The following is a 230,686-nucleotide window of genomic DNA, read 5'->3' as shown; positions in this document are numbered from 1 at the left end:
GCACACTACGAGCCGCATCGACGTCGAACTCGGCGCAAGTCTGTTCCGCCATCTGCTCAAATTGCCGCTTGCGTATTTCCAGGCGCGGCGCGTCGGCGATTCGGTCGCGCGCGTGCGCGAGTTGGAAAACATTCGCGCGTTTCTAACCGGCAACGCGATCACCTTGGTGATGGACTTGCTGTTCTCGTTCGTCTTCATCGCGGTGATGCTGTTCTACAGCGGTTGGCTCACACTGATCGTGCTCGTCTCGCTGCCGTGTTACGTATTGCTCTCGGTCGCTTGCACGCCGGTACTGCGCCGGCGTCTGAACGAGAAGTTCGCGCGCAGCGCGGAGAATCAATCGTTTCTCGTGGAAACGATCAGCGGAATCGACACGGTCAAATCGATGGCGGTCGAGCCGCAGTGGACACGTCAATGGGACAACCAGCTGGCAGCCTACATTGGCGCGACGTTTCGCGCATCAACGGTCGGCATCTGGGCCAGCGGCGGTGTCAGCCTCGTGAACAAACTCGTTACCGTGGCGCTAATGTGGGTCGGTGCGCGCCTCGTGATCGACAGCAAACTCACGGTCGGTGAACTCATCGCGTTCAACATGCTGGCCGGCCAGGTTGCCGGGCCGATCATGCGGCTTGCCCAGTTATGGACCGATTTTCAGCAGACCGGCATTTCAGTCGCGCGCCTCGGCGACATTTTGAATAGCCGCACGGAAGCAGCCGGCGCGAAGAGCGCGTTGCCCGCAGTCAAAGGGCGCATCGAACTGGAGGAAGTCGTGTTTCGCTATCGCGCGGACGGTCCGGCGATTCTCAGCGGCGTGAATCTCTCGATCGAGGCGGGCGAGGTGATCGGCATCGTCGGGCAGTCGGGTTCGGGAAAGAGCACGTTGACCCGGTTGGTGCAGCGCCTTTACACGCCGGAGCGCGGTCGCATCACCATCGACGGGCAAGACCTCGCATTGATCGACACAACGTCATTGCGGCGCCAGGTGGGCGTGGTGTCGCAGGAGAACGTGCTGTTCAGCCGTAGCATCCGCGACAACATCGCGCTGACCGATCCCGGCGCACCGCTCGAAGCGGTGATGCACGCCGCGAAATTGGCGGGGGCGCATGAGTTTATCGTCGGCTTGCCGGAGGGCTATGACACACCGGTCGGTGAACATGGCTCGACGCTATCGGGCGGTCAGCGGCAGCGCATAGCCATTGCCCGTGCCCTGATGCACGAGCCTCGCATCCTGATCTTCGACGAAGCAACCAGTGCGCTCGACTATGAGTCCGAGCGCATCGTGCAGGACAACATGCGCGCCATTTGCCGGGGACGCACGGTGCTGGTGATCGCGCATCGTCTGTCGGCCGTACGGCGGGCGGACCGGATCATTGTGATGGAGCGGGGCGCAATCATCGAACAAGGTCCGCACGACACGCTGGTCGCCGCAAAGGGCGCTTACGCGAAGCTCTGGCATCTTCAGGCGGGCATATGACGATCCGTGCAGCGCTTTGGCTAGGCGCGACCAAAGATCTGGTGCGCCAGTATCTGAAGGTGTGGCGTGCAGCATGGCGTGTGCGCGAGCGGAACGCACCACGCTGGTCAGCGAGCGAATCCGAGTTCCTCCCCGCCGCACTCGCGTTGCAGCGCCAGCCTGTTTCGCCGCTCCCACGCGTCGCGATGGCGACGATTGTCGCGCTCTTGCTGATCGCCTTGCTATGGGCCGTGTTCGGCAAAATCGATATCGTCGCGACTGCACAAGGAAAAATCGTCCCGGACGGTCGCGCGAAAATCATCCAGTCAATCGAGACTGCCAAAGTGACCGCGATCCATGTCAATGACGGCAAGCTGGTGAAAGCGGGCGACGTGCTTCTCGAACTGGACTCGACTGCATCCTCGGCGGATCGTCTGCGTCTGCGCGATGACTGGGTGGAAAGCTGGCTCGGCGCCGCGCGTGCGCGAGCATTGCTCAAAGGTATCGACAGCGGCACGACGCAACCTATCGACATCGCGGTCGATGCAGGTGCGCAAGTGCCCGCCGAACTGACGCCGCCGGCGGTTCGCGTCGAACAGGAACAACGTTTCCTCGATGGCGAACTCGCCGAGTTTCGTTCGAAGGTGGCGCGCCTGGATGCGGAAATCGCACGCAATGCGGCCGAGCTGCAAACCGTCGGCGCCATGATCCGCAGGTTGCAAGGCACATTGCAGATCGCGCGCAGCAGAGAGGCCGATCTCGACGAGTTGGCGGCGAAGAACTACGTATCGCGTCACGAATATCTGGAGAAGCAACAAGTCCGGATCGAACAGGAAGGGGAGTTGGCCGCGCAGAAAAGCCGCATCGGCGAGATCAGTGCTGCCGTTGTGAGCGCGCGGCGACAACGTGAGGAACTGGTCGCTTCGACACGCCGCGCGACGCTCGAAAACCTCGGTAACGCCACGCAAAAGGCGGCCGAGCTTCGCCAGGAGTACATCAAGGCGGACGCGCACGATCGCTTCATGACGCTCAAAGCGCCCGTAGACGGTGCCGTGCAGCAGCTCGCGGTGCATACCGTCGGCGGTGTTGTGACCGCCGCTCAACCCTTGATGGTGATTGTCCCAGCAGAACATCCCGCCGAGATCGAAGCGTTCCTGGAGAACAAGGACATTGGATTTGTCGCCGTGGGTCAACCTGCTGCGGCAAAGATCGAAACTTTTCTATACACCCGCTACGGGACCTTGCCGGCCGACGTGGTCAGCGTCTCGCACGATGCGATTGAAGATGAAAAACGCGGCTTGATCTACTCGGTGCGGCTGAAACTCCAGCAGTCGAGCATGATGATCGACGGTCAGCGTGTGGCGCTCAGTCCGGGTATGGCAGCAAGCGTCGAGATCAAAACCGGCAAGCGCCGATTGATCGAATATTTTTTGAGCCCCTTGCTGACGCGGGTCGATGAGAGTTTGCATGAACGTTGATCTTCATGGGCTCGTGCACGGTAAGAAGCGTGTCGTGCACGGCATCCTTGCGGCTGCCATCGCGTTCTTGCCGACCGGGTCGGACGCGCGATCGCCAACGGACGGTTTCGATCCGTTTGGCACGCAGCACGAAATCACTGCGCCGCCGGTCGTCGCACGCGTGCCTGAATCGCCGGGTAGGGCGCCTTGCGAATCTGATTTGCCGAGCGCGGCATTGCGGCTGGACGACGTGGCGGCGCGCGCGTTATGCCGCAATCCGCTGACGCGCCGTGCGTGGGGCAACGCGCTGGCACAGGCCGCGCGCCTGGGCGAAGCGAAGGCTGCACAATGGCCGACGCTTTCCGGTGTTGTGAATGGATCGCTCAATCGCGCGAACACTGCGTCGACCAATGAATGGGCGTCGCACGAGTCGTACAACGGTGCGGCGCGAGCGGCCGAGTTGGCGTTCGAATGGGTGGTGTTCGATTTCGGCGCACGTTCGGCAGAGGTCAGGAAAGCGCGGGAACTGCTGATCGCGGCTGATCAGTCGTTCAACGGCGCGGTGCTCGACGTGCTCTATACGAGTGCTCACGATTATTTCGCGGCCATGACCGCGCGGGCGCAAGCCGAAGCGGCCCATGAGGCGGAGGTCAATGCCGCGCAAAGCCTCGCGGCCGCGCATGGCCGGATGTTGTCCGGCGTGGCATCCATCGCGGACGAGTTGCAGGCGCGTACCGCGCATAACCAGGCCATGTTGAACGTCGTCAAGGCGACTAGCGCGTTGCACGAAGCGATCGGTACGTTAGCGATCGACATGGGCCTAAGTCCGGACGTGCCGATCGTGCTTTCGGCGGTGCCAGCGCAGATACAGCGAACGGCGCCGCAACTGGAGACGATCAAGGTGCTGCTGGATCAGGCGCTGGATAATCATCCCCGTTTGCTGGCCGCGCGGGCCGAGCTGCACGCCACTGAGGCATCCATCGAAAGCATGCGCGCGCAGGCTTGGCCGACTGTTCGTCTCCAGGCCGGTCTGTCGGATAGCAATCGGCCAACGGTGTCCATCGGTGCGGCAGGCGGCGCGTCCTCTACATCGCGCAGCAGTTACGTCGGCGTTCGGGTCACCATCCCCTTCTTCGAAGGGTTCGGCTCGACCTACCGGATTCGCGAGGCGAGGGCACAAGCGGAGCTTCAGCAGGCGAACGTCGCCGAGGCCGAACAGCAGGTCGCGTTGAATGTCTGGAAAAGCTATGAGGCGGTCCGGGCGGGCGCGCAAACCGTGCAGCAAGCCGAGGCCTTGCAGGAGAACGCCGCCCTGGCGTTCGATGCAGCGCAGGCGCGCTACAGAATCGGGGTGGCAAACATTATCGAACTGCTGCACGCGCAAGACGCGCTCGTCGCCGCCAACCATCAGCGCATTGCAACGCTGGCCGACTGGTACGTTGCACGCCTGAGCCTGGCGGCCAGCCTCGGCAAACTCAATTTAGGGCAAATACAAAGCGGGTGAATCTGAAGCACCGTGATCAACGATCACGCCACGTCTTCACATCGTCTCCATTTCCTGCATTTGCCCCAGACCAAAAAAACGTCCTAACTCCTTGGCCAATTCATTCAACGCACTCATTTCCTTCTGCGTTATCCGGCGTGGCTCCTGCGTATGAGACCAGTCGCCATATAACAGCGCCACCGTCTGACTGGTTTCGTCGACGACCGGCAGCAGTACGAAAGCGAGGGCGTCGTCGAACGAGCGGCGGAACCATTCCGGTAATCGCGCGACCATTTTCGGGTCGCGTGCGTTCTCGATGAAAATGCCGACCGAGTTCGCGACCGCGAGATGAAACACGTCGGGCTCGAAGGCGGTGTTGAAGGTCAGCTTCGGCAGCGCCCCGTCGGTCTTCGGACCGAGCCCGAGGCGCGCCCTGAAGGTGCCGTTGCTGTGCTTGACGAACACCACCGTGCGGGCGAAGCCGAGCGCCGCCAACACGGTTTCCGCAGCCAGCGCCAGCGCCGGTGCGAGCGCGCTGCCGTCGGGCAGGCCGCGCAGATCGCCCACTCCCGCCGCGATGCGCGCTTCCGGATTGAGCGCCTCGCGCGCGATTGCGTCCGCATTGGCGCGCAACTCGACGATTTCGGCCATCACGCCGTCGCCGCCTTCTTCACGGGCGAGTGCGATGCTCATCTGATGCAGTACTTCCGGATCGGTATTCAGCGCGTGACTGTATGCCTGCGCCAGTCCGGCGATGCGTTCTTCGCGCTGCCAGTCCGGCATGTTCTGCTGGGTCAGCACGTCGGCAACCGCCGTCGAATAATTGGTGATGGCGCGTAGCCACTGCACCTGGCGCGGCTGCTCGACATCCAGCGGATCGAACTCGCCCATGCCGGAACGGATCATGTCGGGCAAGCGCCAGCGCACCGCGGCTTCGGCGCCGATCTCGTCGAACGTGACGCCGAGCACCAGCACGCAGGCATCGGTCTCGATGGTGCCGTCTTCGATATGCCGGCGGATCTGATCCCACTCGGCGTCGAGATAAAACACCACCAGCAGCTTGCCGATCTGCCGCATCAGCGTGCAGACCACGGCTTCTTCGCCGGCGCGCAGATCGCCGCGCTCGGTCAGCTTGCGCGCAACGCAGCCGGACAGCAGCGTGCGGTTCAATTCAAGCTTCGCGTCGATGCGGCGCGGCGCGCTGTGATGAAAGTGATCGACGATTTTCAGGCCGACCACCAGATGGCCGACCGCGTCCATGCCGAGCACCATCAGCGCGCGCGACACCGTGGTGATATTGCCGCCGAACGCCATGTACATGGCCGAGTTGGCGAGCCGCAACACCTTTTGCGTCAAGGCGAAATCCGACAGCACGACCTGCACGAGGCCGGTGAAGTCGAGGTCGTCGTTGTTCATTGCCGCCATGGTGGTGCGCAGCGATTGCGACAGCATGGGGAAATCGCCGCGCTCGCTCATACGCGTCCAAAGCCGGTCGAGCACCGCCGCCTTTACCATGTGAGTCCCGCAAAAACCATACATGTTCCAATGAATGCCACGCCGGCATCGAGCCGGTATCTTCCGCTGCGCACGAGATTTGCCCGCATCGCTACGCGGTGTGCAGGTGAAGCGTGCGTGCTTCGAACCGCTGCGCGAGTTCGTCGGAGGGTAGCGCCTTGCAGACGAGCCACCCCTGAATATGGTCGCATCCCATCTCGGTGAGCAAGGTGCGTTGTGCTTCTGTTTCGACGCCCTCGGCGACCAGTTCGAGATCGAGTGTTTGCGCGAGCCCGACGACTGCGCTTACGATTGCCTGATCGTTCCGGGAGGTTAGCAGATTCTCGACAAAACTCCTGTCGATCTTGAGCTTGGCCAAGGGAAATCGTTGCAGGTAAGCCAGGCTTGAATAGCCGGTGCCGAAATCGTCGACGGCAAAGCGGATGCCCATCGCCGTCAGTTCTTCGAGCAGCACCTTGGCGTGTGCCGGGTCATGCATCAGCAGGCTTTCGGTGATCTCGAACACGAGGCGGCGCGGGTCGATGCCCGTCAACTCGATCGCTTCGCGAACGCTGTCCTTGAAGCGCGGGTCGCGAAACTGCTGCGGCGAGACGTTGACGGCGACGTATTGCAATGAGATGCCCCGCGCGTCCCACTGGATCAGCTGCATGCAGGCGACCTTCAACACCCAGTTGCCGAGGAAGTTGATCAGGCCGATCGATTCCGCGAGCGGAATGAACATCGAAGGGGGAACGAGGCCGTGCACGGGATGCGACCAGCGGATCAACGCTTCGACACCGACCACGCCGTGCGTGCGGCTGCTCGTGATCGGCTGGAAGTGCAGCGAGAACTCGCCGTTGCGCACGCCGTCGTACAGGTCCGCCTCGAGCTTCAGGCGCTCGGCGTCGGCGGGATTGTCGTCCGGTACGTAGAAGGCGAGCGTATTGCCGCCGGCCGCCTTGGCCTGCAGCAACGCATGATCGGCCCAGCGCAGCAGGTGGGTATCGTGGGCGGCGTTGTCGTTGGCGTGGCGCACGTCGGGATACAGCGCGATGCCGATGCTCGCCGACAGATGCACCTGCTGGCCGCTGAACACATACGGTTGCTGGATCGAGGTCAACAGGCGGCGGGCCAGCGCTTCGGCCGCGGCGGCCGCGTCGGTGCGGCTCGCGGCTGGCTTGATCAGGATCGCGAACTCGTCGCTGGCGACCCGCGCCACCGTTTCGCTCGGGCTCGTCATGTTCAAAAGACGCCGCGCGGTGTCACGCAACATCTCGTCGCCGGCATCGTAGCCGAGCGCGCGGTTCACGCGCTGATAGTCGTCGAGGTCGAGCAGCAGCAGCGCGGCCGGGGTACCGTGGGCGTCGGCTTGCTGTTGCGCCTGGAGCAACGCGGGGATCAGCGCCGGCTGATTGGCCAGATTGGTCAGGCGGTCCAGATGCAGTGCCTGGGTCAGGCGTTCCTCGTTGGCGCGCCAGGCCGATACGTCGAAGCCGGCGACCGCATAGCTGTCGATGCCGTCGTGGCTGCTGCGCACCACGCGCAACTCGACTGTGATCGGGTAGGTCAGCGACTTGATGAGGCCAAGCGTGGCCTTTTCGACGTTGCCCGTGGCGGTGGCGCGCTTCAGCAGCGCGTCGAGGCGCGGCACGTCGGCGGGCGCCACGAGATCGTGCAGCGTGATGGTCTCGAGATACTCCCGGTGATAGCCGATGAAGCGCAGGCTGGCGTCGGATACATAGAGGAAGCGCAGCGACTGATCGACGTGCGCCAGCAGATCGACGGCGCCGACCACCTGTTCCAGTTGCGCAGTGCGGCTTGCGCCTGACTGCAGTTTGCTGGGCGCGCGCCGGCCGAACGCACGAAACCGGTCGATGACCGTGCGTAAGGGGCCCCGGCGGGGCGCGATGATCCTGTTCGCTTCCATGTTTGTCGCTGGCAACCTGTGTTCGTCTGCAGGCGGGGCGGCTCGCTGCCCGCCGTGTCCGGGCGGTTAAGAGGTATCAGGCCGCCCCATCAGAACAAGATAACGACCCGCGGCGTGAAATCTTTAGCGCCTGCGGTAAAAAACAAATGGTGAAGAAGGGGCGGCGTGGTCCGGGGCGTGGCGCGACCAATTCAGTTAAAGTGCGACGGCCTGGCATCCGTTAATACGTCAAACCCGTTGTGCAGTGTCGGCCAGGACGTCGCTGCGTAGCTTTCCGAACACTTGCACCCTTGATCCATGTCTGAACGTCACTTTGTCAGGGCCATTCCCCGGCGCGTCGAGGTGCTCCAGCAATGTGCCGAAGACGCCGACCCGGCGTCCGGGGCGCAGTTCGTCTATCTGGGCCGCCAGCCGATTCTCGATCGCGACGGCGCGCTCAATGCTTACGAATTGCTGTTTCGAGCCGGCGCGCATAACTATGCCGAGGTCAGCGACGACGCCCGGGCGACAGCCCAGGTCGTGGCGCGCGCGCTCGGCGGGATCGGCGTGGCGGCCGTGCTGGGCCGACACCGCGGCTTCGTCAATATCGACCGCGCGCTGCTCTTTAACGACATCGTCCATCTGATGCCACCTGAGCGCTTCGTGCTGGAGATCCTCGAAACCGTCAGGTTCGATGCGCAGCTGGGCCGCCGGCTGACCGAGTTGCGCCGCGCCGGCTTCCAGGTGGCGCTCGACGACGTGTGCGAACTGTCGGACGAGCTGCTTGCCGCGCTGCCGCATGCCGACATCGTCAAGATCGACTTCCTGCAGGCGGAGCGGTCCGCGCTTGCCAAATTGGCGTCGGTGGTACGCAGCCATGGCAAGACGCTGATCGCGGAAAAGATCGAGACGCGCGAAGACTTTGCGCTGGCACGTGAGCTCGGCTTCGATCTGTTCCAGGGATACTTTTTCGCGCGACCGCAGGTGCTGGTCGCGCCGCGCAACCGCTCGCCGCGCCCTGGCCTGCTGCGTTTGCTGGCGCTGCTGTCGCGCGACGCCGGGATTGTCGAGCTCGAGGCGGAGCTCAAGCTGAACCCGAGTGTGGTGATGCAACTGCTGCGCCTCGTCAATTCGAGCGCGTTCGGACTGGGGCGCAATATCGCTTCGCTGCGTGAAGCCATCATCGCCACCGGCACGCGGCAGATCGCGCGCTGGGCGCAGTTGCTGCTGTACGCCGACAGCGCCGATCTACCGTGGCGCGCCGATCCGCTGGTGCAACTGGCCGGCACGCGCTCGCGCTTCATGGAATTGGCCGCGAGCTGGCTGCGCCCGGCCGACGGCGAATTCGCCGATGCCGCCTTCATGACCGGCATTTTTTCTCTGGTCCACGTCGTGGTCGGCAGTACGCCCGCGGCCGTCCTCGAAAAACTCGGCCTTGCGCCGCAGATTCGCGAGGCAATCGTCACGGGCTGCGGCCCGCTTGGCGCCTTGTTGCGGATTGCCGAAGCAGCCGGCGAGGGTGCCGATGCCGCGCTGATCGCGGCGGGATCCGATGTCCCGGCCGGTTTCGCCGCGCTCACGCCCGAGGTGCTGGCCGAACTGAACCTCTCGGCTGCGGCGTGGTTTGGCGTCCATATCCAGGAAGCCGTCGTCGTCTGAGGGGAGCGGCGCTGCGATGCCGCCCGGGCTTCTCCCGCGTGTTGCGTGGTTTCGACTGGATGGGTTTTGTTCTGTCGGCGGATCGGGCTGGTAGCGCGGGCTGGCAAGCGGGCTCCGGGGCGCCGGCGGTCGTTGCGCGTTGGCTGGTTTCGACCGGATGGGTTTTTGTTCTGGCAGCGGATCAGACTGGTTCGCTGGCTAGCAAGCCTGTTCGGGGGCGCCGGCCGGTCGTTGTGCCGCGCTGCTGCGGGCGCGGGTTCCCGGATGCGTCCTTTCTTCGGGTTCTGACGTATTTTGTCTGTACGTGGTCCAATAGCAGATGGAGATGCCGGGGTTCGACTGGACGCCGCGACCTTCGGCTAATTGTGCTAACCACGTGCACGGATGTTTCGAGGGACTGAAAATGAAGAGAAAGCTTGTACCGGTGGCGCTGGCTGCCGTGTTGTCGGTGGGATTCGCAATGCATTCGCTGACGGCCTCGGCCACGCTCAAGCCGGGCGATGCCGCGCCGCCATTCACCACGGAGGCTTCGCTGGGCGGCAAGACCTACACGTATTCGCTTTCCGACGAGTTGAAGAAAGGGCCGGTGGTGCTGTATTTCTACCCGGCGGCGTTCACGAAGGGTTGCACGATCGAAGCACACGAGTTTGCTGAAGCCGTCGACGAGTACAAGAAATATGGCGCGACTGTGATCGGCGTATCGCACGACAACATCGACACCTTGACGAAGTTTTCGGTGAGCGAATGCCGCAGCAAATTCCCGGTGGCGGCCGATGCCGACTCGAAGGTAATCGGCGCATACGATGCCGGCTTGCCGATGCATAGCTCGATGGCCAATCGCGTGTCGTACGTGATCGCTCCGGACGGCAAGATCATTTACGAGTACACGAGCCTTTCGCCGGAGAAGCACGTCGAGAACACGCTGAAGGCGGTGAAGGACTGGGCGGCGACGCATAAGTAGCCGTAGGACTGGGCAGCGGCGTATAAGTAGCCGTAGGACTGGGCGGTGACGCATAAGCAGCCGCAGGGCCTTGGCATTCCCGACGCGCTCGTGGCGCTCATCACGCGAGGCTGCGCATTTTTCGCAATGGTTTTTTGCCGTGAGATTTGGGGCTGCGCCGTGCTAGGCTGATTTTTTGTCTAGCGAGCTTGCGATGCCGATTCTTGTTGCGTTGATTGCGCTGATCGCGCTGGTGTATGGCGCCGTGCGGGCGTTTTATGCCTTGCAGGCGGCTTTTGGGTTGGCCGTTGCGGTTGGGGTGGCTGTTCTGGTTGTTTTGCTTTTGATTGGGGCGGTTGTTTATTGGTGGCGGCGTCGGAAGGAAGTCGCTCCCAATATTCGCGATGGCGATTGGACTCATGAGCTTAAGGGGACCTGGGGGTCGGTCCGGCTTGCTGCAGGCAAGCGCTTATGTGAGGTGCGCCTTGGCGGCGAGCGGGGGGATTATATTTTTGCCGATTTGCTGGGGGCTGAGGTGCAGGGCCATGATGCTCAATGGCAGGTCGCTTTGAAGGTTAAGGACGCTAAGCGGCAGGTTTGGGTTTTGCCCATGCGGGGCGAGCGGCAGGCGAAGCAGTGGGTGCGGGTTTTTTTGCTTGCTGTTGAGCAGAGGCTTTAGAAGTGGGGGTTTTTGTTTGCCTCCGGCGGTGGGGGGCTTGGGTTTTTTGCCTGCTCGGCGCTTGGTTGTATGCCTGCGGCGTTGGCCTTTTCCTGTTTTGTTTTTCTGCTCACGCGTGGTTGTCTGTTTGCCTGCGGCGTTGGCCTTTCCTTGATCTGGTTTTTTGGCCTTTCCTTGAATTGATATTGGTTTATTAGCGTCGCCCCTGTGCGGGGCGGCACCTACTTTTCTTTGCCGGCCGCAAAGAAAAGCAACCGTATTGGAAGTCAAGCGGGAACCTGTTCCTGGGTGCTGGATTTTCAATGTGGTCGCCAGTTCGTACAGGCGAGCGCAAACCACGCGAGTGATCGCGTTCAGGCACCGCATCCAGGCAAGGCTATACCGCCGGTTAATCCGTCGATGGGCTCCAGGGTGTTGAGTTATGGACCATGGCGTTGAGCGTCACGATGAGCTTGCGGATGCACGCGGTCATGGCCACCTTGAAGGGTTTGCCGGCTTTGCGCAGACGGTCGTAGAAGGCCCTGATCACCGGGTTGAAGCGCAGCGCGGGAATGCAGGCCATATAAAGCGCGCGCCGCACGATGGCACGACCGCCCTGAATGCGCCGCTTGCCGGTGTGCCTGCCGCTGTCGGAATTGAACGGTGCGACACCGGTGAGCGCGGCGATCTCGCGGCGGTTCAGTGAACCGAGTTGCGGCATGAATGCGATCAGCGTGGCCGCCGCACCGGGACCGATGCCGGGCACCGAGCGCAGCAGGTCCTCCTTCTGGCACCACGCGGGCGAAGCGCGCATGAACGAATCGATGTCCTTGTCGGCGACGGTGAGCTGCTGCTTGAGCCATTTGATGTGGTCATTCAGGCTTTCCTTCGCCGCGGCGTGAGCGCGCTCCAGGCGGGCCTTTTCGGCCACGAGCATGTCGATGAGCTGGGCACGGCGCAGCAGGAGTGCCTGCAGCTGCTCGGTCTGCACATCGTTGAGCGGACGCACGACGGGTTTGATGACGGCGGCGAAATGGGCGATGACGAACGCGTCGATGCGATCGGTCTTCGCCCGTTTGCCGGTGGCTTTGGCAAAGTCGCGCACCTGTCGGGGATTGACCGCGACCGCGCGCAGGCCGGCCTGGCAGAGCGCCCTGAGCACGGCGAGTTCGAGCTTGCCGGTGGCCTCCATGACGATCAGGGTGGGGTTCAGCGCGATCAGACGCTGGACCAGCTGGTCGATGGCGGCGGTTTGATTGTCGACACTGAAATGTTCGGTCGTGTCGTGGATGGCAACGTCGAGCGTGCTACCGCTGACGTCGATGCCGATATAAAGGGACGAAGAGGTCTGGTTCATCACGGTACCCATACTTGCAGGAAAATACGAGCTCGGGGCTCAGTCAACTGTTCGGGTTAAGAGGATGAAAAGGACAGTCGCTCAGGCTTTTCTGCGGGCTCGAGGCACTGTAGGCAGACGAGCTGACTGTCCGTGTGGCGACAACTGATCGGGTCGGCGCCACGGAGGGGAATATACAAGTAGGCAAAAGAAAGCGGCTCACACCGCTAATTCTTAAGCGGGTCCCCCGCACAGTCGCGGTAGTGGTGCATCTGGAATCCGTGCCCTCGCACATTCGACGCGAGTGACCAGGCAGTCATACTTCCCGCCTCGCCCTGTGTGCTCGCCGGAAAGGTTCATCATCAAACCAGCGGCTTCGTTTGGGAGCAGGTGGGAACCATCGGCTTTGCCTCGGCGAGATACCCCAGCGACGGCGGCGAGAAGCAGAGGCGAAGAGGCAATACACGCCACAGCGTCAAACGAACCATGAGCGCAAAAACACGGCGGCCGGTTTTAAGAAGTGCCCTTCGGCGCGCGCAGCGTCGCCGGAAGTATGACGGCCTTGTCACTCATGCGGAATGTGCGAGAACACGGATTCCAGATGCACCACTAACGTAACTGTGCGGGGGACCCGCTTATGCGCTAGCGGTGTGAGCCGCTTTCTTTGCTTATCTTTCTTTGCGGCGGCAAAGAAAGTAAGTTGTAGTGGTTCAATGATCCTGGACACCTCTAAAGGGGATAATTCTCCAACTGAGGTGAGAAATGAGCAGACGGAACATTCCCGACGAATTGAAGGCAGAAGCGGTCCAGCTGGTGGTCAGCAGGGGCTATTCCTATGCGCAGGCGTGTGAGGCGCTGGGCGTGGGCGACACGGCGTTGCGCCGCTGGGTGACGCTGTGGCGCGCTGAGCAGGTCAGAGCGCCGCGTACACAACTGGAGATAGAGGCCGATGCGCGCCGCATCCGCGAACTCGAAGCCCGGGTCGCCGATCTGGAACGGGAGCGCGACATACTAAAAAAGTCCACGGCCTTCTTCGTCAAGGAAATGGATCGCTTCCCGAAGTGATCCAGTCACTGAAGAAGGTCTGGCCTGTGAGGGCGATGTGCCGGGTGATGAATGTTGCGCCTAGCAGCTATTACGCGTTTGCCGGGCGCACGTCGAAGAGTGCGGCGCCTTGCCAGCAGATAGCGGCCGCACGGGAAATTCATCGCGAAACCCGCGGCAGTTATGGGAGCCGCAGGATGTCGCAGGAGTTGCGAAAACGTGGTCACGCGGTAGGTCGTTATCGTGCCGGCACGCTGATGCGGCAGGCACAACTGGTGGTCACCAGAAAGCGCACACATCGCTATCCGAAGAGCAATGAGCAGGCGCAGGTGGTGCCTAATCTGCTGGACCGTAACTTCGAGCCGCCGGCCATCAATCAGGTATGGGCAGGCGACATTACGTATGTGAGGACGCTTCAGGGTTGGTCTTATCTTGCCATCGTGATGGACCTGTATTCGCGCCGTATCGTCGGCTGGTCGTTGGGGCTGATGCCTGATACAGCGCTGGTGATCAGGGCGTTGCAGCAGGCCCTGGAGCGGCGCAGTCCGTCGCCAGGCCTGATGTTCCACTCGGATCAGGGATGCCAGTACACCAGCGCGCACTTCACGAACGAACTGAAGGCAAACGGCATCGTCCAGAGTATGAGTAGAAAGGGGAACTGCTGGGATAACGCGCCGGTGGAGCGTTTCTTTAGAAGCCTGAAAGGCGAATGGATCGACGACAAAGGGTACCGTGATCACGCGCATGCCGAACGCGACATTGAGGCTTACATCGACGACTTTTATAACCACCGTCGCATCCATTCTGCAGCAGGCGGACAACCGCCGGCACGATGTGAAGCGTCACTTTTTTAGAAATGCCCCTTTCCGGGTGTCCAATTTTACTTGACCACTACAAGTGCCGCCCCGCACAGGGGCGACGCTAATAGACCAATATCAATTCAAGGAAAGGCCAACGCCATAGGCAAACAGACAACCAAGCGCGAGCAGGCAAACACTTCAAGCAAAGGCCAACGCCATAGGCAAACAGACAAAAAGCACAGCCAAAAACAACCGCCGCATAGGCAAAAAAAAACATCACGACGCCGCCATCCCGGCTCTCCGAGCCTTCCTCCGCTCCCACCGCACCCGAATCCGATCCATATAGAGATACACCACCGGCGTGGTATAGAGCGTGAGCATCTGACTCACGATCAACCCACCCACAATAGAAATCCCCAGCGGAGCCCGCAATTCAGCCCCTTCCCCACGCCCGAAAGCCAACGGCAACGCCCCAAGCAGCGCGGCGCAAGTAGTCATCATGATCGGCCGGAACCGCAGCATGCAAGCCTGAAAAATCGCATCCCGCGACGACAACCCCTGCCGGGAGGCCTCAATCGCAAAGTCCACCATCATGATCGCGTTCTTCTTCACGATGCCGATCAGCAAGATCACCCCAATCAGCGCGATGATGCTGAACTCAACCTTGAACAGCAGCAATGCCAGCAATGCCCCCACGCCCGCGGAGGGCAGCGTGGACAAAATCGTCAGCGGATGAATATAGCTCTCATACAACATCCCCAGCACGATATACACCGCCGCTAACGCGGCCAGAATCAGAATCGGCTGGTCGGACATCGACTGCTGGAACGCCTGAGCCGTCCCCTGGAAGCTGCCGTGGATCGTGCCCGGCATGCCGAGCTGTGCCATCGTGTCGTAGATCGCCTGGGTTGCCGTCGATAACGACACGCCCGGCGGCAGATTGAACGAAATCGTCGATGCCACGAACTGGCTCTGGTGATTCACCGACAGCGGCGTATTCCCAGGCCCAAAGCTCGCGATCGCCGACAACGGCACCATCGTCTCCTTCGAGGTCGACACTGCCGCGCCCGACGAAGCACTCGATTTGCCGCTCGCCGCAATCGAATTGATCGCCTGGTTGCGCGCGGAGTCGGCCGCGATGCTCGCCACGCTCGACGCCGTCGTGCCCGCCGTGCCGCCGGTCGTCGCACTCGTGCTGGCCAAAGCGCTTGTCTGCGCGGTCACCGTGCCGGCCGGCGCGTTGGTGGTCTGCGCGCCGCTCGCGCTGCCGCCCGAGGTGCTGACGTAAATCTGATTCAGCATGTCCGGGCTCTGCCAGTACTTCGGTGCGACTTCCATCACGACGTGGTACTGGTTCAGCGGGTTGTAGATCGTCGAGACCTGGCGCTGGCCGAACGCGTCGTACAAGGTGTTGTCGATCTGCGCCGGCTTGATGCCGAGGCGCGCCGCGCTCGCGCGGTCGATCGTCACCATCGCCTCGAGGCCACCCTGCTGCTGGTCGGAATTCACGTCGGCGAGTTCGGGGCGCGCTTGCAGCGCCTCGGTGAGCCTCGGTCCCCAGAGATACAGATCAGGCGTGGAATCGGCCAGCAGCGTGAACTGATACTGCGCGTTCGATTGCCGCCCGCCTACTCGAATGTCCTGCACCGCTTGCAGGAAAGTCCGCGCGCCGGCCACGTCGCCGAGCGGGGCGCGCAGTTGCTGGATCACCTGGTCGGCGGAGAGCTTGCGCTCGCTCTTCGGTTTCAGCGACACGAACATGAAGCCCGAGTTGGTCTGCCGGCCGCCGGTGAAACCGGCCACGCTCTCCACCGCGGGATTCTTGCCGACTATCTCCATCATCTCCGCGAACTTGCCCTTCATCGCCTGGAACGACGTGCTCTGGTCGGCCTGGATGCCGCCGACTAGCCGGCCGGTGTCCTGTTGGGGAAAGAAGCCTTTCGGCACAATGATGTACAGCCAGATGTTCAGTCCGATCGTCAACAGCAGAATCGTCACGATCAGGCGCGGATGCAGCAGCGCCCAGCCGAGGGTGCGCTCATAACCGCGCTGCATCGACGTGAAGCCGCGTTCGAGCCAGAGGCCGAAACGTCCTTCTTCCTTTTTCTCGTGCGGCTCGCGCAGGAAACGCGAACACATCATCGGCGTCAAGGTCAGCGAGACGATCAGCGACACGCCGATCGCCAGCGACAGCGTCAGCGCGAACTCGCGGAACAGGCGCCCGACAATGCCGCCCATCAGCAGAATCGGCAGGAACACGGCCACCAGCGAAATACTGATGGACAGCACCGTGAAGCCGACTTCGCGCGCGCCGAGGATCGCGGCCTGCATGCGCGGCACGCCGTTTTCTATATGCCGGGAGATGTTCTCCAGCACCACGATCGCATCGTCGACCACGAAGCCGGTCGCGATCGTCAACGCCATCAGCGACAGGTTGTCGATCGAGAAGCCGAGCATATACATCGCGGCGAACGTGCCGATGATCGAGATCGGCACGGCGACGGTCGGAATCAAAGTTGCGCGCCAGTTGCGCAGGAACAGGAACACCACCATCGTGACCAGCGCGACGGCAATGATCAACGTGCGCTCGGTGTCTTTCAGCGACGCGCGGATCGTCGTGGAGCGGTCGGCGGCCGGCGCGATGTCGACGTCGGCCGGCAGCGACGCGTGCAACTGCGGCAGCATCCCCATCACGCGGTCGATCGTGTCGATGATGTTCGCGCCGGGCTGGCGGTACAGAATCACCAGCACCGAACGCTTGCCGTTAAAGAGGCCGAGGTTGCGCAGATCCTCGACCGAATCGACCACTTCCGCCACGTCGGACAGTTTCACCGCCGAGCCATTCCGGTACGCGATGATCAGATCTTTATACTGCGCGGCCTTGCTCGCCTGGTCGTTGGTATAGATCTGCACGCGGTTGGGGCCGAATTCGATCGAGCCTTTCGGGCTGTTCGCGTTGGCCGCGGCGAGCGCCGCGCGCACGTCTTCAAGGCCGATGCCGTAATGGGACAGGGCGTTCGGCTCCAGTTCGACACGCACCGCCGGATTGGCCGAGCCGCTCACGTCTACTTCGCCGACGCCATCCACTTGCGAGAGCGACTGCTGCAACACGGTGGCCGCCGAGTCGTACAACTGGCCGGCGGTCAGCGTCTTCGACGTGAGCGCGAGAATCAGGATCGGCGCGTCGGCCGGATTCACCTTGTGGTACGTCGGATTGCTGCGCAAGCTCGCCGGCAGATCGGCGCGGGCGGCGTTGATGGCCGCTTGCACGTCGCGCGCGGCGCCGTCGATGTCGCGATTCAGGCCGAACTGCATCGTGATGCGCGTTGAGCCGACCGAGCTCATCGAGGTCATTTCGGTGACGTCGGCGATCGAGCCGAGATGCCGTTCGAGCGGACTGGCTACGCTCGTCGCCACCGTGTCCGGGCTCGCGCCCGGCAACGTGGCCTGCACGGAAATGGTCGGGAAGTCGACCTGCGGCAGCGGCGCGACCGGCAGCCTGGTGAACGCGAAAATACCGGCCAGCGCGATGCCGATCGCCAACAGCGTGGTGGCGACCGGGCGGGAGATAAACGGACGCGACAGGTTCATCGCTTAGTTCCCTGCATCGGTGGCGGGCGGCGGCGCGCCTTTCGACGCATCGCCGCGATGGAACCGCGCGCGCGCGCGGCGGGCCAGCGCATCGAAGCCGAGGTAAATCACCGGCGTGGTGAACAGCGTCAGCAGCTGGCTGACAATCAGACCGCCGGCAATCGCGATACCGAGCGGGCGGCGCAGTTCCGAACCGGCGCCGGTGCCGAGCATCAGCGGCAGGGCGCCGAGCAGCGCGGCAAGCGTGGTCATCAGAATCGGCCGGAAGCGCAGCAGACACGCCTGATAGATCGCCTCGCGCGGCGGCTTGCCTTCCTCACGCTCGGCGTAGAGCGCGAAGTCGATCATCATGATGGCGTTCTTCTTCACGATACCGATCAGCAGCACGATACCGATAATGCCGATGATGTCCAGATCGTGCCCGGTGATCAGGAGCGCCAGCAATGCGCCGACGCCGGCAGACGGCAGCGTCGACAGAATCGTGATCGGGTGAATGAAGCTTTCGTACAGTACGCCGAGCACGATATACATCGTGACGATCGCCGCCAGGATCAGGAACAGTTCGTTCGACAACGACGCCTGGAACGCCAGTGCCGCACCCTGGAAGCGTGTCTGGAACGAGGCCGGCAGCCCGATATCCTTCTCCGCCTGATCGATCGCTTTCACCGCCGCGCCAAGCGATGAACCGGGCGCGAGGTTGAACGAGACGGTGGTGGCCGGGAACTGGCTCAAATGCGTGACCAGCAGCGGCGCGGGCTTCTCGACAAAGCGCGCGATCGACGACAGCGGCACCTGCCCGCCTGACGACGTGGAGGAGGGCAGATAGATCGAGTTCAGCGACTCGGTGTAATGCTGCATCTGCGGCTGCGCTTCGAGAATCACGCGGTACTGGTTCGACTGCGTGAAGATGGTCGAAATGATGCGCTGGCCGAACGCGTCGTAGAGCGCGCTGTCGACGGTAGCCGGTGTGATGCCGTAGCGCGACGCCGTGGCGCGGTCGATTTCGATGTAGACCGACTGGCCGTTATCCTGCAGGTCGGTCGCCACGTCGGCCAGTTCAGGCGACTGCTTCAACCGGTCGACCAGCTTCGGCACCCACGTGGTGAATTCGCTGATGTTCGGGTCGGTCAGCATGAACTGGTACTGCGTCGGGCTGACTGTGGAATCGATGGTCAGATCCTGCACCGGCTGCATGTACAGCGACGCGCCCGGAATGTGCGCCACGTCCTGCTGCAACTGGCGGATCACGTCGCTCGCGGTGTGGCTGCGGTCGTCGCGCGGCTTGAGGTTGATCAGCATGCGGCCACTGTTCAACGTGATGTTGCTGCCGTCCACGCCGATGAACGAGGTAAGACTTTCCACGTCCGGATTCTTCAGGATCTGCACGGCGAGTTCCTGCTGACGCTCGGCCATCGACGCATACGACACCGACTGCGGCGCCTGCGTGATCGCCTGAATCACGCCGGTGTCCTGCACCGGGAAGAAGCCCTTCGGAATGTACACGTACAGCACGCCGGTCAGCACCAGCGTGAGCAGCGCGACGAACAGCGTGGCGCGTTGCCGGTTCAGCACCCAGGTGAGCGCGACCGCATAGCGTGCGATGACCCAGTCGATCGCATTGTGAGCTTTGGCTTCGAAACGGTGGCTTTCATGCGGCGGCGAGTGACGCAGGAGCTTCGCGCACATCATCGGCACGAGCGTGAGCGAGACGATCGCCGAGATCACGATCGTCACGGCCAGCGTGATCGCGAATTCGTGGAACAGGCGCCCGACCACGTCGCCCATGAAGAGTAGCGGGATCAGCACGGCGATCAGCGAAACCGTCAACGAAATGATCGTGAAGCCAATCTGTTTCGAGCCTTTCAGCGCGGCTTCCAATGGCGATTCGCCGTCTTCGACATAGCGCGCGATGTTCTCGATCATCACGATTGCATCGTCCACCACGAAGCCGGTGGCGATGGTCAGCGCCATCAGCGACAGGTTATCCAGCGAGAATCCGCACAGGTACATCACGGCAAGCGTGCCGATCAGCGAAAGCGGCACCGACAGGCTCGGGATGATGGTGGCGTAGACGTTGGCGAGGAACAGGTACATCACCAGCACGACCAGCACGACCGACATCAGCAGTTCGAACTGCACGTCGCGCACGGAAGCGCGGATCGTGGTGGTGCGGTCGGTGACGATCTGCACGTCGAGCGCGGCGGGCAGCGACTGCTGCAGTTGCGGCAGCAGTGCCTTGATACTGTCGACCACCTGGATCACGTTGGCGCCCGGCTGGCGCTGCACGTTCAGGATGATGGCCGGGGTGTTGTCGACCCACGCGCCGAGTTTGGTGTTCTCCGCGCCTTGCACGATGGTGGCGACGTCCGTCAGCATGACCGGGCGGCCGTTCTTGTACGCGACCACGGCGCTCTTGTAAGCCTCGGCGTCGGTCAGCTGGTCGTTCGCGTTGATCGTGTAGTTGCGCGTCGGGCCGTCGAAGTTACCCTTCGGCGTGTTGACGTTCAGGTTCGAAATCGTGGTGCGCAGATCGTCCAGATTCAGCCCATACGCGGCGAGCGCGCGCGGATTCGCCTGAATCCGCACGGCCGGGCGTTGACCGCCTGACAGGCTCACGAGACCCACACCCGCCACCTGCGAGATCTTCTGCGCGAGACGCGTGTCCGCCAGATCCTGCACCTGCGTGAGCGGCAGCGTTTTCGAGGTGATCGCGAGCGTGATGATCGGTGCGTCGGCGGGATTGACCTTGGCGTAAATCGGCGGCGCGGGCAGGTCGGACGGCAGCAGGTTGCCCGCGGCGTTGATGGCGGCCTGGACTTCCTGCTCGGCGATATCGAGCGGCAGATCGAGGCTGAACTGCAGCGTGATGATCGACGAGCCGGCCGAGCTTTGCGATGACATCTGGTTCAACGACGGCATCTGTCCGAACTGGCGTTCGAGCGGCGCGGTGACGGAAGACGTCATCACGTCCGGGCTCGCGCCCGGATAGAAGGTCTGCACCTGGATGGTCGGATAGTCGACTTCGGGCAGCGCGGAAAGCGGTAAAAAGCGCAGCGCGACGAGACCGACCAGCATGATCGCCGCCATCAGCAGCGCGGTGCCGACGGGACGCAGAATAAAGGCGCGGGATGGATTCATGCGATAGTGGCCGTGCCTTTATTCCGAGGCTTGCGCCGCGTGTCTGCGATGATGTCCATGTGCGCCGGAAGCGCCTGACGCTGCCGAAGCGGCCGCCGCGCCGCTTGCTCCACGCGCGCCCGAGGCGCCGCGCGGCTTGTCGGCCGGAATCGTGATTTTCGCGCCTTCCTTCAGGCGGTCCGAACCGTCGATCACGACGCGTTCGCCGACCTGCAGGCCGGATTTGATACTGGTGCGCTCGCCGTCCACCGGACCGATCTTGACCGGACGCACGGTCACCGTATTGTCCGGTTTCACGACATACACGAACTGACCCATCGAGCCGTTCAGCACGGCCGGCGTCGGCACGATCACCGCGTCCTTGATCGTGTCCACGAGAAGGCGTGTATTCACGAACTGATTCGGGAACAGCACGTTCTTGTCGTTCCGGAAAGTGGCGCGCAGCTTGACCGTGCCGGTGGTGGTATCGATCTGGTTATCCAATGTTTCGAGCGAGCCGCCTTCGAGCGAGGTGGTGTTGCTGCGGTCATAGGCGGTGACCGACAGCTTCGCGCCCGTTTGGGTCTGCTGGAGGATCTGCTGCAGGTTGTCTTCGGAGGTCGTGAAGATCACGCTGATCGGCTGCAACTGCGTAATCACGACGAGGCCGTTGGTCAGGCTCGGCGTCACGTAGTTGCCCGGATCGACCTGGCGCAAACCGACGCGCCCCGATACCGGCGCGGTGATGCGCGCATAGATGAGGTCGAGTTTGAAGGTATCGATGTTCGCCTGGTCGGATTTCACCGTACCTTCATATTGCCGCACGAGCGAGGCCTGGGTATCGACCTGCTGGCTCGCGATCGAGTCTTGCGAGAGCAGCGTCTGATAACGCTTCAGGTCGAGGCGGGCGGTTTGCAGCAGCGCCTGGTCGCGCGCGAGGGTGCCTTGCGCGTTTTCCAGCGAGATCTGATAGGGGCGCGGGTCGATCTGGGCGAGCAGGTCGCCCTTCCTGACCATCTGGCCTTCCTTGAAATAGACGTCCTGCAGCACGCCGCTCAACTGCGGCAACACGGTGACGTTGGCGAGCGGTGTGACCGTGCCGAGCGCGGTCAGCACCACCGGCATTTCACCCTGCACGGCGGTCGCCACATGAACCGGTTGCGCCATGTTGGCGAAGCCGGCACCCCCGCGGCCGCCACGGCCCGCGTGGCCCCCGCTTGCACCGCTTGCGCCGGCGGCACCGCTCGCGCCGCCGCCGGGGCCGCCCCACGGATGCCAGCGCCACAGCACGATCCCGAGGATGACCAGCGTCGCCACGAGCAGCGCGATGTTGCGGCCGCGATGGCTTTTGGCTGTGACCGGCGGATTTCCCGGACCGCCAGCGGCTGGTTGCGAACCACCGGGTTGGGCGGCCGGCGGGGCAGGGCGTGAGGTTTCCGAATGCTTTTGTTGTTCGTCCATCGATCGGTCAGGTGGCTGGCTTTGATGTGAGCCGCCCGTGCGATTCTGCCGCTTCGACAATTCAGCGGACCGGCACGCAGGCGGCATGACAGGCGGTTTCGACAGCGGGCGCGCCGCGCATGTTCAACGCGATGCTACCCGAGGCGCGGGACAAAGATGTTAACGCAATGCGGCATCATGCAGGTCGGCCGGACCGTTATCAAAGGATGATGGCGGCAAGCCCGGCGAGCGCCCCGCGACAGGAATGCAAGATCCTACGTCGCAGGCTCTGTAACAGTCCACCCGTGTATTTTTCTTTTGATTACGAAGGTTACAGAATCACAACGCGCTTAGAATGCCGTTTCCGGCCGCCGCCGGGCGTCTGCGCGGTTCACGTGTCCAGCCGGCGCCCAGGGGTGCCGCCAATTTCGAGCACGATGTTACTGATACATTCGAGCAGGGCCGGCGCGGCGCGCGAGATCAGCCAGTCGCGCGGGCACTGATCCGCGGAGCCGCCGCAATTGACCGCATAGCGCTCGCCCGAGGGGCCGACGAATCCCTTCGCGATGGCGTTCAGACCGTTGTACCATTCGCCCGTCGCGATCGCGAAGCCCTGTTCCTCGGTTTCCCGTAAGGCGCTGGTGAGACGGCTGCTGACGTGACCCCAGTCGTCGCCTTCGGCGGCCTGCAAGCCGATCAGCAATTTTTCCCGTTCTGGTTCGGCGAGCGCCGCCAGATAGGCGCGGCCGACCGCGGTGCGGCTAAGGTTCATGCGTGAGCCGATTTCGAGGCGCGACACCAGCACGGCCGAACGTGGCCGGATCGCGTCGATCACCACCATGTCGAGGCGGTCGCGCACGGCCAGATGCACGGACAACGCGGTGCGTTCGGCGAGTTCGATAAGGAAGGGGCGCGCCCGGGCCCGAATGTCGAAGTTGCGCAGAAAGCCGTTGCTCAACTCCAGTACCGACGAGGTCAGCACGAAGCGCTCGCTGTCGGGCAAGCGGAACAGGAAACCGGCGCCGACGAGTGTGGCGGTGATTCGCGAGACGGTGGGTTTCGGAATGCCGGTCAACTCAGTTAACTCGCGATTGCTGAGCGGCGCGTCGGCTGCGGCGACCGAGCGCAACACCGTCAAACCACGCGACAGCGCGGTGACTTCGTCGCCCGAGCCGTCTTTGTCTTTGTTCCTGTTTTTGGCTGGGGCTGCGGCAGTTCGTGAGGGCGTGGGTCGGTTCATGTCGTTTTTTGGAACTATATTTCAGTTTTTTTGTTCGCTTGGCTGCCAGCAATCGTTCCGCAAGAGCATGGCGGGGCCCAAAGTGGGGCATTCAGTCGGTTTTTCGTCTTAAGATTCATTGTATCGGAATATTTTGCCGCGACGAACGACGCCTCCTCAGATTTTGCTTGACTTAGTCAGCATAACCATAAAAAATGGAACCTCATTTCGAAAGACGGTTTCGGCTTCTGCATTTGGAATTCCGAATCAACCGTGGTTCGCGAAGTGTCTGGTCGAGTGCCTGTAACAGTCCCCCGTAACAGTCTACGCAGTGTCAATCCTGCATCCAGCATCGCGCGCCGGGCCCACTTTCGAATACCGTCTCTCAGGTTCTAGCACGGCCCTCGGAATGGCTAGAACTTTTTAAGGCGTCACGGCAACGTGACGCCTTTTTTTTGTCCATTATTTGCGAACAACAAAGTCTGCGGCATTCCTAAAACGCCCTTTGCGTGCAACAAGTCGTGTTATCAACGAGCTGGGTGGACGCAATCGGCTTTGAAGGGGCGCTCAACAGCCTGCCACTTGCAACACTTGGGCACGAGTAGTCGGCTCGACCTTCAATCCCGAAGAGGACCGGTTAAATACGTGGCGGAGAATGCCTCGGGGTCAGCAGATGCGTCGGCATGTAAAAAAGCATGGCGTCCAATGCTGGTTGGCGCTCGACGACATGCGCGGCGGATTCGAGGGCGTTGGCGGACGCTCGGTATCGAGAAGACCATCGCTCTGTTACCAGACCACCTGCGCCGCAGAGTTGTCGGCACGACGCTTGGCACGCCACCTCGTCTAAGTGAAATCAGCAATGGCTCTGCCAAAGCCATGACCGTCATTCGCCATGCCGTGAAGCACGTCTTGAGCAGCTAAGCGCCAATCGGCTGAGCGTCCCCATCGGCAGCATGTCAACGCGGCTCTTACAAAATTTTAGAATCCAACCTGACTAAAGCCATTAGCTAGATATGTCTTTAACTTCCTCTTCTATCGAACAGTTTCTTGGACATATAAAGCCATAAGTTGGACGGAACCCTTTTTTGCATGAGGCCGCTGTATGGATGGAGGTCTTTCGTAGCTACACATCAAAATAGCACCACGTGTTAGAGACGCCAGCGTCAAGAAACTTACGAGCTAATCGCGGTGTCACCCGATACGGTTCTGACTATCCATGGCTATCAATCCACGCCCGTGCCCAAACGAGCCGCCGCAGGGCTTCGCTAATGTCTATCGCGCACAGGTTGATGCGCACGTGCGATAGAGGATTGTTCAGGTTCGGTGACGAGCAGTACATCGACGGGCCATGACCCGGCTCAGTTCTGGAAGCAATTCCGACTGGGTTGACGAGAGCACCCGGGTCGCCCTGGTTTGATAGCCGCGACAAGAGCGCATGCCGGGCGCTGACGCTGTATTGCCCGCTTCGTCGACGCCGGCTGTTGGATTCAATTCGGTGAGACGTTGGCGGGCGCGCGCGAAATCAGTTTGGCGCTATTCGAAGAGGGCGAATGCATGGTGTGCGTCTGCACCACCTCTGCTTTTGCAAACTGAAGCGTAGTGCTCGCCAGAAGCTGGCGTCCAGTTGGAATGATTTGAGCCCCGATAACTATCCCCAGCAATCCCACGAGGGCCACCATTGGCGGTGCCGGCGAGCGTACACGAATCAGGCTGTATATCGCGCCGGCGAGAATGCCACCAAGGAGTGAGAGGATATAAGGTTTCATTGGCGGAAAATTGCTTGGACTTGCGTATCAGCGTGCTCGATGGTTTTCGCGCACTATTTGCATTCAGGTGATAGCCATGGACATTGCGCTGAAAGGCCCGCACCGGAATGATGATTGTGGATGCGAGCCTCGCTTTTCAGCTCAGGATGCGTCGCCCCGTCAGGTTTTCGCCGGGACCGCGGCGAGAGATTCGTGCTTCGTTGCGGTGCGCTGGGGTGCCTTATGAACCATCGTGTAGGCGTAGTCGACGCCCATCCCGTATCCGCCAGAATGTTCCTTCACGATTTTCATTACGTCGTCGTAGGTTTCTCTGCGCGCCCAGTCGCGCTGCCATTCGAGCAGGACCTGTTGCCATGTGACCGGGACGGCGCCCGCCTGGACCATTCGTTGCATTGCGTATTCGTGCGCGTCCTTCGATGTGCCGCCGGATGCATCGGCGACCATGTAAATTTCGTAGCCGCCTTCGAGCATCGCGCAGAGCGCGAATGTCGTGTTGCAGACCTCCGTCCACAGGCCGGAGACGACGACCTTGTTTCGGCCGTTTTTCTTGAGCGCGTCACGGACCTTCTGGTCGTCCCACGAGTTCATCGAGGTTCGCTCGAGAGTGGGTTGGTCCGGGAACACGTCGAGCAGTTCCGGGTACGTGAAGCCGGAGAAGCTTTCGCTCTCGACCGTCGTGATAGTCGTCGGGACATTGAATGTCTTCGCCGCCTTCGCCAGTCCGACGACATTGTTCTTCAATACTTGCCGGTCGATTGACTGGACGCCAAGGGCCATCTGAGGCTGTTGGTCGATGAAGATGATCTGGCTGTTGGTCGGAGTAAGTACTTCCAGTTTCTCATTGCTCATGATGCCACCGTTCGGATGAGGTTTTAAAAAACGTCGCGCCAGATTTGAGCGTTGGAAGAGCTGCTCGCGTTGCTCTAAGGAACAGCCCTTTCAAGGTCTTTGTCCGGTGAACCTGGTAACCTGGCGATCTGTTCAAGGACGACGGGCGTAAAACGATGTTTGAAGAGGTGATGAAGCATTTCGAGCGGGAAGCCCCGGTGAGCGTAATGGCACGCGTGGCGCTTGAGGGAGCTATGACGTCGCAGTGGATTGACGAGGTGTTTGCCGCGCACCGGCAACGGCAATATCCGAGGGAACTGCTGTTCTCGACGGTGGTGGAACTGATGACGCTGGTGTCTCTGGGACTGAGCCCGTCGCTGTACGCCGCGGCGACGAAGGCCAAGCACCTGCCGGTGTCGCTGGCAGCGCTGTACGATAAGGTCAACCGTACCGAACCCGCGATCCTTCGCGCCTTGGTACAGGGGAGCGCCCAACGTCTGGAGCCGGTCGTTGCGACATGGCCATATGCGCCCAGCCTGCCCGGCTGGCGTTTGCGTGTACTCGACGGCAATCATCTGGCGCCCAGCGAGAAACGGCTGGCGGCGTTGCGCGAGCAGCGTGGCGCAGCGTTGCCGGGGCACGCGCTGGTGGTCTACGAGCCGGATCTGGGTCTGGTCACCGATCTGATCGCCATCGAGGACGCGCATGCGCAAGAGCGCTCGGCCATGACCCCGCTGATTGAATGTGCCGGCGCGGGCGAATTGTGGCTCGCTGACCGGAACTTCTGCACCAGTACCATCCTGCAGGGCTGGCACCAGGCGCAGGCCTGCTTCATCGTGCGCGAACACGGCCGCAACGGCCCGCCGCTTGCCGGCTGTGGTCCATGGGTGGCCGGTGCGCGTATCGAGACCGGGCGGGTGCGTGAGCAACGAATTGATCTGAAGTCCGGGCTGAAGGGCTGGCGGCGTATCGAACTGCAGTTGGACAAGCCGACCGATGCGGGCGACACCGTGATCCTGCTGTGGAGCAATCTGCCTGCCGCAGTGAGCGCACACGAGATTGCCCGGCTGTACCGCAAGCGCTGGCGTATCGAAGGGATGTTCCAGCGGCTCGAGTCGGTACTGCACAGCGAAATTCGCACCTTGGGCCATCCGCGCGCCGCGCTGCTCGGCTTAACTGTCGCAGTGCTGGCCTACAACGTGCTGGCCATGCTCAAGCGTAGCATCGAAACCGCACATGCTCCGCTCGGTGACGCGGGCGGGTCGCCACCGGACATCTCCACGTATTACCTCGCACAGCACATTCGTGGCCAGTATGAGGGCATGCTCATCGCGCTGCCGCCGCAGCAGTGGTCGCACTGGAGCGATGCCGAGCCCGCCGCGATTGCCAGCAAACTGCTCGAACTGGCCCGCCACGTCGATCCGGTTCAGGTACGTACCCGCAAGCGTGGCCCCAAAACCCGCAAATCCGCGCCCTACGTCGATGGCGCAGTAGCGCGCGCTCATCACAGTACGGCACGCCTGCTCAAACTTGCTCGCAGCGGAACATCTTGAGAAAGACCTTGAAAGGGCTGGCTCTAAGGAAGCCAACAACGACGTGTCTCTCGCTGGAGAAATAAGACATGAGCTATACCGTCTTGTGGTCCAAATAAGCATAGTCCACATTGCCTGAATGTGAAGCTGTCGATGGCGATGTCAGGGTTTTATGTAGGCGTTCGATGCCAATAAGATGCTTTTCTTTGGAGATGGAAAGTCATAAGCTGCGAGGAAAGCGCACGATTCGTTGTCCTTCGATAGCGGGTTGCCCGTTTATGTTTTCGGTCAGTCTGCGTATTACTCGGAGGATTGCATACGTCGTGCTGTGCGCGTCCTTTGATGCCACATCATCAGTCGTTGCAACGCGGGGCGGCACTATTCAAAGCCAGTTCGTCGAACACGTGTAGGCGCTTCCTGTTTTCGGCCTGGTCATCGTTGTCGCGAGTGGTTGCTTGCTGCGTACTTGAGGAGGATGGGTCGATGAAAGCGTATGTGCTTTTGCTGCTGGCTGGAATCCTGGTAGGCGTGGTCTATAGCTTGATTGGCGTGCCGTCACCGGCGCCTCCTATCGTCGCCCTGGTGGGTCTTTTAGGCATACTCGCGGGCGAGCAGATTTTCCCGGTTGCAAAAAAGATGCTTTCCGGAGCCAACTTTCGTGTGGCCTGGAAGGAGGAGCATTGCAATCAACACCTGTTTGGGTCTTTGCCTGGCCGGAACTCCGCCAGCCCTCGGCCCATGGCGGGAGTGTCGTCTGAGGAGAAGCGTTCATGACGTCTCATCAAGATGCGGCGGATTTGATTCTTCTTAATGGTCTTTTTACAACGTTAGATAAATCGAAGCCAACTGCCACTGCGGTTGCTATCAAGGACGGTAAATTCATTGCCGTCGGCGGCGACAGTGAGATAAGCGAGTTCAAGTCCGATAGCACGCGCACGGTCGACCTGAAGGGACGCTCAGCTCTTCCGGGGTTAATCGACAACCATCTCCACATCATCCGTGGCGGGCTGAATTTCAACATGGAGCTTAGGTGGGATGGTGTGCGCTCACTGGCGACTGCGATGGAGATGCTCAAGGCGCAGGTTGCTGTCACGCCGCCGCCTCAATGGGTACGTGTCGTCGGTGGATTCACGGAGCACCAGTTCGACGAGCGTCGCTTGCCGACCATCGAGGAGCTGAACGCTGCAGCACCAGACACGCCGGTTTTCATGCTGCACCTCTATGACCGCGCGCTGTTGAACGCCGCGGCGCTGCGAGTGGTGGGCTACACGAAGGACACTCCTGAGCCCCCTGGTGGCGAGATTGTGCGCGATAGCGCGGGCAATCCGACAGGGTTACTCCTGGCGAAGCCCAACGCGGCCATCCTCTATGCGACGTTGGCGAAGGGGCCCAAGCTTCCTCTCGAATATCAGCTGAATTCAACGCGGCATTTCATGCGCGAGCTGAATAGATTGGGCGTCACCGGAGCCATTGATGCCGGCGGCGGTTTCCAGAACTTCCCGGAGGACTACGAGGTCGTCAAGAAGCTTGACGCTGAGGGACTGCTGACCATCAGGCTGGCCTACAACCTGTTCACTCAAAAGCCCAAGGGTGAGAAGGAAGACTTCGTCAACTGGACGAAGACGTCGAAGTATAAGGACGGGAACGACTACTTCCGGCACAACGGTGCAGGCGAGATGCTCACGTTCTCGGCGGCGGACTTCGAGGACTTCAGGGTGGCGCGCCCGGATATGCCCCCGGAAATGGAGGGCGACCTCGAAGGGGTCATCCGCGTGCTCGTGGAAAATCGCTGGCCGTGGCGCATGCATGCGACGTACGACGAGACCATCAGTCGTGCGCTCGATGTGTTCGAAAAGGTAAACCGCGATACACCCGTTGCCGGGCTGAACTGGTTCTTTGACCACGCGGAAACGATTACGGAAAAGTCGATGGACCGCATCGCGGCTCTCGGTGGAGGCATTGCCGTCCAGCATCGAATGGCGTACCAGGGGGAGTATTTCGTCGAGCGATATGGTGAGAAGGCAGCTGAGGGAACGCCGCCTGTTGCGCGAATGCTCGAGAAAGGGATTCATACGTCAGCCGGGACCGACGCGACGCGAGTTGCGTCCTACAACCCGTGGGTCTCCCTGTCCTGGTTGGTGACCGGCAAGACGGTCGGCGGCCGGCGCATTTATCCCCAGCGCAACTGTCTGGACCGTGAGACGGCCCTGCGCATGTGGACCGAGAAGGTCACCTGGTTCTCGAATGAAGTCGGCAAGAAAGGGCAGATTGCAGTGGGTCAGCTCGCGGACCTTATCGTCCCTGACCGCGACTTCTTTGCCTGCGCCGAGGACGACATCGCTGGCGCGTCGTCTTTGCTTACGGTCGTAGGAGGCAAGGTTGTGTACGCGACTGGCGAATTCGCCGCGCTGGACGATAGTCCGCCACCTCCGGCGATGCCGGACTGGTCACCGGTGCGAAAGTATGGCGGATTTGCCGCGTGGAAGCAGGGCGGCGAATCCGGCGCGCCGCTTCAGCAGGTGGCGTCCACAGCATGTGACTGCGCGCGCGCTTGCGGCGTTCACGGTCACGACCATCGGCGCGCGTGGCTTGGCAATGCGCCGACGTCGGACTACAAGGGCTTTTGGGGAGCGCTGGGATGCGCGTGCTGGGCTGTCTAGCGGGAGGGTCAGTGGCGGACAGTCCATCCTGGGTAGCGGCGCTGCTGCGTCAACCGTGGGTGATGCCATTGGTCCGCATCTGTCTCGTCTCAGCGTACCTTATTGGCGGCGTCACCAAGCTGATGCATTTCGACGCCGCGGTCGCTGAGCAGGTGCACTTCGGTCTCCATCCTGGCTGGCTTTGGGCTACCTTGGCAATTTTCGTGGAGATAGCCGGCTCCCTGTGCATCATCTTCAACAGGTTTACGTGGGTCGGAGCGGGAGGGCTGGCTGCATTGACGGTGGTGGCGATGCTCGTGGCGAACAACTTCTGGCGTCTGGAAGGTGTGGCGAGCTTCATTGCGTTGAACAGCTTTTTCGAGCACCTCGGGTTGATTGCCGCCTTCTTGATGGTCACCTATCTGGCCAGCGGTGAGCGACGCTCTCGCGTCTAAAAAAACAGGACAGGAAACTCACTATCATGCGCAGCTTTCAATCCCTCGGTGTCGCCGTTGCTCTTGCTCTCGGCCTGGTTGCAAGTGCACCGTCGACTTCTTTCGCAAAGGTAAACATCGGGACGCCGCAGTCGGCGTTCTTCTCTGTCGGGCCGCAATACGACACCACTCACGTGTATGTGGCACCGGAAGACTTCGACAAGTTCACGGACAGCTTCGCCGCCACGTTTGGCGGCCACAAATCGCAGCAAGGCGTCTTTCAGGTGACGCCGACACCGAGCCAGACGATGTCCCAACTGGTCTTCACGCCAGTGGGTACGATTTCGGTGTTCGGCTTCAAGACGCCAATTCCGTATCCGTTTGGTGACGAGCGTACCGGCTACCTTGTCACGGACATGGACGGCGCGATGAAATCGGCGAAGGCTCACGGTGCTGATGTCGTGGTCGATACTTTTCCGGACCCGATTGGGCGTGATGCAGTCATCTCGTGGCCGGGCGGCGTGCACATGCAGCTCTACTGGCATACGCAGGCTCCAAACTACGAGGCGCTCGAGACCGTTCCGGAGAACCGGGTATACGTTTCGCCGGGACGTGCGGACGCATTCATCAAGAACTGGGTCGCGTTCTCGCACGGGAAGGTGGTTTCCGATAATCACAGGGCGCCCGGCGTTGAAATCGGTCGGGGCAACGATACCTTCCGGCGCGTTCGACTGACGTCGGGATTCGGGAACATGACCGTCTTTGTGACCGATGGACGTTTGCCGTACCCATACGGGCGCGAGATGACCGGGTATGAAGTGAAGGACTTCGATGACACCATGAAGAAGGCTCAGGCCGCCGGTGTTTCGGTTCTCGTGCAGCCTTTTACGTCGGACCGGAGAGAATCGGCAATCGTCCAGTTCCCGGGCGGATACATCGCGGAAATTCACGCGGCTGCGAAATAGGACAGCGTCACGACAAAAGGAGAGTCGATATTCGAGAGGCCAATCCTCGCTAACGGTTCTCCATAGGGTGAGCAATGAATGACGATATTTTGCTGTCCGCGACTGCTGGTTATGTCGACACGCTCAGCTTTTTCGCGCTGTTCGGCCTGTTCACCGCACACGTGACGGGGAACTTCGTGCTCATTGGTGGTGGCGTCGCAGGGTATGGGCAGGGCGTCTTCCTTAAATTGATGGCGTTTCCTGCTTTTATCCTTGGCGTCGCGCTGAGCAGCTTCATCATTCGCGGCCGAAACCCCGAGACCCCGATGCGAGGCGCGTGCATGCTCTACGCCGTGCAGGCGGTTTTGCTTCTGGCGTTCTGCTTTGCAGGTGTCAAGCTCGGACCCAGGTTCAACCCGGAAAATTGGGCAGTGGTCGTGTGCGGGATGATTGGCGCGACCGCGATGGGTGTCCAGAACGCTCACAGCCGTCTTGTTGCCCGGGCTAGTGTGCCGAACACCGTCATGACCGGGAACGTGACGCAGGTCATTCTCGACGCGCTTGACCTGTGTTCGCCACGCGTTGCAGCGGACACCAAGACTGCTGCACGAACGCGCGTCGCCAAAATGCTTCCAGCAATCGCAGCGTTCGGGCTCGGCGCCGTCGCCGGTGCTCTGGCTTACAGAAACTTTGGCTTCTGGGCTCTACTGTTGCCGGTAAGCGGGCTCGCCTGGCTGGCAATGCGCGCGTGGATGCACCGGAACGCGGTAGGTAACCTTGCCTCTTGATACCTTCTCCTGCGCGTGCACTCGCCGGTCGTGCTACGGGGGGCATCGACGGTGCCTTGATGGCATCTGAAGAGTGCGTGGGGTATGCGATGGCGGAGGGCTCCACTCCATAGAGGTCGGAAGAACAATGTTTGACAGGGCGGGAGGCCAAATGGGATGCAACTCGCGGCATATATAGGGATTGCCGTTGCTGGGCTTGCACTCGGGTTCTGTGAAGACACGCGGGCTGATAACGAGGGGCAACCATCTCAGCAGACCGGCACGCCGACTGAGACGTGTGACGCCAAGCGGCCGGTCGTGATGTTCAATCGCTGGCAAGAAGATTGGTCCGTTCTCAAGAATCCCTGTGTACCGCACAAGCCACTCGACGGCCTGAAATATATCCCGCTCGGAGGTGACCCATATTCGTATCTGTCGCTGGGTGCCAATTTACGCGAGCGCTTCGAGTTCAGCGGGACACCGCTCTTCGGGCTCGGCTCGGCAGGCTCCGATAGCTACGTGATCCAGCGAGCGCAGGTTCATGCTGACTCCCGCATCGGCCAATATCTGCAATTTTTTGTCCAACTCGAGGACGCAAGAGCCTTCGGTAAGAACCAGGTGAAGACGACAGACAAGAATCCACTCGATTTGGAGCAGGCGTTCGTTGCCTGGGTGAGTCCGCTCGGTCCGGGAACGATAAAGTTGCGCATTGGGAGGCAGGAAATGGCCTTCGACCTGCAGAGATTTATCTCTGTGCGCGACGGTCCAAACGTGCGGCAGGCATACGATGCACTATGGGCGGACTACGAGTACGAGAAGTGGCGGTTCATCGGCTACGCGACGCGGCCGGTTCAGTACCGCGACATCTTGGCATTCGACGACACGTCGAATCGCCATTTGACCTTTAGCGGCGTGCGTTTCGAACGTCAGGGCGTGGGGCCGGGAGACCTGTCTGGATATTATTCGCTTTACACCCGTGCCGGTGCGCAGTTCCTTGATGCGCAAGGCGATGAGCATCGCAATGTATTTGACCTGCGATATACGGGGAAAGTCGCTGCCACAGATTGGGACGTGGAGTCGATGTACCAGACAGGCCACGTCGGCGACAAGACGATTGCTGCATGGGCAATTGGCTCGCTGTTCGGCTACACGCTCGATTCTCCCTGGAAGCCGCGGTTCGGTTTGCAGGTTGATGCGGCATCCGGTGACCGCCATTTGAACGACGGCCGCGTCGAGACCTTCAATCCGCTTTTCCCGAACGGTTATTACTTCACCTTGGCGGGCTACACGGGGTATGCAAACCTCATCCATGTCAAACCCTCGATTACGCTCAAACCGTCTAGCAAGCTAGCCTTGTTGTTTGCCGTTGGATTCCAATGGCGGATGAGCACGAACGACGCGGTTTATCAGCAGGGAAATGCGGTCGTCCCGGGTACTGCTGGCCACGGCACGCGATGGACTGGCGCCTACGCACAAATACGTGCTGACTGGACGGTGGCGACCAACCTGATTGCGTCCGTTGAGGCCGTTCATTTCCGGGTCGGAGATTCCATCCGAGAGCTGGGCGGGAGTAACTCCGACTATGTTGGGCTGGAGCTGAAGTATGGCTGGTAGCGTCACGCGGGCGAGGCCCGGGCGCCGTATCATGCGAGAGAAAAACAAACTTTAGCTGCCTGTCAAGGCAGTGCTCGTGCTCTCGGAATTGCCCATGGATAATGTCCAGTTTTTCCATTACCTGCTAGTGCTGATGGCGGGCGCGTGCGTTCTGACCTGGCTCGCGGACCGCGTGGCATTTCCTCCCGCGCTCGCGCTGCTGGTCGGCGGGTGTTGCGCAGCCCTGTTTGGCGGGCATTCGCCTGAAATCGACCCCGGTCTTGTGCTTGCAGCGGTCCTTCCGCCGCTCCTGATGTCGAGTGCGTTTTATACGGCGTGGGACGACTTTCAAAGAGAAATCGGCCCCATCATTTCCCTGGCATTGGGAGCCGTGATGTTCACTACGGTCGTCGTCGCGGCCGTAGTCCACGCTTTTAATCCTTCGGTGCCGTGGAGCGCGTGCTTTGCATTGGGCGCTATTGTCTCGCCGCCTGACGCAGTCGCTGCGAAGGCGATACTTCAACGTAATCCGCTGCCGGCCAGGTTGGTGACCACGCTCGAGGGTGAAAGCCTGGTCAACGACGCGTCGGGCCTCCTGCTTTATCAGATAGCCATTCTGTCTGCATCGACGGCCAACATTACGCTGGCAAAAGGCGGCCATCTCTTTGTCGCGCTCATAGTCATTGGAGTCGCAGTAGGAGCGCTGAGTGGCACCGTGATGACCTGGGTGATAGCCAGGATCGAGGATGTCGCTATCGGCATCACGGTGACATTCATCATGGCGTGGGCAAGCTACGCCATAGCTGAGGAAATGGGCGGCTCTGGTGTCCTCTCGGTTGTGACGTGCGGACTAATATTGGGGATTAGCCAGCATCGGATTTTCGGCGCCAGCATGCGTCTGAAGGCGAAGGCCACATGGGAAGCAGTCGAGTTCATTCTTAACTCTCTGGTGTTCATCCTTATCGGCCTCGCACTGCGCGGCATCATGGTCCGCATGCAGCAGCAAGATTCGTTGCTGGTCGCTGGTCTGAATATGGCCATACCGACCATCATCGCTACCTTCGTTGCGAGACTGGTATGGGTCGCCGTCGCGATGTACGTTCTGGGGCAACTCCTCAAGAAGACACGGATAGTTCGGGCCTGGTCGCTTCGCGAGTCTGTGATTCTCGTGTGGGCCGGTATGCGCGGAGTAGTCAGCCTCGTGGCAGCGCTCGCGTTGCCCAACAATTTTCCCGCGCGCGACCTGATTATCTTCAGCTCCTTTGCGCTCATCATATCTACCCTGGTCATTCAGGGCGGGACGTTATCGTTTTTGATTCGCCTCGTTCGAATTCGTCCGGTGAGGCGTCAGACGATGTCGGAGCTGGAGGCGAGGTCAAAAACATTCAATGCGGCGTTACAGGAGCTGGGCGCGAGAAGGGCCGGCAGCGAGGGGGCCGAAGATGTCGCGCTCGAGCGGCTTCTGGACGAATACAAGGTTCGGGTAAGCAATAATGAACGAGCGCATCGCGAAGGGGCTGAGCAGGTCAATGTCAGAGCGCGACAACTTCGCCTGGAATTAGACATGGTGAGCGTATCGCGCCGGGAACTATTGAAGCTCAAGGAGGCAGGTCGCATCGACGATGCAGTCCTGCATCGGATAGAAGCCGAACTGGACTTCGAAGAGCTGAGGCTCTCGCGCCTCATGGAACCCTGACTGGAGCGAGCCAGGCGCACTGACAGTTCTGTCCGGTGATAACCAGACAGTCCGCGCTCAGTGGAGAAATCGGTGACCGAGTCTGCTTTGAGGCGCTTCCCCACGCAATAACTTGCGCTTTCCAATCGCTATGAAATCAATTCAGTCAAGGATTCCAGTGCCCAGTCGACGAGCAGCAACGGCCTGACGTAGTTCATACGGGAAGACATGAAGCTTTGCGACACGCCTTCCTGGGCGCCACACCCCCGTTTGAGGCGGAGCGCCGACCTTCTCAGAACAGGTACATACCAGCCACAAAAATCACGCCTGAAAACAGAAGCGCCGTCACGCAGTAGCCCATGATGTCTCGAACGCCCAAACCGGCGATAGCAAGTGCGGGCAGTGCCCAGAACGGCTGCGCCATATTCGTCCACGCTTCGCCGTAGGCAATTGCCATCGCGGACTTGCCGAGGTCCGCGCCAAGTGCTTGCGCTGCCGGCATAACAAAGGGACCTTGCACCACCCAATGACCGCCGCCAGACGGCACCGCGAAGTTGATGAGCGCCGAACTCAGGAACGCCAGAAGCGGGAATGTGTGGACGTTCGCGATGTCGACGAACCACTTCGTAATTACGCCAGCCAGCCCGGAATGGTCCATAAGCGCCTGAATGCCAGCGTAGAACGGAAACTGAATCATGATGGCGGAAGCGCCTTTCGCTGCACCGGCCACAGCGCGCGCGTATGCCATCGGCGTCTTGTGAAGCACGATACCTGCTGCGAGGAAGACGAGGTTCACGGTATCGATATCAAGTACGAAGCCTTTCTTGACGAATCGGATTACCAGAAATACGGCGCACAGTGCCGCCACCAGGAGCGCCAGGATACGGCTTTCTTCCAACCTCTCCGCGAACGTCGCGTTAGGGGGCAGTTTGCGTTCAACGCTTGGCGGGTCCTGCAAGAGCGCTGGGTCCACCGTGATGACATCCTCCGGCTTCGGCATCATGAGTCTTGCCAGAATTGGCAAAAGAATGATGAGGCCGATCGTGATAAACGCGTTGTAGCCGGTGAATATGGTTTCGATACCGGGATCAGACCTACTGTCTTCTCCATCGGATTGCCCTTTGTCGCGGCCACGAGCGGCACAGAGCCAGACAGGCCACCGTGCCACGTCAGGAAGCCCATGTAGGCGCTTGCAACGAGGAGGCGGTAGTCCGTTCCGGGGACGCGTCTCGCGACCTCACGTGCAAGCATCGCACCAAGGACCAGACCGAAGCCCCAGTTAATGGCGCAGGCGACTCCGCCCACAAACGCCACCAGCATCACGCCTTGGCCGGGTGTACGCGCGGAGCTCGCCAAGGCGACCAACATCCGTTTGACCGGGCCTGAGCTCGCCAACGCGTGGCCGGTCACAAGAATCATCGCCATCTGCATCGAGAACGCGAGCAGATTCCAGAAGCCAGAACCCCATAGCATCACCAGGTCCGCAGGTGCCTTCGGCGTCAAACCAAGCGCGAGCGCGAAGGTCACGATGGTCAGGAGGATGGCAAAAATCAGGGGGTCCGGCAAAAACCGGTGCACCACCTGAGTAAAGAAGGCGGAAATTCGCTGAATCAAGTGTCTACTCCTTATCGCCAATATGAAGTCGGCCTGCTGTCATTGTTATGGGCGGTAAGCCGCGCGCGGCGATTCTTACACACAACGAAAAATCCTGCAGCGACGAATGCCACGACTGGTGCAGTGAGTAAAGACGGCATTGATCGATAGATGCCGCCCACGGCAAAAGTGGTGCCTTGAACAGACAGACGGGATATCGCGAACCGCAGAAGCAGCGACCAGGAGAAGCCGAGCTCGCACATGCGCGTACGCCACGAACATGCGACGGCGCCGTCCCGATCGTCACTATAAGCGGCGATTCAGACCAAGCTAATTGACTCACTTCTGACAACGGCGCCGTGGATTGCGCGGCGCGGATGGGCACAGATGGATTTACTTGTCGACTCCGTACGGAGCGCATGTGACCTTTCCGATGGCAGCACAGGTCAGCAACAGCGTTGTTGCAGGGGACGCAAGGCGTGTCGAATCATTGGGGCCGCTAAGCTGACCTTGTGCCACATCAGCATCCCTGCACCACGCCCTTAGGGCGAATTGAATCTACAGGTGGGTCAGGAGCCGAGGAAACAGGCTTTTCGAAACTCTGCGAATCACTTCCGGGACCGACGCGGCGCGCTTCGAAACGTTATTGTCGACTTTGTATTCAAGTCACCCACATTGATGCCGACACCTGGTGCCCCCGTCAGCAATCAGGCTGACATCATAGAGAACCGCCCGTTGGGAGCAATGCTCGCAGCTGAGCATCATGAGTGTATGAAAATCGCCCAATGAAACTGAGCCGCCGGGATGACGAGTAACCACCTTATGCTGTACCGAGGTCTGCGGCCGTCACGAGAATGCGAGCACCCCGCAATGCCCGACTTTTTCTGTCGGCCACCTCCAGTATTCGCCTAAGTCCGCGTTCGAAAGCCGAGACAAGCGTTGCGTCGTCGGATTCCCGTCGAAACAGAAAATGTCGTTCCAGCGCATCGCGAGTTACCGCGCACGCAATATCTCGACCCTGCGACATCAGGGTGAAGGTCAGCAGCCGTCCCTCGGCAAAAAACCCGGGACGTCCTTTTATTGCCAGCATCTCATCCTCAGCTTTACATCAGATTGGTGCGCCCTCGAAACGAGGGCCATAGCATCACAATTACCGGTTCAGCCCACATATCGGGCTTCGTTACGATAACCCGAGCTTATCAAGGACATAAAAGCGCTGCTGTGTTTCAAATCCCTTGAGGTGTTACCAGGTGTTTCAGTACCGTTCTGGCGCCCGCCTATGCTGGCTACAGGCCGCCCGTGGGGATCCCGGCTCGGCACGCTAAAGCCTGCCTGCATGCGTCAGACACCGCCGAGAAAGACAAGCGTTAGCCGCACTGGGCTGTCAACGAGCGGGAAGTCCGCCGCCACGGGAATGCCGCTTGCTCCAGTGCCCATCACAGGGCGCTCACTGGCAATGAACGCTAGAGTCGATTAACCCAAGGAGTAAGGAATATGGACCCAGTTTCGCACGGCATTATTTTTTGGCTAATTATTGGCGGCATCGCTGGGGCTCTGGCCGGCCGGATTGTTGACGGTGGCGGTTTCGGTATTCTCGTCGACATCATTGTAGGGATTGTCGGCGCATTCATCGGAGGATGGCTTGGAGGCGCTCTTGGATTGCATCTGGGAAGCGGCATCATCGGCTCACTGATTACCGCCTTGCTTGGTGCTGTCATCCTGCTGGCAATCCTGCGCCTCTTCAGCCGGGGGCGCGCGCGCTCACTTTGAATCGGCAGTTGGTTGGTTTTGGCGGCTGGTCCGCCAAAACCAACTAAGGTGGTGATAAGTCTGTTAGCCAGGAAACGCGTGGTCTAACAGCGCTGACTTCTCCCCAACAGCGGTTGGAGCTTTCAATTCTGGAATCACAATCGTGGAGCAATAGCGCCGTATTACCGTTCTCCAAACTCTCTTTCGCCAAGAACGATTTTGTGCACATTCGATGGGTAAACCCACTGCAGCGCCTGACATTCGATAAGCTTCATGAACGCAGGCGGTCCGCTGCAGATTACGTGTGAGTTCGCGCGGGTGGGACTCAAGGCGTGAGCCGTAGCACGCGCAATCTGCTCCTCGCTTAGACCGATTTGGTGGCGAACCTGAGCACGGTCGCGAAGTTCGTCCAAATCCGCCCGAAAGACAGCTCGCCCGGGTGTTCGAGCGAAGTTGTGAATATCGAGGCAGCATCCTGCCATTGAGGCGATTTGCCTTGCGACCCCCGCGATAGCTTTGACTCCAACGCCAGCTGAGAACAGGATATAGCGCGCGCTTTGGTCCAGGACAACGGCCGCGCTTCGCGGCACCCCTACGAATATTTCATCTCCTCTGTTCCACGAGAATCCTGAACTTGTTTGCGCCGTCTCCCTGGCGTGCTCTTGCCGGATTCCTAGTACAAACGCGTCGCGCCGTGAAGGAGTGTGCCACAGCGGGTGTGACCGCATGGTTCGGCTTCCATTGTCTGGAGCGAGGTCGACAATCGCGCCGTCTTTGAATGGCGGTAGTTCCGCACGGTGCTTTGTCTCCAATTCGACCGCGTGATAGCCCTGAGCGAGCGGCCACTTCCGCGTCACAATCGCTGCAATCATATTTTCGTCCATGGCTGTTCCGTTACGAACCTACAGAGGATGGGATGTGCGCGGTATGACAACTCAGAAGTTCAGTCGGCCCGACGCTTTGTTTCGATACCGGATTCAGAGTAGGACCCGTCTGTGCCGACCGCAAGATGCGATGGTTGAATGCCGTGTATATGGCGACCTCGATAATCATTTGCTCCGGCCCACCTGGGTTATGAGGGCAATCGTGGCGTGCTCCCTTCGGGGTGCCGAGAGTAGTGCCAGATGCTGGTAAAACAGCGAGATTTCTTCACTCGGGAAGCCGGGCACACCGGTTGCGCATTGGAGTTGTCCTGCGCCACGACGTCTGCGTCTGATTGCCGGCGAAGTCAGTTCATCACGTCAGGGAGGCAATCATGAAAGCAATAAGGAAAAATACGTTGGTGCCGAATTGAAAGAGAATGCGCGCCATCGTTGCGCAGGCCATATACGGAAACAACGGCAGACCTGAGAGCATGGCGTGCAGTTCGTCATGCGAGTCGACGTCGACAATGCCGTAGTTGGCATATTGACCGACCACGCGATGCAGTTGCTGCCATTTGCCCTGACGTTGAGTCTCTTGCGAGTAGGCTTTTTCGCGAGCCTTGATTTCGTCAGCCTGAGCCAGCGGCATATCGTGTGGCAGTTGAGGCGTTCATCAATAGATTGCTATCGCCGGAGACACGCGCAGTACTAGTAAGCGGTCTCTTCGCCACTTCGCTCACTGTCTGATTTCCGCTTCTTTTGAAGTGACGGAGACCGTTCGGTCAAGTGAGCTGCTACGTCCTTATCCGGAGAACCCGCTGCCGCGAACTGCCGTCGATATTCAGCGGGCGTTGTTTGCTTTGCCGCCCTGAACTGCCGATTGAAATTCGCGACGTTCGCGAAGCCCGAACGAGCAGCGATGACGGCGACGGGCAGCGCGGTGTCAACCAGCATCCGGCACGCGTGACCAATCCGAACGCGGGCGATATATCGACCGACGCTCTCACCGATATGCTGAACAAAGTAACGTGTGAGCGTGCGTTCCGACAGGCTGGCGGCCGCGCAGAGATCTGCCAGTCGCAGCGGTTCGGCAAAGTGCGCGTCGATCATCGAAAGGACCCGGTTGATCCGTTCGGGCTCGTGACCGGATGGGCCGCTTGCCTGGTTGAAAGCACTCGGCGAGGCGAGTGGCTGGCCCGGCGCGTCGGCTAGCGTGCACAAAATATCGAGGGCAGCGCCAAGGCGCTCGCGTGCTCCGCTCGATAGTAATGAGTCCAGGTGGCCGCGCATCCATTGGCCGGCAGGCGGCTCGAAGGCCAGCCCACACGCGGCCCTGCGCAACAGCTTGCGCAGCGGTTCATATTCGGGGCAACAATCCGCCATACGCCGCGCCCAATCGCCGTCGAACCAGATAACGATGGCGACTTGTGGAGAGGACGGTTCGATCGAACGATTCGACGCCCAGGTGTGAGGAAGATCCGGCGGTACGAGGACGAGATCCTCAGCCGCATAGTCGTTGACAGAGTCGCCGATGTAGCGCTTGCCATGACTGTTCATGGTTAGCGTTAGCTCGTACTCCGGATGGTGATGCCACTCGAACGGAATACGGGGCAGGCGCCGATGGTAAACCCGCAGCGAACAGTCTTCACCGAACTCGACATGCTCATAGGCTGGTTTCATGGCCGAAAACGCAAATTAATCGCCTGAATAGTATCACCAAAGCGCGCATGCACGTCATATCCTCGGGCATACCCAGTCCAGACGGAGACAATCATGGCGTTGAAAATCGAAGATTTGCCGAGCGCGATCCGGCAGGCGAAAAGCGCGCTGCGCGCGGCGTTGCCAAACTACCGGGAGGTCTTCGCCGAAGTCGAAGAAGCGATCAGCGCCGAGGCGAAGCGAATCGCCGGACAACGCGATCGCGGGGAAGACGTCATACCCGAGATTCAGTTTTCCGACATCACCGAACAGCGCGTCACCGCGGACCAGATCGCGCTCGTCAAGGCGCGCGGCGCGTGCGTGATCCGCAATGTTTTTCCTCGTGCGCTGGTGCAAAGTTGGGATGAGGAAATTGCCGACTATGTCGAGCGCAACCATCTCGACAAGCGCCTCGAAAACCGCGCCGAAGACAAATACTTTGGCCAGTTGGCGTCCAGCAAGCCGCAAATCTACGGCGTGTACTGGTCGAAGCCACAAGTACGGGCCCGTCAGTCGGAGTCGCTGACAACGGCGCGTGTGTTCCTGAACAAACTGTGGCGCAATGAGAGCGAAGGCCGCGTGCACTTCGATCCGGCGCGTGTGCCTGTCTATGCCGATCGTCTGCGCCGCCGCCCGCCAGGCTCCGAGTCGCTCGGCTTGTCGGCGCATTGCGACGGCGGCTCCGTCGAGCGCTGGATCGAAAGCAATTTCCGCAAGGTCTATCGCCACGTGTTTGCGGGGAACTGGCGCGACTACGATCCGTTCGATGCGGCTTTCCGGCCTGACGTGGAGGAGATCGCGTCGCCGGCCGTCTGTTCGATGTTCCGCACGTTCCAGGGCTGGACTGCGTTGACGCCGCAAGGCCCGGGCGACGGCACGCTGCAACTCGTTCCGATCGCCAACTCGATGGTGTACATCCTGCTGCGCGCGCTTCAGGACGACGTCGCCGAGGACGACCTATGCGGTGCAATGCCCGGGCGGGCGCTGTCGATCAAGCGGGAATTTCATGCGCCATTGTTCGAGGCACTATCGTCGATTCCCAAAATGGCAGCGGGCGACACGGTGTTTTGGCACAGCGACGTCATCCATGCCGTCGAAGACGAGCATAGGGGTGCGGGTTATAGCAATGTGATGTATATCGCCTCGGCGCCCGCGTGCGCCAAAAACGACGCTTACCTGAAGCGCCAATTGCCGAGCTTCCTCAAGGGTGAAAGCCCGCCTGATTTCCCGACTGACCACTTCGAAGTGGATTTCAACGGCCGCGCAACTGCCGACGACCTGACACCGCTCGGCAAGGCGCAACTTGGGTTTGACCTGTAGATCGGCAAAGACGGCGAAGCGATGGCGCGTCGCCGGTGTTTGCCAAGGGCGTGTATGTCGGCACAGGTCAGTGATCGACCGCGGTGCGTGTGGGGATTCGCACGCTTTTCTGGCGGTTTGCGAAAACCAATCCACAAAAGCTTCTTTGCGATTCCGTATCCTGATCGCTAGATTCATTGGTATAGCGATGAATCGACGGAGGTCGCATGGCCACACTCACAGCGACGCTTATCTGGGGCGGACTGCGGCATCCTGTGCGAAGCCTGCGGACGCAATGGTCAAAACATTCGGCTGTTTCGGCTGAGGAATCCTCAGACGGGACGGCTGCCGCTACGCACACTTCGCCGTCACCGGAGCGGCTCGAACGTATCGCGGCTTACGCGCGCAGCGGCTATTTCCATACGGAGTACACCGCAGGGATGTTTATCGTGCCGCTCGAGTTCCCCCGGGAATAACCCGGGCCCGAGTGGCGCGATCAATCAGCGCGAGCCACGACGGGCGAACGAAGATTTTGTGCTTTGCATTTCTGCGGGAACGCTTTCGGCGTTGCGGTGGGCGCCCGTGCCTTGGCGCACTGGGTTCGGCAGGGTGTACGGCGAGGCCGGAGGCCGTAAGCAGCATCAGGCACCATCAAGCAGCATCGGCAGGGGACGATTAAACTGGCGCGACCTGGTTGCGATGGAGTTCGCTACATGTCACGTCAGCTTCGCCTCGGCGCTTTCATGCGTCCCACGACGATTCACACCGGCGCCTGGCGCTATCCCGGCGCCTGGCCCGACGCCAACTTCAATTTCGCGCATCTGAAGCGTTTTGCGCAGACGCTGGAGCGCGGCCGCTTTGACGCGTTTTTCATGGCCGACCATCTCGCGGTGCTCAACATGCCGCTCGACGCGCTCAGGCATAGCCACACAGTCACGTCGTTCGAGCCGCTGACGCTGCTGCCCGCGCTGGCCGCGGTCACTGAACGGCTGGGACTGATTGCAACGGCATCCACCACGTTCGAAGCGCCTTATCACGTAGCGAGGCGCTTTGCCTCGCTCGATCACATCAGCGGTGGCCGCGCGGGATGGAATCTCGTGACGACGTCCAATCCCGACGCGGCGCTCAATTTCGGCCTTGACGAACATGTCGAACACGACGAGCGGTATCGACGTGCCCGCGAGTTCTTCGATGTGGTCACCGGGCTTTGGGACAGTTGGGCCGACGATGCCTTTATCCGCGATACCGAAAGCGGCACATTCTTCGATCCGCAGAAACTGCATGTGCTGAACTACAGAAGCGAGAACTTCTCGGTGCGCGGGCCGTTGAATATTGCGCGCCCTGTTCAGGGGTGGCCCGTCATCGTGCAGGCGGGTTCATCGGAAGCAGGCAGGCAGATCGCCGCTGAAACCGCGGAGGTCGTGTTCACCGCGCAAAGCCGGCTGGTCGACGGCAAGCGCTTCTATGCCGATGTAAAAGGCCGTATGGAAAAGCTCGGTCGTAATCGCGATCACATGAAGATCCTCCCGGCCGCCTTCGTCGTGGTGGGCGATACATTGGATGAGGCGCTGGAAATCCGCGCGCGGCTCGACACCTTCGTCCACTACGAGAGCGGCATTGCTTCATTGTCGATTGCATTGGGGCACGACGTCTCCGGTTTCGATCCGGACGGCCCGCTGCCCGAGATCCCCGAGACCAACGCGAGCCGGACCTCGCGGCAACGGGTGGTGGATTGGGCGCAGCGCGACGGATTGACGATCCGCCAGCTCGCTCAGCGCATCGGCGGATACTCGGGACTCGAGATGGTCGGCACGGCGGCGATGATCGCCGACCAGATGGAGCAGTGGCTGGTGGAGGAGGGCTCGGACGGATTCAACGTGATGTTCCCGTATTTGCCGGGCGGTCTCGACGACTTCGTTGACAAGGTCATTCCGGAGTTGCAAAAGCGCGGGCTGTTCCGGCGCGAATACGAAGGGACGACGCTGCGCGAAAATCTGGGTCTGCCCCGGCCCGAAAATCGATTTTTTCCGCGTGAGGTAACCGAACCGCAAATCGGATAGCAGGGTGTGGACTTTGGCGCGGTTCGTCATGTTCGGTTTGTCACGTTCGACAGGCCGTTCATTGGCGGACCGCCTCTGGAGACGCGATTACGCCTCGCCTCCATCGCGATTCGACGCAATGCACACCTTCCTCCCGCTCATAAGGTTATGACCTTTGCTTGGTTGCCGCGCGCCGCGCGGCGCGCTAACGTCGTCCCGTTTGGCATCCGGCACGTCTAACCGTTCACCTGGCCGATCCCCGCAGCGCGGGATCTACCCGTCAATTTCCTTTCGCGAACTTCCATGAGCAAACGTAGCGGGCATCTGCGTCTCGGCGCTTTCCTTTACCCTACCGGGCACCACATTGCGGCGTGGCGGCATCCCGAGGCGCAGGCGGACGCCGGCGTTAACTTCCGTCACTATGTCCAGCTCGCGCAAGCAGCCGAAGCCGCGAAATTCGACCTGGTCTTTCTCGCCGACGGCGTGGGCACCCGCGGCGACAACGTCGACTTTCTCAGCCGCACGGCGCACAGCTACGTGGCGCAGTTCGAGCCGATTACGTTGCTGTCGGCGCTGGCGGCCGTGACCGAACGCATCGGTCTGGTCGGCACGGCCTCGACGAGTTTCAACGAGCCGTATCACATTGCCCGCAAGTTCGCCTCGCTCGACCACATCAGCGGGGGGCGGGCGGGGTGGAACCTGGTCACCTCGTCAAGCGAGCATGAAGCGAAGAACTTCAACCGCGACAAACATTTCGACCACGCCGAGCGCTATCTGCGAGCGGCTGAATTCGCGGAAGTCACAGCAGGACTTTGGGACAGCTGGGAAGACGGCGCTTTCGTTCGCGACAAGGCCGAAGGGCGTTTCTTCGATCCCGCCAAACGGCACGTACTGGATCACAAGGGACGTTTCTTTCAGGTGAAGGGGCCGCTGAACGTGGCTCGGTCTCCGCAGGGGCATCCGGTCGTCGTGCAGGCCGGGTCGTCCGAAGCGGGCCGCGAGCTGGCCGCCAGAACAGCTGAGGTGATTTTCACGGCGCAGCAAACGCTGCAGGACGCGGTGGATTTTTACGCGGACGTGAAGGGGCGCATGCAGGCCTATGGCCGTCATCCGGACGATCTGAAGATCATGCCGGGCGTGTTTCCGATTGTCGGCCGCACCGAAAGCGAGGCGAGAGAGAAGTTCGAGCAGTTGCAGTCGCTGATCGATCCGAAGGTTGGACTGGCACTGGTATCCGGGCTGACCGGCGGGTTCGACCTGTCGGAATATCCACTCGACGGCCCGATTCCCGAACTGCCCGAGACGAATGCGAGCAAGAGCCGCCAGGTGTTGACGATCGATCTGGCTCGCCGCGAGAACCTCACGATCCGCCAGCTCTATTTGCGGATCGCGGGTGCGCGTGGCCACTGGCAGCTCGTCGGCACCGCAGCCCAGATCGTCGATCAGCTCGAAGAGCGCTTCGTGAATCATGGCGCTGACGGCTTCAACGTGATGCCGCCGGTATTGCCTGACGGCCTGACCGATTTCGTCGAACTGGTAGTGCCCGAACTGCGGCGACGCGGCTTGTTCCGCGAGAACTATGAAGGCCGTACGTTGCGCGAGAACCTCGGTTTGCGGCGGCCTGAGAACCGGTATTTTCTTGCGTAACAGAAAGCGCGAAACCGGGAAACCGGCCACCAATCAGCACCTTTCACGCAGTACTTGCCATCAGGTACTGCCGGTCTCAGGAAAGTCGAGGCTGCACACGCGTTTCGCGTGCAGCCTCGAATCTGCAACATAACTTTCCACGATTCGTTATTTCCTCCATGCGCATCCATCGCCTACGCTGAAGCGATAGGCGTATGCGTCTACTGCCGCCACGCGCTGCGTGCGGCGGCTACAGGCAATGGGGATTCCAATGACCGAGTCTATCGAACAAGGGCAGGAGGGCACGCGTCTCGCGTGGATTGCCGGCGTGGGTGCGAGCGCCGGACTGGGCGCGGCGCTCGCACGCCGTTTCGCTCGCGAGGGCTTCAGTGTTGCCGTGACAGGCCGCTCGCGCGAGCGGCTCGATGCGGTCGTCGACGAAATACGCAGCGCCGGCGGCCATGCTGTCGCATTGCCGGGTGATGTCACGCGCGAAGCGGATCTGACTGGGATCGCGCAGCAGCTTGCCAACACCGGCACGCTCGAAGTGGCGATTTTCAACGCTGCGGGCGCAACGCGTGCACCGACGCTCGAACTGAGCGCGGAGCAGTTCGAAGTGGCATGGCGCGTCACGACGCTCGGCGGTTTCCTGTTCGCGCGGGCGGCGCTGCCGTCGCTGCTGGCGGCCGGCCGAGGCTCGCTGCTGTTTACCGGCGCGACCGCATCGCTGCGCGGCCGGCCGCCGTTTGCCGCGTTCGCTTCCGCCAAAGCCGGCTTGCGCTCGCTCGCGCAGAGTCTCGCGCGCGAATTTGGGCTAAAGAATATCCATGTCGCGCATGTGGTGGTCGATGGAGGCATCGACGGCGAGCGCCTGCGTACGTCGGCGCCGCAGCGAGTGGCCGAACGTGGCGCAGACGGCCTGTTGAATCCCGCTGAGATCGCCGACGCCTACTGGTATCTCCATCAGCAAGGGCGCAGCGCGTGGTCGCAGGAAATCGATCTGCGGCCGTTCAACGAATCGTTTTAACGTGATGAGGATGTGAACATGAGCGATATCGTCATCGAAACACCGGCGTCCGCCGCGACGGTTGAGGCCGAGTTGAATTACCTCGAGTTCACCGGAGAGAAGCCGGTGTCGTATCAATACGACCCACCGCCGGGTGTGCCGAAACGCAGCGGCGTGTACCGGCCGCATCGCGTGAGCATTTCAAATGCACGCGTCGCACCGCCGCCTGGGCGGTTGTCGCTCGATCGTAACGGCTTCGAACTGCTCCGGCACGCTAGCGCATTGCGCGATTTCTCCGATCCGGCGAAGATCGAATCGGTCTATTACCGGGAAGCAGAGCAGTTGCTGAAACAGGCCACGGGCGCTCGCCGCGTGGTCGTGTTCGATCACACGCTGCGTGACGGCGACCCCGAGCGCCGGGATGGCACGCGGGAGCCGGTCAAGTACATCCATAACGACCAGACGTTTGTCTCGGGTCCGCGCCGGGTCCGCGATCATCTGCCGCCAGATGAAGCCGAGCGTCTGCTGCAGGGCCGTGTCGCCATCGTCAACCTGTGGCGTCCGATCGGGGACACAGTGCGATCGTCGCCGCTCGCGTTGTGCGATTCGCGCAGTATCACGCTCAACGATCTGGTGGCGTCCGACCTGGTTTATCCCGACAAGGTCGGCGAGACGTATGCGTTGGTATTCAATCCGCGGCACCGTTGGTACTACTTTCCGCACATGTCGCCCGATGAGTTCCTGCTGCTAAAAATCTACGATTCGGCGGGCGACGGAATCGCACGTCTAACGGCTCATACGGCATTCGACGATCCCACTACGCCGGCCGATGCGCCGCCGCGTCGAAGCATCGAGTTGCGCTCGCTATTGTTCTTTTGAGTGGCGGCTTGCGCTGCCAGGCAGGAGCAGTGACGTCTGCTTCTGCATCGCAGAATAGGCAATATCGAAAGCGCGAATTCTTGTTTGTTTGTGATTCGCGCATTTACGCAGACGCGAGTGTCGTCAAAACGGCGTAATGGATGTTGGGGCGGCTCAGTTCAGCGCAACGGCTGCGGCAGCGCTGACCGGCGAGCCTTCGATCGCCACCGATTGCGCACCGTCGGGGCCAACGGGCACGTCACCGACCAGTGTTGTGCGATACAGCTGCCGGTCGAAGTCGAGATCGAAAATATCCGTGGGCGCGAGGTGAGCGGTCGCGCGGTTGTCCCAGAAGGCGACGCTGCCGGCTTCCCACTTGAAGCGCACGGTGAACTCCGGCCGGGTGACGTGTTCCCAGAGCAATTCAAGCAGCACCTGGCTTTCGCGTGGCGTGACGCCGACAATCGACTTCAGGAAACTCGGGCTCACATAAAGCGCCCGCTCACCCGTTTCCGGATGAACTCTGACGAGCGGATGTTCGGTGACGAGAATACGTTGTTCGACGGCCCTGGCAAATGCTTCCGTGCCACTCGCACCAGCCGGTGGCGTGAAGCGATGCAGCCCGCGCAGGCCGTCGACGAATGTGCGCAGCGGCGCGGAAAGCTTCTGATAGGCGGCCACCAGATTGGTCCACTGCGTATCGCCGCCATAAGGCGGAATCGTCACGCCACGCAGGATCGACGCCCAGGGCGGATTGACCGCGGCGGTCACGTCCGTGTGCCAGCCGGTCCACGGCCGCAGCAGCGCCTGACCTTCGAAACGCGTCGCTTTGCGGTACTTCGAGACCGAATAGATTTCCGGATGACCGTCGACATGACCGAACACTGGATGCCCTAAGGTCAGCTCGCCGAACTGCGCCGAGAAAGCAACGTGTTGCTCGTGCGTCAGGAACTGCTCTCGAAAGAACACGACGCGCCACTTCAGAAGCGCCGCGCGAATGTCCGCGATCTGGCGCGTGTCCAGTTTCTGCGTGAGATCGACACCGTGAATTTCAGCGCCAATATGCGCGGAAAGCGGGTTGACCTGAATCGACTGTATGTCCTGCACGGCGGCTGCGCTCATGGGGGCTCCTTATGATAAAAACGTCTCGCATCAATAACCCGCTACCGCGGGTATCTGTTTTGTCTCGGCGGCATAGCGATTTTCGGGTCGGGGCAAGCCGAGGTTCTCGCGCAGCGTGCGCCCTTCGTATTCGGTGCGGAAAAGTCCACGCCGTTGCAGTTCCGGTACCACCAGTTCGGCGAAATCCGTCAGCCCGCCCGGCAGCCACGGCGACATGATGTTGAAGCCATCGGCGCCTTCCTCCTCGAACCACTGCTGTAGCTGGTCGGCGATGCTTTGAGGCGTGCCGACCACCTGCTGATGGCCGCGTGCGCCGGCAATACGCAGATACAGGTCGCGGATCGTCAGGTTTTCGCGCCGCGCCAGATCGAACAGCAAACGCTGCCGGCTCTTGCCGCCGTTGGTTTCCGGCAACTCGGGCAGCGGCCCGTCGACCGGGTACTGGGACAGGTCCACGCCGCCCGACATGTTCGACAGCAGCGACAGACCGACGGTCGGATGAATCAGGTCCTGCAGCGCGGCGAACTTCGCTTCGGCTTCTTCCTGCGTGCGGCCGACGATCGGAAAAATGCCCGGCATGATCTTCAGATGATCCGGCGCGCGTCCGTACTTCGCGAGGCGGCCTTTGACGTCGCGATAGAACGACTGCGCCTCCTCGAGCGTCTGATGCGCAACGAAGATCACCTCCGCGGTTTGCGCCGCGAGTTCGCGACCCGCCTCCGACGCGCCGGCCTGCACGACGACCGGCCAACCCTGCGGCGAACGCGCGACATTCAACGGTCCGCGCACCTTGAAGTGCTTGCCGGCATGGCCGAGCACGTGCAGCTTGTCCGGATCGAAATAGACGCCGCTTTCCTTGTCGCGGATGAAGGCGTCGTCTTCCCAGCTATCCCACAGGCCCGCCACCACATCGTAGAATTCGCGCGCGCGTTCGTAGCGGACCGCGTGATCGGGGTGGCGTTCGAAATTGAAATTGAGCGCCTCGGATTCGGTGCTCGACGTGACGAGATTCCAGCCGGAGCGTCCGCCGCTCAGATGATCGAGCGAGGCGAATTTGCGCGCGAGGTTGTAGGGCTCGTTGAACGTCGTGGAGACAGTTGCGATCAGGCCGACATGTTTCGTCACGACCGAAAGCGCGGACAGCAGCGTGATCGGCTCGAAATGATCGGCGCGCGCGGTGCGAGAGAGCGACGGCAGATTCGTGTCGCGCACGCTCACGCTGTCGGCGAAGAATACCGCGTCGAATTTGGCGCGCTCGGCGATCTGTGCAAGTTCCGCGTAGTGTGCGAAGTCGAGTCCTCCGCTCGCGTGCGCATCCGGATGCCGCCATGCGGCGATATGATGGCCTGTCTCCATCAGGAAAGCGCCGAGTTTGATCTGCCGCTTCTGCTGATTCTTACCGCTCATCGTCTTCTCCGTGATTGTCTGGTGTGCTCGAGGGAAGCAGCGCGCTTCACCACGCGAGGCGCCATTCGGTGATCGGCGGGCTCGCCGCGGGCGCGGTTTGAATGCGCGTGCCGCCGCCTGGCGTATCGTCTTCGGCAGGCGCGCGACGCTCGCCGTCATGCTCGGCGAAATCGGCCAGCACCTCGTCGCGCAAGCGAATGAAGCGGGGGTCGCTTCGTTCGCGTGGACGCGGCAACGCGACATCGACGATCCGTTTGATGCGGCCCGGCCGTGGCGCCATCGTGACGACCCGATCGCCGAGGTAAAGCGCTTCGTCGACATCGTGTGTAACGAGAATCATCGTAATGCGCTCGTGTTCCCAGATGCGTTGCAACTCGTTTTGCAAGCGGGCGCGCGTGAGCGCATCGAGCGCGCCAAACGGTTCGTCGAGCAGTAGCACACGCGGGCGGTTCACGAGACCGCGCGCGATTGCCACGCGCTGCGCCATGCCGCCCGACAGCTGATGCGGGTACGAATTTTCGAAGCCGTTCAGGCCGACGAGCGCGATATGCTGTGCAACCGCATCGCGCTTTTCGCGTGCGGATAGTGGCGCGTTACGCAATGCAGCGAGAATGTTTTGCGACGCCGTGAGCCACGGAAACAGACGATGGTCCTGAAACACGATGCCGCGTTCGAGCGAGGTGTCGCGCACTTTTTCACCCGCGACGACGATGTCGCCCGTGTAGTCGGTGTCGAGTCCCGCGATCAGCCGTAACAGCGTCGACTTTCCGCAGCCGCTCGAACCCAGCACGCTGACGAATTCGCCGGGACGCACCCGCAGGGTAATGTCGTCGAGCACCGCGAGTGGGGTGCCGTCTTGCTGCGTGTAGCGCTTGCTGACGCGGAGAATGTCGATGCTTTCGGAAAGCGTCGAAGAAGTCATGAGCGGTTCCGGTAAGGAGAGGTCAGGTACGTGTTTATCGTGCGGCTTGCGGCGAACGACGTGCAAAAATCGCCCGCTCCACGGCGCGCGCCAGCGCGTTCAACGCCCAGCCGGTTAGGCCAACCACGATCACGCCGAACAGCACGAGGTCCATGCGGAACTGCTCGCTGCCGTCGATCAGCGTATTGCCGATGCCGCTGCCGGCTACCAGCAGATATTCGGCGCCGAGCGTGGCGAGCCACGAGTAGATCAATGCGAGGTAGATGCCCGTGAAAATCGACGGCAACGCAGCCGGCAGGATGACGGCGCGGATGAGTTGCCAGCGCGTGTAACGGAAGGCGCGCGCGACTTCGATATAAGCGCGCGGCACCGCGTGGATGCCGTCGCAGGTGTGAGCGGTGACGGGCAGCAACGCGGCGAGCGAGAGGAAGACGACTTTGGCCGCATCGCCGAGACCGAACCACACGGAGATCAGGGGGATCCACGCGAACAGCGAGATCTGTTTGAACGTGTCGAAACTCGGGCCGATCATGCGTGTGGCGAGCCGCGAGAAACCCAGCACGCTGCCGAGCAGCAGGCCGCCCAGCGTGCCGATCACGAAGCCGCTCGCTTCGCGCGCGAGCGAGGCGGAGAGCGCTTTGAACAGCGCGCCGCTAATGATCTGTTGCCATGCGGTGGCGAGCACTTGCGCGGGACTGACCAGCAGGCCGCTCTTGACCACGTGCGCCTCCGAGATGGCCCACCAGATCGCAATGGCAACGATCGGCAAGACGGCGCCGCGCCAGTCGACGCGCGCCAGCAGCAACCGGCGTGGTCGCGCCGCGCGGCGGAAGGCGGCGGGCACGTTGCAGTCGCAGGACGTGTCGGCGGCGGGCTTCGAGCGGGTGAAGGAGAAGAGACTCATCGTAGATTCCTCAAGTGCGGCGCCTGGGTGCCGTGGGCCGGATCACCCGCGGTCAGTCGCGAAATGCCGACGGTTGTCCGCGCCGCAAACGCGCTTCGAGTGCGTCCAGCGATCGGTTCACCGCGTAACCAATGGCACCCACCACGACCACCGAGGCCATCACCAGGTCGAGCTGAAACAGTTGCCGGCCGTAGACGATCAGATAGCCGAGCCCTTCGGAGGACGCCACCAGTTCAACCACCACCAGCGCGAGCCAGGCCTTGGTGAACGCGAGGCGCACGCCGGTGGCGAGCGTCGGCACCGCGGCTGGCAGGACCAGATAGACGATCCGTTGCCAGCCGTTGTATTCGAATACCCGTGCGACTTCGTTGAGCGAGGCAGGCGTCTGGCGGAATCCTTGCAGCGTGCTCAACGTGACCGGAACCAGCGCCGCATGCGCGATCAGGATGTATTTGAGCGGCTCTCCGACGCCGACGAGCAGCAGCAGAAACGGCAGCCAGCCGAGTACCGGAATTTGCACGAGCGCATTGAAACTCGGCAGGACATACGCTTCGAAGGTGCGCGACAAACCGAGTGCCGCACCGAGCACAAAGCCGACTACGGTGCCCGCCGCGAAGCCGAGCAGCACGCGTTGCAAACTGATCAGCGTGTTGCTCGCGAGATCGCCGCTCTTCGCCAGCTCGACGAAGGTGTCGAACACGCGCTCGGGCGGCGGCAAAATCTGCGGCGCGATCCAGCCGCGCTCGCAACCCACTGTCCATAGGGCGAAGAGGACGGCGGGCAATACCCACGGCGCAAGCCGCCAGGCGAGTGCGCGCAGCCGTGGATTGCTATGCAGGGGCGGATGCGAGGCATCCGGCGACACGGCGACGGCGCTGAGTCGTTTGTTGTCGACCGGGAGTGCGGTTTCGCTCATCGTGATGGTTCCCGTTTTAGCTGAGCGGCTTGCCGGCGGCGTCGTAACGCGTCCAGTAGTGGTCGAGCTTCAGTGTGCTTAGCGCGTTGTCGAGATATTTCGTCTCGAACCAGCCATCGACCTGGACCGGCTGACGGATCAGTTTGAGTTTCAATGCATCCGCCGCGACGGCTTTATAGCGCGCGACGATGAACGGGTCGATCAGCGGCGAATTGCGGTCTTTCAGCTTTTGATTCGCGTATTCGGCCTGCCATGACGAATAGGGCACGCCGCTTTTGGCCCAGAGCTTGAAGAGCGCGTCGCGGTTCGCTTCATCCGACGACCATTGCGAGCCTTTGACGAACACGTTGACGACGCGCTGCACGATGTCCGGATGCGCGCGGTCGAAGTCATCGACGACCAGCAGATGCGATTGACGCGTGAATTGCGGCCCGTCGTTCTGCGATTCGTAGATCACCTTGGCGAGCCCCTGGTCGCGCAATTTGTACACGTGGTAATCGTTGACCGACGCATCGATGCCCTTGGAGGCCAGCGCGGCGAGCGAACTGGCGGTATCGAGATTGATCACGCGCAGATCGCGTTCGTCGAGCTGATTGGCGGCGAGCGCGTTGTCGGCGACCAGTTGCAGATTAGTGCCGCGAAAGATCGATACGCGGCGGCCCTTGAGGTCCTTGACCGAGTGCACGTCGGAGTCGGTGGGCACGGCGACCTTGACGCCGGTGCGCACGCCCGAGGCGAGCAGAAGATGGGTCTTCAGGCCGTTGGCGCGCGCGAGCACCGCGGGCAGATCGCCCTGGAAGGCGAAGTCGAGCGACTTGTCGGCGATCGCTTCGTTGACCGCGGGGCCGGCGCCTTTGAAGAACAGCCATTCGACCTTGATGCCATCGGCGGCGAATTCCTTTTCGAGCGACTGCTGCAGTTGCACGGTGGCCGCGGGCGTCCCGCCAAAGGTAGGCGGATCGCCGGTACCCTGCTGCGCGACGCCGATCCGGATCACGGCAGGCTTGTCAGCATAGGCGTGAACCGCGGCAAGCGACAGCGTCGCCACGGCAACGAAAGTTTTCAGCAGACGGAAATAGCGCATTCGGCAATACCAATCGAAGGAAGGGAGCGGGTTGCGAATTCAGGGGGGCCGATAACTGGCACTACACGTTAGATTCGCGTGCGCTCGAATCCAACCAATCATTGCTGATAAGAAAATATGCAGTAGTTCGAACCGGCTAACTGCGTGGCTATGGCGTCGGACACTGGCGTTCTGAGCGGCAGCGGCTATTGCGATCATTTTCGTGGGTTAGTTTTGTGCGATGACGCTATATCGGCGAATCGCCTGTTCGGGCAACGAATCAGACCGCCATCATTGGGTCGGCGACGCGTTCAGGAAGGAAATCCCGCTTTATGCCGATGATCTGAAAGTGGTCGGCGTGCTCAACAGCGGGACCGATTCGAACCGCCTGGCGGATGGGGTGTTCTCGAACGTGCTGGCTTGGCGGCGCGCGCTGTCTGTGCGCCATGCGGTTTACGTCGATCGATATATGAATTTATCGTTTGGCCACGGCAATCGGCTTCATTACGCTAGCGGGCTTGCCTATGACGCGTTGCCATTGTCTCTATGAATCCGCATGATCATCCGCCGTCGCGCGGCCGTCGTCGATTGCTGGGCCGCCTCGCGGCCGGCGGTCTCGCTGTTTCACACGTGGCGGCGGCAAGCGAACTGCTCAAGCCGCTCGAGGTGGCGCCATCGAGCCGCGTACCAGGCGCGCCGATCCTCGAGCATCCGTATGGTGTGCCTTCAGTGCACGAGGCGGACGTCGTGCGCCGAAGCGCGCGCGTGTGGCCGCTGCCTGGCGCGGCGTCTTCGATGACGCCGTTGGCCGACTTGCACGGCACCCTCACCCCCAACGGTTTGGTGTACGAACGTCATCACGGCGGCGTGCCCGACATCGATCCGGATCAGCATCGGCTGGCGATACACGGCCTGGTGCGCACGCCGAAGCTGTTCACGATCGACGATCTGGTGCGCCTGCCGTCCGAGTCGCACATCCATTTTCTCGAATGTTCCGGCAATACCGGCAACGAATGGAACGGCCCGAGCGGCATGCCGGTGCAGCTTACGCATGGTCTGCTGTCGTGTTGCGAATGGACGGGGGTGCGTTTATCCACCTTGCTGGAGGAGGTGGGCGGGGTGACGGCGGGCGGCAGCGCAAGCGGTAGTGGCTGGATCCTGGCCGAAGGCGCGGACGCCGCGGCGATGACGCGCAGCTTGCCGTTGGATCGGATACTCGATCGCGCGCTCGTGGTCTATGCGCAAAACGGCGAACGCCTGCGCCCGGAAAATGGCTATCCGTTGCGTCTGATCGTGCCCGGCTTCGAAGGCAATACGAACGTCAAGTGGCTGCGTCGGCTGAAGGTGGTCGACGCGCCGTTGGAAACGCGCGAGGAAACCTCGAAATACACGAGCCTGCTCGCGAACGGCACCGCACGTCAGTTCGCGTTCGAGATGGACGCGAAATCGGTGATCACGCGGCCGTCGCCGGGACATCGTCTCACCACGCACGGTTACTACCCGATCACCGGTCTCGCCTGGTCGGGGCGCGGGACCATCCGCAAGGTCGAAGTGTCGGCCGATGGGGGCGCGACGTGGCATCTCGCGCGTCTGGACGGCGCGGTCCGCGACCGGGCGCTGACGCGCTTTCAGGCGGACTGGCGATGGGACGGCGGCGCTGCCGCGATTCTCTCGCGCGCCACGGATTCGACCGGCTATGTGCAGCCCACGCGCGCTGAACTCGTCGCCGCGCGGGGACTGAATTCGCAGTATCACTACAACGCGATCCAGCAATGGCGTGTCGAGGCAAGCGGGGAGGTGCGCAATGCGTGATCGCCTTTTGTCACGCGCGCCGGCGCGGGTGCACAACGCGATGCGGCAATGGCGTGTCGACGCCAGCGGGGAGATTGGCAATGCGTGATCGTTATTCGCTACATACGCTGGCGTGGAGAGCCAGCGCGATTCAGCCTTGGCGTCTCGACGTAAGCGGGGAGGAGGGCCATGCGTGATCGCCATTCACTACCCAGGCCGGCGCGGGTGGCGCTGGCCGTGCTCCTGTCGCTCACGGCGCTGGCATCCTGTTCATCGATCGCGCCCGGCGAGCTCAACGCCGGAACGCAGTACGGCATCGGCACGCCGCTCACGGACCAGGATCTCGCTGCCTGGAACATCGACATCGCGCCGGATGGCCGCGGCCTGCCGCCGGGCAGCGGCGACGTCGCTACCGGCGCGCACCTGTTCGCCGCCAAATGCGCGGCGTGTCACGGCGCGCGAGGTGAGGGTGGTCTTGGCGATCAACTGATCGGCGGGCTGGGGACCTTGACCAGCGCCAGGCCGCAGCGCACGGTGGGCAGCTACTGGCCCTATGCGACCACCTTGTTCGACTATATCCGCCGCGCCATGCCCTACAACGCCCCCGAATCGCTTTCCGCCGACGAGGTGTACGCGGTGAGCGCTTTCCTGCTCAACCAGAACGGGGTCGTGCCGGCGAATACGCGGCTCGACGCGGCCACGCTGCCGCGTGTAGTGATGCCCAATCGCCACGGCTTCGTGGCCGATCCGCGTCCGGGACAATTGTGACGATTGTGAGCCGTGCGTGCGCGCCCAAGGACAGACGGCGACACACGCCGGCAAGCATCGCGTCCGGCCCGGCGGTCAAGGTCATGGAAGCGTCAGGGCTGGGCTCCCCGGCTTTCAGCGCGCCAGCAGGGAAACGGTCGCGATGCCGAGGATGGTCATCAGCAGCGACGCGCCCACATGAATCACCACTTCACCGGCCGCCCAGCCAAGCCGGCCGTCCTGCAGGCGCTGTACGACTTCCGCTGAGAACGTCGAGAAAGTCGACAGGCCGCCCATCAAACCGGTGATGACGAAGAGCCGCCATTCGGGCGCGATCTGCGGCGCCCGCGCGAACCCCGCGACCGCGACGCCGATCACGTAGCCGGCGATGACATTGGCGGCGAACGTGCCAAGCGGCAAGCCGGCGAACACGCCGTTCAGACGGATGCCGAGGAACCAGCGAAACAGCGAGCCGAGCGCGCCGCCGACGCCGACGGAGAGAATGGACCAATACATGGAAATGCCCTGGTGAAGCGAAAAAGGTCGTCAAACCGGGCTGAACGGGACGTGCGATGCCGCGTCCGCAGTCATCCGGGCGAAGCAGGCATCATCAGCCACAAGGGCGGTTAAAGGAGAATGCCATCTCCAGCGCGCAAGTCTAGCATCGGCGGCCCGATTGGGGGACAGGTGGAGGCGGCGCAATGTGGGCGCGAACGTGACGGGAGCGAGCCTGTGCGGTCCGCGAGACGCGCCCGGAGCGCGACCTACAATGAAGAGAGGATCTGCGAGCATTCGCCGTGGACTTGACTGCGGCCGCGCGGGAGGCCGACATGATGAAGGGCTACCAACTCACGTTCTATACCGAGCAGAACAGGCGCCATGGACATCAAACGGTCGTGGAATGTCTGCTGTCGATCGCGAAGCACGTCGGCATTCATGGCGCGACCGTCGTGGCGGCGGCCGAAGGCATCGGCCACGCGGGCGCACGGCATGCCGCGCGCTTCTTCGAACTGGCCGATCAACCGCAACAGGTCATTTTCGCGGTCACTGAAGGCGAGGCCGAAGCGTTGCTCGAGGCGGTGCGCGAGAGCAATGTCCCGGTCTTCTACACGCGTTGCCCGATCGAATTCGGCATGCTCGGCGCAGAGCCGGCCACGAAACATCCGGCGCGCCGCTAACGCTGCTTCGCGGCAAATCCATCAGCCGACGCTTTCGCGCTCCGGCGTCGCCGAAATCTTGTGGATCGACAGATCCGCGCCGTTGTATTCGTCTTCCTGGTCGAGCCGTAGGCCCACCGTCAGGCGAATCGCGCCGTACACGAGCGTGCCGCCGAGCGTCGCCACCACGATGCCACCCAAGGTGCCAACCAACTGCGCGCCGAACGAGACGCCGCCCAGCCCGCCGAGCGCACGCAAGCCGAAGATGCCGGCCGCGAGGCCGCCCCACGCGCCGCACAGACCGTGCAGCGGCCATACGCCGAGCACGTCGTCGATGCGCCAGCGGTTCTGCACGCAGGTGAACATATGGACGAACAGTACGCCCGCGATGCCACCCGTTACCAGCGCGCCGAGCGGATGCATCACGTCGGAGCCGGCGCATACCGCGACCAGCCCGGCAAGCGGACCGTTGTACGTGAAGCCCGGGTCGTTGCGGCCCGCGAGCCATGCGGTCAGCGTGCCGCCGACCATCGCCATCAGCGAATTGACGGCGACGAGACCGCTGATCTTATCGATGGTCTGCGCGCTCATCACGTTAAAGCCGAACCAGCCGACCGCCAGCACCCATGCGCCCAACGCGAGGAACGGAATATTCGACGGCGGATGCGCGGCGATCCCGCCGTCGCGGTGATAGCGGCCGTGGCGCGCGCCGAGCAACAATACAGCCGGCAACGCGACCCAGCCGCCGAACGCATGCACCACCACCGAACCGGCGAAGTCGTGAAACGGCACCCCGAATAGCTGGGTGAGCGAGCTCTGAACACCGAAGCGGCCGTTCCACGCGATCCCTTCGAAGAACGGGTAGACGAAGCCGACCAGCACGAAGGTGGCGAACAGTTGCGGATTGAATTTCGAGCGCTCGGCGATGCCGCCTGACACGATCGCCGGAATCGCTGCCGCAAAGGTCAGCAGGAAGAAGAAGCGCACCAGCGCATAGCCGTTGTGCGCGGACAGCGACTCGGCGCTGCCGAAGAACTGCACGCCGTAGGCGATCGTGTAGCCGATGAAGAAATACGCGATCGTCGAGACCGAGAAGTCCACCAGAATCTTGACCAGCGCATTGACCTGTTTCTTCTTGCGGACCGTGCCCAGTTCGAGAAACGCGAACCCCGCGTGCATGGCCAGCACCATCGCGGCACCCAGCAGAAGGAAGAGGGTATCGGTGCCTTTTTTCAGACTTTCCATCGATGTGTCCCGCTTATGCCAAAAAAGCGGGCACTGAACGCAAGAAGCGGGCCAAATTTATGCCTCAAAGCGTCGCCAAGGTGCAAAGCCGCACCGGGATGGGTTTTCCTTCGCTTCTTGTTAATTGATAACACGCTCTTTCTTGCACCTCGAAAAGCAATGAAAGCACTAGATAAGTGCGTACGGTTTTCAGATGGGCGGTCGTGATCCAAACAGGGGCAAAATTTTCGATTTGATTTACATTTAATTCAAAGTGCTGACGTTTTGCGCGTATTCGTGACGCGCGGGTTCGGATCGGGCGGTAAAAGCCATGATTCGTGGCGCGTCGTCTTTGTCTTCCTGTGCAAACGCCGACATAATGTGCCGTTCCCGCGCATGATCTGCCGGCCATCGACTTCCAATGCGTACGCATGAGACTGACCACTAAAGGCCTGTTGCTGATCGCGATTCCGGCCCTCTTCGAACTGGCGCTGCTGTCCGGCCTGGTCAAGGCCCAGTCAGACGCGGCGCAAGCCGAGCAGTGGGCCATCCATAGCGAAGACGTGTTGCGTCAGACCACCGCGATTCTCGATCCGGTGCTAGGTGAGTCCGTCGCGCTACGCGGTGCGGTGCTCGCCAACGATTCCCACTTCACGACGCCGGTTACCTTCTGGATGGACGTCGACCGTCGCATCGATCACCTGGCCGAACTGGTTGCCGATAACCCGGCGCAAGTCGAGCGCGTGGTGCAGGTGCGTCAGGAGGTGCAGGGGTATCGTCAATGGTCGGACCGCGTTCAGGACATGCTGCATTCCGGGCGGCGGCGCGATCTGCTCGAGCGTTTCCGCGAGCTGGCGCCGGCCGACGTGCTGGATAGCTTCCGTCAGCAGGTGGCAGCCTTCCAGGCCGAAGAGCGGCACCTCGACACGTTGCGCTCGAACGCCGCCGACGCCGCGCGTGAACGGCAGCAGATGCTGATCGTCGCGGCCGTGTTCGGCTCCTTGCTGTTCGTCGCGCTGGCCGTCTGGCTGTTCACGCGCGGCGTGCGCGGCCGGCTCGCGGTGCTGTCCGATAACGCCGGGCGCCTCGCGGGCAACGAGCCGCTGGCGCCGCTCAGTCCGGGCCGTGACGAAATTGCCCAGCTCGATCTGACCTTGCATGAAACCAGCCGGCGTCTGCTCGAGGCCGAGCGGATTCAGGCGCGTTTCCAGGCCGATCTCGCGCGCCGCACCGGCGAACTGGCGCGCATCAACGAGACCTTGCGGCAACAGACCCAGGAAAACGAAATGTTCATTTACAGCGTGTCGCACGACTTGCGTGCGCCGCTGGTGAATCTGCAGGGGTTCTCGAAAGAATTGATTCGGGCGTGCGACGAACTGCGCGCGATGCTGCGCCAGTCGTCGCTCGCGGTGGGGCCGCGGCAGCGCATCGAACGGGTGGTGGACGAGGATATTGGTGAGGCGCTGCACTTTCTGCAGACGGCCGTGCTGCGTGCCTCGCACATCATTGACGCGCTATTGCGGCTGTCGCGTGTCGGCCGCGTCGAGTATCGGCAGCAAAAGGTCGAAGTGCGCGATATCGTGCCGCGCGTGGTCGACGCCATGCAGGTGTCGATCCGGGCGCGCCGGGCGCGTGTGATCGTCGAGGACTTGCCGGCGGTGTGGGGCGACCCGACCGCGCTCGAACAGGTCTTCGCGAACCTGATCGGCAATGCGGTCAATTATCTGGATCCCGAGCGCGAAGGCCGGATCGAAATCGGTACGACGCCGGCGCCCCCGGGCGTGCATTCGCTACGGATTTTCTACGTGCGGGACAATGGTCTGGGCATTCCGGCGGTCGCGCTGCCGCGGCTCTTCAACGCCTTTCAACGGCTGCACGGCAATGTGGCGGCGGGTGAGGGCATCGGTCTTGCGCTCGTGCGGCGCGTGGTGGAGCGGCACGGCGGGCGCGTGTGGGCGGAGTCGAAAGAAGGGATGGGCACGACGTTTTATCTGTCGCTGCCCGAAGCCGCGGTGCGGATGGCGCAACTGGCTGTTGAAACGCATGCCACGTCGGCGGACGGTGTTCATGCGGTTCGTGGTGCGCGCGAAGGGCGCGCCGGCCTCGCTGATCGTGATGGGGCCGGCCTGAGCGGTGGTGCGGCGCCACATGTCGCCAATACCGCTAATACCGCCAATACCGCCAATACCGCCAATACCGCCAATACCGCCAATACCGCCAATACCGCCAATAGCGCCAATAGCGCCAGTGCCGCGCCCGGTATCAGTACGCGGTAAAGAGCCGGCGCGGTTTGAGCAGTTTGCTGCCGCGAATCGACCAGTAGCAGCCACAGGCGATCAGGATCGCCACGCCGGTCAGCGCCTCGAGCGGCGCCGGGTGCAGCCCGGCCACGCCGTCAAGAGCGAACAGACCGCGCGCGGCGATCAGCAGCGCCGCCCACAACGAACAGGCTGCTTGCACCAGCATGCGCATGCCTGCCAAACGTCGCGCGCGGTTTTCTCGCGACCAGTTGGCCGGTGTGCGTGCGCAGAAAAAAGCAATCGCCATCAACGTGACGGCGAGAATGACGATCCAATCAGTCAGTTCCATTGAAAAGGCTCCCAAGTCAACCGGCGACTATAGGAAAGCCTTTCGCTGCGAACTATCGGATTAGTCTCAAAATGCGGATGCGTTTGGTGGGTTTGGCGAGCACCTTGCCGCAAGGGCAACGCGCTCGCCCCAGGATCAGAGTTCGATCCGGGTACCGAGCAGCACGAGGAATTGACGCAGCCACTCAGGATGGGCGGGCCACGCGGGAGCGGTGACGAAATTGGCGTCGGTGATGGCGGCGTCGACCGGAATGTCGGCGTACTCGCCGCCGGCCAGCTTCACTTCGGGCGCGCAGGCCGGGTAGGCGGAAATGCGCTTGCCGCGAATCACGTCGGCGGCGGCCAGCAGCTGCGCGGCGTGGCAGATCGCGGCGATCGGCTTGCCCGCTTCGGCGAATTGCCGCACCAGTTCGATCACCTTGTGATTGAGCCGCAGATACTCCGGCGCGCGGCCGCCTGCGATTGCCAGCGCGTCATACTGACGGGGATCGGCCTCGTCGAATGTGGCGTTGAGTGTGAACTGATGGCCAGGCTTTTCGGTGTAGGTCTGGTCGCCTTCGAAATCATGGATCGCGGTCTTGATCTTCTCGCCCGCTTTCTTGTTCGGACAAACCGCGTCGACGACATGGCCGACCGCCTGCAGTGCCTGGAACGGCACCATCGTTTCGTAATCCTCGGCGAAGTCGCCGGTCAGGAACAGAATCTTCTTTGCTGCCATCGCATGCCTCCTATTGATCAACGGAACACATCGAACGCTTTGGAAGTCTACTCTAACGCGTTTGACAGAACCGCGACGGGGCATGTAATGAGGCTCGCCGCGGAGACCGTGTGGCGCAACGGCGTATCATTGGCGCGTTTTCGCATGCGGAAGCCGCTCGACGCGGCTCACACTCAGCCATGACTTTCTCTATTCGTTCACCGTTGTTGCGCCGCGCCGCGGTTGTCGCCCTTGTGTTCGGCGGCCTCGCGGCTTGTCAGAAGAACGATGCGTCGGCCGGACAGGTTGGCGGCAAGCTCGACGACGCGGCGCAAGCCGCCGGTCAGAAGCTCGATCAGGCGGCCAGCTACGTCAGCCAGCAGGTCGACGCGACCAAAGCCGCCGCGCAGCAGAACCTCGAATCGGCCTCCGCGCCGTCGATCACGATCGATCCCGCGTCGCTGGCGTCGACCGCGCAAGCCAACCTGCAAGGCGCGGCAAGCGCAACCAATGCACAACTCGGCAAGGCGGCGGCGCTGACCGGCCAAAGCCTCGAGTCGGCGGGGCGCAAGCTGCAGGAGTGGTCGGCGCAAAGTTCGGCCTCGTCGGCGGGCGTGTCGGCTTCCCCGTCGGCGTCGAGCGATTCAGGCGATGCGCAAAAGCAGATGGACAAGTGACAGGACGCCCGTTGTGTTCATCCGTTTGAGAGCCGGTTTGACAGCCGGATTAAATGTAATTACTATGGTTACATATTGTCGTTGCCGGGCAGGGTCGCTTTGAATACGAGTAGCCGGTTTGCGTTCGCGGTGCATGTGCTTGCACTGCTGTCCTTGCAGGAGGGCACGCCGCTCTCGTCGGAGATGATCGCGGGCAGCGTGAATACGAATCCCGCGTTGATCCGGCGTTTGTTGAGCATGCTGGCCGACGCGGGGCTCACCACCTCGCAGCTCGGCGCGGGCGGCGGCGCGCTGCTTGCCAGGCCGCCAGACGACATCACCTTGCTCGAGGTTTATCGCGCGGTGGACGACGCGCAATTGTTCGCCATGCATCGTGAGGAGCCGAATCCGGCGTGTATGGTGGGGCGGAATATCCAGGTTGTGCTGCGCGGCATCATCGACGAAGCGCAGCAGGCCATGGAGGCATCGCTTGGCGCACGCACGCTGGCCGATGCCACTTCCGAGCTGGTGCGCGCCGAGCGGGCGCGCGAGCGCAAGCGGCGTCCGCAGACGACGTAGCTAAGAAGCAGTACCGAAGGGCGCGTGTCATGTAGTCGAGATGTACGCGCCTGAGAACGGACGGGGGCCCAAGGCCCCTCTTTTTTCGACGTTATATGTAATCGATGTAGTTACACATAGGCTAATGTGAGGAGTATCGAAATGAACAAACAGTTGAAAATCGCATTGTTCGGCGCCACCGGCATGATTGGTTCGCGGATCGCCGCGGAAGCAGCCCGCCGCGGGCATCAGGTAACCGCGCTGGCGCGTAATCCGGCACGCGTGCCGGCCGACGTGGCGAATCTGCAAGCCGCGCAGGCCGATCTGCTCGACGCCGCGAGCGTCGGCGCCGCGTTACGCGGCCACGACGTGGTGGCGAGCGCGTATGCGCCGCCGCAGGACGATCCCGGCGTGGTGGGCAAGGCGACCCATGCGCTCGTCGAAGGCGTGCGCGCAGCGGGCCTGAAGCGCCTCGTGGTAGTAGGCGGCGCGGGTTCGCTCGAAGTGGCGCCGGGCAAACAACTGGTCGACACGGACGGTTTCCCGGACGCCTATAAGCCGATCGCACTGGCCCACCGCGATGCATTCGACTACTACCGCGGCGTCACCGATCTCGACTGGACTTTCTTTGCCCCCGCCGCGCTGATCGCGCCGGGCGAGCGCACCGGCCAGTTCCGCACGGGCGCGAACACGCTCCTTGCCGGCGCCGAGGGCAATAGCCGCATTTCCGCGGAAGACTATGCGATCGCCTTTGTCGACGAATTGGAGCAAGGCCGTTTCATCCGGCAGATCGCGACGGTGGCTTATTGAGTTTCAAGAGTTTCAAGGGCCCGTGTGCGGTCGTGTCGCGCCTGGTCCGTTGAATGCGTCTCAGCGGCCGTTCAGCGGATAAAGGTCGCCGGTAATTCCTCGAACATGCGCAAGCGTCCTAACAATCGGTTACGCATGTTCGGCCGCCGCCGGTAAAACTGCGGCTACACTGGCGTCTCCCGTTTTCTCACGGATCGCCATGCAGTCATGCCCGTCGCGGCGTGAGTCCGGGGCCGCGCCGTCCAACGGCGGGCAACCGGCAACTCACGCCGCCTTTCGTTTTTCTTTCAGTCGTGCCGGATGCCGCGCCCGGCGCGGTGTTCGCGCTCACGTCGCGGCGTGGTTCGGCGCGTGGGCGGCCACGGTCTGCCTCGCGCTGGTTCTCGGGATCGGATGCCTGCCCGCGACTGTCCATGCTGCCGGCACCGCCACGCCGGTCATTCCAGCATTGCAGAGTCTGATCAATAGCGCGACGGCGACGCCTGCGTCGGCCGCCTCGGGCGCCTCGGCGGCGGAAGCGGCCTCCGCGCCGTCGCCCGCGAGCCAGGCGGAACTGGCGCGCTCGCTCGACAGCGTGATCGCCACGCTCGACAACGACCGGCAGCGTACCGCGCTCGTCGCCCAGCTCAAGAAACTGCGCGAGGTCTCGCAAAACGTCGCACCGCCCGCGTCCGCGCAACCTAGCCCGGGCTTGCTCGGCGCGATCGCCTCCGGCATCGCGTCGTTCGAATCCGATGTGCATCAGGGCCGCACGCCCGTGCGCTATTGGGGTGGACGCTTCAACGCGGCCGGCAATGAGCTCTACACGATCATTTCGGGTCAAGGGCAGGAGAGCCTCGGCCGCATTGTCTTTTCCATGTTTGCCATGTTGGCCGGCTGGGGGGCGTGCGCCGGCGCGCTGATTTACGTGCAACACCGGCTCTACCGGCGCTTCGGCATCCTGATGGGGCTCAAGCCGAATCCCACCACGCGCGAGTTGCTGATCTTCGCGCTGCGTCGCGTCGGGCCGTGGATCGTCGCGTTTCTCGCTGCGTTGCTGTTCGTGCGCGCGATGCCCGACGCGCTCGGCCGCACCCTCGGTATGGTGGTCGCTTACGCGATTGTCGCGGGCGCGGTGTTTTCGGCGATCTGTCTGATCATGTTTTCGCTGTTCGGCTCGGGGCATCGGCGGGTCGCGGTGCATCTCCTGATCGAACACGCGCGGCGCGTGCTGTTCGTGGTGGGCGTATGCGCGGCCCTCGGCGATGCGGCCGTCAACTACGACGTCGAGCATCAGCTCGGATCGAACCTCGCCGCGCTGATTTCGACGGCCGCCAATATGACGGCGGCCGTGCTCACCGGCTATTTCGCGCTGGCCTTCCGCCGGCCGGTCGCGCACCTGATTCGCAACCGGCCTTACGAGCAGCGCCACCATCACAAGGCCGCGACCGACGCGTTCGACGTGCTCGCCGCGCTCTGGCACGTGCCGGTGCTGGTGCTCGCCACCGCGTCGGTGGTCGCCACGCTCGGCGGCTCGGGGTCCAGCGAGAACGTGCTGCAGATTTCGGTGGTGACCGCGTTGCTGCTGGTGTTCGCCTTCTTCCTCTCGGCCGTCGTATTGCGCATGACGCGCCCGCGCAGCCCGCGCGCGCGGCGCCGCTCGCCGTATCTGACGCGCCTGCTGCGCTTTTGCGGCACGCTGCTGACGCTGTTCATCTGGCTGTTCTTCTTCGAACTGGCCGCGCGTTTGTGGGGGGTGTCGCTCGCGGAAGTCGTGGAGGAGAACGTTGCGGCGCGCGGCATCGCGCACGCGGTGACGGCGATTATCGCGACGGTGTTCATTGCGTGGCTGCTGTGGATTCTGGTCGACACCGCGATTACCGAGGCCCTCAACCCGGGTGCTCCGCGCAACAAGTCGCGCAATCCGAGCATGCGCGCGCGCACGATGCTGCCGCTGCTGCGCAACGTGCTGCTGGTGTCGATCATGACGATTGCCGGCATCGTCACCGCGGCGAACCTGGGCATCAATGTGACGCCGCTGCTGGCCGGCGCCGGCGTGATCGGTCTCGCGATCGGTTTCGGCGCGCAGTCGCTCGTGACCGACCTGATCACGGGCCTTTTCATCATCATCGAAGATACGATTTCGGTCGGTGACTGGATCGACGTGGACGGCGGTCATGCGGGCACGGTCGAGCATCTGTCGATTCGTACCGTGCGCTTGCGCGATGGGCAAGGTGCGATTCACGCGATTCCGTTCTCGCAGATCAAGATCGTCAAGAACCTGTCGCGGGACTTCGCCTATGCGGTGTTCGAAGTGCGGATGTCGTTCTCAACCGATGTCGATCAGATCACGCAACTGATTCGCGAAGTGGGCGCCGATCTGATGGCCGACTTCCGCTACCGGCGCGAAATGCTCGGGCCGATCGAGGTGTGGGGGCTCGACCGTTTCGATCCGAACTGGATGGTCGTGAAAGGGCAGATCAAGACGCGGCCGTTGCAGCAATGGAGCGTGGCGCGCGCCTTCAATTTGAGGCTCAAACGCAAAATGGACGAAGCCGGGATAGAGATTCCGGTGCCGCAGATGCGTGTGTACACGTCGTCGAAGGATAGCGAAGGACAGCCTTTGCAGGACGATGAGCTGCCCGGGGCCGGTCCGCATGGGCATGGACACGCGCATGTTGAAGCGGTGGCATCGACACGGGCCGCGCATGCTGCGGTGGCGGTGGCGCGCGATGTATCGCACGAACCGCGTCCGGCGCCGGCGCCGACTGGGCAAACCGCGCCGATTCCCCCGCAGATTCCGACGGCGGGTGACGCGGGCGGCAAAAACTGATTGGGCTGGGTGTTGGATGCTGGTTGCGCTGGATGCTGGCTGCATCGTTGCTGGATGCTAGATGTTGATTGCCGGTTACCAGCCAGCAGCCAGCAGCCAGCAGCCAGCAGCCAGCAGCCACCAGCCAGCAGCCAGCAGCCACCAGCCACCAGTTACCAGTTACCAGTTACCAGTTACCAGTTACCGATTGCCAGTCACCGGTTTCAGACGAGCGCCGGTGCGTCGGTCGCGCGCACGATGTCGTTGACATGTGTGGCGATCTGCGCGCCCGCGACACCGTAAATATGCAGCGAGACGGCCGGCGCGTCGCTGCAATTGCCCAACCGATGAATGCCGCCCCTGCCGCCGCGCACAAACGATACGGCGCCGGCATGGCGCGCTTGTGTCCGGGTGGCGCTTGCGCAGTGCCGTGCGCCATTCCATTCGAAGACCGTTTCGCTCAGCGTGCCGTCGAGCAACGCGTAGCCGCACCATGTGTGGTGCGCATGTACCGGGCTCGCCTGGCGCGGCAGCCAGACCAGCGCGGCGATCGCATAGCGGCCGTGCGGATCTGCGGCCAGCAGGTGACGCCGGTAGTTTTCATCGGAGCCTTCGCGTTGCGCTGATGTGAGCAAATCAGGATTCGCCGCGGCTTCAGCCAGTGCGATGCGCATGCCACGCGCGAAGAAGGTCGAATCCGACGGTTCGGGGAATTTCACGCAGGCTTCGAAGATCGCGTCGAGCGCCTCGCATAGGTGCGTAAGCGGCGCGCTGCGATGCGCGCACGCGGACGTTTCATTCGTCCCGGCAAACTGGGCGGCGTGGGCGGAGGAACGGGCGACGGGTGTTGAACGGAGGTCTTGGCTCATGATCGCTGCGCAGCGGTATGGCTGCTTATCGGCTATTTTTGGATAGCCACATTTATACCCGTTTGCCTGTAGAAAGAGTTTCCATATAATTCCCCCTGAAGTCTAAAAAGTAGAATAATTTCCTATGGGAGTGTCGCAATGGGAATGGATATCATCGATCGGAAGCTTCTGGAGCTACTGCAGGAAGACGCCACCATGCCGATCGCCGAACTGGCGCAACGCGTGAATCTGTCGCAAACGCCTTGCTGGAAGCGGCTGCAGCGTCTGAAAGAGACGGGCGTGATACGCGCCCAGGTGGCGCTGTGCGATGCGCGCAAGCTCGGCGTGGGCACGACCGTGTTTGTCGCGGTGCGCACTAACCAGCACACCGAGGCCTGGGCGCAGACTTTTACGCGTGCGGTGCAGGAGATTCCGGAGGTCGTGGAGGTGTACCGGATGAGCGGCGAAACGGATTACCTGCTGCGCGTGGTGGTGTCCGATATCGACGACTACGATCGCGTGTACAAACTGTTGATCGCCGCCGTGCCGCTGTATGACGTGAGTTCGAGCTTTGCGATGGAGCAGATCAAGTATTCGACGGCGCTGCCGGTGCGGCCATCCGTGGTGGTGGAAGGGCGTTGACATGCAAGCCATGTGCAAGCTCAGGGGGCGTAGAATGCCGCCTTCCCAGACATCATCCGCGACTGCCTCGCGAACCGAGCCCGCCTCATGAACAAACCGCCGCGCAAGAAGAACCCGACTTTTGGCATTGCCGTTTTCATCGTGGTCGCGGTGCTGCTGGTGATCGCCACGCTCTTCTATAACGCCATCACGGAAAAGCGCGAATTCGACCGCGAGAACGCGCCGGCGCCGACGATTTCATCGGACGCGGCGGCTGCGGCTACTGTAGCGAAGCCCGCAAGCGGCACGGCGCAATAAGACGGGCCGATCTGCGCTTCAGTCGTTTCACTCTTCCGGCAGGCGGATCACGCTCGCATCCTTGCGAATCAGCGAGGACGCCGCCAGCATCTGCTTGCACTGGTGGGCCAGCAATTTCATGTCGCGCACGGCGTCCGCCGGGTAGTCCGGCGATTTCTCCGTTTCGACCACCATCGCATCCAGCTCACGCGACAATTGCTTGACCTGCTCGCCCTGATCGGCGGGCGGCGCGTTGCCGGCTTCGGCTTCGGTCAGGTTGTCGCGGATCACGCTCAGGGCGCGTTGCAACGGTTGTAGCGAGACGCTGTCGGCCTGCTGCGCAGAGGTGCGCAGTAACGGCGCGGCCACGGTGATCTGCGAGGCGAGCACGTGGCTGCGCACCAGCAGGCCGTTCAATTCAGGCACGAACTTCTGCGCGGATTTCGGTTCGAGCATCATGCGCTGGAACGCCTGGCCCAGATTGGCGAATGCGACGTGGACGTTCTTGCGTGCGAGCCGGTAGCGATAGTCGCGATCGAGCGCCGTTGCAGCGGCTGCGACGGCAGGGGATGCGCCGCCGGTTGGTTTGGCGGTTGCGTTCCTTACCGTGGTGGTGCCGGGGCTGCCTGCGCTTGCGGTCGCATTTGAGTTTCCCCCGCCGTTTGCCATCGCGAGCGCCGGCTTGCCGAAATCAATCGCCGCATCGGCCATCGCCGCGGCAGGCGCAAATGCACCACCCTCAGTCACCGTCGCGACCACCGCGGCGGCCGGCTTGCCGCTCCACCACCAACTCGCTTCCAGATACTGCCGCGTCGCGCTGATCATGTTGTTGACGAGCTTGCCCATCAACCGGTATTCCCAGTAGGGGAACAGGTGGCTCGCGGCGATCGCGATCGCGCAGCCCACAACCGTGTCGATCGCGCGTTCGCCGATGATCCGCATGCTGCCCGGCGCGAGCAGATGGAACATGAGCAGCACATACGACGAGGTGAACACCACGCTCGCCGTGTAATTGAACAGCAGCAAGCTATAGCTCATCACCATCGACGCGAACATCACCACCAGCAGGATGTGCGGCTCGTTCACGAAGATCATCAACGCGATGCTCGCCGCGCAGCCGATCAGCGTGCCGATGATCCGCTGCCCGTTGCGCTGCTTGGTCAGCGAATAGCCGGGCTTCAGAATGATGACGGTGGTCATCACGATCCAGTACGCATTGGTGAGCGGCAGCAGACGGCCGAGCCAGAAGCCCACCGCGACCGCAATCGTCACGCGCAGCGCATGGCGGAAGCTCGGCGAGGCCATGGTCAGATTCGAGAAAAGCTGCCCGAACGGTACGCGGCGGCTCGACACGAAGCGGGAGAGCGCCTGGTCGAGGCGCAGTTCGGTCTCGGTCGCGCTGGGGTCGCTCGACAGGCTCTTGCGCATCTTGTCGATCAGGCGCGTGGCGCTCCAGATACGCCGGAAGGTGGACGATATTGCCGAATAAGCCTCAGGATTTTTAGCGGGCAAATCCTGCTTGCGCATCACATCGATCTCGAACTCGATGGCGCGCAATTCGGCCTTGACATTCACGCGCGTACGCGGCGGCTGGTTTTGCAATACCGCGAGTCCGATCTCTTCGAGATCGGCTGCGGATTTACGAATCAGATCGCGATAGAACACCAGCAGGTCGGAGCCGCCGAACGTATTGCGGACCACCGAGTAATCGACGTGCGTGCCGACAAACAGTTCGTGCAGATCGACGGTATTGATGAACAGATTGAACAGCATGGCCCGGCGCGGTTCGAGCCGGCCGCTTTTTAGCTTCGGCAGATTGCGCAGCACGATGTCGCGCGCGGCATCCTGACGTTCGACTGCCGAGATCTGCTTGTCGACCAGATTGCGATAGCACTCGTCGAGATCGTTGTCGAGATCGTAGAAGGCGGCGCGCGCGAGCAGATAGTCTGCGCACGCGAACACGCTTTCGGCGAGTGCCTGCTGTTCGATGCGATGCATCATCCAGCGGCTCACGAAGGTCGACCAATAGGTGTACCAGAGGCCGCCCAACAGAATCCACGACGCATTGACGAGCGCCTGCATGGGCGTGAAATGGTCTTCCAGCGTCATGATCATCATGAACAGCGTGGCGAAGCTGATCTGCGGCCAGCGGTTGCCATACACGACGATCAACGAGAGCACGAACGTGAGCGGCACGACCGTGCACCACAGCGCCACTGGATTGACCGTGGCGATACCGGTGGCGAGCGCGGACAGGAAGCCGATCACCGTGCACGCCAGCATCTCATTGTGCTTGTACTTGAGCGGGCCCGGCATATCGACCACGCATGCGCCGAGTGCGCCGGTCGCGATCGTGAAGCCGAGCTCGCGATCGTGAAACACGATCAAACACAATACGGCCGGTAACGACACGCCGACTGCGATGCGCAGGCCGCCATAAAAGTACTGGCTGTAGAGGAATTTTTTTATTTCAACCGAATAGCGCATCGACTGCCTGGATTCCATTCACTGAGAAACGCGGTTGGAGAGGCCGACCCGGAGCAGACCCAAACTGCCGTCGAGTCTAACTGATTTTGTGTCTGATCTGACCTCGTCCGTTTGGCCAGGTTCTGCCCTGAGAGCGCGTTTGTTATGCTGTCGCTTCAATGTCTGTCGCGGCCCGGGCGTTCCGCTCGCGTCGCATGCTTCCCCGGAATCCATGCTCCAGCTCTTCTACTCGAACCGCTACGAAACCCTTGTCGGCGCGCTGCTCGACGACCTGGCACAAGCGCCGTCCGATCCCTGGACCGCGCAGCCCGTGATCGTCCCGAGCGCGGCGGTGCGGCGCCGGCTCGAGCTCGACATCGCGGCGCGCCAGGGCATTTGCGCGAATGTCAACTTTGGTTACCTCGCGCAGTGGCTGTGGGCGCAAATCGGTGGCGTGATCGAAGTGCCGAAGCATTCGCCGTTCGCGCCGGACCGGCTCGTCTGGCGCTGCTACCGGCTGCTGGGAGAGGCGGATGAAGGCCTGCCCTGGAACGCCTCGCCGCGTCTGCGCACTTATCTCGACGCGGCGGATGCGTCGATGCGCTACGAACTGGCGCGTCGCGTGGCCACGGTGCTCGACCACTATCTGACCTATCGCCCGGAATGGCTGCTGCAATGGCAAAAGGGCGGCTCGATCTTCGCGAGCGGTGCCGCGGAGGACAACGGTCCGCGTCTCGTCGGCGCAAGTGAAGCGGCGCGTGAGGACGAGCGTTGGCAAGCGGCATTGTGGCGCGCCGTGCTTGCCGAAGTGGCGCAAGTAGCAGGTAACGCGCAAACGCCCGCGGCCGCGTTGCCGCCTGCTTACCGCTTTCTCGAAGAAATCGGCACGCTCGATCTGGAAGCCATCTCGAATGCACAGTGGCCCGAGGCGGTCAGCGTGTTCGCACTGCCGACCATGCCGCCGCTGCACGTCGCGTTGCTGCGCGCGCTGTCGCGCTGGGTCGATGTGCGTCTCTACGTGATGAACCCGTGCCGCGAGTTCTGGTTCGACGTGGTCAGTGCCGGCCGCGTCGAAGCGCTCGATGTTGCGGGCCAGCTCGACTATCAGGAGGTGGGTCATCCGCTGCTCGCCGAGTGGGGCCGCCAGACTCAGGCGCAACTGCACATGCTGCATGAGCTGACCGAGAGCGCGGCATCGGGAGAGACGGGCGACTTCACTGGGAATCCGGAACCGAGCTGGCTCGCCGCCGTGCAGAACGGCATCCTCGATCTGATGAAGGAAACGGACGCGGACGAATTGCCGATCGAGAACGGCATCGAGGTCCATGTGTGTCACAGCCTCTCGCGGCAGCTCGAAGTGTTGCATGACCGCCTGCTCGGCTGGTTCGACGAGTTCGACGATCTGCAGCCGTCCGACGTGCTGGTTGCCGTGTCCGATCTCGCGGCCGCAGGCCCGCTGATCGATGCGGTGTTCGGCACCGCGCCTCCAGGCGACACTCGCCGCATCCCGTATCGGATCACTGGCTTACCGCCTTCGCAGGCCAATCCGGTTGCGCGTTTGCTGCTGGATTGGCTGGCGTTGCCCGAGCGTAGCGTGGGCGCGCCGGATCTGATCGAATGGCTGCGGGTCGATGCAATCGCCGCGCGTTACGGGATCGATGCCAGCGCCCTTGAAGCCGCGCAGGAATGGCTCGCGGCAGCTGGGGCGCGTCGAGGACTTACACCCGTCGAGCCGACGGGCGAAAACGTGCCTGTCGCGCGTCATACGTTCGCCGATGCGCTGACCCGTCTGTACCTTGGCTATGCAATGCCGGAAGGCGGCGAGCCGGTCGATGCGTGGTTGCCGGTCGAAGGCGCCGACGGTTCTGACGCGGAGTTGCTCGGACGCCTGTCGCGTTTCGTCGACGATATCGAGACATTCGCAGAGCGCTGCGGGATTGAGCAGACACCTGCCGAATGGACGCAACTGCTGCTCGAAACGCTCGCGCAGTGTTTCGACGGCGGCGTGGAGTTTGCCGACTCGCTGGCGGCGGTGCGCGACGCCATCGACAAGATGGGCGATGCGATGCAAGCGGGCGCAGAAGACGTCGTGCTGCCGGCCGCCGTAGTGCGCGGCGCGCTGACCGAAGCGCTCGACGACCCGGCGCGCGGCGGCGTGCCTTGGGGGAGCGTGACGTTTTCGTCGCTGACCAGCTTGCGCGGCTTGCCGTATCGCATTGTCTGCCTGCTCGGCATGGACGACGGCGTGTTGCCGAGTCTCGCCCGCGCCGACGAATTCGACCTGATGGCCGCGTTCGGTAAGGCCGGCGACCGGCAGCGCCGCGACGACGAACGCAATCTCTTCCTCGACCTGCTGCTGGCCGCGCGCGACCGGCTGTTCATCGCCTATACGGGCCGCAGCATTCGCGACAATGCGCCGTTGCCGCCGGCCGCGCTGGTCGACGAATTGCTCGATCACCTCGCGCAAGTGTCGGCGGGCGAAGGGGCGAGTCCCGCGGAGATCGAGGCCGCGCGGCATGCGTTCGTCATCGATCATCCGTTGCAGGCGTTCGCGTCGGACTATTTCTCGTCGCAACGAGGCCTCTTCACTTACGACGTGGATCGCGCGGAATTGGCCAGTTTGCTGGCCGCGCCGCAGCATCCGGCTGCCGCGCCGTTCTTCGATCAACCGTTGCCCGCCGAAGACGCGGCTCCCGTGGCGTTCGACGAATTCGTGCGCTTCTGGCGTCATCCCGCGCGCGCGTTGTTGCGCGACCGCCTGGGTATCGTGTTGTCGGATGCGCAGGGCGAATTGCTCGACACCGAGCCGTTCGAACTCGATTGGGCCGGTCGGGACGCCTTGGCGGAGCGGCTGTTGCCGGTACTGCTGGACAGCGGTACCGAAGACGACGACAGCATGTTCGAGCGCGTGCGCCGCGTCGCCGCGGCCAGTCCCGAACTGCCGGGCGGTGCGACCGGCGCGGTATGGCGCTCGCGCGAACTGGGCGCGCTGCGCCAACTCGCCGACAGCGTGCGGCGCGAGGTCGCTTCGGGCGTCGAGCGTTTGCCTTTCGTGCTGGATATCGTGCCGCGTTGGCCCCACAGCGCCGACATTGCCGATACGCTTTTCGGCTCGCATGACGCAGCACTGCGCAAAGCGGCCGAAACACCGTTGCAACTGCACGGCACCTTGAATTTGCTGACCGAAACAGGACAAGTGATTTTCCGCTACGCCAAACCTACTGCGCGCGACTATCTGTCGGCATGGCTTGCCCATCTGGTCTATTGCGCGGCGCAGCCGAACGGCCCGCGCCGCACGGTTTGGCATGGCAGCGGCGAGAGTTTCGAACTCACGCCGGTCGCCGCGCCGCTCGATGAACTGGCGCCGCTTGCCGCATTGTTCAGAGCCGGCCGCATGCTGCCGCTGCGTTTTTTCCCGAAGAGCGCCTGGGTGAAGGTCAGCGAGAGCGATTCCGCGGCGCAGGGCGTGTGGATCAATGATCGTGTGCGCGGCGAATCCGACGACCCGGCCTTGCGCATCGCGCTGCGCGGCACGCCGCTTACGCTCGACGAACCATTCGGCAGTCTTGCCTCAATCGTCTTCAAACCGCTCGTGCAGCATCTGCGGAGCGCGTCATGAGCGGCGCTATGCAGAATTACGCGCTGGTCGCGCAAGAGCTCGACGTGTTCGCCTGTTCGCTCGACGGCGTCAATCAGATCGAGGCGTCGGCCGGAACCGGCAAGACCTGGAACATCTGCGCGTTGTACGTGCGGCTGCTGCTCGAAAAGAACCTGAACGCCGATCAGATTCTTGTCGTCACCTTTACGAAGGCGGCAACCGCGGAATTGCACGAGCGGATTCGCGGACGGCTCGCGGAACTGGATCGGGCTATCGATACGAACGACGACGGCGGCGATCCGTTCGTCCGGCGTCTGTTTGAAACGACCCTTGCGCCGGAGCGCGGCATCGACCGCGAGACCGCGTTGAAAGTCGTACGCCGCGCGCTGCGCACGTTCGACCAGGCCGCGATTCACACGATTCACGCGTTCTGTCAGCGTGCCTTGCAGGAGGCGCCGTTCGCCGCGGCCATGCCGTTCGCCTTCGAAATGGAAGCCGACGACGCTGCCTTGCGCTTCGAAATGGCGGCTGATTTCTGGCGCGAGCAAGTGGAACCGGCGGCCTATGCGCATCCTGCTTTCGCTGCCTGGCTGGTGGCCAAACGCGCCGGTCCCGCGTCGCTCGATGAGCAACTCGCACGGCGCTTGAAGAAGCCGTTGGCGCAGTTGCGCTGGGGCAAGGTCGATGCGGGCGCGAGTGGCGCCGACCCGCAGGCGGGTTTCGATGCTGCCTGCGCAGTCTGGCAGGCGGAGCGCGACGCGATCGTGAGTCTGCTTGGACAAGCGCAAGACCGTTTGAGCAAGACCTCGCACAAGCCTGACCTCGTGAGCGCCGCGATTGCCGCGTGGAGCGACTACTTCGCCCAGGGCGATTGCCATGCGCCGCCGCCAAAGGCGGCCTTGAAGCTGACGGCCTCGGCGTTGAAGAAGGCCACCAAGGTCAAGTTCGAAGCGCCCGAGCATCCGTTCTTCGAGCACGCCGAAGCGCTGGCTGCGGCCGTGGTCGCGGCCGAGGCCGCGCAACGGGCGCGCTGGCTCGCGCTCGTCGAAGCCTGGCTCGACTACGCCCCCGCCGAATTGGTGGCGCGCAAACGCACGCGCCGGGTGGTGTCGTTCGACGACCTGCTGTCCAATCTTTATCGCGCGCTCGCTGCCAACCCCTGGCTCGCCGATGCGTTGCGCACGCGTTATCCGGCTGCGCTGATCGACGAGTTTCAGGATACCGATCCGTTGCAGTTCGCGATCTTCAGCCGTATCTTCGCGCCGGCCGGTCCGCTGTTTCTGGTCGGCGATCCGAAGCAGGCGATCTACAGTTTCCGCGCGGCGGATCTGCATACCTATCTGGCGGCGCGCGCGGCGGCTTCGGCGTGCTACACGCTTGCGGTCAATCAGCGTTCGACCGCGCCGATCGTCGAGGCTTGCAACCGGCTGTTCGAAGCCAATCCCCTGGCGTTCGTGCTCGACGGTCTCGACTATCAGCCGGTGCGGGCTGGCGAGCGGCGTCGTCCGCCTTTCTCCGAACCCGATGCAAGCGCGGGTGACTTCCGCATCTGGACTTTGCCGCAAGGTGACGCCGCGTTGACCAAACGCGAAGCGCAGCGCGCGGCAAGCGAAGCCTGCGCCGCCGAGATCGTGCGACTCCTGCGCGGTGCGCGCGAAGGGTCGGTGACGATCGGCGACGCACCGCTTGCGCCGGGCAATATCGCGGTACTGGTGCAAACGCATAAGCAGGGCAGCCTGATCAAGCGTGTGCTGGCGTCGTGGGGCGTCGGCAGCGTGGAACTGGCGCAGGCCTCGGTGTTCGCGACGCTCGACGCCGAGCAGATCGAACGCGTGCTGGCCGCGGTCGATACGCCGGGCGATCTGCGTCGATTGCGCGCCGCGCTCGCGACCGACTGGCTCGGCCTCGACGCCGCCGCGTTGTGGCGCCTCGAGCAAGTCGCCGATGCGCCGGCGCCGGCCGACGATCCCGCCCATGCCGCCGACGCGATGGGGTGGGTCGAACGTTTTTCACGCTATCGCACGCTCTGGCACGAACGCGGCTTCGCCTTGATGTGGCGCACGTTGATGCGCGAGCTGCGCGTCGCACAGCGTCTGGTAGCCGGGCCTGACGGCGAGCGTCGTCTGACGAACGTGAATCATCTGGCCGAACTCGTGCAGGCGCGTGCCGCCACGCAACCCGGCATCGCGCCGACGTTGCGCTGGCTCGCCGCGCAACGCACGCAAGGCGGTGGCGAAGACGCGCAGTTGCGGCTCGAGTCGGATCGCAACCTCGTGCAGATCGTCACCGTCCACAAATCGAAGGGGCTGGAATATGCGGTTGTGTTCTGTCCGTTTCTGAACGACGGTGCGCTGCGCGAGCCGCCGTCCTCCGGCTTGCCCGATGCGCGCGAATATCACGACGAAACGGGTGAGGCCGTGCTGCACTACGGTTGCGATGACGACGAAGCCGAACACGCGTCACGTTACGCGGCGCGCGAGCAGGCGGCGGAGCGGGCACGGCTTGTGTACGTGGCGCTGACGCGCGCGGTGTATCGCTGCTATCTGGTTGCCGGTACTTATCTTTCGTCGCGCTCCACCAGGGAGTCGCGCCGCAGCGTGCTGAACTGGCTGGTGGGCGGCGGCGGTCATAGCTTCGGCGACTGGCTCACCGATCCACCCGACGAAGCCGCGTTGTCCGAGCGATGGCGCGCGCTGGCGGGCGGCCCGATCACGTTGCAGGCGTTGCCGAAAGTAGAGCGTCGCGTACCGCTAGAAAGCCTCCAGGATAGCGGCACGCGGATGCAGGCGCGCGCCAATCGGCGGCCGTTGCGCGATCAGTGGCGCATGGCGAGCTTCAGCGGCCTGATCGCCGCCGGCAGCAAAGCCGAAGAGTCGCATACCGCGGTGGAAGAAGTGCGCCCCGATCACGACGAGATCGCCGATGCGCTCGCGCCTACGCCTTTTCCGATGCCGCAAGCGCCGTCCTACGCCGAGGACGATATCCTGGCGTTCCCCCGTGGCGCGGCGGCGGGCGACTGTCTGCATCGCATGTTCGAACTCGCGGATTTCACCGCTCCGCATACGTGGGCAGATGCCATCCGGGGCGCGTTGCGCGAGCGCCCGGCGCCGGCTGTGCCCGAACTCGCGGCGCGTTTGCCCGCCATGATGCATAACCTGATCGCGGACGTTGTGACTACCGATCTCATGCCCGGCATGGCGCTCGCCAGGTTGAATCCGCGGCGGCGCCTGAATGAACTTGAGTTTCTGTTTGCCGCGCCTTCGCTCGATTTTCCGGCGTTGCGCGAGCTGCTGATCGAACACGGCTATCCCGACGTCGCGCTGGAACCTGGCGTGTTGCGCGGTTTCGTCAAAGGATTTATCGACATGATCGTCGAGCACGACGGCCGTTTCTGGATCGTCGACTGGAAGTCGAATCATCTGGGCGACACCGCCGCCGACTACGCCGCGGCGCCGCTCGAAGCGGCCATGGCGAGCCATGCGTATCACCTGCAGGCGCTGCTCTATACGGTGGCGTTGCATCGCTATCTGAAAACGCGGGTGCGCGATTATGCGTACGAGACGCACATCGGCGGCTATCTCTATCTGTTCGTGCGCGGCGTTCGTCCGCAGTGGCGCGATGCCGATGGGCCGGCGGGCGTGCACATGCGGCGGCCCGCATTCGAACTGGTGGCGCTGCTCGATGCGGCGATGATCGGAGGTGTCGCATGAGCACGTTCGAGCGGATCTCTTCCGCGCCGCCGGAGCTCGACGACATCGGCGTGAATTTACCCGCGCCGGCCGATTTCAGTACCGCGCTGGCCGAAGGGTTCGCGCGTCGCATCGGCACGCTGGCGCGGCGTGGCGGTGCGTCGGGGGAGGCGGTGAAGTGGGCGGCGCGGGCCGCCTTCGCCGCGAGCCGCGCGACTGCCGAAGGGCATGTGTGCTTGCCGCTTGCTGTGCTGGCGCGACGCTTCGATGCATCGAGCGCGCAAGTGCGCGCGGCGCTGTTCGCAAGCGGCATGGCGAGCGACGGTTCGCCGAGCGCGGCGGCGTTGCGGCCGTTGGTGATCGATGGACAAGGGCGACTGTATCTCGCGCGCTACTACGACTATGAGCGGCGTCTTGCGCGCTCGCTGGTTGCACATGCGGGCGGGGGGGCTGGCGCGGGTGGATCGGCAGAGACACAGGCAGATGCTGACGAGGGTGGCGATGCCAATGGCAGCGCCGCTTCTCGTGTGGGTGCAGATGTGACTACAGGCGCAGCAGCAGATGTTGGAGCGGGTGCGGATGCAGGAGCAGGAGCAGGAGCAGGAGCAGGAGCAGGAGCAGGAGCAGGGGCGGATCCAGATGCAGATGCAGATGCAAATGCGGACACTACCGCCCAAACACTACACGCGCGTCTGCTGCGTTATTTCGGACCGCCGCAGGACGACGAGGTCGACTGGCAACGTGTCGCGGCAGTCATGGCGCTGTCCGGGCGCTTGACCATCGTCAGCGGCGGCCCGGGTACCGGCAAGACGACGACGGTGGTCGGTGTGCTCGCCTGTTTGCTGGATGCGCGTCCCGATCTGCGGATCGCATTGGCGGCGCCCACCGGCAAAGCGGCGCAACGCATGCAGGAAGCCTTGCTCGCCCGTGCCGGCGATTTGCCGCCCGAACTCGCCGCGCGCTTGCCGCGGACGTCGTACACCTTGCATCGGTTGCTCGGTTCGGGGCCGGGCGGGCGCTTCCGGCATCATCGCGACAATCCGCTGCCTTATGACGTCGTCGTGATCGACGAGGCGTCGATGATCGACGTTGCGATGGCGGCGCACCTTCTCGATGCCATTGCGCCGCAGACGCGTCTCGTGATGCTCGGTGACAAGGACCAGCTTGCCGCCGTCGAGGCCGGTGCGGTGTTCGCCGAGCTCAGCGCGCGGCCTGCCTTTACGCCGAACGGACTGCAGCGGATCGCCGCGGCGCTTGGCATTGAAGCGGCGCGGTTGTCGCAGGCATTGCCGGACGCGTCGAGCGGCTTTGACGAAGGGCATGACGATCGTTTCGTATATACACATGCCCCGGGTGATTTCGATACCCGCCCCGGCGACTTGTTCGCGGATGCCTATGCGGGCGGCGTCTTCGATGGACTGCCCGGGGACGATCTGTTCGCGAGTGGTACGGTGCCCGCTGCCGGAGCGCCACAGCCTTCATCTTCATCGGTTCAAAACCCGCTCGCCGACTGCGTCGTCTGGCTCGAGCGTAACTATCGATTCGGCCTCGAATCGCCGATTGGCCGCTTGTCGCTCGCGATTCGCAATGGCGCGGCCGCCGCGGCGCTGGACGTCTTGCGCATCGACCCTGGCGAGCCCTGCGCAGCGGCGCTGCACGAAGACACGCATGCGACGCTTGCCGATCGCACGGTCGCGCGGCTTGCCGCGGGTTTTGCACCGTACGCGGATGCGCTTGCCGAAGCGCTAGCCGTCGATACGCCAGACCCAGCGCCGCTTTTCGATGCGCTGAACCGTTTTCGAATTCTGTGCGCGACCCGTTCGGGGCCGCGCGGCGTCGATCAGGTGAATGCCGCGATGGCCACGCAGGTGCGGCGCTCGGCGGGCGTGACGCTGGCTGTAGGCGCGCAATGGTTCGCCGGACGCCCCGTCATGGTCACGCGCAACGATTACGCGCTCGGTCTGTTCAACGGCGACATCGGCATCGCGCTGCCGGGCGCGGGCGGCGCGTTGCGGGTGTATTTCCGTACTGGCGACGGCGGTCTGCGTGCCGTATCGCCAGCGGCGCTGCCGCCGCACGACACGGCATTCGCGCTCACGGTTCATAAGTCGCAAGGCTCGGAATTTCAGCATGCGGTGCTGATGTTGCCGTCGGTGTTCAGCCGCGTGCTGTCGCGTGAGCTTGTGTACACGGCAATTACCCGCGCGCGTGAGCGGGTGGAAGTGATCGGCGCGCGCGCGGTGCTGGCGCAGGCCATTGAGACGCCGACGCAGCGTGATTCGGGGTTGGCCGCGCGGATTGGCGAGGCGTGGCGCGTCGCTTAGTGGGTGGCGTGGGGGACGGGCATATTCACCACTGGCCTGCCTGCTTAAGGCGCTCTGGCGGTCGAGCGGCTTGGAGAATCAGGCAGAACAGGCAGAACAGGCAGAACAGGCAGAACAGGCAGAACAGGCAGAACAATCGAGTGACCGCTTCCGGGCGTCCAGCCGAGCTCAGCCCGCGATCCCGCCTGGCTGCACGTGCGCCTCGACCCGGCTGCGCATGGTCTTTCGATACCACAGCGTCCACAGCGTCAGGGCGCCGTAAATGCCATAGCCGATGAGTGGCGACACCACGAGGAAGCGCTCGATCGGCCAGGTCAGCGCCATCCATGCGCGTAGCGCCGTCTCGCCGGTCAGGCCGACGCCCCATACCAGGGTCATGAGTCGCATCGCACCGACGAGAGCAGGCCGCGCGCGCCACAGCGCTTCGAAGCGCTCGGCACCGCCTTCCATTTCACGGGCGACGGTGGCGCGCGCGAGATAGAAGATCAGCGGGCGGCGCATCGGCAGCGACAGCAGAAACACCACGCCCACCGCGCCGGACACTAGCGACTCTCGCAGCAACAGCATGCGGGGACTGCCGCCCACCGCCATCGCCGCGACCGACAGCACGATGCCCGCCACGACCATCACGCTGAGCGCGTCGACGCGTCGAAAGCGCAGCAACTCGATCAGGCTCCAGACGATCGGCGGCACGGCGGACGCGATCAGCGCACCGGTCTCGCCCAGGTGCGGCAGCGCGAGGCGGTAAGCCAGCCACGGCAGCAGAAAGTTGACGGCCAGTTCCAGCACAAAACCCGGACGGAGCTTCATATGAATTTACGCCGTAAGCGAAAACGGCAGTATCGGTGAACCGGCTGCGCCGATGCAAATGGTTTTCGCCTCGGTGGCCGCGCCCGGCAGTTCGTAGTCTGCAATCGGCTGCGCCCTGTGTACACTTGCGTCTCCATGCTCAATCCCGTCATGACATCCCGTTATTCCATCCCGCCGAATGAAATCGAATTGACCGCAGTGCGCGCGCAAGGAGCGGGCGGTCAGAACGTCAATAAGGTCTCGAGTGCTATCCATCTGCGTTTCGACGTGCAGGCTTCGTCGTTACCGGACGTGCTGAAGATGCGCCTGCTCGCGCTGTCCGATCATCGGCTCACGCGAGACGGGGTGGTGATCATCAAGGCGCAGGAGCATCGCACTCAGGAGATGAACCGCGCGGCGGCGTTGGCGCGGCTGGATGAACTGATCGAAAGCGTCAGCGTGACGCGCAAACCGCGCGTCGCGACCCGGCCGACGCGCGCATCGAATCGGCGGCGCCTCGACAGCAAGGCCAGGCGCGGTGAGATCAAATCCGGCCGCGGGCGCGTAGAGGATTAAGGGAGGGGCCGAGGCGCCAAATCTCGGAAACGGCGGAAAAGCGCCGCTGGGAGTGCGCGCTGACGCAGCGATGCGCTTAGGGTCGCCTTAAAGTTTCGCGATAGCGCCGGAGCACGGGCACTCCAGCCAACAGCCATTCCCGTTCAGCGTTTGCTCCCGCGCGCGCCCGCACGTGCATCGGCTGGCGACGTCGTCGGCACGAAATCGACGCAAAGCACATGCATGCCGTCACGCTCGAAGGCAAGTGCCGCGGTGTAGCAGTCCTGACCGTCCGCCAGCGAATAGTGCGGCCCCATCATGGCGACGCGCCCCGGTGCGGCAAGCGCATGCTTGAAATACGCACGCCGCGACCAGTTACTGTGCGTGTCGGTGTAGAGCGGCGCGAGCCGCAGCGGCGGAGGCGGCACCGCGGCGGCGGTCACGGACGCCTGAGTCTGTTCGCCTTGGCCGTCAGTGATGAATACCCGGCGCGCTTCGGGCAGATGCCAGATCTTTTGCGCCGCCTGCCGTAGATCGCCGGTTGCCTTGAAGGTGTCGGCAGCGGCGAGCACGGCTTCGGCGAACCCTTCGAAGCCGAGCCGCTGGTGGCCGGCATGCGCGCGTTCATAGGCGGCGAACTTGGTCCACATCGACTCGATCAGCGCCGGTACTTTGGCGCACGCGGCCTGCACCGAGCTCTTCGGCTGGCCGAGCCAGAAACCCTGCACGAAATCGACGTCGGCCTGCATCAGAATCATCAACTCTTCGTCGGTCTCGACGCCTTCGGCCAGCACCAGCGTGCCGGACTGATGAAGCATCGCGATCAGATGGCTGATCATCGAATCGTCGCCTTCGCGCTTGCCCGCACGCGCGACCAGCGAGCGGTCGAGTTTCACGATGTCGGGGCGAAAGCGCCACACCCGGTCGAAGTTCGAAAAACCGGTGCCGAAGTCGTCGATCGCAATCAGGAAATCGCGTGGCTGCGACGCCGCGAGCATGCTGGCGACGGCGGATTCATCGTCGGCGGGTTGTTCGAGTACTTCGATGACGATGCGCTCCTGCGGCAGGCCAAAATGCGCCGAGAGTTCGTCGATGAAGGTGCGCTGCGGCCAGCCGGTTTCGAATACCTGCGGACGCGTATTCAGAAACAGCCAGCCAGTGCCGATGCCTTGTTCCATGAAATTCGCCACGTGCAGGCAGCGTGCGATGCGGTCGAGTTCGCGCGCGTCGGCGGCCGAGCGGGTGCCGGAAAAGAGCACTTCCGGCGAGACCGGCAAGCCGACCGGGTCGAACGCGCGCAGCAAGCCCTCGTAACCGACCACGCACTGATGCGTGACGGACAGCACCGGCTGGAACACGCTATGCAGGGTCAGCGCGCGCCACGTCGCGGTCCAGCCGGACTCGTCACGGACCAGATGCGGGAGCAGGCCGCTCAGGGTCAATTCTCTGACAGTCGGCATAAGGGCAGGCATGAGTGCGGGCATGGTGACATCGCGGCAAACGGGTGACGGGGCGCGCAAACAGATTCGGCGCGCAACGGATGCACAGCCCAGGCGGCGGCAGGGTGAGGCGGGCACAGCCCGGAAACGCGGAGAGCAATGCCAGCCATGCTGGACTCCGGCGGAATTAGTCAAAACCAGTCTAGCAGTTCGCACTTCGCATGAATGTGCGGGTTATCACAAACGCGGGACGTGGCGAGGTGCCCGGCAAAGCGGCTACAGTGGGGCAGCCAGCCTCAATGTCGCGCGCGTCGCGTGTGGAGTCGCGCCCGCCTTCGACTACCCTCACGGGCAAGCCCGACTGTTTTAAACGCAATCAATCGCGACGTATGAAGCCGAGGGTAGCAGGGCGGTGAGTGGCCGCCCGCCAAACTCCAGGCAAGGACGGTGCTCAGACGTTTCGCGTGCGCGCACCTTTCGTCAGACCAGCTCAACCGCGGCCGCGCGAGCCTGCTCTGCTCGGCGCACGCGCTTGCCTACAAGTTTGGCGGGCGACGACGGTATGCTGCCGCTTTTCGTGAATAAACAGCGGACAGGCATGGCGGAAATCGCGGTGGTCGCAATCTCGGTGGCAAAGCCGGGCTATGAAGAGCAACCGCGAAGCGCTCGAAGGCATCGTCGGGCCGACGCGCAAGGAGCAGGGTGCGCTTCAAGACGATCTGCATCGCGACGTGCAGGAGCCGCGCAGGTTCGTGTTTGTCGAACGTTGGGAAAGCCAGGAAGCGCTGGCGGCGCATGCCGGATCCGCGCACATTGCGGCTTAAGGAAAGCGGTGGCGGATTGGGGGCGAACACGCGGAAATTCGCGTCGTGTCGAAGATCGCGTGAGCGTTCAGGGCGAATCGCCGGGCCGAAAAATCCGGGCCGAACGAACCACGACGAGTGAACTGCCAGGCCGGATCCGGCCTGCGCGGCACTCGTCGTTTTATCTTCAGTGCGTGGCTTGCGGGACGTCGAGAATCAGGATGATCGTCCAGTCGGCATCGCCGTCGTGGTGATACTGTCGCTCCGCGACGATGAACGGTTGCTGCTTGCCGTCCGGGCCGAGAAACAGCACGTCGCCTTCCATCGGCAGGCACTCGACGGGCGGCAGCGCGAGAAACGCTTCCTGACCGCCGCGCGGCATCAGTTTTTCGATTTTGCGAGATGCTGCTTCAGTCCATTCGATATCTAGCTGGATGTTGCTCATGCTGTCCTCCGCACCAAGGTGCGCATAGGTTAGGGGGAGTCCGGCCGGGCGCCGGTCGGTGCGCGACTTTAGCATAACGTCAGCCGGGCGCAGCGGGCCTGTAGCAAGTCCATTAGACGACAAAAAAGCCGAAACCGGCGGTGCCGGCTTCGGCTTTTCACCTTCGCGGCGTGGCCGCGGGGTGATGCTGTCACTGCGCTTACGAACTGGCGGCCATCGGCTTGGCAGCCTTCTTGTGGTGCGGGGCCATCTTGTGATGTTTTTCCGGCATAGGCGCGCTTTGCATTGCTTGCTGGCGGTTTTGCAAATCTTGCGCACGCTGTTCGACGTCGGCGGCCTTGGCCGGATCGGTGCTCATCATGACGCCGTTGTCCTGCGCATAGGCCGCGCCCGTTACGGCACTGAGGGAAACCAGGATCGCCAGGGACACTTTCTTCATTGTTACCTCCGCAGAGTGGTGGTGGACCCGAGTACTTGCCTGTCCAATCGGAAAGACAATGCATTCTAGCCAGCAATATCCGCTCCAGCGGACGTTTTGTAACGGTAATGACAAATCGTTACATCTTGTTACGTCCGCCCCACAGTCACTGTCGATAGCGGTCTCGGATCAAGCATGACTAATGTGTTGCCGACATGAAGAATATTCGCATCTCTAAATAAATTGCCACAGCACGGCGAGTGAGATTCAGAACCATCCGATTGCACGATAGACATGAAATTGTGCGATTCCAATCAGTTCGTGCAGCGCAATTTCAGCACTCACCAGATTGTCATAGCGCGGCAGTACACCGAGACGTGCGCGGCGCGCGCTCGAGATCAAGGGCTGCGGCGCGAGGCCGAACCGATGGAAGTCCAGCAAGGCGCGCGGCATCTGGTAAGCGGAGGTCACGAGGATCAGGGAATCGTAACGTGATCGGTCGAGAATCGCCGAGACGTTGCGCGCGTTCTCGTAAGTCGTGCGGCTGCTGTTTTCCAGCACGATGTCCGCACGCGGCACCTGTTTGCGCAGCAGGTACGGCAGATAGGTGTCGGCCTCGGATGCGCTATGCCGCTGCGGATTGCCACCGCTCACGATCACCTGACACGTGGCTGCCGTGCGCTTGCACGCCGCATAGTTTTCCGCGCTCACCGCGATGCGCGCAAGCACGTCACGCGGTGGCACCAGCACATCGTCGTCGTCGTAGATGGTGCCGCCACCGAGCATGATGATCGCGGTGCGCGGCGCGAAGCTGGCCGGCGAGTCAGTCTGCCGATGCGGCTGCGCCAATTCGAGCAATGGAGCAGTCAGCCAGCCGGCCGCGAGCAGCCAGAACAGGGCGATCGTGCAAATCGCCAAGGGTCGGCGGGCGCGTTTCCATAGCACGATTGCTGCAAAAAAAAGCGCTAATAAAGTGAATAGAATCAATTTAAATGGGGTAACGTATGACTTTCGGGATAAATCTACGGGCTTGCTATCGCGCCGCAGCGGTTGCATCGTCGGCCCGTGGACAGAACGCTAACATGCCGTTCAGACGGGGGTTCCGAAACCAGACCAGGCAGCACCTGGCGGAATTCGGCTGTATGTCAGACAGCCAGCTTCCAGCCAAGGGCGGGTGCCAGGCGCGTCACTGGTGGCGCGGTGACGTGTTGGGCATAGATGTGTCATAGCTGCACTTTAAGAAAGAAGTGAGATGACCACGTATTCCAACGAAGCGGTACTTGAAGCGCTGCGGCGGGCGCAATATCGCCAGGTCCCATGGGCCAGACGGCCGGGTGTTTTCCAGTATCTTCGCGCGTTAGGCCTGATGGACACCGTTCGGCAGCGCACCGTCGCGCCGGCTCCGGGTTTTCACGCGCCTGTCGATATCGCCGTGCTCACCGAGCGTGGCAGAGCAGAGTTCGCGAGGCTCGCGCACGACGAAGGCCTGTTGACCTGGAGCGCGCAGCGAATGAACGACTACGTCGTCGCCACAGCCGAAACGCGGCCCACAGCCGCTCTCGAAGCCCGGCCTTAGGAACGGCTGGCTGGCGTTGCTTTTCCGGCCGCTTGACGCGGCTGGCAGTGATTTTATTGCTCCGCCTGATGGCTCAGCTTAGGCACGTGCGTGCAATGCGCGGGCTGTCCACTCGTTGTAGCGAACAAGCAAAAAAAAAGCCCGTATCGCGAGGATACGGGCGTACCGGAATTACTACTGCCACGCTGTGCTAATGGCGTTAAATCAGACTGGCGCAGCGCCAGGTGGTTCCCCGGTCGTTCAATTCCGCATGCTTCGCATTCCTCCGCTCTTGCGCTGTGCGCAAGCTGTGGCAGCCAATAGCGGCCATTTGCAATACACGCGATTTAGAACACGGTCCGAACGCGCCCAACGCGCCAGTGGCGCGTCGTTACATGCTATTGCCGGCGCGTGGGACTTTCGCGCGGCGGTTCCGGCCGTGTGCGGACATTGCTGGCAATATCGCCGCGCAGATCGCCGCGCGGCGCCGGCGGCGTGAAGCCGCGGCCGCGTGTTTCGCTTTGCTGCCAGGCTTCAGCGTTGGCCGTATGATCCGGCCGCCAGTTCCAGCCTTGGGGGCGCTGCTGTGCGAGCGCCGGTGCGGCCATTGATGAAACGACAATGCCGCACAGAAGCAGTGACATTGGTTTCATGCTGAGCTCCCGTCAAGCCCATCGACTCAAGGCCTGTTTGCATACACCATAAGGTATGCCGAGTAGCGAAAGCACGCTGTAAGTAATAGTAAATGGATGTTTCACCGGAAACATCGATCCGCTTCAGGCGTCTGAAGCGGTTTGTAATGAAGTCGGCGAAAGGGGAGGGACGACTACGCTGGGCGCGCCGGGGAGCGGTGCCCATGGTGGGTCGGGTGAGCGTCGACATACGGCGCACGGCGACCCAGACACGCGCCGGGCGCCCGCAGGCGCCCGGCGGCAAAACCATTCACGTCAGGCCATTTTGACCGGCGCGCGCCACGATTCCGGATTGGTCCAGAACGCGCCACGCAGGCGGTCGCGGCTCGGCGGTGCGGGCGGCTTCGCCGCCGTCGCGCCAATGCGGCCGCGCAGCGAAATTTCGCGGCCGCTCGTGCCGAGTCGCTTAACTATTTCGGCGAGCGTACCATCGGCTTGCCATTCGTCGAAGCGACGGCGGCAAGTCGGCGGCGACGGATAGCGGCCCGGCAGCTTGGACCAGCCTTCGCCCGTCGACAGTACCCAAAGCACAGCGTTGACAACCGCGCGTGCTTCCACGCGTGGCCGACCGCGCCGTTCGCTCCGTGCTGGCTCCGCACAGAACAACGCCTCGACCAGCGCCCACTCGTTGTCTCTCAAATCGTCGAACAGCATCATGTTTCACCTCAGCGAAGCTAACTCCGGTGCGCTGCCCCGCGCCGCGCACTCTCCATGCACTCGATAGGCGAGTGCCAAGGGGGTCGGGCTTGCCACGATCTGCTATTCAGTCAGAAGTCATGGCGCCGATCCTGTGTGCATGTAAATGCAGGAAGTGTGCCAAGTTGAGTTCGACTGCCTGAAAGCCCTGTGACAGCGGGCCAGCGCGGGCGCTAGCTAGGGGCGTATGAGAATCCAAAAAACCCATCTCGCAAATCGGGACAATCACCAATCTTGTGCAATCAAGCCCGGCCAGCGTGCGTTTGCGCCTTAATACTGCATTGCAGCGAAGTCGCGAAAACCGCTGTGGTGCGACATTTGGCCATACAATGCGCATCAAATGAGGTAATTGATGAGGTTTGCAGATGAATGTGACGCTGCGTCAGCTAAGGGTTTTCATTGAGGTTGCCCGTTTGCAGAGCTTCAGCCGGGCCGGCGATGAGATCGGTCTGACGCAATCGGCGGTGAGTCGCTGTATACGCGAACTGGAGGGGGAGATCGGTTTGAAACTGATCGACCGCACCACGCGGGAAGTGCAGCTTACGGATGTCGGCGGCAACCTGGTGTCGAGCGTGTCGCGTCTGTTGACAGATCTGGACGACGCGCTGCGCGAGATCCGCGAAATCGGCGAGCAGCGCCGCGGACGTGTGGTCGTGGCCGCGAGCCCGACCATTGCCTGCCGGTTGATGCCTGGCGTGGTGGCGTCGTGCGGACGCCAGTTCCCCTACATCGCCCTGAGTCTGCGCGACGACGTGCAAAGCGACGTGGTGCGCAAGGTGAAGTCGGGCGAAGTCGATTTTGGTGTGATCATCGGCCCGTTTTCCGCCGACGACTTGCTCAGCGAATCGCTGATGACGGATTCGTTTTGCGTCGTTTCGCGCGACGACCATCCCTTGGCGGCGCACCGGCAGGTGGCATGGACGGACCTCGAAGGCCAGCAACTCGTCATGCTCGATTACGCGTCAGGCAGCCGGCCGATCATCGACGCCGTGATGCAGGAGTACGGCGTAAGCGCCACCGTGGTGCAGGAGCTGGGGCATTCCGCGACCGTTTTTGGGCTGGTCGAGGCCGGTGTCGGCGTGAGTGTACTGCCCTGGCTGGCGCTGCCGCTGCCGGCGGGCGCTTCGCTGGTGGCACGGCCGCTCGTGCCGCGCGCCGAGCGGACGGTCGAACTGGTGCGGCGGCGCGATCGCTCGCTGTCGCCGGCGGCGGAGGCGGTGTGGAGCCTGATTCGTCAATTGCCCGCGCGGGCGGAGGATTTGGACTGATGACTCGGGCTAGAGCATAGGTCGTCGGTTCTGCGAGATCGGATTTGTTGCGCTCTGCAGAGCGGTTTTGCCTTGAGCCTTGCCGGTTGGTCGGGTCCGTTGGAGCGGTCACTGCTTGGAGCCTCGACTGTTGGTCGGGTCAGCTGGAGCGGCGACTGCCTTGAGCTTCGCCTGTTGATCGGGTCCACTGAAGCGGTCACTGCCTTGAGCTTCGCCTGTCGATCGGGTCCACTGAAGCGGCCACTGCCTTGAGCCTCGCCCGTTAATCAGATCCACTGAAACGGCCGGCGTCTGATCGCGCCTCGCGAGTCAGTGACTTCATAGTTTCAAAAACATGCGCTGCGCTAAACTGTCGCCTCTTTCAAGCGTCAGCTTTTATCCATTACCCGTCTGGAAGCCTCGATGAGCGAATCGGATTTGCCTGTGCCCTCCATCCCCAACGCGCGCGATGCCGTGCGCGCACTGCGTTCTTCGCAGATCCGTGAAGTCGCGAATGCCGGTTTCGGCGTTGCGGACGTGCTGCCGTTCTGGTTTGGCGAGTCCGACCGGGTGACCCCGGCCTTCATCCGCGACGCCGCCAGTGCGGCGTTGGCGGCCGGCGACACCTTCTATACGCATAACCTGGGCATTGCGCCGCTGCGCGCGGCACTCGCAGGCTACGTGGGCGAGTTGCACGGGACGACCTCGCCCGATCACATCGCGGTGACGAGCGCCGGTGTCAATGCATTGATGCTGGCCGCGCAACTGGTAGTGGGCGCGGGCGACCGCGTTGTCGCAGTAACGCCGCTGTGGCCGAATCTGGTCGAAATTCCCAAGATACTGGGCGCGCATGTGGAAACTGTCGCGCTGGGCTACGGTGAACGCGGCTGGCAACTCGATCTCGAACAGTTGCTGGCAGCGCTGACGCCGGATACGAAGATGCTGCTGATCAATTCGCCGAACAATCCGACCGGCTGGGTGATGAGTCGCGACGAGCAGCGTGCCGTGCTGGCGCATTGCCGTCGCCACGGGATCTGGATCGTCGCCGACGAAGTTTACGAGCGTCTTTATTACGCGGACGCGGAACCCGGCGCGCGCGGCGCCCATTCGCGCACGGCGCCGTCGTTTCTCGATCTGGCCGCGCGCGACGAGCGCGTGATCTGCGTGAACTCGTTTTCCAAGGCGTGGCTGATGACTGGCTGGCGGCTCGGCTGGATCGTCGCGCCGGTCTCGCTGATGGACGATCTGGGCAAGCTGGTCGAATACAACACGTCGTGCGCGCCGGCTTTCGTCCAGCAGGCGGGTATCGCGGCTGTCCAGCACGGCGAGCGCTTCACCCAGGAGCTGGTGCTCGATCTGAAGGCGTCGCGCGACCATCTGGTGCGCTCGCTATCCGCCGTGCCGGGCGTCGACGTAAAGGCCCCGCCCGGGGCCATGTACCTGTTTTTCTCGATGCCGCGTGCGTCACGCAGTCTCGAATTATGCAAGGCCATGGTGCGCGAAGTGGGCCTCGGCGTGGCGCCCGGCAGCGCATTCGGCCCGCAAGGCGAGGGCTTCGTGCGCTGGTGCTACGCCTGCGACACGGCGCGGCTCGACGAGGGTGTCGTGCGTCTGAAGCGGTTTCTGGCGCAACACGGCCTGCGTTGAATGGCGGCGGCGCGCGCGGCGGGGGGGAAGGTCCTGATTTAATGTCCTGTTCCGCTCCGATTCCCGTTCGATTCCGCCAGCCTTGCCTTTTAAGCGGGTGCACTGGGGCAAAGCTGAAAAATGCGCCGGGGATTTCATCTTTACGCACTGATTGTTTTTGCGTAATATAGCGTTCAGTCACGCGATTCCTTTCAGGAATATCGCTGCTCCGTCCGGCTGGGTTTGGCTCGATTGCCTGTTCGCCTCCCCCCGGTGCGTGCTCCCATCAATATGACCGATCAGAATCGGGCGAGCGCGTCTTCAGTTCCACATCGTCTGTTTGATCCGGTTCTTTGACCACAGGGTCTGACCTAGCTGCATGAATACCCAAGAGGCGAAGATCGTCCTCGAGACTGCCTTGATCTGCGCGCAGGAGCCGTTAAAGCTCGTCGATTTGCGCAAGCTCTTTGCCGACGGCGTGTCGGCAGACACTGTTCGGAATTTGCTCGAAGACCTCAAGCAGGATTGGTCTGGGCGCGGTGTGGAGCTGGTCGGGCTGGCGTCGGGCTGGCGATTTCAAAGCAAGCCCGCGATGCGTTCGTACCTGGATCGTTTGCATCCTGAGAAACCGCCGAAATATTCGCGCGCGGTGCTCGAGACGCTGGCGATCATTGCGTACAGGCAACCGGTCACGCGCGGCGATATCGAAGAGATTCGCGGCGTCACGGTGAATACGCAGGTCGTCAAGCAGCTCGAGGATCGTAACTGGATCGAAGTGATCGGCCATCGGGATGTGCCGGGCCGTCCAGCGCTGTACGCGACCACGCGGCAATTTCTCGACGACCTCGGTTTGAAGGCGCTCGACGAACTGCCGCCGCTGGCCGATCCGTCGGCGCAGCTGAACGCGGATCTGCTCGGTCAGCATGCGATCGAATTTTCCGAGGTCGAAGCCGCACAGGCCTTGGCATTGGGCGAAGAGGGCGTGCTCGGCGAGCCGTTGGAATTAGCCGTAGGCGAGGCAGCCACTGAAGCGGGCGTATCGCTCGGCGAGCCTGCCAATGGTGGTCACGTTGAGGAAGCCGGCGTGACAGCAGGAACGGAAATCGCTGGCGAACACGGTGAAGAGCACGAGGCGCCGCTCGATCAAACGCGCCACGCGGAGTCCGCTGAGGCACACGGGGCAGCAGAAACAAATGAGGCCGCTGACCCAGCCGAGGCCACGCATGAGGCGGCTGAACCGGCGGAGGCAACGCATGAAGCGGCTGGACCAGCCGAGGCGGCGCATGGCGCAACGAATGTCGCGCCGGCAGCCGAGGCGCATCGGGATGCTGTGGCAGCCCCGGCTGTGCAAGGACATGTTGAACCGCGGGCCGGCGCCGCCGAGCCCGCACTGAATCACGATCCACTGAATCACGATCCGGTCTCCCAGGCCGATCCGGCAACACCCGCGCACGACTCGGGCGCACTCCGCGATACGGAGCGCGCCGCCGAGCCGAACCCGACCACGGCGGCGCACGGCGATCATGAAGATCGTCGCGATGCCGCACAGGACGCAGGCATTCTGACCGACGACGAACCCGAGTCGCGCAGCGCCTGACGTAACCGAACTTTTTTTGCCGCGCCCGCAATGGGCGCGCGCGACCTGACACTTTGAGGTTGTTTTGACACATACCCACGACACCGATTCGTCCGAATCCGAGCGCGCCGTGCCGTCGGCGCGCGCCGACGAAGCGCGCACCACGCAAGCGTCGGCAGGCGAGAGCGAACGCCCGGCGCAGACCACGGAAGCAGACGGCGAAGACCGTCCGCGCCGCGGCCTGCGTCGCGGACCGCGCAGCCTGATCGCGCGGCGCCGCGCCGGAGCGAAGACGAAGGGCGCCGAAGGCGCGCCCGCGCAAGGCGCGCCGGTCGTTACCGAAGCGCCGCCAGACGGCGAGGTGGTCGCGCAGGTGCGCGTGCCGCGCAAGGATGCAGGCGCCAAGGGTCAAGGCTCGCGCCGCAATGCGGGCGGCGCGAAGCGCGAAGGTGGTCAACGGGAAGGCGCACCTCGCGAAGGTCAGCGTGATGGCGCGCCCCGTGAGCGTCAACCGCGCGAGGGCGGTCAGCGTCAGAACCGCCGTGGCGCTGAAGCGCCCGTGGTTGCGACGGCAACCGAGGCGAGCCCGGACGACCTGTTCTCGTATGTCACTTCGCCCGCCTTCGATGCGGACAACAGCGCCACCGGCGGCGTGCGTGCCCCGATGCTGCGCCGAGGCAAGCCGGCCGCGCCCAAGCGTGTCCTCGCCGCTGACGACGACGCGCCGAAGCTGCACAAAGTGCTGGCCGAAGCCGGCATGGGTTCGCGCCGCGACATGGAAGAACTGATCGTTGCCGGCCGCGTGTCGGTGAACGGCGAGCCGGCCCACATCGGCCAACGCATCATGCCGACCGACCAGGTTCGCATCAATGGCAAACCGGTCAAGCGCAAGCTGGCCAACAAGCCGCCGCGTGTGCTGCTGTATCACAAACCGACCGGCGAAATCGTCAGTCATGCCGATCCGGAAGGCCGCCCGTCGGTGTTCGACAAGCTGCCGCCCATGAAGACCGCCAAGTGGCTCGCGGTCGGCCGCCTCGACTTCAACACAGAAGGTCTGCTGATGCTGACCACTTCGGGCGATCTGGCAAACCGTTTCATGCATCCGCGTTACAGCGTCGAGCGTGAATATGCAGTGCGCGTGGTCGGCGAACTGGCTGAAGGCATGCGTCAGAAGCTGTTGCACGGCGTCGAGCTGGAAGACGGCCCGGCGAATTTCCTGCGCATCCGCGACGGCGGGGGCGAGGGCACTAATCATTGGTATCACGTCGCGCTCGCCGAAGGGCGTAATCGTGAAGTGCGCCGCATGTTCGAAGCAGCCGGCCTGATGGTCAGCCGCCTGATCCGCACGCGTCACGGCCCGATCTCGCTGCCCAAGGGCCTGAAGCGCGGTCGTTGGGAAGAACTTGAAGACAATCAGGTGCGCGCGCTGATGGCGTCGGTCGGCCTGAAGGCGCCGTCGGAAGAAAAGGGCAGCCGCAGAGAGGCGCCGGAGCGCAAGCAGCCGGATCCGATGCAAACGTCGATGGGCTTCATCAGCCGCGAACCGGTGCTGATGTCGCATGGCCGCTTCGATCAGCAGCAGCCGCGCGGTCAAGGCCGTCGTGGCGCGACGGGCGGTGGCTTCAGTGGCGGTGCGGGCGGCGCGGGTGGTGGTTTTGGCGGCGGTGGCGGCTACGGTAGCCGCGGCGCTGGACGTGGCGCCGGTGGCTTTAGCGGCCCGATGAGCGGCGGTGGCGGCAGCACGGGCGGCCCGCGTGGCGGGCGTGGTGACGTCGACGGCAATCGCGCGCCGTCGGGCAATGGCAATCGTGCGGCCGGCGGCGGCAAACGCGCTGGCGGTCTCGGCGGCCCTGCCGGCAATCCGGGCAATGGCGGCGGTAGCCGCGGGCCGGGCGGCAATCGTGGTGGTAACGCCAATCGTGCCGGCGGCGGCAACGCCAACGCGGGCGGCGCCAATCGCGGTGGCGGCGCGCCGCGCGGCCGCTCGCGTGGCCGTTAAGCAGCAAGTGCAATATGCATGGCGATGGCGGGGCGCTAATCGTTATCCCACGATCAACGTCTCGCCGCCGTCAGAATCGATCGACAAGCGCCGCGGGTTTCATGCAACGCATAAAACCGCGGCGTGCGTATAAGTAGGGGCAGAGTTTCTCGGCTCCGCTTGTCCGACGCGAGCTCAAGGCGCCGCAAGCCGCTTTGCAAAAGGCCCGGAGCGCCGCAATATCGTCGAAAGATTGCCATGAAATCAAGCGGAAATGCGCTTCGCGCGGCGTTCTGCGGTTTGCGTTTGTCCCGAAAAATGGCTACAATCGCGAAGTCGCTGGGCGTGCGGCTTTTTCATGTGCGGCTCAGGTGCGACCACCGGTAATAAGATGATGGGCGTTTAGCCCATTTTTTTTTGCCGCTCAGTTCTCAGTGGTTCGGCATCTCGGGTAGCACGAACGTGCGCCGGCTTGGCGCGCGGCCCGCATTGGTGTTTGCAGACAAACCCGGCAGGTCTCGCCGCGCGAACATCTTAGAGGGCACTGTGCAACTGACGGAACTGATTGAAACCACGGTCGTGGGACTCGGCTACGAGCTCGTCGATCTCGAGCGCACCGGGCGCGGCATGTTGTGTATTTATATCGACCAGCCGGCCGGCATCGCGATCGAAGACTGCGAGAAGGTCACGCGTCAGCTCCAGCACGTTCTGACGGTCGAAAATATCGATTATGAGCGGCTTGAAGTATCGTCGCCGGGACTCGACCGCCCGCTGAAGAAACTGGCGGATTTCGAACGCTTCGCAGGCAGCGAAGTGGTAATCACATTGAAAAAGCCATTGGACGGACGGAAATCGTACCGGGGCATCCTGCATGCTCCGCAAGGCGAGACGATCGGTCTGGAATTTGAAGGGAAGGAAGGCGCCGCGATGCTCGATTTCACCGTCGCGGATATCGACAAGGCACGCCTCGTTCCGAAAGTTGACTTTAGGAGCCGCAAACAATGAGTCGCGAAGTGTTGATGCTGGTGGATGCGCTGGCACGCGAGAAGAACGTCGATAAAGACGTGGTATTTGCCGCGCTCGAGGCGGCCCTCGCTTCGGCCTCCAAGAAACTCTTCGAAGAAGACGCGGACATCCGCGTCCAGATCGACCGTGAAAGCGGCGAGCACGAAACGTTTCGCCGCTGGAAAGTGGTGCCGGACGAAGCCGGCCTGCAGGAGCCGGATCAGGAAATTCTGCTGTTCGAAGCACGCGAACAGAAGCCGGAAATCCAGCTCGACGAGTTCATCGAAGAACCGGTGCCGTCGATCGAATTCGGCCGTATCGGCGCGCAGGCCGCCAAGCAGGTGATCCTGCAGAAAGTGCGTGACGCGGAACGCGAACAGATCCTGAACGACTTTCTCGAGCGCGGCGAGCACATCATGACCGGCTCGGTGAAGCGCCTGGATAAGGGCAACTTCATCGTCGAAACCGGCCGTGTCGAAGCGCTGCTGCGCCGCGACCAGCTGATTCCGAAGGAAAACCTGCGCGTGGGCGACCGCGTGCGCGCCTATATCGCCAAGGTCGATCGCACCGCACGCGGTCCGCAGATCGAGCTGTCGCGTACGGCGCCCGAATTCCTGATGAAGCTGTTCGAAATGGAAGTGCCGGAAATCGAACAGGGCCTGCTGGAAATCAAGGCGGCTGCCCGCGATCCGGGCGTGCGCGCCAAGATCGGCGTGATCGCTTACGACAAGCGCATCGATCCGATCGGCACGTGTGTCGGTATCCGCGGTTCGCGTGTACAGGCTGTGCGTAACGAGCTCGGTGGCGAAAACGTCGACATCGTGCTATGGTCGGAGGATCCCGCACAGTTTGTGATCGGCGCGCTCGCGCCGGCAGCTGTCCAGTCGATCGTCGTCGATGAAGAAAAACATTCGATGGACGTCGTCGTAGACGAAAATGAACTGGCGGTCGCGATCGGCCGTAGCGGCCAGAACGTGCGTCTTGCCAGCGAACTCACCGGCTGGCAGATCAACATCATGACGCCGGACGAATCTGCGCAAAAGCAGAATCAGGAGCGCGGTGTATTGCGTGACCTGTTCATGGCGCGTCTCGATGTCGACGAAGAAGTGGCCGACATCCTGATCGACGAAGGTTTTACGAGCCTCGAAGAGATCGCCTATGTGCCGCTCAACGAGATGCTCGAGATCGAAGCATTCGACGAAGACACCGTTCACGAACTGCGTAATCGCTCGCGCGATGCGTTGTTGACACAGGCGATCGCGAATGAAGAAAAGGTCGAGAATGTTGCACTCGACCTGAAGAGTCTGGACGGCATGGATGCCGACCTGCTCGCCAAGCTTGCCGAACATCAGATCCAGACGCGCGACGAACTCGCCGAGCTGGCTGTGGATGAACTGGTCGAGATGACCGGAATGGAAGAGGATGCCGCTAAGGCGTTGATCATGAAAGCACGTGAACACTGGTTCCAGTGAGAAATGACCATGGCGCACTAAATTGAACGCGGCCGTTAGGCCGCATGACAAGATGCTAACCGCAAGGAATCGGTCCTTGCATTAAGAGGAATGAATGGCGAGTAACAACGTAGCCCAATTTGCCGCGGAACTGAAAATGCCTGCAGGCGTGCTCCTTGAGCAGCTTCAGGCAGCAGGCGTCACTAAAGCGAGCGAAGACGACAGCTTGTCCGAAACGGACAAGGCGCGTCTGCTCGACCACTTGCGCAAGTCTCACGGCTCGACTGATGCGGACAAGCGCAAGATCACGCTGACAAAACGGCACACGTCGGAGATCAAGCAATCCGACGCGACGGGCAAAGCTCGCACCATTCAGGTCGAGGTGCGCAAGAAGCGCACTTTCGTCCGCCGCGACGAATCCGCCGCTGAAGGCGGCGATGCATCGAATCATGTGGCCGAGGCCGACGTCGACGATCTCGAACTCCAGCGTCGTGAAGAGGAAGCTCGTCACGAAGCCGAGCTGCTCGAAAAGCAGGCTCAGGAGTTGAAGGCGCGTCAGGAGCAGCTCGAACGCGAAGAAGCCGAGCGTCAGGCGCGCGAGCAGGCTGCTGAAGCCGAGCGCCGTCGTGCGGAAGAAGAAGCGGCGAAGAAGCGGGCGGCGGCTGAAGCGGCTGCTCGCGAGCAGGCTCAGGCTGCGAAGCCGGCGCAGGCTGCCCAGCCGGCAGCGAAGGCTGAACCGGTGGCGGCCAAGGCGGCGGAGCCTGCGGTTGCCAAGGAAAGCGAACAGGACGACGCGCGCGCTGCGGCAGAACGTGCGGCACAACGCGAAGCGGCGAAGAAAGCGGAAGACGCAGCGCGTCAGGCCGCCGAGAAAACGCGTGCCGAGCAGGAAGAAATCAGCAAGCGCCGTGCGGCGGCAGAAGCCGAAGCGCGTGCGATTCGCGAAATGATGAACACGCCGCGCAAGGCGCAGGTCAAGGCGCCGGAGCCGGCACCGAAGCCCGCTGAGCCGCCGGTCAAGGCCGCGGAAGCCAAGGGCACGCTGCACAAGCCGGCGCGTCCGGCGGGTGAAGCACCGGCACGTCCGGCAGCCAAGAAGCCGGCCGCCGCGGCACCGGCTGCAACAACCACGCCGTCCGCCGGCGACAAGAAGAAGCCGGGCGGTGGCAAGGGCGGCTGGCAGGACGACGCAGCGAAGCGCCGCGGTATCAAGACGCGTGGCGATACGAGCGGCGGTGTGGATCGCGGCTGGCGCGGCGGCCCGAAGGGGCGCGGCAAGCATCAGGATCAGAACACCACGTTCCAGGCACCGACCGAACCGATCGTGCGCGAAGTGCACGTGCCGGAAACCATCACGGTCGCCGATCTGGCGCACAAGATGGCGGTGAAGGCCTCGGAAGTCATCAAGTCGATGATGAAGCTCGGCCAGATGGTCACGATCAACCAGATGCTGGACCAGGAAACGGCGATGATCATCGTCGAGGAACTGGGCCACCACGCGGTTGCGGCCAAGCTGGACGATCCGGAAGCCATGCTGGTCGAAGGCGAAATCACGGACGCAGAAGCGCTGCCGCGTCCGCCGGTCGTCACGGTCATGGGTCACGTCGACCACGGCAAGACGTCGCTGCTCGACTACATTCGCCGCGCCAAGGTGGCAGCGGGTGAAGCGGGCGGGATCACGCAGCACATCGGCGCCTATCACGTCGAAACGCCGCGCGGGGTCATCACGTTCCTCGATACGCCGGGCCACGAAGCATTTACGGCCATGCGTGCTCGTGGTGCGAAGGCAACCGACATCGTGATTCTGGTGGTCGCAGCCGACGACGGCGTGATGCCGCAAACGAAGGAAGCGATTGCCCACGCGAAGGCAGGTGGCGTGCCGCTCGTCGTCGCGATCAACAAGATCGACAAGCCGGATGCGAATCCGGACCGCGTGAAGCAGGAACTCGTCGCGGAAGGCGTCGTGCCGGAAGAATACGGTGGCGATTCGCCGTTCGTGTCGGTGTCGGCGAAAACCGGCGCGGGTATCGACGAACTGCTGGAAAACGTGCTGCTGCAAGCCGAAGTGCTGGAACTGAAGGCACCGGTCGAAGCGCCGGCCAAGGGTCTCGTTATTGAAGCGAAGCTCGATAAGGGTAAGGGTCCGGTTGCAACGATCCTGGTCCAGTCGGGTACGCTTAACCGCGGCGACGTGGTGCTGGCTGGTAGCGCTTACGGTCGTGTGCGAGCCATGCTCGACGAAACCGGCAAGCCGACCAAGTCGGCAGGCCCGTCGATCCCGGTTGAGATTCAAGGTCTGTCGGAAGTGCCGCAAGCAGGCGAAGAAGTCATCGTCATGCCGGACGACCGCAAGGCGCGTGAAGTTGCGCTGTTCCGTCAAGGCAAGTTCCGCGACGTCAAGCTGGCCAAGCAACAGGCCGCGAAGCTCGAGAACATGCTGGAACAGATGGGCGAAGGCGAAGTCGCGTACATGCCGCTCATCGTCAAGGCCGACGTGCAAGGTTCGCAGGAAGCTTTGGTGCAGTCGCTGCTCAAGCTGTCGACCGACGAAGTTCGCGTGCAGATCGTGCACGGCGCAGTGGGTGGTATCAGCGAGTCGGACGTCAACCTGGCGACGGCTTCGAAGGCGGTCATCATCGGCTTCAACACCCGTGCGGATGCACAGGCGCGCAAGCTGGCGGAAAGCAACGGTGTCGATATTCGCTACTACAACATCATCTATGACGCAGTGGATGAAGTGAAGGCCGCGATGTCGGGCATGCTGGCACCGGAGAAGCGCGAAGTCGTGACGGGTACGGTCGAAGTGCGTCAGGTCTTCAAGGTGCCGAAGATCGGCGCGGTGGCCGGCTGTATGGTCACGGACGGTTTCGTCAAGCGCTCGTCGTCGGTGCGCGTGTTGCGCAACAACGTCGTCATCTTCACGGGCGAGCTCGATTCGCTCAAGCGCTTCAAGGACGACGTCAAGGAAGTCCGTCAGGGCTTCGAGTGCGGTATGTCGATCAAGAACTTCAACGATATCGTCGAAGGCGATCAGTTCGAAGTCTTCGAGGTGACCGAAGTCGCGCGTACGCTGTAATTCACGCGGCACGGCTAAAACGGGCGGAGCGGGCTTTAACGCCCGCTCCGCCCGTTGTTTTTGGGCCGGCGCGTTTGTCGCGCATAGCGCGCCCGCGCGGCGGTTTAGCGTTGCTATCGGGCCGCTTGCATGCCGCTCACATAGCGACCGCCGCAGCTGTCGCGCGAACAACTTTTTGCATCCGTTTGAACGGATCACACAATCACCATGCCTAAAAAACGTTCTTCTCCCAATCGCAACGTGCAGATCGCCGATCAGATCCAGCGCGACCTGTCCGAGCTGCTGCGCGAGGTCAAGGATCCGCGCATCGGCCTCGTCACGATTCAAAGCGTCGAGCTGACGCCCGACTACGCGCACGCGAAGGTTTACTTCACGACGCTGACCGGCGACCCGCAACAGACACTCGAAGCGCTCCAGCACGCGGCCGGCCATCTGCACAACCAGCTGTTCAAGCGACTGCACATCCATACCGTGCCGACGCTGCATTTCCACTACGACCAAACGATCGAACGGGCCGTTGAAATGTCCCGTCTGATCGACGAGGCGAACGCCAATCGCGCGAAAGAAGACTGAGCGCGCCGCTATCCGTGTTCCTCGCCGCAATGTCTCAGTCGCAATTGTTCAGTTGCCACTCGTTTAGCGCTGTTTCCGTACCCTTCGAAGACTCTGTCTTTCTGACATGACCGCACCTCAACGCCCCCGCGTGCCGCGTCGCGCGCTCGATGGCGTGCTGCTGCTCGACAAGCCGCTCGGCCTGTCGAGCAACGACGCGCTGATTCGCGCGAAGCGTCTCTATCTGGCGAAAAAGGCGGGCCACACCGGCACGCTCGATCCCCTCGCCACGGGTCTTTTGCCGCTGTGTTTCGGCGAAGCCACCAAGTTTTCGCAAGATCTGCTCGAAGCCGACAAGACCTATGAGGCGACCATGCGCCTCGGCATCCGCACGACCACCGGCGACGCCGAAGGCGAAGCGATCGACACGCGCGACGTGACGTGCGATCAGGCGGCGGTTCAGGCGGCCATGCAGAAATTTCTCGGCGACATCGTTCAGGTCCCGCCGATGTATTCGGCGCTCAAGCGCGACGGCAAGCCGCTGTACGAATACGCGCGCGCTGGCCAGACCGTCGAGCGCGAAGGGCGTCAGGTGACGATTCACGCGCTCGACATGTTGGCCTGTGCATTGCCCGACGTGACGTTTCGCGTGACATGCAGCAAGGGCACCTATGTGCGCACGCTCGCCGAAGATATTGGGGAAGCGCTCGGGTGTGGCGCACATCTGGTCGCGCTGCGGCGTACCGGTGTCGGCGCGCTGACGCTTGCGAATTCGGTGACGCTCGATGCGTTGTCCGACGCGACGGAAAGCGAGCGCGATACGTGGCTGCAGCCGGTCGACGCATTGCTGTCCACGTTCCCGCTCGTCAAGCTGGATGAAGACGCGACGCGCCGCTTTCTGCACGGACAACGTCTGAAGCTCTCCGAGTTGACCATCGCCGGTGACGCGGTGAATGCGCCGCGCGTGCGCGTGTATGCAGCGGACGGGCGTCTGCTTGGCGTCGCGAAGCAAGGTGAGGGTGTATTGGCGCCGGAACGAATCGTGGTTACAGCCACGAACTAGCGTGCAAATTCAGCGCCGTCACGGCAGCGAGCTGGGCCAAAAATCGGTATCGTGGCCGCTACGAGGTCATTAGTATCGCCGTGGCATCAAGCCGGATGGGCATCGACGCCGTCACCGAAGTAAGCGAAGCCGAATCATCGTCGGCAACAACAAAAAAGGCGGGACCGCTCAACAGCGGCTCCGCCTTTTTCACATCCAACGTCTAGCCCGCGTCGCGGACTAAGCGTCCCGAACTAAAGTGCGAAATCTCAATGCGCCGCCGCGGCCGCCGCGCCCGCATCACCGCCGGCACGTTCCGGCCTGGTAATCCAGATCAGCGCAATCAGCGCGACGAAGATCCCGGCCGAGACAAAGAACAGATCGTTCACACCCAACTGCGCGGCCTGCTGCGTGGCCATCGTGTTGAAGAGGCCATAAGCTTGCGGCTGACTGAAGCCCGCTGCGCCCATCTGCCGGATCGACTGATCGAACACCGGATTGTACGCATTCGCCTGCACGGCCAATTGCGCGTGATGCATGATGGTGCGGTGATCCCACGCCGTCTGGAAGATCGACGTACCGATACCGCCACACATGATCCGCACGAAATTCGACAGACCCGACGCCGCCGGAATCCGGTTACCCGGCAAACCCGACAGCGTGATCGACACCAGCGGAATAAAGAACCCGGCCATGCCGATGCCTTGAATCAGCGTCGGCAGCAGCAGCGAATAAGTATCGACGCCGGTCGTATAGCGCGAGCGCATCCAGAAACACAGCGCGAATATGAGGAACGATAAGGTCGCGATATAGCGTGGATCGGTGCGCGGTAAAACCTTGCCGGTGATCGGCGACAGCAGGACCGCAAACAGGCCCACAGGCGCCATTACCAGCCCCGCTTCCGTCGCGGTGTAACCGATATCGGTTTGCAGCCACAGCGGTAGCAGCACCAGATTGCCGAAGTAGAGACCGTAGCCGATCGAAAGCGCGATCGTGCCGCCAGTGAAATTGCGGCGGCTGAAGAGCGACAGATCGACCACCGGATGCTCAGCCGTCAATTCCCACACGATAAAAAACGCGAGCGAAATCACCGCGACCAGCGCCAGCACGACAATCGTCGTCGACGAAAACCAGTCGAGATCCTTACCTTTGTCCAGCATCACCTGCAACGAGCCGACCCAGAGGATCAGCAGGCCGAGCCCGACGCCGTCGATCGGTGCCTTCTTGATGACCGAATCGCGGTTGCGGAAGATTGTCCATGTTGCCACGGCGGCGATCGCACCGACCGGAATGTTGACGTAGAAAATCCACGGCCACGAGATGTTGTCCGAGATCCAGCCGCCGAGAATCGGGCCCGCCACCGGTGCGATCAGCGTGGTCATCGCCCACATCGACAAAGCCATCGGCGCCTTTGCGCGTGGATAACTCGCGAGCAGCAGGGTTTGCGAAAGCGGAATCATCGGGCCGGCCACGGCGCCTTGCAGCACGCGCGAGGCAAGCAGGAACGGCAGGGTGGGCGCGAGGCCGCACATCCACGACGAGATCACGAACAGGATGATCGATGCCATGAACAGGCGCACCTGGCCGATACGCTCGGTGAGCCAGCCGGTCAGCGGCACGGAGATCGCGTTCGCGACCGCGAACGATGTGATCACCCACGTGCCCTGGTCGGACGACACACCGAGGTCGCCCGAAATGGACGGGATCGACACGTTTGCAATCGACGTGTCGAGCACGTTCATGAACACCGCGAGCGACACCGCGATGGTGCCGATCACCAGTTGCGCGCCCTCGAGCGGCGGATGAGGGACTTGCGCCTGAACCTGAGACATTAAAAAAACCTTCTGTGAATCGTCACGCCGCTTACATCTGCTTTGCAGCCGGCTTCGCGGCGCCGCCGCTTTGCGCCGATTTTTGCGAGCCGCCGTTCGGGCCCGCGTTTTCCGCAATGATGCGAGCGATTTCGGCGTCGGCTTCGTCGCCGTACTTATCGAACACGTTGGTCTGATAGACCGTGTTCGACGCCTGGCCGAGCTGGCCGCCGTTGTCATCCTTGATGGTGACGTCGGCTTGCATCGACAGGCCGATGCGCAGCGGATGCTGTTCAAGTTCCTTCGGGTCGAGCGCGATCCGTACCGGCAGACGTTGCACCACCTTGATCCAGTTGCCGGTTGCGTTTTGCGCGGGCAGCAGCGAGAACGCCGAACCCGTACCCGCCGAGAAGCCGACCACCTTGCCGTGGTACACCACCGACGAGCCGTACACGTCGGCCGTCAACTCGACCGGCTGGCCGATGCGCATGTGTTTCAGCTGCACTTCCTTGAAGTTCGCATCGACCCAGACGCCGCCCAGCGGCACGATCGCCATCAGCGGGTTACCCGGCGAGACGCGCTGGCCGACCTGCACCGAGCGCTTCGCGACGTAGCCCGTGACCGGCGCCGGCAGGTTGTTACGCGCGTTGTTCAGGTACGCGTCGCGGACCTTCGCAGCGGCGGCCTGCACGTTCGGGTGATTCGCGATCGTGGTGTTGGCGGTCAGCGCGCGGTTCGACGCCAGTTGTTGCTGGGCGGCGTCGACGGAGGCCTGCGCGCTTTTCACGGCATCGCGGGCGTGCGAGATTTCTTCCAGCGACACGGCGCCGGTTTGCGCCACCGTCAGGCGGCGCTTCAGATCGTCCTGAGCGCGCGACAGATCGGACTGACGCTGGGCGACTTGCGCCTGATACTGGTTGTCGTCGGCGAACAGGCCGCGCACCTGGCGCACCGTCTGCGCGAGATTCGCTTCGGCTTGTTCGAGCGCGACGCGCGCGTCGGCCGGATCGAGCACGACGAGCGGGTCGCCGGCCTTCACGGTCTGCGTGTCGTCCGCGTTCACGGCGATCACCGTGCCGGTGACTTGCGGCGTGATCTGGACGACGTTGCCGTTCACGTACGCGTCGTCGGTGTCTTCATGGAAGCGTGCGTCGAGGAAGTAGTAAAGGCCGTAGGCGACGGCGGCGATCAGGATCACGATGACGAGCAGTGTCATCATAAGCTTGCGTTTGCCGTTGTTGGCCGGCGGTTGTGCCGGTTGCGTCGGCTGCGGGGCCGGCTGTGCTGCCTGTGTATTAGCCGCGGGCTGCTGGGTGGTGCTCATTGATGTGCTCCGGGTTCTCTCAAGCGTCGTCGTTTATTCGGATCTTCGTGCGAGTGTGCTCGCGTCGATGTGGCTTCAGTTTGCAGCGGCGGTCGCGGCGGTGGCCGATGCCGGGGCATCGGTCGGCACCACGAGGCCGGTCTGCGTTGCGTCGAATCCGCCACCGAGCGCCTTGATGAGGCCGATCTGCATATCGCGGCGGCGCATCTTCAGGCTCGTTACCGTCTGTTCGGCGGCAAGGCGGTTCTGGTCGGCGGTCAGCACCTGCAATTGCGGCGACAAGCCGGCCTTGTAGCGGATCACCGCCAGCTGATAGGCCTTGGTCGACGCGTCGAGCGCGCGCTGGGCGTCGCCCGATTGCTGGTCGATCGATTTGATCGACGACACTTGCGTCGCGACATCCGAGAGGGCGTTGATCAGCATCTGGTTGTAGTTCGCCACATCGAGGTCGAAGTCTGCGAAGCGGCCCTTCAACTGCGAGCGCAGCGCGCCGGCGTCGAAGATCGGCAGGTGAATCGCCGGCCCGAACTGGATCTGACGGCTAGCCGACGTCAGGAAACGGCCCCAGCCGAACGCGTCGAAACCGAAACCGGCGGCGAGGTTGATGTCCGGGAAGAATTCGGCCTTCGCTTCCTTGACGTCGTGCATCGCGGCTTCGACCTGCCAGCGTGCGGCAACGATGTCCGCGCGGCGCGCCACGAGGTCGGCCGGCAGGTTGTTCGGCAGCGCTACCGTATTGCCGGTGGTCAGAACCGGCGTGGCGATCTGCAGGCCACGATCCGGACCCTTGCCGAGCAGCGCGCCCAGCTGATAGCGCACCACGGTGATCTGGCCGTCGAGATCGGTCAGGTTCGACTGGCTGGTCGCGATGTTGCCGTTCGCGGTTTGCCGTTCGACGTTGGTGTCGAGGCCGGCAGTCACGCGGCCGTTGGTGATGCGGCCGATGTCCTGGCGGTTGGCGATTTCGCGCGCGGCGATATCGCGGAATGCGTACAACTGGGCGAGCTGGTTATAGGTGCTCGCCACGGAGGCGGCGAGCGTCACGCGCGCCTGCTGCACATCGGCTTCAGCGGCTTTCTCCTGCGACACCGCCTGGCCCAGGCGCTGGCGGTTCTTGCCCCACAGATCCAGATCCCACGACGCGCTCGCGAGCACATTGTTTTCGCTATACCAGGTACCGCCGAATGGGGGTGGGTAAATCGAGTTGGACGAGAAGATCTCGCGGTTCCATGAGTAGCTGCCGTTGACCTTTGGATACAGCGCCGAGCGCGAGCTTTCGATGTAGGACGACGCTTTGGCGAGGCGCGCCTGTGCCTGTGCGATCGACGGACTGCCTTCCAGCGCCTCGGCAATCAGCTTAGGCAGCTGCGGGTCGCCGAACTGGTTGGCCCAGTCGAGCGACGGCCATTGGCCGCCCTGGCCGGACAGACTTTGGGTGGACTCATACTGAGCCGGCGACGAGATCTGCTTGTCGCTCTTCATGCCGAAGTAGTTCGCGCACCCCGTGAGGGCGAGCGCCATCACGGCAGCGGCGACAGCGGCCCGGCTCGAAAGCGCGGGCGCGGACAGGGAAAGGGATTTCATCGCTCGACTCTTTGAGTAGAAGATAATGATGGACGCTGCAAGCAACTTATTACGGTTTGCCGTCAAAATTGCTTGCTGCATCACGGGTTAACCCCGTTTGTTCGCCGGAATTGACGAGTACGCGGCGCAACATGCTCTTGAGAAAACCCACTTCTTCAGGGGTAAAACCCCCCAGCAGGTTGTCCAGCACGCCGTTGAAAATAGCCGGCATCCTGGCCGCGATCGCATGACCTTCCGGTGTCAGCGCGAGCCGTACGACCCGCCGGTCTTCATTGCTACGCACCCTTGTCAACAGGCCGCGTTTCTCCAGCCGGTCAACCAGACGCGTGACGGCGCTTGCGTCGATGCCGTATTCCCGCGCCAGTTCGGCCGCTAGCAGACACTTGCCGCTCGCCACCATGAACAGGATGCTGCCTTGCTGGCTGGTGATGCCCAGTTCGGCCATGCTGCGCTGGGTAACGAGGTTGGACAGGGTCGATTTCACCCGCGAAATCAGATAGCCGACGCTTTCGCCCAGCTGGTACTGGCTGATGGCTGGGTCGGGGGTAGGGGACGGCTCCGTCATGATTCTCGTGCGAAAGCAATGGTTGACTAGGCAGGATTATAGGCAACGGTTGATTGACACGGCAAGCGTTATTACAGCTTAGGCAAGGAACTTTTCCTGCTCAAGGCACAATCCGAGCGATTTTGCGTAGGTTATTGCTGATGTGCGGCGAGCTTGTTTCCTACGCGTCGTGGCAGGGAAGACGGTGGGTCTATCAGGGAATACCAGAAAGCTTCATTTGGGCGTGCTACAATATTGGGTTCCCAAAAGTGCGCTTTGGGCTTTGTTGGCTCGTACACAATGCTGCTGCTGGCGCACTCAACTGTCTCCAGGTTCCTATGACTCGCGCCCTACGCAACATCGCCATCATTGCCCACGTCGACCACGGCAAGACCACGCTCGTCGACCAGCTCCTCCGCCAGACCGCCACCTTCCGCGACAACCAGGCGGTTGTCGAACGCGTGATGGACTCGAACGACATCGAAAAGGAACGTGGTATCACGATTCTTTCGAAGAACTGCGCGGTCGAGTACGAAGGCACCCACATCAACATCGTCGACACCCCGGGCCACGCCGACTTCGGCGGTGAAGTGGAGCGCGTGCTGTCCATGGTCGACTCGGTGCTGCTGCTGGTCGACGCCGTTGAAGGCCCGATGCCGCAAACGCGCTTCGTGACCAAGAAGGCGCTGGCGCTCGGTCTGAAGCCGATCGTCGTGATCAACAAGGTGGACCGCCCGGGCGCGCGGATCGACTGGGTGATCAACCAGACGTTCGACCTGTTCGACAAGCTGGGCGCAACGGACGAACAACTCGACTTCCCGATCGTCTACGCCTCGGGCCTGAACGGTTACGCCGGCCTGACGCCGGACGTGCGCGAAGGCGACATGCGCCCGCTGTTCGAGGCCGTGCTGGAACACGTGCCGGTTCGCCCGGCTGATCCGTCGGCGCCGCTGCAACTGCAGATCACGTCGCTGGATTATTCGTCATACGTCGGCCGTATCGGCGTCGGCCGCATTACGCGTGGCACGATCAAGCCGGGTATGTCGGTCGCCGTGCGCTCGGGCCCCGATGGCGCGATCCTGAACCGCAAGATCAACCAGGTCTTGTCGTTCAAGGGGCTGGAGCGCGTCCAGGTCGACTCGGCTGAAGCCGGCGACATCGTGCTGATCAACGGTATCGAAGAAATCGGTATCGGCGTGACCATCTGCGCACCGGAACAGCCGGAAGCGCTGCCGATGATCACCGTCGACGAACCCACGCTGACGATGAACTTCCTCGTCAACTCGTCGCCGCTGGCCGGCCGTGAAGGCAAGTTCGTCACGAGCCGTCAGATTCGTGACCGCCTGATGAAGGAACTGAACCACAACGTGGCATTGCGCGTGAAGGAAACCGGCGACGAAACCACGTTCGAAGTGGCGGGCCGCGGTGAACTGCACCTGACCATTCTGGTGGAAAACATGCGCCGTGAAGGCTACGAGCTGGCCGTGTCGCGTCCGCGCGTGGTGATGACGGAAGTCGACGGCGTGAAGCACGAGCCGTACGAAAACCTGACGGTCGACATGGAAGACGGCCACCAGGGCGGCGTGATGGAGGAGTTGGGCCGCCGCAAGGGCGAAATGCTCGACATGGCGTCGGACGGCCGTGGCCGTACGCGTCTCGAATACCGTATTTCGGCACGTGGTCTGATCGGCTTCCAGTCGGAATTCCTGACGCTCACGCGCGGCACGGGCCTGATGAGCCACACGTTCGACTCTTACCAGCCGGTTAGGGAAGGCGCGGTGGGTGAGCGTCGCAACGGCGTGCTGATTTCGCAGGACGACGGCGCGGCAGTCGCGTACGCACTGTGGAAGCTGCAGGATCGCGGCCGTATGTTCGTGTCGCCGGGTGAGCCGCTGTACGAAGGCATGATCATTGGCATTCACAGCCGTGACAACGACCTGGTCGTGAACCCGATCAAGGGTAAGCAACTGACCAACGTGCGTTCGTCGGGTACGGACGAAGCAGTGCGCCTCGTGCCGCCGATTCAGATGTCGCTGGAATACGCGGTCGAATTTATCGACGACGACGAACTGGTTGAAGTCACGCCGCAATCCATTCGTCTGCGCAAGCGCTACCTGAAGGAACACGAGCGCCGCAGCGCGAGCCGTAAGGGCGCAGTGGACTGAGCTAAGGTGTGTGAGTTGTCGCGAACGCGGTTCGTGGCAACAGCGCTGCATATGTGATGAAAAAGCCGTTCCGGGCATGCCCGGAACGGCTTCTTTGTTTGGTTCGATATCCGGACTGGATTGCGTCGCCGCTCATCGGCCCGATTTTGCCGTGACGCGATTACAGTTCATCGTGTCCCAGATAAGTGTGATGCGCCAATTCCGGTGGCTCGAGCTGAGTTTCGGCGGGGGCGGGGTATGGGTTCGGTCTAAACGGTTGATTCCTGTTTCCCGAGCCGGGAACATAGAGTTCGACCGTGTCCGGTACGGCAGTATAGCCATCCTCGTTATAGGCTGAATCCAGATAGCCCCGCAGGGCGGCCTCCGTATGCTGCCAATCCTCATAGGTAAATACACCGTTGTTCGGGTCGAAGATGGCATATCGACCCGAAGAGGACGATGCGTCGCCATGCGCGTTCGAGGGAAGGCGCTGTACTAGCAGCACATGACCGCTAGGCTTCGGAGCCTCATCAGCACGTTGCACGCGTACACCTATGTATGCGAGGCCACCCGGCGGCATGCCGGGCGAGGTGCCTACGCTACGCATAAGGCTGTTTATGCGATCCTCGCGCGTCGATCCGCCGTGTGGATTCCAATGCATGCCTGCGGCATCGCGGTAATTCAGTAGTCCGAGGCTGCTCGGGTTGTCCTGAAATGCCTGGATTCTGCCGTAAATGCCGGTTCGGTCGGCTTCTGCGCTGCCGCTGCCCATATCGCTCGACATATAGGTGACGGCCGATGGTAAATCTGTCCTCGTCCCCTCGATAATGCGGTCAATGCGACGCATTGCTTCGCGAACGACGCCGTTGCAGGTTCCCCGTCCATCCTCCCCGCGAGTCTTTTTGCGCTCGAATTGATCGAATCTCACGTATGACGATGAGCCGTCTTTAAGCGCATCGCCGCCCCGGCATTCGCGAAATTCCGATTTCGCGCATGCGCCCAGCGCCGCGCCGCGCTTTTCCCGGCTTTGAGGCTGAGCGGTGCTTGCATAGCGCTCGCCAGCGTTGAGCTTGGGACCCTCGGTCGTGTTGCGAGGCGGGATGACCGACTGGTCGAATGACGTGATCGCGGATCGGCCCGTGAAATTGTCGGGGAAAATCCGTGGCTTGGCTTGCGGCCCATCCGCGGGCAGCAAGGAGTCGATGGATGTCCCTGGCGGCGTGGTTTGCATAGATGATGCGCCAGCGTACTGAGCACTTAGTTCCATTTGCGGTTCCTGTAGGAGTCATAGAACGAACAGCGTACCGATACGCAACGGCCCCGGCGCTTCGCGCTTTTTGGGCGCTACCGCCGAAACCGGATTGCGTGCGTCGAGTGTGTGGAAAATTGCGTGGGCGAGGTGCTGTTTGGATACTACGGGGATGCAGCGTTGCCGATCGGAACGCAAGAGGGAGCGCAGGCTTCATTACTGGCTTCGGATTTCTGCTGTTTGGCGTGATCCCCGATCACGATCATTGCGCGGCGATATGTATTGTTTCAGACGCTTAAAACAGACCCGGAGGCCCGCCAGACAAGCTTTCCGGCTACGGCCCATCGGCGCGTCGACGTAATGATCTGTGCTATGCTAGCGGATGCATTGCCAGTTTTAGGTCCTTCCAAGCAAGACTTGATTCCCGCAATCCGCTAAACGGTCAGGCCGTGTCGCGGAAGGTTCTGTAACCCGCTATTTCTCGAGAAACTCGAAGAAAGGTGAGCGTAAAAATGATGAAGCAATTCCAGTCGAACTCTTATCTGTTCGGCGGCAATGCTCCGTACGTGGAAGAAATGTACGAAGCGTATCTCGACAATCCGGCGTCAGTGCCCGAGAACTGGCGCAGTTATTTCGACGCGTTGCAGAACGTCCCTGCATCGGATGGCAGCAATGCCAACGACGTGGCCCATGGCCCGATCGTCGAATCGTTTGCGCAACGGGCCAAGGCGAATGCCTTCATCCCGCGCACGGCGGCCGGCGGCGAAGATCTCGCTACCTCCCGCAAGCAAGTCTATGTGCAGTCCCTCATCGGTGCATATCGCTTCCTCGGCTCGCAATGGGCCAATCTCGATCCCCTGAAGCGCCGCGAACGTCCCGCTATTCCCGAACTTGAACCCGCGTTCTACGACTTCACCGAAGCCGACATGGACCAGGAGTTCAGCGCCACGAATCTGTATTTCGGGTTCGAGCGTGCAACGCTCCGCGAGATCGTCAAGGCGCTGCGTGACACGTACTGCGGCACGATCGGCGCCGAGTACATGTATATCAGCGATCCGGAACAGAAGCGCTGGTGGAAAGAGCGGCTCGAGTCGATCCGTTCGACGCCGAACTTCTCCAATGAGAAAAAGAAGCACATCCTGAATCGCCTGACGGCCTCTGAAGGCCTCGAGCGCTTCCTGCACACCAAGTACGTCGGCCAGAAACGCTTCTCGCTCGAAGGCGGCGAGAGCTTCATCGCGTCGATGGACGAAGTGGTGCGTCACGGCGGTGCCAACGGCGTGCAGGAAATCGTCATCGGCATGGCCCACCGCGGCCGTCTGAACGTGCTGGTCAATACGCTCGGCAAGATGCCGGCTGACCTGTTTGCCGAATTCGAAGGCAAGCACGTCGACGACCTGCCGGCCGGTGACGTGAAGTACCACAAGGGTTTCTCGTCGGACGTTTCGACCGAAGGCGGCCCGGTTCACCTGTCGCTCGCGTTCAACCCGTCGCACCTCGAAATCGTCAACCCGGTGGTCGAAGGTTCGGCGAAGGCGCGCATGGACCGTCGCGGCGACGACAGCGGCCTGCAAGTGCTGCCGGTGCAGATCCACGGCGACGCGGCTTTCGCCGGCCAGGGCGTCGTGATGGAAACGCTGAACCTCGCGCAAACGCGCGGTTACGGCACGCACGGCACGCTGCACATCGTCATCAACAACCAGATCGGTTTCACGACGTCGGACCCGCGCGACTCGCGCTCCACGTTGTACTGCTCGGACGTCGTCAAGATGATCGAGGCGCCGGTGCTGCACGTGAACGGTGACGATCCTGAAGCGGTCGTGCTGGCTACGCAGCTGGCGATCGACTTCCGGATGCAGTTCCATAAGGACGTCGTCGTCGACATCGTCTGCTTCCGCAAGCTGGGTCACAACGAGCAGGACACGCCGGCTGTCACGCAGCCGCTGATGTACAAGACGATCGCCAAGCACCCGGGCACACGCGCGCTGTACGCTGAAAAGCTGGTGCAACAAGGCGTGATCACCGCTGAAGAAGGCGACGAATTCGTCAAGGCTTACCGCAAGGCGATGGACGAAGGCCATCACACGATCGACCCGGTGCTCTCGAACTACAAGAGCAAGTACGCGGTGGATTGGGTTCCGTTCCTGAACCGCAAGTGGACCGACGCAGCCGACACGGCCGTGCCGCTGGCTGAATTGAAGCGCCTCGCTGAGCGCGTCACCACGATCCCGGAAAACTTCAAGGTTCACCCGCTGGTCGAGCGCGTCATCAACGACCGTCGCGCGATGGGCCGTGGTGAAGCGAAGCTCGACTGGGGCATGGGCGAACACCTGGCATTCGCATCGCTGGTCGCATCCGGTTATGCCGTGCGCCTGACCGGTCAGGACTCGGGCCGTGGCACGTTCACGCACCGTCACGCGGTGCTGCACGATCAGAACCGCGAACGCTGGAACGACGGCACGTATGTGCCGCTGCAGAACATCGCCGAAGGTCAGGCGAAGTTCACGGTGATCGACTCGGTGCTGTCGGAAGAAGCCGTGCTGGGCTTCGAATACGGTTACTCGACCGCAGAACCGAATACGTTCGTCGCGTGGGAAGCGCAGTTCGGCGACTTCGTGAACGGCGCGCAAGTCGTGATCGACCAGTTCATCTCGTCGGGCGAAGTGAAGTGGGGCCGCGTGTCGGGTCTCACGATGCTGCTGCCGCACGGCTACGAAGGCCAAGGTCCGGAGCACTCGTCGGCACGTATCGAACGTTTCCTGCAACTGTGCGCAGACCACAACATGCAGGTCGTTCAACCGACCACGCCGGCGCAGATTTTCCACCTGTTGCGCCGTCAGATGATCCGCCTGTTCAGGAAGCCGCTGATCGTCGCAACGCCGAAGTCGCTGCTGCGCCACAAGGAAGCCGTGTCGGATCTGTCCGAACTGGCGAAGGGCGCGTTCCAGCCGATCCTCGGCGAAATCGACGAAGCGATCGAGCCGAAGAAGGTCAAGCGCGTGGTGGCCTGCTCGGGCCGCGTGTACTACGACCTGCTGGCGCATCGCCGTGAATCGAAGTCGAACGACGTCGCGATCATCCGTATCGAACAGCTCTATCCGTTCGCGCACAAGCAGTTCGAAGCGGAAATGAAGAAGTACGACAACGCGACCGAAGTGGTGTGGGTGCAGGACGAGCCGCAGAATCAAGGCCCGTGGTTCTACATCGAGCACCACCTGAAGGACGGCATGAAGGAAGGGCAGAAGCTGGCATACAGCGGACGTCCGGCTTCGGCTTCGCCGGCAGTGGGTTACTACGCGAAGCACTACGAGCAGCAGAAGGCGCTGATCGAAGGCGCTTTCGGCCGCCTCAAGAGCGCGTCGATCGCTAAATAAGGAAAACAGACGAACCGGGAAAGCGCGCTGCGCTTTCCCGTGCCGCGCCCAGTGACCAGGTGATGGTTCGTTCGCGGCAGTCATGGTTCGCAGGCGGTCGTCGAGTACATAGATCGCGCACCGTCACCCGATACGTATTCAGGATATTCATAATGGCTATTGTTGAAGTCAAGGTTCCCCAGCTTTCCGAGTCGGTCTCGGAAGCAACGATGCTGCAGTGGAAGAAGAAGCCCGGCGAGGCTGTTGCTCAAGACGAAATTCTCATCGAAATCGAGACCGACAAGGTCGTGCTCGAAGTGCCGGCACCCTCCGCCGGCGTGCTCGCACAAGTGATCTCGAACGACGGCGACATCGTCGTCGCCGATCAGGTGATCGCCAAGATCGACACCGAAGGCAAGGCTGGCGCCGCTGCGGTCGAAGCGGAAGTGAAGCCGGCACCGGAAGCCGCACCGGCGCAGGCTGCCGCGCCGGCACCGGCCGCTCAAGCCGCATCCGCAACGGGTGCGAACACCGCTGCTTCGCCGGCTGCCGGCAAGCTGATGGCCGAGAAGGGTCTGGGCGCGGGCGATGTGTCGGGCACGGGCCGCGACGGCCGCATCACCAAGGGCGACGTGCTGACCGCCGGCGCTCCGGCTGCCAAGGCTGCAGCACCGGCACCGGCCGCCGCACCGAAGGCTGCGAAGCCGTCGCTGCCGGACGTCAAGGCACCGGCATCGGCTGACCAATGGCTGAAGGACCGCCCGGAACAACGCGTGCCGATGTCGCGTCTGCGCGCGCGTATCGCCGAGCGTCTGCTCGAGTCGCAGCAAACCAACGCCATCCTCACCACGTTCAACGAAGTGAACATGGCGCCGGTGATGGACCTGCGCAACAAGTACAAAGACAAGTTCGAAAAGGAACATGGCGTGAAGCTGGGCTTCATGTCGTTCTTCGTGAAGGCGGCGGTTCATGCGCTGAAGAAGTTCCCGCTGGTGAACGCGTCGATCGACGGTAACGACATCGTCTATCACGGTTACTTCGATATCGGTATCGCGGTCGGTTCGCCGCGTGGCCTGGTGGTGCCGATCCTGCGTAACGCAGATCAGCTGAGCCTCGCCGAAATCGAGAAGAAGATTGCTGAATTCGGCCAGAAGGCCAAGGACGGCAAGCTGTCGATCGAAGAAATGACGGGTGGTACGTTCTCGATCTCGAACGGCGGTGTGTTCGGCTCGATGCTGTCGACCCCGATCATCAACCCGCCGCAATCCGCGATTCTGGGTGTGCACGCCACCAAGGAACGCGCTGTGGTCGAAAACGGCCAGATCGTGATCCGTCCGATGAACTATCTGGCGCTGTCGTACGACCACCGGATCATCGACGGTCGCGAGGCGGTGCTGTCGCTGGTCGCGATGAAGGATGCGCTGGAAGACCCGGCGCGCCTGCTGCTCGACCTGTAAGCGCCGGTTCGGCCGGCGTCGGCTTGCCATTGCGCAAGTCGGCGCCATATAAGCATCAAGCAAGCATCACGTCTCTAGCATTCCGCAGTACTGGACCGATGCGCGCCACGAAGCGTGGCCGCGCGTCGCTCCGTCATCAAAAGGATTGTCATGTCCAAAGAATTTGACGTCGTCGTGATCGGCGCCGGCCCTGGCGGCTACATCGCCGCAATCCGCGCAGCGCAGCTCGGCAAGACCGTCGCATGTATCGAAAAGTGGAAGAACCCGGCCGGCGCGCTGAAGCTCGGCGGCACGTGCCTGAACGTGGGTTGCATTCCGTCGAAGGCGCTGCTCGCGTCGTCGGAAGAATTTGAAAACGCGTCGCACCACCTCGCTGACCACGGCATCTCCGTGTCGGACGTGAAGGTCGATATCGCGAAGATGCTGGCCCGCAAGGAAGGCATCGTCGAGAAGATGACCAAGGGTATCGAATTCCTGTTCCGTAAGAACAAGATCACGTGGCTCAAGGGCCATGGCAAGTTCACCGGCAAGACGGACGCCGGCGTGCAGATCGAAGTCAGCGGCGAAGGCGAAACCGAAGTCGTGACGGCGAAGAACGTCATCATTGCAACGGGTTCGAAGGCGCGCCATCTGCCGAACGTTCCGGTCGACAACAAGATCGTTGCCGACAACGAAGGCGCACTCACGTTCGACTCCGTGCCGAAGAAACTCGCCGTGATCGGCGCAGGTGTGATCGGCCTGGAACTCGGCTCGGTGTGGCGCCGTCTGGGTTCGGACGTGACTGTGCTCGAAGCGCTGCCGGAATTCCTCGGCGCTGCAGATCAGGCGTTGGCTAAGGAAGCCGCCAAGCAATTCAAGAAGCAAGGCCTGGACATCCACGTCGGCGTGAAGGTCGGCGAAGTGAAAACGACTGACAACAGCGTCACGATCAATTACACGGACAAGGACGGCAACGCGCAAACGCTCGAAGCCGACCGCCTGATCGTGTCGATCGGCCGCGTGCCGAACACCGACAACCTCGGTCTCGAAGCGATCGGCCTGAAGGCGAACGAGCGTGGCTTTATCGACGTCAACGACCACTGTGCGACGGCTGTGCCGAACGTGTACGCGATCGGCGACGTGGTGCGTGGCCCGATGCTCGCTCACAAGGCTGAAGACGAAGGCGTGCTGGTCGCTGAAATCATCGACGGTCAGAAGCCGCATATCGACTACAACTGCATTCCGTGGGTGATCTACACCGAACCGGAAATCGCGTGGGTCGGCAAGACGGAGCAGCAACTGAAGGCCGAAGGCCGCGAGATCAAGACGGGTCAGTTCCCGTTCATGGCGAACGGCCGCGCGCTGGGCATCAACAAGGCGGATGGTTTCGTCAAGATGATCGCCGACGCGAAGACCGACGAACTGCTCGGCGTGCACATCATCTCGGCGAACGCCTCGGACCTGATCGCGGAAGCCGTGGTGGCGATGGAATTCAAGGCGGCGTCGGAAGATATCGGCCGTATTTGCCATCCGCACCCGTCGCTGTCGGAAGTCATGCGCGAAGCGGCACTGGCCGTGGACAAGCGCGCGCTGAACATGTAATCACACGCACGCCTGACTGAACGCAATTCTGGCATTACCACCAAGGCGGGCGGGTTCACTCCCTCCCGCCTTTCTTTTTGCAGCAACACAATGAACGTCACCGAATACTACGAAAAAGAACTGCAGACGCGGGGTTATCAATCGGACCCGGCGCAACGCGCGGCAGTCGACCGTCTGCAGCGGTGCTATGAAGAGTGGGTCGAATACAAGGCGCGCCGCTCGAATGCGTTCAAGAAACTGATCAACCGCCCGGATCCGCCGCGCGGCGTGTACATGTGGGGCGGCGTAGGGCGGGGCAAGAGCTTCCTGATGGACAGCTTCTACATGATCGTGCCGGTGCAGCGTAAAACGCGTCTGCATTTTCACGAGTTCATGCGCGAGGTGCATCGCGAACTGGAAGAGTTGAAAGGCACGGCCGATCCGCTCGACGAACTCGCGCGACGCATTGCCAAACGCTACCGGCTGATCTGTTTCGACGAATTCCACGTATCGGATATCGCCGACGCGATGATCCTGTATCGCCTGCTCGACAAACTGTTCGAGAACGGCGTGCAGTTCGTGATGACGTCCAACTACGATCCGGACACGCTGTATCCGGACGGCCTGCATCGCGATCGCATGCTGCCGGCGATCGAACTCATCAAGACGAAGCTCGACGTGATCAACGTCGACGCGGGTATCGACTACCGCCAGCGCACGCTGGCGCAAGTCGAGGTGTATCACACGCCGCTTGGCGCGGCTTCGGACAAAGCCCTGCGTGACGCGTTTTCACGCCTTGCGGCGGTTCCGGACGAGAGTCCTATCCTGCACATCGAAAAGCGGGAACTGAAGGCCCTGCGGCGTGCTGACGGCGTCGTGTGGTTCGATTTCGCGACGCTGTGCGGCGGTCCGCGCTCGCAGAACGACTACCTGGAACTGGCGAGCCGCTTTCACGCGGTGATCCTGTCCGGCGTGCCGCAGATGTCGGTGCGGATGGCTTCGGAAGCGCGCCGCTTCACCTGGCTGATCGACGTGTTTTACGACCACAAGGTCAAGCTGCTGATGTCGGCTGCCGTGCCGCCCGAGCAACTCTATGTGGACGGGCCGATGGCCAACGAATTCACGCGTACGGTGTCGCGCATCGTCGAAATGCAATCGAAAGAATATCTCGACACGCCGCGCCGGATCGTCGATACGTCGCTGACCTGAGGGGCAGCGTCAAGCGGGCGGCGATGCTTTTGCGATAGGTCACGGTCCGCTCGCCTAATCGGCAGTGTTCGAAGCCGTATTTTCAAGATTCGGATTGATCTTATATTCCGTGCGCGGACGACTGGATATCTTCTTTGTCATGGTTCTAACAAAGGAGAAGCCATGAATCCGTACCGTGATATCAATGATGAAGAATGGCAACGCATTGCACCGTTGCTCCCTGAGCTGCGTCCGCGTTCCGAACTGCGTGGCCGGCCGCTCGCCAATACGCGCTCGGTGCTCAACGGCGTGCTGTGGGTGATGTATAGCGGCGCGACGTGGTCCGCTATGCCGCGCAAATACCCGTCGTATCAAACCTGCCATCGCCGCTTCAAGGCATGGTATGAATCCGGCGTGCTCAAGCGCGTGATGGATCAGCTGTTCGGTGCGGCGAGCGAGGAACTCTGTCAGATGATGGAATCGCGCATGCGCACGCATGTGAGCGCGCAACAGAAGAGCGCTGACGCAGAAAAGGTTTCGGTCACAGCGCCCACCGCTTCCGCGGCGTTTAGCCCGTCATCGGCCAAACCGTTACCGTCTTCGCCGTTCGCTTTTTCGTCGCCCTTCAAGCACGCTGCATGACAACGCCAACCAGCCAGGCTCAAACAAAAACCGGCCGAACGATAGCAATCGTCGGCCGGTTTTTTATGGTTCCATCGTGGCAGCAGTAGCGGCCTTGATGGAACACCATCATCGCGCGCCAGGCGCCGACGCCTGAATGATTCGCTCAGCTTGCTGACTATTGCTGACGAACCCAGGTCTGCGAGCGGCCCAGCAGCGAAACGCCAATATACCCACGCACCACCAGCTTGTTTCCACCATCTTCCAGGTGCATCTTGCACTTGTAGAGCTTGCCGTTTTCCGGGTCGAGAATCTGCCCGTGATCCCAGCCGTCGCCGTCCTTTTGCATATCGTTGATGATCGTCATGCCGAGAATCAGCTGGTCCTTGCGCGCGTCCGTACATTCCGTGCAGCGGCGGTCCGGTTTGTTGTTCGCATTGAGACCCTTGATCACCTTGCCGCTCAGCGAGCCATTGCCGTCCTGTGCAATCTGCACGAGTGCCTTGGGCTGGCCGGTGCGGTCGTCAATGGTTTGCCACGTGCCGACCGGGGAATCGGTCTGCGCCATTGCCGTGACGGCGCTGGCGAGCAGCACGCCGGCGAGGGCGGCATGTTTGGCGGTACGAAGCGCGATTGCGCGCGCGTGTTGAGTGAATTGCATCATTGTCTTCCTCCTTGATTAAAGACGGCGCGATCATGGTCGCGCGGCGTTATCGGCATCTCGGGCGGTCTTCCTGCTGGCCGCCGTGGTGCCTGGTTTGCCCGATATGTCTTATTACTGCCTCTCAGGTTCGACTTCGGCTACATCGGTCCGCGAGCCGCGGCTTGCGTGCCGCGGGTCGCACATCGTCAGCGCAGAATACGTGAAAGTAGGCGCGCCGTTTGATAGTGGAACCTCTAATCAGGAGGTGGCACTTGTGAATCTCAGTTCAGCTGATACGAGAACGTAGCGTTGATGCGCGGGCTGCGCGACGCGCTTTCCACCGGCGCGTCGCCGATCGGTTTGGCCACCGACAAATCCAGGCTGTAGTACTTCGCGTCCGAGATCCGGAAGCCGAAGGCAATCGACGACAGCTTCGACGGCGACGGCGTCCCCGCATGCAGATACACGCGCGCCATGTCGAACGAGATATACGGTGTGAGGGTGCGCAGATAGGTGAAACCCGGCGTGAACGCCCGGTTGATTTCGAACATCGCGCCCCAGCCCGAATCGCCTGAGGCCTCGCCCGGTTGATAGCCTTGTGCAAAACGTTGCGCACCGAACGAGATCTGTTCCGAGGTCGGCAGCGAGACGGCGCTGTATTGACCTGTCAACGACACCGCGGTGCCGATCTTCAGCGGCCACTCGTTGGTTTGCGAAAAACTCGCGCCGCTTCGCACGAAAGTGATCGACGCCGGGTTCGTGACGATGGTGCCGGGAACGTTCGAGTCGCCGGACTTCGACGCGCCCAGGATGTCGAACGCCTTCGCCACGTTGATACTCGCGCGGCGCACCTGACCCGGATCCGCGCTGGTGTAGTCGGCTTGCAATTGCATCACCCGCACCTGCGAGCGAAAGCCGAGTTGCGCGCCGGTGTCGCCATTGTGATAGCGATCTTCGTCATGCGAAGCATAGACCGTGGCGGTGCCGATCAGGCTGTGCTGGTTGTTGAGCAGGATCGGATAAGTCAGCGAGCCGCTGAGCTTGTCGTTGATGACCGTGCGTTCGATATTGGAGGGCAGGCCGGGATTGTCGACCGGATTGCCGCGATAGTGCGACGCGTCGATTTTCCCGGTCAGTCCATCGCTGCCGATCGGCACCACGGCGTGCGCGGCGAGGTAGGTGACGTTGTCACGGCCCTTCGGCAGCAAGGCCGACACGCTCAACTGTTCGCCGAGTGAGGTCAGGCCGTTTTCGGTCGCGGTCAGCAGGCCTTGCACGCCGGGTTGATTGAAATTGATGCCGGTGCTCACGTCGAACGGTTTGCGCTCTACATTCAACTCGAGCGTGGTGGCGCCGTCGGTGTTCTGCGGAGGCGCCGCGTTGGCCGCAACCTTCACCCCGGGCAACAGACCCAGCAAGTTGATGTAGCGCTCGAAAGTGGTGCGCCGCAACGGCCGGTCTGCGACGATGTGGTCGGCGATCGCGCGGATCTTGTCTTCCACCGCGCCGGGCTTGCCCGTGACCTTGACCATCGACACGTAGCCTTCCACCACGGTCACGCGCACCACGCCGCCCTCGAAGGTCTGCGCCGGAATGAACGCGAACGAGAGCGCGTAGCCGCGGTCCTGATACAGCTTCGTCACGCCGTTGGCGACCTGAATCAGATCGCCGATGGTGGTGTCTTTGCCGACGAGAGGCGTGAAGCGCTGCGCGACTTCGTCGAACGGAATGGACTTCACGCCCTCGACCTGAATCTTCGAAGGCGTCAGATGGCGGGCGAGCAGTTCCTGAAGTTGTGGGGCTTGCGGCGTGACCTGCAAGGTCACATTCGGGCCCTTGTCGGGCGCCTTGATCTGCGGCAGCGAATCCAGCCGGTTGCCGCCGACTGCCGGGCTGGCCGGACGTGATTGCGCTTGTGCTTGCACCTGCATTGCGCTCGCCGCGATTGCCGCGAGCAGAAGGGTCCATTTACTGCCGTACCCGAGTTTCATCGGATTTTCCTCGTATGCCGTTCTTGTCTTGCGGACGCGCCGCCAGGCCGGGCTGGTCGCGATCGCTTATGTTTGGCTCGACGCATACTGCCATGCTTGTCTTGTATTACGTCACGTGCTCCGTCGGGCTTGAGCGTCGTCCGCAAAAGCGCGGGGCAAGTGATGAGGCGGACTGTTATGCACACTGCGCAATGCGGCGTCTGATGGGACGTCTGATGCGCATGGTTTCGACCAACGACTTATGCGGACTACTTATGACTTGCCGGCAAAATTCCGCCGAGCAAGTTCGTCAAGCCACCCGTCGGACTACTCGAACTGCTCGTCGAGCCGGCCGCTGAGCTGAGCGTGCCGGTCAACTGGCCGACGAGTGCGGTCACGGGGGCAAGCGGGCCACCGCCGCTGCCCGATGCGCTGCTCGTGACACCGGAGAGCGTGCCGGTCAGCGCCGACAGCGGACTCGACGCGCTACCCGTGCCGCCCAACGTCGAAGTCAGCGAACTCAAGGGCGTGCCACCCAGAAGCGAAGTCAGCGAACCCAGCGGCGAGCCGCCCGTCGCCGAAGTCAGCGAACTCAAGGGCGTGCCGCCCAGCGCCGAGGTCAGACCTGACAGAGGTGTGCCACCGAGCAGCGTCGATAGCGAGCCGAGCGGATTGTTGCCGAGCCCCAGACTCGCGAACGTGTTTTGCAGCGGGCCGAACGGGCTGCCGTTGGCAGGCGGCCCATTGACGACGGCCACATTGGTGCTGCCGACGAGGCTCGTCAGCAAGCCGGGAATCGGATTCGCGCCGTTCGGGCCGTTCGGATTGACGAGGCCGCCGGCGTTCGTCACCGTGTTGCCGAGCGAGCCGACCAGCGTGCCGAGATCGGCGCCGAGCGGGTTCTTCGTTGCCGCGCCGACTTGCGACCCGGCCGAACCCAACGCGCCGCCGACTTGCGCAAGCACGCCGCCTAGCGGCGCGCCGAGGCCGGTCTGCGTGCCGACGGTTTGTGTCATGAGTCCGGCGGTCTGCACGATCGGTGTGATCGCGGTGCTGATCGGCTGGGTGATCTGCTGCACCGGGACGGAGGCGAGCGAATTGCCGAGCGTCGTGCCACCGGCGTTCAGTGCGCCGGCGGTCGTGGAGAGGACGGTTGCCAGTGGCGTGGTGAGCGGCGACAGCGGCGCGAGATTGCCGCTGCCTAAGCCGCCGACCGCGGTGCTCAGACCTTGCACGACACCGCTCGTCGAGCTGACCACCGAGCCGAGTCCGGCGACCGTGGTGCCGACTGGATTGGCGGTCGTGCCGATCTGACCGACGCCGCCGCTCACCGCGTCGGCAAGCGAGTTCAGCGTGCTGCTCGTGCTCGACACCGCGTTGCCGAGACCTTGCGTGACTTGCGGGCTGAGGCCCGGAATGGTCTGCGAGGCGATCGCGTTGCCGAGGTCGGTGGTGGTCTGCGCCGCGGCGGTGGCGAGGCCGGTGGTGCTCGCGGTGGTGGGCGTGGTCGTGCCGGTGCCGCTCGTACCGCCGCCACCGCCGCTACCGGGACCGACAGAGGCGCTCGGTGGCGCAGTGACGCCATTGCCGCCACACGCCGCGAGCAGGCCGGCGGCGGCTACGGCGATCAACGGTGCGCGCAACGACGACACGGTCGCGCACGACGCATGGAGAGTAAAAAAACGTTGGGTGGACATGTGTGCTCCTCAGTGTCTTTTAGGTGTCGTGCGTTGTTTCCGTGCGCCGGTGCAACGATGGATGAGCGGCGCCGCTCAATTCAGCCTGGGTCCGGCGGAGCCGTGGCGCGGCTGGCGAGCCGCACTCCGGGTGCCGGTTACTGCACTTCTTTCGATGGCTTCGGCGTCCTTGCTTACTTCTTCGTCAGACCGCCGAGCAAGCCGCCGAGCAGCGACGTCACCGGGGCGAGCGCATTGCTGCCCGATCCCTTGCCGCTGGTGGCCGACAGCGACAGGCCAGCGTTCGTGTTGGTCGAGGCGGTGGTCGTCGTGGTCGTGGCGGCCGCGGTTGTCGCGACGCCGCCGAGTGCGCCGGTGGCGCTCGAGAGCAAGCCGGTGACTGGGGCGAGCGGGCTGCTGCTGCCGGTCGCGCTGCTCAGGCCGCCCGTCACGCTCGAGAGCAGGCCGGTGACAGGTGCCAACGGACCGCCGCTACTCGAGGCGCTGCCCAGGCCGCCCGTCACGCCGCTGAGTGCGCCGGTGAGCGGAGCAAGCGGGCTGCTGCCGGTGCCGCCTGTCGAGCCGCCGAGCGCGCTGGTGAGCGGAGCGAGAGGGCTGCTGCCAGTGCCGCTTGTCAAGCCGCCAAGCGCGCCGGTGAGCGGAGCGAGCGGACCGCTGCCGGTGCCGCCTGTCGAGCCGCCGAGCGCGCTGGTGAGCGGAGCAAGCGGGCTGCTGCCAGTGCCGCCTGTCAAGCCGCCAAGCGCGCTGGTGAGCGGAGCGAGCGGACCGCTGCCGGTGCCGCCTGTCAAGCCGCCGAGCGCGCTGGTGAGCGGAGCGAGCGGGCCGCTGCCGGTGCCGCCTGTCAAGCCGCCGAGCGCGCTGGTGAGCGGAGCGAGCGGGCTGCTGCCGGTGCCGCTCGTCAGCCCGCCGAGTGCGCTGGTGAGCGGCGCCAGCGGATTGCCGCCGGTGCCGCCGGTGACCAGGCCGCCCACCGATGCGACCGTGGTGCCCGTCGCCGTGACCGTCTGGCCAAGCGCCGCTGTGATCGGGTTGACGCCGGTTGCACTGATCACCGAGCCGGCCTTGCCCAGGCCGCCGCCGAGGGTCGAGAGCACGCCATTCAGCGGCGCGCCGAGACCCGTAGTGTTGCCGACCGTCTGCGTCGTCGCCGCGACGATCGATGTAATCGGCGTGATCGCGGTGCTGAGCGTTTGCGTGACTTGCTGAACGGGGCCTGTCGAGAGCGCGGCGGTGAGCGTGCTGCCGCCGTTGGCCACTGCGCCGCCGAGCGTATTGACGACACCGCCGAGCGGCGTGGTGATCGCTGCCAACGGCGCGAGCGGGCCGCTGCCCAGGCTCGTCACGAGGCTACCCGCATCCGTCACTGCGCCGCCGACATGATTGACCACACCACCGAGGCTCGAGACTGTCGTGCCGACTGCGTTGCCACCGGTGCCGAGTTGGCCGAGCCCTTGCGATACACCGCTGCCGAGCGTCGAGACCGCGGCCCCGACTTGCTGCACGATGCCGCCTGCGGCCTGAGTGGTTTGCGAACTGACGCCGGGCAGGTTTTGCGAACCGATCACGGTGCCGATGCTCGAGACCGTCGAGCCAATGCCGCCGACCACACCGCCGGTGTTCCCGACTACCGGGTCGAGCGCATTCGCGACCGGCGTGGAGCCTCCCGTGCCAGTACCAGAGGTTCCCGTACCGGAAGTTCCCGTACCGGATGTCCCTGTACCGGAAGTTCCCGTACCGGATGTCCCTGTACCGGAAGTTCCCGTGCCCGAACCGCCCGAGCCCATCGAGCCGCTACCGCTGCCGGAAGTGGAAAGTGTGCCGCCGGCAGAGCCGCTGCCGTTGCTGCCGGTGCCGGAACTCAGGCTTCCCGAGCCTCCGCAAGCGCCAAGAGACAGCATCGCTGCCACGCCGGCCGCAATCAGGGTTGTTCGTACCGTGGTGTTGGCCGTTTGAATGTTCATGTCGTCCTCGCATCGCATGTGTAGTTAGGTGTTGCTGCGCGCCTATCTCTGCACGAGTCGTGCCATTTCGACTGAGTAATGCGGGACATTTTTTAATCGAAGGACGTAAAGCCATATGCAATAAGGCTTTGGAAGTGACCGATGGAGTGTCCGCTAAATCAGATTTACATCGGGAATCCGCATTCGCTAAACGTTTGCGAGGGCTGTGTAACGTAACGAGCCGCACGCGCCGTTACGATGTACGCCGTAACGCGGGCGCAATGAGGGATGCCGCGCGATTGAAACGAAACGTTCAAACGTTCTCTTCAAACAGATATTTAGTGGAGCGAATCTAACTTATGGTTACTCCTATGTGCCGAAACGAACGGACCGCCGTTAACCTTGATGAACGCGGAAGATGCATAGGTTGAGAGGATCATGCGCGCGGGCAATTGCTTTAATAAGATCGATACGTTATAAAACTCGAAAGTATCAAGAGTTGACGAGGGAGGTGCGATATCGAACAGACAACAAGCTGCTATCCGTTTTATCGAGGCACGCTGCGAGGGGATGTTGTGGTGGCGTAACAAGAGGGCCTGGAATGAGAGACCACAGGCCCGGATGCTGAAGCACTCCCCGATCCAATGCGGCACGCAAACAAACGAAATAAATCAAGTCCGAGGGTAAAAATGAAAAAGTTCACACTACGCTTCCTGAGAGATAACAAAGGCGTTACGGCCATTGAGTACGGTCTGATCGCAGGGCTTCTGGCGGTGGTCATCGCGACGTCGGTCACCGGCGTCGGCAAGCAGATCAGCGCCGTGTTCGACGCCGTCACGGGTACGCTCACCACTACTTCAATACCTAAGGCATCCTGATAACGCGACCGCCTTGGGCATACAGGCAAACACATCGTGAGGATTCCTTGATCAAGGCGGCAGACTTTCCGCATCCTGATCAAGGCATCTAATCAGAGTACGAAGGCGGATACGGACTGCAACAGTGGTCCGTATCGGTTAATCACGCCTGTCGAGTGCAACATGAAATTGCTGACCGCGTTTCTCTTATTTACCGCCTGGGCTGCCGCAGTCGTTGTCTGTGATTGCCGCGCCCGGCGTATTCCTAATTCGCTAGTTATTGCTGGTCTTGTCGCGGCATTGACCTGTGCGCTTGTATTGCAAGCGCCATTTGGCGTGTCCATCATGCAGGCAGTAATCGGCATGGCCATAGGGCTGGTCGCACTGATGCCGTTCTTCGCGCTCAACATGATGGGCGCGGCCGACGTCAAGGTATTCGCCGTCCTTGGCGCATGGTTCGGAATGCATGCATTGCTGGGGCTGTGGATGATGGCAAGCGTTGCCGCAGGATTGCATGCCCTCTGGCTGCTCATCAGATCTCGCACGCCACTGGCCGCGCTCATCAGAGGCTCCGCACCGACTTTCGAAGTGGCCGGCAGACGTGCCACGCCCTACGCCGCCTGTCTGTGTGTTCCTGCCGTGATCGCACTGACGGTGCGCATATTAGCGGAGCATATTCAATGAACTCATACGTCGAACCCACGGCGAGGCGATTGAGGCTCGGTCATTCGCGCGTGATCATATTGATGGTGCGCATATTCGCGGAGCATATTCAATGAACTCATGCGTCGGACCCCTGGCGAGGCGAATGAGGCTGACTCATTCGCGCCGGCAGCGCGGCAGTACCGCTATCGAATTCGCGATGATCTTCCCGCTGTTTTTCGTCGTGCTGTACGGGATCATCACGTTCAGCATGATCTTTGTTGCCCAGCAGAGCTTGACGCTTGCCGCCGAAGAGGGTGCGAGAGCGGCACTGCGGTACCAGCAAAGCGACAACCCGACCGACGCCCTCGCCGCACGGGTCAATAACGTGTGCCCGACGGTGTACGGGATGTTGACGAAGATGGTCTCCACCGCTGGCTGCAGTGCAACAAGTGCCGCCTGCAACACAGGGATGCAGTGTGTGAACGTCATTGTCACCTACTCCTATGCGGACCACCCGCTGGTCCCCTCATTGCCGATATTGGGCGACGTTCTGCCCACGACGCTGACGAGCAGCGCGACGATACAACTCAACCCGCTGAACTTACTGTGATCGACGCTTCATCATGCCTAATCTGACCAAGATCGCCGCCGGGTTGTTGATAACCGTCGCCGTGCTGCTCGGTGTTTTCGCGTGGACGCTCGCGCGCCGGCCTGCGCAGGCGGCCGTCGTTGTCACGCCTGCTGCACATGCCAGCTTTCCGGTGGTGGTGACCACGCGTGACTTGCCGGTGGGCAAACCCATCACGGCCGATGCACTGCGCGTGCAATCGTTGCCGATCAATCCGACCGGCGCGTTCGCCGATCCTTCACTGCTCGTTGGCCGCGTGCCGAATACGGACCTCGGTGCGCAATCGCCGGTTCTCGAAGCGCAATTGTCGTCGGGGATTGCCGAGCGGATCGAACCGGGCGAGCGGGCAGTGGCCGTGCGTGTCGAGGAGGGCAACGCGGTCGGCAATCGTCTGCGGCCAGGCAATTTCGTCGACGTGTTCTTTACGCTCAAGCGTGACGGCACCATGGGCGCCGGCGAGATCGATCAGTCGCAGGCACGGCTTCTGATGTCGAAGGTGCGGGTGCTGGCTTTCGGCAACGCGACGGCGGGCAACGACACGACGGGCGATCCGAACGGCATGGTCCGCACCGCGGTGCTCGCGGTGCCCGTTGCCGATGTGGACCGGCTGACACTCGCTGAAACCTCCGGGCGCCTGGTGTTTGCATTACGCAATCCGCGCGATCCCGAAGTGGCCGACGAGAACGCATTCGCGCCCTTACCCGGCGTGCTGAAAGTCACTGCGCGCGTGAGCGATGCCGAACCGCTCAAGGATTCCACGCGTGCCGCCGCGGGGGTCGCGCTCGACGCCCTGTCGGGCAGCACCGGCACGGCCAGCAAGCCGCGTCCGTCGTTCGCGCCGCGCATCGGCGTGCCGGTGGTGCATACCGCGGGCAACACAAATAGCGGCATTGAAGTCATACGAGGTGGGCGTACCGAAACGGTCGCCCAATAGAGGGTTCAGGGGACCACGCGCGTCCATAAGAATATGAAAAATCGAATTGATGCATTCGGGTTGGCGGCCATGTTATGCGCCGCGTCTTTTGTCGCGTCGCCGGCGAGCGCAGCGTCGGGCAGCCCGCAGACGGTTGATATCACGGTCGGTGCGCAGCAGTCGCTGGCACGCGGCCACACACTGCGCCGTGTGGCGATTGGCGACCCAAGCGTGGCTGATGTGCTGATCATCAAGGGTGACAAGACGGGCGGCGTGCTGTTGATCGGCAAGTCGCCCGGCACCACGAATCTGATGCTGTGGGAGCGCGGCAGCGACGTGCCGATGTCCTATACCGTCAACGTGACGACCATCGCGTCGCGCGCGCTGCTCGGTCCCGATACGCCGTCGGTCCGCGTGCTCGGTGACACGGCGCTGATCACGGGATCGACCTCGACGATGGAGAAGCATCAGCGCGCGGTCGCCGCTGCTGAGATCGAGGCGAGCCAGCGCGCGGCACTCGGCTCCGGCGGTGGCGGCAGCAGTGCGGCCGGCGGCGCGGGCGGAGGACGGGGCAACGGTAACGGCAATGCGTCACCTGCAACGGGCGCTGCGGACGCGATCTACGACACGTCGACCGTTGCCTCGCGCTCGGTCGTGCAGGTCGACGTACGCGTCGTCGAGTTCAGCCGCTCCGTGCTCAAACAGGTGGGCTTGAATATCATCAAGCAGAACAACGGCTTCACGTTCGGCTCGTTTGCGCCGTCGGCCATGACGTCGGCGACGGGCGGTTCGACGCCGAGCTTCGACTCGATTGCGCCGATTTCGTCGGCGTTCAATCTGGTTTTCAATTCGGCCACGCATGGTCTGTTCGCCAACCTGAGCCTGATGGAATCGAACAACCTCGCGCGCGTTCTCGCCGAGCCGACACTCGTGGCGCTATCGGGCCAAAGCGCGAGCTTTCTCGCCGGTGGTGAAATTCCCGTGCCGATTCCGCAGGGACTTGGCACCACGTCGATCGAATACAAGCCTTATGGCGGTGTCTGACCTTGACGCCGACGGTGCTGAGCCCACAGCGCATCGCGCTGAAAGTCGCGCCCGAAGCGAGTCAGTTGGACTTCTCGAACGCGGTGACGATCAGCGGCGTGTCGGTGCCCGCGATCACCACGCGCCGCGCCGACACGACAGTCGAACTGGGTGACGGAGAAAGCTTCGTGATCGGCGGACTGATCGATCGGGAGACGATCTCGAACATGGCGAAGGTGCCGCTGCTCGGTGACCTGCCAGTCATTGGCGCGTTCTTCAAGCAGCTGAACTACCAGCAGAACGACAAGGAGCTCGTCATCATCGTGACGCCGCATCTGGTTGCTCCGCTCGCGAAAGGCGCGACGCTGCCTTCGACGCCGGGCGAGCAGTCCGAGCAGCGCAACGGTCCGGTGTGGCGTTCGTACCTGGGCGGTGTGGCGGCACGCGATGCGGTGCCGGGATTTTCCAAATGAGCCGGCGTGTGCGAACGGTGCGAGTGTCAGCTCGCTCACGCCGGCAGATGAGCATGGTGGGCAGCCCCAAAGGGCGGCCTCCATTGAGCAGTGCGCAATACAAGGCGGTGGCTTTCCAGCCGATGCCGCGAGGGTGTGTGCAACATGAACGCGAGAACGCATTCATTGACTGAACGGGCTATCGCCGATTATTTCGTGTTCGCGTCGCTGGACGACGAGCATGTGCATTGGCTCGCCGAAACCTTGATCGGTGCCGGAGCGGTGGAAGCCGTGACGCTCGATCCGGGGATGCTGACGCAACGGATCGGCACGCTGAACCCGTCGCTCGTGTACGTCGATTTTTCGGGCGGGCGCGCGGCGGCGGCAAGCGCTGCCGCGAGCGCGGTGCGTACCGTTTATCCCGGACTGCAGATCATTGCGATCGGTTCGCTCGCCGAGCCGGAAAGCGCGCTCGCCGCGTTGCGAGCCGGCGTCAGGGATTTCATCGATTTGTCCGCGCCGGCGGCCGATGCGCTGCGCATTACGCGCCAGGTGATCGACAACCTTGTCGAACCGGTGAGCCGCCACGGCCACGTCACGGCCTTGCTCGGCGCGCGCATCGGCATGGGTGTGAGCACGCTCGCCGCGAATCTTGGCGTCATGCTGCAGCGGCGCGACGTCGCGCAAGGCCGGCAGGCGGCGCTGCTCGATCTCGGTTTGCCCGCCGGCGACGGTTCATTGTTGCTCAACACCCGCAGCGAATTCAATTTCGTCGATGCGGTACGCAATCTGCGCCGCTTCGATCAGACTTTCGTGCATACGGCGCTGTCGCACCATGCGAGCGGTCTCGCGTTGACCTCGCTGCCGGCGAATCTTGCCGATATGCGCGAGGTGTCGTATTCGTCGTCGGTCAGTCTGCTGAACCGGCTGCGGGCCTTTTTCGACCAGCAGATCATCGATCTCGGCGGCTTTACGAACAGCGAATTCATCGCGCAGGTCGTGCAGTCCGCCGATGACACGTGGCTCGTCTGCGATCAGGGCGTCGGATCGATCGTGTCGGCGGTCGGCGGTCGGCGTGCTCGACGCGCTGCGCGAGCAGGGCGTCAATACGGACACCGTGCGGCTCATCGTCAACAAGTTCGACCCCGATCTGGGTCTGGCCGCCGCGCAGATCGCGCAGCGTCTGGACCTCGAGCTGCTGACGACGCTGCCGGAGCGGCGCGTGCCGCTTGGCCAGACGGCCAACCAGGGGCAACTGCTCGCTGACACGTCGGCGCGCGATCCGTATGTGCGCGCACTCGAACCGCTGATCGAGCAACTGGGCGGCGCCGCGCGCGCGAGCACGCCGGTCGGCAAATCCGCACTCGTTGCGCTCAGGCGCTTTATTCCAACTTCTAACAAGCGGTCATAGACGATGGCAAGAGAGATCGAATTTGCCGACGACGCACCTTCGTTTGCACATAGCCAGCAGTTCCAGGACATCAAGAACGCCGCGCATGAACATCTGCTCACGCGTATCGAGGAGCTTGGTTCGGAGTTCGGCCGCTGGTCGCGCAACGCGATCAACCAGTTCGTCGATCTGGAAATGGACAGCTTCGTACGGTTGCGCCGGATCCCGATCAATGAAAGCGAGGTGCGCACGATCGCCGAGGCGCTGACCAAGGAACTCGCGGGCTTCGGTCCGATCGAGGATCTGCTCAACGATCCCGCCGTCGAAGACATTCTGATCAACGGCTACAACGACGTGTACGTGTCGCGGCACGGCATCCTGACGAAGATCCAGGTGCGCTTTGCCGACAACGCGCATCTGTTGCGCATCGTGCGGCGTATTCTTGCGCCGATCGGCCGGCGCCTCGACGAATCGAATCCGATGGTCGATGCGCGCCTGCCGAACGGCGGCCGCGTGAACGTGGTGATCGAGCCGTTGTCGATCGATGGCCCGATCGTGTCGATACGCAAATTCCGCAAGGATCCGCTGCGTCCCGACGATCTGCTTGGCAACGGCACCTACAGTGCCGAAATCGGCGCGCTGCTCGAAGCCGCGGTGGCCGCGCGCTGCAACGTGCTGGTGGCGGGGGGGACGAGCTCGGGCAAGACCTCGCTTCTGAACGCGCTGGCGTTTCATATTCCGGAGCCGGAACGCGTCGTCACGATCGAGGATACGGCCGAACTGTCGCTGAACCATCCCCACGTGGTTCGGCTCGAAAGCCGCCCGGGCGGTTTCGACGGCGCGGGCGTCGTGACGATTCGCGACCTGTTGCGCAATACGCTGCGCATGCGCCCGGATCGCATCATTGTCGGCGAAGTGCGCGGCGGCGAAGTGCTCGAAATGCTGCAGGCAATGAACACCGGCCACGACGGCTCGATGGGCACCGTGCACGCGAGCTCGCCGCGCGAATGCCTGTACCGGCTCGAAATGCTGGCCGGCTTCGCGGGCTTTCAGGGTACCGAATCGAGTCTGCGCCGGCAGATCGCCAACGCGATCGACTTCATCGTGCAGATCGGGCGTCTGTCGAACGGCAAGCGGCGCATTCTGTCGGTCACCGAAGTAACGGGCCTGTCCGACAACATCATCGCCACCCAGGAACTGTATCGCTACGAACCGGTGCTGACCCAGAACGGCGATGAGCGTGACCAGTGGGTATCGCTTGGCATTCATCCGCATTCGCCGAAGCTCGCACGCTTTCGTCAGGCGTTGGGTGGCACGGGCGATGACGGCGGCTTCGGCAGTGGCGGTGGCTTTGGCGGCGGCTTCAATGTCTAACGGAGGCGTCCATGTCTAGCGCGCCGCTGATCTTTGCCGCCCTCGCGCTGCTGTGCGCGGCGGGCGCGCTGCTGGTCTTGCAGCGTGGCGCGCGGCGCAGCGGACAGGTCAGCACCGAACGTTTCATCGACAGCCGCATGGCCACGGCAACGCCGGGCGTGCCGGCGGCACAGGTGAGCGGCCAGGCGGCGCGTGTTGCGCGCCCGGCGCCGCAAGCGCCGCAAGCGCCGCAAGCGGGGGCGAGCCTCGGTGCGCGCTTGCACTATCTGAAAGCGCGGCTGGGGTTTGCATTCGGCAACCTGCTGGGCAGAGCGGGTCTCGCAAACGCACGCGGGCCGCTTTATCTGATCGCGGCGCTCGTGGTGGCGTTAATGTGCCTTGCCGCCAGCCGGGGCGGTCTTCTCGCAGCCGGCGGGACGTTGTGCGCGTGCGCGGTGTTCGGCTACTTCCTGCTGTCGATGCGTGCCCAAAAGCGCCGCCAGCAGATCGTGCGGCAAGTGCCCTTGTTTCTCGACGGCATTGTGCGTCTGATCACGCTCGGCAATAGCGTGCCGGCGGCTTTTCAGGCGTCGTTGCAAACCACCGAGGCGCCGTTGCGTGAATGCCTCGATCAGGTATCGCGGATGCTGCGTACCGGCGTCGAGATCGACCGCGCGCTGTCGCATGTCGCCGTGCTGTACGGTGTTGGCGAGCTCGAACTGGTGGGCGCGGTGCTACGGCTGTCCGTCAAATACGGCGGACGTGCCGATGTGATGCTCGACCGGATGTCGTCGTTCATGCGCGACCTCGAACAGGCTGAACGGGAACTGGTCGCGATGTCCGCGGAAACAAGGTTGTCGTCGTGGGTATTGGGTCTATTGCCGGTCAGTATCGCGGGCTTCCTGATCGTGTCGAATCCGGGCTATTTCGGTTCGATGTGGTATGACCCGACCGGCCGGCTGTTCGTTTATCTGGCATTCGCGTTGCAGCTGGTGGGTGCCTATCTTCTGTACCGGCTTGCCCGGCTGCGGAGCTGACCATGCGTCCCGATCGCCTCCTCGCCCTTGCGCTCGCGCTCGCCGCGCTTGCCGCGCTCCTGATCGGCGCTCTGTTGATCGCGCGCCTCGCGGCTGCCCGGCGCAGCGAACGCAGACTCGCACACGCGCTCGACGAACGCGCGCTGCAAAGCGCCGCGCTCACGGCTGCCGCAGCGGCAACGAGTCAGGCGGATGCCGCGCCGGCTGGGCAACATGCACCGAGGCCGAAGCGTTCGAAAGGCACGAAAGGTACGCAAGGCACGAAAGCGCTGCTTGAACACTTAGCGCACGCGGGTATTCGCTGGCTCGACACGCCATTTGGCCGCCAGATTGTGGCCGACGAAGATCGCCGTTTGCTCGAGCAATGTGGCTTTGTCGACGCGCGCACGCGCGGACTCTTCCTGATCGCGCGACTTGCCGGCGCGTTGGTTCTCTGCCTGTTGGCCGTGCTGCTGGCAAGCGACTATCTGAACGGCCCGCGCTATATGGCGCTCGTGGTCGCCGCGCTGATTATCGGTTTCATGTTGCCGAAGGTGCTGCTGTCGCGCCGGGCGGCGGCGCGTCGCCACGGCGTGGTCGATGAACTGCCGATGCTGCTCGATCTGCTACGGCTGCTGCAAGGCGTCGGCCTGTCGCTCGACCAGAGCTTGCAGGTGATGGTGAACGATTTTCGCGGCGTGCTGCCGGTGCTGTCGAGCGAGCTTGAAATTGCGCAGCGCCAGTTCGCGACGGGCCGCACGCGTGAGCAATCGCTGAACCGGCTGGCCTCCAGCTATAGCAATGAGGATCTGCGGGCGGTGGTGCGCCTGCTGATCCAGGTGGACCGCCACGGCGGCGCGGTGCAGGAACCGCTCAAGCAGTTTGGCGACCGGCTGCGCGAAACGCGACGCGCGGCGCTGCGCGAAAGGATCGGCCGGCTCACCGTAAAAATGACGGGCGTGATGATTCTGACGCTGCTGCCGGCGTTGATGATCGTGACGGCAGGGCCGGGCGTGTTGTCCGTTTTGCACTCGCTCGAATCGGCACGGCGATGAGGACTGGACGATGAAATACCTCCTGACAGCGAGTCAAGGGATGCGCTGCCGGCAAGGCGGGCGCTGGGCGCTGACGCTGGCCGTCATCGCGTTGCTCGGCGCCTGTGCGTCGAAAGAAACGGGTTATGGCGTCGGGCCGCAGGCGGAGCGCCAGGCGCTGATTCAGCAGGCCGATCGGGATCCCGCTCCGGATACGCCGGGCATGTATCTCGGGCTCATCGACAAGATGCAATCGCAGGGCCTGTACTACGCCTCGCTCGCGCATATCGACGCGTACGAAAAGCAATACGGCGTGACGCCCGACACGATCCTGCTGCGCGCGGATGCGCTGCGCATGACCGATCAGCCGGCCGCCGCGAGCGATGCCTACGCGAAGCTGCTGCAAACGCCGCTGGCGGCGCGCGGCTATTGGGGCATCGGCTTGCTCGCGGGGGAGAAGGGCGATTTCGGCCGCGCCGCGCAGGAATTGCAGCAGGCCGCGCAGCTCGTGCCGACCGACGCGGGCATGCTATCGGACCTCGGTTATGCACGGTTGCGCGGCGGCGACGTGGAAGGCGCGCGCGTGCCGCTGATGAAGGCGGCGGAACTGGATCAACAAAGCCGCAAGATCGCGAGCAACGTCATCTTGCTGATGCTGGTGGACGGCCATGTAGCGGACGCGAAGGCGGCGATGGTTCAACTGGACCTTTCGTCCGACGTGCGAGCCGCGATTGGCAAGCAGGCCGAAGCGGTCGGAAAGGCGGTTCGCGAGCGGCGTATGGCGGCGACGCTCGCGCAGGCCGCGATGGCAACGTCGGCGGGAGCGATGACAAATGGCCAGTCGCCTTCAGACCCGGCGCGCAGTGACACGTCACTGGCGGACGGACTGCAGGGACGCCTGCTCGATCGCCCCTCCCTCAGCAGGTAGCAAGTGATATTTCCATGGATACGACGATGAATGATGTTCGGATAACTGAAGATGCTGAACGGGGCGTGAGTGCCGGTGTCGGTGCGCGCCGGTCGACCACGAAAGCGCACGGGGACATTGCGATGAAGTTGATGTATGTCACGCTGGTCGGCGCCGTGTTGCTGGCCGGCAGCGATATGGCGGCCGCTCAGCAAGCGGCTCAACAGCCAGCTCAACAGTCAGCTCAACCACCGGTCCAGCAGATCGGCGACGCGACAAGCGCATGGTTGCAGCTCCAGCGCAGCGGAGCAGCGGGGAGTGAACCTCAGCCCATGCTGGGTGCGGAGGCGACGGCGGCTTATCGGCGCTATCTGGACTCGTTCAACAGCAAAATTCCACCGTTCTTTGCATCGTCGCTGCAATCCCAGCAGGGGAGCGGTCCGGGTGGCGGAGCCAATTGACATGAGCGTCGGCAAGATCAAGCGAGGCTCGCGGCGACGGTCGCTGGCGCGTTCGCGCGGCGTCATCAGCATTATCGGCGCGATTTTCGCGGCGGCGCTGGTGGTTGCGGCGCTGGGCGCGCTGGATGTCGGCAACGTGTTCCTCGCCCGTCGGACCTTGCAGCGCACCGCCGATCTCGCTGCGATTGCCGGCGCGCAGACGATCAACGCGCCGTCCGCCGGCGCACCAGCGGGCGATACCCCCGGATGCTCGGCGGCGAAAGCCGCCGCGAATGCGAGCGCGGCTTCGAATGCATTCGTTAATCCACCCACAGTAGTTTGCGGCCGCTGGGATCCTGCGATGACAGCCGCACCACCGTACTTTGCAAGCGCGGTCGCAACGAACGTTCCGCAGAATGCCGTGCAGGTCACGGTGTCCAGAAATGTGCCGACATTATTCGTCGGTCCAAGCCGCACTCTGGATGCGACGGCGATCGCCAAGGCCACCAATATTGCGTCTTTTTCGCTGTCGACCCAGGCGGCGCAGTTGCAGGGCGGGGTGCTCAATGCCTTGCTGACGCAGACGCTGGGCACATCAGTCAATCTGCAGATAGGCGACTACACCAGTATCCTGGGCGGTCAGATCAAGCTTCTCGATCTGACGAAGCAACTCAACGCGCAGGGCGATATCACGGCGGTCTCCGTTAATACCTTGCTCGGCGCCTCCGTGACGGCCGCGGATCTTCTCAACGCCATGGCGACGGTCCTGTCCAACAGCGGCACGGATGCCGGCGTGTCGGCCGGTACCGCCTTGGGGAAGATCGCCGTGGGCGTATCCGGTTCGACAAAGATCGCCATCAGCACGATCCTGGGCGTCACGCTCGCCAACCCGGACAGTGCGGCGTCGACGTATGTAAATGCGCTCGATCTGCTGACATCCGTGGCCCTCGCGAACGGGACGTCGCAGATCGATTTGACGGCGGCGTTTACAGGGAGCACGGGCCGATTGTCGTCGGGTATCCGTCTGCTGCCGGCGGGGAAGGGGACCAAGGTCAAGTTGGTAGTGGGCACGCCTCCCCAGATCGTGATCGGCGAGGCTGGGCAGGATGCAAATGGAAATTGGCGAACGCAGGCTCATACGGCCGATATCGCCCTGTTCGCCGACCTGTACGTAAGTGTGTTGCCGCCGGCGTTGTCGTCGATTCTGGGGGGGGCTCCGTTGACGTTCGAATTGCCGCTCTACGTGGAGGGTTTTCAGGCGACGGCGCCGCTGGTGTCGACCCAATGCGGCTCGACCCCGGAGTTGACCAATATGAACGTTTCAGTTTCGCCCGGTATTGCCCACGCCATTATCAGCAATGACGTGAAGACTTTGATGGCGAGTACTTCCACGCAGGACTATCTAAACTATATGCATGGTCCTACGTATCAACAGCCTGCCAGTATCCTCACGCTCGCGTTGGGATCGATACCGGTGTTGGGGCCGCTGCTGCCACCCGCTCTTGCGACCGTTTCCTTGTCGATTGGCAGCGCACCGAATGGCAGCGGCACGCCGACGCAAGGGTTTTCATTAAGTGTGCAGCCGCCCGCTTCGCAATCCCTGACATTCGAAGGTGTCGGGAGCCTCAACGCATTCCAGCCTACGAGTGGGCAGGCCAACTCGAATCAGATCGGGGCGCAGGCCGGCGATTTGCTCGGACAGCTCATTACCGCGCTTTCACCGCAGTCGGCAGCTTTGTATGCGACGCTGGGCACTCAGACCTATCCGCTGTCTACCCTTGATCTGGGGAGCCTGCTGAAGCCGGTATTATCCGCGGCGCTGGGTGGCCCGTTCGGATCCTTCCTGGGGATGAACTTGAGCGCGATCCTCAATACCGTGCTGGCGCCGATTACGACCGTGCTCACGGGCCTCACGACCACGTTGTTGCAGCCGCTGCTGACCTCGTTCGACACACTCATCGTGCCGTTACTGCAATTGCTTGGCGTGCAGATCGGTATCGCCACAGTCCATGCCATCTCGCTGCAATGCGGCGAAGCTCAATTGGTTCAATAACATCCAATGAGAACGACCACCAAAATCGAGGAACTCGATATCTACGTCTGGGAGGGCAAGGCCGACATCGTCGACCGGGTCGCGCGCTGCATGGCGAGCTTCGATGTCGAAGTGATCCGCGCGGACGATATCGCGATCTCGCCTGAACGGACCGCGCTGCGGCCATCGCTTGCGATCATCAGCGTCTCGGTGATCGACAGCGGCGCGCTGCTCATGCGCGACTGGCAGGCCGCGCACGGCATTCCCGTCGTGTGGGTAGGCGCCGCGCCGCGTGACCATGACCCGAAGACTTACCCGTCCGACTATTCGCATATCCTGCCGCTCGACTTCACCTGCGCCGAATTGCGCGGCATGGTCATGAAGCTGGTGTTGCAACTGCGCGCGCACAGCGCCAAGACGCACGAGTCGGACGCGATGATCGCCAACTCGGAGTGCATGCAGGCGTTGCTGCACGAAGTCGACACGTTTGCCGACTGCGACACGAGCGTGCTGGTGCATGGCGAAACCGGTGTCGGCAAGGAGCGCATCGCGCAACTGCTGCACGAAAAACATACTCGCTACGGCCAGGGGCCGTTCGTCGCGGTGAACTGCGGTGCGATTCCGGACGGTCTGTTCGAATCCCTGTTCTTCGGCCACTCGAAAGGCTCGTTCACCGGCGCGGTGGTGGCGCACAAAGGTTACTTCGAGCAGGCCGACGGCGGCACGCTGTTCCTCGACGAAATTGGCGATCTGCCGCTCTACCAGCAGGTCAAGCTGCTGCGCGTGCTGGAAGACAGCGCGGTCACGCGAATCGGCTCGGCGACGCCCGTGAAGCTGGACTTCAGGTTGGTGGCGGCGACCAACAAGCATCTGCCGCAACTGGTGAAAGAGGGCGCCTTCCGCGCCGATCTTTACTATCGGCTTGCGGTGATCGAGTTGAAGATTCCGTCACTGGAAGAGCGGGGCGCTGTCGACAAGATTGCGATCTTCAAGGCATTCATTGCGCAGATCGTCGGCAGCGAGCGGCTTGCGGTTTTGCCGGACCTGCCGTACTGGCTCGCCGACGCGGTGGCCGACACCTACTTCCCCGGCAATGTGCGCGAACTGCGCAACCTGGCCGAGCGGATCGGCGTGACGGTACGGCAGATCGGTGCGTGGGACGCTGTGCGCCTGCAGCGGCTGCTCGCGCTGGCTCGCACCAGCCAGCCGGTGCCGGCCGAAAGCGCGGCCGAGGTGCTGGTGGATCGCAGCAAATGGGACATGGCCGAACGCAACCGCGTGCTGGCCGCGCTCGACGCAAACGGTTGGCGCCGCCAGGATACGGCGCTCTATCTGGGCATCAGCCGGAAGGTTTTGTGGGAGAAGATGCGCAAGTACCAAATTTTTGACGAAGAGCCCGAAACACGCGAAAGTGAGTAATAATGAGATGGTTGTACTAAAACAAAATCTGTTCAAGCAGGATTTACATGGACCGAAAGTCGAAACTACGGCAGATTGCCCTGGCTGCAATCGTCGCGATGGGGGCCGTGCAGGGCGTGAATGCGCAGACTCTGCCGGATAACGGGTCGAACGCTGGTGTCGTTTCCCAGCCGGGCACGACGACGGCTTTGCCGGCCAATACAGTGGCTGGACAGTCAGGACAAACGCAGACGGGCGCATTGACGCCGGACGAAGCGAAGCAGTCTGCCGCGGGCAATGTTGCGGAATTGCAGCAGATGATTCACGGCTCGGATCTGAGCGAATTGCGCACGACGTACAACGGCAGCTACGGTGCGAGCTTGCTGTTTTACGGCAAGGAGATGACCTACTACGTGGCGTTGTTCCAGCAGAAGAACTTCTGGCGCGTCATCAAGACGCAGGACGCTGCGCGTGCCGACATGATCTACAAGGATTTTGTGCGTCAGACGGTGCAACTGTCGGACGTCGAGATACGCCGCACGCAGTTGGAAGCGCAGAAGGCGTTCACGGATCGGATGATTGCATTGTCGCAGGACCGAGCCAACCGCTTGCAGGCCGACCTGGACGTTGCGCATCAGCAGCAGACCATTGTTGCGAATCAGCAGCAACAGACCCGTGCCGAGGCCACGGCGCTGGCGCAGCAGAAGGCTGCCGCCCAGGACCAGTTGCGCGCCGCGCAACGCCAGGTCCGCGAACTGCAGCGTCAACTGGAAACTGGCCTGCCGTTGCATTGAGCGCGATGGACGGAAGATGGATGGGCGGAGCGGCTCTAAAAGTGCCGCCCGACCCACTGACCGTACGAGTCGTTGTAGTAATGCAAGTCACTTCTCCCGGCGACACGAAGCCAAGTCGCACTGCGTAAAGCCTCGCAGTACAGGACCTCGCGGCACAAAACCCAGCGGCACAAAGCGCAGCGGCACAAAGCCCAGCGGCACAAGCCGAGCGGTACAAGCCCAGCGGTACAAAGCCTGTGGCACAAAAGCCCGCAATACAAAGCCTGTGGGAAGCCACGTTGCTGCCTGAGGGGGGCGCCCTTTATGCCTGCTGGTTTCCTTGGCATACCCATCCGCGAAGCACGTAGTGCGGAGTGGGAGCTGATGAGCGCGTTGTCACTGGCGCTGAATGTGCGAGAACACGGATTCCAGATGCACCACTGCTGCGACTGTGCGGGGGACCCGCTTATGGGCTGGCGGTGTGAGCCGCTTTCTTTTGCCTATCTTTTCTTTGCGGCCGGCAAAGAAAAGTAGGTGCCGCCCCGCACAGGGGCAACGCTAATAGACCACTAAGAAAACAAGTAAAGGCCAACGCCGCGCGCAACCAGCCCAAAAAAAAGTCACCACACGAGGCAAAAAACCCAGCCCCAAGACTTAATGCGGCTTCTTCGCCTCTGAAGGCTCCGCTTCTGGTGTCGAGTGGGAGGGTTCAGTCATATCGACGGCGATGGGATCACTGGCGGGAAAGCTTTCTTCGAGAGCCTCATCGAGCCGGCTTTCTGCGGACTGGGCGGACTGGGCGGCCTGCGCCGCTTGTTTATCCTGGGGTGCCTGATGCTTCTGCTTGGTCATGACATGCTCCGTTAGAAGAAAGCTGACAGTCCAGCATAGCGCAAAGCGGGCGACCTGAGCATTGGCCGAACGGCTTGGGCTCTCACGCCGTAAGCATTTCCTTCAGAGCCAAGACCCAAATCGCAAAACCCCAAAATCCAGATCAGAAACCCATCAACAAAAAACAAAAATTAAAACCACCCCGCATAAAGTCGTCTTCGGAGTGTCGCCAGAAAAAATAAACAGCATGCGCAGATCGGCAGCCCCGCTGGCAAAGCCGACAGGAAGCCGTGAACCGGCAACGTCCAGCCCGGGAGAGGAGAGGACCAAACAAAACAAAACAAAACCACCGAAGAACAACAAGGCACCACCGACATGGACCAAAAAACCCCTGCCCGCGCGCAGCGCTTCACTGCCTCCCACGTAGTGGAAGCCGAACTGGAACATCTGGATTGGGCGACACGGCAACCAGCGCTGCGCATGCTGGACGCCGTGTACTGGCGGCGCCGCGTGCTGGCGGTCAAATGTGGATTCGAGCTGACGGACTTGCAGGTGATGCGACTGGAGAAGATTCTGCAGCGACTCGGCCACCCGTCGGAGTAGCCGGCCGCTGCGGCGGCGGTTTATTCGTTGCCGCCGCTGCTGCCACCGCCGGTGCCACCATTGCCGCCATGATTGCCGCCACCATGGTTGCCACCGTCGCCACCACCCGTGCCGAACAGACGCCGACGGCGCGTGACGACCACCGGCCCGTCGGACGTGCTGCCGCTACGATCGGACGCAGGGCGATCCGAGGCCGGCGCGCCATACGACTCGCGCGGTTCACGCGGTTCGCGCGGCTCACGGTGGTCGCGCGGTTCACGCGAACCGTGCGGGCCACGCGTGGTGTGTTCGCCGTGCGAAGGCCGCCCGGCGCGCGGCGCCGGACGTGTGCCGGTGTCGAGCTGGATCGTCGAGATCGCGCGCTTGTAGATGCCTTGCAGGCCGACAGGCGTGCGCAGCATCACCAGATACTGATCGAACGACTCGATGCACCCTGTCAGGCGAATGCCGTTGACAAGGTAGATCTCGACGCGCTTTCGTTCTTTGCGCGCAGCGTTCATGAAGTCGTTTTGCGGATGCGATTCTGCGGAAGCCATGGACAATTCAGGTTAGGAAGACGGTGGTTCGCCGCGATTCTACCCTGTGTGGAGGTGGAACGCGTCAGCGGACAAACTGCGTCCACTATAACGGCTTGCGCGGACATAAGCATCTGATAACTTTTGACTGTAACGTTGAGTTACGAATCTGCGGACGAATTGCGCTTTCTTCGGCCACGTTCGGGCGCTCGCGGTGCGAATGGCGGAAAAAGATAGCGCATACCGGCGCGTGCGTGGAATAAATCCCGGCCTGCTCACGTTAAGTCAGACATGGCAGCGCTGCATATCGCACGTGGCCGGTCGGCCCTCCCGGTCCGCATGAACGGGCCGGGCGCTCATCAGGAGACTCACCATGAAAGTATCCCGCATTCTTTCCGCCGCGTTCGTGCTGCTGGCGCTCGCGTTGGGCTCGTTCGCAATGAGCGGCTGCACCTCCGGGACCGACAGCGGCGCGTCGAGCACCAGCGGTGGCAGCAGCAGCGGCGGCTACTGAGCGTTGCCACGCCGGGTGAATTTCGAAGCAGAAGTCATTTCGTTGCTTCCGCAGTTGCGCCGCTATGCGCGCGCACTGACGGGCGACCGCGCCTGGGCCGACGATCTCGTGCAAGATACGGCGGAGCGCGCGCTCGCGCGTTGGGCGGCGTTTCGTCCGAACAGCAACCTGCGCGCGTGGCTCCTCACGATCCTGCGGCACCTTTACATCGATCAGTTGCGCGGCCGCCGCGAGATCGCCGTCGACGAGGAAAGCGCGCCGTGGCGCAATCTCGAAGCGCCGCACGGCGAGGTCGACGGTCTGATGCTGCGCGATCTTCAGCGCGCGCTGTATTGTTTGCCCGTCGAACAACGGGAAGTACTGCTGCTCATTTGCGTGGAGGAGTTGTCTTATCAGGAAGCGTCGAAGGCGCTCGGCGTGCCGATCGGCACGGTGATGTCGCGGCTGTCGCGCGCGCGCGAACACATGCGGGTGCTGATGACCGAAGGGCCGGTTGAAGGGGGCGCTGGGGGACTGGCGCGTAAAGTCCCGCCGCTGAAAGTAGTGAGAAATCCGTGATGAATAACGACCACGATACCAGCTTGCCTGAGGGGCTCGATCTGCGAGTGCTGTCGGCGTTCGTCGACGACGAGTTGACGCCCGCGGAGCGCGCGGCGATCGAGACGCAACTGGCACACCAGCCGCAGGCTGCCGCGAGAGTGGCCGCGTGGCGCGCGCAGAAAGCGGGGCTGCAGGCGCTGTGTGGCGCGCCACAGCGCAACGAGCGCAGCGGGAGCGCCGGGCAGAGCGACGCGGATGAGCCGGCCTTCATCGTGGTGCGGCGGCCGGCGCCGGCGTGGCAACGCATGGGCCTCGCGGCGTGCTGGCTTGCGCTCGGCGCGGGCCTCGCGCTTGCGTTGGGGCCGCTCGCGCCGCGCCTGACGGGCGGCGCGTGGAACGGTCTGGGCGGCCAGCCGCCGAGCTTTGCCGAGCGCGCCGACATCGCCTACGCGGTGTACACGCCCGAACAGCGTCATCCCGTGGAAGTCGCCGCGAGCGAGGAAGAGCATCTGATCAACTGGCTGTCCAAGCGCTTGAACCGGCCGTTGTCGGTGCCGTCGTTGCAGGAATACGGGTACTCGCTGGTGGGGGGGCGTTTGTTGCCCGGGGAGGCGGGGCCGGCCGCGCAGTTCATGTACGAGAATCGCAGCGGCGCGCGCCTCACGCTGTATATCACTGGCATTTCGCGCGACGAAACCGCGTTCCGCCTGTTCCGCGACGGCAACCGCCGCACCTTCTACTGGGTTAGCGACCGCATGGGTTACGCGTTGTCCGGGCCGATTGCGGAAGGCAAGCTGCGCTCGATTGCTGTCGACGTGTGCAGCGCGCTCGGCGGCAAACCGGAGACGTGGCAGGAGCGCTGACGGCACGGCGAGTACGGCAGGGCGGATAAGCCGAGAAGCCCGAGAAGCCGCGGAAGCCCGAGAAGCCGCAGAAGCCCGAGAAGCCGCAGAAGCCGCAGAAGCCGCAGAAGCCGCAGAAGCCGCAGAAGCCGCAGAAGCCGCAGAAGCCGCAGAAGCCGCAGAAGCCGCAGAAGCCGCAGAAGCCGCAGAAGCCGCAGAAGCCGCAGAAGCCGCAGAGGCACTTAGACATGCCAGGCGACGGCCACCGGGCCGGCTGCAACACGCGGTAACAGAAACGCATCGCGCTCGCGGGTGGCCTTCGGAATAGCGTCGCGCGGCGCTTCGTTTACTCGTCGCAGGATCATGTTGTCCGGCCGGGCATGCGCGCCGGACGAGATGGTCTCGTGCGAGGCAAACCGACGGGGTCTTCACGGTGTCGACCCGCTTTTTGCAGGTCGCAACGCCGGCGCGTCGAGGCAGCAAAATCATGCTTACTTTTCATCAGTTCGGCATCGGGCTGTATTCCGGCGTAGCGTGTCTATGCCTGTGCGCCGGCTGTGCGGCGCCGGTCGAGGCGCAATCGGACGCGAATGCGCCGTTGATCGACGCCTCGACGTGCCGCTTTGTCGTGGGTGAGGCGGAAATCGACGGCGTCATGCAGCAGATCGGCGGCCGCGCTTGCCTGCAGCCGGACGGCAGCTGGCAGATCGTCGACGACGATGCCGCAGCGCTAGCCCTGGCACCGGCGCCCATCTACTACTACGATCCATGGTACTGGGGGCCGCCGGTGTTTTTCGGTGCCGGCGTGTCGGTTGTCTTCGTCGACCGTTTTCATCACTTTCATCACATGGATCATGTGCGCTATGGGCACGGATCGTATGGAATGGGTGGGCGCGGCGGCTGGCATGGTACGTCGATGCATACATGGGGCGGCATGTCGCACGGCGGCGGTGGCGGTGGAATGCGCCGCTAGCTTGCCGCCGCTCTTGTCTGTGCCGTAGAGAAGCGACCTTGATACGCAGCTTGCCCGCAGCCGTAGAGAAGCGATCTTGATACGCAGCTTGCCCGCAGCCGTAGAGAAGCGATCTTGACACGCAGCTTGCCCGCAGCCGTAGAGAAGCGATCTTGATACGCAGCTTGCCCGCAGCCGTAGAGGAACGAACTTGACACGCAGCTTGCCAGCAGCCATAAAGGAGCAGCTTTGACACGCAGCTTGCCGCCGAAAGTTTCCGCCGCCGATTTCGACCACGCGCTCGCCGGCTGGCGCGCAGTTGTCGGTGAGCCGCAGGTGGTGACGTCGGCCGCGGGGCTCGCTGCGTACCTGGATCCGTTCGCGCCCGGCGAGCGTGCAGCGTTTTCCGCGTCCGCCGCGCTGCTGCCCGCTTCCGTCGACGAGATTCGCGCGGTGTTGCGGATTGCCAATCAATTTCGGATTCCGTTGTGGACGGTCTCGACCGGACGCAACTTCGCGTACGGCGGGGCCGCGCCGCGGCTGCCGGGTTCAGTGGTGCTGGATCTGCAACGGATGAACCGCATCATCGAAGTGAACGAGACGCTCGCCTACGCGCTGGTCGAACCAGGCGTCAGTTACTTCGATCTGTACGCGCATCTGCGTGAGAAAGGCTACAAGCTCTGGGTCGATCCGCCCGCGGCGGGGTGGGGCAGCGTAGTCGGCAATACGCTCGAGCGTGGCTTCGGCTACACCGCGTATGGCGATCATGCCGCGACGCAGTGTGGCATGGAAGTGGTGCTCGCCAACGGCGACGTGCTGCGCACCGGAATGGGCGCTATCGAAATCGGCACTGCGTGGCAGCTCTATCAGCCGGGTTACGGGCCTTCGTTCGATGCGATGTTCATGCAGTCGAATTACGGCATCGTCACCAAGCTCGGCGTGTGGTTGATGCCTGCGCCGCCTGCCTATCTGCTGGGCGAAATCCAGTTTCAGCATGAAGAGGATCTCGAAACGATCGTCGATATCTTGCGACCGTTGCGGCTCGATGAAACGATCCGCAATCACGCGGTGATCGAAGGCGGTTTGCGCCGGGCTGCGGGATTGTCGGCACGTCGGCAGTGGTACGAAGGCAAAGGCGCGATGCCCGAAAGCGCGGTGGCGGCAATGCTCGACAAGCTGAACGTCGGCCGCTGGAATCTGCATTTCGCGCTATATGGCACGCCTGAATTGATCGACGCACGCTACGCGATCGTGCAGCGCGCTTTCGCGCGTGTGCCGAAGGCGAAACTTTCGGCGGCGCGTTATACGGGTGATGCGCAACCCACAGCGGGCGGCGATCGCAACCTGGCCGGCATCCCGGCGATGAGCGCGTTTCGCATGCTCGACTGGCGCGGCGGCGCGGGCGCGCATGTGGACTTCGCGCCGCTGTGCCCGGCGACCGGCCGCGACGCGCAGCGCCAATATACGATGGTGAAGGCGCGCGCGGCGGAATACGGGTTCGATTACTACGGCGGTTTTACGGCGGGCGTGCGTCATCTGCATCACATCTTCGCGGCGATCTTCGATCGCGACGACGCCAATCAGGTCGAACAGGCCGGCGCTTTACTCCGTTCGCTGATGAGCGATGCGCGCGCGGCGGGTTACGGTGAATATCGCGCGCATCTCGCGTATATGGATTTCGCCGCGGCGCAGTACAGTTTCAACGACGGCGCATTGCTGCGGCTCTCGGAAACGATCAAGGACGCGCTCGACCCGAACGGTATTCTCGCGCCGGGCAAGCAGGGGATCTGGCCGGCAGCGTGGCGCGACCGGCGGGGTTATACGTGAGGGCGCGTGACCCGAATGCCGCGCATCATCTAATGACGTGATGAACCCATGGACCGACGCACTTTCGTCATAACCAGCGCATGGCTTTCGACCGCCGCAGGTGGGGCGTGGCCGTGGCTCGCGCAGGCAGCCGCTCGCCGCGACACGCTCGCCGTGATCGACTCCACGCTTGCGGGCGGCCCGGCATTTTCCGACTACGTCGCCAGTATGAAGCTGCCAGCCTTCGAAACCGGCGACGACATCGGCGTGCTCTGGTACAGCACGCTTGCGCCGCGTCTCAGACAGACGCCCGCACAAGCGCCGGCGTCGCTGATCGGCCTCACACGCGTATCCGATTACTTCGTGCTCAGAGAGCTAGCCACCCGCGTAGGCCGTATGGTCGAACACAGCCACGAGCAGGGCACGGGGCCGGGCGCGCAGGTCGCGCATGTCGCCTTCGCGCTGACGCCGCGCCTTGTGCGCTAGAACTTATAAGCCTTGTTCTTTGGATCGAAGGTCGAGTCGTCGAACGTTTTCGGCGTGATGCTTTCGAAGACGATCTTCTCGAAGATCCTGCCGTCATTGTCATAAGACTCGACGGTGCGGAAATACGGATGCCGCAGATCCAGCCCGAGCGTTTCTTTCTTCGCGTAGAACTGCGGCTGGCCGGTCGGCGTTTCGAAGGTGAAGGTGACTACGCGCACCCCGTCGATCGTTTGGACTTCCACCTGGGTCGAGCGCGGCAAGCCGGCTTCGATATATTTCCTGCCTTCGGAAAGGTATTGATTGGCAATGTACTCGGTACCGAGATCGCGCACCTGATGGTTCGATTGCGCGCGGGCAAGGGCGCCGTTCAGCGAGGTCCACAGCGGCATCACATTCATGATGCCGCCGAGGTGGCCATACATTTCGTCGGTGCGTTTGGACTCGTCGTAGATGATTTCCTGACCGGCATGCGCGCCATCGGGCAGCCACTTCAGGTAGATCCGCAGCGGGTCGTGCGCGATGCGCCCCAGCATGTGATCGGGCTTGTCGGGCCACTGGCCGTGAATGCGTTCCGAGCGTGCCATGGTGAACTCGTACGATGGAAAACCGTTCGGCCCCTCCTTGATGTAACGCGGCAAAGCAAGCGGATCGAGCGACTGGAACAGCGCGACCAGTTGCGCGTCGTCGAGCTTCTCCATTGCGCCGCTTTGTTGCGCGGCGCGCAACCATTTGACCTGCTGATCCAGCGTGAGCTTGCCGACCTGCGAGGACGGCGTGGTAGGCGCCTTGACGGCGCTCGCGGTGTCGAGTGCGGGCGGTGTGTCGTCGTTTTGCGCGAAAGCCGCTGGCGTTGCCGTCGCCGCGACGCTGGCTACCAGCGCGCCGATAAGAAGTCCGCGCGATGAAATCGCCCGCAATGAAGCTGTCAGGGACGCGCTCAACGTTGCAGTCTCCGGCGAAAAACGGGCGAGACGCATGAAGGCCGGCGAGCGGTTTGAGCCGCTCAACCGGGGCAAGCGGCTCAAGCGGCACAAGCGGCTCAAGCGGCACAAGCTACCCAAGCTACCCAAGCTACCCAAGCTACCCAAGCGTGCGGACATGCTGTGCTTCATGAAGCTCTCCGAAAGGATGGCGCAAGGCATGGTGTCGAGCGCCCTGCCTGTCAGGCAGGTTTTTGCTTCGCGAGTTCCTCGTCGCGCAGCGCGCGGCGCAGAATCTTGCCGACGTTGGTTTGCGGCAACTCATCGCGGAACTCGACGAGCTTCGGCACCTTATACCCCGTGAGGTTCTTGCGGCAGTGGGCGATCACCTGTTCGGCGCTCAGCGCCGGATTGCGCTTGACGATGAATACTTTTACCCGTTCGCCTTGCGCCGCGTCGGGCACTCCGATTGCTGCGACTTCGCGCACGTCCGGAAGCGCTGCGATCACGTCTTCGATTTCGTTCGGATAGACGTTGAAGCCCGACACCAGGATCATGTCCTTCTTTCGGTCGATCAGGCGGATGAAGCCACGCGAATCCATCACGCCGATGTCGCCGGTGGCGAGCCAGCCATCGTCGTCGATCACCTTGGCGGTTTCGTCCGGACGATTCCAGTAGCCTTTCATCACCTGTGGACCCTTCACGCACAGTTCGCCGGCTTCGCCGATGTTCGCCCACGTGCCGTCGTCTTTCCTGAAGCGCACTTGTGTGGACGGCGCGGGCAAACCGATCGAGCCTTCGAAGTCGCGCAGATGGGTCAGGTCCACCGGATTCATCGACACGATCGGCGAGCACTCGGTCAGCCCGTAGCCTTCGATGATCGGTTTGCCGGTGACCGCCTTGAAACGATCCGCGACCGACTTCTGCGTGGCCATGCCACCCGCCATGGCGAGCTTCAGGTCAGAGAAGTCGCGCTTGCAGAACTCCTCGTTGTCGAGGAACGCGTTGTAGAGCGTGTTCACCGCCGTCATGCCGGTGAATTTCTCGTGCCGGATGATCATCATCACGCGCTTCATGTCGCGTGGATTGGCGATCAGGATGTTGCGTCCGCCGAGTCCCATGAAGATCAGCGCGTTCACGGTCAGCGAATAGATGTGGTACAGCGGCAGCGGCGTAAGCACCGTTTCGATGTCGCCGCTCAGTTGGCCCTCGGACCACGCCTTCGCCTGCAACAGGTTGGCGATGATGTTTCTGTGCGTGAGCATCGCGCCTTTGGCTACGCCAGTGGTGCCGCCGGTGTACTGCAGGAAGGCAATGTCGTTGTGAGTGGGGCGCACGGGCGTCAAGGGCCGCGTGTAGCCGATCGAGAGCGCTTCGAGCAGCGGCACGGCTTTCGGCAGGTTATATTCCGGCACCATCTTCTTCACATGGCGCAGCATGAAATTGAGCAGACGTCCCTTCAGATTCAGACCATCGGCGAGCAGATCGCCGAGCCCGGTCACGATGACGTTCTGCACCTTGGTGCCCGGCAACGCATCTTCAACGGTCTTCGCGAAGTTCTCGAACACGATGATGGTTTGCGCGCCGCTGTCCTTCAGTTGATGCGCGAGCTCGCGCACCGTGTAGAGCGGATTCACGTTGACCACCACGCCGCCCGCCTTCAGCACGCCAAACAGCGACACAGGATACTGGAACGTATTCGGCAGCATGATCGCGACGCGCTCGCCGGGCTTCACGCCGATGCTTTGCAGATACGCGGCAAATGCGGTCGCTTTACGGCCGAGTTCGCCATACGTCAGGTTCGCGCCGACGCTGACATACGCGACGCGTTCGCGAAACTGCGCGATGCATTCGTCGAAGAACTGCACGATGGATTCGTACCGGTTGACGTCGATTTCGTGCGGTACGTCGGCCGGATAGGACGCATACCAGATGCCGTCGGTCCTGGGCGTCTGAGTTATAGCCCGCTCAGGCGCTTGACCAGGCGTCTGAGCGGGCGCCTGGCCCGCTTCATTCGCGGGCGGTGTGGATCCGGCGGCGGGCGAGAGCGGGGTTTGCGTGGGCTGGGTCATTGGTCCTCTCCTGAAGCCGTGGCTTCGTATGGTTGTGTGCTGGTCTTGCAGGCAGTCAGCGTTCGAGAATCGCCACCACGCCCTGGCCGCCCGCCGCGCAGATCGAGATCAGCCCGCGCGCGGTGCCGGGCGGTTTGCCGAGTTGCGCGAGCATTTTCGCGAGTCCGGCGACGATGCGGCCGCCCGTGGCGGCAAACGGATGGCCAGTGGCGAGCGAGCTGCCGTTCACATTCAATTTTGCCCGATCGATCGCGCCGAGCGGCCCATTCATTCCGAGCTGCGTGCGGCAATACTCGTCATCCTGCCACGCCGCGAGCGTGCACAACACTTGCGCGGCGAAGGCTTCGTGAATCTCGTACAGATCGAAGTCCTGCAACGTGAGCCCCGCGCGGGCCAGCATACGCGGCACGGCGTAGGCGGGCGCCATCAGCAGGCCTTCTTTCTTGTCGAAAAAGTCGACGGCGGCGGTTTCGGACCAGCTCAGATACGCCAGCACCGGCAAACCGTGTCTGGCGGCCCAGGCATCGCTCGCGAGCAACACGGCGGAAGCGCCATCCGTCAGTGGCGTCGAATTGCCCGCAGTCAGCGTGCCCGCGTCGCGATCGAATGCCGGCTTCAAACCGGCGAGTTTTTCGAGCGTCAGGTCGGCGCGCAGATTGTTGTCGCGCGCAAGGCCACGGTATGGCGTCATCAGATCGTTGACGAAGCCGCGCGCATACGCCTCGCTGAGCTTGCGGTGACTGTCGTAAGCCAGCACGTCCTGCGCTTCACGCGAGATGTTCCAGCGCTTGGCCATCAGTTCGCAATGCTCGCCCATTGAAAGTCCGGTACGCGGTTCGCCGTTGCGCGGCAACAGCGGTTTGAAAAACATGCCGGGCCGCAGTTTGGTCAGCGCACCGACACGTTGGCCGGTGCTCTTGCCGCGATTTGCTTCGAGCAGGATCTTGCGCATGCGCTCGTTGACGCCGATAGGCGCATCGGATGTCGTATCGACACCGCCCGCGATGCCCACTTCGATCTGCCCGAGCGCGATCTTGTTGGCGACCAGAATGGCCGCTTCCAACCCGGTGCCGCAGGCCTGCTGCACATCGTAGGCGGGCGTTTCCCGGGCGACTGTGGTGGACAGCACGGATTCGCGCGTCAGGTTGAAATCGCGCGAATGCTTGATGACGGCGCCGGCCGCCACTTCGCCCAGGCGTTCGCCATGCAGGTTGTAGCGGTCGATCAGGCCTTGCAGCGTGAAAGTCAGCATGTCCTGGTTCGACGCGGTCGCGTAGGCGGTGTTCGAGCGGGCAAACGGAATCCGGTTGCCGCCGATGATGGCGACGCGGCGCACGGCGGGCAGCGGGTTGGACATGCTCGGCTCCTTTGGGTCGATCCCTGGTTATTGATCTGCTTATTGACCTCTCATTGACCTTCTCATTGACCTTATCAATGAACGGTGCGAATGGTGATCAATGTGTCTTTTACATTCGGCTTCGCGTTTGTCTTCGTTCTGGCTCAACAACGATTGGCAGACGGCTCCCATTCCAGGCGATAACGAAAGCACGCGCGCGCCTCACAGCAGCCTCCACTGCATGCGCCCGCGCAAATGCGGTTTTTCTCCGGTGATATCGCGTACCTCGAGGTCGCGCTCGATCAGCGAAGGCGACGCGCTCCACAGCGACGCTTCGCCCGGCAGCAACATCGGCAGCTTGAATTCGGCGGAGAGCGCGGCCTCGGCGAGCGGTTTCGGCGGTTGCAGCGCGGCGGCGGCGCGCGCCAGCGTCCACATGCCATGCGCAATGGCGCGCGGAAAGCCGAATGCTTTCGCGGATAGCGTGCTCAGGTGAATCGGGTTGTAGTCGCCGGACACGCGCGCGTAGTCGCGGCCCAGTTGCGGCGGCAGCTGCCAGCGCGAGATGCGCTGCAGCAGGTCTCTCCCGAGCTCCAGCGGATCGAGCGGACTGCCGGTCGCCGGCACGCCGCGTTTCAGATAGACGCTTTCGCCGTCCCAGACCGCTTCGCCGCGCCGGTACATGCGGGTATGCAGTACGAACGCCTGGCCCTTGTCGTGCCGCAGCAGCGCGCCGAACTCCACCTCGACGCGCAACAGGTCCCTGTAGGCGAGCGGACGACGCAGCCGCACATGGTTTGCCAGATGCACGAGGCCGAGCGCCGGCCACGGAAACGCCGGGTCGGTCAGCATCAGAAGATGCAGCGGGAAGGCGAGCAGATGCGGATACGTGAGCGGCACGCCGTGTTCGGGAATGAAGCCGCAGACCCGCGAATAACGCGAAATCGCTCCGGGGTCGAGCACCACGGCGGGGCGCACCAGGCGCAACGGCGGCAGGTGTGTATCGCGCCCGCGTTTGACGATGCCGGACAACGCGCGCGCGTACAGCTTCGCCGGCGCGGGCAACTGCTCGATGACGACAGTCTTCGGACGGCCCGCGCTCGCTGCGTGACCACTGCGGAACGGCTCACCCGGCTCACCCATACTCACGCTCCAATCAGGCTTTGCCCGCACACGCGCACCACCTGGCCGCTGACGCCCGCCGATCCCGGATGCGCGAGCCACCCGATGGTCTGAGCGACATCCACCGGCTGGCCGCCCTGGCTCATCGAATTCATCCGGCGCCCGGCTTCGCGGATGGTCAGCGGAATCTTCGCGGTCATCTGCGTTTCGATGAAGCCGGGCGCGACCGCGTTGATGGTGATGCTGCGTGCACGCAGATACGGTGCCATGCTTTGCACCCGGCCGATCACACCGGCTTTCGAGGTGGCGTAATTGGTCTGGCCGAGATTGCCGGCCATGCCGCTGATCGACGACACGCCGATGATGCGGCCGCCGTCGCGCAAGATGCCGGCCGCGAGCAGGGCGTCGTCGATCCGTTCCTGCGCGGACAGGTTGATGTCGATCACGCTTTGCCACGCGGCATCGGTCATCTTTGCGATGGTCTTGTCCCTGGTGATGCCCGCGTTGTGCACGACGATATCCACACCTTGTTCGTCGAGCGCCGCGGCGATCTGCGCGGGCGCTTCGGGCGCGGCGATGTCGAAGGCGAGGGTGGTGCCGTTCAACTGGCGCATCGTCGCATCGAGCGCGTCGCGGGCCGACGGGATGTCGATGCCGATGACGTGCGCGCCTTCAGCGGCGAGCACGCTCGCAATCGAAGCGCCGATGCCGCGCGCCGCGCCGGTGACCACCGCACGCCGGCCCGCCAGCGGCTGGTTCCAGTCGAACGCCGGCAAGGCGTCGGCACCGGCGCGCACGCCGATGCGCACCACCTGGCCCGACACATACGCGGAGCGCGGCGATAGAAAAAATCGCAACGTCGCCTCAATGCCGTTCTCGGCGCCCTGTTCCACGTAGACCAGATTCGCAGTAATGCCGCGTCGCGCTTCCTTGCCGAGCGAACGCGTCAGGCCTTCGAGCGCGCGCTGCGCGGTCCATTGGCGTGGCGTCGCGCAGGTTTCCGGCGGACGCCCCAGCACGATGATGCGGCCGCACTTGCCGAGCGAGCGCAAGGTGTCGTGGAAGAAGCCATGCAGCGGTTCGAGCTGGCTGCTGTCCTCGATACCGCTCGCATCGAACAGCAGCGCGGTGAGCTTGCCATGCGAACCGGACTCCGCCGGTTCGAAACGGCCTGTCATCAGACCATGGCGATTCGCAAGCGGCACCCACAGCCCGGCGCTTTCGTGTGCCACGCTGGTCACGCCGATGCTGTTGACGAGATTCGCGAGCGCGTCGAGCAGATACGGTTCGCGGCCCGCGCCGATCGCGATCAGGCCGCCGAACTCAGGCTGGTCGGCGCGATAGCGGCGCAGTACCTCGGGCCTCGGTAAGCCTAGCGAGCGCGCGAGGCGCGCGCCGAACGGCGAATTGACGAAGTTCAGGTAAGAGTCGTTCATATTGTTCGTTGCTCCGCTGGCCACGTCCGGAGGATGTCCCCCGCTCCGAAGGAAGTCCCGTTGGGGATTGGGGGCTCGGACGTGTGTCAGTGTGCACCCAGTTTGGGGCATCGGGAGGTGCCCCGCCTGGATGTTTTTTCAAGGCGCTCAGGCCGCGAGCTCCAACGCTTTTTCGAGCGCGTCCTTGCGCTGTTGCAAGTTGGCGAGCATGTCGAAGTCGGCCGGGAAGTCGTCGACCTTCACGACCTCCGCGCCATAGCGCGCATAGTCGTCGAGCACGCGACGATCGTCGGCGTCGATCAGGCCTTTCTGCTGCGCCGCTTCGGTCCACGCCGCCAATTGCGGCAGGCTCTGCGGCATGGGTTCGAGCAGCCCTTGTTTGACCGCTTCGCGCAGCTTCTGCTCGATTTGCGTGAAGCGCGGGTTCAGCTCGAACACGAGCTCGCCGTAACCCAACGCATCGACATCCGGATGCGGCACATACGAGTCGGACACGAGGCGCTCGCGCGCCGCGCCCGGCGTTTGCATCAGCTCCGCGATCTCGGTGCCGAGGCGATCGGACGGCTCGCGATAGGGCAGGCCGAACGGGAATGCGAGAACACGCACGAGACCCGCGGCGAGGCGGTTCGGGTAATTCGCGAGCACCCCGTCGAGCGCGTGTTGCGCCTTGTACAGCGAATCTTCGACGCCCCAGCGCACCAGCGGCAAATCTTCTTCCTGCCGGCCTTCGTCTTCGAAACGCTTGAGTGTCGCGGAGATCAGATAGAGCTGCGAGAGCACGTCGCCCAGACGTCCGGAAATGCGTTCACGCCGTTTCAGATCGCCGCCGAGCACGAACATGGAGACGTCGGCGAGCAACGCGAATGCAGTCGAGAGGCGGGTCGCCGCGCTGTAGTACGACAGCAGCGGCGCGTAGGCCATGCGCGGCCTGGCGATGAACGCGCCGCCCGTGATGCCGTAAACGAAACCGCGCACCGCGTTGGAGAGCGTGAAGCTGACGTGACCAAAAAAGGCCGCATCGAAATCGCGCAGCGCGCGGGCGCGATCCGTTTCGCGCGTGGCCGCCATTTCCTTCAGCACATACGGATGACAGCGAATCGCACCCTGACCGAAGATGATCAGGCAACGCGTGAGAATGTTCGCGCCTTCCACGGTGATCGCGATGGGCACCTGCTGATAGGCGCGCGCGAGAAAATTCGACGGCCCCATGCAAATGCCCTTGCCGGCGGCGATGTCCATGCCGTCGTTGATGACCATGCGGGCGCGTTCGGTGATGTGATACTTCGCGATCGCCGAAATCACCGACGGTTTCTCGCCGAGGTCCACCGCATGCGCGGACAAACGGCGCGCGGCATCCATCACGTAGAGATTGCCGCCCATGCGGCCAAGCGCTTCCTGCACGCCCTCGAATTTGCCGACGGCGGTGCGGAACTGACGGCGAATCGCGGCATAGGCGCCGGTGCCGCGCACGGCGATCTTCGCCATCCCCACATTCGACGACGGCAGCGAAATCGCCCGGCCGGCAGCGAGACATTCCATCAGCATGCGCCAGCCGTTGCCGACTTGCGCGCGGCCGCCGATCACCCAGTCGAGCGGAATGAAGACGTCTTTGCCCGAATTCGGGCCGTTCTGGAATACCGCGTTCAGCGGCCAGTGACGGCGGCCGATGTTGACCCCCGGATGGTCGGTCGGAATCAGCGCGCAGGTGATGCCGGGTGCGTCATTCGAGCCGAGCAGATGGTCCGGATCGAGGGCGCGGAACGCCAGCCCGAGCACGGTCGCGATCGGTCCGAGCGTGATGTAGCGTTTGTCCCATGTGACACGAAAGCCGAGCGTCTCGCGGCCTTCGAACGTGCCCTTGCAGACGATGCCGACGTCGGGGATCGCCGCCGCATCCGAACCGGCGTACGGACTCGTCAACGCGAAGCAGGGGATCTCATCGCCACGCGCGAGGCGCGGCAGATAGTGGTTCTTCTGCTCTTCGGTGCCGTAGTGCATCAGCAACTCGGCCGGGCCGAGCGAGTTCGGCACCATCACCGAAACGGCGGCGGCCGAGCAGCGCGTGGCGAGCTTCATGATGACCTGCGAATGCGCGTAAGCGGAGAACTGCTTGCCGCCGTACTGCTTCGGAATGATCATGCCGAGAAAGCCGCGTTCCTTGATGTACTGCCAGGTTTTCGGCGACAGGTCTTGCCACACCATGGTGGTTTCCCAATCGTTCGCGAGATCGCACAGGTGCTCGCATTCGACATCGAGAAACGACTGTTCTTCCGCGGTGAGCGTGGCCGGTCCGTAGCCGAGCAGCGTGTCCCAATGCGGGCGCCCGGAGAACAGTTGGGCGTCCCACCAGACCGTGCCGGCTTCGATCGCGTCGCGCTCGGTCGGCGACATCTCGGGCAGGATTGTGCGGAAGATGTCGAGCACCGGCTTCGTGAGCCACGCGCGGCGCAGCGGCTTGATCGTGAGGACGAGGGCGGGGAGGACGAAGACGATCGCGAGTAACGTTGTCGCCACCGCACCCGCTGCTCCACTGAGATGTGCGGCCGCCACCCAGACGATCATGAAGGCAAGCCACCATGAGGCGCGCGCCTGCACATAGACGAGCGCCAGAGCGGCAATGACGAGTAGCAGGATGAACCACGGCATGACGTTTCCTCCTGTTTCGATGGTGCGTGCGAACGCATCCACGGGTCGCGGACGGCTCGCGTTCTGTCGATCTTCTACTGGCAGTGTTGCTGTAAGCCGCGTGCTCGGTGCGCTCTCGAGGCGCCTTTGGGCCGCGCTTTTCAGTCGCGTTTTCAGTGGCTCTTGGACGGCTTTCGAGTCGCGCCTCTTTCGCTGTTCGTGTCGTGTCTGCAGTTCGACTGCGTGACGTTGTCCAGGTGCGGGACGTAGACGTGTTGCTCGGGTAGGCGGTATTCATGATGCTTGCACGCGGACGGCCTGTAGTAGCGCCGCCCGCGCCGGCTCCTGTTCAGGCCGTGCCGTGCAACGCGGGCTGAAACGCACACGCCTCCATATTGCCACCGCGGCGTTCACCGTCCGAGACTGCCGGCGACGACGATTCAAACGCGCCTGAACCCTGCTGCGTACCCGCAGCAGGGTTCAGGCCTTCCACCTGAGCTTCCGGGCCGCTCTCGGTGGCGTCGCCCAGCACGGCCGCGAACGTGGCCAGTTGCGAGCCGTCGGGCAGCGGTGCCTTCAGTGCGGCCACCATCAATGAAGCGAGACGTGCGATCAGTTGCAGGTCGTTCATCGACTTACCCTGCGAGAACTCGGAAATCAGGCTGTCGGTATCGGTGCCGGCCAACACCCCGGACAGTGCGCCGATCGCGAAGTGCAGACGCCAGCCGAGTTCTTCACGCGGCAGATGCGGCAGCGCACGCTGGAACGCATCGAAAAAGCGCACGGCCACCGACGCGTAATGCGCATTCAGAAAGTCCCGAATGAATGCCGACGGATCCGTATAAGCACGGCCCAGCAGGCGCAGAAAAGCCTTGCCGCCGACGCGCGGTTCGCGCGACAGCCGCAGCGCGGGAATGAACATGGCGCCGAGCACGTGCTCGCAGGTCAGACGCGCGCCGAGCATGTGGTCGAAGCGGTCGAGCAGCTTGAGCCGCTCCTGGTTGAGCCGGTCGAGCCGGCGCGACAGCATCGAATGAATCAGCGATTCCTTGCTGCCGAAGTGATAGTTGACCGCCGCGAGATTCACTTCGGCACGCGAAGTAATCTGGCGCAGGGACATGGCCTCATAGCCGCAGTCGATGAAGAGAGTTTCAGCGGCGTCGAGGATGCGGGACTTCGTGTCGCCGGCATGCCGGCCTGTTGTGCGAACTGCCATTTTGCGTCTCCCAGTTGCCGGGCATCCGGCCCGCAAACATGCGATTCAAATGACTATTTGAAACAGCCGTTTTTTTCAGGATAAAGAAGGATCAGGACTGCGATCAAGGGTTCGATGTGGACTAACTCCTCTAGAAGACCTGACGAAGGTCCGTCTTTCCAATGCGCGCGGGCGCGTCAAACCGCGCGGAAATAAAAAAGGCCGTTCCGATCGAAATCGGAACGGCCTCGTATTGCCAGTTACCTGTTTTGGCCCTGCGTTTGCGGTGTTCCCGCGTTGTTTTGCGGCGGTTCGAACCGCCTTTGCCGCTATTGTGCCCGATAACTCGCTGGCGAAATAGCCGTTTAGTTCGAACGCTTAAAGCTGTGCCGCGACCTGCTTCGCCGACTGCGTCATGTCGATGCCGCGGCGTTCGCGGCTAAACGGAATCAGCGCGGCGATCACCACCGCCACGATACCGATCACCACGGCCATGATCAGCGCGTAGTTGTTGCCGTGCGCTTCGGCGGCGCTCGCTTGCAGCGGGCCGTTCACCGACGCGATCAGATTGCCGAGCTGATACACGAGGCCCGGGAACGTCGCGCGAATTTCATCGGGCGAGATTTCGTTCAGGTGCACCGGGATCACACCCCACGCGCCTTGCACGGAGATCTGCATCAGGAACGCGCCGACGGCGAGCAGCACCGGTGTGGACGAGAAAGCCCACAGCGGCAGCACCGGCAATGCGATCAAGGCGGCGATGAAGATCGCGCGCTTGCGGCCGATCCTCTCCGACATGTAGCCGAAGAACAGACCGCCGCAGATCGCGCCGATGTTCAGCGTGATCGTGATCAACGACACCGTATGCGCATCGAAACCATGCTGCACGCGCAGGAAGGTCGGATACAGATCCTGCGAACCGTGCGAGAAAAAGTTGAACGCGGTCATCAGCACGATCGAGTAGAGCGACAGCCCGACGTTCTGCTTCAGCGTGGCGATGAGACCCGGACGCGCTTTCTTTTCGAGCGTCTTGAAGGCCGGCGACTCCGGCACGTGCGCACGCACATACAGCACGAGCAACGCCGGCAGCACGCCGACGAAGAACATGCCACGCCAGCCGATGTATTGATAGAAGACGCCGAACACGATCGAGGCGAGCAGATAGCCACTCGGATAACCGGCCTGCAGAAGACCCGAGACGATGCCGCGCGATTTCGGCGGTACGGTTTCCATCGTCAGTGCGCCGCCTACTCCCCATTCGCCGCCCATCGCGATGCCGAACAGGGCGCGCAGCACGAGCAGGGTGGCGAGGTTGGGCGAAAAGCCGGACAGCAGTTCCAGCAGCGAGAAGCACGCGATGTTGACCATCAGCGTGGGACGACGGCCGTATTTGTCGGCAAGCCAGCCGAAAATCAATGCGCCGACCGGACGCATCACCAGGGTCAGCATAATGCCGAAGGCAACCTCGGGAATTTTTGTATTGAACTCCGCCGCGATATCTTTCAATACAAACACCATTAGAAAGAAATCGAATGCATCCAGGGTCCAGCCTAGATAGGCGGCGATCGTGACGTTTCTCTGTTCCCGTGTCCAGCTCATTGATTGTTCTCCTGAGTCTTCAATAACCCGTGTTTGACGACGGGTGGCTCTACAGCCCTGTACGCCCCGTGGTACGGACTTCGAGCGAGTGTACGCCGAGCGTTAAGCGCTTGCATGAATGAACCCCCGTTTATCCGTATTAATACCTGGAACGAATTCCGGTGAAAATCTCAATGCATGGCAAATGTCGGCTTAATGTAATTATTGTATTAATGGTGTTTGATTTATTGTTTGTTATTTGTAATGTTTATTTCATGTCTGCGGATGGAAATCCGGTCAATGTGACTTGCAATGTTTGGGTATCGGTAGCGGCGACACTCGCGCGGTTCGCGCATGTGTGCAGGTATCACTGCGGCTCGCCAAGGGAGGTCGTGTCGGCAATATATGCGTATACCGCATTAGTCGAGCAGAAAAATCAATTGGATTCATGTTGCGGCGCAGAATAAGATGGCGGCTATCTTTATTAATGTCGCTTGCGTTACCGCACCATGTCATTCAAATCAATCACTTCGGAGCCTGTTCGCCGCGGGCAGCGTCCACTGGCGGTGCTGGCCGCAGTCACTTTGCTGACCGGCGTCGGCGCCGGTTTCGGCGGTATGTTGCTCGCCTTGCTGCTGCACAGCATCCAGCATCTCGCATACGGCTATAGCGTGGCGCATGTCATCAGCAGCGAGAGTTTTCTGCAAGGTGTCACCGATGCCGAGCCTGAGCGGCGTGTGTTGGTTCTGACGATTTGCGGACTGGTGGCAGGACTCGGCTGGTGGTTGCTGTATCGCTTCGGGCGGCCGCTCGTGAGCATTCGCCAGGCCGTCAAATCGGACGATCCGCGTATGCCCTTGCTGAGCACGACCGTGCATGCGTTGCTGCAGATCGTGACGGTCGCGCTGGGCTCGCCGCTCGGGCGCGAAGTGGCGCCGCGCGAGATCGGCTCGATGCTGGCCGGATGGTTGTCGCATCGCGCTGGGCTATCGGTCGAGCAGAGCCGGATCATGGTTGCGTGTGGTGCGGGCGCGGGTCTGGCCGCCGTCTACAACGTACCGCTCGGCGGCGCGGTGTTCGTGCTCGAGGTTCTGTTGGGTACGTTTGGCTGGAAGGCCGTGGTGCCGGCCGTGGTGACCTCCGCGGTGGCGGCGCTGGTCGCGCAGGCCGGTCTGGGCAACGAGCATCAGTATCTGGTGCCGCCGTTGACGGTGAGTACGTCGCTGCTGGTGTGGGCCGTAGTGTGCGGGCCGATCTTCGGTGTTGCGGCGTGGGGTTTTACGGAGATCACGAAGCGCGCGCGCGCGGATGCGCCGAAGGATTGGCGTTTGCCGGTGTTGTCGCTGTTGAACTTCGCGATCATCGGCGTGCTGGCGATGCATTTTCCGCAGTTGCTCGGCAATGGCAAAGGACCTGCGACACTGGCGTTCGACGGCGACCTGACGATGAGTCTCGCGGCGATGTTGCTGGTGCTGAAGGTGGTGATTACCGCGAGTAGTCTGCGCGCGGGCGCTGAAGGCGGTCTGTTGACACCCGGGCTTGCCAATGGCGCGTTGCTGGCGATCGTACTTGGCGGCGTCTGGAGTCTGTTTTGGCCCGGGGCTTCGTTCGGCGCTTTTGCTGTTGTCGGCGCGACGGCGTTTCTGGCCGCATCGATGCAGATGCCGATTACGGCTGTTGTTCTCGTTTTCGAATTTACGCGGGTGAGCCACGATTTTCTGATCCCGGTTTTGTTCGCCGTCGGCGGTGCCGTGTTGAGTTATCAGGGATGCGTCAAGTGGGCGCCGGCGCTGCAGTTTGGTTCTGGCTTCAATTGGAGTGGCGCGGGCAAGGCTCGATAAGACTTTTGCCCTGGCGGCGACCTTCGCTGTTCGAGCCGGCGGGCCGGTGATCACGGCTCGGCGAACGCCGCTATTTCAAGCCTCGTTGCTTGCGATATTCGTCAGCCGGTAGACCGCCCCAGCCCCAGTTCTCCGTTTCCACCTCCTGGATGACCACAGAGGTTGCTTCGAGCGGCTTGTTCAGCACGTCGAGCAGCAGGTGGCTGACGCCCTTGATGAGTTCAGCCTTTTCTTCCGCGGTGACCGAGTCGACGCCTGGCCTCGTGCCCTCGCGGGTTACCTGGATCGTGACGATTGGCATGGTGTTCTCCTTTATCGTGATTGACGAACCAGCCGCCGGCTAGCAGCGGCGTCCGGTCGTGTGGGACGATGCCCGGCATTGCAGGTGTTTCCCGGTCGCGCTTAGTGCCCGGCGCTCTGGCCGCCGTCGACATGCAGGATCTCGCCGGTGACGAACGGGGCGGAATCCAGATACACGATCGCGTTGACGATATCGCTCATCTCGCCCATATGACCCAGCGGATGGAGCGCGCCGAGTGCCGCATGCGTTTCGACCGCGTGCATCGGCGACTTGATGATGCCCGGCGAGACGGCGTTGGCACGAATGCCGCGTTTGGCGTATTCGATCGCGAGGGACCGGGTTGCCGCGTTCAGGCCGCCCTTCGTGAGCGAGGCGAGTACCGAAGGCACGCCGTCGATCGCGTGCTCGGCCAGCGTGGTGCTGACGCTGACGACGTGGCCACTGGAATGCTTCTCCATTTCCGCGATGGCAAGCTGCGTGATGTAGAAGAAACCAGTCAGGTTCACGCCCGCTATCGTCGCATAGTCTTCAACTGTATAGCTGGTAAAGGGCTTGGCGATGAAGACGCCGGCGTTGTTGACGAGCGTATCGATGCGGCCAAACTGCTTCACGGCTTCGCTGATCACGCGGCGGGCGGTTGCCGGGTCGGCGATGTCGCCGGCCACGGTCAGGATGTTGGGATCCTCCGACGGCTTGATGCTGCGCGCAGTGGCGACCACGCGATAGTCGAGCTTGCGGAATGCCTTGACGACCTCTGCGCCGATGCCTTGCGATGCGCCGGTAACGACGACGACCTTTTGTGACGTGCTCATAGTGAAGCTCCGAATCAAATTGAGTGGACTCTGATGCTGATCGGGCTCATGGCTCCGATAGGGAGCTAATCTAGGCGCTTTGGCGTCGAGTTCGAATACCCGGCGTAGACAAACACTTGTGCTTCGGCGGAACAAATCAGACGCGACGGGCGAATCGGCCGGGTCCAGCGTGACGACCGGGTCGCCGGCTTTCACAATCTGCGTGTCGTCGATGTAGTCCTATCGCATGAGACTGCGATGGGCCAGTAACGACCTTCGACGTGTCCACAAAAAATTGACGATAATGCTCCCAAGGAACGATTGCGGGTCGTGCTCCGTCGTCGGAGACGCCGCTGAATCTACAAGAAACCATGAGACGACTGCTCCTCGCTGCGTTCGCAGCCACCTTTTTCGTGACTTGCGTTCATGCGCAAAGCACCGCGTTGGGCCCGCTCGTCACGCCATCGGGCAACCTGCAATTCGTGCGCGTCGACCGCGATTTCGTGGGGATGCTCGACAAGGAGATTTTCGATCGCTTCGGTGCGAGCGCGCTCACGCATTTCGATGACGTCGGCAACGCAGGTGACACCGTCACACGCATGCTCGTGCAGACTGATTCCGGACCGGTGCTGTACGACTTTCGCCACCGTCCGCCACTTGTGCAGCGCTCGGGTAAGCGCATGACGGTCAAGCGCGTGTTCTGGCAAGACGATGAAGTCGTGATGCAAAGCTCGCAAGGCTGGTTCCGATTCAAACGCGGCGTACTGACGAAGCTGCAGTCGTCTACGACGACGTACCATTAATTACGTGCGCACTCCGAACACACACTCGCTGGCGATGACATGCATTGATCCGGTCGTCCGCGATCTGGACTGGCCTGCCGGAACAGCGCACTACCTCCGATGCCACGTCTTCACTTAGCCAGTGCCACCGGAACGAACTCCGTTCGCCGAGAAGAATCAGGTCAGCACCGATCTCGTCGGCAGCAATAGCGATTGCGCGACCAATCGTCATTCCGGACATCGGCAGCGTAACCATATGGACTTCCGCTAAATGCACCTGCCTGTCCAGCACATTCCTGACATGCGCGACCACTTTGCGTCCATGTGCCTTCATGGCCTCGACGATCAGGTCAAAGTTACAGTCTGCGGGTCCCAAATAACAGGGCGTTGGGTCGACTACATGGAGCGCGACAATTTGTGCATCGTACTTTCGTGCGGCTTCAATGGCAGACGCCAGGACAGCGTCGGCGGAACTGTCACTGACTGCGACGAGAATCTTCGCGAACATTCCGAGTACCTCATAGACGGGTAGGTCAGCCACGAAAGCGGCTTTCGCTGTTCGTGATCCATAGCCGCATCATCGCGCGGTAGAGTAAGAAAAAAATTAGCTGGAGAAGTCAATAAGACCAGTAGCCCATGGGTTGCGGATAGCCGTAAACGACGGGGCGCGGTGCGTACGCGACCGGCGCCGTCGTATAGACGGCCGGTTGGGAAATACTGTTGCCCTTTGAGGCCATGCATTGCGCGTAGGCTGCGTTGTACTGTGCCTGCAGACTGGCCGAGGTGGCTTGTGCGCCGTTTGCGCCCACCACACTGCCAAGCAGCAGGCCCGCGCCCGCACCGATCGCTGCGCCGACGCCCGCGTCTCCCGCCGCGGCGCCGAACAGCGCGCCAGCGGCCGCTCCGCCCACGGTTCCGATCGCACTGCTGCCGACGCCGTTCGGTATCTCGCCGTGAACCGGTGCGGCGCGATTATCCGCGTGGAAGGCGTAGTCCCGGCATGTGTAGTCTTCCTGCTGGAACACGCTGATCGGTTTGCCATTTGGCGGCAATGCGACGACGGAGGGGCCAGTGGGCGGAATGACCGCGCAGCCGGTGAGCGCAATGGCGATCAAGCCCATGGGTAAGGCTACGCGTGTGATTCTTGAGAGCTTCATGATGTTTGTGTCCTCCGATCCGATGAGGCCATCATGAACACGCAGAGTTAGCGCTGAATTAGTTTGAAGCTACGCAAGGCTATGGTCCATGTGATCGACGGGAGTGGCCGGTGTCGCTCTGCGGTATCCTGCCTGCATCGATCCCGATCACCTGGACGTTTCCTGAAACCGAGGAGTTGCGATACATGACCGAACCATCACCAACCATCGAAATCGAAACTGCGCCGAATCCAAAGTTCGCCGTCATCCTGATGCACGGTCTCGGCGCCGACGCCAATGACTTCGTGCCGCTTGTCCCCGAACTACGTCTAACGGATGCGCCCGCTGTGCGCTTCGTGTTTCCCAATGCGCCGGAGATTGCCGTTACCGCAAACGATGGCTACGTGATGCGCGCGTGGTACGACATCCGGTCGTTTCAGGACGTTAATCGGCAAGTCGACGAAGCCGGTATCGAATCGTCTTGCGCGACCGTGCGGCGATTGATCGAAGCACAGAACCAGCGCGGCATTCCGACTTCGAACATCTTTCTCGCGGGTTTTTCGCAAGGCGCGGCGATGACCTATTCAGCCGGACTGACGCACCCTGAGGCGCTTGCCGGCCTGATCGTGATGTCGGGTTACGTGCCGTCGCGAGGCTTTGTGGACAGCCGGTTGAGCACTGCAAACAGCAGCACGCCGATTTTTGCCGCGCATGGCCTATACGACGACGTGTTGCCGATCCAGTTAGGGGAGGCCGCGCGTGACTTTGCGATCGCGAAAGGTTGCAACGTCGACTGGAACGCGTATCCGATGCCGCATTCGGTGTGTGAGGAGGAGATCTCGGCGTTGCGCGTGTGGCTCGGCGCGCTCCTCACGGCCTCTTTCTGAATCGTCCCGCAGCGCTCACGAATTTATTGCCGTGTCTTGCCAGGGATTGGTGTTCTTGTAATGGAACAGTGGAACAAGCCGGCCTATGCCGTTCGTGATCCATCGCTGCATCATCACGCGGCAGAATGAGAGAAGAATTAGCGTGCGGGCATGCTTCGCAAGCGATGTGCTTCAGGTTATTTTCCGATGAAATTGAGTGCATCCAGCATCGGCGTCTTCGACACATTGACCATTCCCTGAAATGGCGTGTCGAGATCGAGGACAACAAACACGGCAGTCGTGGCCGATAGGGCGCAAAGAAGAAATACGACGCACATGCTCCAGTTTCTGGGCGCACTGAAACCGAATATGCCGAATATGACAGCCAGCCAGCCAACGAGGACCACAGTTAAAGGAGTGGGAATCAAGCCCTTTCTGTGTTCGAATGCGAGCCATCGACCGGCAAATATCTCGTCCCAAAGTTCCATCGCACGGTCACGGAGTCTTTCCTGCGAAGAGCCGAGGGGCTGTAAAGCGAAAATGCGCCCCTGGATGTCGTAGGTACTCTGGAGGATTTCTCGCGTTTCTGCCTCTGCGGTCGTTCCCGTTTTGTTGGAAAACAGGAAGGAGATCCATCGGGCATAGTCGTTCTTTATCTGAAGGCGCAGGCCGTCGGCCGATGGGCCAAACTGGGACAAGGTTCGGTCCAGCCGGATCATCGTGACAGCATTATGTTGGAGCGCAGTGTTGACCAGGTCGAGCGAGGACTTTCCGGACGAAATCAGCAGGCTAAGCACCAATGCCGACAGCGTCGCCACGAGACCAACGGCAATCCGCATCGCGGCAAGCGAGGCTTCCTCGAAATGGTGATCTGCCAGTCTTGAGCGCACATACGACCCAAGCGCTGCACTCGAAAGAAGGAGCACCAGCACGAAGGCCGAAAAGACATAGTGATCCATGTGGAAATGACCTCGTTCGATCGCGCGGGTTAGGTGATCCTTGTCGAGCAGGTGGCAGTCATGCTGCAGATTATATGGCTGGAGGCGCAAGAGGCTGTGCGTTACGTGCGGCTCGATCAATAAGTCGCACGACCGCCTGAAGCATCGAACACGGCACCTGTCGAAAACGAGCATTCTTCCGAACACACCCAACGCACGAGTGCGGCGATTTCTTCTACCAAACCGGGCCGTCCCATTGGGATCCGGCCTTGCAGCGCACGGAGCTGGTCCACGGGCATTTGAGCAAGCAGTTCGGTTTGCACGGACGCCGGTGCGATCGCGTTGACTGTCACGTTGTGCTGAGCCAACTCCTTGCCAAGCGATTTGGTAAGGGCAATCACAGCCGCTTTAGAAGCGGAATACGCCGACTGGTTGGCGTTACCTTCCTTGCCTGCGATCGACGCTACATTGACGATCCGCCCGTACCCATTTGCCAGCAAGTGCGGCACCGCGGCGCGGCAGACCATGAAGGTAGCGGCAAGATTCAACCGCATGACCCTCTCCCATGCCTCAAGCGGAAGCTGCCAGACCGGCAGCGTCGGACCGACAATGCCGGCGCTGTTCACGACAATATCCAGCTTGCCGAACCGATCGAGCGCGTGGGCCAGCGACATGTCGATGTCTTGCGGCACAGTCACATCTACATGTGCCGCAAGTATTCGCCGGCCAAGCGCTCGCGACAATGGGCGAGCTTATCGTCATCGATATCCCACGCTATAGCGCTCGCGCCCTCGCTAATCAGGCGCTCGACCTCGCCCAGCCCGATACCTGACACGCCACCCGTTACCAGCGCAACACGTCCCTCGAATGCCATGCTTGTGCTCATGTGTGATGCTCCGTTTACTGGCGCAACGCATCCGCAACCGCGCGAATGGCGAGGAGGTAACCATTGACACCCAGACCACAAATCACGCCGGCTGCGGCGAGCGAAATCAGCGAATGGCGGTAATGCTCATCGCGCTTGTGAATCTCGATCACCGGTTTCTTGGTCAACTTGACGGCCAGGCGACGCCGCCGCGCTCGCGCGGGCGATCATCGAGGCGGAATCGATGCGGTTCAAATCGATGCCGCGGGTCTCCGGACCGATCAGGATCATGACGAGAGACACCGGCAAGGTAAAAGGTGTCATTGCGCTGACGAGCCGCGCACAGCAGATGTCCGCCGAAGTGGCCGTAACCACCCATTTACCGGCACTGCTGAAGGCGCAGTCTCTTGTAAGAGGCTTGATATAGATGGTGCTGACGCCGCGCTCAACCGCGTTTGGACGGCACCAGGCCGTCGCCGCGGTTGACGCTGCACTGGACCGCCCAGCGGCCGCCGAGGGCAGGCGTAACGTAGCCGATCTTTTCCACCGGTTGCTTTGTAACGGGGTGCCGTCCGCTGAATTCGATCCAGCCCCCGCCCTGTTCGATCGCGCGCCAACTGGCTTCGCGGATCGCGGATTGGTCTTCGCCCGGCAGTGCCTCTTCGCGTCGCTTGCCGACCTTCCCCGGGTCGGAGCCGAAGGCACGGAAATAGTCGTCCCGATCTGCAACCACTATATAGAGGTCGCGATCGTGAAAGCCGCCCTGCGGGTCGTGAAATCGGCGCACGGCGTTTTCCGGGCCCTCGGTGTCGACCAGTCGGGCCGCACGCTCCGCCAAGGCCCGGGCCTCGTCGGCACAGCCCTGTCGCAGCCGGATGTATTTAACCCCATCGCTTAGTCGATCGGCTCGGGCCTGCAGCAAACTCGCCGTCTCTACCGAACCGCCGACCATCTGGCCATTTCGCTGAGTGATGTCGTCCAGCACCTCGATCGCCTGAGCGATCTCCTGCAGCCCGGCAGTCTGCTCGCTGCTCGACCGTGCGACGTCGCGCAGCAAAGCGGCCACCTCGCTGACCGCGTCGACCGCACGCATCAACAAATCCCTGCTGCCTTCGATGGCCTGGACCCCGTCGGTAACCTCGTTACGAGAATGCTGGAGCAGTTTCTTGATCTCCGCTGCCGCTTGCGCGCTGCGCTGCGCCAACGCCCGCACTTCGGCGGCGACCACGGCAAAACCGCGGCCGGAATCGCCTGCCCGGGCGGCCTCTACCGCGGCGTTAAGCGCGAGGATATTGGTCTGGAAGGCGATCCCGTCGATCACCCCGAGTATCTCGCCCATCTCACGCGAACGTTGCTCGATGCGCTCGATGCTTTCGACCGAAGCACGCACCGCCGCCTGTCCCGCGACTGCATCGGCATGCGCACGGGCGGACCGCTCATCGGCTTGCTGTGTCTGATCGGTGTTGTAGCGCACGGCTTCCAGCAAGGCTTCGAGCGAGGCACGGGTCTGCTCCAGGTTGGCGGCCTGAGATTCGGTGCGCTGCGACAGCAGGGTGGCATGCTGGGTCGCCTGGGCCCCGCCCATGGCGATCAGTTCGGCTTCGCTGCGCATGCGCGCCACCATCTGCGACAACTGGTAGGCGAGCAGGCGGCCCTGTTCGCCCAGCGCCGCCAGTTCATCGCGCCCCGGCAACGACACGTCTCCCACCAGATCGCCATCGCACAGCGCCTTCGACTGGGCCTGCAAGGTCGAGATCGCTTGAATCAGGCCGGCTCCGAACAGCGCGAAAATCACCAGGAACTGCGCCAATCCCAACACGGCGCCATAGCTGCCGTACCAGCGTGCCGCCGCGACGGCGCCGATGGCGCTAAGCGCGGCAATCGTCCACTGCACCCGGAGGCTCCAGCGACGCAATGCCGATCTGAGCGGGAGCGCCTGGGACTGTGCGTGGAACACGTTGGCGGTAACGCGTGGAGTCTCTCTACTGGTTGACATGGGTATTCCCCGAACCTTATTTGACTTTTGCCTTCGATCGTCCATCAGGTGCATGGGAATGCAACGCGGAAGTACGTCGATGGCGTGCTTGTTGTTCTGTTCCGGGAGACGCCCGCTTGAGCGCGGCTAGCGCGAAAGGCATCGCCCTGTGATGCCATCGCCAGCGCGTTCCTGTTTGTTGGGTTGCTCGTTTTCGGAACGTCGCCTGGCTGTATTGCACCGTAAGTAAAGCTTATCAGCGGGAGTTGGCATGTCGTTCCAGGCTGGAATTTTATTTCATATTGTGAAGGCATCTTGCCTCGTCGACTGTCTTCTGACGAGCAAAATACATTGGAGACTGATAGGCCCGGCGTCACCCCTCGCGGTCGTCGAACGCCTGGTCACGCAGATGGAGGGAACACCGTTGGCGATGATCGTGAGCGAGCTCGACATTCCGCACAGCGCGTGTCACGAGGCTACTCGTCGATCTCAAGCAGTGCGGGTACGTCCGTCAGTTCTGTCGAACATCTTCAGTGCGTCGAGGAGGGCGATCGATGTGAATGAATAGCCGGCGCCGTTGGCTTGGGGGCGGCTTCGCTCACGATTGCATTGGCGGCTTGAATGCTACTCACACCGAGTCACGCCGCAAATTCGAGCGCGCACGAAATGCCGAATTGCGCAGCCGGCTCGCAACTGCACGAACTCGTCGACAGCTCGCGAATGTTCCGTCATGTCGATCAGCGTCAGCGCATTGTGTGCGCCAGGACGCATGGCGGTCTCAAACACAGGCTTGAGCAGCAGGGGAAGCGGAGGGATTCGTTTTGCGATTGCTGACGCATTCTCGCGATGGCGATCCGACCATCTCGGTGATGCGTGCGCATTCTTGAAACTGATTATGGGTGGTTCGGGAATCGGTCCCGGTCTCGTGCAGAACTTCGAGCGGGAAGGTTTGTTTGAGGAAAGCCGGAGCGCCAGTGCGGCAATCGAAGGCCACGCCGTCGTGCTGGCCGACAGCGAGGCGCCGTGGTCCAGGCACTAGCAGTGCCGATGACTCGCCAGCCGCGACGACGCTTCAACAAAAAACCCCGTAAGACGTTGATCTTACGGGGTTTCTCGAACTACATCGGCTTACGCCGGAACAACTAATGGTGCCCAGGAGAGGACTCGAACCTCCACGGTGTTGCCACCGCTAGGACCTGAACCTAGTGCGTCTACCAATTCCGCCACCTGGGCACGTCTTCAAGCTAGACCGCTATTTTAGCGAGCTGATGCAGCGTGTCAATCCCTTCATGCAAACAAACTATCGCTTCATCAATCGCCCGGTTGGTGAAGCGCAGCGAGGCAAAACCCCACTGCTCAATCACGGCCGACTCACGTCGACGCAACCGTCCTGCTAATCACGCAATCCGCTCAGAAGAAACAGACCCGGATCACATAGCTTCACCCAAACCTTGCACAAAAAAGTAAAGCCGCCCGGAGGCGGCTTTACTTTTGAATCTGGTGCCCAAGAGAGGACTCGAACCTCCACAGTGTTGCCACCGCTAGGACCTGAACCTAGTGCGTCTACCAATTTCGCCACCTGGGCAGGTGATGAACAGCAAAGAACGCCATTATAGCGACAGATTCAGAGCTGTCAAGGGTTTCTCAAAAGTCGCTTAAACGACGCTGCAGCGAGCGTGCAGGCGGCTCACAGCGACTATTGAGGGGCCGCGTGGCACGCAAGACGGGTGTTAGAATGCCTCGCAGTAGTTCGTTGGCACGGTGCACACGCCCGTCGGACTCAGACTTGAACGAGCCGGACCCGAGCAGAATCTCCAGTGCAATTGCAGTGCAACTCGCAAGTGCAACTTAAGCGCAACCCAAACGCTTCTTAAGCCGAGCCACATCGCTGACCGACGTCCATGCAACGAGAAAAAATCATCGACAAGCCCTTGAGCAAATTTCCGTATCCGATCCCAAGCCGCGAAGAAATCCTCGGTGTTCTGCGCACGAGTGAAGCGCCGCTTGCCGCGAACGACATCGCCGAAGCCCTGTCGATCAAGCGCCAGGAGCGCGAAGGATTTTTCAAGCGCCTGGGCGCCATGGAGCGCGACGGCCAGATCCGGCTCGATCAGCGCAATCTCTATCAGCTGACCCATCCGTCGAACTTCGTCGCGGGCCGCGTGCAGGGCCATCGCGACGGCTACGGCTTTCTCATTCGCGACGACGGTCAGGACGATCTGTTCCTGCCCACCGGCGAAATGCAGAAGGTCATGCACAACGATCGCGTGCTTGCGCGCATCGTCGGCTATGACCGGCGTGGAAGGCCGGAAGGGCATGTCGTCGAAGTCACGGATCGCGCCAACAAACGCGTGATCGGCCGTCTGCTGAACGAGAATGGCGCGCTGATCGTCGCGCCTGAAGACAAGCGTATCGGTCACGACATTCTGATCCAGCAAAACACCAAGAAGGCCAAGGTCGGCCAGGTGGTGGTGGTCGAGTTGACCGATTTTCCGAGCCGTCATTCGCAGCCGCTCGGCCGCGTGGTGGAAGTGCTCGGCGATATCGACGACCCGGGCATGGAAATCGAAATCGCGGTGCGCAAGTACGGCGTGCCGCACGAATTCAGCCAGGCCGCGCTCGACGAAGCCGCGAAGCTGCCCGACGAAGTCCGTCCGGTCGACGCGCGCCATCGCATCGATCTGCGCGACGTGCCGCTCGTCACGATCGACGGTGAAGATGCCCGCGACTTCGACGACGCGGTTTATTGCGAGCCGGTTCAGGTCGGCCGCGGCGAGGGCTTCCGCCTGATCGTCGCGATCGCGGACGTCTCGCACTATGTGCATCCGAAGAGTGGGCTCGACGCGGACGCGATCGAGCGCAGCACCTCGGTGTACTTCCCGCGCCGTGTGATTCCGATGCTGCCGGAGAAGCTGTCGAACGGCTTGTGTTCGCTGAATCCGCACGTCGACCGTTGCGTGCTGGTGTGCGACATGATCGTCACCGCGCGCGGCGAAGTGAAGGCGTATCAGTTCTATCCCGGCGTGATCAATTCCGCCGCGCGCCTGACTTATACCGAAGTGGCGGCGGTGCTGAAAAACACCAAGGGTCCGGAAGCCGCGCGCCGTGCCGCCTTGCTGCCGCAATTGCAGAATCTGTATGGCGTGTACAAGTCGCTGTTCGCCGCGCGTCAGAAGCGCGGCGCGATCGACTTCGATACCACTGAGACGTACATCGTCTGCAATGCGCAGGGCAAGATCGAGCAGATCATTCCGCGTACCCGCAACGACGCGCACAAGCTGATCGAGGAATGCATGCTGGCCGCGAACGTTTGCGCGGCCGACTTCCTGAAGCGCAACAAGCATCCGGGTCTGTTCCGCGTGCACGCCGGGCCGACCGCCGAGAAGCTCGAGAATCTGCGCACCTTCCTGCGTGGCATGGGCCTCACGCTCGCCGGCGGCGACAAGCCGCACGCCAGCGATTACGCCGCGCTGATGGCGCAGATCCGCGAGCGGCCCGACGCGCAGATGTTGCAAACCATGCTCCTGCGCTCGATGCAACAGGCCGTCTACAGCCCGGACAACATTGGCCACTTCGGTCTCGCGTATGAGGCGTATGCGCACTTCACGAGCCCGATTCGCCGCTATCCCGACCTGCTTACGCACCGCGCGATCTACGCGATTTTGCAAGGCCGCAAGTATCAGCCGGAGCCGCCGCAGGGCGTCGAGTTGAATACGGCGCTGTCGCCGCGCGCCCGCGCGATGCAACAGGCCGACGAGGAAAAACACGGCGCCCGCAATCGTTCGAAAGACGTGGCGATCTGGGAAGAACTCGGTCTGCATTGCTCGGCCAACGAACGCCGCGCGGACGAAGCCTCGCGCGACGTCGAAGCCTGGCTCAAGTGCTACTTCATGCGCGACAAGCTCGGTGAAGAGTACGGCGGCATGGTGAACGGCGTGACCTCGTTCGGCATTTTCGTGCAGCTCGATTCGCTCTTCATCGAAGGCCTCGTGCATGTCACCGAACTGGGCTCGGACTACTTCCAGTACGACGAGATCAAGAACGAGTTGCGCGGCGAGCGCACTGGCATTCGTTACCGCTTGTCGGATCGTGTGCGCGTGCAGGTGAGCCGCGTCGATCTGGATGCCCGCAAGATCGATTTCCGTCTCGTGCGCGATACGCCGATCAAGCCGCCGGTGAATCGTCCGGCGCTCGCCGACAAGGCATCCGGTGAAAACAGCGGCGCACGCGTGCGTTCGTTGCCGCCGCTGGATGGCGGTGCTGGTGGCGCAGCGGCAGGCGCGGGTGGGCGGCGCAAGAAGGCCGCGCCGGCGCAAACCGCGGCCGTGAAGGAAGCGCGCGCGGCACGCGGCGCGGCGAAGAAGCACGGCGGCGCGCCGGCCAAGGCGGCATCGAAACCGCAGGCCCGCAAAAAGCGCTGAAGTCGCATGACGGCTTGAACCGCGCGCATCGGGTACGTTCAGACGTACCGGTTGCGCGCGGTCTTCGTTTCATCGTAGTCAGGTCGAGTACCGACAAGCGCCGAACACATGCCGCGGCAGGTACGCAAGCAGGACAGTAACAGCGCAGTAAGCAGGTTCGTATTCATCACAGCAGCACGCGTTCAAGGCGCGCTCAATCAAAGGTTTGTCAGTCATGTCACGTCTCAAGGTTCTATACGGTTTCCATGCAGTGACCGCGCGTATGCGGCACGACGCGTCGACGGTCGAAGAGGTTTATTACGACGCCACGCGCAAAGACCGTCGCATGACCGAATTCCTGCACGCCGCGAAAGAAGCCGGTGTGCGTCTGATCGCTGCTGACGAAACGCGTCTGTGGGGTCTCGCGCATACCGAGCGCCACCAGGGCGTGGTTGCGCGTGCGACCGACATGCCGCTCGCGCAGAACCTGGCCGAATTGCTCGACGGTATCAACGGTTCGCCGTTGATTCTGGTGCTGGACGGGGTGACCGATCCGCACAATCTCGGCGCCTGCCTGCGCGTGGCCGATGCGGCCGGCGCACATGCGGTGATCGTGCCGCGTGACCGCGCGGTGGGTTTGAACGCGACGGCCGCAAAAGTGGCAAGCGGCGCAGCCGACACGGTGCCGTACATCACCGTCACGAATCTGGCGCGCGCGCTGCGTGAGCTGAAGGACGCGGGTGTGTGGGTGGTCGGAACCGCCGGCGAGGCCACCAAGAGCCTCTACGAGACCGAACTCGACGGTCCGGTCGCGCTCGTGATGGGCGCCGAAGGCGAGGGCATGCGCCGCCTCACGCGCGATACCTGCGACGTGGTCATGCAGATTCCGATGGCGGGGACCGTCGAGAGTTTGAATGTGTCCGTGGCGAGCGGTGTGTGTCTGTTTGAAGCGGTGCGTCAGCGGTCGGTGAAGAAGAAGTAAGTTGCAACATCGTGCGGCGCTGCGTTCGACACCGGTCGAAGCCAAAGCGCCGTGCGAGACGCGCGTCGGCCGTTTGCCGAACGCTCAAAGTGCTCACGACAGGGCCGGCTCGCATGTGGCCGGCAAGCACTGCATTCCGGCGCCCACGGCGAGCACTTTTGCCACTCGCGGCGCCGGTAAACCAGCACTCCCTCGCCACTCCGGTAAACTTGTCGTTTTCACTGCTCGCCTGCATTCCCCATGACCCAAGACGAACTCAAGCAACTGGTCGGCCAGGCCGCCGCCGACTATGTGAACGCCAACGTGCCGGAAGGCTCCGTGATCGGCGTCGGCACCGGTTCCACCGCGAACTGTTTCATCGACGCGCTGGCGGCCACCAGGACCCGCTATCGGGGCGCCGTGTCGAGCTCGCTCGCCACCACCGCGCGTCTGCAATCGCATGGTTTCAAGGTGCTCGATCTGAACGAAATCGATTCGCTGCCGGTGTATGTGGATGGCGCCGATGAGATCGACCACGGCGGCGCGATGATCAAGGGCGGCGGCGGGGCGCTGACGCGCGAGAAAATCGTCGCGTCGGTGTCGGACGTGTTCGTCTGCATCGCCGATGCGAGCAAGCTGGTCGACACGCTCGGCAATTTCCCGCTGCCGATCGAAGTCGTGCCGATGGCGCGTACCGCGATCGGCCGCCGCGTGACGGCGCTCGGCGGCGTGCCGGTGGTGCGTGTGACCAAAGAGGGCGTGCCGTTCATCACCGATAACGGTAACGAGATCATCGACGTCAAGGGTTTGCGCATCAGCGACCCTCGCACGCTGGAAATGCATATCAATGCATGGCCGGGCGTGGTGACGGTGGGCCTGTTCGCGGGCCGCGGCGCGAATCTCTGCATGCTCGGCACGGACACGGGCGTCGAGACGATCGAGTACAGCAAGAGCTGATCACCGCGCTTTTACAGTTGCACGCGAGCCTGCTTCAGCGGGCTTGCTTTGCGACGTTGACGTGAATCAGCTTTAGCGCGCCGCTTGCCCGATCGCCTGCATCATCCGCTGCAAATACTGCTCGACTGAGAACTCGGTTTGCGCATCGGCGAGCCCCTGGTCCGCGAGGCGCCGCGCCAGCGCCGGGTCGGCGCGCAAGGCGCCGATCGCCTCGGCCAACGCGGCCACGTCCGCCGGTTTCACCAGCCAGCCGTTGCGCCGATGCCGCACGATCTCGGGCACGCCGCCCGCGGCCGCGGCGATTACCGGGCGCGCCGCCGCCATGCCTTCGACGATCACGCGACCGAACGGCTCCGGCTCCGTCGACGTATGCAAGATCACATCCATCGCTTTCATCCACGCGGGCACGTCGTCCTGAAAGCCCGCGAAATGCACGCGATCCGCGACACCCAATCTCTCCGCTTGCTCGTGCAGACCTTGCGCATAGACGTCCTCGCCGAATAGCGGCGCACCGACCAGCACCAGGTGCACGTCGGGCAGCCGCGCCATGGCCTCGAGCGCAATGTGCTGACCCTTCCACGACGCGAGGCGGCCGAACAGACCCGCGAGCCACGCATGCTCGGGCAAGCCCAGGCGCCGGCGCAGCGCGGCCATGTCGCTGCCGTCGATACGCTGGAACGCGCCGGCGTCGATGCCGTTGTAGATGACCGGCACCGAGTCGGCCGCGATGCCGGTCAGCGCGATCAACGATTGCTTCGACGCCTGCGAATTCGCCACCACGTGATCGACGGCGAAGCGCACCAGCCACTTGATGACGCTCAACTGCACGCGACCGAAATGCTCGCGTGTGAGGATGTCGTGCTGATACCAGATCACCGGTTTGCGATGCAGCGGTTTGCCGAGCGCGCCCAGCACGAGTGCTTTTTGCGTGTTGAGAAACAGCACGTCGAACGCTCGCGCGCGCGCCGCGATCGCGCGAACCTGGCGCACGATGCCGGGCACCACGCGCAGACAGTTCAACCCGGACGCTCGCCGGACGATGCCCGATACACGCGCGTCGTTCAGCACCTGCACGCGTGCGCCGAGCGCTTCCAGGCGCGCGCGGAATGGACCGTCCGAGAGCAGCACGACGTCGCTCTGCGCAGTGCAGCTTCCGGCCAGTTGCAGAAGCGCGAATTCAGCGCCGCCGAGCTGGCCGCTCTGGTCGACGAACAGCACGCGTGGCATCGTCGGCGAGCGCGTTGCCGAGGTAGCTGTCGATATGAATGATATGGGCGCCGCGGATGCATCCATCAGGGGCGGCTGAACGCGTGGCAAGGAACGGCTGAGAGGAGAAGCGTCGAGCGTCGGGCGCATAGAGTGCGATGTCTGGCGTAGAGATTGAACGCGCCGTTCGCAAGAGGCGAATGGCGAGTCTTCATTATTCGCGGACTGTCGCGCGTCGAATGTGGGCATACGCACGCACAGTAAATGATGCGGCACCTACACTCGTTGCTAAGGCCAAGAGGCGTTTACTAATAGGCGGGGAGATCATGAAAGTGGCGATCGTGCACGACTGGCTCGTCGCACCAGGCGGCGCCGAGAAAGTGCTCGAGCAGATCATCGAGTGCTTTCCCGATGCCGATCTTTTCAGTCTTGTCGATTTCCTCGAAGACCGCCGGCCGGTAGGCGGCAAGCCTGTCACGACGTCGTTCATTCAACGCCTGCCGTTTGCGCGGCGCCGCTATCGCGCGTATCTGCCGTTGATGCCGCTCGCGATCGAGCAGTTCGATCTCTCCGGTTATGACCTCGTCATCACCAGTTCCTATGCGGTCGCCAAGGGCGTGCTGGTCGGCCCCGATCAGACGCACGTGAGCTACGTGCATTCGCCGATGCGCTACGCGTGGGATCTGCAACACCAGTATTTGCGCGACGCGAATCTGACACGCGGGCCGAAGTCGTGGGCCGTGCGTGCGTTGCTCCATTATCTGCGCGGCTGGGATTCGCACTCGGCGAACAGCGTGGACCGGCTGATCGCGAATTCACAATTCGTCGCGCGGCGCGTGATGAAAACTTACCGGCGCGAGGCGGCAGTGATTTCGCCTCCCGTCGACGTGCACGAGTTCGAACTGTGCACGCACAAGGACGACTTCTATCTGACCGCCTCGCGAATGGTGCCGTACAAGCGCATCGATCTGATCGTCGAAACCTTTACCGCGACGCCGCATCGCAAGCTGATCGTGATCGGCGACGGTCCGGAAATGGCGGCGATTCGCGCCAAGGCGGGTCCGAACGTGACGATCCTCGGCTATCAGCCATTCAAGGTTCTCAAGGATCATCTGCAACGCGCGCGCGCCTTCGTGTTCGCTGCCGAAGAAGACTTCGGCATCGTCGCGCTCGAAGCGCAGGCGTGCGGCACGCCGGTCATCGCTTTCGGCAAGGGCGGGGCGCTCGAAACGGTGGTGCCGATCGGCGAGGCGCGTCCTACCGGCGTGTATTTCGCACGCCAAACGGTCGTGTCGATGCTCGACGCGATTGACCACTTCGAGCGGCAGGGTGGACAGATCACAGCGGCGGCATGCCGCGCGAACGCCGAACGGTTTTCGGCGGCGGTTTTCCGGCGCGCCTTCATGGCCGAAGTGACGCGCACGATCGCAGCCTCGGGCTGGCGTTTGCGGTTGGCGGCGGCGGAGCGGATCGAACCCGATCTGGCCACCGAGGATCTTGCATGGCCCGGCGACCGCGCGCAGGGAAGCAGCTGGGGACGCTGATGCGTGGGCGTCTGCGTGCCGTGCAATCGTGAGTGGCGTGCTTTTGCGAAGACGCCATGAAGCGCGATTGCTTGTCATTTTATTCGCATATTGAGAAGTTCGCAATATGCGAATAAAATGACGTTGTCGTACCGTAGCAAGCCGTAGCTGGCTGTTCGGTCTATGCCGTCCGGCCGACTATCGGCGTCGATCCCATCCCATTGGCCTTGCAGGTAGAGCGTGCTTGATTAGCGCGTCTGTACATGCGAGGAAATACGATGCGGGTCATTTCAAAGAAGGCGTTGCTGGACTTTATAAAGAGACATCCGGAGGCGCGCAGTGCGTTGTTGACGTGGTACTCACTGGCGCAGGCTTGCCTCGCGTATGGCTATAACGACCTGAAGCAGACGTTCGCCGGCGTGGATTACGTGCCGCCGCAATACACCGTTTTCGATGTAGGCGGCAACCGCTTCCGGATCATCGCGGCGATACACTACAACAGGCAGTCGTTGTTCGTTCGTCATGTATTGACGCATGCGGAATACGACCATTGGACGAGGAAGAATTTAAACTCATGAATGCCGATCGCCTTCCGGGAGCCTTTCCCGACATTGCTCAAACCTGGGCTGCGCTGCAAACCCAACTACTCATCACGCCTATTCGCAACGAGCAAAACTATCAGACGATGGTGCGGCTCGCGAACTCGCTCGCCGATCACCTCAATGGCAAAGAGGAAGATCCGCTGGCCGATCTGTTCGCGATTGTCACCGACCTGATCGAAAGCTGGGAAGCGAGCCACGTGACCATCCCGAAAGCGGAGCCGCGCGAAGTGTTGCGGCATCTGCTGGAGACGCACGGGCTCAAGCAAAAGGACCTGATTGGTATCGCATCGCCCACCGTGGTGAGCGATATTCTCGCGGGCCGGCGTGCCATTAGCAAAAAGGTGGCGAAGGCGCTGGCCGTGCGTTTTCATACCGACGTCAGCGCGTTTCTGTAAGAACCGCGCAGCGCCAGCCTTGTGCTGTGCGCTGTGCTGGACGGTCGGTTTTGGTCATTTGCCACTAGCTTCGCCAGAGCGCGGCAAGAAGCGTCAGCCACTCGGCTGACTGCTAGCTGTGCTGCACTTTTTCCTCGTTCCGTTCACGCCACGCCGGCGGCTTGCATGCCAAGCCACCGGCGTTGGCGCTTGTCGCGTCAGTCCCAGTCCTGTTCCTTGCTTGTGAACGGCGCGCCAACGTCTTTACGCATGAATCGTGCGCCAACGTTCTTAAGCACGAACCGCGCGCCAACGCCCTTGAGCATGAACTGCGCGCTAACACGTCCTTGAGCACGAACCCCGCGCCGACGTCCGCACGCATAAACTACGCGCCAACGCCCCTTCGCGCGAACCTGCCCGCCAGCATATAAAAAGGGGCTGCACCTCGATCCGGTGCAGCCCCTTCGTTGAACAGCTTCTAAACCGATCTATCGTGCTTGGTGAGTATCGAGCGGATCGCCGGCGGAGTAGGTATACGCATACGCGTAGTCATACGTGCCATTCTTGTTGTGGGTCTTGAGCGGCACCGCGTTCATCACACCGCCCACTACCCGGGCCCGCGCGCGCCGCAGCTTCTTCAGCGCTTCGGCCACGTGGCCCTCCGTGTGAGCGCCGGAGCGCATCACCAGCACCGTCGAACCGGCGATATGCGCGATCACCGCCGCATCGGCCACCGCCAGCAGCGGCGGCGTATCGACGATCACCAGATCGAACTCCTGCTCGAAGCGCGCAAGGATTTCGCTGAAGCGCGACGACGTCAGAATCTCGGACGGATTCGGCGGATAAGCACCCGCCGCGATGAAGTGCAAACCATCCACGCCCGTAGCGCGAGCCGCGACTTCCAGATCGACCTGACCCGTCAGCAGTTCGGTCAAGCCGCCATTGGGCGAGCGGCCGAGATACTGCGCGAGGCGGCCGCGCCGCAGATCGGCGTCGATCAGCAGTACGCGTTTGCCCGATTCCGCAATCAAGGCCGCGAGGTTCGCGCACAGGAAGCTTTTGCCGTCCGAGGGCGCCGGGCTCGTGATCGCCACGATGCGGTTGGGCGCATCGATCAAGCCGAATTGCAGCGTCGCGCGCAGCCCACGCAGGTCTTCCACCGTCGAGTCGTACGGATGGGTCTTCACCAGCAGCGGCCGCATCGGCGCCTTGCCCGACGCAATGACCGTTTGGGTGCCAACCGGCACGCTGCCCTGGCGGACCGCCGAACCCGATCGAAGCTGGGGCATGGCGCCCGACGAGCCCACCGGCACCTCCGTCGGCGTCGACCTGGGAGCGGGCAGGGCCGCGCTGCGCATGGCGCTCAACTGACGGTCGCTGCGCGCCTGTTCCGGACTGAAGGCGATCGAGCCGAAGATCGGCAACTGAAAGCGCCGTTCGACGAACTCGGGATCGGCCACGCCGGTAAAGAACGTGCGGCGGCAGAACGCGAACAGAACACCGGCGATGATGCCGAGCAGCGTGCCCGCCGAAATGATCAGTGCCGACTTGGGCCGCACCGGCTGGGACGGCACCAAGGCCTGGTCGATGATATGCACGTTGCCGATCGTGCCGGCACGCGAAATCGACAGCTCCTGGGTTTTGTTCAGCAACGTCACATAAATTTCTTCGGCGACCTTGGCATCGCGCTGCAATGCCAGGGCGTCGCGTTCCGAACTCGGCAGCGTGCTGAAGTGATCTTCGAAGCGGGCTTTTTCGCGCGACATCGCCGCCAGTTGCGAGTCGATCTGCTGCACTTCAGGGCTCTCCTCCGTGAAGCGCTGCAGCAGTTGCGCGCGCTGGATGCGTAGCGTCGCAATCTGCTTCTCGTAGTCCAGACCGCCCGCAAGGTAAACCCCGGCCTCCTGGGTCGGCTGGAACGAACCGGTCTTCGACTGATATTCCGACAAGGCGGTCTCGGTCTTTTGCACTTCGGCGCGCAGACGCGGCAATTCACTGTTCAGGAAGCTCAGCATGTGGCTCGCTTCTTCCTGCGCGCGTTCAGTGCGTTGCGCCAGATACGACGCCGCCACCGCATTGGTGATCGCGGTGATCGCGCGCGGATCGGTGCCCATGTACGACAGTTGCACGACGCCGGTGTCACGGCCTTTTTCACCGACCTGTAAGCCGGACGAGAGCGCCGCGACCGCATCCAGCTGGTTGAAGCGCGTCACGTAGAACTCGGTGCCGGGACGAGCCACCAGTGTCTTGACGAACAGCGTGACGTCGTTGCCGTGGGCTTCCTGACCCGCCACGCCGGTGAGAACTTGCTGCCCGAACGGATCGGTCAATTCATAGCGGCCGTATTCGAGCACGTGCAGTGTCAGACGCGCGCCTTCCAGCGATTTCGGCACCGTGATCGACTCGACCTCGAATTGCTCACCGCCCCACGCATACGAGTTCATGCCGAAGGCGGCGCCGAGCGGATGGCCCGGACGCGCGAACCACGAGGAGATCTGGCCGAGCACCGGGATGGTTTTCGCAGCCGTGCTGAAGTTCAGCTTGAACTGCTCGACCACCGGCTCGACCACCGCGCGGCTCTTGATGATTTCGATTTCCGCGTCGGTGCGCATCGGGCCGATCGACGGCATCAATGACACGGCGCTCTGGCTTTGCGAGCCGCCGGTGTTGCTCTGCGGGTCGACCTGAAGCAGGGCGTCGGCGGAATAGACCGGCGTGGCGAGCTTCGTATAGATCACCGCGGCGAGAATCACGCAGCCGGCAATGCCGAGCACCCACCAGATCTGATCCATGATCATGCGCAGCAAGTCGCGCATTACCGCATCTTCGTCGCTGCTCGGCGCGGGGCCGTGGTCCAGCATGTCGTACGTACTCATAGGGATACTCCGTTGCGTGCGATTTATCTGGACAGTTGGACCGTGTAGAAGATGTCCTGCAGGGTCGGCGAGATCTGTTCGAGTGCGCGGTTAAAGCGTGCTGCGCTCGAGACCTGCACGTACACCACGTCCTTCGGCTGAAGTTCGAACTTGGTCATCAGCATCAGCGCGTCGACCTGGGTCATGTCGAGTTGATAGACGTCGGGCGTGAGCGTCTTGTCGGCGCCGCGCACCACGTAGACGAAACGCGGGTCGCCGGTTTTGACGTCGAGGCTGCCGGCGCCGGTCAGCGCATCGGCGAGTGTCAGGCGGCCGCGGTTCATCGGCAGCGAGGTCGGCTTGTTGACTTCGCCCAGCACGAACACGCGGCTATTCGCGCGGTCCGGCACGTCGATGATGTCGCCGTCCTTCAGGAGCACGTTCTGCTGCGGATCGCCGGTTTCGAGCAGCGCGGCGACGTCGACGGTGTAGCGCTTGCCGTCGCGGGTCACGCCCACGTTCTGCAGATCCGCATCGGGCAATGCGCCGCCTGCACGATTGATCGCGTCGAGCACGGTCAGCGGCGCATCGGTGATCGCTTCGGAGGCGGGCGTGCGCAGGTTGCCGGTCACCTGCACCGACTGGCTGTTGAAACCCGACACGCGCACGTCGAGCTGAGGATTACGAATCGTCCTCGAGAGGCCCTTCGTCAGGGCTTCCTGAACCTGTTGTGCGTTCATGCCGACCACCTTGATGCGGCCCACGCGCGGAAAGAAGATCGTGCCGTTGTTGGCGACACGCACGGTCAGTCCGCCTTCTCCGCTGCCCGTCAGCGTCGGCGCGATCGGTGTCGCGCCCTGCGTCTGCGTCGGGCCCGGTGAAGGCGTGGTGCCGCTGGTGGCGGGCAGCGGCGGCACCGCCACGCCCGCGCCGCCGCCGGTCAGTTCCGGGTGATCCCAGACAATGATGCTCAACTGGTCGCCAATGCCGAGCCGGTAATCGTAAGCACCGCGCGTCTGCGCCGTCAGGCACGACAACGGGCACGCGGCCGGTACCGCGGCCGCGCGCTGCTGGCGAAAATAGCCGACGTCGATCGCGTGGACCGGAAATTTATCGGCCGTCTGCTCCGGCGGAGGAGCCGGCTGCAGCCGGTCGGTGTCCAGATACGGTCCCGGCGCCAGCGAACAGGCGCATAGAGATGCGGCCGCGAGCCCTGCGGCAATTGTTTTCATAGTCATTTTTGGTGGTCCCTCGCGTGAAGCGGCGCGCTGATCGGTCAGCGTGCCGCTTCCTGCCATGCCCCGCGCATTGCGCGTAAACCGACTCGCCATTTGCGAAGCGCAAGTGCCACGCCGCCGCGTTCGAATGCCAATGACAATGCGCGCAGGAACCCCGGGTCCGCACGATCGCCGATCAACGTCGAGTACGCGACGAACGCCCATCGGCCGGCTGGCGTCAGGTATTCGCACATGATGAGTCGGAGATTGAATGACGCGTTATAGAAAGCCGCGTCGTTGAATGTGAAACGCTGGTCTTCGTCGCTGCGCGGGGCCGGGAAGTGCTCCACCAGCAGCGACGGGTCGTAAATCAGGGTCCAGCCGCGCCGTTGCACGTCCAGACTGAAGGCCATCTCGCAGTGAACCTGCGCGCCGGTGCCGCGTAAGCGGGAGTCGAAGCGCAGCGTGCCGATCGCCTCGCGGCGAAACGCCATGTTGACGCCCTTGAGCACCTGCACTTCGCGTGCCGCGCCGTGGCCGATATGGTGATTGCCGATGGTCCGGCCATACCAGCGCACGAGGCCCACACGCGGCTTTTGTCCCTGCAGGACGCCATTGCGTTCATGCACGATGTCGCGGCCGCCGAGGCCGCCGAGTGCCGCATCGCTTTCGAACGCGCGGGCGATCCGTGCGATCCAGTCGGGATGCGGCGCGGCGTCGTCGTCGGTGAAGCAGAGCACGTCGCCGCTCGCGCTGTCCACGCCGAGGTTGTAGGCCGCGACCACGCCCGGCTGCCGCACCAGCACGACCCAGCGGCGCGGCTCGGGCCGGCTCGGTTCGCGTGTGCGCAGCCAGTCGAGCGTCGCATAATCGTCGTGGCGCGCGATCACGATCACTTCGTCGGCGTGGCGCTCCTGCGCCTCGAGTGCCGCGAGGCAGCGTGCGAGATCGGCGGTGCGCCGGTAAGTCGGCACGATCACGGAGACTTTCACGAAGGGTTCCCGGAGTGGCATGGTCAAAATGCGTTGCGGCCGACAAAGCCCTTGAAAATCGTGATGAACACGATCTTCATGTCGAACCAGAACGACCAGTTATGGATGTAGAAGAGATCGAACTTGACGCGCGTCTCCATCTTTTCGACCTTGGTGGTCGCGCCGCGATAACCGTTCACCTGGGCCCAGCCGGTAATGCCCGGCTTGATGCGGTAGCGGTTCATGTAGCCGTACACCTGATCCTTGTAGAGATCGTCATGTTCGACCGCATGCGGACGCGGACCGACCACCGACATCTGGCCGAGCAGCACGTTCAGAAATTGCGGCAGTTCGTCGAGACTGGTGCGGCGCATGAAGCCGCCGAGTTTCGTCACGCGCGCGTCGTTGCGCGCGGCCTGCGTGAGTTGGCCGTGCGCTTCGTGGTGCACGGTCATCGAACGGAACTTGTAGATCGCGAATGGCTGGCCGTCCACGCCCTTGCGGGTCTGGCGGAAGAACACCGGCCCCGGCGAGCTCAGCTTGATGCCGATCGCGAGCGCGACGAACACGGGCGCGAGCATGAGCAGCGCGGCCACCGCGAACAGGCGGTCGAAGATCAGCTTGGGCCACATCTGCGGTGACGAAAGGGGCGTCGCGCTCAGATTGAGTGTCGGTAAGCCGACGACATCCACCAGCGCGTGGTTGAAGAGCGACAGGCTGCGCACATCGGGTATGAAGCGCAGATTCACGAAGTCATGCCTGAAGATGCGCTGGAAGCGATAGATCGTGTGTTCTTCCGAAAGCGGCAACGCGAGCCACACTTCGTTCACGTGCTCTTCGCGCACCTTGGCCGCGAACGCATTCAGATCGGTCAGCACCGGCAAGCGCTTGAGACGCGCGCCGTACGTGCCGGCCGCTTCGATGCTGGTGTCGAACACGCAAACTGGTTTGAAGCCCGCTTGCGGCGCATGGTCGAGATGCGCGAGCAGTATGCGCGAGAAGCCGGGCGCACCGACGATCGCGACGGTGCGAAAGTTCATGCCGCGCCGGCGCACGCTGCGCAGCGCCACGTGCACGAGGCACTTGGTGACGATGATGAGCGCGCCGGAGATCAGCGTGGAGTAACCGAACCACAGCCGCGAAACCGCATCCATGCGATGCAAGGTGAACGCGAGCACGAGGGCGGTGGCGACCACGACCAGCCACGCGGCGGCCACTCGCGCCAGCATGGAAGGCAGCGCCTTGCCGCGCCACGTTTCATAGACGCCGAAGCCGGGAAACATCAACAACATGAGCACGCAGTTAAACGCGATCAGGAGGCGCTCGGTGTCGGACAACGCCATTGGCGCCGCGAAACGCATCCCGTGAGCGAGCAGCCCGCCCGCAATCACAAAGAATGCGTCGAGGCATCGCGCAGTATTCCTGAACATGACGATCTACCCTGTATTCGAACGATGCAGCCTTGAGGCCGGCTGCTTACTCGACGGTTTCAGCCTGGCGCAGACGCGGCAGCAGACGGTCGAATTCGCGCTTTACGAGGCCGTAGCATTCGCAGGCGCGCGCTTCCAGACCTTTGCGATCGAGGATCTTGATGTGGCCGCGGCTGTGATGAATCAGGCCTTCGTCGTGCAACTTGCCGGCCGCTTCGGTGATGCCTTCGCGGCGTACGCCGAGCATGTCGGCGATCAGTTGCTGGGTAACCGTCAGATCGTTCGATGCCACGCGATCCACTTCGATCAGCAACCAGCGGCACAATTGCTTGTTCAATGCGTGGTGGCGATTGCAGGCCGCGGTTTGTGCGACTTGCGTGAGCAGGGCGTGCATGTACAGCAGCATCAGGCGGCGCAGGAAATCAGAGCGTGCGAATTGCTGCTTGAGCGCCTGTGCGCTCATCCGGTAGGCGAAGCCGGCGCATTGCACCTGCACGCGGTTCGGCATGGTTTCGCCGCCCGTGAGCACCGGCACGCCGGTCATGCCTTCGCGGCCGACCGCGGCGATTTCGACCGAGCTGCCGTCTTCCATCGTCGAGAGCATCGAGATGATCGCAGTGGTCGGGAAGTAGACGTGATGGATCCGTTGACCTGAATCGCACAGCAGTTGCTCGGTGCGCAGATGAACCAGTTCAAGATGGGGGGCAAGTGCTTGCCATTCGTGGGACGGCAATGCGCCGAGCAAATGGTTGCCGTGCAAATCTGATTGAAGTGTCAACATGATCGGTCCTCGCTGAAGCCGCGCGTTGCGTGGCTTCGTGTTTTTGATCCGATGCCTGCATCCTTGAATTAACAACTTTGCTGCCTGGCGAGCAGCGAGGGATGGACAGGAACGGCCCCGTATTGGCCTGATGCGCCACCGCCGTTCTTGTAGATCTCGTTGCGGCGACGCGATGTTGCGCTTTCTCTTTAGCGAGGAGCGTGCCAGCCATAGGGAAAGCGAGTCCTGGTGCGGCGCAGCGAACCAAGCCTTAGCGGCGCGCGAAGCCAAACGTGGCTTTTTGTTTCAATTCTGCACAACGCCTGGTTAGCGCAGAACCCGTTCGAAGGATCTTTTTATTCGACCCAAGTCATTGATCGGATTGGCTTAGCGGGTGATGAGCAGCGCTTTGCGGTGGCTGTCTCACGGATGCAATAGCCGTTGTGGGGGGCGTTATCGGGGGCCGTCCGGGATGCGTTGGAATTGATTCAGATGTGTTCTATACGCTGCGTGCGCTCGCGTACGGAGTCTCACTTTTGAAGAGCGGGAAGTCGCAAAAGAACCAACACTGATTCCGCAGACCAGACAGGTGGCTTCGCGCAGCGCGAGGTTTTATGCGGGTTGCGAAGGGGTCGCTAGTTCAGGGAAGACAATCAGCCGTAGAAGGTGGCGGATAGCGCATTGATCGCGCGGACTTCGCCCGCGGGAGTCGCGCATGTTGCGTCTGCTTTAAACGCGACGTTAGATGCGTGTGCAACGAGTTTTTCAACGGCGATGAGCGGCACGATGCAGGGGCGGTTCGGCGGCAGATGGAACCAGTCGTGCGCGGCGCGGTAGTGCGCGTCAATGATATGAACGAAGCGTGCGAAGCGCTTTGCCTCGATGACCAGCTGCCAGCCGTCGGCGGTGTGTTCGGTGCTGACCGTCAGGCCGAGGTCGTGACGCTCGCCCGCGCGCCGCTCCGGCAGATGAACGGCTTCTGAAACGATCCGGCCGCTCGCCGGATCGCGCAGTGTCGCAATCGTGACGTCGTGGGCGCGCGGCCCGAAGCGGTAGGCGTGGGTGAAATCGAAGAACTGGCCGAGGCACTCGGCCGCGCCGATACGCTGTGTGCCGTGCGGCGCCAGTTCCACCGCGCGGCTGGCCGACGCCACCTTGACGCTGCCCTCGCGCAGGCAGACCAGATCCAGTTGCGCGTGCAATGGCTCAGCCCGTTCGTTCAGCAGATGAATATCGAGGCCGTTGAGGCCTTCGTCGGTCATGACCAGCTGGATGGGTTGGAGCGTCGCCGCGAGCCCGTGCAGGGCGCTTTTAGGCCGTCCTGTGGCATCAATCAGGCCCCAGCCCGCGCCGGGGCGCAGATCCTGCAGCTGCCAGACCAGCGCGCCGCCGCACGTCGAGCCGGCGCGCCGCCATTCGGCAAATACGTCGCTCATCAGCTCGGCGACCACCGCCCGCGAGAGATCCAGATAGCGCTCAGGGTCTTCGTAACGCAAGCGGGCCGGCTCGACGCCGTAGAGCGTCTGCAGATAATGGTCGCGTACGTCGTCGAAATCCCAGCCGGCGCCGGGGTCGCGCGGGACCGCAGCTTTCCAGCACGGATCGTGCGAATGGATCGTGCCCAGCGCGTCGTGCAAGGTGGCGTCATCGGGCACGTTGGCGAACGCCAGACATTCGGCGGCAAAACGGACCTGCGCGCGGCGCACGTCGTCGAGAGGACGTTGATAGGCCCCGACGCCGTAGTAATGCGTGATGCCCTCGTTAGTCGAAAACGGCCACGCGCCGCCCGAGGGCGAATTGCTCACATACGCTACGTCCGGCCGTTCGCGCGTTGCAATGGCCGGTAACAGTTCGGTAAAAAGCGGTTGCGCGCGCATCGAAGCGGGCAGGCCGAACATGGCCGCCTGCTGGTCGACTTCGCTGCCGCCGCACAGCACCGCGAGCGATGCGAAGCGCCGCGTGCGGGTCAGAAATTGCGTGGCTTCGCGCTCGACGGTGGCGCTGAAGGTGGCATCGTTGGGGTAGTCGAAATTCGCCAACGCGAAGTCCTGCCAGATGAGCAGGCCGTATTCGTCAGCAAGCGCGTAGAACGCGTCGGACTCGTACACCATCGTGCCGCCTACCCGCAGCATGTTCATGCCTGCATCGCGGGCCAGCGCGAAAGCGTGGCGCAATTGCGCCTCGGTGCCGCCCAGCGTGACGAGATCCGCGCTGGTCCAGCAGGCGCCGCGGCAGAACACCGGGGTGCCATTTACGCGCAACGCGAAGCCCGCGCCGTCCGCGCTGCGATCCACTTCGATGCTGCGAAAACCGACCGATCCTAACGAATGAGAAATCGCGGGGTCGTCACCGAGCTGAAACGTCAGAGGATATAAAGTGGGCTCGCCATGCGTGTGTGGCCACCATCGTTCGGCGTGCGGCACACGCACGTTGCCGGTGAGTGTATATGCATCGCGCCATTGCAAAGACGAAACAATGCCATCGCAATTCAACGAGGCAGCGCATCTGTCGACGTCATGCGGATGCACGAAATGTAGCGTGAGCGAAACAACGCCGTCATCGTCTTCAAGACGGCTTGTCAGGTCGATCGTGTCGAAGGCGTGCGGCGCATCGCTTAACAGTTCAACCGGACGCCACGGTCCAACTGCCTGCACCGATGGACACCAGCCGGGCATATGGCCGAGCAGGGTGGTGCGCACGCTGCGCAAGGTGGACGGTGTTACCAGCCGCGGCCGCCAGCGGGCGCGTGAGCGTTTTGCCGCCAGGGCGGGCGTCAGCGAGCGAAAGCACAGCGCGAGCGTTGCGCTGCCGTGCAGTTCGATATCGAGATCGTGCGCGACGAACATCGAATCGGACTCCAGACGCTTGATGCCGTCGAGCCAGACTTCGGCGAGCGTGGCGAGGCCGTGCAGGCGCAAACGGCGTTTGCCCATGCCTGTCAGCGTGAGCCGGTACCAGTGATCGTCGAAGGCGAGGGGTGGTGGATTCGCAACGTCAAAGAGACCCGCGGCACGGCGCGCGCTTGCCACCGTGCCGGGTACTTGCGCGGCGAGCCAGCCTTCAGCAGGCAAGTCGCCGGGTGAGGCGCATGCACCCGCCGGCGTGCTCACGCACTGCCAGCCGGCATCGAGCTGTTGTGGCCACAGGTCTTGATAGATGGCCTTGGGTGAGGCAGCGGCCGGAAGCGGGCCGCCTTCATCCGATACCAGGTCAGTCGTCAGCGCATCCACGGCGTTTTCCTGAAGCTCGCAACGAGCTCGTCACAGTACAAGCGCAGCGAGCGGTGGCAGCGTATTTTCGTAGGCGCTTTCGAGCACGTCGAAACAGTCTTCGCACGTATCGCGGCGTCCGCGTGCAATGGCCCGCACGAGCCGGAACTGCATCACCATCGATTCCGACGCGATCCGCTGCGCCGCCGCCGGAATCGACGCGGGCATCTCGAAGCCTTGCGCGGAGAGCCACAGCAGATACTTCGAGAGAAACTCGAAGTTCGCGCCGAGCTGCCGCATCAGGTTGAACGAGTACGGGTGAAAGAACGCCTCACCACGCTCGAGCAACATGTCGAGATGCGCGGGAAACGCGGCACGCCACTGCGAGATCGGATTGGTCAGCGGCCGCCGGCCCAGATGCGCGCACAACAATTCCGCCGATGCTTCGGCGAGCGCGGTGCCTTCCAGCGCGGGCCGCGACTGCTTGGCGAATTCGACATACGGAAACAGCAGGTCGGGCTGTTGCGCGAATTGCGGCAGCTTGCGAAACACGCCGTCGTAGTCAACGCCCTCGAGCAGGTGATAGCCGGTGTTGTGGAAATAGCCGAGGCGGCGCGCGGGCGGATCGATGAAGTCGATGCCCACGGTGGTTTTCGGATGCTCGCGCCGATACGACGTGGCACGCGTATTCGGCAGGTAATAGCCGTCCACTTCCACCAGCACCGTGTGGCCGCGCGAGGTTTGCGCGAGCACGCGGGCTTCGAGCGAGTCGTAGATCGCCAGTTCCTGCACCTGGGTGCCGTAAAGCCGTTCGAGGTCTTCGAGCGGGAATTTGAAGAAGGTGAACTGATCGCCTTCGAAGTCCTGGGTGACGGTAAAGCCGAGCGCCGCGCGCGGATCGAGCCCGAAGCCGTGCAGCAGTTCGATCCACAGGTCGACGTAGCAGTTGGTCTCCTGCCACACGCGCTCGCCCTGATGCAACGCATGCGGCGCGTGCTGACGCAGCGCCGTTGCGGGCGGGGTCACACCGCCTTGAGCCGGCGGGTCGAGCCGCCGGGGCAACGCGAAGGCGGATTGCACGCCCTTCGGCACGGGGATCAGGGATGGATTCATGCGCTCTCTCCGGCGCTCTGCGCAGTCATCGCGGCCGCCGCTTGCATGGTCTGCATGCCTTGCGCCACGCGCCCCGCGGTGTCGCCCCACAAGAGCGCGCGCACGTCGTCCGGCCACGCGTTGACATCGAGCCCATGATGGCGGAACAGCGCGAGCGTGATGCGCTCCATGCCGAAGCCGACACAGCCCGTATGCGCCACCGCGCCGTCTTCGCAGGCGATCTTCCAGATCGCGCCGAAGTGCTCCATGTGATAGTTGAACGACAGGCACGCCGTCTTGCCGCGCGGGTCGGCCACCGGAATCAGCAGTTCGAACTTGAGCGCCTGAGCACGCTGACTATCGGCGACGATCTTGCCGCCGCGGCCGAAGAACGGATCGTTGGCGAGGTCCACTTCCACCGGCAGTTGCAGCAGCGTGATCAGGAGCGAGCCGCGTTCGACCCACATCTGCCTGAACGCCATCACCTGGTCGGCGCTGCCGAGGCGCACGTACTCGCGCTGCCGGAACATCTGCATGCGGCCCGGATCGAGCGAGGGTTCGTGGCGGAAGCAGTACGACAGCACGTCGATGGTGCGGCCGTCGGCGGGCAGCGGACCGCGCCGCGCCACCACCGGATAGATCGGATAGCAGGCCGCCGGTGTCAGCACCACCCGGGTCGGTTTCTGCTGCGCCATCCATTCGTCGCTGCGATCGTCGTCGCTGTCGGTCATCGCGTCGTCGAGCGCGCGCAACAGGCGCTGGTGGCCCATGTCGTTGCCGCAGAACGAGTGGATCGTGCCGGCGAGATTCGGAAAGCTCTTCAGATATTCGCTGTCTTCGAAATCGGTGCGGCGCATCGCCGGCGGAAAGCGCAGCACTTCCGGTTGCTGGTCCGCGCCCAGATGCGTGATCGCTACGTTCAGACGTTCCACCACATCTTCGAAAATCTGGCTGCGGCCATACAAGCCGTTTTCGCCGGTATCGATCAGCAGGCCCGCTGCCAGCAGTTCGTCGCGGAAAGTCGGCGCCGCGGTTTCCTGAGCGGCTGCGGCCGTTGCAGCGGCCAGTGCGGCGGTATCGGTCATCGTGTTCATGTCAGGCTCTCCCCGGGGCGGCAGGACGCTGCGCGAGCAACAGGCTCGCCGTGTTCTGCGCAATACGGTCGTTATTGATCATCAGCGGCGCGGAGTACAGGTCGCGCAGATGCCGTCCCACGCTGTATTCCGTGCCGTTCTTGTAACCCGCCATGCCGCAGATCATCAGTACTTCCTGCACGACTTGCAGTGCGGTGGTCGAGATGCTGGTCTTCAGCGTGTTCATGTCGGAGGCGAAGCCGAGCATCGCCGAGAGCGGCGCATCGGCCTGGCAGCCGCCGTGTTTCGCGTGGTGCGCGGTGCGCGCCGCTTCGAGCGCGACCGAGAGGCGCGCCTGCATCATCTGCAGTAGGCCGACCGCCTCGGCGAGGCGCAAACCAGCCGGCGGAATCGCCCCGGGCTTCGAGCGGGCCTGTGCGCGGAAGAAGGCTTTCGCGCGGTTCACCGCGTCGCTGGCTACGCCCGTCCATACCGAGGCCCACAGCGTGTGCGAGACCGGCAGCATGGTCTGATCGGCGATATCGGCGAAGGGGGTCGGCAGGATCTGCTCGGCGAGACCCGTAGCGACGAGCCGGAAGCCCTCGCTGCAGGTGCCGCGCATGCCCATCGAATCCCAGCCGCCGCGTTTTTCCAGTTGCGTTGCTTCACGTAGCGCCACGATCAGCACCTGGTCGGCCGCGGCCGATTCGGCAGTGCGGCGCGCGGTGACGAGAATGCCGTCGGCGTGCGCGCCGTAGGAAATCGTCGGCGCGAGCTTTTCGATGCGAAAGCGCTGCTTGCCGGGCTCACCGTCGAGTTCGACCGAGCAGGCGCTGGTGCGCATATTGCCGCCGATGGTCTCTTCAGACGTCGCCGAAGCCAGCAGCCATTGATGCTCAACCAGTTGCGCGAGCAACTGCCGGTGCCACGCCGACTCGCTGCCGTGTGCCTCGATGCAGGCCACCTGAATCTGATGCATCGCGTACACCATCGCGGTGGAGGCGCAGCCTTGCGCGAGCGTTTCGCAGATCGCACCGACATCCGCGAGCGAAAGCCCCGCGCCGCCGAAGGCGGCCGGCACCATCGCCGACAACAAACGTTCGCGCTTGAGCGCCTCGAAGGCTTCGCGGGGAAAGCGCGCTTCGCGGTCCACCGCATCGGCGAACTGGGTGGCCACGGCGGCGCAGCGTTGCGCCGCGGCGCGCCAGCCGGGTTCGGTTTCCACCGCGCTCAGCACGACGCCTGCGACGGCGGCTTGCTCCGTGGCAGCATCGGCGAGCGGTGCCGCCATCGCGGCGCTGTCCAGCAGCGGGGCGTTCATGCTGCCGCCTTCGCCTGTTGCAGTTCGACGACCGCGGCGGCCATTGAATCGATGCTCGAGAACAGCCGGCGCGTGAGCATGCGGTCCGGAATTTCAATGCCGAATTCATCTTCGATGGCGAGCATCAGATGCACGGTCGCGAGCGAGGACAAGCCCGCGGCGTATAGATCGGCGTCGTCGGCCAGGGTGTCCGGCGAAACGTCGAGACGGGCTGATTCGGAAAGGATGCGGCGCAGTGCAGTTTTCATCTTGAGTTGCCCCCTTGGTGGTCAACGGTCTCTTGAAGGTTGCTGACGTCAAACGAACAGAAGTCTTCGTTTTGGTGTTTATCGCGGAGCGGGGTCATCGCGGCGCGTCTGGTGGCGGTTCGGCGCGCATGCTTGCCGCGCTTTCACGGTGCCCTGAAGCTGTTTTGGCGGCTCCTCGCTACACCATGTCCCGACGCCTCGTATTTAAGAATTGTCAAAGCCCAGCGTCAGTGCGATGGCGCACGGAAACACGCGTTTTGCGGACGTACCGTGTAGCCATGACAACAGGCCGGCGTGTCGAGCCAGGCCGTCGGGAGCGGCGAGCGATGCCGCGCTCGCTGAACTTATTTACCGCTGGGGAACGTGATGAACTGGAAAACGCTGGAATTCGAACAGCTCTCGGCGCGTGAGTTGTACCTGATCTTGCGGGCGCGCAGCGCGGTCTTCGTGGTCGAGCAATCGCATGTCTGTCTTGATGCCGATGGCCGCGACGAGCGTGCGCTGCATGTCTTCGCGCTCGAGGACGTGGCGCGGCCCATGCCGATCCTGGCCTACGCGCGCCTGCAACCCGGCGATGCCGAAGATCCGGAAATTACCATCGACAAGGTGCTGACGAGCCCACTGCGGCGCGGCGACGGCACAGCTGAGATGTTGATCGAACGGGTGCTGCAGGCGATCGCCGAACGTTGGCCGGGACACGCCGCGCGGGTGAGTGCGCCGCTCGGCTTGCGCGACTTCTACGAGCAATTCGGCTTTCGCAAGACGGAAGGGCCGTACCTCGAACATGGCGAGCCGTTCATCGGCCTGACGCGCCAGGTGCGCGGCAGCCCGACGCTCTTCGGCATGCGGCGCCGCGAGCGCGATGGCGTGGCGCAGGTCAACACGTTCGAGCTTCTATGATGGCGCGAGCGCTGGTCACGCCTTCCACCCAGGCTGGACTATCGACATCGCCGGGCAAAGCGCGTGCGTTTGCCGGCGACGCGTTCGCGTCTGACATGCCGAGCGCGCGTTCCCGCGCAGCGCAAGCGCAGCCAAAAGGCTTGCGTCATCCGCTCCTGTTGCCGTTACTCCTGTTTGCCGCGACCCTGGGTTTGATCCTGCTGCATCAGGGCAGGCTGGTCGAATATTTCTTTCCGCTTGGCGCGTTCGGCGTGGCGTTGGTGTTGTATTGGCGCTCGCCCGCGCACTACATCGGATTCGTCTGCTGGCTGTTTTTTCTGACGCCGGAAGTGCGGCGCCTCGCGGACTTCATCAACGGTGCGTTCAATCAGCAAAGCCCGATTATGGTGGCGACGCTGCTCGCCGTCGCGCTCACCGGCCTGACCTTGCTCAAGCATGTCAGGTTGTTCGGGCAACGCCGTGCGGCGCCGCTGGTACTGATCGTGATCGCCTTGCTCTATGCCTTTGTGGTCGGCATGGCGCAGGTCGGTATGGCAGCGGCGACGTTTACGCTGATCAACTGGCTGTATCCCGTGATGGTGGCGTTTTACCTCACTGTCACGTGGCGCCATTACCCCGCCTATCACCGGGTTCTGCTGAAGACCTTCGTTTATGGCGGACTCCTGATGAGTGTGTACGGCTTGATCGAGTTCGTCTCGCCGATGCCGTGGGACGCATTCTGGCTGATCTCCTCGAAGATGCTCTCGGAGGGGCAGCCGGTGCCGTTCGGCATGCGCGTGAGCAGCACGATGAATTCATGCGGCCCGTTCGCGGTCACGCTCATGACGATTCTGCTGATGTCGCTCGCCGCGCGCGGTAAAGCACGCATCCTGCTCGGCTGCGTGGGGATTCCCGCGCTGCTGCTCACCAGCGCGCGCAGCGCGTGGGGCGGTTTCGCGATCGCGCTGTTGTACTCGTTCGCGATGCTCGACGGCAAAAGCCGGGCGCGGCTGCTGGCCGGCGTGCTGGCGCTGGCCGTGGTGGCCGCGCCGCTGATGATGATCGATCAGGTTGCCGAACCGGTGATGCAGCGCTTGAGCACAATTCAGAACCTCGGCCAGGACGACAGCTACCAGGCGCGCGCGGAGTTCTACAAGTCGTTCATGTCGTCGGCGCTCACCGATATTGCCGGCCAGGGGCTGGGCACGACCGGTCTCGGCAGCAAGCTGTCCGACGACAAGAGCGCGCAGGCCATGCTCAATTTCGACAGCGGCCTGATGGAGGTGCCCTACGTGATGGGGTGGCCCGGCACGCTGCTTTACACCACCGGCATCGTCATGCTGCTGTGGCGTGCCTGGCGGGCGAGCCGTCGCCACCCAACTGACTTGCTGGCGATCTCCGGCGTCGGCGTGGCCGTGGCGATCTTCTCGATGATGATTTTCGTCAACACATTGACCGCGGTGTCGGGGATGTTTTTCTTTATCGGCGTGACCCTGCCGGTGATTTCGTTGCGCTACGCGCGTGAACGCCACAGTCCGGTCGCCGTGGCCCGGGCACGACCGTGAAAAATATCCAGAGGAAGGACAACGGGATGCGGATTTTGATCGTCACCCATGTCGTGCGCAAGAACGATGGGCAAGGGCGCGTCAACTACGAGATCGTGCTGGCAGCGCTCGCGGCCGGTCATTCGGTGACCCTGCTCGCCGCCCAGGCGGCCCCCGAGCTGGTGCAGCACCCGGGTGTGCGCTTCGTGCGGATCGCTGAAAGCCGGCTGCCGACCAGGCTCGTCCAGTATCAGCTGTTCGCGTGGCGTTGCGGCGCGTGGATCCGTGCACATCGTCAGGCGTTCGATGTGATTCACGTGAACGGCTTCATCGCGTGGGCGCGCGCCGATGTCAATGCGGCGCATTTCGTTCACGACGGCTGGTATCGCTGCGGTTTCTATCCGTTCCGCCTGTTGCGCGGTCTCTACGATGCGTATCAGGTCCTCTACACGCTGCTCAATATCGGCTGCGAGAAATGGGCCTTCCGGCATGCGGAGGTCATCGTGCCGGTGTCGCATACGGTCGCCGCCGAAGTGCGCGCGCTGGGCGCCGGGGCGGCGCGGCTGCAAGTGATTCATAACGGCGTCGATGTCGACGAATTCGCGCCCGGTAAGTCTCAGCGGAGCCGCTTCGGTCTGCCGACGGCGCGCTTCATGTTGCTGTTCGCCGGCGATTTGCGCATGTCGCGCAAGAATCTCGACACGGTGCTGCGCGCGCTGGTGCACACCTCGGCCGACGTGCATCTGGCGGTCGCGGGGATTCTGCACAACAGTCCCTACCCGGCGCTGGCGGCGTCACTCGGGTTGACGGAGCGGGTCCACTTCACGGACCTGGTGATGGACATGCCCGCGCTGATGCGTTCAGTCGACGCGTTCGTGTTTCCCTCGCGCTACGAACCGATGGGACTGGTGCTGCTCGAAGCGCTGGCCGCCGGATTGCCGGTCATTACCGTGCGTACCGCGGGCGGCGCTGAGGTGATTACGCCCAGAAGCGGCATCGTGCTCGACGATCCCAACGATGAGGCCGCGCTTGCCGCGGCGATCGAACGTCTCGCGAGCGATCGCGCCTACGCACGCCGCCTCGGGCAGGCGGCGCGCGAAGTCGCCCGGACCTTGAGCTGGCAGGCCATGGCGGAACGCTATCTGGCGGTCTATGAAGAGGTGCACGCGCGGCGCACGGCGCAATCGTTGCCGGCGGGCTGTGCGACCGCTTCGGCGGAGCTATGAGCGCGCCGATCGATTCGCTGCAAATCGGCATGCACTGGTTCAACGAGCGGCCAGGCGGGCTCGACCGCATGTTCGCGGCGTTGATCGATACGCTGCCTGCGCAGGGCGTCAATGTCCGCGGCATGGTGGCGGCCACGCCCGGTGTGTTCGACGCATCGGGCGGCAGCGTGCTGGCTTTCGCCAGCGCGCAGGCGCCGCTCGGGACGCGTCTGTGGGGCTCGCGCAGGCAGTCGCGGGCGCTGCGGTCGGCGCGGATGCCCGATATCGTCGCCACGCATTTCGCGCTTTACGCGGCGCCCACCGCAGGCCTGTTCAGAAACGTGCCGAAGGTCGTGCATTTTCATGGGCCATGGGCGGACGAATCCTATCCGGGGGGCGATGGCGGCTGGGCACGTGCCACGCGGCTCGCGCTCGAGCGTTTCGTGTACCGGGGCGGCACGCGTCACATCGTGCTCTCGCAGGCGTTCGGGAAGATTCTGCGCGAGACCTATGGCGTGCATGAGGAGCGCATCCGGATCGTGCCCGGCTGCGTCGACGTTGCGCAATTCGACACCCGCGTGACGCAGCGGCGGGCACGCGAGCAGCTCGGTTTGCCGCTGGACCGGCCGCTGTTGTTTTGCATGCGGCGCCTGGTTTCGCGCATGGGACTCGAAGACCTGATCGATGCGATCGCCGTCGTCAAGCCCGTGCTGCCCGATGTACTCCTGACGATCGCCGGCAAAGGGCCGCTGGCGGCGAAATTGCAGGCGCGTATCGTCGCCCGCGGGCTCGAGCGCCATGTGCGGCTCGTCGGCTTTGTGGCCGACGACACGGTGCCGCTCTGGTATCGCGCCGCCGATCTGTCGGTGGTGCCGACGGTGTCGCTCGAAGGCTTCGGACTCACGACGATCGAATCGCTCGCGGCCGGCACGCCGGTGCTGGTGACGCCGGTGGGCGGCCTGACGGAAGCGGTCGCGCCGCTATCCACTCAATTGGTGCTGCCTTCGTGCGGCTTCAACGCGATCGGCGACGGCATTGTCGACGTCCTGCTTGGCCGGCGCGTGATGCCGGATTCGGCAGCGTGCCGCGCGTATGCGCGCCGACATTTCGACCGGCCGGTAGTGGCCGCGCAGGTCGCGCAAATCTACCGCGAAGCGATCGACGCGTTCTGACGCGTAAAGACCATGCGACGCATTGCACGCACAACCTTCGAACGGCTCGTTTGCGCCGCCGCGCTGGCGCTGCCGGTGCTCGTGCTGATCGCGGCGAGCGGAGCGGGAGGCGGCACCACCCTCGGACCGGCGCAAACGCTCCGCGCCGAGCAGGGCGGGAACTTCGTGGCGTCGGCGAGCAAGCCTGCTGCCGAAGCGCTGGCCGTCGCCGCGCATCCGTCGCTGTCGTACCGCACGTCGTGGATCGGCAACACGTGGGGCTACGCGGATCATCGCTGGGTGCAGATCGACGTGCAGGCGCTCGCTGTCACGCCGGAGGGCGACGTCTTCACGAACGCGCCCTGGGACGAAGGTGGCGGCGAGATTGGCCAGTACCGTAACGGTCAACTGGTTCGCTACGGTGGCGACTCGCACGGCTGGGGCATGATGGGCGGCGACGCGATCGCCGTGAACGACGAATACGTGTTCGTCGCGCAAACGGTCGTCAGTCTCGGCAACGAGATGACCCAACACCGGCGCATGCCGCGCGAGGGCGAACAGTGGACCGGCGTGGCGCGCCGCAGCCGCACCGATATCCGCGACGGCGTGCCGTTCGCCGGTCAGGTGAGTCTGGCGGGGGGCCGCCGCCTGGCGTTTCTGCTGGTGTCGACTTTTTCGAGCAAGGACGATTACGCGATCCGTGGGCTCGCTGCGGACGAGACGCGGCTCTTCGTATCGAATCCGCGTGACAACCGCGTGCAGATTTTCGATGCGCAAACCATGCAGGCGGTCGGCAGCTTCCCGGTTCACGAACCGGGGCGCCTCGCGCTGGCGCCCGATGGTTCGCTGTGGATCGTCGAGAACAGTCGCACCGACGGTGCCGCGCGTGTGGTTCATCGGGCGCGCAATGGCGCACGCCTGGGCGAGCTTGCGTTGCCGCGAGGCGTAGTGCCCGCGGATCTGACAGTCGACACACGCGGACGGCTGCTGATCGCCGACAACGGCGTGCGCCAGCAGATCCTGATTTTCACGATGAATCCTGCCGGCGTCGCAGCGTCCGGCGCCGCTCAAGCGGGCGCGGGCATGCAGTTGTCGGCGAGCTTCGGCGAAGAGGGCGGCATTTATGCGGGCCGCGCCGGTGCGCCGGGGCCACGGCGCTTCAATGGATTGACCGGCGTCGGGGTGGACCGCGCCGGCAACATTTATGTGTCGATGAACGGCGCGGGGCCGCGTCCGATCGGCACGGGCGCGAGCACTTACGATGGCGCGCTGATCGAGAGCTATGCGCCCGACGGTACGCAGCGCTTCAGCCTGCAAGGGTTGTTATTCGTCGATGGGGCGCAATTCGTCGACGGCGAGCCGCCCTCGGTCTATAGCGGCAGCAAGCGCTTCACGCTCGACCTGACGCGCCCGGTCGGCGAGGAGTGGTCGTACGCCGGCTACACCGCCGACCGTTTCCGCTATCCGTACGATCCGTACTTTCATCTGTACCTCGGCGGCCAGCGCGGCATGCCGCTCGTGCGCGATGTTCAGGGACACCGGCTGCTCTATACGACGGACATGTATTCGTCGTTTCTGCGCATCTATCGCTTCACCGCCGATCGCGAGACGGCGATTCCCGCGGGTCTCTTCGCGCAGTCGCATATCGACGGCGCGTGGCCGCCCAACCAGCCGCCGCAAGGCGAATGGATCTGGCGCGATGCGACCGGCAAGGGCGACTTCTCCACCAGCGCGTTCGACCAGAACACCGGCAGCACGGACGCTCCGCGGCTGCGTGCGTGGTGGGTCGACAGCCGCGGCGATATCTGGCAGGGCACGGAGTCGGCGGGGATCCGCTCGTTTCCGTTGCAAGGCTTCGACCGGGTCGGCAATCCGGTCTACCGCTACGCCGCGATGCGCGAGTATCCGCCGCCCGAGCCGTTCAACCGGATCGCGCGGCTGAACTACTTCCCCGCCGACGACACGATGTTCGTCTCCGGCTCGACAGCGGCGCATCCATTCGTTCAGGACAACTGGAATGGCGCGGGTTCGCAACTGGCCCGCTACGACCACTGGAAGAGCGGCAAGCCGGTGCTGCGCTATCTCATCGGCTTGCCCGACCGCGGGGCGCCCGACTGGTTGTCGATCAGCGGCTTCGCGGTGGCGGGCGACTACGTCTTCGCCATCGAAACCCGCAGCGCGATCGTGCGCGTCTACGACCGCGCTACCGGGCGCGATGTCGGCCGGCTCGAACCGGGCAAGGAAGTCGGCTCGACAAGCGGCTGGATCGACGTGCCGATGCCGCTGACCGCTCATCGCCTCGCGTCGGGCGAATACCTCGTGCTGGTCGAGGAAGACGCACACGGCAAAGCGCTCATGTATCGCTTCACGCCACCGATGGCGCCGCTCGCGCTGGCCGCGCCTCACTCAACAGATACTGCACAGACACCATGAAAATCATTCATCTCGCCAATCATGCGCAGAACGTCGGCAACGGCATCGTCAACATGATGGTCGACCTCGCCTGCATGCAGGCGCGTGCCGGCCACGACGTGACGGTGGCGTCGACGGGCGGCGGCCACGAGGCGTTGCTGGCGCGTGAGGGTGTGCGTCACGTGTTGCTCGCGCAAGCGCCGCGGCCGTCGCGCTTGCCCGCCATGATTGCGGGGTTCAACCGGCTGGTCGCGCAGTACGATCCCGACGTCGTGCATGCGCACATGATCACCGGCGCGCTGATCGCACGCTTCAGTTCACTGCGGCGGCGTTTCGTGCTCGTCACCACGGTGCACAACGAGTTCCAGAAAAGCGCGACGCTGATGCGCGTGGGCGACCGCGTCGTGGCGGTCAGCGAAGCCGTGGCGATCGCGATGGCGCGACGCGGCATACCACGGACCCGCCTTGGCGTGATCGGGAACGGCACGATCGGCACGCCACGCCTTGCCCACACACCGGTGCCCGATGAACCGCAGTTGGCTCATCCCTGCATCGTCACGGTGGCGGGCATGTATGAACGCAAGGGTATCCGCGATTTGCTGCAGGCTTTCGCGCTGTTGCGCAAGCGTGTGCCTGACGCGGTGCTGTATCTGGTCGGTGAAGGGCCCGATCGCGCCGCGATGGAAGCACTGGCCCAGCAACTCGGGGTAGCAGAGCAGGCGCACTTTACGGGCTTCGTTGCTGATCCGCGTGCCTATCTTGCTCAAGCCGACGTTTTCACGTTGGCTTCGCACGCCGAGCCGGGTGCACTGGTGTTGTGCGAAGCCCGCGAGGCGGGGCGCGCGATCGTCGGGACCCGGGTGGGCGGCATTCCGGAGATGCTCGATGACGGCGAGGCCGGTCTGCTGGTGCCGCCCGCGAATCCGGTGGAACTTGCGGAGGCGCTTGGCTTGCTGCTGATCGATCGTGTTGCCCGTGCCATGCTGATGGCGCGCTCGCGGAGGAATTGCGAGCGATTCAACGTGCAACGGGTGAGCGACGATTATCTGTCGGTCTATGAGCGCGCGCTTGCGAGCCGCCAGCCGCGCCGCTTTGCCACGATCGCCACGGCCAATCTGGCCACGCCTGACATTGCGGTGCCGGATGCTGTTTCACGGAAGACGATGTTGTGACGGGCAGGGAAGGTGATGTGATGTGAGGTGAGGTGAGAAGCCGGGGAACATCGGCGAACAGGCGTTGAAGAGGTCGCGAAAAGGCGTCTGGAGAAGAAAGAGGTGAAGCGAAGAGGTGAAGCGAAGAGGTGAAGCGAAGAGGTGAAGCGAAGAGGTGAAGCGAAGACGTAAAGCGAAGAGGTGAAGCGGGCCTGAAGCCAGACCCGCTTCTACCGCCCAACTAACTTGCCGACAACGTCAGCCGCGTCCACAGCTTATACACGACACCCCTGAGCTCGCTGGACCCATGCAACGACATCCCCAGATTCGCCGCCGCCATGACCAGCGCCGCGGCGATCAAAGTCGGCAATGCGGTGATCGAGTCGGCGAGCACCAGCGCGACGACCAGGAACGCGAGGTGGGCCAGCATATTGCGCACGATGGTCCAGACATGCAGTCGCGCGAAAAACAGCAGCACGGCATAGTCGAACAGCGACTTCATCACGACGACGACACCCGCGCCCATGATCCCGAACCAGTGAATCCCGCACCACAGCGCGCCGGCGAACACCGGCAGCTGGAGCCAGCTTACGCCCGCGATATAAGCGGGATTCGTCTGCGCCTGAATCAGAATCCCCAGAATGCCCGCTTGACCGCTCAGCCACACGCCCAGCACGAGCACGCTGGCGACGGGGGCAGCAGCGGCGACCGTCGGCCCCAGCCATAGCGTCAGAAACGGCTTGAGCGCGAACAGCGCGACGATCACGCAGGGCGTGAAGGCACCGTTCAGAAAAGCGAGGGCGCTGTGCGCGAGCGCGTCGGCGTCGGCGCGCGAAACGGCCGACAGGCGCGGGAACAGTGTGCGCACCATCGCGATCGGCAGCAGGTTCAGACGCGTGATGAGGTTCTGCGGGGTCGCATAGTAGGTGACGAAGCGCGCGCCGAGCAGCGCGCCCACCAGCACCCGGTCGAGCGTCGACGCAATCATGTTGGCGCCGGAGAACATCAGCATCCAGCGCCCGTAGCGAAAGAGCTCGGCCATCACGCGCCACTGCGGCATCCGCACGCGACGAATGCCGACCGCGCGGAACGCCGCCGCGCCGAGCAATACGCCGGCTAGCAGACGCGCCACCACCGCGGCCGGAATCACCACCGCGAGCGAGGGCGAAAAGCAGAAGATCGCCGCCAGCGGCAGCAACTGGAACAGCGCCGTGCCCAGCGTCTGGTTGATATTGAAGCTGGTGAAGCGTTCCACCCCGTTGATGGCGCCGGCAAACACCCACGAGACATTCGCGATCGGCACGGCCACCGCGATCCACGGCAGGCTCGCCATGACTTCGCGCTGAAAGGCGGCCTCGATCTTCACGCCGTGCGTGATGTAGAGAAACGTGCCGAGGTACACCAGCAGGCCGCCCACGATGCCGGTGCCCAGATTCATGAACCACGCGCTCCAGAAGATGAGCTCGATCGAGTCGTCATTGGCGGCGCGCGCCTTGGAGATCTGATTTTCGGTGGCGAGACTCGTGCCGAGATCGAGCACGCTGAAGTAGCCGATGAGCGTCCACACCAGATTGATGACCCCGTAGCGCTCGACGCCCATCAGGTGAATATAGGCGGGCACGGTAACGAGGGAGACGAAGGTCGGAGCGATGGCTCCTGCAAAATTGATGAAGATGTTCTTGACGATACTTCTTTCCATGGTGCGCTATCCGGCGGGTGAGTCATTCGATGATGGAGTCGATCACGAATGCTGTCGGTGCGTCGCCGCACCCAGCAGCGCGTTTGAAACGATGACGCCGGCCTCCCGTAGGCTTTGATATTGCGCCTTCGCCCATTGCGGATGTGTGGGTGGGCGTACAGATATTCGCGGTCCGGCAAGGTCAAATGAAATCCGTTACGGTTTTCGGAGTACCCATGATTGAGACCACGAACGAGGCCGGCCTCAAGCGCGGCAGTGGGGCAGCCGCGCGTCTGATCTCCATCTGCATTCCGACCTGCAATCGGCCGGCCTTGCTCGAACAGGCCATCGACAGCTGTCAGGCGCAGACGTATGGCGAATTTGAAATCGTGATCGGTGATGATTCGAGCGATGACAGCGCGCGCCAGGTGGTGGAGCGTTGCCGCTTGCGCAGCACGCGGCCGATCCCGATCCGCTACGAGCGCAATCTACCGCGGCTTGGACAGGCGGCGAACGTGAACCGGTTGTTCGCGCGCGCCCAAGGCGCGCGGCTCGTGCTGTTGCATGACGACGATCTGCTCGAGCCGAACGCGCTGAGCTGTCTCGACGCATGCTGGCACGCACATCCCGAGTTGACCGCCGCGTTCGGCAAACAGCGCGTCATCGCCGACGATGGCACGCCGCGGCCGCACGCCACCGAACGCCTGAATCACGATTATCTGCGGGTGCCTGAACGCGCCGGCCGGCTGCCGGTGCCGGCGCTGGCGGGCATCGACCAGATGTTCCCGAACAACGGCTATCTGGTGGATACCTTGGCCGCGCGCCGGATTGCGTACCGCGCGGCGGCTGAAGTCGGCGAAGCATGCGATTTCGATTTTGGCTTGCGGCTCAGTGTCGACGCGCTCGCGATCTGTTTCGTGGATGAGTTCGTGTCGGTTTCGCGCGAGACGGCGCTGTCGATATCGAGCCACGCGTTGCCGGCCATGCATGCGTTCGCGCAATTGCGCGCGAGCAGCGTGCCCGCGGCCGCGCAGGCCGCGCGCGATGACGCGCTGCGCCGCGTCGCGCCGCGCGCCGCCTCGGCTTATGCGCGCGCCGGTGAAGCGGCCGCCGCCTGGCGTGTGCTGCTGTCGCGGCACTACCCGATGCGCGAGCGGCTGCGGGCGCGCTTTTTCTATCACGTGCTGCTCGCTACCCGGTCGACCTTTGCGTTGCGCGCACCGCACGGCAATTGAACGGTACGTCGATTTGAATCGGCTCGGCCGTCACGGCATGTGGGTCGCCACACCACGTAAGTATCGGAGTCCGACCTAATGTGGCAGGGCGTACAGATGAACCGGGCGGCGTTTGTTGTAGTGATCGAAAGCGGCGTTGTCCCGGTGAGGAGCTTAGTGTGAGGCCAGTACTGTTCGATGGCCGGTTCGGCTGGTTGCATCCGGCAGAAGGGTCGAGTGGCGTGGTGCTGTGTGCCCCGTTCGGGTACGACGCACTGTGCACCTATCGCGGTATGCGGCGGCTGGCCGAACGCCTCGCCGCGCGCGGCATGCCGGTACTGCGGTTCGACTACTCCAGCACCGGCGATGCGGCGGGAGAGGCGAGCGAGCCCGGCCGCTGGCGCGCGTGGATCGACAGCATCAAGCTGGCCGTGGCGCTGCTGCGTGAAACGAGCGGTGTCGAACGCGTGACGCTGTGCGGGCTGCGGCTTGGCGGCATGCTCGCGGCGCTGGCCGCGCAGGAACTCGGCGGCGTGGATGGGCTGGTGCTGCTGGCCCCTGTTTTGTCGGGCAAGAATTATCAGCGCGAATTGCGGGCGCATTACCGCAAGTGGTTGTTGATGCCGGCCGCGATGGATTGCGAAGCCGAGCCCGATACCGATGCATTCGTCGAAGCGTACGGTTTTCGCCTCTATGGCGACACCCTGGAAAGCTTGCGCGCAGTCGATCTGCAGCGCGATGCCGCGCGGCCGGCCGAACGTGTGCTGGTGCTCGATTCGCTGGACCCCGCGCGGGTCGATGCGCTCGTTGCTCAGTATCGTGAACAGGGCGTGCAAGTGGAACGGCAGACGTTCGACGAATATGGCAAGTTCATGATGGAGTCGCTCGACAGCGAGATTCCGCAGGCGGCGTTCCGGTCGATCGAGGATTGGCTGGCATGTGGCGCCGAACATCCGGCCAGGCGTGAGCATCCAGTTGCGGACAGTGACGCTCACGCTCGCGCTCACGCCGCGCAAGATGCTGAGCACATGGCGGATCACGTTGTTGGCTGCGCGGCTAATCGCACCGACAGCCACACCAACAGCCACACCAACAGCCACACCACCGGCCACATCGTCGAGCCGGGCGTGATCGAAACACCGGTGTGGCTCGAAGGCGGCAGGATGTTCGGCATCTATTGCGTGCCCGCATCACACGCTGCGGCCGCGCCAGCGGCGCTGTTGCTGAATACCGGTGCCGTGTCGCGGATCGGCAATGCGCGACTCGGCGTGCGCTTCGCCCGGCGCCTCGCGCGGCAAGGTATTGCGTCGCTGCGTGTCGATCTCGGCGGCCTGGGCGACAGCCAGCCGTCGCTGGATAGGTTGAGTCTCGATGCGCTGTATGCGCAGGCAGGCGTCGACGACGCCGCGTGCGCGGCGCGTTGGCTGACGGCGCAAGGACATCGCGGCGCGGTGCTGCTCGGCATCTGCGCGGGCGCCTTCGTCGGCCTCCATGCCGCGTCGCGTGAACCGGCGGTGATCGGCGCCGTGCTGGTCAATTTGCAGAAGTTCACGTGGCACAACATCTGCGATGAACACGGCAAGCCAACGGTGCCCGTTGCCGCTTTCGGTTCGACGCGCACCTATCTGCGCTCGATGTGTCAGCCGCGTAAGTGGCTTCGCGTCGTGCGCGGGCAGACGGGCGGCCTGCCGGTCGCGCGCGAGCTGGCGAAGCGCTTCGCGGCCAGATTCGGCGCGACGCTCGCCGACAGGATCGAACGCATCAGCGGCATTCAGCTGGGGCCGAAGGACGAGCGGCGCCTGTTCACCGCGCTGCATGCGCGAGGCGTCGATACGCGTCTCCTGTACGGCGTGCTCGATGAGGGCGTCGAGGAGCTCGAACGCTACTTCGGGGCGCATGGTGGGCGGCTGCGGCGTTTCGAACGGATTGGCGTGGCCTTCTGCGAGCGCACCGATCACGCGATTCTCTCGTCACGCGCGCAAGAAAACGTGATGTCGTATTTCGAGGGTTTTTTCCACAGCACTTTCAGCGAAACCCGTCAGCCCGAGTCATCGGTTGCCGGCGGCTCGCTCCGCACGCGGCTCGACTGGCGGCATGCACGCACCCTGCAGTGGCTTCTAAAACGTGTGCGCGCGCTTCGTCTATCAGGGGAAGCGTAATGATCGCGTTGGGTTGTCGTTCCGGCGCGCTTCCACTTCGATGGAGCATGGCCATGAACAGTCGATCCGAGTTGGACCGCATCAATCGTATGGCATGGAATTCAGCCGATGCCACCCGCGTCTTCACGCTCGATAAAACCTACTCGGACCCGGGCGAGCAGGCCGCGTTCGAGTGGCTCGCGCCGCGCTGCGCCGGTGAACCGTTGCTGGATATCGGCGTGGGCACGGGACGCACGATCCCGCTGATGACGTCGATCTCGAGCGACTACACCGGCGTCGATTACACGCTGAAACTGCTGGAGATCGCGCAGTCGCGCTATCCCGAGCTCGACTTGCGGCATATGGATGCGCGCGACATGTCGGCGTTGCCGTCAGGACATTACGGGCTGGCGCAGTTCAGCTGGAACGGCATCGACTGCGTGGACTACGACGATCGCGCGAAGATCCTCGGCGAGATGTACCGGTTGGTGCGGCCCGGCGGTTATGTGCTGTTTTCATCGCACAACCGCGGCGGCCCCGGTTACCGCGAGAACATCTGGCAATTGCTGCCGCAATTCAGCTTCAATCCGCTCAAGCTCGGCTGGCGCACGCTGCGCTCGATGCGGCGCTTTCAACTCGGCATGTTGAACTACATGCGTAACGTCAAGTTGAATCGCGACTACGGCGGCTATGCAGTGAAGACGGCGGCGGCGCACAACTTCGGCATTGTGATCGTCTATACGACGCTGCAGGAGCAGCGCCGCCAACTCGCGCAGATCGGTTTTCAGAGCAGCGCGGTGTTCGGTAGTTGTCAGGGCAACCGCATTGCCGACGACGTGGAAAGCAGCGACGCGTGGTGGTTTCACTTCATCGCGCGCAAACCGGTTGCCGCGTGCCGTTTCGACTGACCGCCGCCGGGGGGCAAGGCGGCGCACCACGCGCATCACATCAAGAATGCATAACAGACCAGCTTGAACACTTACGGGGATCGCACAATGAATCGTATCGTTGAACCAGGCAATCCGTGCGCGTCGACTGCGAGCGTCACCGAAACGGCCACGCGTGTGTCCGTCCAGCCGGTGATTCTCGCGGGCGGCTCCGGCACGCGGCTGTGGCCGTTGTCGCGCGAACGCAATCCCAAACAACTGATCGGCCTGATGGGCGACGAATCGCTGCTCGAAGCAACGTTGCGCCGGATCGATCTTGCGTTCGCCACGGCGGGGTATGGCGCGACGGCGCCAGGGAGGCCGGGTGACGCTAAGCCGGGCACGGCCACGCCGCTGGTGGTGTGTTGCGAGGATCTGCGGCTGCAAACGCTCGAACGTCTCGAACAGTGCGGCCGGCCGGCGCGCATGCTGCTCGAGCCGGTGCCTCGCAATACCGCGCCGGCGCTGACCGTGGCGGCGTTGGCCGCGCGCGCGGCAGCCGCGGCCGGCGACGATCCCGTCATCGTCGCGTTGCCCGCGGATCATCTGATTGACGATCATGCGGCTTTCGGCGCGGCGCTCGCTGAAGCGGTTTCTCACGCCGCGCGCGGTGCGATCGTGACGCTCGGCGTGCCGCCGCAGCGTGCTGAAACCGGCTATGGCTATATCCGCACGGGAGCGGCGCTTGGCGCGCACGGGGCACGCGCGATCGAACGCTTCGTCGAGAAGCCCGATGCGGAGCTCGCTGAACGCTACGCCGCCTCCGGTGAGTACTGGTGGAACAGCGGCATGTTCGTGGTGCGCGCGTCGGTCTGGCTTGCTGCCATCGCGCTATGCCGGCCTCTGATCGCGGCGGCCTGCGCAGAGGCTTTCGAGCATGCCACGCTGGATGGCGGCGGCGCGCTCCATCTCGCGCGCGAGGCGTTCGCCGCGTGTCCTTCCGATTCGATCGACTACGCGGTGATGGAGCGTCTTGCCACCGACGCGCGCCTCGTCGGCGTCGCGGTGCCGCTGGTCGCGGGGTGGTCCGACGTGGGTGCCTGGGATTCGGTATGGGAGGCGTCCGACAAGGACGCTTGCGGCAACGTCGCGCGTGGCCGCGTGATGTTCGAGGATTCGAACGACAGCTTCGCGCATTCCGAGGGCCGGCTCGTCGCGTGTGTCGGCGTGAGCGGCGTGGTGGTGGTCGAGACCGCCGACGCGGTGCTGGTCGCCGCGAAAGATCGCGTGCAGGACGTCAAGGCGATCGTCAGCCGGCTGAAGCTGGAGCACGGCACGGAGGCCGAGGAGCATCGCAAGGTCGGCCGGCCGTGGGGCTTTTACGATTCGCTCGAACGTGGCGAGCGCTTCCAGGTGAAGCGCATCGTCGTCAAACCGGGTGGGCGTCTGTCGTTGCAGATGCATCATCATCGCGCGGAACATTGGATCGTGGTGCGCGGCACCGCGCGTGTCACGCGCGGCGAGGAATCCTTCCTGCTCTCGGAAAACCAGTCGACGTACATTCCGCTCGGCGTCACGCACCGGCTCGAAAATCCGGGCAAGACGCCGCTTGAAATGATCGAGGTGCAATCAGGCAGTTATCTCGGCGAGGACGACATCGTGCGCCTCGACGATCAATACGGGCGAGATCAGGAGAGCGATCATGCAGGCGCGGGTACTTCACGCTGACAGGCGGCAGGAGGGTGGGGGCGCGGCGTTGCAGGAGCCGGACCTGAACGTATCGAGCTTCGACGAGCGCCGTTTCCGCCATGCGCTGGGGCGTTTCGCCACCGGCGTGGTGGTGATTTCGACCGGCAGCGGCGACGCGATGCACGCGATGACCGCCAATGCCTTCATGTCCGGTTCGCTCAAGCCGCCGCTGATCGTCGTGTCGGTCGGGCACCGCGCGCGCATGCACGAGCGTCTGATGAACAGCGCGGTGTTCGGCGTGAGCGTGTTGTCCGACGCCCAGGAACCGCATAGCCGCCACTTTGCCGGCGAGCCGCAGAGCCGCCTCGCGCCGCGCTTCGCGCCGGTGGACGGCTTGCCCGACGTGGTGCTGCTCGAACACGCCGCGGCCCGTTTCGCGGCGCGCCTGGTGGACCGGCATCCGTGCGGCGATCACACGCTCTTTGTTGGCGAAGTGCTGGTGTTCTCGCTCGACCAACACGCGCCACTGATCTTTTTCGGCGGACGCTATGCGTCGGTGGCCGGGCCGACGCTCGACGCCCCAGGCGCCGTCTCGTCGCGCTAGTCTTTTCGCGCCGGACCCTGGCTGTTTACGCCGTGTGCATCAGACAATTCGGTTCACTACGTGCGTCTTCGCACCATGCAAATTCCGGAACGGAGGCACGCTTGAGACGCAAGCTTATGGCCCGTCAAAACATGCGGCGTTACACGGAAGAAACAATTCTTCAGAGGGATAACCCTCTCAGGAGGTTTCCCAACTGGCGCATCTGGTTTGAAGCTAGCAACGTATCGTAAAAGAAAGACTACACATCGATAACGACACACTAGGGCCGCTTGATCAACAGGCTACGCGGGGACAAACACCGCTTCGGGGAGAGTGTCATGGAACAGGCAAACAAGGATCGCTCGCTGGTCAGCAAAGTCATGGATGGACTCGTGACCGGCATAGTGGAAGAGAAGTACGGCGCCATACTGCCACCGCAGGATGTGCTGTCGAAGGAGTTCGACGTCAGTCGCACCGTCATGCGCGAGGCGCTGTCGATGCTGCTCGCGCGCGACATGCTGGACGTGCGGCCGAAGATCGGCACGCGCATCCGGCCGATGGGCGATTGGCGCATGATCGACGAGGACGTCGTGAACTGGCGTTTTCGCGCTAAACCCGATCCGCTGTTTCTGCGCGACGTGATCGAATTTCGCATCCTGATCGAACCGCGCGCCTCGGCGCAGGCGGCCGCACGGGGCAGTGCCGCCGACATCGCGGCGATTCGCGAGGCGTTCGATGCGTTCCGCGCGATCCGGCCGGGCGAGCCGGGCTATCAGGAAGCCGACGAACTGTTCCATGCGCGCATCATGGCGGCGAGCGGCAACCAGTTCTTCAAGCAGATGGCGGCGATCATTCGCGGCGCGCTGTCGACCGTCAATCCGATCCTTGGTCAGAAGGAAGGCGCGTGGGAGCAGGCGGTGGGCACCCATCAGCGCGTGGTCGAAGCGATCGAACGGCGCGATCCGAAGGAAGCGGAAAGCGCCTCGCTGGCGATGATCGACTACAGCGCGGAAGAGATCGGCAGCGACATTACGCCGGCACCGCCGGCACGCGGCTGAGCGCGGCCGGGTGGGGCCGTGAATGGGGCCTGAGTGTGGCCTCTATGATCGCGACCCAGGTTGTCTTCCGGCAGGGAACTTGCATGATGAACGACGCGGCACGATGGCAGCATATGCATGCGCTGCTTGCTTCACAATAGCGTCTGTTTGGAACTGCAAGGACTTGAAGAAACGATGACCATCGCAATGCTGGAAGCAATGCCAGAAACCCCCTCGGGCGAGTTGATTCGCTGGGGGATCGTCGGGACGGGCCGCATTGCCCGTCGCTTCGCGCTTGGACTCAACCATGTGCCGCACGCGCAACTTGCCGCGCTGTGGTCACGCCGCGCCGAACCGGCCATGGCTTTCGCCGAGGAATTCGGCGGCGAGGTGTGCGCGAGTTTCGACGCCCTGCTCGCGAGCGGCATCGACGCGCTTTATATCGCCACCGTCCAGGACAGTCACGCCGATTACGCAATCGCCGCGCTGCAAGCCGGTCTGCACGTGCTGTGCGAAAAACCCGCCACCATCAACAAGCCGCAACTCGAACGTGTGCTCGAGGCCGCGCGCGCCGCACAACGGCTTTTCATGGAAGCCATGAAGCCGCCGTTCTATCCACTCTACAGAAAGTTGCGCGCGCATCTGGATGCCGAGCCGGTCGGCGAGGTCGGTCTCGTGCGCGCCGGCTGTTCGGTGCCGGGCGTGCCGGACGATCATCCGTCGCTGTCGTTCGAGCATGCGGGCGGCGCGCTGCTCGATATCGGCGTCTATGAGATGTTTCTCGCGGTCGACTGGCTCGGTGCGCCGCGTGAGGTGCAGACGCTCGGGCGGCTGGGTTCGACCGGCGTCGATACGTTCGCGAGTCTGAACAGCCAGCATGAGCGTGGCATCGCCCAGCTGTTTTGCGGGCTCGATCTGCACGGCAAGGGCGACGCGTTGCTGATGGCCACGGGCGGCCATGTCACGATTCATGAACCCTGGTGGAATCCGGCACGTGCGACGATCCGCTACGCGGACGGTCATGTGGTCGAACTCGACGAACCGTTCGAAGGCGGGGGTCTGAACTACGAGACCGCGCATTTTTGCGAGCTGATTCGGGCAGGACAGATTGAGAGCCCGCTGATGCCCCATAGCAAGTCGCTGCAGATGATCGAAATGGCCGATGCCGCGCGGGCTGCTTTGGGGCTTAAGTTCGCGGGGGAGTGACGGTTCGCTGAGAGCGACTGCGCGCGATTCAGGGCGGTAAGAGCACGGGTGCGGCGAGGGCCCGCGCGCGACGCTGGAGCAGCAATGCGCACGGGGCGGCTTGAGCGAGGCAAGGCGTCGCAGTCGCCGCGCCGCTTCCAGCGGCGGTGGTACGATCTGCGCGGGCGCGCGGACTCGAACAAAAGGGGCCACGTACCCGCAGCTTTCGATTCCCCTTCCGCTGGAGCCACCTGCGATGCGCATGCTTGGAAAACTGTGGCGCGACAACAAGAGCCTTGTCGCCTTTCTGTTCCTGATGGTGCTGTTCCGCAGCGCCGTGGCCGACTGGAACGTCGTGCCGAGCGGCTCGATGTTGCCGACGATCCGCGAAGGCGACCGGATCTTCGTCGACAAGATGGCCTACGATCTGCGCGTGCCGCTCACCCACATCACGATCGCGCATCTGCACGATCCGCAGCGCGGCGATATCGTCACGATCGATTCTTCGGCGGCCCATGAGTTGATCGTCAAGCGTCTGATCGGCTTGCCCGGCGACAGTGTCGCCATGCGCGACAACGTGCTGTATGTGAACGGCGTGCGCGCGGATTATCAGCCGCTGCACTTCAAGCCGCTGCCGGGCGATGCTACGTCCCCCGGCGACTATCTGACCGAGCGTTTTGACGGCGTCGTGCATACGGTACGCCTTGCGCCCGAGGCGCCGAGTCCGCGCAATTCGTTCGGACCGGTGGTCGTGCCGCCAGGCGAGTATCTGATGCTCGGTGACAACCGCGACGATAGCGCCGACTCGCGTTACTTTGGCTTTTTTCCGCGCAACGAATTGATGGGCCGTACGCGTCACGTCGCGTATTCGCTTGACCCGGACCACCACTACAAACCGCGCTTCGAGCGCTTCGGCGCGCCGCTGGATGCGGCGTCGCTAGCCGCCAGTCGTTAGGCTGGCGAAGCCGCTGCGCCGGAAGGCCACTGCGCCCGGAAGACCCACTGTCTGGCGTTAGCCTCAGCGCAGCGCCTGCGCGCATTCGGCCACCAGCGCCGGTCCGCGGTAGATGAAGCCGGTGTAGAGCTGCACCAGTGAAGCGCCCGCCGCGAGCTTGGCGCGCGCATCCTCGCCCGAGAAAATCCCGCCCACGCCGATAATCGGCACTGCCTCGCCGACTTCCGCGCGCAGTTTGCGGATCACTTCGTTCGAAGCGTCGAACACCGGCTTGCCCGACAGGCCGCCGGCCTCGTCGCCGTACTGCATGCCCGTGACGGCGGTGCGCGACAGCGTGGTATTGGTGGCGATCACGCCTTCGAAGTGGTGGCGCAACAGCGTATCGGCGATCGATTTGATCTGTTCGTCGTCGAGGTCCGGCGCGATCTTCAGGGCGAGCGGCACCAGTTTGCCATGCATGTCGGCCAGACGCTGCTGCTTGTCCTTCAGCGCGGCGAGCAGCGCGTCGAGTTCGCCCGCGCCTTGCAACTGGCGCAGATTCTTCGTATTCGGCGACGAGATGTTGACCGTCACATAGCTCGCGAACGGGTACACGCGTTCGAGGCAGTACAGATAGTCTTCGGCGGCGCGCTCGATGGGCGTGTCGGCGTTCTTGCCGATATTCAGCCCGAGAATGCCGCGATAGCGCGCGGCCTGCACGTTCTTGACGAACTGGTCGACGCCCGCGTTGTTGAAGCCCATCCGGTTGATCACGGCATTCGCCTGCGGCAGGCGGAACATGCGCGGGCGCGGATTACCCGGCTGCGCGCGCGGCGTGACCGTGCCCACTTCGATGAAGCCGAAGCCCAGTGCGGCGAGGCCGTCGATCGCGGCGCCGTCCTTGTCCAGGCCTGCGGCGAGCCCGACCGGATTGCGGAACGTCAGCCCCATCACGGTGCGCGGCGCATCCGGCACGCGTGGCCCGAGCGCGCCGGCGAGACCGGTGCGGCCGGCGGCGCCGAGCATGCGCAAAGTCAGGTGGTGAGCGTCTTCCGCATCCATGCGAAAGAGTTGAGCGCGTACGAGCGGGTAGAGGGAGCTGAACACAGGACGAAGCCGGGCGGCCGGAAAATGGGAACCCGCCATTTTACCGGCTTTGAGGCTTTAATGAGACCAACTGAAAGGGAAGCGAAGGCGCGGGCGTCGGAGTGAGTGCTGCGGATGAGGGGGCGTGAGGGTGCGTGAGGTGGCCTCGTGTGCCGGCGCGGCGGTGGCATCGCAACACGAAGAGATGTCCGAGGGCGCCGCGCTTCGACCGAAGCAGCCGCTGAGATCCAGACGCTGTCGGCGCCGGAGTGCGTCGGCCGTACCGTCCTGGCTGGTAAAGCCCGCGGACATTACGGCCGTAGCGGCCCGCGCCTGCCCTGAATCGCCAGATCGACCGGCGGCAGATCGATGCTGGCAGGATCGAGCACCTTCCATGAACCGTCGATCAAGCCTTCGAGCGGCCGGAAATTCGCCTTGTACGCCATCTTCGGGCTCTCGCGAATCCAGTAGCCGAGGTAGACGTAGGGCAGCTTGAGGCTCTTCGCCTGCTCGATCTGCCAGTAAATGTTGTAGGTGCCGAAGCTGGTATGCGGCAGACCCGGTTCGAAGAACGTATACACCGACGAGAGCCCGTCACCGAGGATGTCGATCATGCTGATCATGCGCAGAATGCCTGGCGCTTCCGGACGATCCGGCAACGGCTCGCGGAATTCGACCAGCCGCGAGTTGATCCGGCTCTGCAGCAGGAACTGTTCGTATTGGTCGCGGCTGTCGCGGTCCATGCCGCCGCCGGCATGTCGCGCCGACTGATAGCGCATGTAGAGCGCGTAGTGCTCTTCGTCGTAATGCAGCGGGGCGACGGTCGCGACCAGCTCGCCGTGCTTCTTCCAGACCCGGCGCTGCGTACGGTTCGCCTCGAAACGGTCGACCGGTACACGCACGGGCACGCAGGCGCGGCAGCCATCGCAATACGGGCGGTAGGTAAACACGCCGGAGCGCCGGAAGCCGGCTTTGACGAGGTCGGTATAGACGTCGGAGTTGATCAGATGGCTGGGCGTGGCGACTTGCGAGCGCGCAATGCGTCCATCCAGATAGCTGCAGGGATAGGGCGCCGTTGCATAAAATTGCAGCGCGGAAAGCGGAGAAAGAGGCAGCTCGTTGGGATGAGTCACGTTGGCAGCTCTCGAAGCGTCTCTGGTATTGCAAACCCGGCGCCTTGCGGTTTTCAACCCGCGGCTCGTGACCCGCGGCTCGGTAGGCGACGGATCCGGATTCGGCCTGATTCTTACTACGCCGCCGGCGCGACGACATCGAGCAATACGGTCTTGTCGAAGCGCCAGGGAACGGGCGGTGCGTCGACAGACGCGCGAACATGCGCGATGAACGCCTTGCGCGCGATCTCGCGGCCGCCAAGCGACGCCAGATGCGACGTGTTCTGCTGGCAGTCTATCATTTCTATTTTGTGACGTCGCAAGTGTCCGACGAGCGCGGCCAGCGCCATTTTCGACGCATCGGCGAGCTCCGCGAACATCGATTCGCCGAAGAACATCCGGCCGAACGACACCCCATACAAACCGCCTACGCGCTTGCCTTCGAACCAGGTTTCGATGCTGTGCGCGTCGCCTACCCGATGCAGCGACGAATACGCTTCGACCACATCGGCGGTGATCCAGGTGCCGCGCTGGCCGCGCCGCGGCGCTTGCGCACAGGCGCGCATCACGGCGGCGAAATCGTGGTCGACGCGGATTTCCCACGCGTCCTCGCGCAGCACACGCTTGAGCGTCTTGCGCAGCGAGGGCGACAGTTTGAATTCGGCGGGGCGCAGGATCATGCGTGGATCGGGACTCCACCACAACACCGGCTGGCCGTCCGAGTACCACGGGAAGATGCCGCGCCGATAGGCGTCGATCAGCCGCGACGGCAGCAGATCGCCGCTGGCGGCGAGCAGGCCCGCTGCGCCGCTTGCCGCGCCGAGCGCGCGCTCGACGGGAGGAAACGGATCGTCAGGTCCGAGCCAGGGAACCATGCGCGCCGCTCAACCTTCGCGCAGCGAGCGGAAGATGTCGCCCGTGTGCAGGCCGTAACTGCCGGCGGCACGGTCGGCGAAAAAGAAACGCAAGGTTTGGCCGATGGTCGGGAAGGCGATCTCGTCCCACGGAATTTCGTGTTCCTCGAAGAGTTTCACTTCGAGGCTTTCCTCGCCGGCTGCAATGTCGAGGTCGAGCAGGCGCGCCATATAGAACAGATGCACCTGATGCACGTGCGGCACGTTCAGCAGCGAGAACAGGCTTTGCACCTCGACACGCGCGCCGGCTTCTTCCAGCGTTTCGCGCGAAGCCGCTTCGGCGGTGGTTTCGCCCATTTCCATGAAACCCGCCGGCAGCGTCCAGTAGCCGTAGCGCGGTTCGATCGCGCGACGGCACAGCAGCACTTTGTCGTCCCAGACCGGAACGGTGCCGACCACGTTGCGCGGATTCTGATAATGCACCGTGCCGCAATTGCCGCATACGAAGCGCTCGCGGTTGTCACCCGGCGGAATGCTCAGGCTGACGCCGTGGCCGCAGACAGAACAGAATTTCATAGGAAGGGGACGAGAAAGAGTGATGGGAGTTTATCACTGGGCTGGCGTTTTCGAGGGACGGCGAAGACGGCAGGCCGGTGGGGGTGTGAGGGCAGTGGCGCGTGTGGTGCGGTGGACGTGGCTCGGGCGGTGGCGGCCTTGTCCGATTGGCTAACGCTGGCGCGTTTCGGCGCTATTCGATGGCGGGTGAGTTAGGATTGCTACCAGATTGATGCATGGGCATGAGGCCTGCAGTATCTGAGTGAGGAAAAGAAGAGAGCACGCACGGCAGCAATGAAGGGCGAAGCAGAAAACAAAAAAGGCCTGCCGGTTTGGCAAGCCTTTGATGTTGTTTCGACGTTTCGAACCGCTTCAGCTACTTGGAAGTGACTTGGTTGCGGGGGTAGGATTTGAACCTACGACCTTCGGGTTATGAGCCCGACGAGCTGCCAGACTGCTCCACCCCGCGTCCGTCGAAGAAAAGATTATAGGACAAAGAGAAGACCGACGCAATAGCTATTTAAGAACCGACTTCAATATGCGTCCATGCGAGGCGGCTCCGAAGCGCAGTGGTTTTCAACGCGAAGCGGCTTCTCAAGCGCAGCGAACTTTAAAGCGCGGCGGCTTCCAAAGCGAAGTGGCTCTAAAGCGAGGCGGCTTCCAAAGCGAGGCGAACTCTAAAGGGCAGCGGCTTCCAAACCGAGGCGAACTCCAAAACAGCGAACTGCAAAGCAACGAACTCCAAAGCACAACTGCTTCCAAAGTCGCCACGCGCATTGCCGGCGTTACATACCGGAAGGCCTTCGTAAGGCGCTGCGCTAGAATTCAGATTCTCTTCCTGGCGCCGGTATGCATTTGCAACGGCCAGCGCTTCACTTCTTACCTTGCTCTGAACTCCATGGATATCGCTCACGATCTACAGGTGATTGCCGCTCAGGAACACGCGCTGGTGTTCCCGCACTTCGACGCCGACCGCGCATGGCAGGTCGGTGCCTATCTGCACGAGGTCGCCAAGGCACGCGGTATCGCCGCCGCCATCGACGTGCGCACGTTCGGTCAGCCGCTATTCTTCAGCTTGCTCGACGGAGCGACGCCGGACAATGTCGACTGGGCGCGCCGCAAGGGCAACACGGTTGCGCATTTTCGGCGCAGTTCGTATGCGATCGGTTTGAAGATGCAACAGGCGGGCAGCACGCTCGCTGACAAGCACGGCTTGCCCGCCACGGAATACGCGTCTCATGGCGGCGCTTTCCCATTGAAGGTAGCGGGCGCCGGTGTGATCGGCTCGATCACAGTATCCGGACTGCCGCAGCGCGCCGATCATGAACTGGTGGTGGAAGCACTGTGTGCTCACCTCGGTCACGACTACAGCAAGCTCGCGCTTGCAAAGGCCTGAGCCGATGCGGATGCCTCCGTATGCCTTGCTTGCCATTGCGATCGTCACCGAAGTCATTGCGACCTCCGCGATGCGGGCGTCGGAAGGTTTTTCGCGGTTGTTGCCCGCAACGGTTGTGGTGATCGGTTATGGCATTGCGTTCTATTGCCTGTCGCTGACGCTCAAGAGTATTCCGGTCGGCATCGTCTACGCAGTGTGGTCCGGCGCCGGCATCGTGCTGATCACGCTGGTCGCGGTCGTGATGTACCGGCAAGTGCCCGACGTGCCGGCCATCATCGGGCTCGGGCTGATCATTGCCGGGGTCGCCGTGCTGAATATGTTCTCGAAGATGCAGGCGCACTGAGCCTTACTTGCAACGCACGATCATCGAACGGTTTTTCACGTTGGCCGAGACCACGTTCGTGACGCTGCCGCCCGCGGTGCCGCCTTCGTCATTGTCTTTCGACACGATGTCGTAGCCGGTTGCGCCACATGCCTTGCCGGCCTGCACGTAGCAGGAGGCCCAGCTGGAAGCGGCATCGGCGCCGCTGCAGTTCACCGCAAAGCCGGTCTGGCCGTTCGGCAGATTGATCAGCGATGTGGTGTTCGACGATGCGCAGCCGGCGAGACCCGCGCCAAGCAGCGCGGCGGCGGGCAGGACAACCGACAGGGACGCTCCGCGGACGAGCGCAAGCGCGGCGCTGCTGGGTCGGAAGCGGCCGGAGCGGCGCAGTTGCGTCATGAAATGCATCGTGATGTTTCCTTTCAAATAGATATCGAGTCTCGCCGCGCACCGGAAGTGTGCTCTCAAGGCTAAGGCGTTTCGATCGTGATGCCCGCCGCGCTGACCTTTTGACGGCTTTCCGTGCCGCTTTCGGTCGCCGCGTCTTCCCAGATGCTGATGGCTTTCGGAATGTCGATGCCGTGGCTTTCGGCGTACGCAAACCATTTGTTTGCCGCATCCGGCTCGGGCAATTCGTGGTTCTGCAGAAAATATTTTCCCATACTGCGCTCGTTGGATTCGAAATGGCGTCACAGCGTCAGCACGGATCGTGCCGGTGAACTGGTTCGACAGAGGCGAACGGCACAAGTGCAATCCGGTGGATCGCTTTGCACACAGAACTTATCGGCTCGGGGCGCGCCTTACTTACCTGTCTGTTGCGAACGCATGCGTGTGAACCGTCCACGAGGCGTCCGTCCATCAACTGCAAGCGAGGAGAATGAACATGGCTGAACGCGTCAGCGGCCCTTATCGCGGCTATTACATCAGCGCTGCCGCGCGCCTCGTGCCGGCAGTCGAAGCGTCCGCGCCGGCCGCCAGCACTGCAAGAGGTACGTACGTCGGTTCAGTGAGCCTGGCTGAACAGGGGCCGGACGATCCGCACCGGATGGAAACCTTGCTCGAACTCGGCGATGCGCAGCGCTTTGGCAGCGAAGAGGACGCGCTGGTCTTCGTCGAACAGGCGGCGCGCGACTATGTCGACCGCTTGCTCGGAGGCGCCTGATGGCGGCGCGCGACATTGAGGACGACAGCGCTGGAGGCTGGACCGCGGTCCAGCCGCGCGAGTACCATATCGGGCATGTCCGGGGGCGGCCGGTTCTCGCCGGTGTCCATATCCTGCCGGATACTTCTGATGAGGCGACCATGGAAATTCGGTTTCCCGCGGACGCGCCTGCATACCGCGACTCCAATCTGACGGTGGTGTTTCCCGCGCTTGTGGACGGCGAACCGGTGCCGTGCGCGATCTCGGTCGAAGCGCTCGAGGATCACTTCGGCGCGTACACCGAAGATCTCGAAGGCTGGATGCGCGCGTTCGACGCCGGGCGTCCGTGTATCGAGGCAGTTGCGCGCGAACATTTGCAGATCAGCAACGGCACGCCTGTTTTGCTCAAGAGCGGCCATTTCCCGCCGGGAAACGTCGCGGTTTAGAGGCGGGCTCATAGCGACAGAGCACATAGACGCGTGGGTTCAAACCCGATCGATTACGCAGGTGCTATTCCAGGCTTGAAGGTCGCCCGCGCCGGCGCCGCTTTCGTGTGTGTTACGTGGGTTTTCGTGTGGTTAGGCCCCTTGATCTTCCGTCGCTTTCGTGTCCGAAGGCCCCCAGTCAGGCGGTTTTCGCGGCGTCCCGATGAGGGTCCACACGCGCCGATGCCGTTGCGCGCGCTGCGTCGAACGCCTGACGGATACCGTCTTCGTATGAAGTTTTGGCGATCGGACCGATTAGTTGTGTCAGTGCAGCGTCGTCGAGCACGACCGGCTCGGTCATCAGGTAGTTCATCTCCACCAGTTCCCGCATCAGCGGATTGAAAAGGCCGAGCATGCGCAACATGGTCTTGCCGGCTACCGTCAGTTTCGGCTCACGGCCCGCCAGCACATAGGCCTGCCTCGCCACTTCGCGCTGCGTGATCGTGCCCACGCCGGCCAGGTGCCACCAGCGGCCATATGCTTCGGGGGTACGCGTGAGTTTTTCGACTACCGGTCCGATATCCGGCAAGTAGATGAATTCGTGCGGTACATCCACCGGCCCGATCACCTGCGCGCGCTTGCCGTGCGCCGCGGCCTTGAACACGCCATTTAGCAGACTGCGTTCAATGCCGGGGCCGTAAAAGTCCGGCAGGCGCAGCACCAACGTCGACAGGCGGGTCGATCCGCTTGTGCTCCCGCTTACACGTTCGCTTGTGCTACCACTCGCGTCCCCACTTGCGCGCTTGCTTGTGCTCCCACTTGCGCTCCCGCTCGGACGCCCATGTGCTGCCAGCACCAGATTTTCTTGCGCGAGCCGCATCTTGCCTTTGAACGTATGCGGCTCACGCGGATGATTTTCGCTAATCGGATTGCCGCGCGCGCGGCCGTATGGATACACGGTGCCGATCAGAATGAAGCGTTCGACGCCCGCCGCCGTCACGCCGCTGAGTGTTCTTTCCATAAGCGGTGGATGCGCGGCGAACTGATCGTAAGGCACGCCCACCAGATAGATCACGGTCTGCAAGCCGGCGGCCGCGGCGCTGATCGAAGCCGGGTCGTCCGGATTCCACGTGACGATTTCCGCGTGCGGGTCGTGGCCGAAGGCTGCCTCGAGCGGCGCGCGGGCGCGGCCGACCACGCGGTAATCCCGGCCCGCCGCGCTCAGCGCCGCCGCGATGATTTGCCCGGCCGCGCCTGCGGCACCGAATAATCCGACTTTCCCTGTGGCTTGCATGACGTCTCCTGGAGGCGGCGCCGAATCGCGCCCCGGTGGCTATGACTGATCTTCAACGATCTGGACTGACCGATGAAAATTTAATGAACACCGTTCAGTGAACACTGTTCAGTTTAATTTGACTTTTCAGTTTGTCAACCGGAGAATGTTCGTCATGGGAATCGTCGAACGAAAAAGCCGTCAGAAACAGGCGCTGCGCGAGCGCATCCTCGATGCCGCGCGGCGCATCGTCATGCGCGAAGGCTTTGCCGCGCTGTCCATGCGCAAGATTGCGGACGCCATCGAGTATTCGCCCGCCACGCTGTACCTTCATTTCGCGAGTCGCGATGAGATCGCGCAGGCGTTGTGCGCGGAAGGTTATGCGCAATTGCTGGAGACGTTTGTGCCGTTAGCGCAGATCACCGACCCGGCTGAGCGGTTGAGGGCGCTTGGGCGCGCTTATGTGGCTTTTGGTGTCGCGCATCCGGAAACCTATCGGTTGATCTTCATGGAAGATCCGAGCTATACAGGCGCGGCGTTGGGCGGTATGGCGGCGATGTCGGGGACGGGTGTGTCGGTGGCTGCGAACGCGGATGCCGGGGCGATGGACGAAGCGGTGGCGATGCCGGCCGCAGGAACAACGGCCGCAGGAACAACGGCCGCAGGAACAACGGCCGTAGGTTCCCACCCTTCCGGAAAAGCGAGCCTCGCGCCCGCGAAATCTGAGGACGACCCCGGCGACGCTTCGTTGCGCATCATGCTCTCCGCGCTCGAAGAATTGAAAGCGGCGGGGCGCCTGTCCGCATCCATGGACGTGGCAGTGTGGGCCGAGGCGTTCTGGGCGACCTTGCACGGCATCGTCGCACTCAACCTCACATGCCCGGTGTTTCCGACCGTGCCGCTGGATACGGTGGTGGGTGTCGCACTCGATGCGTGGCTGGGCACGCAGGGCGCCGGGCAGCCGCCTCGCGTCACACGCACCTCCCGCGCGCGCAAAAAAATGCCTGCTGAAGCGCCGGCGGAATCGGCCAGCGAGTTGAGCCGCGAACTGGCCGCTCAGCCATCTCGGCCCTCCGCGCCGTCGGGCAAGAAGTCCACGAAGCGGCCTGAGGCGTCAGCCCTCAAACCCGCCACCGACGCGGATACCCACGATCCCACCAAATCGGCGACAAAACCAGAAACCAAAGCAGAATCCAAACCAGAAACCAAAGCGCCGACCAGGTCCGCCACCAGGCCGAAAGCAACGCGTGCATGATAACGTTCAGTTCCGACTCAACTCGCGCCATCGCGCTTAGCTCTCCATGTCCATTTCCGCCTCGCCCGCCGTCAGCGACGAAGTCGCGACTTACGTAGTCAACCGCATCGGTTTCATCGAACTGGAACGGCCGAAGGCGCTCAACGCGCTGTCGACCGGCATGATTCGCGCCATGCACGCGGCGCTCGATCAGTGGCGCGAAAATCCCGACGTGCTCGCCGTGGTGGTGCGCAGCGCGCATCCCCGCGCGTTCTGCGCGGGCGGCGACGTCCGCTTTCTGTATGAGTCGGCTGAGCGCGGCGAGCACGACGCGCGCGATACGTTTTTCATTGAGGAATACCGGCTCAATCACGCGATCTTCACCTACCCGAAGCCCTATATCGCGTTGACAAACGGCGTCGTGATGGGGGGCGGCATGGGGATTTCGCAGGGCGCGCATCGTACCGGCGGCCTGCGAGTGGTGACCAACTCGACGAAGATGGCGATGCCCGAGACCCGCATCGGACTCTTTCCCGATGTCGGCGCGAGCTGGTTTCTGGCGCGCACGCCGGGCGCGCTCGGCCGTTATCTGGCGGTCACCGGTGAGACAATCGGCGCCGCCGATGCACTCTATGCAGGCCTCGCCGACGCCTATATCGACGATGCGGCCTTGCCCGCGCTAGTCGATACGTTGCGCAGCGAACTGTTCGAACGCGGCGCTGACGTGGTGGCGTGCGTCGAGCGTGAGACCGCCGCGCATCAGGTCGTGCCTCAACCCGATGCTTCGCCGCTCGCGAGCGTACGTGCGTTGATCGACCGCCATTTCGCGTTGCCCGACATGACGCGGATTCTCGCTTCGCTGGAGCAGGCGCGCGCGCATGGCGGCGAGGCCGCCGATTGGGCCGAGCAGACGATCGCCGTGTTGCGCGAACGTTCGCCGCTGTCGATGGCGGTGTCGCTGGAAGTGGTGACGCGCGCGGAGGGTTCGATGGCGGATGTGCTGCGCGGCGATCTGGATCTGACGCGCACGAGCTTTGCGCAGGGCGACACGATCGAAGGGATTCGCGCGCGCATCATCGACAAGGACAACGCGCCGCGCTGGCGTTTTGCGCGCATCGAAGACGTGAGCGCCGCCGAGGTGGCGAAGATGTTCGAAAGCCCGTGGCCGGCAAACGAGCACCCGTTGCGCGATCTGCGCGCCTGAATAAGCTCTGGCAACAGCGATAGCAGCGGCAGAAACCATGCCGGACCGCCGAACCGCAAACCGCAAACCGCAAACCGCAAACCGCAAACCGCAAACCGCGGTCCGCCGAACCAGCATAGTCTCGCGAGCGGAGCTGAAAACGTTCAGTCCTCGTCTTCGCTCGCCATGAAGGCGCGCATGAACACCAGCGCGCCCCAACCCCACATTGCATTCGCCGCGAAACCCACTGCGAGGCGCGGCAGCATATTGCCGCTCGGCCAGATGCCGCGCAGCGGATCGACCACGAACACACTCGCCGCGGTCAACGCAATGCCGCCGAATACGAAGGCCGGCACCCACGGCGCACGCCGCCCAGGCGCCACGCGCAGCAGCCACGCCATCAGCACCGCCCAGAACGCGCTCCAGATTGCGTTAGCGATGAACTCGGGCAACCCGAGCGGCAAAAACGGTGCGGTTGAAAAACCGTTCGGGTCGATCAGACCGGCTGCATGCAGCAGCGCCAGCGTCGATTCATGAAAGAACAGGGAAGCCAGAAAACCGGCGACGAACGGCAGGATGAGTTTTTGCATGCATTGCACCGCGAGAGCTCAGGCGGCGTGGTTCGCGCGGCCTGCATCGGATTATTGGAAACGTGGCGCCATTATATAGAGGGGTACCCCGCTTCCAGCGTGGGGAAGGTGCAACACCCGTATGCTTTAGCGTCGGGCTAATCACGAAAGTGGAAAACCTAAGCTAAAAAAAATCGTTCAAAAGCCGCGCCCCGATCCATAGACTGTTTCTCCATGCAGACGGCGTTTGCCGCCGTCGCCCATTTAATCGAGCGCATCACGCGCACGTTTGGTCGAGGGAAGCCGTCGCGATGTCCTGCCTGATGCCGATCTTCAGCCGCTCCATGGCGCACGCGCGTTCGCGGACGCGCTGTCGGAACTAGTCCACGCCTCATCGCCGTATTTCCGTCCTTTTTTGCGCTTGCATCTCCGGCTGCGTGCCGGATGGATACGCGCGACCAGCGGCGCGCGGCTAGCCTGTGCGCTTTCGCTCGACTCACCGTCGTTACACACGTCTCCATTCAATCCAGTTTCGAACAAGCAGGAGCAGTAAATGAATGTGTTCTGGTTCATTCCGACTCACGGCGACACCCGCTATCTCGGTACGTCCCAAGGCGCACGCGCAGCCGATTTCGACTACTTCCAGCAGGTCGCCGTCGCCGCCGATACGCTCGGCTACGAGGGCGTGTTGCTGCCGACCGGCCGTTCGTGCGAAGACGCCTGGGTGGTCGCATCGAGCCTGATCGCCGCGACCAAACGCCTGAAGTTTCTGGTGGCAATCCGTCCGGGCCTTTCGTCGCCGGGTCTGGCGGCGCGCATGGCGGCCACTTTCGATCGTCTGTCGAACGGGCGTCTGCTGATCAACGTGGTGACCGGTGGTGGTCCGGCCGAACTGGAAGGCGACGGTATATTCGTCGACCACGACACGCGTTATGAAATCACTGATGAATTCCTGCACATCTGGCGCAAGCTGCTGAGCGCCGCGCACACCAACGATTCGATCGAATTCAACGGCAAGCATTTGATCTCGAAGGGCGGCAAGTCGCTGTATCCGCCGGTGCAGAACCCGCATCCGCCGCTGTGGTTCGGCGGTTCGTCGGCGGCGGCGCACAATATCGCGGCCGATCACATCGACACGTATCTGACGTGGGGCGAGCCGCCCGCAGCCGTCGCGAAGAAGATCGCCGACATTCGCGCCCGTGCCGAAGCGCGGGGCCGCCAGATCAAATTCGGCATTCGCTTTCACGTCATCGTGCGGGAAACCGAAGAGGAAGCATGGGCCGCCGCCGACAAGCTGATCAGCAAGCTCGACGACGAAACCGTTGCCCGTGCGCAAGCGTCATTCTCGAAGATGGATTCGGAAGGGCAGCGGCGCATGTCTGCCTTGCACGGCGGCAAGCGCGGCGGCCGCGCGGAACTCGAGGTCTATCCGCATCTGTGGGCGGGCGTGGGTCTCGTGCGCGGAGGCGCGGGCACGGCGCTGGTCGGTAATCCCGAGCAAGTGGCCGCGCTGATGAAGGAATACGCCGAACTTGGCATCGACACGTTCATCCTGTCCGGCTATCCGCATCTTGAGGAGTCGTATCGCTTCGCCGAACTGGTGTTTCCGCTGCTGCCGGGCCATCAAGCGAAGAAGGCCAGTGGTCCGCTGTCGGGTCCGTTCGGCGAGATCGTCGGCAACGACTATCTGCCGAAGGCGACGAGCTCGAGCTGAGCATCTCAGGCCGGCTCATCAACGACGTCCATCGATAGGCAATGAGGAAATCATCATGGCTCAATCCGCTGTGAGTGCGGACCGAAGCACACAGGCAGGCGCGCGGGCGGGTTCCAGCGTGCGTGCAGGGGCGCTTGTGGGACTTTTGCGCCGCATCGGCGCGCATCTTGCGCCGTGGCTCGCGCCGCTCGCGATTCTGCTGGCGTGGGAATTCGCGGCGCGTAGCGGCATTCTCTCCACGCGCGTGCTGCCCGAGCCGCTCGCGGTCGTGAAGGCCGCGTGGTCGCTGATCCAGTCCGGCGAAATGTGGGCCGACGTGAAGGTCAGCACGTGGCGCGCGGTGTCGGGCTTTGCGGTCGGCGGCAGTATCGGGCTCGTGCTCGGCCTTGCAACGGGTCTCTTCAAACCCGTTGAAATCGCACTCGATTCGACCGTGCAGATGATCCGCAATATTCCCGCGCTGGCGATGATCCCGCTCGTGATCCTGTGGTTCGGTATCGAGGAAGAGGCGAAGTTGTTTCTCGTCGCGCTGGGCGTGTTTTTCCCGATCTACGTGAACACGTTTCACGGCATTCGCTCGGTCGATGCCAACCTGGTCGAAATGGCGCGCAGTTACGGCGTGAAAGGTTTCGCACTGTACCGGCACGTGATTTTGCCGGGCGCGTTGCCGTCGATTCTGGTCGGCGTGCGTTTCGCGTTGGGACTGATGTGGGTCACGCTGATCGTCGCTGAAACCATTTCCGCGCAGTCGGGCATCGGCTACATGACGATGAATGCACGCGAATTCCTGCAAACCGATGTCGTGGTGGTCGGCATTCTGCTGTACGCGGTGCTCGGCAAACTCGCCGACGTGCTGGCCAAGGGCCTCGAGCGCGTCACGCTGCGTTGGCATCCGGCTTATCAACGAGGAGCCAAAGCATGAATGCAACGACCTTGTCGGCGTCGTTCGGCGGTGTCGCGGGCAGCGATCTCGAAGCCGGACGGGCGCAACCTCACGCCGTCGATCACGACGCGGACGAAGCCGCGGGTTTCGAGCGCGCCGATACGGCGGCGCGCGATAGCCAACGCGCCGGCTTGGTGTCGGCGGCGGGCGCGCTAAGCCGCAACGACGCACGCCGATCCGCCGATTATTCGGTCGAGTTGCGCGGTGTCGGCAAGCAGTACGGCGAGCGCGAGGTGCTGGCCGATTTTGATCTGTCGATCGAGCGCGGCAGTTTCGTGGCGATTGTTGGCCGCAGCGGCTGCGGAAAATCGACCTTGTTGCGGTTGGTCGCGGGTCTGGAAAAGACCACCTCGGGCGTGCTCGAAAAGCGCGCCGAAGACGGCCGGCCGCTCGATACCCGCATCATGTTCCAGGACGCGCGGCTCTTGCCCTGGAAGAGCGTGCTGCAAAACGTGATGCTCGGCCTCGGCCGCAGCGCCCGTGAAGATGCGCGTGCGGTTCTCGCCGAAGTCGGCTTGCTCGAACGCGCCAACGACTGGCCCGCGCAGTTGTCCGGCGGTCAGCGCCAGCGGGTGGCGCTGGCGCGGGCGCTGGTGCATCGGCCGCAATTGCTGCTGCTGGACGAACCGCTCGGCGCGCTCGACGCGTTGACCCGCATCGAAATGCACGCGCTGATCGAACGCTTGTGGCGCGAACATCAATTTACCGCACTGCTGGTGACGCACGACGTGCATGAAGCCGTCGCGCTAGGCGACCGGATTCTGCTGATCGAAGACGGGCGCATCGCGCTCGATCAGCCGGTGCCGCTGGCGCGCCCGCGGGCGCGTGCGTCGGCCGGTTTTGCCGCGCTGGAAGAACATGTGTTGCAACGCGTCCTGAAGACCGCGCCGAACGACGACGCGCTGTCCGATCGCGCTTACGACGCACGTGACGAGAGCCGCCTTACGCGGCCGACAGACGTCCGCTGGGCCGTCTGATATCCCTTGACTGACCGTTTTCACGTTTTCAATCGCTTTTCTGGAGCCACTCGACATGAGCATTTCCGCAATCAACGTACGTAATCAGTTCAAAGGCAAGGTCAAGGAAATCATCCGCGGGCCGGTCGTGTCCGAAGTCGATGTGGATACGCCGTTCGGTATCGTTACCTCGGTGATCACCACGCGTTCGGTCGATGAACTCGAGCTGAAGGTCGGCTCGGAAGTGGTCGCGCTGGTGAAGTCGACGGAGGTGTCGATCGCGCGCCTGTAAGCGCTATTTCGCGTTGGCGGCACTGGCGGGCGGTTCGTGCATCATCTTGTCGTTGGTCGGTTTGCGCGGACGCTTGATCGGCATGTTGTCCGGATTGCTCGCACCGCCTGAGCCGGAGGCCGCCTCGGGCGGCTTGACCATCGAAGCGCCACCATTCTGCGGTGCCGCTTGCGTCTTGAGCGCCGGGTTTGACGTTTGCGCGAACGCCACGGTGGCGCACGCGCCGACTATCGCAAGCGCGACGCCCGCCGTCAGCGCTGTCATTCTGTATCTCTCCATCTCGCTCTCCTTTCCGGTGCGGCTTATGGGATTTTCTGCGTCCACGCTTGTGGTGGTAGACCCGGAGTCGCGCGGAAAATTCGCGAGTTGCGCCGCGTTCCGACCCGGGCGCATCCAGTCCACATCCAGTCAGCACCAGTCCACATCCAGTCAACATGGGCCGGGCACGCGCTGGCGCGCACGGAGCGCCACCGCGCAACGTGCTGCACGCAACGCCTATGCCTCGACGCGCCACTGCATGCGGCCGCGAAACTTGCTAGGATGAATTGAGCATCACGACGGAGACGGTCATGTTGAAGTCATTGAGTCCTGAAGCGGTAGAAGCATTGCGGCGCCTGAACGATGCCGGTGTCGGACAGCCCCTGCCGAAGTTCGCGCAATCCGTCACCGCGGAATTGCTGACGAATGGACTCGCTGCCAAAGCGAGCGGCGGGGAAGTCGAGATCACCTGCAACGGCCGGCAGTACCTTTCCGGCGATTGCGATTGATCGTCAGATGAGTCGGTCCGGTGCGTGTTCCGAGCCGCGCGGGCGGCCCGGCGGACAAACATGGCCGACGGAATTTCACCCACGGCGCGAAAGACAACCCAGGAGGCGAACACGGAGCCAAACGGCCAACGTGTTCGATTAAGCTGACGGATTCTTGTCGACTCGCTGGAGGCCGCTTTGCATCTCGCACGTGCAATTCCGATCATCCGTATCTTCTCTGAAGAGAAAGCCAGAGAGTTTTACGTGGACTTTCTCGGCTTCACCATCGACTGGGAACACCGCTTCGAGGCCAATTTCCCGCTCTACATGCAGGTGCGCCGCTCCGAGCTGATCCTGCACTTGAGCGAGCACCATGGCGACGCGATGCCAGGCTCGACGATTTTCGTGCCGGTGCAGGACATCGACGCGTTGCATGCCGAACTTCAACGCAAGGACTACAGGTACGGGAAGCCGGGTGTCGAAGCGTTGCCGTGGGGAAAAGTGCTGGAAACGATCGATCCGTTCGGTAACCGGATTCGTTTCTGCGAATCGCCGCAAGTGGATGCGCGCGAGGCGTGATGAAGGAGGGTGTGGCTCGTTGTCGCGGCCGCCCTGTAAACGGGAATGGGCGCCGGCATGCACTGCTGCATGCCGGCGCCCAGTTCGGGGCTGCTGTCTTGTGAACGGCACCCCTCAACGGCGACAGATTAGTGGCCGAAGAAAACCGATTGCGGGCCCGACGAAGGTTGTGCACGCGTACCCGATTGCGACGACACAGTGTTCACGCCGCCGTACGAGTTCGCTTCGGCGCTAGTGCGTTCAGCTGCAACAGTTTGCGCGTTCAGGCCTTGTTGCGAAGCCGGTGCGCCAACTGACGGACGATAGTACGGTGCCGGGCCGTAGCCGCTAGCGAATGCGGGAGCAGCGATCGAAGCAGAAACAGCAACCAGCAGGGCGGCGATGAGCTTGGTCTTCATGGTGTAACTCCGAGAACGTTTCGATTTCATTTCAGGAAAGCGTCGCAGGGACCAGTGAGGGGTTGTCTGCAACGTCGATGGGATGCAGTGTATACCCCTACTATCGAAAATTTATGCTGATAATCTGAAATTACTATTCTCGTTACTGAAATAATCGGTCAGACGTATATGCAACAAGCCTCTGCCGTGTTCCGACCCCGTCGAAGAAACGTTTTTGGCGTTCAAAGACCCGCCTGGCAGGGTGGGTTATCGCGGTGTTGATGGAAATTCCTGCCTGTCCCGGGCGTTTCAGGGGCATTTGACGACTTGCGGTAAAATCGCGGTTTGATTCAAGCCGCCTGGCCGCCCCATGTCTTCAGCTCAACCTTCCAGTCCGCGCCGTGTTTCCGTCGCACCGATGATGGACTGGACCGATCGCCACTGCCGCTCTTTACATCGCGTGATATCGCGGAATACGTGGCTCTACACCGAAATGGTCACCACCGGCGCGCTACTGCACGGCGATGTGCCGCGCCATCTTGCGTTTACGCCCGATGAAGCACCGGTCGCCTTGCAACTCGGCGGCAGTGAACCTGACGACCT

General features: G+C 62.8%; 188 protein-coding genes, 3 tRNA genes, 8 pseudogenes and 1 riboswitch (2 of these 200 cut by a window edge). Of the genes and pseudogenes, 113 read left to right on the top strand and 86 right to left on the bottom strand.

Annotation, left to right across the window (positions count from 1 at the left end; translation table 11 throughout):
• The 3 genes in view from P0D84_RS12875 to P0D84_RS12865 are tightly spaced (each overlapping or abutting the next) and all read left to right on the top strand, a layout consistent with a single transcriptional unit that may run on beyond the window.
• Positions 1-1,474, top strand: the 3' portion of a protein-coding gene (locus P0D84_RS12875) for a type I secretion system permease/ATPase (protein ID WP_408336881.1). The gene continues 704 nt to the left of window position 1, outside the view; the window shows 1,474 of its 2,178 coding nt (coding positions 705-2,178); its start codon lies off the left edge, out of view; its stop codon occupies positions 1,472-1,474.
• Positions 1,471-2,931, top strand: a complete 1,461-nt coding sequence (locus P0D84_RS12870; RefSeq protein ID WP_408336879.1) for an HlyD family type I secretion periplasmic adaptor subunit — start codon at positions 1,471-1,473, stop codon at positions 2,929-2,931. Before P0D84_RS12875 ends, P0D84_RS12870 begins: the two co-directional genes overlap by 4 nt.
• Positions 2,921-4,414, top strand: a complete 1,494-nt coding sequence (locus tag P0D84_RS12865) for a TolC family protein (RefSeq protein ID WP_408336877.1) — start codon at positions 2,921-2,923, stop codon at positions 4,412-4,414. The genes P0D84_RS12870 and P0D84_RS12865 overlap by 11 nt, the downstream gene beginning before the upstream one ends.
• Before the next feature lie 36 nt (positions 4,415-4,450).
• Here the strand turns inward: P0D84_RS12865 and P0D84_RS12860 are convergent, their stop codons facing one another.
• From P0D84_RS12860 to P0D84_RS12850, 3 genes are all read right to left on the bottom strand, one after another.
• Positions 4,451-5,908 (bottom strand): HDOD domain-containing protein, encoded by a 1,458-nt coding sequence (locus P0D84_RS12860; RefSeq protein ID WP_408336875.1) that lies wholly within the window; start codon positions 5,906-5,908, stop codon positions 4,451-4,453.
• A 91-nt stretch (positions 5,909-5,999) separates the two neighbouring features.
• Complete coding sequence (locus P0D84_RS12855; RefSeq protein WP_408336873.1) at positions 6,000-7,814, bottom strand: putative bifunctional diguanylate cyclase/phosphodiesterase; 1,815 nt, start codon at positions 7,812-7,814, stop codon at positions 6,000-6,002.
• A 228-nt stretch (positions 7,815-8,042) separates the two neighbouring features.
• Complete coding sequence (locus P0D84_RS12850; RefSeq protein WP_408339928.1) at positions 8,043-8,288, bottom strand: hypothetical protein; 246 nt, start codon at positions 8,286-8,288, stop codon at positions 8,043-8,045.
• Here P0D84_RS12850 and P0D84_RS12845 point away from each other — a divergent pair.
• The 3 genes from P0D84_RS12845 to P0D84_RS12835 all read left to right on the top strand — a co-directional run bounded on the left by P0D84_RS12845 (position 8,214) and on the right by P0D84_RS12835 (position 11,071).
• Positions 8,214-9,452: an EAL and HDOD domain-containing protein gene (locus P0D84_RS12845; RefSeq protein WP_408339816.1), complete on the top strand. Its 1,239-nt coding sequence runs from the start codon at positions 8,214-8,216 to the stop codon at positions 9,450-9,452. The genes P0D84_RS12850 and P0D84_RS12845 overlap by 75 nt on opposite strands.
• Before the next feature lie 403 nt (positions 9,453-9,855).
• Complete coding sequence (locus tag P0D84_RS12840) at positions 9,856-10,413, top strand: peroxiredoxin (protein ID WP_408336871.1); 558 nt, start codon at positions 9,856-9,858, stop codon at positions 10,411-10,413.
• Between the two features lie 193 nt (positions 10,414-10,606).
• A complete protein-coding gene (locus P0D84_RS12835; RefSeq protein WP_408336869.1) occupies positions 10,607-11,071 on the top strand; it encodes a hypothetical protein in 465 nt (154 codons plus the stop codon).
• Between the two features lie 388 nt (positions 11,072-11,459).
• Here the strand turns inward: P0D84_RS12835 and P0D84_RS12830 are convergent, their stop codons facing one another.
• Positions 11,460-12,407: an IS110 family RNA-guided transposase gene (locus tag P0D84_RS12830; protein WP_408333819.1), complete on the bottom strand. Its 948-nt coding sequence runs from the start codon at positions 12,405-12,407 to the stop codon at positions 11,460-11,462.
• 741 nt (positions 12,408-13,148) lie between these two features.
• Here P0D84_RS12830 and P0D84_RS12825 point away from each other — a divergent pair.
• Positions 13,149-14,284 (top strand): IS3 family transposase gene (locus P0D84_RS12825; protein ID WP_408333544.1). Its coding sequence is split into 2 segments (ribosomal slippage): positions 13,149-13,407 and positions 13,407-14,284, totalling 1,137 coding nucleotides; the frame shifts between segments, so codons are not numbered across the junction.
• Positions 14,285-14,506: 222 nt separating this feature from the next.
• On the opposite strand, the gene P0D84_RS12820 is transcribed toward P0D84_RS12825, so the two are convergent.
• The 6 genes from P0D84_RS12820 to P0D84_RS12795 form a co-directional block, all read right to left on the bottom strand.
• Positions 14,507-17,821 (bottom strand): efflux RND transporter permease subunit, encoded by a 3,315-nt coding sequence (locus P0D84_RS12820; protein WP_408336867.1) that lies wholly within the window; start codon positions 17,819-17,821, stop codon positions 14,507-14,509.
• 3 nt (positions 17,822-17,824) lie between these two features.
• Positions 17,825-20,959 carry an MdtB/MuxB family multidrug efflux RND transporter permease subunit gene (locus P0D84_RS12815; RefSeq protein ID WP_408336865.1) on the bottom strand — a complete coding sequence of 1,045 codons (3,135 nt, stop codon included), beginning with the start codon at positions 20,957-20,959 and terminating at the stop codon, positions 17,825-17,827.
• A gap of 18 nt (positions 20,960-20,977) precedes the next feature.
• Positions 20,978-22,399: an MdtA/MuxA family multidrug efflux RND transporter periplasmic adaptor subunit gene (locus P0D84_RS12810; RefSeq protein WP_408336863.1), complete on the bottom strand. Its 1,422-nt coding sequence runs from the start codon at positions 22,397-22,399 to the stop codon at positions 20,978-20,980.
• Between the two features lie 370 nt (positions 22,400-22,769).
• Positions 22,770-23,618, bottom strand: a complete 849-nt coding sequence (locus P0D84_RS12805) for an IclR family transcriptional regulator (protein WP_408336861.1) — start codon at positions 23,616-23,618, stop codon at positions 22,770-22,772.
• Positions 23,619-25,084: 1,466 nt separating this feature from the next.
• A complete protein-coding gene (locus P0D84_RS12800; protein WP_408336859.1) occupies positions 25,085-25,363 on the bottom strand; it encodes a DUF1427 family protein in 279 nt (92 codons plus the stop codon).
• A gap of 159 nt (positions 25,364-25,522) precedes the next feature.
• Positions 25,523-26,212 carry a hydrolase gene (locus P0D84_RS12795; RefSeq protein WP_408336857.1) on the bottom strand — a complete coding sequence of 230 codons (690 nt, stop codon included), beginning with the start codon at positions 26,210-26,212 and terminating at the stop codon, positions 25,523-25,525.
• A 206-nt stretch (positions 26,213-26,418) separates the two neighbouring features.
• On the opposite strand from P0D84_RS12795, the gene P0D84_RS12790 reads away from it, so the two are divergent.
• From P0D84_RS12790 to P0D84_RS12755, 8 genes are all read left to right on the top strand, one after another.
• Positions 26,419-27,744 (top strand): IS4 family transposase, encoded by a 1,326-nt coding sequence (locus P0D84_RS12790; RefSeq protein WP_408339814.1) that lies wholly within the window; start codon positions 26,419-26,421, stop codon positions 27,742-27,744.
• A 462-nt stretch (positions 27,745-28,206) separates the two neighbouring features.
• On the top strand, positions 28,207-28,497 hold the full coding sequence (locus P0D84_RS12785; protein ID WP_408336855.1) for a XapX domain-containing protein: 291 nt from the start codon (positions 28,207-28,209) through the stop codon (positions 28,495-28,497).
• On the top strand, positions 28,494-30,383 hold the full coding sequence (locus P0D84_RS12780; RefSeq protein WP_408336853.1) for an amidohydrolase: 1,890 nt from the start codon (positions 28,494-28,496) through the stop codon (positions 30,381-30,383). The genes P0D84_RS12785 and P0D84_RS12780 overlap by 4 nt, the downstream gene beginning before the upstream one ends.
• Entirely contained in the window at positions 30,362-30,817 is a 456-nt protein-coding gene (locus tag P0D84_RS12775; protein ID WP_408336851.1) for a DoxX family protein, read from the top strand. Before P0D84_RS12780 ends, P0D84_RS12775 begins: the two co-directional genes overlap by 22 nt.
• A 26-nt stretch (positions 30,818-30,843) precedes the next feature.
• A complete protein-coding gene (locus P0D84_RS12770; RefSeq protein ID WP_408336849.1) occupies positions 30,844-31,761 on the top strand; it encodes a glyoxalase in 918 nt (305 codons plus the stop codon).
• A 74-nt stretch (positions 31,762-31,835) separates the two neighbouring features.
• Positions 31,836-32,528 carry a YoaK family protein gene (locus P0D84_RS12765; protein WP_408336847.1) on the top strand — a complete coding sequence of 231 codons (693 nt, stop codon included), beginning with the start codon at positions 31,836-31,838 and terminating at the stop codon, positions 32,526-32,528.
• A 156-nt stretch (positions 32,529-32,684) separates the two neighbouring features.
• Positions 32,685-34,121, top strand: a complete 1,437-nt coding sequence (locus P0D84_RS12760; RefSeq protein WP_408336845.1) for an alginate export family protein — start codon at positions 32,685-32,687, stop codon at positions 34,119-34,121.
• A 94-nt stretch (positions 34,122-34,215) separates the two neighbouring features.
• Positions 34,216-35,796: a cation:proton antiporter gene (locus tag P0D84_RS12755; protein WP_408336843.1), complete on the top strand. Its 1,581-nt coding sequence runs from the start codon at positions 34,216-34,218 to the stop codon at positions 35,794-35,796.
• A 271-nt stretch (positions 35,797-36,067) separates the two neighbouring features.
• On the opposite strand, the pseudogene P0D84_RS12750 reads toward P0D84_RS12755, so the two are convergent.
• Together P0D84_RS12750 and P0D84_RS12745 are read right to left on the bottom strand one after the other, a co-directional pair.
• Positions 36,068-37,389, bottom strand: a pseudogene (locus P0D84_RS12750) (TIGR00366 family protein).
• 799 nt (positions 37,390-38,188) lie between these two features.
• Positions 38,189-38,458: a DUF1488 family protein gene (locus tag P0D84_RS12745; RefSeq protein WP_408336841.1), complete on the bottom strand. Its 270-nt coding sequence runs from the start codon at positions 38,456-38,458 to the stop codon at positions 38,189-38,191.
• A 404-nt stretch (positions 38,459-38,862) separates the two neighbouring features.
• On the opposite strand from P0D84_RS12745, the gene P0D84_RS12740 reads away from it, so the two are divergent.
• The gene (locus P0D84_RS12740) at positions 38,863-39,138 is read left to right on the top strand and encodes a GlsB/YeaQ/YmgE family stress response membrane protein (RefSeq protein ID WP_408336839.1); all 276 of its coding nucleotides are present in this window, start codon (positions 38,863-38,865) and stop codon (positions 39,136-39,138) included.
• Positions 39,139-40,353: 1,215 nt separating this feature from the next.
• Here the strand turns inward: P0D84_RS12740 and P0D84_RS12735 are convergent.
• Together P0D84_RS12735 and P0D84_RS12730 are read right to left on the bottom strand one after the other, a co-directional pair.
• Positions 40,354-40,641, bottom strand: coding sequence for a muconolactone Delta-isomerase family protein (locus tag P0D84_RS12735; protein WP_408339812.1), 288 nt, complete (start codon positions 40,639-40,641; stop codon positions 40,354-40,356).
• 47 nt (positions 40,642-40,688) lie between these two features.
• The gene (locus P0D84_RS12730; protein WP_408336837.1) at positions 40,689-41,660 is read right to left on the bottom strand and encodes a helix-turn-helix domain-containing protein; all 972 of its coding nucleotides are present in this window, start codon (positions 41,658-41,660) and stop codon (positions 40,689-40,691) included.
• A gap of 93 nt (positions 41,661-41,753) precedes the next feature.
• On the opposite strand from P0D84_RS12730, the gene P0D84_RS12725 reads away from it, so the two are divergent.
• The 6 genes from P0D84_RS12725 (at position 41,754) to P0D84_RS12700 (ending at position 48,527) form a co-directional block, all read left to right on the top strand.
• Positions 41,754-42,998, top strand: coding sequence for a DUF1479 domain-containing protein (locus P0D84_RS12725; protein ID WP_408336835.1), 1,245 nt, complete (start codon positions 41,754-41,756; stop codon positions 42,996-42,998).
• Between the two features lie 206 nt (positions 42,999-43,204).
• Complete coding sequence (locus tag P0D84_RS12720) at positions 43,205-43,453, top strand: hypothetical protein (RefSeq protein WP_408336833.1); 249 nt, start codon at positions 43,205-43,207, stop codon at positions 43,451-43,453.
• Positions 43,454-43,690: 237 nt separating this feature from the next.
• A complete protein-coding gene (locus P0D84_RS12715; protein WP_408336831.1) occupies positions 43,691-45,037 on the top strand; it encodes an LLM class flavin-dependent oxidoreductase in 1,347 nt (448 codons plus the stop codon).
• 282 nt (positions 45,038-45,319) lie between these two features.
• Positions 45,320-46,663, top strand: coding sequence for an LLM class flavin-dependent oxidoreductase (locus tag P0D84_RS12710; protein ID WP_408336829.1), 1,344 nt, complete (start codon positions 45,320-45,322; stop codon positions 46,661-46,663).
• A gap of 250 nt (positions 46,664-46,913) precedes the next feature.
• Entirely contained in the window at positions 46,914-47,669 is a 756-nt protein-coding gene (locus tag P0D84_RS12705; protein ID WP_408336827.1) for an SDR family NAD(P)-dependent oxidoreductase, read from the top strand.
• A gap of 18 nt (positions 47,670-47,687) precedes the next feature.
• Positions 47,688-48,527 carry a CmcJ/NvfI family oxidoreductase gene (locus tag P0D84_RS12700; RefSeq protein WP_408336825.1) on the top strand — a complete coding sequence of 280 codons (840 nt, stop codon included), beginning with the start codon at positions 47,688-47,690 and terminating at the stop codon, positions 48,525-48,527.
• Positions 48,528-48,680: 153 nt separating this feature from the next.
• On the opposite strand, the gene P0D84_RS12695 is transcribed toward P0D84_RS12700, so the two are convergent.
• Genes P0D84_RS12695 through P0D84_RS12670 form a run of 6 tightly spaced genes read right to left on the bottom strand, consistent with a single transcriptional unit; the run spans position 48,681 to position 54,861 of the window.
• On the bottom strand, positions 48,681-49,628 hold the full coding sequence (locus tag P0D84_RS12695; RefSeq protein ID WP_408336823.1) for a TauD/TfdA dioxygenase family protein: 948 nt from the start codon (positions 49,626-49,628) through the stop codon (positions 48,681-48,683).
• A 30-nt stretch (positions 49,629-49,658) separates the two neighbouring features.
• Positions 49,659-51,035, bottom strand: coding sequence for an LLM class flavin-dependent oxidoreductase (locus tag P0D84_RS12690; protein WP_408336821.1), 1,377 nt, complete (start codon positions 51,033-51,035; stop codon positions 49,659-49,661).
• 46 nt (positions 51,036-51,081) lie between these two features.
• Positions 51,082-51,957 (bottom strand): ABC transporter ATP-binding protein, encoded by an 876-nt coding sequence (locus tag P0D84_RS12685; protein ID WP_408336819.1) that lies wholly within the window; start codon positions 51,955-51,957, stop codon positions 51,082-51,084.
• 34 nt (positions 51,958-51,991) lie between these two features.
• Positions 51,992-52,861: an ABC transporter permease gene (locus P0D84_RS12680; RefSeq protein ID WP_408336817.1), complete on the bottom strand. Its 870-nt coding sequence runs from the start codon at positions 52,859-52,861 to the stop codon at positions 51,992-51,994.
• A gap of 52 nt (positions 52,862-52,913) precedes the next feature.
• Entirely contained in the window at positions 52,914-53,777 is an 864-nt protein-coding gene (locus P0D84_RS12675) for an ABC transporter permease (RefSeq protein ID WP_408336815.1), read from the bottom strand.
• A 16-nt stretch (positions 53,778-53,793) separates the two neighbouring features.
• The gene (locus tag P0D84_RS12670; protein WP_408336813.1) at positions 53,794-54,861 is read right to left on the bottom strand and encodes an ABC transporter substrate-binding protein; all 1,068 of its coding nucleotides are present in this window, start codon (positions 54,859-54,861) and stop codon (positions 53,794-53,796) included.
• Between the two features lie 253 nt (positions 54,862-55,114).
• Here P0D84_RS12670 and P0D84_RS12665 point away from each other — a divergent pair.
• From P0D84_RS12665 to P0D84_RS12655, 3 genes and pseudogenes are all read left to right on the top strand, one after another.
• Positions 55,115-55,261, top strand: a pseudogene (locus P0D84_RS12665) (ABC transporter substrate-binding protein); the annotation flags it as partial.
• 125 nt (positions 55,262-55,386) lie between these two features.
• Positions 55,387-56,652 carry a sulfite dehydrogenase gene (gene soxC / locus P0D84_RS12660; RefSeq protein WP_408336811.1) on the top strand — a complete coding sequence of 422 codons (1,266 nt, stop codon included), beginning with the start codon at positions 55,387-55,389 and terminating at the stop codon, positions 56,650-56,652.
• 168 nt (positions 56,653-56,820) lie between these two features.
• Positions 56,821-57,399, top strand: a complete 579-nt coding sequence (locus P0D84_RS12655) for a c-type cytochrome (protein WP_408336809.1) — start codon at positions 56,821-56,823, stop codon at positions 57,397-57,399.
• A gap of 114 nt (positions 57,400-57,513) precedes the next feature.
• Here the strand turns inward: P0D84_RS12655 and crcB are convergent, their stop codons facing one another.
• Positions 57,514-57,894, bottom strand: coding sequence for a fluoride efflux transporter CrcB (gene crcB / locus P0D84_RS12650; protein WP_408336807.1), 381 nt, complete (start codon positions 57,892-57,894; stop codon positions 57,514-57,516).
• 78 nt (positions 57,895-57,972) lie between these two features.
• Positions 57,973-58,034: riboswitch (Fluoride riboswitch) on the bottom strand.
• 174 nt (positions 58,035-58,208) lie between these two features.
• On the opposite strand from crcB, the gene P0D84_RS12645 reads away from it, so the two are divergent.
• Positions 58,209-58,556, top strand: a complete 348-nt coding sequence (locus P0D84_RS12645; protein WP_408336805.1) for a DUF190 domain-containing protein — start codon at positions 58,209-58,211, stop codon at positions 58,554-58,556.
• Between the two features lie 21 nt (positions 58,557-58,577).
• Here the strand turns inward: P0D84_RS12645 and P0D84_RS12640 are convergent, their stop codons facing one another.
• A complete protein-coding gene (locus tag P0D84_RS12640; RefSeq protein WP_408336803.1) occupies positions 58,578-59,780 on the bottom strand; it encodes an ammonium transporter in 1,203 nt (400 codons plus the stop codon).
• A 410-nt stretch (positions 59,781-60,190) separates the two neighbouring features.
• On the opposite strand from P0D84_RS12640, the gene P0D84_RS12635 reads away from it, so the two are divergent.
• Positions 60,191-62,035 (top strand): sensor histidine kinase, encoded by a 1,845-nt coding sequence (locus P0D84_RS12635; RefSeq protein WP_408336801.1) that lies wholly within the window; start codon positions 60,191-60,193, stop codon positions 62,033-62,035.
• Here P0D84_RS12635 and P0D84_RS12630 read toward each other — a convergent pair.
• Positions 62,022-62,348, bottom strand: a complete 327-nt coding sequence (locus P0D84_RS12630) for a hypothetical protein (protein WP_408336799.1) — start codon at positions 62,346-62,348, stop codon at positions 62,022-62,024. The two genes, P0D84_RS12635 and P0D84_RS12630, sit on opposite strands and share 14 nt — an antisense overlap.
• Before the next feature lie 135 nt (positions 62,349-62,483).
• Complete coding sequence (locus P0D84_RS12625; RefSeq protein WP_408336797.1) at positions 62,484-63,065, bottom strand: DJ-1/PfpI family protein; 582 nt, start codon at positions 63,063-63,065, stop codon at positions 62,484-62,486.
• 179 nt (positions 63,066-63,244) lie between these two features.
• Between P0D84_RS12625 and P0D84_RS12620 the strand changes: the two genes are divergently transcribed.
• The 4 genes from P0D84_RS12620 (at position 63,245) to P0D84_RS12605 (ending at position 67,880) form a co-directional block, all read left to right on the top strand.
• Entirely contained in the window at positions 63,245-63,721 is a 477-nt protein-coding gene (locus tag P0D84_RS12620; protein ID WP_408336795.1) for a BCAL1086 family glycoprotein, read from the top strand.
• A 99-nt stretch (positions 63,722-63,820) separates the two neighbouring features.
• On the top strand, positions 63,821-64,279 hold the full coding sequence (locus P0D84_RS12615) for an Rrf2 family transcriptional regulator (RefSeq protein WP_408336793.1): 459 nt from the start codon (positions 63,821-63,823) through the stop codon (positions 64,277-64,279).
• 141 nt (positions 64,280-64,420) lie between these two features.
• Positions 64,421-65,068: an NAD(P)-dependent oxidoreductase gene (locus tag P0D84_RS12610; RefSeq protein ID WP_408336791.1), complete on the top strand. Its 648-nt coding sequence runs from the start codon at positions 64,421-64,423 to the stop codon at positions 65,066-65,068.
• A gap of 199 nt (positions 65,069-65,267) precedes the next feature.
• Positions 65,268-67,880, top strand: coding sequence for a mechanosensitive ion channel domain-containing protein (locus P0D84_RS12605; protein ID WP_408336789.1), 2,613 nt, complete (start codon positions 65,268-65,270; stop codon positions 67,878-67,880).
• A 203-nt stretch (positions 67,881-68,083) separates the two neighbouring features.
• Here P0D84_RS12605 and P0D84_RS12600 read toward each other — a convergent pair whose 3' ends face one another.
• Positions 68,084-68,728, bottom strand: coding sequence for a cysteine dioxygenase family protein (locus P0D84_RS12600; RefSeq protein ID WP_408336787.1), 645 nt, complete (start codon positions 68,726-68,728; stop codon positions 68,084-68,086).
• Positions 68,729-68,866: 138 nt separating this feature from the next.
• Between P0D84_RS12600 and P0D84_RS12595 the strand changes: the two genes are divergently transcribed.
• On the top strand, positions 68,867-69,349 hold the full coding sequence (locus tag P0D84_RS12595; protein ID WP_179730863.1) for an Lrp/AsnC family transcriptional regulator: 483 nt from the start codon (positions 68,867-68,869) through the stop codon (positions 69,347-69,349).
• 87 nt (positions 69,350-69,436) lie between these two features.
• Entirely contained in the window at positions 69,437-69,646 is a 210-nt protein-coding gene (locus P0D84_RS12590) for a hypothetical protein (RefSeq protein WP_408336785.1), read from the top strand.
• 27 nt (positions 69,647-69,673) lie between these two features.
• On the opposite strand, the gene P0D84_RS12585 is transcribed toward P0D84_RS12590, so the two are convergent.
• Positions 69,674-72,112 (bottom strand): FUSC family protein, encoded by a 2,439-nt coding sequence (locus P0D84_RS12585; RefSeq protein WP_408339810.1) that lies wholly within the window; start codon positions 72,110-72,112, stop codon positions 69,674-69,676.
• Between the two features lie 211 nt (positions 72,113-72,323).
• Between P0D84_RS12585 and recC the strand changes: the two genes are divergently transcribed.
• The 3 genes from recC to P0D84_RS12570 are packed head-to-tail and all read left to right on the top strand — an operon-like array spanning position 72,324 to position 81,702.
• A complete protein-coding gene (gene recC, locus P0D84_RS12580) occupies positions 72,324-75,710 on the top strand; it encodes an exodeoxyribonuclease V subunit gamma (RefSeq protein ID WP_408336783.1) in 3,387 nt (1,128 codons plus the stop codon).
• On the top strand, positions 75,707-79,399 hold the full coding sequence (gene recB / locus P0D84_RS12575; protein WP_408336781.1) for an exodeoxyribonuclease V subunit beta: 3,693 nt from the start codon (positions 75,707-75,709) through the stop codon (positions 79,397-79,399). Before recC ends, recB begins: the two co-directional genes overlap by 4 nt.
• Positions 79,396-81,702, top strand: coding sequence for an AAA family ATPase (locus P0D84_RS12570; protein WP_408336780.1), 2,307 nt, complete (start codon positions 79,396-79,398; stop codon positions 81,700-81,702). The genes recB and P0D84_RS12570 overlap by 4 nt, the downstream gene beginning before the upstream one ends.
• Positions 81,703-81,870: 168 nt before the next feature.
• On the opposite strand, the gene P0D84_RS12565 is transcribed toward P0D84_RS12570, so the two are convergent.
• Positions 81,871-82,512, bottom strand: a complete 642-nt coding sequence (locus P0D84_RS12565) for a VC0807 family protein (protein WP_408336778.1) — start codon at positions 82,510-82,512, stop codon at positions 81,871-81,873.
• A 150-nt stretch (positions 82,513-82,662) separates the two neighbouring features.
• Here P0D84_RS12565 and arfB point away from each other — a divergent pair, with 150 nt between their 5' ends.
• Entirely contained in the window at positions 82,663-83,067 is a 405-nt protein-coding gene (gene arfB, locus P0D84_RS12560; RefSeq protein ID WP_408336776.1) for an alternative ribosome rescue aminoacyl-tRNA hydrolase ArfB, read from the top strand.
• A 143-nt stretch (positions 83,068-83,210) separates the two neighbouring features.
• Here arfB and P0D84_RS12555 read toward each other — a convergent pair whose 3' ends face one another.
• Positions 83,211-84,506, bottom strand: coding sequence for a sensor domain-containing phosphodiesterase (locus P0D84_RS12555; protein WP_408336774.1), 1,296 nt, complete (start codon positions 84,504-84,506; stop codon positions 83,211-83,213).
• A 577-nt stretch (positions 84,507-85,083) separates the two neighbouring features.
• Between P0D84_RS12555 and P0D84_RS12550 the strand changes: the two are divergent.
• Positions 85,084-85,372 (top strand): annotated as a pseudogene (locus P0D84_RS12550) (putative quinol monooxygenase).
• 103 nt (positions 85,373-85,475) lie between these two features.
• Here P0D84_RS12550 and P0D84_RS12545 read toward each other — a convergent pair.
• From P0D84_RS12545 to P0D84_RS12535, 3 genes are all read right to left on the bottom strand, one after another.
• Positions 85,476-85,733, bottom strand: coding sequence for a hypothetical protein (locus P0D84_RS12545; protein WP_007182306.1), 258 nt, complete (start codon positions 85,731-85,733; stop codon positions 85,476-85,478).
• 199 nt (positions 85,734-85,932) lie between these two features.
• The gene (locus tag P0D84_RS12540) at positions 85,933-86,172 is read right to left on the bottom strand and encodes a hypothetical protein (RefSeq protein ID WP_179730880.1); all 240 of its coding nucleotides are present in this window, start codon (positions 86,170-86,172) and stop codon (positions 85,933-85,935) included.
• 246 nt (positions 86,173-86,418) lie between these two features.
• On the bottom strand, positions 86,419-87,138 hold the full coding sequence (locus P0D84_RS12535; protein WP_408336772.1) for a YdcF family protein: 720 nt from the start codon (positions 87,136-87,138) through the stop codon (positions 86,419-86,421).
• A gap of 265 nt (positions 87,139-87,403) precedes the next feature.
• On the opposite strand from P0D84_RS12535, the gene P0D84_RS12530 reads away from it, so the two are divergent.
• Positions 87,404-87,727 (top strand): hypothetical protein, encoded by a 324-nt coding sequence (locus P0D84_RS12530; RefSeq protein WP_408336770.1) that lies wholly within the window; start codon positions 87,404-87,406, stop codon positions 87,725-87,727.
• Positions 87,728-88,104: 377 nt separating this feature from the next.
• Here P0D84_RS12530 and P0D84_RS12525 read toward each other — a convergent pair whose 3' ends face one another.
• The gene (locus P0D84_RS12525; RefSeq protein WP_408336768.1) at positions 88,105-88,359 is read right to left on the bottom strand and encodes a hypothetical protein; all 255 of its coding nucleotides are present in this window, start codon (positions 88,357-88,359) and stop codon (positions 88,105-88,107) included.
• A 297-nt stretch (positions 88,360-88,656) separates the two neighbouring features.
• Positions 88,657-89,052 (bottom strand): annotated as a pseudogene (locus tag P0D84_RS12520) (transposase); the annotation flags it as partial.
• 407 nt (positions 89,053-89,459) lie between these two features.
• On the opposite strand from P0D84_RS12520, the gene P0D84_RS12515 reads away from it, so the two are divergent.
• The 9 genes from P0D84_RS12515 (at position 89,460) to truB (ending at position 102,668) form a co-directional block, all read left to right on the top strand.
• On the top strand, positions 89,460-90,362 hold the full coding sequence (locus P0D84_RS12515) for a LysR family transcriptional regulator (protein WP_408336766.1): 903 nt from the start codon (positions 89,460-89,462) through the stop codon (positions 90,360-90,362).
• A 402-nt stretch (positions 90,363-90,764) separates the two neighbouring features.
• Positions 90,765-91,988 (top strand): pyridoxal phosphate-dependent aminotransferase, encoded by a 1,224-nt coding sequence (locus P0D84_RS12510; protein ID WP_408336764.1) that lies wholly within the window; start codon positions 90,765-90,767, stop codon positions 91,986-91,988.
• Positions 91,989-92,346: 358 nt separating this feature from the next.
• Positions 92,347-93,564 (top strand): SMC-Scp complex subunit ScpB, encoded by a 1,218-nt coding sequence (gene scpB, locus P0D84_RS12505; RefSeq protein WP_408336762.1) that lies wholly within the window; start codon positions 92,347-92,349, stop codon positions 93,562-93,564.
• 64 nt (positions 93,565-93,628) lie between these two features.
• Positions 93,629-95,542, top strand: a complete 1,914-nt coding sequence (rluB, locus tag P0D84_RS12500; protein ID WP_408336760.1) for a 23S rRNA pseudouridine(2605) synthase RluB — start codon at positions 93,629-93,631, stop codon at positions 95,540-95,542.
• 525 nt (positions 95,543-96,067) lie between these two features.
• Positions 96,068-96,526 (top strand): ribosome maturation factor RimP, encoded by a 459-nt coding sequence (rimP, locus tag P0D84_RS12495; protein WP_028199738.1) that lies wholly within the window; start codon positions 96,068-96,070, stop codon positions 96,524-96,526.
• Entirely contained in the window at positions 96,523-97,998 is a 1,476-nt protein-coding gene (gene nusA / locus P0D84_RS12490; RefSeq protein ID WP_323046785.1) for a transcription termination factor NusA, read from the top strand. Before rimP ends, nusA begins: the two co-directional genes overlap by 4 nt.
• Before the next feature lie 94 nt (positions 97,999-98,092).
• On the top strand, positions 98,093-101,053 hold the full coding sequence (gene infB / locus P0D84_RS12485) for a translation initiation factor IF-2 (protein ID WP_408336758.1): 2,961 nt from the start codon (positions 98,093-98,095) through the stop codon (positions 101,051-101,053).
• 207 nt (positions 101,054-101,260) lie between these two features.
• The gene (gene rbfA / locus P0D84_RS12480; RefSeq protein WP_028199735.1) at positions 101,261-101,626 is read left to right on the top strand and encodes a 30S ribosome-binding factor RbfA; all 366 of its coding nucleotides are present in this window, start codon (positions 101,261-101,263) and stop codon (positions 101,624-101,626) included.
• 106 nt (positions 101,627-101,732) lie between these two features.
• Positions 101,733-102,668 (top strand): tRNA pseudouridine(55) synthase TruB, encoded by a 936-nt coding sequence (truB, locus tag P0D84_RS12475; protein WP_408336755.1) that lies wholly within the window; start codon positions 101,733-101,735, stop codon positions 102,666-102,668.
• Positions 102,669-102,916: 248 nt separating this feature from the next.
• Here the strand turns inward: truB and P0D84_RS12470 are convergent, their stop codons facing one another.
• From P0D84_RS12470 to P0D84_RS12455, 4 genes are all read right to left on the bottom strand, one after another.
• A complete protein-coding gene (locus P0D84_RS12470) occupies positions 102,917-104,479 on the bottom strand; it encodes a DHA2 family efflux MFS transporter permease subunit (RefSeq protein ID WP_408336753.1) in 1,563 nt (520 codons plus the stop codon).
• Between the two features lie 31 nt (positions 104,480-104,510).
• Positions 104,511-105,782 (bottom strand): EmrA/EmrK family multidrug efflux transporter periplasmic adaptor subunit, encoded by a 1,272-nt coding sequence (locus P0D84_RS12465; RefSeq protein WP_408336751.1) that lies wholly within the window; start codon positions 105,780-105,782, stop codon positions 104,511-104,513.
• Between the two features lie 75 nt (positions 105,783-105,857).
• Entirely contained in the window at positions 105,858-107,366 is a 1,509-nt protein-coding gene (locus P0D84_RS12460; protein ID WP_408336749.1) for an efflux transporter outer membrane subunit, read from the bottom strand.
• A gap of 49 nt (positions 107,367-107,415) precedes the next feature.
• Entirely contained in the window at positions 107,416-107,931 is a 516-nt protein-coding gene (locus P0D84_RS12455; protein ID WP_408336747.1) for a MarR family winged helix-turn-helix transcriptional regulator, read from the bottom strand.
• A 317-nt stretch (positions 107,932-108,248) separates the two neighbouring features.
• Between P0D84_RS12455 and typA the strand changes: the two genes are divergently transcribed.
• Positions 108,249-110,075, top strand: coding sequence for a translational GTPase TypA (gene typA / locus P0D84_RS12450; RefSeq protein WP_408238271.1), 1,827 nt, complete (start codon positions 108,249-108,251; stop codon positions 110,073-110,075).
• Positions 110,076-110,235: 160 nt separating this feature from the next.
• Here the strand turns inward: typA and P0D84_RS12445 are convergent, their stop codons facing one another.
• Positions 110,236-110,901, bottom strand: coding sequence for a hypothetical protein (locus P0D84_RS12445; protein ID WP_408336745.1), 666 nt, complete (start codon positions 110,899-110,901; stop codon positions 110,236-110,238).
• A gap of 914 nt (positions 110,902-111,815) precedes the next feature.
• Between P0D84_RS12445 and P0D84_RS12440 the strand changes: the two genes are divergently transcribed.
• The 5 genes from P0D84_RS12440 (at position 111,816) to P0D84_RS12420 (ending at position 119,503) form a co-directional block, all read left to right on the top strand.
• Complete coding sequence (locus tag P0D84_RS12440; protein ID WP_408336743.1) at positions 111,816-114,677, top strand: 2-oxoglutarate dehydrogenase E1 component; 2,862 nt, start codon at positions 111,816-111,818, stop codon at positions 114,675-114,677.
• Positions 114,678-114,829: 152 nt separating this feature from the next.
• Complete coding sequence (gene odhB, locus P0D84_RS12435; protein WP_408336741.1) at positions 114,830-116,113, top strand: 2-oxoglutarate dehydrogenase complex dihydrolipoyllysine-residue succinyltransferase; 1,284 nt, start codon at positions 114,830-114,832, stop codon at positions 116,111-116,113.
• A gap of 150 nt (positions 116,114-116,263) precedes the next feature.
• Complete coding sequence (lpdA, locus tag P0D84_RS12430) at positions 116,264-117,694, top strand: dihydrolipoyl dehydrogenase (protein WP_408336739.1); 1,431 nt, start codon at positions 116,264-116,266, stop codon at positions 117,692-117,694.
• Positions 117,695-117,784: 90 nt separating this feature from the next.
• The gene (zapE, locus tag P0D84_RS12425) at positions 117,785-118,882 is read left to right on the top strand and encodes a cell division protein ZapE (protein WP_408336737.1); all 1,098 of its coding nucleotides are present in this window, start codon (positions 117,785-117,787) and stop codon (positions 118,880-118,882) included.
• Positions 118,883-119,044: 162 nt separating this feature from the next.
• On the top strand, positions 119,045-119,503 hold the full coding sequence (locus tag P0D84_RS12420; protein WP_408336736.1) for a transposase: 459 nt from the start codon (positions 119,045-119,047) through the stop codon (positions 119,501-119,503).
• A 157-nt stretch (positions 119,504-119,660) separates the two neighbouring features.
• On the opposite strand, the gene P0D84_RS12415 is transcribed toward P0D84_RS12420, so the two are convergent.
• The 4 genes from P0D84_RS12415 to P0D84_RS12400 all read right to left on the bottom strand — a co-directional run bounded on the left by P0D84_RS12415 (position 119,661) and on the right by P0D84_RS12400 (position 125,753).
• Positions 119,661-120,146, bottom strand: a complete 486-nt coding sequence (locus P0D84_RS12415; protein WP_408336734.1) for a DUF2147 domain-containing protein — start codon at positions 120,144-120,146, stop codon at positions 119,661-119,663.
• A gap of 260 nt (positions 120,147-120,406) precedes the next feature.
• Entirely contained in the window at positions 120,407-122,116 is a 1,710-nt protein-coding gene (locus tag P0D84_RS12410) for a ShlB/FhaC/HecB family hemolysin secretion/activation protein (RefSeq protein ID WP_408336732.1), read from the bottom strand.
• A gap of 248 nt (positions 122,117-122,364) precedes the next feature.
• Positions 122,365-123,792: a collagen-like triple helix repeat-containing protein gene (locus P0D84_RS12405; RefSeq protein ID WP_408336730.1), complete on the bottom strand. Its 1,428-nt coding sequence runs from the start codon at positions 123,790-123,792 to the stop codon at positions 122,365-122,367.
• Between the two features lie 173 nt (positions 123,793-123,965).
• Positions 123,966-125,753, bottom strand: coding sequence for a collagen-like triple helix repeat-containing protein (locus P0D84_RS12400; protein ID WP_408336728.1), 1,788 nt, complete (start codon positions 125,751-125,753; stop codon positions 123,966-123,968).
• Between the two features lie 668 nt (positions 125,754-126,421).
• Here P0D84_RS12400 and P0D84_RS12395 point away from each other — a divergent pair.
• From P0D84_RS12395 to P0D84_RS12330, 14 genes and pseudogenes are all read left to right on the top strand, one after another.
• Complete coding sequence (locus P0D84_RS12395; protein ID WP_408336726.1) at positions 126,422-126,610, top strand: Flp family type IVb pilin; 189 nt, start codon at positions 126,422-126,424, stop codon at positions 126,608-126,610.
• A gap of 162 nt (positions 126,611-126,772) precedes the next feature.
• On the top strand, positions 126,773-127,273 hold the full coding sequence (locus P0D84_RS12390; protein WP_408336724.1) for an A24 family peptidase: 501 nt from the start codon (positions 126,773-126,775) through the stop codon (positions 127,271-127,273).
• 124 nt (positions 127,274-127,397) lie between these two features.
• A complete protein-coding gene (locus tag P0D84_RS12385; RefSeq protein WP_408336722.1) occupies positions 127,398-127,844 on the top strand; it encodes a TadE/TadG family type IV pilus assembly protein in 447 nt (148 codons plus the stop codon).
• 13 nt (positions 127,845-127,857) lie between these two features.
• Positions 127,858-128,796, top strand: a complete 939-nt coding sequence (gene cpaB, locus P0D84_RS12380; RefSeq protein ID WP_408336720.1) for a Flp pilus assembly protein CpaB — start codon at positions 127,858-127,860, stop codon at positions 128,794-128,796.
• A 33-nt stretch (positions 128,797-128,829) separates the two neighbouring features.
• Positions 128,830-130,271, top strand: a pseudogene (locus P0D84_RS12375) (type II and III secretion system protein family protein).
• Positions 130,272-130,415: 144 nt separating this feature from the next.
• A pseudogene (locus P0D84_RS12370) lies at positions 130,416-131,661 on the top strand (fimbrial protein).
• 3 nt (positions 131,662-131,664) lie between these two features.
• Positions 131,665-133,014, top strand: coding sequence for a TadA family conjugal transfer-associated ATPase (locus P0D84_RS12365; RefSeq protein ID WP_408336718.1), 1,350 nt, complete (start codon positions 131,665-131,667; stop codon positions 133,012-133,014).
• Between the two features lie 11 nt (positions 133,015-133,025).
• Positions 133,026-134,030, top strand: coding sequence for a type II secretion system F family protein (locus P0D84_RS12360; RefSeq protein ID WP_408336716.1), 1,005 nt, complete (start codon positions 133,026-133,028; stop codon positions 134,028-134,030).
• Between the two features lie 2 nt (positions 134,031-134,032).
• A complete protein-coding gene (locus P0D84_RS12355) occupies positions 134,033-135,064 on the top strand; it encodes a type II secretion system F family protein (protein ID WP_408336714.1) in 1,032 nt (343 codons plus the stop codon).
• 40 nt (positions 135,065-135,104) lie between these two features.
• The gene (locus tag P0D84_RS12350) at positions 135,105-135,971 is read left to right on the top strand and encodes a tetratricopeptide repeat protein (RefSeq protein WP_408339808.1); all 867 of its coding nucleotides are present in this window, start codon (positions 135,105-135,107) and stop codon (positions 135,969-135,971) included.
• A 122-nt stretch (positions 135,972-136,093) separates the two neighbouring features.
• Entirely contained in the window at positions 136,094-136,411 is a 318-nt protein-coding gene (locus P0D84_RS12345) for a DUF3613 domain-containing protein (RefSeq protein ID WP_408336712.1), read from the top strand.
• Position 136,412: 1 nt separating this feature from the next.
• Complete coding sequence (locus P0D84_RS12340; RefSeq protein WP_408336710.1) at positions 136,413-138,443, top strand: TadG family pilus assembly protein; 2,031 nt, start codon at positions 136,413-136,415, stop codon at positions 138,441-138,443.
• A 6-nt stretch (positions 138,444-138,449) separates the two neighbouring features.
• Positions 138,450-139,841, top strand: a complete 1,392-nt coding sequence (locus P0D84_RS12335; RefSeq protein ID WP_408336708.1) for a sigma 54-interacting transcriptional regulator — start codon at positions 138,450-138,452, stop codon at positions 139,839-139,841.
• Positions 139,842-139,888: 47 nt separating this feature from the next.
• Positions 139,889-140,614, top strand: a complete 726-nt coding sequence (locus P0D84_RS12330; protein ID WP_408336706.1) for a DUF2968 domain-containing protein — start codon at positions 139,889-139,891, stop codon at positions 140,612-140,614.
• Positions 140,615-141,247: 633 nt separating this feature from the next.
• Here the strand turns inward: P0D84_RS12330 and P0D84_RS12325 are convergent.
• Both P0D84_RS12325 and P0D84_RS12320 read right to left on the bottom strand, forming a co-directional pair.
• A complete protein-coding gene (locus P0D84_RS12325; protein WP_408336704.1) occupies positions 141,248-141,445 on the bottom strand; it encodes a hypothetical protein in 198 nt (65 codons plus the stop codon).
• A gap of 153 nt (positions 141,446-141,598) precedes the next feature.
• Complete coding sequence (locus P0D84_RS12320) at positions 141,599-141,787, bottom strand: hypothetical protein (protein ID WP_408336702.1); 189 nt, start codon at positions 141,785-141,787, stop codon at positions 141,599-141,601.
• Between the two features lie 12 nt (positions 141,788-141,799).
• On the opposite strand from P0D84_RS12320, the gene P0D84_RS12315 reads away from it, so the two are divergent.
• Complete coding sequence (locus P0D84_RS12315; RefSeq protein WP_408336700.1) at positions 141,800-142,027, top strand: hypothetical protein; 228 nt, start codon at positions 141,800-141,802, stop codon at positions 142,025-142,027.
• Between the two features lie 20 nt (positions 142,028-142,047).
• On the opposite strand, the gene hfq is transcribed toward P0D84_RS12315, so the two are convergent.
• Positions 142,048-142,563: an RNA chaperone Hfq gene (gene hfq / locus P0D84_RS12310; protein WP_408336698.1), complete on the bottom strand. Its 516-nt coding sequence runs from the start codon at positions 142,561-142,563 to the stop codon at positions 142,048-142,050.
• 352 nt (positions 142,564-142,915) lie between these two features.
• Between hfq and P0D84_RS12305 the strand changes: the two genes are divergently transcribed.
• The 6 genes from P0D84_RS12305 (at position 142,916) to P0D84_RS12280 (ending at position 147,682) form a co-directional block, all read left to right on the top strand.
• A complete protein-coding gene (locus P0D84_RS12305; protein WP_408336696.1) occupies positions 142,916-143,056 on the top strand; it encodes a hypothetical protein in 141 nt (46 codons plus the stop codon).
• Between the two features lie 15 nt (positions 143,057-143,071).
• Positions 143,072-143,614: a sigma-70 family RNA polymerase sigma factor gene (locus P0D84_RS12300; RefSeq protein ID WP_408336694.1), complete on the top strand. Its 543-nt coding sequence runs from the start codon at positions 143,072-143,074 to the stop codon at positions 143,612-143,614.
• Positions 143,614-144,459 carry an anti-sigma factor gene (locus P0D84_RS12295; protein WP_408336692.1) on the top strand — a complete coding sequence of 282 codons (846 nt, stop codon included), beginning with the start codon at positions 143,614-143,616 and terminating at the stop codon, positions 144,457-144,459. Before P0D84_RS12300 ends, P0D84_RS12295 begins: the two co-directional genes overlap by 1 nt.
• 466 nt (positions 144,460-144,925) lie before the next feature.
• Complete coding sequence (locus P0D84_RS12290; protein WP_408336690.1) at positions 144,926-145,411, top strand: hypothetical protein; 486 nt, start codon at positions 144,926-144,928, stop codon at positions 145,409-145,411.
• Positions 145,412-145,639: 228 nt separating this feature from the next.
• Positions 145,640-147,217 (top strand): FAD-binding oxidoreductase, encoded by a 1,578-nt coding sequence (locus P0D84_RS12285; protein ID WP_408336688.1) that lies wholly within the window; start codon positions 145,640-145,642, stop codon positions 147,215-147,217.
• A 48-nt stretch (positions 147,218-147,265) separates the two neighbouring features.
• The gene (locus P0D84_RS12280; RefSeq protein ID WP_408336685.1) at positions 147,266-147,682 is read left to right on the top strand and encodes a hypothetical protein; all 417 of its coding nucleotides are present in this window, start codon (positions 147,266-147,268) and stop codon (positions 147,680-147,682) included.
• Here the strand turns inward: P0D84_RS12280 and P0D84_RS12275 are convergent.
• The 8 genes from P0D84_RS12275 to P0D84_RS12240 all read right to left on the bottom strand — a co-directional run bounded on the left by P0D84_RS12275 (position 147,679) and on the right by P0D84_RS12240 (position 159,987).
• Positions 147,679-148,659: a DUF1571 domain-containing protein gene (locus P0D84_RS12275; RefSeq protein WP_408339806.1), complete on the bottom strand. Its 981-nt coding sequence runs from the start codon at positions 148,657-148,659 to the stop codon at positions 147,679-147,681. The two genes, P0D84_RS12280 and P0D84_RS12275, sit on opposite strands and share 4 nt — an antisense overlap.
• A 185-nt stretch (positions 148,660-148,844) precedes the next feature.
• Positions 148,845-150,674, bottom strand: a complete 1,830-nt coding sequence (locus tag P0D84_RS12270) for an AMP-binding protein (RefSeq protein ID WP_408336682.1) — start codon at positions 150,672-150,674, stop codon at positions 148,845-148,847.
• Positions 150,675-150,729: 55 nt separating this feature from the next.
• Complete coding sequence (locus P0D84_RS12265) at positions 150,730-152,031, bottom strand: acetyl-CoA C-acetyltransferase (protein ID WP_408336679.1); 1,302 nt, start codon at positions 152,029-152,031, stop codon at positions 150,730-150,732.
• Positions 152,032-152,232: 201 nt separating this feature from the next.
• A complete protein-coding gene (locus P0D84_RS12260) occupies positions 152,233-153,153 on the bottom strand; it encodes a MaoC/PaaZ C-terminal domain-containing protein (RefSeq protein ID WP_408336676.1) in 921 nt (306 codons plus the stop codon).
• Positions 153,154-153,155: 2 nt separating this feature from the next.
• Positions 153,156-154,568, bottom strand: a complete 1,413-nt coding sequence (locus tag P0D84_RS12255) for a 3-oxoacyl-ACP reductase (protein ID WP_408336673.1) — start codon at positions 154,566-154,568, stop codon at positions 153,156-153,158.
• A 147-nt stretch (positions 154,569-154,715) separates the two neighbouring features.
• Positions 154,716-157,214 carry an acyl-CoA dehydrogenase gene (locus tag P0D84_RS12250; RefSeq protein ID WP_408336670.1) on the bottom strand — a complete coding sequence of 833 codons (2,499 nt, stop codon included), beginning with the start codon at positions 157,212-157,214 and terminating at the stop codon, positions 154,716-154,718.
• 328 nt (positions 157,215-157,542) lie between these two features.
• The gene (locus tag P0D84_RS12245; RefSeq protein WP_408336667.1) at positions 157,543-158,409 is read right to left on the bottom strand and encodes a TetR/AcrR family transcriptional regulator; all 867 of its coding nucleotides are present in this window, start codon (positions 158,407-158,409) and stop codon (positions 157,543-157,545) included.
• A 357-nt stretch (positions 158,410-158,766) separates the two neighbouring features.
• On the bottom strand, positions 158,767-159,987 hold the full coding sequence (locus P0D84_RS12240; protein WP_408336665.1) for an MFS transporter: 1,221 nt from the start codon (positions 159,985-159,987) through the stop codon (positions 158,767-158,769).
• 488 nt (positions 159,988-160,475) lie between these two features.
• On the opposite strand from P0D84_RS12240, the gene P0D84_RS12235 reads away from it, so the two are divergent.
• Positions 160,476-161,807 (top strand): chloride channel protein, encoded by a 1,332-nt coding sequence (locus P0D84_RS12235; protein WP_408336663.1) that lies wholly within the window; start codon positions 160,476-160,478, stop codon positions 161,805-161,807.
• 70 nt (positions 161,808-161,877) lie between these two features.
• Here the strand turns inward: P0D84_RS12235 and P0D84_RS12230 are convergent, their stop codons facing one another.
• Together P0D84_RS12230 and P0D84_RS12225 are read right to left on the bottom strand one after the other, a co-directional pair.
• The gene (locus P0D84_RS12230; RefSeq protein WP_408336660.1) at positions 161,878-162,108 is read right to left on the bottom strand and encodes a tautomerase family protein; all 231 of its coding nucleotides are present in this window, start codon (positions 162,106-162,108) and stop codon (positions 161,878-161,880) included.
• A 101-nt stretch (positions 162,109-162,209) separates the two neighbouring features.
• Complete coding sequence (locus P0D84_RS12225; protein WP_408336657.1) at positions 162,210-162,920, bottom strand: SDR family NAD(P)-dependent oxidoreductase; 711 nt, start codon at positions 162,918-162,920, stop codon at positions 162,210-162,212.
• A gap of 350 nt (positions 162,921-163,270) precedes the next feature.
• On the opposite strand from P0D84_RS12225, the gene P0D84_RS12220 reads away from it, so the two are divergent.
• The gene (locus P0D84_RS12220; RefSeq protein WP_408336654.1) at positions 163,271-163,702 is read left to right on the top strand and encodes a hypothetical protein; all 432 of its coding nucleotides are present in this window, start codon (positions 163,271-163,273) and stop codon (positions 163,700-163,702) included.
• Here P0D84_RS12220 and P0D84_RS12215 read toward each other — a convergent pair.
• Both P0D84_RS12215 and P0D84_RS12210 read right to left on the bottom strand, forming a co-directional pair.
• Positions 163,683-164,189, bottom strand: coding sequence for a universal stress protein (locus P0D84_RS12215; RefSeq protein ID WP_408336651.1), 507 nt, complete (start codon positions 164,187-164,189; stop codon positions 163,683-163,685). The two genes, P0D84_RS12220 and P0D84_RS12215, sit on opposite strands and share 20 nt — an antisense overlap.
• Before the next feature lie 109 nt (positions 164,190-164,298).
• Positions 164,299-164,838, bottom strand: a complete 540-nt coding sequence (locus P0D84_RS12210) for a glycine zipper family protein (RefSeq protein ID WP_408336648.1) — start codon at positions 164,836-164,838, stop codon at positions 164,299-164,301.
• Between the two features lie 185 nt (positions 164,839-165,023).
• Here P0D84_RS12210 and P0D84_RS12205 point away from each other — a divergent pair, with 185 nt between their 5' ends.
• Positions 165,024-165,704, top strand: coding sequence for an alpha/beta hydrolase (locus P0D84_RS12205; RefSeq protein WP_408336645.1), 681 nt, complete (start codon positions 165,024-165,026; stop codon positions 165,702-165,704).
• 176 nt (positions 165,705-165,880) lie between these two features.
• On the opposite strand, the gene P0D84_RS12200 is transcribed toward P0D84_RS12205, so the two are convergent.
• From P0D84_RS12200 to P0D84_RS12190, 3 genes and pseudogenes are all read right to left on the bottom strand, one after another.
• Entirely contained in the window at positions 165,881-166,642 is a 762-nt protein-coding gene (locus P0D84_RS12200) for a bestrophin-like domain (RefSeq protein WP_408336642.1), read from the bottom strand.
• Positions 166,643-166,758: 116 nt separating this feature from the next.
• A pseudogene (locus tag P0D84_RS12195) lies at positions 166,759-167,495 on the bottom strand (SDR family NAD(P)-dependent oxidoreductase).
• Positions 167,496-167,521: 26 nt separating this feature from the next.
• Positions 167,522-167,683 (bottom strand): annotated as a pseudogene (locus P0D84_RS12190) (type II 3-dehydroquinate dehydratase); the annotation flags it as partial.
• Between the two features lie 47 nt (positions 167,684-167,730).
• Between P0D84_RS12190 and P0D84_RS12185 the strand changes: the two are divergent.
• A complete protein-coding gene (locus tag P0D84_RS12185) occupies positions 167,731-167,913 on the top strand; it encodes a hypothetical protein (protein WP_408336639.1) in 183 nt (60 codons plus the stop codon).
• An 18-nt stretch (positions 167,914-167,931) separates the two neighbouring features.
• Here the strand turns inward: P0D84_RS12185 and P0D84_RS12180 are convergent, their stop codons facing one another.
• A complete protein-coding gene (locus P0D84_RS12180) occupies positions 167,932-169,380 on the bottom strand; it encodes a methyl-accepting chemotaxis protein (protein ID WP_408336636.1) in 1,449 nt (482 codons plus the stop codon).
• Positions 169,381-170,191: 811 nt separating this feature from the next.
• On the opposite strand from P0D84_RS12180, the gene P0D84_RS12175 reads away from it, so the two are divergent.
• The gene (locus P0D84_RS12175) at positions 170,192-170,500 is read left to right on the top strand and encodes a hypothetical protein (protein WP_408336633.1); all 309 of its coding nucleotides are present in this window, start codon (positions 170,192-170,194) and stop codon (positions 170,498-170,500) included.
• A gap of 107 nt (positions 170,501-170,607) precedes the next feature.
• Here the strand turns inward: P0D84_RS12175 and P0D84_RS12170 are convergent.
• Together P0D84_RS12170 and P0D84_RS12165 are read right to left on the bottom strand one after the other, a co-directional pair.
• Positions 170,608-170,694, bottom strand: a tRNA-Leu gene (locus tag P0D84_RS12170).
• A 265-nt stretch (positions 170,695-170,959) separates the two neighbouring features.
• A tRNA-Leu gene (locus P0D84_RS12165) sits at positions 170,960-171,046 on the bottom strand.
• 316 nt (positions 171,047-171,362) lie between these two features.
• Between P0D84_RS12165 and rnr the strand changes: the two genes are divergently transcribed.
• The 3 genes from rnr to rpiA all read left to right on the top strand — a co-directional run bounded on the left by rnr (position 171,363) and on the right by rpiA (position 175,779).
• A complete protein-coding gene (rnr, locus tag P0D84_RS12160; RefSeq protein ID WP_408336630.1) occupies positions 171,363-173,882 on the top strand; it encodes a ribonuclease R in 2,520 nt (839 codons plus the stop codon).
• 214 nt (positions 173,883-174,096) lie between these two features.
• On the top strand, positions 174,097-174,843 hold the full coding sequence (gene rlmB, locus P0D84_RS12155; protein ID WP_179731241.1) for a 23S rRNA (guanosine(2251)-2'-O)-methyltransferase RlmB: 747 nt from the start codon (positions 174,097-174,099) through the stop codon (positions 174,841-174,843).
• Between the two features lie 240 nt (positions 174,844-175,083).
• The gene (rpiA, locus tag P0D84_RS12150) at positions 175,084-175,779 is read left to right on the top strand and encodes a ribose-5-phosphate isomerase RpiA (protein ID WP_408336626.1); all 696 of its coding nucleotides are present in this window, start codon (positions 175,084-175,086) and stop codon (positions 175,777-175,779) included.
• Positions 175,780-175,851: 72 nt separating this feature from the next.
• Here the strand turns inward: rpiA and P0D84_RS12145 are convergent, their stop codons facing one another.
• Positions 175,852-177,006: a glycosyltransferase family 4 protein gene (locus P0D84_RS12145; RefSeq protein ID WP_408336623.1), complete on the bottom strand. Its 1,155-nt coding sequence runs from the start codon at positions 177,004-177,006 to the stop codon at positions 175,852-175,854.
• 179 nt (positions 177,007-177,185) lie between these two features.
• Here P0D84_RS12145 and P0D84_RS12140 point away from each other — a divergent pair, with 179 nt between their 5' ends.
• The 3 genes from P0D84_RS12140 (at position 177,186) to P0D84_RS12130 (ending at position 179,505) form a co-directional block, all read left to right on the top strand.
• Complete coding sequence (locus tag P0D84_RS12140; RefSeq protein ID WP_408336620.1) at positions 177,186-178,529, top strand: glycosyltransferase family 4 protein; 1,344 nt, start codon at positions 177,186-177,188, stop codon at positions 178,527-178,529.
• 257 nt (positions 178,530-178,786) lie between these two features.
• Positions 178,787-179,086, top strand: a complete 300-nt coding sequence (locus tag P0D84_RS12135; RefSeq protein ID WP_408336617.1) for a type II toxin-antitoxin system HigB family toxin — start codon at positions 178,787-178,789, stop codon at positions 179,084-179,086.
• Positions 179,083-179,505: a helix-turn-helix domain-containing protein gene (locus tag P0D84_RS12130; RefSeq protein WP_408339804.1), complete on the top strand. Its 423-nt coding sequence runs from the start codon at positions 179,083-179,085 to the stop codon at positions 179,503-179,505. Before P0D84_RS12135 ends, P0D84_RS12130 begins: the two co-directional genes overlap by 4 nt.
• 467 nt (positions 179,506-179,972) lie before the next feature.
• Here P0D84_RS12130 and P0D84_RS12125 read toward each other — a convergent pair whose 3' ends face one another.
• From P0D84_RS12125 to P0D84_RS12080, 10 genes are all read right to left on the bottom strand, one after another.
• On the bottom strand, positions 179,973-182,360 hold the full coding sequence (locus P0D84_RS12125; RefSeq protein ID WP_408336614.1) for a polysaccharide biosynthesis tyrosine autokinase: 2,388 nt from the start codon (positions 182,358-182,360) through the stop codon (positions 179,973-179,975).
• A gap of 23 nt (positions 182,361-182,383) precedes the next feature.
• Entirely contained in the window at positions 182,384-183,577 is a 1,194-nt protein-coding gene (locus P0D84_RS12120; protein WP_408336611.1) for a polysaccharide biosynthesis/export family protein, read from the bottom strand.
• Between the two features lie 38 nt (positions 183,578-183,615).
• A complete protein-coding gene (locus tag P0D84_RS12115; protein ID WP_408336608.1) occupies positions 183,616-184,569 on the bottom strand; it encodes a glycosyltransferase family 2 protein in 954 nt (317 codons plus the stop codon).
• A 2-nt stretch (positions 184,570-184,571) separates the two neighbouring features.
• Positions 184,572-185,957, bottom strand: a complete 1,386-nt coding sequence (locus P0D84_RS12110) for an undecaprenyl-phosphate glucose phosphotransferase (protein WP_408336605.1) — start codon at positions 185,955-185,957, stop codon at positions 184,572-184,574.
• A 46-nt stretch (positions 185,958-186,003) separates the two neighbouring features.
• Positions 186,004-186,738 (bottom strand): Crp/Fnr family transcriptional regulator, encoded by a 735-nt coding sequence (locus tag P0D84_RS12105; RefSeq protein ID WP_028198151.1) that lies wholly within the window; start codon positions 186,736-186,738, stop codon positions 186,004-186,006.
• 632 nt (positions 186,739-187,370) lie between these two features.
• Positions 187,371-189,947: a glycosyl hydrolase 2 galactose-binding domain-containing protein gene (locus P0D84_RS12100; protein WP_408336602.1), complete on the bottom strand. Its 2,577-nt coding sequence runs from the start codon at positions 189,945-189,947 to the stop codon at positions 187,371-187,373.
• A 30-nt stretch (positions 189,948-189,977) separates the two neighbouring features.
• The gene (locus P0D84_RS12095; RefSeq protein ID WP_408336599.1) at positions 189,978-191,039 is read right to left on the bottom strand and encodes a DUF1839 family protein; all 1,062 of its coding nucleotides are present in this window, start codon (positions 191,037-191,039) and stop codon (positions 189,978-189,980) included.
• Positions 191,036-192,112, bottom strand: a complete 1,077-nt coding sequence (locus P0D84_RS12090; RefSeq protein WP_408336596.1) for an amino acid--[acyl-carrier-protein] ligase — start codon at positions 192,110-192,112, stop codon at positions 191,036-191,038. The genes P0D84_RS12095 and P0D84_RS12090 overlap by 4 nt, the downstream gene beginning before the upstream one ends.
• A gap of 1 nt (position 192,113) precedes the next feature.
• Entirely contained in the window at positions 192,114-193,412 is a 1,299-nt protein-coding gene (locus tag P0D84_RS12085) for an acyl-CoA dehydrogenase family protein (RefSeq protein ID WP_408336593.1), read from the bottom strand.
• Positions 193,409-193,660 carry an acyl carrier protein gene (locus P0D84_RS12080; RefSeq protein WP_179731268.1) on the bottom strand — a complete coding sequence of 84 codons (252 nt, stop codon included), beginning with the start codon at positions 193,658-193,660 and terminating at the stop codon, positions 193,409-193,411. The genes P0D84_RS12085 and P0D84_RS12080 overlap by 4 nt, the downstream gene beginning before the upstream one ends.
• A gap of 366 nt (positions 193,661-194,026) precedes the next feature.
• On the opposite strand from P0D84_RS12080, the gene P0D84_RS12075 reads away from it, so the two are divergent.
• The 6 genes from P0D84_RS12075 to P0D84_RS12050 are packed head-to-tail and all read left to right on the top strand — an operon-like array spanning position 194,027 to position 202,023.
• Positions 194,027-194,560 (top strand): GNAT family N-acetyltransferase, encoded by a 534-nt coding sequence (locus tag P0D84_RS12075; RefSeq protein WP_408336590.1) that lies wholly within the window; start codon positions 194,027-194,029, stop codon positions 194,558-194,560.
• Positions 194,557-196,104 carry an O-antigen ligase family protein gene (locus P0D84_RS12070; RefSeq protein WP_408336587.1) on the top strand — a complete coding sequence of 516 codons (1,548 nt, stop codon included), beginning with the start codon at positions 194,557-194,559 and terminating at the stop codon, positions 196,102-196,104. The genes P0D84_RS12075 and P0D84_RS12070 overlap by 4 nt, the downstream gene beginning before the upstream one ends.
• Positions 196,105-196,130: 26 nt before the next feature.
• Positions 196,131-197,309 (top strand): glycosyltransferase family 4 protein, encoded by a 1,179-nt coding sequence (locus P0D84_RS12065; protein WP_408336584.1) that lies wholly within the window; start codon positions 196,131-196,133, stop codon positions 197,307-197,309.
• On the top strand, positions 197,306-198,460 hold the full coding sequence (locus P0D84_RS12060) for a glycosyltransferase family 4 protein (RefSeq protein ID WP_408336581.1): 1,155 nt from the start codon (positions 197,306-197,308) through the stop codon (positions 198,458-198,460). Before P0D84_RS12065 ends, P0D84_RS12060 begins: the two co-directional genes overlap by 4 nt.
• A gap of 12 nt (positions 198,461-198,472) precedes the next feature.
• Positions 198,473-200,872, top strand: a complete 2,400-nt coding sequence (locus P0D84_RS12055; protein ID WP_408336578.1) for an NHL repeat-containing protein — start codon at positions 198,473-198,475, stop codon at positions 200,870-200,872.
• Entirely contained in the window at positions 200,869-202,023 is a 1,155-nt protein-coding gene (locus P0D84_RS12050; RefSeq protein WP_408336575.1) for a glycosyltransferase family 4 protein, read from the top strand. Before P0D84_RS12055 ends, P0D84_RS12050 begins: the two co-directional genes overlap by 4 nt.
• 220 nt (positions 202,024-202,243) lie before the next feature.
• On the opposite strand, the gene P0D84_RS12045 is transcribed toward P0D84_RS12050, so the two are convergent.
• Positions 202,244-203,701 (bottom strand): oligosaccharide flippase family protein, encoded by a 1,458-nt coding sequence (locus P0D84_RS12045; RefSeq protein WP_408336572.1) that lies wholly within the window; start codon positions 203,699-203,701, stop codon positions 202,244-202,246.
• 215 nt (positions 203,702-203,916) lie between these two features.
• Here P0D84_RS12045 and P0D84_RS12040 point away from each other — a divergent pair, with 215 nt between their 5' ends.
• From P0D84_RS12040 to lepB, 8 genes are all read left to right on the top strand, one after another.
• A complete protein-coding gene (locus tag P0D84_RS12040) occupies positions 203,917-204,915 on the top strand; it encodes a glycosyltransferase family 2 protein (RefSeq protein WP_408336569.1) in 999 nt (332 codons plus the stop codon).
• A 158-nt stretch (positions 204,916-205,073) separates the two neighbouring features.
• A complete protein-coding gene (locus P0D84_RS12035) occupies positions 205,074-207,053 on the top strand; it encodes a serine aminopeptidase domain-containing protein (protein WP_408336566.1) in 1,980 nt (659 codons plus the stop codon).
• 53 nt (positions 207,054-207,106) lie between these two features.
• On the top strand, positions 207,107-207,940 hold the full coding sequence (locus P0D84_RS12030) for a class I SAM-dependent methyltransferase (protein WP_408336563.1): 834 nt from the start codon (positions 207,107-207,109) through the stop codon (positions 207,938-207,940).
• 87 nt (positions 207,941-208,027) lie between these two features.
• Positions 208,028-209,626 carry a mannose-1-phosphate guanylyltransferase/mannose-6-phosphate isomerase gene (locus tag P0D84_RS12025; RefSeq protein ID WP_408336560.1) on the top strand — a complete coding sequence of 533 codons (1,599 nt, stop codon included), beginning with the start codon at positions 208,028-208,030 and terminating at the stop codon, positions 209,624-209,626.
• Positions 209,601-210,191 (top strand): flavin reductase family protein, encoded by a 591-nt coding sequence (locus tag P0D84_RS12020; protein WP_408336557.1) that lies wholly within the window; start codon positions 209,601-209,603, stop codon positions 210,189-210,191. Before P0D84_RS12025 ends, P0D84_RS12020 begins: the two co-directional genes overlap by 26 nt.
• Before the next feature lie 317 nt (positions 210,192-210,508).
• Positions 210,509-211,228: a FadR/GntR family transcriptional regulator gene (locus tag P0D84_RS12015; RefSeq protein ID WP_408336554.1), complete on the top strand. Its 720-nt coding sequence runs from the start codon at positions 210,509-210,511 to the stop codon at positions 211,226-211,228.
• Positions 211,229-211,402: 174 nt separating this feature from the next.
• A complete protein-coding gene (locus tag P0D84_RS12010) occupies positions 211,403-212,413 on the top strand; it encodes a Gfo/Idh/MocA family protein (protein ID WP_408336551.1) in 1,011 nt (336 codons plus the stop codon).
• A 235-nt stretch (positions 212,414-212,648) separates the two neighbouring features.
• On the top strand, positions 212,649-213,347 hold the full coding sequence (gene lepB / locus P0D84_RS12005; RefSeq protein ID WP_408336548.1) for a signal peptidase I: 699 nt from the start codon (positions 212,649-212,651) through the stop codon (positions 213,345-213,347).
• 63 nt (positions 213,348-213,410) lie between these two features.
• Here the strand turns inward: lepB and P0D84_RS12000 are convergent, their stop codons facing one another.
• The 5 genes from P0D84_RS12000 to P0D84_RS11980 all read right to left on the bottom strand — a co-directional run bounded on the left by P0D84_RS12000 (position 213,411) and on the right by P0D84_RS11980 (position 217,402).
• Positions 213,411-214,388 carry a quinone-dependent dihydroorotate dehydrogenase gene (locus P0D84_RS12000; RefSeq protein WP_408339802.1) on the bottom strand — a complete coding sequence of 326 codons (978 nt, stop codon included), beginning with the start codon at positions 214,386-214,388 and terminating at the stop codon, positions 213,411-213,413.
• 335 nt (positions 214,389-214,723) lie between these two features.
• On the bottom strand, positions 214,724-215,545 hold the full coding sequence (locus P0D84_RS11995) for an arginyltransferase (RefSeq protein ID WP_408336545.1): 822 nt from the start codon (positions 215,543-215,545) through the stop codon (positions 214,724-214,726).
• A 116-nt stretch (positions 215,546-215,661) separates the two neighbouring features.
• The gene (aat, locus tag P0D84_RS11990; protein WP_408336542.1) at positions 215,662-216,399 is read right to left on the bottom strand and encodes a leucyl/phenylalanyl-tRNA--protein transferase; all 738 of its coding nucleotides are present in this window, start codon (positions 216,397-216,399) and stop codon (positions 215,662-215,664) included.
• A gap of 9 nt (positions 216,400-216,408) precedes the next feature.
• Complete coding sequence (locus P0D84_RS11985; RefSeq protein WP_408336539.1) at positions 216,409-216,954, bottom strand: NUDIX hydrolase; 546 nt, start codon at positions 216,952-216,954, stop codon at positions 216,409-216,411.
• A gap of 371 nt (positions 216,955-217,325) precedes the next feature.
• Positions 217,326-217,402, bottom strand: a tRNA-Met gene (locus tag P0D84_RS11980).
• Between the two features lie 429 nt (positions 217,403-217,831).
• Here P0D84_RS11980 and P0D84_RS11975 point away from each other — a divergent pair.
• Entirely contained in the window at positions 217,832-218,329 is a 498-nt protein-coding gene (locus tag P0D84_RS11975) for a heme-degrading domain-containing protein (protein WP_408336536.1), read from the top strand.
• Positions 218,330-218,339: 10 nt separating this feature from the next.
• Positions 218,340-218,672, top strand: coding sequence for a DMT family transporter (locus P0D84_RS11970; RefSeq protein ID WP_408339800.1), 333 nt, complete (start codon positions 218,340-218,342; stop codon positions 218,670-218,672).
• Positions 218,673-218,675: 3 nt separating this feature from the next.
• Here P0D84_RS11970 and P0D84_RS11965 read toward each other — a convergent pair whose 3' ends face one another.
• Positions 218,676-219,059 carry a hypothetical protein gene (locus P0D84_RS11965; protein WP_408336533.1) on the bottom strand — a complete coding sequence of 128 codons (384 nt, stop codon included), beginning with the start codon at positions 219,057-219,059 and terminating at the stop codon, positions 218,676-218,678.
• A gap of 62 nt (positions 219,060-219,121) precedes the next feature.
• Positions 219,122-219,313: a hypothetical protein gene (locus tag P0D84_RS11960; protein ID WP_408336530.1), complete on the bottom strand. Its 192-nt coding sequence runs from the start codon at positions 219,311-219,313 to the stop codon at positions 219,122-219,124.
• A gap of 221 nt (positions 219,314-219,534) precedes the next feature.
• Between P0D84_RS11960 and P0D84_RS11955 the strand changes: the two genes are divergently transcribed.
• Together P0D84_RS11955 and P0D84_RS11950 are read left to right on the top strand one after the other, a co-directional pair.
• A complete protein-coding gene (locus P0D84_RS11955) occupies positions 219,535-219,813 on the top strand; it encodes a hypothetical protein (protein WP_408336527.1) in 279 nt (92 codons plus the stop codon).
• On the top strand, positions 219,813-220,238 hold the full coding sequence (locus P0D84_RS11950) for a DUF1488 family protein (RefSeq protein WP_408336524.1): 426 nt from the start codon (positions 219,813-219,815) through the stop codon (positions 220,236-220,238). Before P0D84_RS11955 ends, P0D84_RS11950 begins: the two co-directional genes overlap by 1 nt.
• Before the next feature lie 178 nt (positions 220,239-220,416).
• Here P0D84_RS11950 and P0D84_RS11945 read toward each other — a convergent pair whose 3' ends face one another.
• Positions 220,417-221,511: an NAD-dependent epimerase/dehydratase family protein gene (locus P0D84_RS11945; protein WP_408336521.1), complete on the bottom strand. Its 1,095-nt coding sequence runs from the start codon at positions 221,509-221,511 to the stop codon at positions 220,417-220,419.
• A 154-nt stretch (positions 221,512-221,665) separates the two neighbouring features.
• On the opposite strand from P0D84_RS11945, the gene P0D84_RS11940 reads away from it, so the two are divergent.
• Together P0D84_RS11940 and P0D84_RS11935 are read left to right on the top strand one after the other, a co-directional pair.
• Positions 221,666-222,745 (top strand): TetR/AcrR family transcriptional regulator, encoded by a 1,080-nt coding sequence (locus P0D84_RS11940; protein WP_408336518.1) that lies wholly within the window; start codon positions 221,666-221,668, stop codon positions 222,743-222,745.
• A gap of 46 nt (positions 222,746-222,791) precedes the next feature.
• A complete protein-coding gene (locus tag P0D84_RS11935) occupies positions 222,792-223,928 on the top strand; it encodes an enoyl-CoA hydratase/isomerase family protein (RefSeq protein ID WP_408336515.1) in 1,137 nt (378 codons plus the stop codon).
• Between the two features lie 143 nt (positions 223,929-224,071).
• Here the strand turns inward: P0D84_RS11935 and P0D84_RS11930 are convergent, their stop codons facing one another.
• On the bottom strand, positions 224,072-224,497 hold the full coding sequence (locus P0D84_RS11930; protein ID WP_179731325.1) for a hypothetical protein: 426 nt from the start codon (positions 224,495-224,497) through the stop codon (positions 224,072-224,074).
• A gap of 532 nt (positions 224,498-225,029) precedes the next feature.
• On the opposite strand from P0D84_RS11930, the gene ssuD reads away from it, so the two are divergent.
• The 4 genes from ssuD to P0D84_RS11910 are packed head-to-tail and all read left to right on the top strand — an operon-like array spanning position 225,030 to position 228,381.
• On the top strand, positions 225,030-226,190 hold the full coding sequence (gene ssuD, locus P0D84_RS11925; protein ID WP_408336511.1) for an FMNH2-dependent alkanesulfonate monooxygenase: 1,161 nt from the start codon (positions 225,030-225,032) through the stop codon (positions 226,188-226,190).
• Between the two features lie 55 nt (positions 226,191-226,245).
• Complete coding sequence (ssuC, locus tag P0D84_RS11920) at positions 226,246-227,112, top strand: aliphatic sulfonate ABC transporter permease SsuC (RefSeq protein WP_408336508.1); 867 nt, start codon at positions 226,246-226,248, stop codon at positions 227,110-227,112.
• The gene (locus tag P0D84_RS11915) at positions 227,109-228,110 is read left to right on the top strand and encodes an ATP-binding cassette domain-containing protein (RefSeq protein ID WP_408336505.1); all 1,002 of its coding nucleotides are present in this window, start codon (positions 227,109-227,111) and stop codon (positions 228,108-228,110) included. The genes ssuC and P0D84_RS11915 overlap by 4 nt, the downstream gene beginning before the upstream one ends.
• A gap of 55 nt (positions 228,111-228,165) precedes the next feature.
• Positions 228,166-228,381: a TOBE domain-containing protein gene (locus P0D84_RS11910; RefSeq protein WP_007182147.1), complete on the top strand. Its 216-nt coding sequence runs from the start codon at positions 228,166-228,168 to the stop codon at positions 228,379-228,381.
• A 3-nt stretch (positions 228,382-228,384) separates the two neighbouring features.
• Here P0D84_RS11910 and P0D84_RS11905 read toward each other — a convergent pair whose 3' ends face one another.
• Entirely contained in the window at positions 228,385-228,660 is a 276-nt protein-coding gene (locus P0D84_RS11905; protein WP_408336502.1) for a hypothetical protein, read from the bottom strand.
• A gap of 290 nt (positions 228,661-228,950) precedes the next feature.
• On the opposite strand from P0D84_RS11905, the gene P0D84_RS11900 reads away from it, so the two are divergent.
• Together P0D84_RS11900 and P0D84_RS11895 are read left to right on the top strand one after the other, a co-directional pair.
• On the top strand, positions 228,951-229,148 hold the full coding sequence (locus P0D84_RS11900) for a hypothetical protein (protein ID WP_408336499.1): 198 nt from the start codon (positions 228,951-228,953) through the stop codon (positions 229,146-229,148).
• A gap of 177 nt (positions 229,149-229,325) precedes the next feature.
• Positions 229,326-229,706, top strand: coding sequence for a glyoxalase superfamily protein (locus P0D84_RS11895; protein WP_408336496.1), 381 nt, complete (start codon positions 229,326-229,328; stop codon positions 229,704-229,706).
• A gap of 128 nt (positions 229,707-229,834) precedes the next feature.
• Here P0D84_RS11895 and P0D84_RS11890 read toward each other — a convergent pair whose 3' ends face one another.
• Positions 229,835-230,104 carry a hypothetical protein gene (locus P0D84_RS11890; RefSeq protein WP_408336493.1) on the bottom strand — a complete coding sequence of 90 codons (270 nt, stop codon included), beginning with the start codon at positions 230,102-230,104 and terminating at the stop codon, positions 229,835-229,837.
• Positions 230,105-230,453: 349 nt separating this feature from the next.
• Here P0D84_RS11890 and dusA point away from each other — a divergent pair, with 349 nt between their 5' ends.
• A protein-coding gene (dusA, locus tag P0D84_RS11885) for a tRNA dihydrouridine(20/20a) synthase DusA (protein ID WP_408336490.1) crosses the window boundary here: on the top strand, positions 230,454-230,686 show its 5' end (the start). Its footprint extends 769 nt past the window's final position; 233 of the gene's 1,002 nt are visible here — the first part of the coding sequence; its start codon is at positions 230,454-230,456; its stop codon lies off the right edge, out of view.

It is taken from the genome of Paraburkholderia sp. RL17-337-BIB-A, assembly GCF_046025895.1.
Taxonomy (GTDB): Bacteria; Pseudomonadota; Gammaproteobacteria; order Burkholderiales; family Burkholderiaceae; genus Paraburkholderia; species Paraburkholderia fungorum_C.
The sequence above is the reverse complement of the archived record's forward strand: the minus strand, read 5'-3'. Positions and strand labels throughout refer to the sequence as shown.

Excerpts from the sequence above, each read along its gene's own strand:
- P0D84_RS12065 (WP_408336584.1), top strand. The coding sequence starts at position 196,131 with ATGCGGATTTTGATCGTCACCCATGTCGTGCGCAAGAACGATGGGCAA.
- P0D84_RS12125 (WP_408336614.1), bottom strand. The coding sequence starts at position 182,360 with ATGAGTACGTACGACATGCTGGACCACGGCCCCGCGCCGAGCAGCGAC.
- P0D84_RS12590 (WP_408336785.1), top strand. The coding sequence starts at position 69,437 with ATGAACAAACCGCCGCGCAAGAAGAACCCGACTTTTGGCATTGCCGTT.
- crcB (WP_408336807.1), bottom strand. The coding sequence starts at position 57,894 with ATGTATTGGTCCATTCTCTCCGTCGGCGTCGGCGGCGCGCTCGGCTCG.
- P0D84_RS11975 (WP_408336536.1), top strand. The coding sequence starts at position 217,832 with ATGGATATCGCTCACGATCTACAGGTGATTGCCGCTCAGGAACACGCG.
- P0D84_RS12250 (WP_408336670.1), bottom strand. The coding sequence starts at position 157,214 with ATGCCGTGGTTCATCCTGCTACTCGTCATTGCCGCTCTGGCGCTCGTC.
- P0D84_RS12245 (WP_408336667.1), bottom strand. The coding sequence starts at position 158,409 with ATGGCAGTTCGCACAACAGGCCGGCATGCCGGCGACACGAAGTCCCGC.
- P0D84_RS12260 (WP_408336676.1), bottom strand. The coding sequence starts at position 153,153 with ATGGGTGAGCCGGGTGAGCCGTTCCGCAGTGGTCACGCAGCGAGCGCG.
- truB (WP_408336755.1), top strand. The coding sequence starts at position 101,733 with ATGACCGCACCTCAACGCCCCCGCGTGCCGCGTCGCGCGCTCGATGGC.
- P0D84_RS12105 (WP_028198151.1), bottom strand. The coding sequence starts at position 186,738 with ATGTTGACACTTCAATCAGATTTGCACGGCAACCATTTGCTCGGCGCA.
- P0D84_RS12510 (WP_408336764.1), top strand. The coding sequence starts at position 90,765 with ATGAGCGAATCGGATTTGCCTGTGCCCTCCATCCCCAACGCGCGCGAT.
- recB (WP_408336781.1), top strand. The coding sequence starts at position 75,707 with ATGAGCGGCGCTATGCAGAATTACGCGCTGGTCGCGCAAGAGCTCGAC.
- P0D84_RS12610 (WP_408336791.1), top strand. The coding sequence starts at position 64,421 with ATGAACAAACAGTTGAAAATCGCATTGTTCGGCGCCACCGGCATGATT.
- scpB (WP_408336762.1), top strand. The coding sequence starts at position 92,347 with ATGAATACCCAAGAGGCGAAGATCGTCCTCGAGACTGCCTTGATCTGC.
- P0D84_RS12140 (WP_408336620.1), top strand. The coding sequence starts at position 177,186 with ATGGCGAGTCTTCATTATTCGCGGACTGTCGCGCGTCGAATGTGGGCA.
- P0D84_RS12840 (WP_408336871.1), top strand. The coding sequence starts at position 9,856 with ATGAAGAGAAAGCTTGTACCGGTGGCGCTGGCTGCCGTGTTGTCGGTG.
- P0D84_RS11955 (WP_408336527.1), top strand. The coding sequence starts at position 219,535 with ATGGCTGAACGCGTCAGCGGCCCTTATCGCGGCTATTACATCAGCGCT.
- P0D84_RS12870 (WP_408336879.1), top strand. The coding sequence starts at position 1,471 with ATGACGATCCGTGCAGCGCTTTGGCTAGGCGCGACCAAAGATCTGGTG.
- P0D84_RS12330 (WP_408336706.1), top strand. The coding sequence starts at position 139,889 with ATGGACCGAAAGTCGAAACTACGGCAGATTGCCCTGGCTGCAATCGTC.
- P0D84_RS12795 (WP_408336857.1), bottom strand. The coding sequence starts at position 26,212 with ATGAGCAATGAGAAACTGGAAGTACTTACTCCGACCAACAGCCAGATC.
- P0D84_RS12710 (WP_408336829.1), top strand. The coding sequence starts at position 45,320 with ATGAGCAAACGTAGCGGGCATCTGCGTCTCGGCGCTTTCCTTTACCCT.
- P0D84_RS12210 (WP_408336648.1), bottom strand. The coding sequence starts at position 164,838 with ATGAAGCTCTCAAGAATCACACGCGTAGCCTTACCCATGGGCTTGATC.
- zapE (WP_408336737.1), top strand. The coding sequence starts at position 117,785 with ATGAACGTCACCGAATACTACGAAAAAGAACTGCAGACGCGGGGTTAT.
- P0D84_RS12720 (WP_408336833.1), top strand. The coding sequence starts at position 43,205 with ATGGCCACACTCACAGCGACGCTTATCTGGGGCGGACTGCGGCATCCT.
- P0D84_RS12785 (WP_408336855.1), top strand. The coding sequence starts at position 28,207 with ATGAAAGCGTATGTGCTTTTGCTGCTGGCTGGAATCCTGGTAGGCGTG.
- P0D84_RS12670 (WP_408336813.1), bottom strand. The coding sequence starts at position 54,861 with ATGCGCTATTTCCGTCTGCTGAAAACTTTCGTTGCCGTGGCGACGCTG.
- P0D84_RS12135 (WP_408336617.1), top strand. The coding sequence starts at position 178,787 with ATGCGGGTCATTTCAAAGAAGGCGTTGCTGGACTTTATAAAGAGACAT.
- P0D84_RS12445 (WP_408336745.1), bottom strand. The coding sequence starts at position 110,901 with ATGCGTCGCATTGACCGCATTATCGAGGGGACGAGGACAGATTTACCA.
- P0D84_RS12805 (WP_408336861.1), bottom strand. The coding sequence starts at position 23,618 with ATGAACCGACCCACGCCCTCACGAACTGCCGCAGCCCCAGCCAAAAAC.
- P0D84_RS12605 (WP_408336789.1), top strand. The coding sequence starts at position 65,268 with ATGCAGTCATGCCCGTCGCGGCGTGAGTCCGGGGCCGCGCCGTCCAAC.
- P0D84_RS12270 (WP_408336682.1), bottom strand. The coding sequence starts at position 150,674 with ATGACCCAGCCCACGCAAACCCCGCTCTCGCCCGCCGCCGGATCCACA.
- recC (WP_408336783.1), top strand. The coding sequence starts at position 72,324 with ATGCTCCAGCTCTTCTACTCGAACCGCTACGAAACCCTTGTCGGCGCG.
- P0D84_RS12355 (WP_408336714.1), top strand. The coding sequence starts at position 134,033 with ATGCGTCCCGATCGCCTCCTCGCCCTTGCGCTCGCGCTCGCCGCGCTT.
- P0D84_RS12745 (WP_408336841.1), bottom strand. The coding sequence starts at position 38,458 with ATGCTGGCAATAAAAGGACGTCCCGGGTTTTTTGCCGAGGGACGGCTG.
- P0D84_RS11910 (WP_007182147.1), top strand. The coding sequence starts at position 228,166 with ATGAGCATTTCCGCAATCAACGTACGTAATCAGTTCAAAGGCAAGGTC.
- P0D84_RS12630 (WP_408336799.1), bottom strand. The coding sequence starts at position 62,348 with ATGGAACTGACTGATTGGATCGTCATTCTCGCCGTCACGTTGATGGCG.
- P0D84_RS12120 (WP_408336611.1), bottom strand. The coding sequence starts at position 183,577 with ATGACTATGAAAACAATTGCCGCAGGGCTCGCGGCCGCATCTCTATGC.
- P0D84_RS12695 (WP_408336823.1), bottom strand. The coding sequence starts at position 49,628 with ATGAGCGCAGCCGCCGTGCAGGACATACAGTCGATTCAGGTCAACCCG.
- P0D84_RS12345 (WP_408336712.1), top strand. The coding sequence starts at position 136,094 with ATGAAGTTGATGTATGTCACGCTGGTCGGCGCCGTGTTGCTGGCCGGC.
- P0D84_RS11985 (WP_408336539.1), bottom strand. The coding sequence starts at position 216,954 with ATGAAATTCTGTTCTGTCTGCGGCCACGGCGTCAGCCTGAGCATTCCG.
- P0D84_RS12620 (WP_408336795.1), top strand. The coding sequence starts at position 63,245 with ATGACTTTCTCTATTCGTTCACCGTTGTTGCGCCGCGCCGCGGTTGTC.
- P0D84_RS12625 (WP_408336797.1), bottom strand. The coding sequence starts at position 63,065 with ATGGCAGCAAAGAAGATTCTGTTCCTGACCGGCGACTTCGCCGAGGAT.
- P0D84_RS12360 (WP_408336716.1), top strand. The coding sequence starts at position 133,026 with ATGTCTAGCGCGCCGCTGATCTTTGCCGCCCTCGCGCTGCTGTGCGCG.
- P0D84_RS12640 (WP_408336803.1), bottom strand. The coding sequence starts at position 59,780 with ATGGAAAGTCTGAAAAAAGGCACCGATACCCTCTTCCTTCTGCTGGGT.
- lepB (WP_408336548.1), top strand. The coding sequence starts at position 212,649 with ATGCGCATGCTTGGAAAACTGTGGCGCGACAACAAGAGCCTTGTCGCC.
- P0D84_RS11935 (WP_408336515.1), top strand. The coding sequence starts at position 222,792 with ATGTCCATTTCCGCCTCGCCCGCCGTCAGCGACGAAGTCGCGACTTAC.
- P0D84_RS12175 (WP_408336633.1), top strand. The coding sequence starts at position 170,192 with ATGTCGATCAGCGTCAGCGCATTGTGTGCGCCAGGACGCATGGCGGTC.
- arfB (WP_408336776.1), top strand. The coding sequence starts at position 82,663 with ATGACATCCCGTTATTCCATCCCGCCGAATGAAATCGAATTGACCGCA.
- P0D84_RS12680 (WP_408336817.1), bottom strand. The coding sequence starts at position 52,861 with ATGAGTCTCTTCTCCTTCACCCGCTCGAAGCCCGCCGCCGACACGTCC.
- P0D84_RS12220 (WP_408336654.1), top strand. The coding sequence starts at position 163,271 with ATGAGACGACTGCTCCTCGCTGCGTTCGCAGCCACCTTTTTCGTGACT.
- P0D84_RS12305 (WP_408336696.1), top strand. The coding sequence starts at position 142,916 with ATGAAAGTATCCCGCATTCTTTCCGCCGCGTTCGTGCTGCTGGCGCTC.
- P0D84_RS12715 (WP_408336831.1), top strand. The coding sequence starts at position 43,691 with ATGTCACGTCAGCTTCGCCTCGGCGCTTTCATGCGTCCCACGACGATT.
- P0D84_RS11965 (WP_408336533.1), bottom strand. The coding sequence starts at position 219,059 with ATGCATTTCATGACGCAACTGCGCCGCTCCGGCCGCTTCCGACCCAGC.
- aat (WP_408336542.1), bottom strand. The coding sequence starts at position 216,399 with ATGGTTCCCTGGCTCGGACCTGACGATCCGTTTCCTCCCGTCGAGCGC.
- P0D84_RS12365 (WP_408336718.1), top strand. The coding sequence starts at position 131,665 with ATGGCAAGAGAGATCGAATTTGCCGACGACGCACCTTCGTTTGCACAT.
- P0D84_RS12045 (WP_408336572.1), bottom strand. The coding sequence starts at position 203,701 with ATGGAAAGAAGTATCGTCAAGAACATCTTCATCAATTTTGCAGGAGCC.
- P0D84_RS12850 (WP_408339928.1), bottom strand. The coding sequence starts at position 8,288 with ATGCGCGCCGGCTCGAAACAGCAATTCGTAAGCATTGAGCGCGCCGTC.
- P0D84_RS12835 (WP_408336869.1), top strand. The coding sequence starts at position 10,607 with ATGCCGATTCTTGTTGCGTTGATTGCGCTGATCGCGCTGGTGTATGGC.
- P0D84_RS12555 (WP_408336774.1), bottom strand. The coding sequence starts at position 84,506 with ATGCCGACTGTCAGAGAATTGACCCTGAGCGGCCTGCTCCCGCATCTG.
- P0D84_RS12325 (WP_408336704.1), bottom strand. The coding sequence starts at position 141,445 with ATGACCAAGCAGAAGCATCAGGCACCCCAGGATAAACAAGCGGCGCAG.
- P0D84_RS12290 (WP_408336690.1), top strand. The coding sequence starts at position 144,926 with ATGCTTACTTTTCATCAGTTCGGCATCGGGCTGTATTCCGGCGTAGCG.
- P0D84_RS12705 (WP_408336827.1), top strand. The coding sequence starts at position 46,914 with ATGACCGAGTCTATCGAACAAGGGCAGGAGGGCACGCGTCTCGCGTGG.
- P0D84_RS12030 (WP_408336563.1), top strand. The coding sequence starts at position 207,107 with ATGAACAGTCGATCCGAGTTGGACCGCATCAATCGTATGGCATGGAAT.
- P0D84_RS12725 (WP_408336835.1), top strand. The coding sequence starts at position 41,754 with ATGGCGTTGAAAATCGAAGATTTGCCGAGCGCGATCCGGCAGGCGAAA.
- P0D84_RS12240 (WP_408336665.1), bottom strand. The coding sequence starts at position 159,987 with ATGAGCTGGACACGGGAACAGAGAAACGTCACGATCGCCGCCTATCTA.
- P0D84_RS12775 (WP_408336851.1), top strand. The coding sequence starts at position 30,362 with ATGCGCGTGCTGGGCTGTCTAGCGGGAGGGTCAGTGGCGGACAGTCCA.
- P0D84_RS12110 (WP_408336605.1), bottom strand. The coding sequence starts at position 185,957 with ATGTTCAGGAATACTGCGCGATGCCTCGACGCATTCTTTGTGATTGCG.
- hfq (WP_408336698.1), bottom strand. The coding sequence starts at position 142,563 with ATGGCTTCCGCAGAATCGCATCCGCAAAACGACTTCATGAACGCTGCG.
- rlmB (WP_179731241.1), top strand. The coding sequence starts at position 174,097 with ATGTCACGTCTCAAGGTTCTATACGGTTTCCATGCAGTGACCGCGCGT.
- rbfA (WP_028199735.1), top strand. The coding sequence starts at position 101,261 with ATGCCTAAAAAACGTTCTTCTCCCAATCGCAACGTGCAGATCGCCGAT.
- P0D84_RS12760 (WP_408336845.1), top strand. The coding sequence starts at position 32,685 with ATGCAACTCGCGGCATATATAGGGATTGCCGTTGCTGGGCTTGCACTC.
- P0D84_RS12025 (WP_408336560.1), top strand. The coding sequence starts at position 208,028 with ATGAATCGTATCGTTGAACCAGGCAATCCGTGCGCGTCGACTGCGAGC.
- P0D84_RS12455 (WP_408336747.1), bottom strand. The coding sequence starts at position 107,931 with ATGACGGAGCCGTCCCCTACCCCCGACCCAGCCATCAGCCAGTACCAG.
- P0D84_RS12340 (WP_408336710.1), top strand. The coding sequence starts at position 136,413 with ATGAGCGTCGGCAAGATCAAGCGAGGCTCGCGGCGACGGTCGCTGGCG.
- P0D84_RS12700 (WP_408336825.1), top strand. The coding sequence starts at position 47,688 with ATGAGCGATATCGTCATCGAAACACCGGCGTCCGCCGCGACGGTTGAG.
- P0D84_RS11970 (WP_408339800.1), top strand. The coding sequence starts at position 218,340 with ATGCCTCCGTATGCCTTGCTTGCCATTGCGATCGTCACCGAAGTCATT.
- P0D84_RS12410 (WP_408336732.1), bottom strand. The coding sequence starts at position 122,116 with ATGAAACTCGGGTACGGCAGTAAATGGACCCTTCTGCTCGCGGCAATC.
- P0D84_RS12730 (WP_408336837.1), bottom strand. The coding sequence starts at position 41,660 with ATGAAACCAGCCTATGAGCATGTCGAGTTCGGTGAAGACTGTTCGCTG.
- P0D84_RS12440 (WP_408336743.1), top strand. The coding sequence starts at position 111,816 with ATGATGAAGCAATTCCAGTCGAACTCTTATCTGTTCGGCGGCAATGCT.
- P0D84_RS12600 (WP_408336787.1), bottom strand. The coding sequence starts at position 68,728 with ATGAGCCAAGACCTCCGTTCAACACCCGTCGCCCGTTCCTCCGCCCAC.
- P0D84_RS12570 (WP_408336780.1), top strand. The coding sequence starts at position 79,396 with ATGAGCACGTTCGAGCGGATCTCTTCCGCGCCGCCGGAGCTCGACGAC.
- P0D84_RS12545 (WP_007182306.1), bottom strand. The coding sequence starts at position 85,733 with ATGAGCAACATCCAGCTAGATATCGAATGGACTGAAGCAGCATCTCGC.
- P0D84_RS12090 (WP_408336596.1), bottom strand. The coding sequence starts at position 192,112 with ATGAACACGATGACCGATACCGCCGCACTGGCCGCTGCAACGGCCGCA.
- P0D84_RS12405 (WP_408336730.1), bottom strand. The coding sequence starts at position 123,792 with ATGTCCACCCAACGTTTTTTTACTCTCCATGCGTCGTGCGCGACCGTG.
- P0D84_RS11915 (WP_408336505.1), top strand. The coding sequence starts at position 227,109 with ATGAATGCAACGACCTTGTCGGCGTCGTTCGGCGGTGTCGCGGGCAGC.
- P0D84_RS11905 (WP_408336502.1), bottom strand. The coding sequence starts at position 228,660 with ATGGAGAGATACAGAATGACAGCGCTGACGGCGGGCGTCGCGCTTGCG.
- P0D84_RS12765 (WP_408336847.1), top strand. The coding sequence starts at position 31,836 with ATGAATGACGATATTTTGCTGTCCGCGACTGCTGGTTATGTCGACACG.
- P0D84_RS12295 (WP_408336692.1), top strand. The coding sequence starts at position 143,614 with ATGAATAACGACCACGATACCAGCTTGCCTGAGGGGCTCGATCTGCGA.
- P0D84_RS12055 (WP_408336578.1), top strand. The coding sequence starts at position 198,473 with ATGCGACGCATTGCACGCACAACCTTCGAACGGCTCGTTTGCGCCGCC.
- P0D84_RS12010 (WP_408336551.1), top strand. The coding sequence starts at position 211,403 with ATGACCATCGCAATGCTGGAAGCAATGCCAGAAACCCCCTCGGGCGAG.
- P0D84_RS12080 (WP_179731268.1), bottom strand. The coding sequence starts at position 193,660 with ATGAAAACTGCACTGCGCCGCATCCTTTCCGAATCAGCCCGTCTCGAC.
- P0D84_RS12855 (WP_408336873.1), bottom strand. The coding sequence starts at position 7,814 with ATGGAAGCGAACAGGATCATCGCGCCCCGCCGGGGCCCCTTACGCACG.
- nusA (WP_323046785.1), top strand. The coding sequence starts at position 96,523 with ATGAGTCGCGAAGTGTTGATGCTGGTGGATGCGCTGGCACGCGAGAAG.
- P0D84_RS12280 (WP_408336685.1), top strand. The coding sequence starts at position 147,266 with ATGGACCGACGCACTTTCGTCATAACCAGCGCATGGCTTTCGACCGCC.
- P0D84_RS12400 (WP_408336728.1), bottom strand. The coding sequence starts at position 125,753 with ATGAACATTCAAACGGCCAACACCACGGTACGAACAACCCTGATTGCG.
- P0D84_RS12020 (WP_408336557.1), top strand. The coding sequence starts at position 209,601 with ATGCAGGCGCGGGTACTTCACGCTGACAGGCGGCAGGAGGGTGGGGGC.
- rpiA (WP_408336626.1), top strand. The coding sequence starts at position 175,084 with ATGACCCAAGACGAACTCAAGCAACTGGTCGGCCAGGCCGCCGCCGAC.
- P0D84_RS12655 (WP_408336809.1), top strand. The coding sequence starts at position 56,821 with ATGCGTGATCGCCATTCACTACCCAGGCCGGCGCGGGTGGCGCTGGCC.
- P0D84_RS12265 (WP_408336679.1), bottom strand. The coding sequence starts at position 152,031 with ATGTCCAACCCGCTGCCCGCCGTGCGCCGCGTCGCCATCATCGGCGGC.
- P0D84_RS12015 (WP_408336554.1), top strand. The coding sequence starts at position 210,509 with ATGGAACAGGCAAACAAGGATCGCTCGCTGGTCAGCAAAGTCATGGAT.
- P0D84_RS12095 (WP_408336599.1), bottom strand. The coding sequence starts at position 191,039 with ATGAATCCATCCCTGATCCCCGTGCCGAAGGGCGTGCAATCCGCCTTC.
- P0D84_RS12395 (WP_408336726.1), top strand. The coding sequence starts at position 126,422 with ATGAAAAAGTTCACACTACGCTTCCTGAGAGATAACAAAGGCGTTACG.
- P0D84_RS11950 (WP_408336524.1), top strand. The coding sequence starts at position 219,813 with ATGGCGGCGCGCGACATTGAGGACGACAGCGCTGGAGGCTGGACCGCG.
- lpdA (WP_408336739.1), top strand. The coding sequence starts at position 116,264 with ATGTCCAAAGAATTTGACGTCGTCGTGATCGGCGCCGGCCCTGGCGGC.
- P0D84_RS12465 (WP_408336751.1), bottom strand. The coding sequence starts at position 105,782 with ATGAGCACCACCCAGCAGCCCGCGGCTAATACACAGGCAGCACAGCCG.
- P0D84_RS11890 (WP_408336493.1), bottom strand. The coding sequence starts at position 230,104 with ATGAAGACCAAGCTCATCGCCGCCCTGCTGGTTGCTGTTTCTGCTTCG.
- P0D84_RS12070 (WP_408336587.1), top strand. The coding sequence starts at position 194,557 with ATGATGGCGCGAGCGCTGGTCACGCCTTCCACCCAGGCTGGACTATCG.
- infB (WP_408336758.1), top strand. The coding sequence starts at position 98,093 with ATGGCGAGTAACAACGTAGCCCAATTTGCCGCGGAACTGAAAATGCCT.
- P0D84_RS12315 (WP_408336700.1), top strand. The coding sequence starts at position 141,800 with ATGGACCAAAAAACCCCTGCCCGCGCGCAGCGCTTCACTGCCTCCCAC.
- P0D84_RS12460 (WP_408336749.1), bottom strand. The coding sequence starts at position 107,366 with ATGAAATCCCTTTCCCTGTCCGCGCCCGCGCTTTCGAGCCGGGCCGCT.
- P0D84_RS12645 (WP_408336805.1), top strand. The coding sequence starts at position 58,209 with ATGATGAAGGGCTACCAACTCACGTTCTATACCGAGCAGAACAGGCGC.
- P0D84_RS12830 (WP_408333819.1), bottom strand. The coding sequence starts at position 12,407 with ATGAACCAGACCTCTTCGTCCCTTTATATCGGCATCGACGTCAGCGGT.
- P0D84_RS12595 (WP_179730863.1), top strand. The coding sequence starts at position 68,867 with ATGGGAATGGATATCATCGATCGGAAGCTTCTGGAGCTACTGCAGGAA.
- P0D84_RS12390 (WP_408336724.1), top strand. The coding sequence starts at position 126,773 with ATGAAATTGCTGACCGCGTTTCTCTTATTTACCGCCTGGGCTGCCGCA.
- P0D84_RS12350 (WP_408339808.1), top strand. The coding sequence starts at position 135,105 with ATGCGCTGCCGGCAAGGCGGGCGCTGGGCGCTGACGCTGGCCGTCATC.
- P0D84_RS12335 (WP_408336708.1), top strand. The coding sequence starts at position 138,450 with ATGAGAACGACCACCAAAATCGAGGAACTCGATATCTACGTCTGGGAG.
- P0D84_RS12200 (WP_408336642.1), bottom strand. The coding sequence starts at position 166,642 with ATGGATCACTATGTCTTTTCGGCCTTCGTGCTGGTGCTCCTTCTTTCG.
- P0D84_RS12865 (WP_408336877.1), top strand. The coding sequence starts at position 2,921 with ATGAACGTTGATCTTCATGGGCTCGTGCACGGTAAGAAGCGTGTCGTG.
- P0D84_RS12225 (WP_408336657.1), bottom strand. The coding sequence starts at position 162,920 with ATGAGCACGTCACAAAAGGTCGTCGTCGTTACCGGCGCATCGCAAGGC.
- P0D84_RS12255 (WP_408336673.1), bottom strand. The coding sequence starts at position 154,568 with ATGAACGACTCTTACCTGAACTTCGTCAATTCGCCGTTCGGCGCGCGC.
- ssuC (WP_408336508.1), top strand. The coding sequence starts at position 226,246 with ATGGCTCAATCCGCTGTGAGTGCGGACCGAAGCACACAGGCAGGCGCG.
- P0D84_RS12780 (WP_408336853.1), top strand. The coding sequence starts at position 28,494 with ATGACGTCTCATCAAGATGCGGCGGATTTGATTCTTCTTAATGGTCTT.
- ssuD (WP_408336511.1), top strand. The coding sequence starts at position 225,030 with ATGAATGTGTTCTGGTTCATTCCGACTCACGGCGACACCCGCTATCTC.
- P0D84_RS12800 (WP_408336859.1), bottom strand. The coding sequence starts at position 25,363 with ATGAAACCTTATATCCTCTCACTCCTTGGTGGCATTCTCGCCGGCGCG.
- P0D84_RS12060 (WP_408336581.1), top strand. The coding sequence starts at position 197,306 with ATGAGCGCGCCGATCGATTCGCTGCAAATCGGCATGCACTGGTTCAAC.
- P0D84_RS12515 (WP_408336766.1), top strand. The coding sequence starts at position 89,460 with ATGAATGTGACGCTGCGTCAGCTAAGGGTTTTCATTGAGGTTGCCCGT.
- P0D84_RS12085 (WP_408336593.1), bottom strand. The coding sequence starts at position 193,412 with ATGAACGCCCCGCTGCTGGACAGCGCCGCGATGGCGGCACCGCTCGCC.
- P0D84_RS12470 (WP_408336753.1), bottom strand. The coding sequence starts at position 104,479 with ATGTCTCAGGTTCAGGCGCAAGTCCCTCATCCGCCGCTCGAGGGCGCG.
- P0D84_RS12415 (WP_408336734.1), bottom strand. The coding sequence starts at position 120,146 with ATGATGCAATTCACTCAACACGCGCGCGCAATCGCGCTTCGTACCGCC.
- P0D84_RS12860 (WP_408336875.1), bottom strand. The coding sequence starts at position 5,908 with ATGGTAAAGGCGGCGGTGCTCGACCGGCTTTGGACGCGTATGAGCGAG.
- P0D84_RS12130 (WP_408339804.1), top strand. The coding sequence starts at position 179,083 with ATGAATGCCGATCGCCTTCCGGGAGCCTTTCCCGACATTGCTCAAACC.
- soxC (WP_408336811.1), top strand. The coding sequence starts at position 55,387 with ATGAATCCGCATGATCATCCGCCGTCGCGCGGCCGTCGTCGATTGCTG.
- P0D84_RS12275 (WP_408339806.1), bottom strand. The coding sequence starts at position 148,659 with ATGCGTCTCGCCCGTTTTTCGCCGGAGACTGCAACGTTGAGCGCGTCC.
- P0D84_RS11900 (WP_408336499.1), top strand. The coding sequence starts at position 228,951 with ATGTTGAAGTCATTGAGTCCTGAAGCGGTAGAAGCATTGCGGCGCCTG.
- P0D84_RS12075 (WP_408336590.1), top strand. The coding sequence starts at position 194,027 with ATGAACTGGAAAACGCTGGAATTCGAACAGCTCTCGGCGCGTGAGTTG.
- P0D84_RS12040 (WP_408336569.1), top strand. The coding sequence starts at position 203,917 with ATGATTGAGACCACGAACGAGGCCGGCCTCAAGCGCGGCAGTGGGGCA.
- P0D84_RS12815 (WP_408336865.1), bottom strand. The coding sequence starts at position 20,959 with ATGAATCCATCCCGCGCCTTTATTCTGCGTCCCGTCGGCACCGCGCTG.
- P0D84_RS12185 (WP_408336639.1), top strand. The coding sequence starts at position 167,731 with ATGCGGTTCAAATCGATGCCGCGGGTCTCCGGACCGATCAGGATCATG.
- P0D84_RS12565 (WP_408336778.1), bottom strand. The coding sequence starts at position 82,512 with ATGAAGCTCCGTCCGGGTTTTGTGCTGGAACTGGCCGTCAACTTTCTG.
- P0D84_RS12050 (WP_408336575.1), top strand. The coding sequence starts at position 200,869 with ATGAAAATCATTCATCTCGCCAATCATGCGCAGAACGTCGGCAACGGC.
- P0D84_RS12755 (WP_408336843.1), top strand. The coding sequence starts at position 34,216 with ATGGATAATGTCCAGTTTTTCCATTACCTGCTAGTGCTGATGGCGGGC.
- P0D84_RS11960 (WP_408336530.1), bottom strand. The coding sequence starts at position 219,313 with ATGGGAAAATATTTTCTGCAGAACCACGAATTGCCCGAGCCGGATGCG.
- P0D84_RS12690 (WP_408336821.1), bottom strand. The coding sequence starts at position 51,035 with ATGAGCGGTAAGAATCAGCAGAAGCGGCAGATCAAACTCGGCGCTTTC.
- cpaB (WP_408336720.1), top strand. The coding sequence starts at position 127,858 with ATGCCTAATCTGACCAAGATCGCCGCCGGGTTGTTGATAACCGTCGCC.
- P0D84_RS12385 (WP_408336722.1), top strand. The coding sequence starts at position 127,398 with ATGAGGCTGACTCATTCGCGCCGGCAGCGCGGCAGTACCGCTATCGAA.
- P0D84_RS12525 (WP_408336768.1), bottom strand. The coding sequence starts at position 88,359 with ATGAAACCAATGTCACTGCTTCTGTGCGGCATTGTCGTTTCATCAATG.
- P0D84_RS12770 (WP_408336849.1), top strand. The coding sequence starts at position 30,844 with ATGCGCAGCTTTCAATCCCTCGGTGTCGCCGTTGCTCTTGCTCTCGGC.
- P0D84_RS12205 (WP_408336645.1), top strand. The coding sequence starts at position 165,024 with ATGACCGAACCATCACCAACCATCGAAATCGAAACTGCGCCGAATCCA.
- P0D84_RS12585 (WP_408339810.1), bottom strand. The coding sequence starts at position 72,112 with ATGCGCTATTCGGTTGAAATAAAAAAATTCCTCTACAGCCAGTACTTT.
- P0D84_RS12820 (WP_408336867.1), bottom strand. The coding sequence starts at position 17,821 with ATGAACCTGTCGCGTCCGTTTATCTCCCGCCCGGTCGCCACCACGCTG.
- P0D84_RS12230 (WP_408336660.1), bottom strand. The coding sequence starts at position 162,108 with ATGCCAATCGTCACGATCCAGGTAACCCGCGAGGGCACGAGGCCAGGC.
- P0D84_RS12145 (WP_408336623.1), bottom strand. The coding sequence starts at position 177,006 with ATGCCACGCGTGCTGTTCGTCGACCAGAGCGGCCAGCTCGGCGGCGCT.
- P0D84_RS12675 (WP_408336815.1), bottom strand. The coding sequence starts at position 53,777 with ATGAGCGAAACCGCACTCCCGGTCGACAACAAACGACTCAGCGCCGTC.
- P0D84_RS12215 (WP_408336651.1), bottom strand. The coding sequence starts at position 164,189 with ATGTTCGCGAAGATTCTCGTCGCAGTCAGTGACAGTTCCGCCGACGCT.
- rnr (WP_408336630.1), top strand. The coding sequence starts at position 171,363 with ATGCAACGAGAAAAAATCATCGACAAGCCCTTGAGCAAATTTCCGTAT.
- P0D84_RS12000 (WP_408339802.1), bottom strand. The coding sequence starts at position 214,388 with ATGGATGCGGAAGACGCTCACCACCTGACTTTGCGCATGCTCGGCGCC.
- P0D84_RS12685 (WP_408336819.1), bottom strand. The coding sequence starts at position 51,957 with ATGACTTCTTCGACGCTTTCCGAAAGCATCGACATTCTCCGCGTCAGC.
- P0D84_RS12540 (WP_179730880.1), bottom strand. The coding sequence starts at position 86,172 with ATGAAGAAAGTGTCCCTGGCGATCCTGGTTTCCCTCAGTGCCGTAACG.
- odhB (WP_408336741.1), top strand. The coding sequence starts at position 114,830 with ATGGCTATTGTTGAAGTCAAGGTTCCCCAGCTTTCCGAGTCGGTCTCG.
- P0D84_RS12235 (WP_408336663.1), top strand. The coding sequence starts at position 160,476 with ATGTCATTCAAATCAATCACTTCGGAGCCTGTTCGCCGCGGGCAGCGT.
- P0D84_RS12635 (WP_408336801.1), top strand. The coding sequence starts at position 60,191 with ATGAGACTGACCACTAAAGGCCTGTTGCTGATCGCGATTCCGGCCCTC.
- P0D84_RS12790 (WP_408339814.1), top strand. The coding sequence starts at position 26,419 with ATGGCACGCGTGGCGCTTGAGGGAGCTATGACGTCGCAGTGGATTGAC.
- P0D84_RS12530 (WP_408336770.1), top strand. The coding sequence starts at position 87,404 with ATGACCACGTATTCCAACGAAGCGGTACTTGAAGCGCTGCGGCGGGCG.
- P0D84_RS12420 (WP_408336736.1), top strand. The coding sequence starts at position 119,045 with ATGAATCCGTACCGTGATATCAATGATGAAGAATGGCAACGCATTGCA.
- P0D84_RS11930 (WP_179731325.1), bottom strand. The coding sequence starts at position 224,497 with ATGCAAAAACTCATCCTGCCGTTCGTCGCCGGTTTTCTGGCTTCCCTG.
- P0D84_RS11940 (WP_408336518.1), top strand. The coding sequence starts at position 221,666 with ATGGGAATCGTCGAACGAAAAAGCCGTCAGAAACAGGCGCTGCGCGAG.
- typA (WP_408238271.1), top strand. The coding sequence starts at position 108,249 with ATGACTCGCGCCCTACGCAACATCGCCATCATTGCCCACGTCGACCAC.
- P0D84_RS12740 (WP_408336839.1), top strand. The coding sequence starts at position 38,863 with ATGGACCCAGTTTCGCACGGCATTATTTTTTGGCTAATTATTGGCGGC.
- P0D84_RS12115 (WP_408336608.1), bottom strand. The coding sequence starts at position 184,569 with ATGCCACTCCGGGAACCCTTCGTGAAAGTCTCCGTGATCGTGCCGACT.
- P0D84_RS12810 (WP_408336863.1), bottom strand. The coding sequence starts at position 22,399 with ATGGACGAACAACAAAAGCATTCGGAAACCTCACGCCCTGCCCCGCCG.
- P0D84_RS11945 (WP_408336521.1), bottom strand. The coding sequence starts at position 221,511 with ATGCAAGCCACAGGGAAAGTCGGATTATTCGGTGCCGCAGGCGCGGCC.